Source organism: Legionella hackeliae, from assembly GCF_000953655.1.
In the GTDB taxonomy this organism is placed as follows: Bacteria; Pseudomonadota; Gammaproteobacteria; order Legionellales; family Legionellaceae; genus Tatlockia; species Tatlockia hackeliae.
The window spans coordinates 1,026,717-1,257,402 of record NZ_LN681225.1 but is presented as its reverse complement, the minus strand read 5'-3'; the positions used below and the strand labels follow the sequence as shown (position 1 = coordinate 1,257,402).

Genomic DNA, 230,686 nt, shown 5'->3' with positions numbered 1-230,686 from the left:
TGATGGGTTACCGACCTCATTAACGCCAAGACAAAGCTTCTCAAGTTTTACCGGCTTAGTTTACGGCTATAAACAGCCCTAACTTGCAAGGTATCATCTGCCAGCAATCTTACCCAAGGCCACAAAATCATACTAATTGCCGCACTTCCTACGCACATTAAAAAGCTAATGTGATAGCCTAAGACAAGTTCCATCATCATGATAAGCATTTGATACAACAGACAGAAAAAACCGATTAAAGCCATTTGCTGTCCCATTGAGAAAAAATTAAAGCGCCGCTCTTTATTACTCGCAATCCAGGTTACTACTGATAACGCAAAGGCATGCTCCCCAAGTACAGTTGCTAGTAAAACATCCAGTATTAAACCAATGATGAGTAAAATAACTACATTAAAATAACCTGGCAGAAAAAACTGAAGGTATAAAACAAGCATTAGAACCCATGGTGGCCTTAAGCCTGTTAACAATTCCGGCAAAGGCAGAATAGTTAATGCAAGAGTAATAATAGCGGCAATAAACAAGCGCAAATAGATTACATTCATGCATTGTCTCCTAGTGCATTCAATCGCTCATTGATCTGAGCTAATAATGCAGCCTGTTCTTTATCAGGCCATATCAGTAAAACAAGGCGAGTTCTATTCAGTAAGGCAATTGGCATAACATCCACTTTAATAAATGCTTCCCCAGGGATACTTTTTACTGCTTCAACACGACCAACGGGGTAACCTTCTGGATACAATCGCCCCATACCCGAAGTTACCAACAAGTCACCTACGCCAATTGATGACGTTCTGGGAAGGTTAATCAATGACAATTGCCCCATGTTGTTGGTACCTACCAAAATAGCTCGCTCTCCTGTACGGTTATTACGCACTGGAACTGCACTTTTGGAGTCCGATATTAACAGAACAGTACTGGTCATTGACCCTACGTCAATGATTTGCCCCATCACACCCTTGGCATCAAGGACGGGCTGACCAACATAAACACCGTCACGCTTGCCTTTATTTAAAACTACCAATTGACGGGAACTACTGGTGTCTACAGCCAAAATTTGTGCAGCCATTGCCTGCATTTTAGCCTTGGAAGATGTTAATAATAACTCTCTTAGTTGAGAGTTTTCTTCTTTAATTACAATTAACTTCTGCAGTTCAGCTTCAAGTAATGTTTGCTGGTATCGCAGCTGCATATTTTCATTAATTAATGCTTTCTTTGCGCTTACTAAAGATTGCATCCAACCGATAACACGAACAGGATAGTCCACTGCATATTGAAGAGGTGAAATAAGCAAAGCGAAACCACTACGCACATTTTTCAGGTAATTGTAATGGTAATCAGAAAACATCAATAAAAAGGACAAAGCAGAAGCAAACACAAATCCAAATGCTTTGTGCTTGCCTTGTTTAGCAAAAATCCTGCTTCTAGGATTATTCTGTTGAGAGGAAATCACCGCCACGAAGATCCATGGTTTCTAATGCCTTACCACCACCACGAGCTACGCAGGTTAGAGGATCTTCTGCAACCAGCACGGGTAGGCCTGTTTCTTCCATTAATAAAGTGTCCATGTTCTTCAATAGGGCACCACCACCAGTTAATACCATACCGCGCTCTGCAATATCTGCAGCAAGCTCAGGTGGAGCTAATTCTAAAGCGGCTCTAACTGCACCCACGATTCCTGAAAGAGGCTCTTGTAAAGCTTCAAGAATTTCAGCGCTCGTTAGAGTAAAGCTACGAGGTACACCTTCAGCTAGATTTCTACCTCTGACTTCAATTTCAAAGAGGTCACGACTTGGGAATGCGGAACCAATTTCATGTTTGATACGTTCAGCAGTTGTTTCACCAATTAACGTGCCGTAATTACGGCGAACGTAAGAAACAATTGCATCATCAAATTTATCCCCACCAATACGAACTGACTGATGATAAACGATTCCACTTAAAGAAATAATTGCAACTTCTGTAGTACCGCCGCCAATATCAACCACCATTGAACCGCTAGCTTCCTCAACAGGCATACCAGAGCCTAACGCTGCAGCCATCGGTTCTTCAATTAGGAAAACTTCACGAGCACCAGCACCCATTGCCGACTCACGGATAGCACGTCGCTCTACTTGTGTTGAACCACAAGGTACGCAAACCAGTACTCGCGGGCTTGGACGCAAGAAACGATTCTCATGAACTTTATGGATAAAATGTTGCAACATTTTTTCTGTAACAAAGAAGTCAGCAATTACGCCATCCTTCATGGGTCGGATCGCGTTTATATTGCCAGGTGTTCTACCCAACATACGCTTCGCTTCCAGACCAACAGCAGCAACTCGTTTCTGACCTGATTCACTACGAAGGGCAACGACAGAGGGTTCGTTTAATACTATTCCCTTATCCCTAACGTAAATCAATGTATTCGCTGTTCCCAAATCGATTGATAAATCATTGGAAAAAACGCCCCTTAATTTCCTAAACATGTGCAACATTACCTCATTCTTTTTTTGGCGAACACTTTAACCTATATTTGAATAAAAATCGACAGATCTTTATTAAGATTTTTTTGCTTTCTTAGGGGAATTATTTAAGAGACTTTATAATCATGCTTTTTTTAACCAATTCAACCAGTTAATTTTCCCCCTTTCACGTACAGTAGTTTTTAATTGCTTAAGCTCCTGGTAACCTTTAAAAGCAAGCAAGTCTCCATAAAAAATTAAAGGAATGATCAAAGAATAACTATAATTTTTGTGGTTTTTCATGAAAATAATGGCGGGTAACCCCGCCATATTACTAAGATTTTTTTTATAAAATATCTTAGCCCACAGTAAAAACTTCCTGGAGTTGCATTAAATGGTTCTTCACAAATTGTTTCCCTAATCCACGTACTTGAGACAATTCTTCAATAGATTTAAAACCATGATGTTCCTCACGATAACGAACAATTGCTTCTGCACGTTTTTTTCCAATTCCTTTGACTGACTTAGACAATAACCCCACATCAGCAGTATTTAAGTTAATTTTACTCAAAGGAGCATTGGTTTTGGTAATAGGAGGATTTATCACTTGCTCTTTGGCATGTAGAGGAAGAGAGGCTACGCACAACGACAATACAGCAGCAAATAAATTTGCTTTCATTATATTCTCCATAATTGTTGGACTAATATGGGATTAACATTTTCCAAAAGCTAATCCCTCAACTTTCTTGCTTACCTGCAAGAAGGTTGATGAGTATGGCAACATTTTTTTTAGCTGTCGAGCATTATCTGATTGGAGTGTGAATTTAGTACGTATGCAACGCAAGCCGTTAATTTTTCTACCATTTCAAGATGTAAAAACTCATTAGGACCATGCGCATTCGAATGAGGACCTAAAACTCCTGTGATCATAAATTGAGCTTCTGGGAACTTTTCTCCCAACATTCCCATGAAAGGAATTGTCCCCCCCTCACCGATATAAGCTGCCGGTTTCTTATAGAACGTCATTGACGCACTATCTGCAGCTTTTTCTAGCCAGGAAACCATTTTAGGTGCATTCCACCCTACTGCCCCATCATGAATATGAAATGCCACTTTGGCATGATAAGGGGGATTTTCAGTCAGTGCTTTTTGCATAGCGACAGCAGCTTTTTTAGGGCAAACTAATGGTGGCAAACGCATTGACAATTTTAAAGAAGTTTTTGGTCGCAACACATTTCCGGCGTCACCAATTAAAGGCAAACCTTGAGCGCCAGTAATTGCTAAAGCAGGACGCCAGGTACGATTTAAAATGAGCGCTTGCCTATCCTTTGTAATAGGTTCAACCCCTGGATGGAAGGGAAAATTCGTATATAGCTCGTCACCTAAAATTTCAGCGCAAGCCGTCGCTTGACTGATGCGTTCGTCTGGAATTGGACAAAATAACTCTTCAAGCTTAATTTCGCCACTCACTTCATCTTCAATCCGACTTATTAACTGCTTGGCAATGCGAAAGCTATCTGCCACGATGCCACTGGCATAACCTGAATGAACACCTTCAGACAGTAATTCCACCGACAACTCTCCCGTGATATTACCGCGTAACGAGGTCGTCATCCATAATTGTTCATAATTACCAGCTCCAGAATCCAGACAAATCACCAGCGAGGGCTTACCAATTTTTTCTTTTAAGGCATCGATATAAAAAGGTAAATCATAACTGCCACTTTCTTCGCAGGCTTCAATAATAAGAACAAATCTTGCGTGAGGTAAACCTTGCTCTTGCAAAGCTTGTATAGCGGTTAATGACGCATAGGCTGCATAGCCATCATCAGCCCCACCTCTGCCGTAAAGACGGCCATCTTTAATGACTGGTTTCCATGGACCTAATTCTTCTTGCCAACCACTCATCTCTGGTTGTTTGTCTAAATGCCCATAGAGCAACACTGTATCATCAAGCTGTCCTCGGACTTCCATAAACAGCAATGGCGTTCGATTTGGTAAGCGGACCACTTCAAGCGTCATTCCTGCTGGAGCATGAGCTTTACACCAATTTGCGACGTGTGTCACCGCTTGTTCCATGAAGCCATGTTCCTGCCATTGAGGATCAAAATGTGGTGATTTATTGGGAATCTTAATGTATTCACAAAGGCTAGGGAGAATTGATTCTTGCCACTGTCGACTTATGTACTCATACAATTTCTGGGGATTCAACATGCATCTGCTCCTTGAGTAACGCAATAATTTTCAAGGCTGCGGATTCAATTTGAAGCGCCTTGATTTTTGCAACAATGTCTACCTTGTGTTCATTAATTTCATCAATAGCTGCCAAAAAAGATTGCGAAGTGAGGTTTTCCTCTTCGACGACAACACTAATACCTTGCTTTTTGAAATACCTGGCATTTTGAATTTGATCACCACGACTTACTTTGGCAGATAAGGGAATTAAAATATGTGGCTTTTCTAATGCAAGAATTTCACATAATGCATTTGCACCGGCACGTGAAATAACCAAATCACTTGCCGCGAATAAATCTGCCAATTCTTCGTTCGCATATTCAAGTTGGCAATAGCTTTCTTTATTCAACAATGTGTTATCAATTTTTCCTTTGCCGCACAAGTGAATGATTTGATAATTTTTGCACAAAACAGATAAATTTTGTCTTACAGTAGTATTGAGTAATGCCGACCCTAAACTCCCTCCCATCACCAGGATGCAGGGTTTATCAGCAGTAAATCCACAAAGAGCTAATCCTTGGGCTTTTGAACCTTTAAATAATTGAGACCGAATAGGAGTTCCTGTAATTTCAACCTTTTCCTGCTTCTTAAAATGCGTTTTGGCGGCAGCAAAGGTCAGACAGATTTTGTCAACAAAAGGAAAACTTAAGCGATTGGCTAGCCCTGGTGTCATATCTGATTCATGAGCAATCACCGGTATACGATGTAGCCAGGCAGCAACAACGATTGGAAAAGCGACAAAACCACCTTTAGAAAAAACAATATCGGTCTTAAGCTTACGTAACAAACAATAGGCTTGAGTAATGCCTGCAAAAATCTTTAACGGATCTAAAAAATTTTGCCAGCTAAAGTAGCGTCGCAATTTCCCACTGCTGACCGCATGATAAGGGATATTTAATGCGCTAATCATGCTTTTTTCTACACCATTTTCTGAACCGATATAATCAATTTGCCAGTTACTATTTTGCAAAATTTCAATTAACGCTAAATTGGGTGTTACGTGTCCTGCTGTACCACCCCCAGTAAATACTATACGTGGATTCATTTAACTTCCCTAACCAATAAACTTAAATCAATTGCTTGAATCGATTTGGTAATGGAGCCAACCGAAATATAATCGACTCCCGTTGCTGCAACAGCAGAGATGTTTGATAAATCAATGCCGCCAGATGCCTCTAATTGACAACGCCTTTGATTCATTATTACTGCTTTCTCAAGCATAGCATTGCTGAAATTATCAAGCAAAATGCGATCGGGCAACGCGGCAAGAGCCTCTTCAAACTCACTCAGAGTTTCCACTTCCACTTCAACAAAAAAACCTGGCTGTTTTTCTCTCGCCAAAGCAATTGCCTTCGTGATTGAACCACAAGATTTAATATGATTTTCTTTGATTAAAAACGCATCATACAAACCCATACGATGATTCTCTCCACCGGCACAGGCAACCGCATATTTTTGTGCTCGACGAAGACCAGGAATCGTTTTACGAGTATCTAGCAATTTTGTCGTTGTGCCTTGCAATTTAAGCAAATATTGACGAGTTTGAGTCGCTGTAGCTGATAAGGTCTGTAAAAAATTCAAAGCTGTACGTTCTGCTGTAAGAATATCAGTAGCAGGCCCTGTTATCTGACATAAGATCGAAGGCTCATTAAGCCACGCTCCTTCCTGTACATACCAATTTATAGTAATCTCAGGATTAATTTTGGCAAACACTGCTATTACCCATGGGATGCCACAAACCAGCATTGGTTCGCGTGAAATAATATCAGCATTGACTATTAATAGTGGTGATAATAAAGCAGCACTAATATCTCCAGTGCCTACATCCTCAGCTAATGCTCGTGTTACATCCTCTAAAACGTAAGATTTATTGATTATCATGCTTTATATCTCGATGACTTTTACCATATCTTGCTTTAAGCAAAGGTGGTGCAAGAAAAGTGGTGACAACAACCATTAGAATGATGGCAGAAAAAAGTTGATCAGAAATGACACCTAGTGTGCGACCAATTGATGCAAAAACTAATCCCACTTCACCACGAGGTAACATACCAATACCGATAAGCAACCGATCATCTTTTTTATTTCCACCCCATCCACTCACTAATTTTCCTATAATGGCCGCCGCGATAAGTGCTGCAGACATGAGCAATACGGACCAATCAGCAAAAGTTTCAAGTTTTACTTGAATACCAATTAAAATAAAAAATAACGGTGCCAAAATTGACTCGAGTGGCCCCACTAGACTTTTAATACTGCGCGCTTCAACGTGATGTCCATTTTTAGTGGTGAAAAAATCATCATGAAGGATTAATCCAGCTGCGAAAGCGCCAATAATTGCAGCGAGGTCAACCAGAGTTGCCAACCAAGCCAAAATCATCACAAAAATGAATGAAGCGAGTAATTTAACCTCCCAAAACTCCAGGAAGTTATCAAAAAATATAACAACCTTCTTTAAAACAATAGGCCCTAATGTTAATGCCACCACAAAGAACATCAGAGCAGAAATAACAATACGGACTACCATGCCAAAATCAACGGTATCATTGATTACAAGGGAACTCACCACCGCCAATATAATCAGACCCAGAATGTCATCAATCATTGCAGCACCGAGAATAGTTCGTGCCTCTCGAGTACGCAATTTTTTCATTTCTCCAAGAACACGTGCAGTAATCCCTACACTTGTTGCTGATAAAGTAGCTGCAACAAACAAATCAACTTTATAAGATGCCGTGGGTAACAATAGACGGGCAATGATAAAGCCCAGGAGAATAGGAGCAACTACCCCAACGACCGCAACCTGAATGGATTCACGGCCGGTCTTTTTTAGTTCCGCAATAGAACTTTCCAACCCCACCATAAACAGCAAGAAAATCACCCCATAGCGAGAAAAAACATCCAATACATAGCCTATTTTTATTAAATCAAGACCATGAGGACCCGTGAGAGCCTCTATTACTTCTTTTCCATAAACAGGGTCAGCGATGTTCGCCGAAACAGCTTGAGACAGGGGACTACCTCTTAAAATTGACCCCATCACACTAAAAATTTCGGGACCTTCGCGCAAAATGATCATTAAATGGGAACCAAAGTAGTAGCTCAAATTACCTACCAATACTCCCATCAATAACTCACCCAATACACCCGGTTGTCCTAATCGGCGTGCAAGATAACGCCCTACTAAAGCAAAAAATAGAATAAGCGTCACCCATAATAGTATGGGCGCAATTGGATCATGATGAGAGTCTTGTTGAATACTTGCATATACTAAAGCAGGAAAACCTAATAATGCCAAATAGAGTAGAGAACGCCTCATTTATTACCTGCAAGAAAGAGACAAGTTTCCAGCACAGAATCCGGATTTAAGGATACGCTATCAATTCCCTCCTTCATTAACCACTGAGCAAAATCTTGATGATCGGAAGGACCTTGTCCGCAAATTCCCACATATTTTCCTGCTTTCTTGCACGTTGAGATTGCCATGTGCAGCAGAGCTTTCACTGCAGCATTTCGCTCATCAAACTGCGAAGCAACCAAACCTGAATCTCTATCTAATCCAAGTGTTAACTGCGTCAAATCGTTAGAGCCAATAGAAAAACCATCAAAGTATTCCAAAAACTGACTGGCGAGCAATGCATTTGAAGGTAGCTCACACATCATAATAATACGCAAACCAGCTTTTCCTCGTTCAAGACCATGCTCTCGCAATACGTCAATGACATCTTTCGCTTCTGCCACAGTTCTTACAAAAGGAATCATCACTTCAACATTCCCCAACCCCATGTCTTCTCGAACTCGACGAACTGCCTGACACTCAAGTGCAAAACATTCAGCAAAGTCAGTTGAAACATAGCGTGAGGCTCCACGAAAACCCAGCATAGGATTTTCTTCATGAGGCTCATAATGCTTACCACCAGCAAGATTTGCATATTCGTTAGATTTAAAATCAGAAAGTCGAACAATGACAGGTTTAGGATAAAAAGCAGCGGCGATTGTCGCAATCCCTTCTTTCAAACGCTCAATGTAATACTCCACAGGGGAAGCATAAGCAGCAGTTTTCTCATTAATGAATTCTTTTAGTTGCTTATCCTGAATTTTATCGTATTCCAGTAATGCTTTTGGATGAATACCAATCGTATTGGAAATGAGGAACTCTAATCGGGCAAGCCCAACCCCAGCATTAGGAATCGCCTGGAAAGCAAATGCGCGCTCAGGATTACCCACATTTAACATAATTTTAAGAGGAAGTTCTGGCATGGTATCAACATCAAGCGAGATCTGTTCAAAAGGCAATAACCCTTGATACACATAGCCTGTATCACCCTCCGAACAGCTTACAGTGACCTCATCCCCATCTTTAATCGTTTTTGTCGCATCTCCACAACCAACTACCGCAGGAATACCTAATTCACGAGCAATAATAGCAGCATGACAAGTTCTTCCCCCACGATTGGTTACAATCGCGGAAGCACGTTTCATCACAGGTTCCCAATCAGGATCTGTCATGTCCGACACTAATACGTCGCCTGGCTCCACGCGATGCATTTCACTAATATCAGTAATAATTTTTGCACGTCCTTGGCCTATTTTTTGACCAATACTACGACCCTCGGTGAGTATTTCGCTTCTTGACTGAAGGCTATAACGCTCTGATACTTGTGAACTCGCACGACTTTTAACAGTCTCGGGACGTGCTTGTAAGATATACAGTTTCCCATCCTTACCATCTTTAGCCCATTCAATGTCCATAGGACGGCCATAATGTTTCTCAATAATAAGGGCATGACGTGCCAACTCTTCAATTTCGTCAGTTGTTAAAGAAAATAGAATGCGCTCTTTAGGAGCCACTTCAGTCGTGGTAACGGTCTTTTTATCAGTGGCATCGTTTGCGTATATCATTTTTACAGCTTTACTACCTAAAGTCCGACGAATTACTGCAGGCTTTCCAGCGTTTAAGCATGGTTTATGGACATAGAATTCATCCGGATTTACAGCCCCTTGTACCACCATTTCACCCAATCCGTACGATGAAGTGATAAAAACAACTTCGTTGAAACCTGATTCCGTATCCATCGTAAACATAACGCCACTGACTGCCAAATCACTACGAATCATTTGTTGAATGCCTGCTGACAAAGCAACGTCATTATGGGCAAAACCGTGGTGAACACGATAAGCAATGGCACGATCATTAAATAAAGAGGCAAATACTTGCTTGATAGCAATCAGAATTGCATCTATTCCACGAACATTAAGGTAGGTCTCTTGCTGGCCTGCGAAAGAAGCATCCGGCAAATCTTCAGCCGTAGCTGAGGAGCGAACCGCAACACTAAAATCAGTATGACCGATCACTTTTACTAAATCTTCATAGGACGTTCTAACAGCTTTTTCAAACTCTTTAGAGAAGGGGGCTTCCAAAATCATTTGGCGAATTTGTTTACCAGCCGTGGTTAATGCAGCAATGTTTTCCGTATCCAGGGAAGCTAACATGTCGTAAATTTTCTGGTCCAGCTTATTTTGGGTAAGAAACTCTCGAAATGAATCAGCGGTCGTAGCAAACCCTGTGGGCACCAGAACACCGGCTGAAGATAAATGACTTATCATTTCTCCCAATGAAGCATTTTTCCCACCAACCTGCTCTAGATCTCGCATCCCTAAGCGCTGAAAATCAATTGTATGCACACTGACCGCCATAATCTATCCCCTACTCCTTCAAATGCCCACCATTCTACTTAAATTAAAGGATGATGTGAATGAAAGTATGTGTGATTATAACTACGAGCTACAACCAAGCCTTAGTATCATTGGATTATAGACTTGAGTGTGTTTACATTTCATCTTAAGTCCACATCCTGCGAACTTAGATGGTAAGCGTCAACAGACCTTAGAGCCTATTGCCTATACAATCGAATATTGACGGGTTGTTTGATCTCTTTATTAGAGCGAATAGGATTAATATCAAGCCCACCTCGGCGTGTATAACGAGCATAAACGGTGAGTTCAGTAGGCTGGCAATAATGCATAATATCCATAAATATACGTTCCACGCATTGCTCATGGAATTCGTTATGATTTCTAAAAGAAACCAAATATTGCAACAATGCCTCATTATCAATGCGATGTCCGCTGTAATTGATAGCAACCGACCCCCAATCTGGCTGGCCTGTTACAGGGCAATTTGATTTGAGTAAATGACTATACAGGGAACTATTCTCAACTTTGTCATGATGAGCTTTCAAAAGCTTAGAATTTACTCGATATTCATTGCAATTGATATCCATCTCATCCAGGCAAAAGCCTTCAAAGTGACTAATTTTAGAATTATTAAAGTCCTCAGGAGAATAAATGGTAACAGACACCTGACGTCCAGCGACTTTACTAAGATCATGAATAATGGTTTGCTGCACAGACTCCACACTACTAAAGTGGGTATTATTAAATGAGTTTAGATAGAGTTTAAATGATTTTGACTCAATTAAATTCGGAGAATCACATGGAATAACAATGTCTGCAACCGCGACAACAGGCTTCCCTTTTTCATTCAACCAGGATAGCTCAAAAGCAGTCCATAAATCGTACCCTTTAAAAGGCAAATTTTGCTGCGCCATGATACCGATAGCATCACGCTTAGGCTGACGAGAAATAGGAAACAAAAGCGTGTTATTATAAGTTTCAATATAAACAGTTTTTTGTCCAAGTGGTGAAGATTCTAGCTGCTTTTCTGACATTTTTAGCTATGCCCTTAATTTAACCGCCATGAATTATAACAAATCACTTGCTCTTATACATCTAATAAATTATTACTATTCCCCCAGATAAGTATTAACTTTTCGTAATTTATCGTTTTTAAATATTTTTTTCTCACATAGCAGTTTATTATGTATAAATTGGGCTTGGTCTTTTTTGTTTATTTTGTTAACATAAAGCGCTTTTTTTGAAAATCAAAGGTTCTATTATGTTGCGAACTCTAAACAAAGTTAGTGGTTTTGCTGTTGGTGCTGTGTTATATCCACTTAAATCCTTATTAGTAAATTTATTCAATGCCGCTGCCACAATTTTAATAGCCTCCTTGATTTTCATAATTGCCCCCATTTATGCGGCCGTAAAAACTTATGAGAATGACTCAGATAAAAAATTAAGTTCCGCATTGTTCTGGGGCATTGTAACAGCCTTTCTCGCAGCATTTGCTCTCACTCTGATTACCAGCTTGGTACTTGTTGTCATAAGCGTGGCCACTATCCATGACCTTTTTCAAAGCATCCGCTTAGGCGCAGAAGAAGGTTATAAGAAAGGATTGTTCTACCACATTTTAAATCGTGCCTTGAATAATTCGCTAATGTTTAGCATTTTTTTAAAAACAGTTTACCGACATCTGTTCGAAATTAACGGATTGGATGATGACCAATTAGCAGAGCTTTGTGAAGGCGTTGACATTGACGTTGACTATAGGATAACTGATCCAAGTCATTTATTGAGTTCAAAAGAGATCAATGACGCAAAAGAAATTGTCGAGCTTGGTCAAACTGTCGCGGCCTATGAAGATTTAATTAAAACTTTAATGCAGTGTGATAAGGCCATTCTAAAACGAGGCGAAGAGCAACCTGAAAGAATAAACGCAGCTGTAGAAAATTTGAATAAATTTCTTATTTTCGTTTATCAAAACCACAATGATTTGCATTCCACACTTACCGGGCACATTGATGTCTTCAGATCATATTTTACCGATCCGGATAAGAAACCAAGTACCCCGGAACAAACAAACGAAGAAGTAGACGGAGCGGCTCTAACCCGATTGGAGAAAAATTTAGACGAATTATCCGATTTACTTGCCAGTCGCGCATGTAGTCAAAACTTTGCAAGAGTATTGGAATTGTTTTTGCAAATTACCGAAAATGACTTCCACTCACTGGCTCAAAGGGTGAGAAGCGATTTTCTTGACTACGAACTTGTTCAAGATAATCTTCTTCAGACTCAAGTTGTAAATCCTAGCTTAATGGTAAAACTCTACCAATATCAGGAAAAGTGGCGGCCAATTCCTAACGAAACCCGAATAATTGATTTCGCACAACATGAGTCTTTATTAAAAAAGAATGCCATTCACCCAAGAACTCGTGAGCACCTTCTTAAAACCGTGGATTATGTAGTGGATGGGATTTCCTACCCGACAATTTATCGTATATTCCCTTATAAAGATCTTAATAGCAGTCACGAACTTAAGTCACATATCGTCACGATTCGCAAAAAGCTTGCTTCGCTTGCTCCGGTCCAGGTTGACGAACCTATTCCAAAAGAAAAAGCACCTCAAAATCCCCCAAGCATTTTGGACACTCTGGCAAATCGATTTTTTGGTAATTGTTTCTCCAGAGCACCAACACCGCAATCTGAACTGGAACGAACAGATACCTCTACGTTTGGCCCACCGATGTAACCTTCTAATTGCATGACGTACTTCTCGCTAATTCGTCGAATCGTACGTCAGGTTTTTAATTTAGATCAGCAATCAGAATTAAATGGATTAAAAATTACATTTAACGACGGTTTTAATTCACATCTGCTGCTGCATCTAATATCATATGCGCTTTATGATTGTGACGATTTTACCATGAGCTTATCCCCCTTAAACGCTATTTCACCGATTGATGGACGTTATTTAAAAAAAACAAAGGTCCTAAGTCCTTATTTTAGTGAGTTTGCACTCACCTATTATCGATTAATGGTTGAAATCCGTTGGCTTGAAGCCTTGGCAGCGAATAAGGATATTACGGAAGTACCTCAATTGGATAACGCCGCCAGGGTTTATTTAGCAGAAATTTTGGTTAACTTTAACGAAGCTGAGGCAGAGAAAGTTAAAGACTATGAAAAAAAGACTAATCACGACGTTAAAGCGGTTGAATACTATTTGCAGGAAAAATTAGAACAATTTGATAGTCTGAGAAAATATACACCCTTCATTCATTTCGCCTGTACGTCAGAAGATATCAATAATTTGGCTTATGCCTTAATGGTGAAAGAAGCCATCGCTCAAGTTATTCAACCGACTTTGGCTGAAATTATGGGGGGTATTACTCTCCTTGGTAAACAGCATGCCGACATTGCAATGCTATCAAGAACTCATGGACAACCTGCAACACCGACAACAGTAGGAAAAGAGCTAGTCAATTTTGTTGCACGATTGAAACGGCCCCAGCAACAATTAGCAGAAGTTCTCATACCCGCCAAATTCAATGGTGCCGTTGGAAATTATAATGCTCATGTTATTGCCTACCCGGATATTGACTGGCGCAAACATTGCGCAAATTTTGTAAGCTCCTTGGGATTATCATTCAGCGCTTATACGACACAAATAGAACCCCATGATGGTCTTGCTGAAGTCTCTCACATCATGACTCGTATTAATAATATTTTGCTCGATTACACGCGAGATATTTGGACTTATATTTCACTCAATTATTTTAAACAAAAAACAGTTGCTGAAGAAGTTGGTTCCTCTACCATGCCCCACAAAGTAAATCCTATCGACTTTGAAAACGCAGAAGGTAATCTTGGGTTAGCCAATGCGCTCTTTAATCATTTTGCCAATAAGCTTACTCAGTCACGTATGCAACGAGATTTATCTGACTCTACTGTGCTAAGAAATATCGGGGTTGCTTTTGCTTACACGCTCATTGCTTTTCAGGCAATTGCAAAAGGTAACGATAAACTTCAAATCAATAAAGCAGCATTAAAATCAGACTTAGACTCGAATTGGGAAGTTTTGGCAGAACCTATACAAACTGTCATGCGTCGCTATAATTTACCTAATGCTTATGAGCAATTAAAAAAATTAACGCGTGGGCAGGGAATTGATGAAGCAAGTTTAAAAAATTTCATCAAATCACTTGCCATTCCTGAAGACGTTAAAAAGCAATTACTAGAACTAACGCCAGAAAAATACACAGGTTTGGCTGCACAATTGGTTAAAGCATTTTCATGACCCAACTATCTCAACAAGGACACACCTGTGAATTTGATGTTTTAGTATTAGGCACCGGTCTTGCCGGTCTAAACTATTGCCTGCAATTACTAAAATTGCAGCCCCATGTAAAAATTGCACTGATCAGTAAAGCAGAAAGCACTGAATGTAATAGCCGTTATGCTCAAGGAGGAATTGCTGCTGCAGTGTCTAAAGAGGATTCGTTAGAGTCCCACATTGCTGATACGCTGCTTGCCGGTGATGGGTTATGTTATCAACCCGCAGTTGAGTTTATCATTCGCCAGGCGCCTCAAGCCATAGAAGAGTTAATTAGTTATCAGGTTAATTTTACCAGGCAAGCTAATGGTGATTTTGCACTAGCTCAAGAAGGTGGGCATTCACATCGGCGTATTTTTAACACGGGCGATCAAACAGGGCTAACCGTGACCCAAGCTTTGTTAGAAACGGCAAAACGACAGCCACAGATTACTTTTTTTGAGAATCATGTAGCAGTTAATTTAATTACCCAATACCACCCTCACCGTACTGATATCCAGGGAGAGGTGCTGGGTGCCTATATTCTGGATTGCGAAAAAAACTGCATTCATACTTTCGTGGCGCAGTGCGTCATTCTGGCTACCGGTGGTGCAGGGAAAACTTATCGATACACGACCAACCCCATCATCGCCACCGGCGATGGGGTTGCCATGGCCTATCGTGCTGGTGCACGTGTTGGTAACATGGAGTTTTATCAATTCCACCCAACTTTATTACACCACCACTCGCTCAATAATTTTTTAATTTCTGAAGCCGTACGAGGTGAAGGTGCCCTATTAAAAAGCCCAGATACCAACGAACGTTTCATGCACCGTTATGCACCTGAGGCAATGGAGCTTGCAACTCGCGATGTCGTAGCCCGTTCTATTTTTAGTGAAATAGAGCACGGACAACATGGGTTTGTTTATCTCGATATTACACATCAGCCCAAAACCTTTCTTAAAAAACGCTTCCCGCAAATTTATCAAACCTTGCTGGGCATTGGCATTGATATGAGCCAAGATATGATTCCAGTAGTCCCTGCAGCCCATTATCAGTGCGGTGGAGTATTAACCGATGTTGATGGTCGCACCGATCTTAAGCGTTTATATGCCATTGGTGAGGTTGCTTTTACAGGATTGCATGGCGCAAACCGCTTAGCCAGTAATTCCTTATTAGAAGCGTTGGTGATGGCCAGCAATGCAGCAAGATGCACTTTAAAAGACATTACATCGCCAGCCAAAGTAGTCGATAATATTCCTAGTTGGAGTTCACCTGGTGAAGTCAATCCAAGACGTGCCAGCCAAATTAATGCCCATTGGCGTGGCCTTCGCGGTGAAATGACGTCTTATGCGGGGATTGTACGTACCGAAGCAGGATTACAAGATCTACTACAATTAATTATGAAACGAAAAAAAATCATTGAAGAATACTATTGGAAGCATTGTATTACTCGTGATTTTATTGAATTACGTAATATTGTATTGAATGCGGAATTGATTGTTCGGGCAGCACTCTCAAGAAGAGAATCGCGCGGCGGACATTACCGAGAGGATTTTCCTCAAAAAAATGTCAAAGCCGAAGAGAGTATTGCCAGACTAACCTCACCGCAAAACCCTTTTACTTGATTTGAGGTTTTTGGATGTTTGAAAGCCACTCTGTTTATCAGCCAGAAAAAACGTTAATGCGTGTTACCAATGACATGACCATTTGCCAAAGTGATTATCCATTGGATTGGTATCAAGAAGAATTCATTCCTTACGCCGAAGAATACCTTGCCCTACCCGATCGCAAATTAACAACAGTCTTGTCCTGGATGACTCCTTACGTAAAAAAAGCTCAAAACCATTTTGGTGATAAGCTGCTTTTGCTTGCTCATTATTATATGGGAGGTGATATTGTACGCTTGGTGGAACAATTTGGTGGACAAATTGGCGACTCCTATCAATTAGCCCTCATGGCTGCCAATCATCCGGAAAAATCCGTCATCATCGAATCTGCTGTTCATTTTATGGCGGAATCTATCGCCATTCTTGCAAATCACCATCAACAAGTGTTTATCACGAACCCTAAATCAGGATGCACCATGGAAATGCTGGCAAAAGATTTCATGGTAGAGCCTGCTTTTTTAGATCTGAATGAACGATATGGTGCTGAAAATATTTTACCAGTTTGTTACATGAACACCTCTGGTCGCGTCAAAGCGATGACCGGCGCTCAGGGGGGTGCCGTATGCACAAGCTCGAACGTTAAAAAAATTTTTGAATGGGCACGTCAGCAAAATAAAAAAATATTATTTATTCCTGATCGTCATATGGGTGAAAATATTGCTTACTGGCTGGGTATCAACAAGCTAGCTTATTGGCCCGGGGGCACTGCGGGTGCTCAATATTCTTTACTCGCCCAAGACCAAAAGACCTTGGAGCAATTTGATAACGCTGAATTGATTTTATTTTCTAGCGAATGTGCAGTTCATACCCATTATCAACCTTACATGTGTGAGTATTGGCATAATCACGGCTACACTACTGTGGTCCATCCTGAATGTCGTAATGAGGTGATTCGCATCGCCCAGCATTCTGGATCGACTGCCTTCATTTGGGATTACGTGGTTAATGACCGAGCTCGTACTAAAAAATATGCCATTGGTACTGAAAATCATATGGTTGAAAATGTAAAACAACATTGTAAAACTCTTGGCATTGACGTAGTCAATCTGGCTGAGGCCCCTAAAAAGAAACATGAAAAAGGGATGGGCTGTGGTTGTGCCACTATGTCGCGTAATGATCCTCCTCATCTGGTTGCCTTGCTTGATCTTCTACGCCAGGGAAAAACAATGAGTTACAACGAAGTGAAAGCTGGAGACTTGGTGAATGAATTCACCGGCTCACGCCAGCGTCTACTAGAAAAAGATCAGCAGTGGATTATTGATAACGCAAAAAAGGCATTAGAAATGATGATTAATATTACTGAGAATCGTTTGTAATTGCCATTTAAGGATTTTAGACAGGAGTGCTTTGCGATGAACACCAAATATCATTCAATTTATGAAGTTCCAGTTGAAAAAATGGATGGCAGTCAAATTGATTTAAAACCCTACCAGAATCAAGTGATGCTTATTGTGAATGTAGCTAGTCGTTGCGGTTTTACGCCTCAATATGCAGAATTGGAAGCACTCCAGCATGATTATAAAGAGAAAGGATTTAGCGTTCTTGGATTTCCTTGTAATCAATTTTTTCATCAAGAGCCAGGAAATCATGATGAGATTAAAGCATTTGCTGAAAGCTGTTACCGCGTCACTTTTCCTTTGTTCGCCAAAATCGATGTAAAAGGTTCCAATCAGGCACCTTTATATGAATATCTTGTAAAAAATGTTAAAAAACGCCCCCTTAAATTTGTTCCCTGGAATTTTACAAAATTCTTGGTGGATACTCAGGGAAATGTGCTGAAGCAATATTTGCCTATGGCATCGTTTAAAAAAATCCGACAAGAAATTGAGAGTTTGTTGCCTCATTCATAGAGGGCTTATAGGAACTACCCTAAATCAATTGTAACACCACCTACAAAGCTAAAATTAAATTGATTGGGGTTGTTGGTTAGCTGATTAAATAATCCCAAATCTATCGCGATTTTCGAGGTAATCATATAAAGCAACCCATAATCGATCATGAGAGCGTTCCCCTCACCGGGTCCTGTTTTTGATAAATCATACATTTCCACATATAGATTAAGCTTTTCAATGGGACTATAACCTAACAGAATGTCGGGGATATAAACCGTATACCGCTCTCCTCCTTCAGCTGCCGGGGTAGTAAAGGAATCTATTTCGAACGTTCCGGTTAAGCTCCATTGATCATTGAGGTTGTAAGTCAGGATAGGACTTAGTGCTGTTCCGATACCTCCACTGCCAAATGACGAATTTCCCCCAGGAACCACAAAGGTCGCCGCACCTGTAATAATCCAATTTTGACTGGAAGCAAAAGGATGTTTGAAATCGAATATTAACGAGTTATACCCCGAAAAGGGCTCCACATCTGTTTCTGCATAGTTGGGAGACCAAACACCAAATTCTGTATTTCCTGGCAGACCCACACGAAACTCACCTTGAGGAAGATTATATAACCAGCCTGATGGTTTGTAAGTTTGATATTGATAACCACCTTCTAAAAAGGCTGATTTATAAGGAATAATACAAGGACTATTAACAAATCCGCCACGATCAGTTAAGGCAAGTACTGCTGGACCTGCAGTGCAGGGATTGCTATCACTTTGAGCAAAAGCCGTGATTTGACAAACATAATTCACAATCAAGGCATAAAGTAAAAGTCGTCCTTGTCTTAATAACATCCTTCTCTCACGACAGCTTTCTTTTGAATTTTTCTACATTAGCATAATTTGCTTAATCTTCTAAGAATCAAATGACTTTCAGCAAAACTATCTTTCCTCTATTGCTACACTAAAGATGCAATCAGTTAATGATTGAGTACATACAAAACCACCTAATGTTTCAATCCAATTATAATCAACACGGGCTGGAATCTTCACTCGCACTGGCCACCAAATTGAATAAAGCCCTACGGAATTCTTATACGTACAAACTACTCCGCGCCCCAATCCGGCAACCATGATATTTGCCCGAGAAAATCGAGTTCCTGATTCGCCTTGCACGTGGTTAGATGAATAGGGATTTTCAATCCAGGGCTTTGGGATAACACCCCACTTCAATGAACTGTTATCAGGATCTGGACAGATGAAATTCTGAGCATAGCTATCCAACGCAAGTAAAGAGAATATTAGGGTTACAGCGATAACTGATTTTTTTATAGTCACGTCTTCTCTCCATGAACAGGAAACAGTTTCCTGCTATTCAAATAATAAACCTGTATTGCAAAGGTTTCGATAGTTCCAGCTGATTATGCATGCAGGAGATGGAAATAAAAGAAATAATTTATATTTTTCCCATTGTAACAAACTATTTCTTTGTTATAATGGCCGCCTGTGCCGGGGTGGCGGAATTGGTAGACGCGCCGGATTCAAAATCCGGTGGTGGTGACACCGTGTGGGTTCGAGTCCCACCCTCGGTACCATTAATAGTGCATAAAAGATATATGCACTTGCACATAAAAGATTTTTCTTTCAAGCAACAACTCAATTTTAAAATTACCCCAACGTCCTTATCGATTCATCCGAATTTGGTCGCGTTGATGATTGCTCGGTAGATGTAGATTTTGTAAAAAATAAATTTTCATAAAAGTGCAGGCTGCCATGGATGATTTGATTATTAAATTATGGAATGCTTATCATCCTATTGATATCAGTGATATTTATTTATAGATCTGATCTGATGATTCCTGCGCAAATGCGCAGGATAAACCATCCTCTAATGAACTACACGAATCGCTTCTCTCTCAGAGAAATTAACTTCATCGATAAGTTTCGTTTGCTCTTTAATCATAAATAGAAAGGGAACAAATCCTAACGCAAGAAGAAAAGACAATTGATAGAGTCCTATCCAACCAAGCCACATCTGTAACATCGCAGCCAGTGGGCCCGAGAAAATTCGCGGTAAGGTAGAAACAGCAACCAGCAGAGAAAATTGTGTTCCCGTAAATGACTTGTTAACCAATCGCATAAATAAAGCAACCAAGGCAGTCGATCCCAAACCTGCTGCAAAATTATCGCAGACGACTGCAGTAGCAAATAATGCTAGATTTTTTCCGACAATAGCTAATAAAATAAATAAAATATTCGTTGCCGCCTGGATCAAACCAAAAACAAGCAGTGCACTAAAGAGTGAACAACGCATTAGAACAATACCTGCAACCAAACCACCTACAAGTATGGAGCTAATACCTATCATTTTATTCACATAGCCTATTGTATCAAGCGAGAAACCCACTCCTTGAATTAAAAAAGGCATCACGATACCACTTGTGGTCGCTGTAAATGCTTCACCTAACTTGTAAAACAAAATAAAACATAACAGGGGAATTATGCCGCGACGCGTTAATAGCTCTTTAATTGGAGCAATAAAAGAATCCACAAAATTGGTATATTGACTGGCTTCTTTTGGCGGCTCTGAACTCCACAATGTGGCAAAAATACCAATCAACATTAAACATCCCATCAGCCTGTAGGTAAACGCCCAACCAAGATGTTTAGCAATCACCAGTGCAAGACCGCCTGCAATCAAAAGTGCCAGGCGATATCCAAAAACAGCCATCGAAGCACCCAAACCATGTTCATTGGTTGATAAATATTCTACTCGTTGCGCATCGATTGCTACATCTTGTGTTGCAGAGAAGCAAGCCATCAAAAATGCCAAAACCGCCATCACCTCAGGGGAGGTTTGTGGTGAAAACCAGGCCATCGCATTAAAGCCAATTAATAAACCAAACTGCATAACAAAAATCCAGCCTCGTCTTCTGCCCATAGGTAACAATGAATAGCGATCTAACAAAGGTCCCCAGGCAATACGATAAGCATAGGGTAAGCTGATGAGGCTCAACATGCCTGTTGCCAATACCGACATCCCTACATCAGCATACCAAGCCTGCAAGGTTCCAGTAATCAAAGCTAACGGAAGTCCTGAAGAAAATCCTAATAAAAAAATGATTAATAACCGTTTATTCATAGAGAATACTCAATATAAATTCTATCGATTAAATTCTTAATGTTACTCATTGAATCAGGCGCAATTTACTAAAAATATTGGCAACCTCATAGAGTTAATACCGACATATGAATGGAATTGGCTGGAACAAGCAAGATTAAGAATTCAATAAAATTGCTCCTGGCTAGGACCAGGAGCGTTGCTTTTTAAGCGTCAGATTTTTTTACAGAGATTAAATGAATTTTGAAAATTAAAGTCTCATTTGGACCAATTGGGCCACCAACACTGCGAGGACCATAGGCTAAATCAGCAGGAACATAAACTTCCCAAGTTGAGCCAGCAGGCATCAATTGTAGTGCTTCAGTCCAGCCAGGGATAACTTGTGATACTTTGAACGTAGCTGGCTTGCCAGTTCGGTCAGTACTATCAAAAACCTGACCATCAATTAATGTACCAGTGTATTCAACGGTAACAGTATCATCTTTAGAAGGTTTAGCGCCGTCACCCTTTTGCAAAATTTTGTATTGCAAACCACTTGGTAAACTCACTACGCCATCTTTAGCTTTATTTTGATTTAAAAAGGCATCGCCCTTAGCTTTGTTTTCTTCAGCTTTTTTATTGAAATCTGCATTACGCTTAGCCATTAAATCTTTTTGGAATTTATTCAATACATCTTTCATTTGCTGTTCAGTTAACAGCAATTGACCGCCACTCATGCCATCTTGCAAACCTTTAGCCATAGCAGCAGGGCTAATATCGATACCTTGCTTTTTAAAATTCTTACCTAAATCAGCACCAATACTATAAGACAGTTTATCCATGTCGCTATTTAATGATGTTGCAGGTGTAGCAGAAGTTGCAGGCGCAGTTGTAGCAGTAGCTGATGCATCAGCGGCAATGATTGCCGTTGACATTGTCAAACCTATGACAGCTGCAGCGACCAGTCTCATCTTCATAAACAATTCCCCTTTTGTCTTTGGTCCAGAATAGAACATGCAAAAATGCCCAACCATTCTGCCTAAAAATAATTAAAATTACTAGGGTAAAATCCTAAAGCCCCACATTTTTCGACTAATCTTATACTATAAACCCACATTTTTATTGTTTGTGTGCAATTTTCCTTCTAAAATTGACGTTATTTAAACCACTGAGTCCCTTGAATGAGTATTAGCGTATTTGATTTGTTTTCCATAGGTATTGGCCCATCGAGCTCGCATACAGTCGGCCCTATGCTTGCTGCTAACGCTTTTTTGGATCTACTTATCAAAGAGAAAAAATTTGATCAAACCGAGCGTGTCAAGATTGAGCTTTACGGTTCACTTGCATTGACAGGAAAAGGCCACGGTACCGATAAGGCTATCCTTAACGGTTTAGAGGGCAAGGCCCCCGAGACTGTAAATCCTGAGAGTATGGTCCCTCGTATGCAGGAAATTCTTAGCTTAAAAACACTGTCTCTGGCAGGTGAGAAAAATATTCCGTTCACAGAAACGACTGATTTTTTATTTTTACAAAAAGAATTATTACCAAAACACAGCAATGGCATGCGTTTTACAGCCTACGATGCTGCTGGAAATACACTTCTTGCTCAAGTTTATTATTCTATAGGTGGTGGTTTTATTACCACTGAAGAAGCATTTGATCACGCATCTGGTGAAAATAGCCCTCCCCCTTTCCCCTTTAAAACTGCGAAACAGCTCTTAACACGTTGCTATGACAACAAAATGACAATCGCAGAACTTATGATGGCCAATGAATTAACCTGGCGAACCCATGAAGAAATTCATGCCGGTATTCTTGCGATTGCTAAAGTAATGGATGAATGCATTGAAAACGGCTGCAAACATCCAGGCAATCTACCTGGCGGTTTAAATCTTAAGCGAAGAGCGCCTGATTTATACCGAAAATTGGTTGAGCACAAAGGCGTACCCAGTGTCTTTGAGCAATCCGATATCATGAACAAGCTTAATTTGTTCGCTATGGCAGTCAATGAAGAAAATGCCGCAGGAGGCCGAATTGTCACCGCCCCCACAAATGGTGCCGCAGGTATTATCCCCGCCGTATTACGCTATTGCCAAGAGGCGCATGATCGTTGGAGCAAAGAAGATATTTATACTTATTTTTTAACTGCAGCAGCCATCGGTATCCTTTATAAAGAAGGGGCTTCTATTTCCGGTGCCGAAGTAGGATGTCAGGGCGAAGTAGGTGTTGCCTCCTCTATGGCAGCAGCCGGCCTTACCGCAGTATTAGGCGGAACCATTGAGCAAATTGAGAATGCAGCTGAAATTGCAATGGAGCATCATCTTGGCATGACTTGCGACCCAGTCATGGGTTTAGTGCAAATTCCTTGCATTGAACGCAATGCGATGGGTGCAGTAAAAGCAGTCAATGCTTCTCGCATGGCGTTAATTGGTGATGGCCAGCATCAAATCTCATTAGACAAAGTGATTCGTACGATGAGAGAAACTGGTAAAGACATGCAAAGTATTTATAAAGAAACCTCCATGGGTGGATTGGCTGTTAATCATCCAGAATGTTAATGCTTCTTTAGAATTTGATTGGGTCGAATAATCTGAAGAACATCGCGTTTAATGGATTGTTTATCCATATTATTCTTTATTCCTATGTCCGGAATATTCTTTACTCTACCTCGGACTACTGTAACCCCTACCTCGGGACTACTGTAACCCCTACCTCGGGACTACTGTAACCCCTACCTCGGACTAACTATCCTACGTACCGCGGCTTGTCCGCGGGATCTAAGTGGTTGAATAAACTACATCCCGCGGACAAACGGCAGGATGTAGGCAGCAGATTCCCTTTCGTAGAGAGCAAGTGCATTATCAATTGTTAATACCCACTTAAGGTTACAAGTGTATGCTTGTTTATATTTATTGCACGCTAGTAATTAAACATGCCCATTATTACCGATAAAGAAGCAGCAATTCGTATACAACGCCATGTTAGAGGCCATTTAGCAAGAAAAAAATATGGAATTAAACAAGCTCCAAAGTCTAGCTTAACGGAATATAAAGCATTTCTGGTAGGAAACGAGCCAATAATAAATTTACCTGAAACGTATAAAGCAAACAAAGAGAAGATCGCCCTAGTCGGAACCTCGGTCCTAAGATCCCTATATTTAATCTGTCAGCTAGGAAATCGCGTAGAGACCCCTAAGCTTATCATTATTGATAATAGTGAAAAAGTATTGGCATTCTGGCGAAAACTTCGAGATTTAATAGAAAAATCAATATTCATCGATGAGACCGCGAATAACGTGATTATGGAGACTAAAGAGGCTAAATTTCTAAAGGTTTTTTCCGAATTTTTGGCCCAAAATACTGAGTTGTATCATGTTATTCCAGACAATGCTTATAATGAGTATCAACCCCTGTTTCAGTATGAAAAGCAAGATCCCAATAATTTTATGAAAAGACTTGTTGAGCAACACGGTTTGTCGTATGTTTTATCCACCATTAAACATATGTCAATTATTGGTCAAAGCTGGGCTGACCCACATCTGCTAAAAGTCATAAAAAATATATTAGATCTCCATGGCATAAAAAAAGTCTATGCCTACCCCTCTAACATAGAACATTGTATCAATGACGAATTTATTGAACAGCTGAGAGAAAACATTGAAGTTTTAAAGCCAGAATTGTCTGTCGAGACCGATCGATGCCCATCACATGGCATTCCAGAAACTGTTTTCCTGAAATCAGGGACAGAACTACAAAAGGAAAAAGAAAAACGCATACAGAATAAAGCAATTCATTCAATTTTAGATGAATTTAAGACGAAAATTGAAACTATAGGTAAACACCATCCGCAAGCAAAACAAAAAGCGTTAAATTTGCACAGGCAATTAACTCAAAACTTGGAGAAGGTTGTTACACAACCCAGGGCTTCACAAGATTTCACGAGTTATATTCAACAAGCACAAACTCTAATTACTGCTGCAATTCCAACACTCGAAAGAGATTTAAGTTGGAGCGATTACTTACTTAATTTGATTAAGCGTATTGCTAGTGCGGTGGCTTATGGCTGTACCCTTGGATACGCACAAAGATTTTTTCCCATGAAAACTGCAGAAGCAGCTACAGCAGCTAGCCAATTAGGTATAGACTTAGAAAAGACCTCTGCTGGCCCGCTGTTTTCTATATAAACTCACATCGTTGCGAGCTCAATGTAGCAATCCAGGATATCCATGCATGGATTGCTTCGCGTTGCTCGCAATGCCCAATAAACTATGCTTCCTGTAATGGCATCGATTTAATAAAGCAATAATAGAAAACGAGCAAACCAACAACCAGCAACCACATTCCTCCTAGAATATCTACAAAAGCCTTTAAAGGATTTGCATCCATATACCCCATCAATATCACCGCTATTGCTGCACTCGACATGTTAATAAAACTCATCATTGCCGAACCATTTGCTTTATCTTTAATTGCCGTCGATGCAAGCAAAGCGCCTCCTGTAAACAAGAGACCGCCAAAGAGATAAAAACTCATTGTGCTAAAAAAGAACCAACTTGCCGATACAGAATGAATTAACACCATTGCTACAAGACTTAAGATCCCCATCAAACTACCCAATAATCCCAGAGTAATCACTTGTGTGGCTGAAAAGCGATTGATTAAAATCTTTGCCCATAATCCACCCAGGAGCATGCCAAGCATGTTAAGAATATTCCAATACCCATAATCCACTATTCTAAGGTGTAAAATGTCATTGGCTATTTGTGGACCAGCCGCTGAGAAACAATACCCCATGGTTGAACACAAACCTACAACCAAAGAAAAGATGATTAATTTTCCTGACGATAAAGACTGGTGATAATTATTAATAATCTCTCGCCAATAAATTGGCTGAGCGTTTATTAAGGTCTCACTGAACAAGCAAGTTCCCCCTAGCATTACAATACCATGAATAAGTAATACGATAAGACAAAGGGACCACTGCCAATACTCAGCGAGAACACCACCAAGAGCAACGGCAAACCCGATACCCACTGTAAACGACAAAATGCTGTAAGCCATGGCTGTTGCTCGTTGCGATTCATGCAACCATTCATTAATTAACATATAAGTACAAGCAAGCCCACTAGCTGCACCTAGCGCACTGATAAAACGTCCCAGGATTAATAAGAAAAAACTGGACTGCCCCAATCCTAACAGGCAGAGCAACAACCCTACAAGATTAATGCTCAACCCGATGCGTAAAGCTCCTACTCGCCCCCATCGGTTAGCAAGTGGACCATAAATAAGCTGACCAACCACATAGCCAAGCAAGAAAACAGACACTAACCACTCGACCTGACCATTCGCCAAACCAAATTGTAATTGGATTTGAGGCAATCCTGGAGTAATAATTGCGGCTGAAAAAGAAGCGATGGAAATATAACTTAAGAGCCATGCGATACGAAATTTTGAAATCACAATAATGACCTGTTAGTGGAAATATCGGTAATTTTAAATTTTGAACTTTAGTTAATAAAGAGGGTTTTCAGTTAACTATAATTAATTAAAAGTTAATAATAGTTGAAACGCGGTCTTTGAGTCCGCCTTATAAAAATGATCACTTATCGCGTAACCTACGACGCAAGCCAATTCCTGATTAATGTATAGCAAGGGTATGCTTTCACGAAGCCATGGAGGAATTTGCCAATCTTGAAATAACTTTTTGAGTTGTTTGGTTTGACCATGCCAATGCAATGTCTCCCCACCTTGGCGAAACTTTACTTCAATTGTGCTATTGGGAGGTATAACAAGCCCTCTAGTCGTCAAATGTGCCGATAAAATCCCCCTACCCGAACCTAAATCGAGAGGCTCAGGAAAAGAATTCCACCGAACTGATAAGTGAGAACTTTGCGTTTTGAGTATTAAATATAATCTGTCTTGATAGCGTCTGACACAAATATTATCTCCCCAGGAAACTTGGGAATTCGCATCTCGTCTAGCATGAATCACTTCAGAAATTAATCGATTAAAGGTTGCCGTAGACGGCAATTTAATCTGATTACCTTTCAACCAAACTCGTAATACATTGGTTAGTCTAGCTCGAGTTAACGGTAGAAGTTTGGCAAGAGGGAGTTGAGGCGAAATAACTGCAAGTTCAGGACAATCAATTTTTGCCAAATCTTCTAAATTCTCTTGCGCTTGTTGGCAATGTTTGCTTGTACGCGCCAGGTTATTAATAATTTTAGGCCAACGTGAGGCAAGCAAAGGGATTACCAGATGTCGTAAAAAATTCCGAGAAAATGCAGTGTTTTCATTGCTCTCGTCATCAATCCATTGCAAGTGATTGTCATTCGCATAAGTTTCAAGCGTGCTACGTGGGGAATGCAACAAGGGTCGAAGTAATACTCCCTCGGCAAATTTCTTTAAAGAAGACATCCCTGACAAGCCATCAATGCCTGTTCCTCGTAATAAGTGCAATAGTAAAGTCTCAGCTTGATCATTTAGATGATGAGCAAGAATCAGACAGTCATTTTTTTCAATCAAACTGGCAAACACCTTATATCTAGCACGCCTTGCAGCATCTTCAACATTGGAATCACGTTTGAAATGAACTTGTTTTACGATTAGGGGTATTTTTAGACTATCGCAAAATTGCTGGCATTGCTTTTGCCAGTTTTGCGCATTAGGACTAATCCCATGATTGATATGCACCGCTGTAAGCTTAGGCTGAAGTTGTGGGTAACTTGACAGGGCATGAAGAAGCACAGTGGAGTCTAGTCCTCCACTGTAACCTACGAATAAACGATGATATCCTTGGAGAGATTGTAAAATTTCGCTATCAAATAATCCATTAATCACAAGCACCCATCGCCATGAATTTTTCATACCGTTGCTGTAAAAGCTCGGTCATTGAAAACGTTTTTAAAGTTCGTAATTCATCCGTTAATACATCTTTTAAGCGCTGACACATTTCATTGACATTGCGATGAGCACCGCCTAGAGGTTCAGGAATGACTTCATCCACTAAACCAGATTCAATGATTCTATCAGCCGTAATACCCATAGCACGAGCCGCCTCACTTGCTTTCGCCGCATCTTTCCAGAGAATGGAAGCACAACCCTCGGGAGAAATCACTGAGTATATTCCATACTGGAGCATCAAGACCCGATCCCCTACACCGATAGCTAGAGCACCTCCTGAACCGGCCTCCCCTGTCACTGTACAAACCACTATGGTTTTTAATTTTGCCATTTCGAGCAAATTTCTTGCGATGGCCTCAGACTGATTACGTTCTTCTGCACCAATACCAGGATAAGCACCTGCTGTATCAATAAAAGTAAATATCGGTAATTTGAATTTTTCAGCAAGTTTCATTAACCGCAATGCTTTACGGTATTCTTCAGGACGAGCCATACCAAAGTTTCGGTAAACCTTTTCTTTTGTTCTCTTACCCTTTTGGTGTCCCAAGACCATTACCGGCTCACCATTTAATCGTGCTAAACCACCAATGATGGCCGGAGCAGACGAGTAATGCCTATCACCATGTAACTCTTGAAAATCGGTAAAAATATTCTCTATGTAATCTGTAGTCTGAGGACGCAATGGATGACGTGCCATTTGGGCAACTTGCCAGGGCTCCAGATTAGAGAAAATATTTGCTGTCAATTCCTGACATTTTGTCTCAAGACGGGCAATCTCTTCACTTAGGTTAACTTCATTATCATTGCCAACCATACGCAATGCTTGAATTTTTTGATTTAGCTCTTCAATAGGTTGTTCGAAATCCAAAAATTGTCGACTCATCAGTTACTCATTTGGCGAATTTATTTTCATGCGCTATGATACCCGTAACTGCTTTTTGACGCCACCGTTCCTATACATTATATAGGGCAAAAATCGCTATTTTGATTAGGTAATGCAGAATTGAGTCACTCTTGTGAGCAATTTTCGCGTCATTCTTAAGGAGAATCCTCGTTCTATGCCCTTATTTCAATCCATGACTACTGCTGAGTGTCAATTGAAAAGCGATCGAGTGGATATCTGGGAATTTTCATTGAGCCATTTACCGAATTGGGCAATGTCATGCCTTGAGGAAGAAGAACGTGAACGGGCACAACGTTTTCATTTTCCCCGTCATCAGCGTCGTTTCGCAGTGTCTAGAGCTATGCTTCGCGCCATTCTTGGTCTTTATTTTAAAAAAAATCCCGCTGAGCTACTTTTTACCTATGGTTCGCATGGCAAGCCAAAGGTTAACAATACCATTCATCTACAATTCAATTTGACGCATTCGGAAGACTTGGCCCTTCTGGCAATAGGACAGCAATTCCCTTTAGGGATTGATATCGAATTTTTTTCAACTCGACCTTATCTTGGTTTAGCTAACACTGTTTTCTCATCTCAGGAAATAGCCCAATTATCAGCCTTGCCACCCTGGCTTATACCTCTTGGCTTTTTTCATACCTGGTCACAAAAAGAAGCGTTAATTAAAGCCTGTGGATTAGGACTTTCCTATCCGACTAAAGAATTTGATGTCCCTGTTATTTCCCCTATGAAGACCCATGTTCTTGATACAAAACATCAAAAAAATTGGCAAATAATTTCGTTTATGCCCAGAATTGCTTGCAGTGCTGCATTATGTTGCGAAATTAATGTACGACATATTCGTTATATTTCTGTTGACCCCCTCAATTTTCATCCTTTTTAAATATCAATAATTCTATTTTCTTACATATTATGGTACAATAAGAACATTTTTAAGACACAAAGAGTGTTTGCTATCTAGAGTTGTAGAAACTATGCCTCGAATTAATTACTCCTTACTTGTCAAGCTACCTGAAGAAAAAAGAGATTTTTTAGGATTTCGTCCGGATATTCTCCTTTTTCAAGATGATGAGAGTGAATATCAAGCCACTATCCATAAATTAACTGCAGCAAAATATTTGTATACAGATGGCTTTGATATCCGACCAGCTAGCCTTTTAAGGTATGTGTTTGAATCGTTTAAAGGTTGGCTTGGATTGGATAACAACTGTGAGCCACGAAAAGTGCAAATGGGTTTACGTAAATATGCTTTCTATGGTTATCTGCAAGGATATTCCCAGACACACTCCAATTCATTACAAAGGCATGGGGTGCCAGCAATATTTTTTCATCTTCTTCATTCTCCACGAGGTGATGATACAACCAAAGCACTGCAAGACAACCTAACTCGCTTTTATGTCAGTGATGTGCAGCATCTAGTCGCTAAAGAGGGAGAGCCGTCAATTTCTTTTGAGAATCATAGTTTCGGAAAAACTTGGGCTAGTTTGGAACTTTGGTCTGAAATTCCAAAACTCGATCCGCAAGATGATTCTTTGATTACCACTACTGTTGAACACTTAGAGAATTCCAGAACTTCTTATACATTTTTAAAAAATAGTAAATATGCTTTTTCTGTTGCTCAAATTTATATGAATGAGGTTAGAGCTCACCAAAATACAAATCGATTTAAAAAATATTTAAAATCGTTTCTGAATTTCTCCACAGATGCTCAAGCTTTAATAGAAAAAGCGATATTCTATGCACCCGACATTTGCCTACAGAATAAAAATATTTTTATTAATTTTTATTTGGAAAAAAAGAACTTTGATGCTGCCTTTCATTTAATTGAACAACTTCAGGATCTCAAAGAGGCAATAACTTTACTCAATAATCACTTTGAGAAATCCAAACTTTTACAGTATGTAAAAAAAGACTCGCCTTTAGGAATTGCCCTTTCAAAACAGTTTATAACGGAAAACACCACAAAACTTGAGGACATTCGATTTGCAGCGCAATTTAATTCAAACCTTGGAGCAGATTTCCCAGCACAAGGTTTGCGACTATTAGTTGCCGACCAACAGTATGACGCAGCCTATACGCTCTATAGCAATGCACAAAAAGGGAGTGAATTTTATTCTGACGATCTTGAAAAACTTGCTGATTACTTCACAGAAAGAAGTAGCGTGACGGAAAGCACAGCTCTCCAATTTGCAACGCAAAAAAACTGGAAAGCTGTTATGGAGCTAATGCCTGAAGGAATTCAGTTCACAGAAAAGGCAATTTCACTGGATGACAATGGCAGACGAACTCAAAGACTTAATATTCAACGCCTTTTATACGCCAGAGCCCTCATTGAAAATGATAATACGAGAAGCATTAGTGACTGTAATATCAAACAAGTCAACCAAGCAGTTGAGTTACTTAAACAATGTTCATTTAGCGCCAACAGAGATAAAGAAAATTATAAATTAGCGTTAGCTAAAGGCTTAATGCGCCAGGTGGATTACAAAATTAAAGCCATATTACCTACCGAATATGAAGCCAAACATCAATTTATAGCGTTCACAAAGGCTCATTATGCAGAAATTCAGGAGATAGTCACCTTATTAAGGGAAATTATAGAATTGCTTAAGAATACTGATAATCAACAATTAAAATTCTATTTAGGAAAGGCCAATTTTATCTTGGCAGACATAACACTATTTTTTAGCTTAAGCGATGAAAACATGAATCATTTCTATATAGCTGCAATGAAAGCTGTTCCCACCAATCCTATTTATACCTTGATCTGCAGTGAACTGACTGAGGATAAGGACAAAAAAGAGGATTTACAGGCAGAGGGCGTCGGACTATTAAAAGATTTGGGATATAGTACTCTTGATTATTATCGTTGGTCTGAACATCGATGGCATAAGGATAAAATTTCTGAGGCCACGCAGCTCGTTGATCCCCATAATTTTGATAATCCTGAGAAGTCTGGAAAGACCCGTGCGCGATTTTCAATAATCTAGCCAATAATTCCAATCTTTTTTTCATAATACAATGCAGGATTTCTAAATTTTGTTTATGATTTAATTGAGGAAATCACTTAATAAGGATGTTTTATGACTACAGTGCTATTAGAAGAGCCACGTGACGTAAAGCGTAGTTGGGGTTGGTTATTGACTCTTGGTATATTATTTGTCATTCTCGGATGCATCGGTTTAGGAATGGTTGTCGGTTTGACCCTGGCCAGCATGCTTTTTCTGGGTGTATTGTTAATTATCGGTGGCTTTTTGCAAATTGTCGATGTATTTAAAGCTCGCCGCTGGAAAGCCGTTGCCTGGCACGCGTTTATTGCAGTACTTTATCTTATTGGTGGGGCTCTCATCATTTATGATCCCTTTCTTGCATCGGCATTAATCACAGCCTTATTAGCAACAGTACTTATTATCATAGGTTTAAGCCGCTTTTTCATGGCTCTCATGCTAAGAGGTAGTAAAGGCTGGGGATGGTTGTTGCTTGCGGGTATTATTGCCATAGCCCTTGGTGTAATGATTTTAATGCACTGGCCTCTAAGCGGATTGTGGATCATTGGTTTATTCATTGCCGTGGAATTAATTGTCGATGGCTGGACTTATATTTTCATGGCATTAGCGCTTAGAAATGCCTAGGTCTGTTAACAATCCCCCCTAAAGCACCCACGTCCCGCCGTTCATCGACGGCATCCTGGATCCCGCGGACAAGCCGCGGGACGTGGGTTTAAAATTTTGTTGGCTGGCTTATTTTCCTGGCATTAGCACTTGGAAATGCCTGCGTCTGTTAACAATTCACCACAATCCACCCTAAAACACCCACGTCCCGCCATTTATCGACGGCATTCTGGATCCCGCGGACAAGCCGCGGGACGTGGGTTTAAAATTTTGTTGGCTGGCTTATTTTCCTGGCATTAGCACTTGGAAATGCCTGCGTCTGTTAACAATTCACCACAATCCACCCTAAAACACCCACGTCCCGCCATTTATCGACGGCATTCTGGATCCCGCGGACGAGCCGCGGGACGTGGGTTTAAAATTTTGTTGGCTGGCTTATTTTCCTGGCATTAGCACTTGGAAATGCCTGCGTCTGTTAACAATTCACCACAATCCACCCTAAAACACCCACGTCCCGCCATTTATCGACGGCATTCTGGATCCCGCGGACAAGCCGCTGAACGTTGGTTTTAAAATTTTGTTGGCTGGATTATTTTTCTGGCATTAGCACTTGGAAATGCCTGCGTCTGTTAACAATTCACCACAATCCACCCTAAAACACTCACGTCCCGCGGTTTATCAACGGCATCCTGGATCCCACGGACAAGCCGCTGAACGTGGGTTTTAGAATTTTGCTTGCTGGATTATTTTCCTGGCATTAGCACTTGGAAAGCCTGCGTCTGTTAACAATTCACCACAATCCACCCTAAAACACACACGTCCCGCGGTTTATCAACGGCATCCTGGATCCCGCGGACAAGCCGCGGGACGTGGGTTTAAAATTTTGTTGGCTGGCTTATTTTTCTGGCATTTATTGATTTTAACTGAAACAGTAATGGATTAGATATGTTGAAATTTCACTATAAAATCCACATCCGCTAGCACATCGGCGGGATCCAGGGTCCCCCGCCAATGTGCTAGCGGATGTGGATTTTATAGTGAAATTTCAACATATCTAATCCATTACTGTTTCAGTTAAAGGTCGAATTAATATTGACTTTATTGTTAATCTGACAAGCTAAAGTTCCCCCTGTATAATCAAAGAAATTTATATTTTATTCCTCATTTTTATGAAAAAATTTAGCCCTATACAGTTGCAATTAATTAAGCGACTTGCGGACGGTGCCTGTTACAGTGGAAGTGTGCTTGGCGAGCAGCTTGGCGTGTCACGAACTGCTATATGGAAACATATCCGCCAACTTATTGATTTAGGTCTGCCAATACAACGTTTACCACAGCAAGGTTATCAACTGACCGTTCCAATACAATTACTTAATGAAGAAACAATTCAGCAACAGCTTAAGATCAGAGGTTTTAAAAAACCTCTTCATTTTCATTTATTTCCTACGATTGATTCGACCAATCAATTTTTGAAAAATTTACCAAGTAGTTCCCTGTTAGAAATTTGTTGTTCGGAAATGCAAACTCACGGGCGAGGTCGCTTTGGACGTCACTGGGTTTCTCCATTTGGAGAGAATATTTATTGCTCAACTCGTTGGGAACTTAATTGTGATTTATCTCAGCTTTCCGGTTTAAGTTTAGTCGTGGGAATAGCTATTTTATCAAGCTTAAAGGATAGCGGGATTCATGAAGAAATTTTGTTAAAATGGCCAAATGATCTTCTATGGAAAGATAAAAAATTATGCGGAATTTTAATAGAAATTACTGCCGAGACGCATGCAAATTCTCAAGTTATTATTGGTATTGGACTGAATGTAAATACCGCAACAAATTTCCATCCTTTGCCAGAAAAACCTTGGTGTTCCCTGTATGAAATTACAGGTCAATATCATGATCGTAATAGACTTTTAGCCAATTTAATTTATCAATTACATCGCTACGTCGATAAATTTTTACATACAGGCTTTGCTAGTTTTACCGATGAATGGCGAAAAGTTGATTATTTATTCGGAAAGTCGATTACGGTATTACAGCCTACTGGCTCAATCCAGGGAAGTGCTTGTGGGGTTAACAAGCTTGGGCAATTGTGTCTTGTTGATGAGCAAGGAACTATCCATTATTTGTCGTTTGGAGATACATCGTTAAGTGAGATAGAGAGATAAGAGAAAAGGGGTTTTAGAGAGTTTGTCCCGGGTGACCAACTCCTTTTGGATCCGGGACTGGAGGACTGCAATGGAATCTGGTTATACAGCTTCTTCGCTATCGGTCGACTCTTTTTCTTGCTGGATGCGCAAATAAATTTCTTCACGGTGTACAGAAACATCTTTTGGTGCATTGATACCTAAGCGCACTTGATTTCCTTTTACACCTAACACAGTAATATTTACATCGTCGCCGATGATTAAGGTTTCACCAATACGCCGAGTCAAAATTAGCATGACTAAATTCTCCCTTAGATGGCAGCCACCATCTATTCCATGAACCTCCATGGTGCCCTCGGTGACTACAACATGATTAAATTACAAACAATTTTAGGCTGTTCCATCGTAAGTTTATACAATGATTCTTAACAAAATATTAAGAAAAGCCTTAATTTTATTTCTATTTAGAAATAAATTAAATTTTTGTTCTTTTAGACCAACGCACAAGGCAATAATTTTGAGCAAAATTCTCTATTTTTGGCGATTATGAGCCCTAATAAATCACGATGATTAATTTATAGCCTTAGGTTTCTTAGGAATCAATTGAGTCTCAAAAAAACAGCGAGATATTATAATTGAAAAAACAGTAAAAGTGAGACTTTTTTTAATTTTTTTTTATTTAATTCGATAAATGGAATTTCTTGTAGAGGGATGAAGATATAGTCTGTTGAAATTACTGAAAATTCTTATTTCTCATCAAATAAAGGTAATTTTTTATACATTTTGTTAGAGATAATAAATTACAGCTGCTTCCTTTTTATTTAATTAGGTTAATCATTTTTTAAGAAAGAGAACCCTATATTAATTTTTTTATTTATTCGGCGCTTTATTAGTGGTATTTTTATAAAAAAATTTTAACCAAGATCTCGCATGAAGCAATTAACTGAACTCAATTCCTGGATCGAACTAGAAAATCATGTTCACACTCTACGTCTGGCAACTATTCATGAGTTGAATCAATCTGATGCAAGGTCTACGAGTCTTACAGCTTCAACCCAACACATTCAAATTGATTTTAGTAATCAACGCCTAAATTCCACTACCCTGGAATTATTGTTGCAATTGGCTGATGAGTGTCAATTAAAAAGTAAAATTGATGCATTAATCCAGGGCGACGCAGTGAATAACAGCGAAGGCAGACCTGCTCTGCACACGGCTTTGCGTACACCAGACAGCACTCCTATCCTTATTAATAGCAAAGATATTATTCCAGACATCGCTGCAGCACGCGAACAAATCAAAACTATTTCTGACTCTGTTAGAAATGGTGAATGGCTTGGTTTTTCAGGAAAACCCATTACAGATATCGTAAATATTGGAATGGGAGGTTCTGATTTAGGGCCTCGTTTTTCTATACGTGCTTTATCGGATCTTGCTGCAAAGCATTTGCGCTATCACTTTGTTTCAGACGTTGATCCCAATGCTTTAAAATACGTAACTCATAATTTAAAGCCTGAGACAACATTGTTTATCGTCTCATCCAAATCGTTTACTACCAAGGAAACATTACACAATGCCAAAAAGGCATTAAGTTGGCTTAATAATCCCTCTCACATGGATAAACATTTTATAGCAGTCACTGCAAATGTAAGAAAAGCTAAAGAAAATGGATTTAATAATGTGTTACCGATTTGGGAATGGGTAGGCGGTCGCTATTCACTGTGCTCTGCAATTAGCTTAATTACGTCCATTGCAATCGGATATGAGCAGTTTTCACAACTTTTAGCCGGTGCCCACAGTATGGATAACCATTTCCAGAATACGCCTTTTACTAAGAATTTACCGGTACTCTTAGCACTTTTGGGCATCTGGAACAATAATTTTTTACATATTCATAATTTGCTAATCCTGGTTTATGCGCAACAGCTTGAATATTTTGTACCTTATATACAGCAGCTAGATATGGAAAGTAATGGGAAATCCATTGATAAACGGGGCAGAGCAGTTAATCATGCTACCGGCCCCATTGTTTGGGGTGGTTTAGGTAACCAAGCCCAACATAGCTATTATCAGTTACTGTGCCAGGGAACTCATAAAGTTGCTTTAGATTTCGTGACTGTAAAATCATTTGATACTGAATTAATCAATGCTATGGCTGAAGCAAAAAGAAAGATACTGGCTTATGGTGTCCATGAACCAGAAAATCCTAATGGGTATATTCCCGGAAACAAACCCTTAAATCATATCCAATTGGCAGATTGCTCGCCCTTTACATTAGGACAGCTTATTGCTCTTTACGAGCATAAAATTTACACACAAAGTGTCATTTGGGATATTAATGCGTTTGACCAGCCGGGTGTTGAAAGCGCAAAACGGCAAGGATTGCCTTCTGTTGTTCTATGATCAACTCAATTCAATACCTCCGAGCCTTAGCGGCTTGGATGGTTGTGTTGCATCATTTTTTTCAAATTGCCTTTAAATCTGGAACCTCTGATGGGCTCGCTTATTTTTTTTATTATGGTGCTTATGGAGTTGATTTATTTTTTGTAATCAGTGGTTTCGTTATTTATCACTCTATTTCTGGGAAGGTGATTACTTTTAAACAATTCATGCTTCAACGAATAGCCCGTATTATACCTGCCTACTGGTTTTTTACTCTTCTTGTTGCAGTTTTGGTGATTCATTACCAAGGATTAATCCCTTCCACCGCCTTTTCTCCCCTATTTCTTCTAAAAAGCCTTTTCTTTTTACCGGAGAATAATCCCTCAGGCATAGGATTTTATCCTTTGTTAACTGTGGGGTGGACACTCAATTACGAAATGGTTTTCTATTTTATTGTTGCCCTAACGCTTATTTTACCCACAAAATTTCGCCTTGTAGCAACCACACTAGGACTATGTTTATTAATTTTTGCAGGCTCAAAATTAAATAATTTTTCATTTTACTCGAATAAAATGATGCTCGAATTTTTATTTGGAGTAATAGTTAATCTTCTATGGAAAAAAGGACTCATACAAAAAATTCCTGGTTCTGCAGCCATCGCTTTTGTCATATTGGCCTTATTAGTGATTGGATTTGAGAAAGCCGGACATCACTATCTGCGTACTGGTATTCCTTGTGCGCTAATTTTTACAGCAGTTATTTCACAAAATCACAGGTTAAATCATCTATGGATTATCCATTTGGGGAACTGGTCTTATTCGACTTATCTATGCCATGTTTTAATTTTGGCGGCCCTACATTCCTTTGCTACCGCATTTGGGTTTCATTCATTGTTCATTGCATGTTTTGGTTTACCCTGCATCGTGATAGCGTCTTATCTAAGCTATACCTTCATTGAGAAACCAGCGCAACTTTACTTCTACTCTTTTGCAAATCGAAAACACATCCTTACTACCGCAAGAGAGTCTAGGAGTTTAAATACCTCTATCTGATTTTTTTAGCAGGAGCAACTGAGGCCCTCATTTTTATTGTTTTTTTAAAATTTGAAAAACGTAAGTAATAAAATTTTCTCATTAAAAAGGCGAGAATATTTTTCGGATAGCCACATCCCCCTTTCATCATAGCCAATGTTGTAACGAGGCAATTGGTATACAGTTCTTTTCTTAAAGCTGGGTATTTTTCAAAGTACTGAAATAAATCAGTAAAATAGATATTGTAGGCTTTTTGCCTTCCTTTTTTGCTTGCCAGATAAGCACCCCCCATAGGATTACAACGGTATTTCACCAATATTTCATTAATATAGGCCCCTTTTCCTTCAGGAATTAAAGAATCCATTGCAAAAAACCATTCCATAAAATCACGCTTCGGATCCATAACTTTACGGGCCACACGACGGTAAGCATAAGAACTATGAACTGCTACGGTGCCCCATAATGCCAAATCCTTGACAGCAAAAAATAGAATAGGGCTATTGGGAGTAGGAGCACCCGTCTCTGCCTGGTAACTTAAGTCATCCGAAAAATAAAGAGCTCGGTGGAACACTATGTTTATGGTGTTGTCGTCTTTGAACAAATCAAATTGCTTTTGTAATTTACCAGGCAACATAATGTCATCACCATCCAAGTGAAACACAATATCCCCCGTGGCCATTTTATGAGTTTCAATATAATTTCGCCCCGCACCAATGTTTTCTTTGCGCAAAATCGCCGTTATTTTTTCAGGGTATAATGACTGGTAGTGAGCAATGATTTCTTGAGTACCATCCTTGGAACAATCATCAGCGACTAAAATATTAAAATCAAAATCCGTCTTTTGATTTAAAACACTTTCAAGCGCTTCGCTGATATAATCTTTTTGATTGTAACAAGAGACAACAACTGTAGCATTTAGCATAATCTATATTTCCATGACTAACGTGGGGCGTTTACTTCGATAAAAATAGTAAAATACTGCCAATACTATTACACAATACAAAAAGGCAGTACACACATAAGACAGTACGACAGCAGATAAAGAAGCAGAATAATGAAGCTCAACCGAGCATAGCAGAATAAATAAAGCTCCCTGTATGATTTCACCTACGATGTATAGTTTCGTCGCCGCCTTGGCGACAACCACAAACCCCACTACCCATCCAATCACACGGAAAAAATCCCCTAGCATTTGCAGTAAAAACAAGTGGCTCATGCTTAAAAATTTATCGGTATAAACCATCGTTATTACAAAATTTCTACAGAAAAAGAAAAAAAGCATCATTGAAAGGAATAAACTGCCAATGAAAAGAATCATTTTGTTAACTTCACGTACGATACTCGCATTCTCTTGTTTAGGCGAAACAATAGGCACAAAATAAAACGACAGAAAAAGTGAATAAAAACTGAGATATGCCGCTGACAATTTGGTAATTGCCTGCCAAAAACCTGCCGCTTCTATCCCCAGCAAGTAAATAATTTTATTTCTAATAGACATTTCCACAATGGGAAAACAAACGGTGCTAAAAAGTAACATTAAACTAAATTTACTTAGTAAAAGACCATCTTGTTTTATAGAGTCAAATCGTAAATAACGCCAAATGCGTTTTGACAGCGCATAATAAATGGCAGGAATAAAGGGGCAAAGAATCGGTGCTGTTATTGCCACTACCGCTCCCCGAAATCCATAATTCGGTATCATATAGCTTGCGAGGGCAACGGCAAAAAGATTCCCAAGAACTACTAAAACTGCATACGCTGTATTATGACGAAAACCATTTAAAAGACCATAGGCAAAGTTATTCAATGAGATGAATACCTGGGCTATCAAGAAAAAATAAATATAAATACGGTACTCTGAATTTAAAAAAATGTAGGCTGTTAATTGTTTACTTAAAATAAGCCCAATACCTAAGGTCAGTAACGCACAAATGCCAGTATAAAAAAAGGCACTCGTAGCAAAACGTAGTTGTTTATCAGGTGAACCTCTGTACTCTGAAATATATTTAATAATTCCGGCAGTAATACCACCTCCCGCTAGCGTACCCGCAATAGTGACTAAGGTCATAAAGTTGCCCAAGAGCCCCAAACCTTCAGGCCCTTGGGTTAATGCGATTTGTTTAATAATAAATAAATTAACTAATAAACGACTTAAATGAGAGACTGCCGTTAATATTGCAACTTTAAACTGCTGCACTAGAGCTCCCTTAAGCTTGTAATAGCCTTATTAACAACCAACTCAGCCTCTGCATGCGTCAGGTTAAACCAAAGAGGCAAGCGGACAAGCTTCTCGCTTTCTGTGGTTGTAAATTCATCCTTACCTGAGAATCTTCCATATTTTAAACCTGCTGGACTTGAGTGCAGCGGTACGTAATGAAATGGAGTTTGAATATTATGTGCCTTCATTTTATCAATAAATGTGTCACGCATTGTCAGTGAATCAAGCTTGATATAATACATATGTGCGTTATGGACACACTCAGAAGGTACATGTGGTTGATGAATAAGCTCATTTATCGACTCAAGTGCTTCATGGTATTGATGCCATAGTGCCAGGCGCTTTTCATTAATTTGCGAAGCCGCTTCAAGCTGCGCTAAAAGATAGGCTGCCTGAAGTTCACTGGGCAAGAAACTGGAACCAATGTCTCTCCAGGTGTATTTATCCACCTGACCTCGTAAAAATTGGGAGCGATTTGTTCCTTTCTCACGGATTACCTCGGCGCGCTCAACAAAACGCTCATCGTTAATAAGCAGGGCCCCACCCTCTCCGCCTGAGGTATAATTTTTTGTTTCATGAAAACTGTAGCAACCTAAATGACCAATTGAGCCTAACTGTCGTCCTTTATAAGTAGCCATGACACCTTGAGCAGCATCTTCAATAACGTATAGGTTATAGCGGTTAGCTAATGCCATAATGGCATCCATTTCACAAGCAACTCCTGCATAATGCACAGGAACTATGGCTTTTGTTTTTGGGGTAATTGCTGCTTCAATTTTTTTCTCATCGATATTCATCGTGTCTGGTCGAATATCAACAAAAACTATTTTTGCCCCTCGCAGAACAAAGGCATTTGCGGTACTTACGAAGGTATAGCTAGGCATGATAACCTCATCGCCTGGGTGAATATCAATCAATAGTGCCGTCATTTCCAAGGCAGCAGTACAAGAAGGTGTGAGCAAAGCTTTTATGACAGACGAGGGTTGTTCCAACCATGCTTCGCAACGTTTTGAATAATTACCATCGCCACATAACTTGCCATTGGCATTTATGATTTCAGAAATATAACCCAGTTCAGTTCCTAGCACAGGAGGTTTGTTAAAGTTAATCATTTAATAATTTATCCGGTAACCGCTTCAGATTTATTTTTAGAACCATATAGAATGTCATTAATATGATTCTTGCCCAACAACGAGAGTAAGTAATTCCCATAATTGCTTTTATTTAAAGCGCTGCCAATCGCATGGAGTTCACTGTCAGATAACCAACCATTGTTGTAGGCTATTTCTTCTAAACAAGCGATTTTTAATCCCTGGCGATGCTCAATGGTTTGCACAAACATGCTTGCCTCTAAAAGACTCTCATGATTTCCAGTATCCAACCATGCAAATCCACGCCCTAGTAATTCCACATTCAATTGTCCCGCTTCGAGATATGCTTGATTTACACAGGTTATTTCGAGCTCATTTCTGTAAGAAGGTTTAATTTGTTTAGCGATATCAATGACCTGATTATCATAAAAATATAATCCGGTTACAGCAAAATTTGACCGCGGACTATTCGGCTTTTCTTCAATAGAAATGGCGCGTAAATTCTCATCAAACTCAACCACACCAAAACGCTCTGGATCTTTGACCTGATAGCCAAACACCGTCGCCCCAGTAGTTCGATTTGCAACTTCTTTTAATTTTGGTCGAAAGCCTTGACCGTAAAAAATATTATCGCCTAAGACCAGGCAAACGGAATCAATGCCGATGAAAGACTCGCCAATTATAAAAGCTTGCGCTAATCCCTCAGGTTTTTCTTGCACCTCATAGGTTAATCGAATTCCAAACTGTTGCCCATCTCCTAAAAGACGCATAAATGCAGCCTTATCTTCAGGAGTAGTAATCACTAAAATTTCACGAATTCCAGCGAGCATGAGCACAGAAAGAGGATAATAAATCATGGGCTTGTCATAAACTGGCAATAACTGTTTCGAAACCCCTTTTGTGATTGGGTATAATCTACTTCCGGTTCCACCAGCCAAGATAATCCCTTTCATAGACATAGCTCCTTTGAATGGTTAGTAAAATTACGATAGGAGCCGTCTTTGATATTTCGACACCATTGCATATTACCAAGATACCATTCAATTGTTTCTTGCAGTCCCTGCATGAAGTTCTTCGCAGGGATCCATCCTAACTCTTCCTTAATTTTTCGAGCATCAATTGCATAACGATGATCATGCCCAGGCCTATCTTTTACATAAGTGATTAGCTCATGAAATTGTTTAATACCCAGTTGATTTGCAGGAATACTTGTTTGCAAAATATCACAAATCGTTGTTACGACTTCAAGATTTGTTTTTTCATTATTTCCACCAATATTATAGGTTTCCCCTACCCGGCCTTTGGTGAGCACACAATATAATGCACGGACATGATCATCCACATATAACCAATCACGAATTTGACTACCATCACCATAAACAGGTAATCGTTCGCCTGACAGAGCTTTTAATATCATGAGAGGAATTAGTTTTTCTGGAAATTGATAAGGTCCGTAATTGTTAGAACAGTTTGTAATGAGCACTGGCAGTTTATAAGTTCTATGCCAAGCACGTACTAGATGATCAGAACTGGCTTTACTGGCAGAATAAGGAGAGCTAGGTGAGTAAGGAGTCTCCTCAGTAAAAAAATCATCTGTATATCCTAAATCTCCATAGACCTCATCTGTAGAAATATGATGAAATCGAAATGTTTGTTGCTCAGATACTGGGAGCTTCGCCCAATATGCCCTTGCAACCTCTAGCAGGGAATAGGTACCAACAATATTGGTTTGAATAAAATCAGCTGCAGAATCAATCGAACGATCAACATGACTCTCAGCCGCCAAGTGCATAATAGCATCTGGCTGAAATTTATTAACGAGGTGGTGAATAGCATGGATATTACAAATATCAGCCTGTGCAAAGCTGTAACGAGGATGATTACTTACTGTTTGTAGCGACTCTAAATTACCCGCATAAGTGAGCTTATCGATGTTGAGTACAACATGCTCAGTATTAGTAATAAGGTAGCGAATTAACGCAGATCCTATGAAACCGGCACCACCGGTAATTAGAATTTTCATACAGGAAAACCAATAATTTTCTTGAATTATAACTTAAATTGCCTTTAAACTAACTATTTATTTTTACGCAGGCATGCGAACAAAGCTACTGAGAATGGCATTCTTCTCAACCCTTGCCAGGTTCTAAACCAAGTGTACCCTCAAAAACGAAGTATTTACATCCACAAAAAAGAAAAACAGCCACAGGTGCAATTGCAAAAAGTTGAACAAACTGATAAGGATAATCTAGTTTATCCACAAACCCCCATAATAATAGCAAGTTAACTAGATACGCTGAAACATAAACGATTATAAAGCGAATGATTGTTTCTGGTAAATTTAATTTAGCAGAAAATACCCATCGGTAATTACTCCAAAAACTGCAAATAATTGCAGGAATATACCAAATAGTGACTGCATTCTTTGGTGCGATGCCCAGAGAAGTGAGAAAGAGAAAAACCACATAACCTAGCAAATTATTCACTACACTAAAAAAACTTGAACGAATAAACTGCAATAATATAAAAAACTTTAGCATATATTACTCTGATGACATGGTCTTCAGCCCTAACATTTTACTCAATTGAGATTCAGACTCCTGATCAGACAGGGACTCATAAATGTGCCTAATAATTGTGTAAGGCCGTTGCTTAATTTCAGAAAAAATTTTAGAAAGGTAAATTCCTATAACTCCAATAAAAGACACTATAAGCCCACCCAATAACCAAATCGAAGCCATCAATGAAGTCCAACCGGTTAAAACTTGATGGAAACAAAAGCGATTGATTATTAAAAAAATAGTGTACCCACCTGAAAATAATAAAATTAGAATCCCTATATAAAAAATACTAACTAAAGGGGTGTTACTAAATGAAGTAATGGAGTTGACTAACAAAGACAGCTTATGCCGAAATGTATAAGATGAGTCCCCTCTGCTATGCTTTTTTACAATATAGGGATATTGCCTAAATCCAGTTATATACCATAGCCCGGCAATAAACACCTCCCGCTCTTGGTGTTTAACCAAAGCTCGCACATAACGATGGGTCATCAAACGGGCAACCGTATTATTGCTTGGCATATCCAACTTGGTTAACAAACGAAAAAGTTTATAAAAAATCTCTCCACTAAAGCGCTCGAATAGTTTCCCCTTCCTTTTTTCCTGGACTCCATATACGACGTCGCATTGCCCTTCTTGCATTTGTTTATTAAAATCCAACAGCCACTCAGGTTCTTCTTCGAGATCACTATCAATGAGATAGACTTTTTCACCCTTCGCATACGCTAAACCTGTCATCATCGCTTTATGGTGGCCAAAATTACGTGAAAGCTCAATGACTATAATTCGGGGATTTTTTTTCGCGAATTCTATCGCTATTTCAAGACTTCTATCTGGAGAACCATCATTAACCAATATAATTTCGTAATTGTTGCCAACCAGTTTACGAGCCGTGTCTGCTGCTCGTCGACAAAACTCCTCAACATAAGACTCTGATTTAAAAAGTGTGGTAACAATAGAAAGTTTCATGAGGCAATAAATCTCCTTTTCATCTGGCTTAAATGGTCCCTACAAATTGAACAAGCCACAGATAATAACTGTAGGTTATTAATAGCTTATCATCTGATAAAGGAGCATATTTTTAGATATCCCAATTTAGCCGTATTACATGGAAATTAACACAAGGGACAAAATTATAAAATCCCTATAACTTTAAAATAACTAAATATAAATTTCTCCTAAAATATGGATTGCAATTATATTGATTTTATTTTTTTTTTAAATTATAAAAATGAAAATTTCTACAAAAATACAAGCCTTGTCCAATGCAAAAACATTCCTCAACAACCTATGCGAAAAACCTTAATTTAAGAACTGAGTTAGAATTATTCATTCAAACAATACCAATAGAATTAATTATAGATAAAACGACCTCGACTACTCAATTCACTCCTGAACAAATCAAAAGCCTCCTCAATACCTACATCAATGAAACTAGAGTTTCGTTTTCATTAATTGAAAAGTATCTGGCAAAAGAATTAAATTTGTTGGAAGTCGGTGCGGGCCTTTGCCTTTTAAGTATATTCTTGAAGCAGCAAGGGTTTAAGATCACAGCACTTGAGCCCTCACTGGGCGGGTTCGAACTATTTAGCGAAGTTAAACCTATTATTCTGGATTGTTATTCTGACGTGAATTTGCCAGTTCTTGAAATCACTGCCGAATCACTAAATTCAATCAACGAGAAATATGACGTAATTTTTAGCAATAATGTAATCGAGCATATTCCAAATCTATCGTCTGCATTAGACTCTATGTTAAGTGTGTTAACTCCAACCGGAAAAATGATTCATAGTTGTCCAAATTATCTAGTTCCCTATGAACCTCATTTTCAAATTTTTGTCATTAAGCCATTGAAAAATATAAGCGAATATTTATTCAAATCGAAGATAAATTCATTACAAAATATCTGGGATTCTTTAAATTTTGTTACTTATACAGGAATTAAAGCTTATGCCAGAAAAAGAAAGTTGAGGTATAACTTCAGAAAAGGACTCTTGTATGAAGCACTGATGCGAATGAGGGATGATACAGAATTTCGACAACGTCATTTTCACATTATGATAATCTATTCATTCTTAAAATATACTGGCTTAATTAGATTGTTTAAACATTTACCAGCCTGTCTTTCAACACCAATGATTTTTGAGATAACGAAGCATTAAATCAGTTTTTTAGTTTTACTACCCACTAACAGCATAATCCTTTGATAAATTCGATTATCAAAGGAACATCTAATAATTTTAATCCAGCCAGCAGTGTAAAGTTACATAAGATGCCGAGTTGTAGAAACCTAAACTGGTAAAAACCCTTCCAACAGAATAATTGGTAGTTAGGGCATTATGTTCAATCCAGTCCAAATTTAATTCTCGCCCCCAAAAGAGTCCTTCCTTCGTTAAAAATTTAAATATTCCCTGATTACGGAAGTTGGATGAAACTGCCCCTATTCCGCCTTTAGCGAATTTTTTCTCGGCTTGAGATACAATCTTATAGGAAAGAAAACCTGCAACTTCATGGCCAGATACAGCTACGATAAATCGATCAGCAAAATCAGGATTATTAAAACTATTTACTGCCCAATCCTCATAAATCTGGTTAACTTTTTCTTCGTCAAGTTTTTGATTGTTAGCATAGTGTCCGTATTGGCTGAAAGAATCGCTCGCCAAACGACCAATTTGAGGCAGATCTAATTCTTGTGCTTCACGTAACTTTAAATTAGAAGGTAATTCAAGGGAGGTAGACGCCATGCGATTCAAATCAAATCGATAGGTCAGTTGTGTATCTTTTAGCTGAAATCCTAAACCCTCCAGTTCATTGATCAGTTCTACATCTTCAGTAGCAAGACGCGTGATAACCAACTTTACATTCTCAGTACGAAGCTGCTTCAGTAATTCTTGAGGCGGTAAATCCCAATTATTAACTTTTGCCACGTTGAAACCAAATCGATTTGTATCAATCTCGCTGAGAAATTTGTTCATCATGATTTCCCCTATATTTTGAGAGTTTGGAGTTTTAGCTCTCTACTGACAATACAGTTACAGATAACGATTAAGATCGATGTTTCTGTAAAAAAGGACATGATTATAAGGAATCTTACAAAAATTGTCTAAGTGATAATCATAATCTGGCATCAGCAGTTGATATTGAGACAGTGTCCTAACAAAAGCCCCTCTATCTTTAGACACCATAAATTTAGCAATTCTATGTTGCCTATCGAGCAAAACAGGATCAATGGTGAGAATAATTGCATTTTTATGATGATTTATAATGTTATCTTGAATTTTTTTTATGTCTTCATCTGCTAAATGATGAATTAATCCAATGCCAACAATAATATCCAAACTATTGGGAAGTTGATCAAATTTCGAAGAGCAGAAATCCAGACTAATGAATTCACCCTTAGTGCCATACAGATTTTTGGCATGGGCAAGATATTCTTCAGAATAATCAACGCCATAATAGTTGGAATATGAAGAAATCCAATGGCATAAGTTACCTTCACCACATCCTAAATCAAGTAATGTAGGTTTTCTTCCGCGTAATATTAAAAAATCCTGGCATATTTTTTCTAAAATTTGATAAATTTTAGGTTGCTTGCCGCCAACGAATCGTTGAAAAGTTCTATAAATTACAGGATTAGCTAATATCTTATATGCGATGTTTGTTTTTTCCATAACAATCCCTACAGTACGCCCCTTAATGCACCTTGAACCCTATTAGTGGTGGTTGCCCGCTAGCAACTTTTCATATTCACTGATTACAAAGGTATCAAATTTTCTACTATCAAATTCATTGAGGGCGCGCATTTTGGCGTTTTGACCCAGCTTAAGCCTTAATTGAGGATCTTCAATTAATTGATTTAGTGCAATAGTCAAGTCCTTTATGTTTCTAGGTTCTACTAAAAGTCCTGTTTGTTTATCCACAACTGCATCAGTTAGACCATAAATTTTTGTACCTACTGTTGGAACTCCCATAGCCGCAGCCTCAATTACTACGGTTCCAAACCCTTCCCGGTAACTTGGTAGACACAAGATATCGGCTATAGCAATAAATTTTTCCGGCTCAACAGAAAAACCAGAAAAAATGACCTTATCACCACATTTTTCATTTGAATAAATTTTAATCTCTTGCTCTATATTTTGCTCAAACGGCCCTACAACTAAAAGTATTATATCAATATGACACTTAAGCAATTCTGCGAAGGCATCTATTAATTCAAAGATACCTTTCTCTTTGGTTACTCTTCCTACAAATAATAAAACTAACTGGTCCTTGGAAATATTTAGGGACTCACGAATTGTTGTCTTTTCAATATCTGTGAAATTTTCTTGATTAAATCGAGTGATATCTACACCGGCTAAGGAACCCGATCCTAAAATTGAAATTTTATTTTCTTTAATAATTTTGCTGTTTATTAGAAAATCACGTTGACTAGGACTGTCTGCGTAACAACTGGTATTTAAATGGCCGATTAACTTATCACAAAATTTTAAAATAAGCCTTTTTACCCCTCCAATTGTGGCCCATGTTTGACCAGTAAATGTATGAATTCGAATTGGAATGCCAGCAAGCTTTCCGGCAATTGCACACAGAAGTCCTGCTTTGGGTGTATTTGAGTGAACAATATCAAAGCGTTCAGCTCGAAAAAGCTTGATTAATCGTATAAGTGAAACTACATCAGCGAATAAACTAATTTCTCTCGCAATAGGCACTGCTTTGAAATCGCAATTCTCGATGGGCTTAAAACTTTTAGGGTCCTCATCTGGGCTTGTAATCACAGTAACGGCAGCACCACTGTCCCGTATTGCCTCAACTTGGGTACGCAGCAACGTAAATATGAATAGCGGAACAGTAGACACTCTAGCGATCCTAGTTAAATGAATTTTTTTAGTCATTTATTTTGATAATACTCCAGTCAAACTTACGATTTTTCCTAAGTGGAATTAGCCCAGCCTCAAAATTCCCTGTGCAACCATGTATATTACAATTGCTGACGCCAAAAATACTAGATAGGTTATCTTTATAGCAAGTGAGGATTTGCTTACTTCAAATTGCAGAAAAACAGCACTTAATATGGAAAGATATACCCAAGCAGGTAATAAATACCGATCCGCATAACCTGCAAACCCTAAAAAGAAAAAAGGTATGGTTAATATCCAATATATTTTAAGAAGCTGGTTATATTTTCTACGGTTATTGGCATTTAACAAATATTTGCCAATAATAAAAAATAGAAGTCCACAAAATAAGGTAAATAGCGTGAAATCTAATCTATTTCCAGACGCATAACCCGAGTTAAGCCCGTAAGAAGCGATTTTCTCATAAATATTTATAGAGGTCATTTGAGAAAAAATAAAAATACTCTTTTTTATTAAACCTGTCACATAAAGAAACGCCAAAACTAGCACTAAGCTAAAAACAAAGCGATAGGAAAAAAAAATTAAAAAAGAAACTAACAAATAAACCACAGACGTTTGATGAAAACCGACAGCGAACAAAGCGCTTAGCATTAACAATAATATATGGGCTCGATTGATTAACAAAAAATAAAATAAAAATAAAGCTAAGATTGCGATGCCATGCCGGATTACATTGATTTCTATCGCATAAAAAAATACCGAAAGGCTAAAACAAATAATAAGTAATAAAAAAACCAGATTGCTATCGTAAGAAACCTCTAAATACTCAGTTATTTTTCTCGCAGAGAGATTAATAAGAATAAAACCTGTTAATGCGATAAAGGAAAAAAAATAGCCAATAGGAATATAGGACAGCGAAAAAATTTTTGCTAAAATAAAAAAGAGATATTCATAGAAATGATGAACCATTCCCCATCGCAAATTTTCATAATATAGACTGTAGGATTGCGTATCACTACCTACATTCATTGGCCTAAAACCAATAGCAAGAGCTAAAAGTATTAATACAGGCCATATATATAATGCAATTTGCAAATTGCTGTATTTTATTCTCATATGAATGAGTTACCAGCTAAGTTAATTTCAGTGTCAACCAAGTTTTTAGCGAATCCGCTTTATTCTCTCGGACTATTTAGTACCAAATTATAATTTCTAAACAACACAAATGCACATCCGATTAAAAAACCTATAAGCACAGATAAAATAAGAAGAATTTCTCGTTTGTGACTGATAGAATTATCAGATACAACAATATCTCCATCGAGTCTTGCAAGTAGTATATTTTTCATATTAGGTTTTATAGTAGTTAAGCTTTCATACTCAAATTCAAGTTTACGCAAGCGAGGGGAAAACGGCTCGTCACTTGAGCGCTTCTCCAAACTATTTATCTCCTCTTCGAGGGACTTACTTCCTCTGGTATAACTTGGATTACTAATATCTGCATCCGATAATGTGTTAATTGCTGGTTTTTCGGCATTTAAGCTTTTTGCAATTTTTAAAGCCTCTTTGAGTCTTACTATTTGATCTTCCCGCTCTTCTCTAGCATGTTGTTTAGCCAAAGCGATTTCACGTTGATAATAGGTTTGGTAGCTTTTTAATTCTTGGTTAATTGAGGCTGCGACCTTAGCTCGAGCTTCATTTTGTAGAGTTTCAGAGAACTCTTTAGCATAGCGAAGCGCATCATTACGATTCGTTGCTTTGACTACTACCCCAAAGCGTCCAGCAGACTCTAGCGTAGCTGTAATCGAAACCAGTGATTCATTATTATTCGTTTGAAATCGTTTTAAAAAAGACTGTTTGATGGAGTCAGCTAAAATGATTCCTTTAAATATATTGTAGGCATCCGTAATATTAAGTGGTTTTATCGCAGTGGTTTCAGTCTTCCCTAACGCTAACTCAGCCAAGTCGCTAGTTATGGGAGGGATAAATATTCCTTTGGCTTCATAAATGGGCTTAATAGAATGGGTCAACACAACACCAACCAACGTACAAATTATAGTAATCCCTATGATGAACCATTTTTTGACCCAAAATAATTTAAATAATGCAATGAGCTCTATCTCGGGATCGTAAGTAGCAATTGACTGTTTTTTCACAAAAGCTCCTCTATGCTGCAAATTAATAATGTGAGTGACTATTACTTGGTTGCCTCATTCATTACTCTTTCTAATACTGAACAAGTTTTATCGATTTCCTCTTTTGTTAAACTCGGATGCACCAAAAACATCAGACTTGTATCACCTAATTGACGTGCAACAGGTAATCTTTCTTTAGGACGATAAGCCGTATTTTCAAACGCTTTTTCTAAATAAACTTCTGAGCATGAACCGTAATAACAAGGCACTCCAAGGCTATTAATAGTGTCAATAATACGCGAACGGCTCCACTCTGGTTTTAACCATTCTTGCTGGACGAACAAATAACATTTATAAGCTGCATGCTCTATGTGGTCAGGAATTACTGGAACACGCAAAGCCTTTAGATCTGCGGCTACTTGCCAAATTTTCTGGGCATTTTCTAGGCGCTTTTGATGCCAAACAGGCATTTTTTTCAATTGAAATCGACCTAAAACAGCTTGCAATTCAAGCATTCTGCCATTGGTACCAAAACTATGATGTAACCAGCGAAACTCTGATTTATGGCTGATCTTAAGAATCTCATGTTCCGTGTTCTGATTGGTCTTAAACACCTCATCCCATGATTTCCCGTGATCTTTGTAGGACCACATTCTTGACCATAATTGACGATCGTTGGTAGTTATCATTCCACCTTCACCACCCGTCGTCATAATTTTATCCTGGCAAAATGACCAAGCTGCAATGTGACCAAGAGATCCCACAGAGCGACCTTTATATTTTGCACCATGTGCTTGGGCACAATCTTCAATAACCAATAAATTAAATTCATTGGCTAATGCCATAATTGGGTCCATGTCACAGGGCCATCCTGCCAAATGAACACAAACGATAGCTTTAGTATGGGGAGTTATAACCGCTCGGATTGTTTCAGCTGTGATATTTTGGCTATCCTCATCCACATCAGCAAATACAGGAATAGCCCCTGCCATAACAATAGCCGAAGCCGATGCTATGAAGGTACGCGAGGTTACAATGACTTCGTCACCAGGCTGAAGATCAATTGCATTTAATGCAGCATCCAATGCAATAGTTCCGTTTGATACAGCAATGGCATACTCGACTCCAATCCAGAGCGCAAACTCTCTTTCAAAATCCTGGCATTCACTACCTGTCCAATAATTCACTTTATTTGAAAGGAGCACTTGGCGTAGTAGCTGGGCTTCCTCTTCTGAATAATTTGGCCATGGAGAAAAAGCTGTATTTAACACATTACCTCGCCTTATTTTCAATAATTTCTGCAGGAACCCCAACAGCCATACAGTGGTCGGGAATATTTTTTACTACTACCGCACCAGCTCCAACAGTCACATTAGCGCCAATTACAATTTGTTGGCGGATAGAGGAACCAATGCCAATCCAAGTTAAATCACCTATATGAACTCCCCCAGCCAGATTTGCACCTGGGGAAATATGAATTGCCTTTCCTAAATTACAATCATGATCCACTGTAGCGCTGGTATTTATAATTGAGCCAATGCCAATTTTACTATCCGGATTGATTACAGCGCCTGCGAAAATGGCAGTACCTGATTCTACAGTAGCAAAACGACTAATAATTGCAGAAGGGTGGATAATCGATACCAAGGGCGTATGACTTTTTGTTAATACCCTTTCAATCATTGCAAGTCGTTTGGAATTATCGCCGATGGCAATTATAACTCCATCAAAGCACGATACTCCAGTAAAGAATGCATCGATTGATCCAGCAACCTTCCAAACACTAACTTGCTCTAAAGACGGCCAGCGATCATCAAAAAAGCTAATCTCCGTCCATCCTGAACAAAGTGCAGCATCCGCGACGACTTTGCCATGACCACCAGCACCAAGAATAGCAAGGGATTTCATGATTTATCCCCTTTAAATTTCTCTGCAGTGGGGCTTCCCTGGCTCGTAATTCCATCGCGAATAAGAACTTTTTTGATGGTTAATAGTAATATTTTCAGATCCAGTAAAAACGATTGATTATCAACATACCAGACATCTAACTGAAATTTATCGTCCCAATTTAGAGCATTGCGTCCATTAACTTGCGCCCACCCTGTGATACCCGGCTTAACATGATGTCGTCTTATTTGCTCTGAATTATACAAGGGAAGATACTCTATCAATAGAGGTCTCGGACCAACAAGACTCATCTCTCCCTTTAGAACATTCCATAATTCTGGAAGCTCATCCAAGCTGGTTGATCTTAAAAACTTTCCTAAAGCAGTCATTCTTTGCGCATCAGGTAGGGGCACACCTTGTTCATCCACCCTATTTAGCATGGTTCTAAATTTTATCATTTTAAAAATCTTACCTTGCAAACCTGGACGCTCCTGACAAAATAAGACAGGACCTCCTAAGTAACAACGGATAAGAACACTAATTATTACTATCAGCGGCGATAGAATGATCAATAATAGGGATGAAACTACAATATCAAAAAAACGTTTAATCAAAAGTTAACTCTCTTTTCCAGCATTAAACCTAATCGCTAAAATAGCTAACGGTACATAAGCAAGTACTAATCCTAAAATGCCACTCACAATACCAAAACTCACTGTTACCGCTATAGGTAGTAACCAAAGAACATTGATCAATAATGTGCCTACGGTAACAGGAAGGTGGCTATTATAGCGCCTAGAAATATTTTGGTAAGCATGACTGCGGTGTGCTTGCAACAAAACCTCTTTATTTAAAGCTCGACGAAATAACGTAATTGTGGCATCAACAATGAATACGCCCAATAGGATTAACCAACTCCAAAAGAAATTGGAATCAATTTTTCCACCCTCAATAGACAATACTCCTAACGTAATTCCTAAAAATCCGCTTCCCGCATCTCCCATAAAAATTCGTGCGGGAGGGAAATTCCAGCATAAAAATCCACCAACTGCAACTGCAAGAACAAGCGGCGCGAACATGGCTCCTGTATTACCATGCAAATAATAAAGCAGTGCGCTACCCAAACAAACAGAAATTGCTTCAATAGCGGCAATACCATCAATTCCATCCATGAAGTTATATAAATTGAGTAGCCATACCAAATAAATCACCGCTAAAACATTTAACAGAGAGCCTGACGGTAAGGTCCAATGATAGATAGTAAACTGAGACATCCCACCCAGCATATACAAAGCAAACATGCTGGCCAAAAAGTGGCCTAATAATCGCCATTTTGCAGCCACACTTTTGTGATCATCCATAAAACCTATAAATGCCACAAAAAAGCCAGCCCCCATTAATGCAGCAAATAATTCAATCGTAATTGATTGAATATAAAAAAGAAACGATAAGCCTGCGATAAAGCAAAAGACAAATGACAGCCCCCCTCCTCGTGGCGTCGGTAAGGCATGAGAGCTACGGTGGTTGGGTATATCTAAAAGACTTGTAGCCAAGGCATAACGTCGCAATAATCCAGTTAGAGAATAACCCACACTAAAAATAGCTATTAAAAAACAAAGCCAAACCATTACTCCTCCCTATTTTAATGGAATAACTCAACCTCAAAATTAATTCTTCAATGAGGTACGATGAGTTATTCCATAAATTTTATTATTTTTCTTATGCATAATCCTGAATAGTTTTAGCAAGCGCCTCATCTATCGACATCTTGGGTTTCCATCCCAACAATTCCTGTGTTTTATTGACATCAACTTGTAAGGAGCCACATAAACGCTGAACCTCTGGCTTTTTTCCAGCGATAGAAGCCAGATTTTTCAGAATCCAGTACGGAAATGGAATTAAGCGAGCTGGCTTATTGAGTGCTAAAGCAACCTTTTGTAATAACTCAGGCGTAGAAACATCCTGATTATCGCTAACCAGAAAAATTTGGTTATTTTTTTCTGAGGCATCCAAACAATGAATTATGAGGTCTACTAAATTATAAACAGAGACAAAACTTCGCTTATTATTTATTGTTTTCAAAGGAAGAGGATACCCTTTTTGCAGCCATTTAATCATGCGTTGAAAGTTACCCCCCACTCCTGGTCCATAGACTAACGGTGGACGAATAATAATGACTTGCATGCCTGTTTCGTCGGATAATTTTAATAATCCCTGTTCTGCTTCATATTTTGAAAGGGCATAGGGATCTTCTGGTGCGGGTATATCATCTGCACTGTATGTTGTTCCTGGTTTCGTTTCCTCACCATTCACTTTAATGGAACTGATATAAATAAAACGTTTAACCCCATTTTTTGCTGCTTGATGAGCTAAATGAAGCGTACCTTCAACATTAATCCGTCGATATTCCAGTAATGGAGCTCTTTCTTCCTCTTTCATAACATGAACACGTGCCGCAGCATGAACCACAACATCACAATTTTTTAAAGCATCACTCCAATTTGTAGATGTTGAAATGTCAGGAATTGAAATGATTTCTTCGCAACCCCCTAAAAAGGGACTATTGGTGTTTCTTACAGCAACTCGTACAGTGAATTTGTCACTATTGCGAAGCGCAGCCATAAAATGGCGACCAACAAATCCTGTAGCTCCAGTCATTAAGATTATTTTTTTATTATTTTCAGGTACACACATAGACTCTTCCATAACACTCTTCCTTGAATTCTACAGTAAGTTACTCATTTAAAAATTTTTACGCCAAACAGTGCGATTAATATAATCGACATAGCTTAAAACTACACGCACAACTTGTTTAGATACACAGCCAACTTCATAATCACTGACAGGCAAAATGGCCCTTTCTTTATTACAATGTTGTGAGGTCACTACTTTTACAGCATCAAGCACCCTTTCCTTTTGTAAGCCACACATAATTAATGTGCCAACATCCATACCTTCGGGACGCTCATGAGTATTGCGTATAGTCACTGCGGGTAAATTCAGCAATGACGCTTCCTCGGTAATAGTGCCACTATCCGAAAGGATACAAAAGGATGATAGCTGAAGCTTAATGTAATCAAAAAATCCCAAAGGTTTTGCAAACTGAATAGCAGGATTTAATGTTTTGGCAACATAACTTTCAATACGCTTTCGTGTTCGAGGATGGGTTGAGAAGAAAACAGGATACTGATATTCGTTAACCAAAGCGTCTAAACTTTCAATTAAAGCGGTTAGATTTTCTGGTGAATCGACATTCTCCTCGCGATGAGAACTAACAACAAAGTATTTTCCTGCCTCAAAACCGCATTGACTCACAATGTTAGAAGCTTCGATTTTCGGCATGTAGTAATCCAAAACCTCTCGCATATGAGAACCAGTCTTAATAATCGTTTCTGGTTTAATGCCTTCTGCAACCAAGTACCGTCTAGCATGTTCGGTGAGCACCATATTAATATCACTAAGATGGTCAACCACTTTACGATTTAACTCTTCTGGAACACGTTGATCAAAGCAACGATTTCCAGCTTCCATATGAAATACAGGAATTTTTCTCCGTTTTGCGGAAATAATTGCCAAGCAAGTATTAGTATCACCATATAAAAGAAGAGCATCAGGATTCATGCGAGCAAATAATTCATCTGAACTTGCAATTACATCTGCTATAGATTGAGCAACGGATTCTTTAGAAACATTGAGAAAATAATCAGGTTTTCGAATTTCCATTTCATCAAAAAAGACCTGATTTAATTCATAATCATAGTTTTGTCCTGAATGAACTAAAATATGTTCCGTATGCTTATCCATTTCTGCGATAACTCGGCTCATCTTAATTAATTCAGGACGAGTACCAACCAAAGTCATCACTTTAAGCATCAAGGGCCTCCTGGATATAATCAAGCTTTAACAGAACATCTTTAATTTCATTGATATTCAATCTGTAAGTATTGTGAGACGTGTAATCATCAAGATTAGAAATACGCTCCTCTCCTTCTACAAAATATTTTTTGTAATTGAGATCACGATTATCCGCGCTTATCCGATAATATTTATCCATCTCCGCAGCTTTTGCCATTTCCTCTCTTGAAACAAGAGATTCGTATAACTTTTCACCATGACGGGTACCAATCACTCGAATATCGGTCTTACTTCTAAAAATTTCAGTTAATGCTTGCGCCAAATCTTCGACTGTACAGGCGGGAGATTTTTGCACAAAGATATCCCCCTGTACTGCCTGTTCGAAGGCATGCAACACAAGATCAACTGACTCTTCTAATGACATTAAGAAACGGGTCATTTTCGGATCAGTCAATGTAATAGGTTGATTCGCTTTGATTTGACTAACAAACAAGGGAATTACTGAACCCCGTGATGCCATCACATTTCCATAGCGGGTCGCACAAATTATGGGACCGTTTTCTGACAACAAACGCGATTTCGCCACCATAATTTTTTCGGCCATCGCTTTTGAAATACCCATTGCATTAATGGGATAAACAGCCTTATCCGTGCTTAATACCACAATGCGATTAACCTGATTAGCAATCCCTGCATTTAAAACATTTTCAGTTCCCAGAATATTTGTCCGCACAGCTTCCATTGGATAAAATTCGCAGGAGGGAACTTGTTTGAGAGCAGCTGCATGAAAAACATAATCCACCCCTCTCATGGCATCATTAAGTGTGCTGTAATCACGTACATCACCGATGTAAAACTTAACTCTGTCATTATTTAAAGCCAGACGCATATCTTCTTGCTTTTTTTCATCCCGGCTGAAAATACGAATTTCTTTCAGATCAGAGTTTAAAAATCGTTTTAAAACCGTATTACCAAAAGATCCAGTTCCTCCGGTAATCATAAGAATTTTATTATTAAACATTATGCGTTCCAGTCCTTCCAAGATTGATGCATTGTTTCTACAAGTTTTGGCCACTTAGGAGGCGTATAACCTGTCTTGGCATTAAATCGAGCAGCATTGAGTGAGCGATCAATTACCATATTTTCCTCAGGTATAATTTTAATTTGCTTTCCATAAATTTCTGAAACCAAGGTCAACAAATCGTATTTGTTGATAGGATTCGCTGCAACGTGATAGAGACCGACCAACTCTTTATTAGGAGCAATGTAATCTCGCATGATTCGTGCAAGTTCAACGACAGGAAATCCTGAAAATACAGCATTCTTATACCCATACACTTGTTCTTTTTGAGCTAAGAACCAATCAATTAATGAACGATTTGACGATAGTTCATGACCGATAAGGGAAGTTCGTACAGTTATTGCATGGGGGTAATCTGAAAGTTCCCCAATAAACTTAGACTTACCATATAAATCCAGGGCATCTGATAGGTCATCTTCTCTATAATCTCCCTTTGAACCTGAGAAAACACAATCGGTACTAACATGTATTAGCCTTGCATCCGTCACGGCACATAGTTTTGCTAATCGATGAGGGAAGAGAGAATTGATAGGTAATACAATTAAAGGATCATTGGCGGTGCTGTATTGTTTGATTAGGCCGACGCAATTAATGATTAATTCTGGTTGAACCTGCTCAAATACACCTAGCAAGAAATCTTGATTCAAAATATCCAAATCACAAATTAAGCGCGAATGTGTTTGCTTTGGGAAGTGCTCTAAGTTTCTTGAGTGACGCAGGGTTCCCCATACCTCATAGTCTCCTGTCTCTTGAAAAACCTGGTAAGCAGCGCGACCTAACATGCCTGTTACGCCTAATACTAAAATTTTCACTGAATTACTTCTCCCTTATTCGGTTTAACTCTATCCTCAAGAATTTCAATAAGACGCTGGCTTTGTTTTTTCATTTCAAAATGTTTCATGAAATAAGCACGGCCCGATTGCCCAAGTTTATTTCGGTCTGCAGGGTCCATATGATAAAGCTGTTCCATGCTTATGGCCAGAGCTTTCTCATCTTCAGCGGGTGTTGCAAAACCTGCCCCTGCATCATGGATAACGTGCGCTCCCTCCCCATCAAGAGCTGCAATGATTGGACGACCAGCGGCTAAATAAGCCTGAATTTTACTGGGAACTGTAAAAGTAAATATTTCCTCTTGCTTCAACGTAACTAGCAGCCCTGCCGCACGTGAAAATATATGAGGCATGCAGGTTGAAGGAAAACGACCAGCAAGAATTAAATTATCAAGTTTTTGACTATTTTTTTGCTCTTTAAGCCATGGCATCATACTACCACTGCCAACTAACACGATTTTCAAGTTTTCTAAATGTTTAAGCTGTTGTGCCGCGTTAACAATGACAGATAATGCTTGAGCAGTACCAAGATTTCCTGCAAAAACAAGACAAAAATTTTGCTCAAGCATCGACAACAAATCCCTGGGTATTTGTTCTGTTTCAAGAGAGGTTTCTGGAGCTTCTAAATAAGAATTAGGGTAGTAAATAATTTTTTCTTTATCCGCGTATTTTTCTACGGGTTGGTAAAAGGCTTTGGATTGCACCAATAACGTGTCCGAAGCCTTATAAATCCAGCGCACCACTTTCCCGACGTGATTAAGCATCTTCTGATTACGGATAAAACCTGTCGCGCTTAAACTTTCCGGCCACAAATCCTGTACCCAAATCGCAAGATGAGTGCGCAGTCGCTTTTTCAAATATATTGCAGGAATAGACGAAGTAATTGGAGAAGGGGCAAAAACCAGGATCGCATCAAATTGTTTTCCCTTCGCAAAACGAGGAAAATAGAAAAGTCCACTGACAATAAATGAAAAATAATTGAGTATTAAATTCTTTGCCCCGCCTTTTTTTCGTGGAAATATCGGCACCCTGTGAACTGTTATTTGCTCATTAAATTGCTCAGTCATTCTCGATGACGCCGAGTAACCTTTAAAGACTTGTCCATCCGGATAATTTGGCTTGCCGGTCAGTACTTCAACTACATGGCCATCCGCAACCAAACACTTTACCAGGTCATTAATCAGAAACGATTCTGGCCAAAAATATTGAGATACTAAAAGAATCTTCATCCCTCTGATCCTGTCGTTACATCGTTTATTGTTTAAAAAAAGGAATAGTACTCTAAGATTATTACGATAGCCAATTTTATAAACTAACTTTATAAATGGGCCAAACGCTTAATATCTGCCCATAATACTAGCTCAATTTATTTATGAATGTCCTAAAGGATAGTCTCTGGAGTTGTTTTAAAAGTAGATACATGCACGAGATTTTTTGCTTTGTAACGAAACACCGCTTCGTTTGTAAACATTGAATACAATAAACTCGCAAATAATTTATGCGATAAGACCGGCGAGCTTTTTTGTGCATGCACAAAGATAATTGGATAGGATTCCTTCCAGTCTACGAAATTATACTCTGCATAAGAGTTGTACTTCCGATAAATTTGTAAAAATTTTACGCTTTGAGCCATGTATCGAGTTGAACTACCAAATATTTGTCTGAACATACCATTATGCTCGTGAAACTGGATTGTGCGATGATTTGCTAAAGGAATATCTGTTCTAAATATAAATGTAGAATTCTCTCTCATTGTATTATTGTTTCTGTAGTTTTCTTCCAATGCGACCTGATAAAACCAATCTTTTAAGAAAAGAAATTGATCGTAGGCTGTTTTAAGTACGAATATTGAAATTAATAGATATAAACATAACTTGGCGGATCCTGTATTGAACCGTGCAATAAGTAGAATAAGCCCATAGAGTGTAAGTGAAACCCCTAATGGGATTAGTAACATATGTCTTGAATAAAAACCGTCCAAACGAGGGATTTTTCCGACCGCTGCATAAGGAAATACAGCAAAAATAAAAAAAATTAATCCCAATAAAATAAATGAAAGGGAGATTTTGAGTTCCTCTTTACTGCCATCCTCATTATTTCGAAAATAAAACCACAGGGCTAAAGTACAACCCGCTAATAAAATACTATGAGTATATGCAAACAAAAATGCTTCGCGCAGCGGCTCAAAAAAAGCGGTGATAAAGGATTCTTGTAAATTTGCAACTAAATCCGTTGTATTTAAACTGTTGTAACCAACATACAGCCCATTGGGAATAAAAAATATTGTTTTCACATAAAAGAATACAAATGGTAATAAAATAAAATCAGGGTATTTTTTTAAAATTTGTTTCGGCAAGAAATATATGTTGCCTTTAAAAGGCATGTATTCTTTGTAGAGAATATAAAGCAAGACTATTGAATAAAAAAGAAGCAATGAATTAATGAAAAAAGAAAAGAAAAATAATGATAAAATAAAAACTCTTAAAGAGAGTGTTTTTTTATTATTAATATAGAGTGTTAAAAACCAAAAAGAGCAGAAGAAAAGAGACAACAATAATCCACTTGGTACATTAATTAATGCAACACGTACATTATTAACAGGGAGCACGCTAAAAAAAATTGTAATAAAAAGAGCGTTTTTTTTGCTTATAAAATGAATATCACGCAAAATAAAATATAAAAATAAGCTAGAGAAAAAATAAGCGAAAAATGTCACTAGCCTATAAGGAAAAACGCCATTCCCAATATTACTTAAAAAATAATGTATATACGTGATAGGATTTAAATTACCAACCGCTTGATTGAATATATTTTCAATAACATCGAAATCCTGGTGATATATAACCCAATCATCCCAATATATGCCTTGGATATTTAGCAACAAAAAAAGATTTGCAATCAAATAAATAAGGGAAAATTTAGCAATATTATTATCTATTCTCATTTCAAATCCATTCTGTAGCAATTAACTCTGCTTTTTAAACCAACATGAGGATTAAGCATCAGCAGCGATAATTTTTTCAGTAATAGTGCCAGGTATGCTTTGACAAGAGTCTATTACCAATTTGAGTCCTTCAGAGAGAGTTGTCGTGGGTATGAAGCCTAGTTTTGTGTTTGCATAAGAGATATCTGCCTCTGAAATTTTAATATCGCCTTGCCTGAAGTCTCTATAGGTTAAATTAATCCTTTCGGGGCATATAATCATTTTTAGCATTTGCAAAAGTTCATTTAAGGTCGTCCCCTCTCCACATCCTACATTATATACTGTATCACCTAAGGAAGAACTTAACGCTGCCAGAATATTTGCTTGAACCACATCTTCGATATAACAGAAATCACGTATGTTATTCCCGTCACCGTTAATATACATATGCCTGTTATTGACCATAGCATCAATCCATAAAGGGATGACAGCGGCATAAGGGCCGTGAGGATTTTGTCGTGGTCCAAAAATATTGAAATAGCGAAGCCCAATGGAAGGCAACCCATAACAGATTTCAAAATTTTTGGCATATAGTTCATTGACATGCTTTGAGACGGCATAAGGGGACATGGGATTTATGCAATCAGTTTCCCTTTTTTTGGGAATTGAAGAATTTCCATAAACTGCACTCGATGACGCATAAACTATTTTTTTTACTTTTGCTTTTCTGGCTGCATTAAGAATATTTAAAAAACCAGTGACATTAATTGCATGAGTTTGCTCAGGAAATTCAAAAGAGAGAGGAACGCTGGCTACTGCCGCATGATGCAAAATATAATCCACGCCTTCGACACTCTGTATACAATCTTTTTCCGAACAAATATCCCCCTCAATCAAAGTAAATTTCCTGCTAAACTCGTTGGGTAACTTTCGACTTACTTCTTGCAAGTTATATTGCGTACCTGTAGAAAAATCATCCAATCCGATAACTCTCTGGTTTAACTTAAGCAAAGCCTCTAATAAGTTGGAACCAATAAAACCTGCAACACCAGTAATTAACCACGTAGAAGGGTTTTGTTTTAAACTTTCTTTAATACTTGAATAAAGATTCATAATTTGCTTCCAAGCCTATAAGTAATAAGAATTTATTCTATATTTTTAAAAATAAGAATAGTAACCCTCGCTGATACCATTTGTTAGAACGTTTGAATCATATCTCTCAAAAGTTTTTTATAGTTGTCAAATCTATTTGCAGCATTGCATATATTTTGAATATATTTATTGTCTTTTAAATTACTTAGTTTTCCAACTTCGTGGTCATAATTAGTAATTAACTCAAGCAATTTATTCGCGACCTCCTGGCTATTACATGAATCAATATAATGCGCATACTCCCCTACAATCTGCCGGTTTGCTGGCAGATTTGAAAGAACCATCGGCATATTCATGTAAAAGGCCTCAAGCGGAGTTATGCTAAACGTTTCCAATAAACTTGGAAAGAACAAGATATGAAATTTTTTATAGCTTTCGATGACTTGCGGAAGTGATATCGGTCCTAAATTAAGAATGTTTTCTTGCACACCAAGTATTTTCGCTTGATTGTTAAGGAGGTTATAAATGGTTGAGTCTTCTGGTAAGGTCACCACAAAGATTGCCTTTTTTTCAATCTTCTTTTTTAAGGCTACTAAAACCTGTGGAATTATTTGATAATTCTTATGCCAGTAATCAGCCCCCAGGCAAAAAATGTGTATAGTATCCTCAATTTTTCTTTCTATTTTTACAGTGGCATACTCCTGAATCAGTTGATTGACTGCATTGGGGATTACTGCAACTGCTTTAGGATTGGCTTTGGTTTTAGATAAAAAGCCATCTCTTGCTACGGCGGCCTCTACACACCATCTATCTGCACGTTGATACCAATGCAGTTTATATTGGCATAGAAGATATGTGCGAATTCTCTCTTTTAGGTTGGGTAGAGAACGGTAAGCAGCATTGGTAGCGTGAGTTACCCAGCCATCAGCTATACCACATAGATGAGGGACAGAAAAATTAACATAGGCAGGCCCAAATAATGTAAACACAGCATTAAATTGTTCACGTGACACAAACTCTTGCAGGCGTTTACGTGAATGCCTATCTTTTGCCGGACTTTTGTCCAATAAAATAACTCGTTTTGCATTCAATTTAGATTCAAGTAGATCTTGAAACTTCGAAAAAATAGAACTTGTTAAAGCAAAAAACCAATCAAATTCTCGATCTTCAATTGCATCTCTAAACATTGCAGAGGCTACCTGCAATGAGCCGCCCTTCATTAACGTAGAGCAATTTAATAAAATTTTCATTGTGATATTAACTTCTGATTTTTATTAGAGATAAAAAATATTAAATTACTGACAACAATTGCGAGTACGATGCTTCTGCTAGCAAAATAATTTCCAAAAATCATTAAGGCACACAACATGGCTGTGAAACAATAGGCACTTTTGCAGTTCGTCTTTTTTGACAATCCTAACAGTAGCACTGCAATGCCCCAGAAAATGAACATTTCCAACCAAAATAAAGCACCATAGTCTCTTACAAAATCCCAAAAAGCAGTCGCGGCATTAAATCCATTAATTGGAACCATTTCACTTGTTGTCGGCAAAGAATCGGAAGTCATTAATACCCCCCAATCATTCGGTACATAAAGAGGTGATGCGAGTGCTTTTGTTGAAAGAGAAAACACATCAAATTGAATAATAAGATAGCCAAAAAGCCAAGCCACAAATGCGCTATTTATCCTGACACCAGAAATATTAATAATAGTCTGCCAATCGTTACCTGATTGGGCAAGTCGCCATTGACCAAAGATAACAAAAATAACGACTGTAATGACGCTTAATGCAAATAAGATAAGATATCTATGTGTCTGTTTGTTTACCTGAATGTTAGAAGTAGAAACATAGTAAATAATAAAGAAAAGAAGGACTCTTATTATGTCACCACGTTTAACGTGTAATATTCCCGATATAATAAAAATTAACGCAATGGCAGTGATTGCATATCTTTTCCTGACATAAGGCGCCAAAATTACCAATGACCATCCCAATATTGACCAAAATCCTGAAAAAAAAGGTACGACAAATCGATCCCCTGAAATAATCCGGTGTTCAGCTTGAATAGCGGTAATACGCCACCCCACTATACTTTCTATATGAACACTAACGACACAGTAAAGAATAATAAATACTATATAAATTAAATTTAAATTAACTAAAGGAATACTGGGGGTTACCGAAGTAATTTTGATTTTTTCAAAAAAAAACAGTAGCAAAAGAAATCCAAGGGGACCTACAATCATTGAATATAAATCAAAAATGGTTTTTTCTGTTTGTACCTCACTAAGCTGCAAACAATTCATCCATAAACATAAAAAATAAGCAAAACCAAAAATATTCCAAGATAAAATTGAATTTATTCGAATAGACTGAATACAAAATAAAACGATGAGTGAAGAAAATGCATAAATAAAAAAATTAATTAACGACCACTTTTCCGCACTAGAAAATACGATTGCTGGATATAAGAGTAGTACAATGGAGTAGATGAAAAATATTTTTTCATTAGATTTGCTGAGTAAATTTACATCCTTTTTGGCATCGGTAAACACTAAACTGTTCCTTAAAGTTTTGAATCAACAAACAGGTTATGGATACTGGTTTGCAGTCTCTCAATCACCGGATTTGCAGTTTTAATTTGTTCGTCCACAAGAAATCGTTTCAATAATAAGAATAAATAAAATATATAAAGTTTAACTAAAACTAAACTGTTACTCTCGTCTTTAAGACTATAAGGATAACCGTTATATGTTTTTTTTAAATAAGTATCAATAATTTTAATGTCCTGTAAGGAAATAATTTTTAAATGAAACTTTTTAGCCTTGTACAAGTAATGAAATAAATCAAAACAGGCAAAAAACAATGGTTGAGAGTACTCGAAATCTATGAGATAAAGTTTTCCGCTCGATTTCAGTATGTTATCTGGAGAAAAATCCCCATGAAAAAAGGCTTTCTTTAATGAAATATTTTTTAATCCGCTCACTATTTTTTCGAAAATCGGTAATAAATTGGGACTTAGTGCGAGTGCATTTCGAACAAGCATTCTCTTGATCTCTTGAACTTGCTCGATAAAAAATGTGTTCTCTTGAAGAGTTTCTGTTTCATTTGAAGCAAGTTGACGTAATAACTTCATTTTCTGTACACATAGCGAGGTTGACGTCTTATATCTAGGTATGCCCTTATAAGCATATAGTGGTGTAGGATTTTGGGTTAGGGTAATCATTTTATCAACTTGCTGAGTCGGACACTGAATTCGCTGCTGATTAAGAAAATTGATATTTTCTATTTCCTTTGCAGTAAATTCTTCTGAAGTTTTACTCATTGGATAACGAACGTAATATTCATTTCCTTGAGAAACAACTTGTAATGTCAAAGATAAATTTCGGCTTTTTGCACTGCCTACATAAATATTAATGCCTGTACTTCCTTGATAATCTTTACGAATGGCCTCAATAAGTTCATTGTTCTCGTTTATCATCACCAGATTTTTCTTAAGTAGATACTTAAGAAGACCAGATTGATAAATGACACTTAAAATTGTTTTTCCGACCAGCGCTTTTAGGGTACGAGTACCTAACATCCTTAATCCAGCAAAGAATGCGTTTTTATTTTGAATTCCGATGATATATTTCATTTGCTGACGTGAGGGAATAGCAATTGCATTTGCCTTATCATTTTCAAACGATATCAGCTGCTCTTCTTTAATTAAGTCAACTAGCTTCATGGCCTCTAATACTCTTAAGCACTGAATAATGAAGTTTTTGTTTAAACTCCTCAATCGTTCCATTATTTGAAATGTGATCTACTTTGACACGGTCAAAATAAAAATTTTTATACTTTTCATTCAAATTGACCAGTAACTCTCTGGTGACTTCATTTGGTTTCCTCTGCTCTAATGTGGGTACCTCAGAATTCAGTGTAATTACCGCATCGGGTTTAGGAATTAACCCTGCCAATTTTTTTGCAAACAAAAGACCTGTGTTATTGATGCGATATCTTTTTTCATCAATTAACATATCATAGAAATGCCTATCAAATATTATTAAATGCCCGCATTTTTTGCGCAAATATAGAACAGGTGCATAAAGAAGGTAGTTGATAAAAATATACATTACCTTGCAAATTGATAGCAATGACGAATAGGTACTATGCCCATGCGGTATATTACCTTCATGTAATGATATTTTATTATCAGGCTTAATTTTTATAACATTCGGTTTGAAATAAATTCGTTTTAATTGGAACAACTTTCTTTTTAATGAAAAGCTTTGAGTAATATATTCTGACGCAGTACTTTTACCACTTCCATCGGCGCCTAGAAGAACCAAATAAAGTCCCTGAGATTGTTGGCGCGAAAATAAATGTTTGAGATAGTAAACTATCCTTTTTGAAAAAATTTTCATACGAGTAAATAAAGATTTCCTATTCTCTTTAACCACATAAAATAGATCTTGATGTTTGGAGCTATCTTTTAAAAATTGATAATTTTCCTTAAAACCTACTCCATTTTTACTACTTTGAAAGAAATAATCACCAGAACAAATTACTCCGGAAGATGAAATAAGGCCAACCATAAAATCAAACGCATGGATATTCTCATCGTCAACAACAATAAAATAAAAATGACGTTTATTATTTGTTCGGATTAGCGTTTGAATACCATAGTTTGAAACAAATTTCTTTATTTTTTTTAAATCACCAGGATGTCTTAGAATAAAATCAATATCAGATGCAGTAAAATCAACGCCATTTTCATTGACCAACTTAAATTCAATGTTACTTTTTTCAAGAAACACGAGTAATTCTGAATAAAATTTTTCTATCATTTTTATTATCCTGGGTCTATTTATGACCAGCCCTATCCATTGACATTAATACCAAGCCTCTCTTGTGCAACATATTTTGCCTCAGGGATAAAAGAGGTAAAAAAAGAAACTACAAGATACAAAGAAAAGCAGAGAAGCGTGCAATAAGCTGAGGCCATAGGACCAAAACTTGGGACAAGAAGAATATTTAAGATAACATTTAATATAGAAATAAAGAGCAAGGACAAGAGAATGTTTTTTTGTTGTAACTTGAATGTTAAAAACGTCATTAATATAGACGCTATTGTTCTTAGCATCTCACCTAACAAAAGCGGCACAAAATATCCACTTTGATCAATATAATTTCTTGCTCCAAAAATTATATAAACAATATCTTTAAACAGAAGTAACCCTACAGTCGCCGCAACTAATGCACCTATAAAAAACTTACGTAACTGAAAAACCTCCCCAACTTTTTCTCCGGAAATTTCTCTGAAATAGACATTCGGATAATACGTCAAAAATATGCCTGATATTAGGCTAAGCATCGTTACAATACGGTAAGCAACCGCATAGGGGGCTAATACTTCATACCCATAGTAATATTTAATAATTACCTGATCGGACACAGTAAGTAACCAATGAACAATCATGGTTAACATAGTAATTACACAAAACTGTAAAAATACTTTTTTGTCGACGGCAGAGTCTACTGGTCTATCATAGATTGTTTCTTTCCAAAGATAAGAAGCAAGATAAGCAATAAGATATGAACTCCCCAAATAGAAGAGCGCTTTTTCCGCATTCAATTCATTTCTGAAACAAAGTACAAAAATTAAAAATAAAACTTTCTGCAAAACATTAAGATAATTATACCGAGCAATTTCTAATTTAGCCCTTGCGAGCATTAATCGCTCTTGAAAAAGAACAATAAATGCAAACAATAAATAATACCCGTTCGACAAAAATGCGCTGATTACAATAGTAAAAAAAAGCGTGGATAACCAAGAAATTTTTTGAACAAAATTGACCAATAAGTCTATTTGATAAAGATTAATGAATCTTGCATAACCACTGAATACACTCAAAGAAATAACAGGATAAATAAAATTCAATAAATTAAATGTATAACTGTAACTTCCCATTTGTTCCTTGCTTAACCAACCATTTAAAAAAAAAGTGGCACAAAATGAAAAGAACATTCCACCCAGCGAGCCTATAGAGAACGCCAAAAATTTTTTTACATGGTCGTTTTGAATGAAATTATTAAAATGTTTACTCATAACATTCGTCAAAATAAAACCTCTCACCTGTTAAGCAGCAATCAATGAATTTATTAATAACGCTATCTTTTACAAGCTCCTCTAGCTCAGAATATTTATAACCTGAGAAATTTAATCCTTTTAGGTTCATTATTGTTTCAGGCATAATTCGACGAAATTGATAGTGGTAGGCATATTGAAGCAACCGCTCAAACCTTGCATCATCAACACTCAAATTACCATGAATAGCGTCAGTAATCAAAGCGAAGTACTCGTCTTTCGTTTGTGGGTCAAACGTAATTTCCTTGTTGGTATAAAAGAATTTCGATGCCAAAATTGTAGGAATTCGTAAGAATACGGTTTGATAGCCAATTGTTGAACCGTACAGCAATGCAGCACTGGAAATGGACGCTATAGAAATACTCGTTATTTTGCTTTCAGGAGGCACTAAGATAATATTCTTGGGTAAATGCTCACCATAGCGCTTATCTAACAAATCCAAAAGTCCATCACCGTTTGAGCGCTTTTCGGCAGGATGTGCCCGGATAACTAAAATAGCGTCGTCTTGATTTGCAAACCAGTCGATTGTTTCGTATATCCACGAATCAATACTATCGAAAAAAATATTTGGCCTAAAGGTTTGTCCATCCCAGGGGATGCTGGGGAACATAGCTACGATTGTTTTTTCTGAATCAAGCCCTAGCTTCTCATAAAGCTCTTCTCTTGATTGCAGCCCTTTATTATCAATATTGTAATCAACATAATCATAAGATTTATTATTAAGACCTATTTTTGCCTGTAAATAATCAATAATTTGACTGCGTTGATTTTCTGATAGCAACTTGTTAACCCAATTACTCATACACTCCTGCATTGGCTCACTTAAGTAAGAGGCATTGTGAGCAGCTATTACACCAGCCCCGTGATACTCCCTGCCCCAGGTAACAAATTTAATGGAGTGTGCTAAACAAAACTCATGCACTGTTCCCCAGGTAGAGTAAACTCCATGAGAAAGTAGAACAAATTCAACGTCATTTTGTTTAAAATAATTTTCCAGGGCACGGATAGTAATGAAAATAGTTTGTAAAAATCCTTTTAATTCCTTAGCATTTTCTTGTGGAGAAACAATCGCCTTTTTAAAATAAAGTTGCAGCGCTGAGGATAACGGCCTATGTATAGGTACTCCTCGATAACTTATATTTTTTAAGTTATTTAAATCGACTAATTCAACTTCATTATCAATTTCATCACGTTCTTTCGTAGAAAGAAATTGATTCACAAATACGCCGTTAACTCCGAATGCCTCAATAAATTTTTTCTGCTCATGAAAACAAAGATTGCAACGAAGTGGTTTGCTTAATGAAAAATCAATTTGTTCACAGTAGCTAACAGCCTGACCACACATTAAGGCATCGACCTGATAACCTCTTGACTGCAGTACAACCGCACAATTGCCCTCAAATAAATTAGAACCTGGTAAGACACGAAAAGGGACAATAAGCACTTTTTTTGTTGATTGCTCATTTTTATTTCGCGTATTTTTAATCATTTTTCCCATTTCTTGGTAGGGATCTGCAGGAAAATTATGTCTGTAGGTATATTTATAACGATATAAAATTGGATTTAGTACATTTAATAATCTAAAAAATTTCACTACATTCTCCATTGAACTTCGTCATGTTTTCCTAAGTGGCTCAAATAGTCACCGCTTCAGGAATTACAAATTGCATGGTTGAGTCTGAACTTGCAGACGATAACCTTTTTATTATTTTTGCTGGCGCCCCTACGGCCACACAAAAATCGGGTACATCTTTAGTCACTATACTCCCAGCTCCCACAACAGAGTTTTGCCCTATGGTGACACCCGGTAAAAGAATTGCATTTGCTCCAATCCAACAACCTTTTTTTAAAATAATGGGTTTAGAAGGCTCCCAACCTTGCTCGGCTATAACACGTGTTGTATCACTAAAACGGTGATTATTAACGTACATATGCACACCAGAGCCGATTAGGGCATGCTCCTCAATATGAATGCCTGCACCACCTTCTCTGGGGTCAGCAAACAGCATTGTTCCCGGTCTAATTGTGACATGCGCCCCGATTGAAATTTTTGAGCAACATACCGCATAAGCACCCGCTCTAAAAGAGGCTGTTGGATGGAAATATTTAAATTTTTTAATTCCAAGGCGTTTCATCGTGCCATTGAAGTGAAGCATCCAATGATTAATAGGAATATCAGGACCTATTCGATCAGCTGTTAACCAAAATCTAATTTTTTTAAAAAAATCAACTAACATTCGCTTCACCAAAATAGTTTTTTAGACTGCTAATTTCTTTACCGTCCCAACACGATAAGGGTACACCTGCAATGCGTAATTGCTCGCGTGCAAAAGGCAATCCATTACCAATGAAATTGAACAAATTTGCTGTTGCCACTGCCTGGACATTAGGTTTAGTAATACCCTCGAACAGGTGATGATGATTTCCAGCGCCTCCCGCCATAATAATAGGAATGGTAACCGTATCAGGAATATGATCAAATATCTCTAAGGCATAGCCTTGGCCTGTGCCATCTTTATCCATAGAGTTCAGATAAAGCTCCCCTACTCCAAGCTCAGTAATCTGATGTAAATAGTCCACAAAGTCTACTTCTAGTTTTTCACTGCCATTATGAATGAATATTACAGGTGTGTTATTAATCAATTTAAAATCAATAGAGGCAATGATGCATTGATTGCCATAGATTTCAACTAACTGCTTAACTAATGAAGGATCAGTAAATAGAATAGTATTTACCACTAATTTATCTGCGCCAGAATTCAACAGTAACTCAGCATCAGAAAGAATACGAATACCTCCCCCCGCTGCTACTGGAATAAAACACATATCCACCAGTTTTTTTAACTGATTTGAAAATTCATAGATATCTTTTGTTTCGGAAGCATCTAATACAATCAACTCATCTAAAGATGTTGCGATATGAGAAAAGTTATAATTCTTATTAATCCACTGAATATCACCAACACGCTGCATTCTAAAATTTCTGCTGAGCATGTAATGTTGATCATTATAAATTAAAGTGAATATTAATCTCTTTTTTAACATGTCTCATACTCAATGAAATTTTTTAGCAAACGCAATCCATTATTCTGACTTTTTTCCGGATGAAATTGAACTCCGAAGATATGTCCTTTTTCAAAAGAGGCAATAAACTCTTCACCATAATGGCATAGCCCCTGAAAATTACTATTTTCTTCATGCATTATTAAACGATAACTATGGGTAAAATAAAAATCTGAATATTCAGCCATATCTTTATATAAAACAGACTCATTGGGTTTTTTTACCAAATTAAATCCAACATGGGGAATTTTTATATTTTCTTTGTCTTTATCAAATTTTCTTATTTCCCCATTGTATAAACCTAGCCCCGTTGTATAGCCTCCCTCGTCACTTGATTTTGCAAGCAATTGCATTCCAAGACATATGCCAAGGATAGGTATGTTCTTTTCCAAGACAGCAGTATGCAGCGTCTCAAAAAGATTCATTTCCCTGAGAGCTTTCACAGCACGAGCATAGGCTCCCACTCCAGGCAAAATAATTTTATCGGCAGCTAATATTTCAGAATGATTTGCGGTATATATCGAATTGACACCAAGAAATTTTAATGTTTGTTGAATTGAATAAACATTGCTCATTTTATAATCGATTATTGCTATCACGATATAAACCTATTGAATCTCAAATTTAGGTAGCCATAAACCATCACTTTTTTCAAATAATTGTTTATTCGCAAACCTATCTATAGTAGCCTCAAATTCTTCTCGACTAATTTCATAGTAATCTAAATAGTCATCGACATAGATTTCTGGCTTGGCATTATCATAAATCTTGGCTAGTTGAATACCTTGCTCGCGAGTCATTGCTCCTCGACGAATATCAATACCGACATCCTGAGTACATCGGCCAAACCCAAATTTAAGGTACATTAGATAGGTATGCAGATCGTATAGGCTGTTATCATTCTGCGCAAAATTAGTATATGTACCACTATTGCTATCCGTTTTTTCCATTAATCCACAATGCTCTTTTGCAACCAAATAGTTTCTATAAGGATCCCATGGCTCAAAATAAGACATATGAGTCATGAATATTTCTTTTTGACTCCATTCGCTCTCTTGAGGGAACAACCAAAAATACAGCTCACTTTCCGAGAATAATTGTTTTAAAGTATTTTCGTAATTACCTTCAAGGTAAATTTTCTTAATGTATTGAATATCAAAAATACTTCGGTTTTTGCTTTCGGTAGAACCACCATATTCGACTTCCCCATCCTCTCCATAAAATATTAAAGGAATACCAAAATTATTGGCAATTCTTATCACAGAGGTAAATATGGCAGTCGTCCAACCATACAATGGACGGCCTTGTTCTAAAAAGCCTTTTTTATTTAAGGCCTTCATTACTTTATAATTAGGATTAATATGGATATGATCGAAACCTGAATTGATATAATTCTTTAAATTTTTGTCTCCAATATCATAGGTTAGAGGAGGGGCTACAGTTACTGCCAGAGGATGCATGTCATATTCATATTTAAGTTTGTATGACACATAAGAACCATCCTTGCCTCCGCTGACAGGGACAATACAATCGAATCCACCGGTCTTTGAACGGTGCATTTCAAGCAAAGAAATTAGCTCTAGTTGGCGAGACTTCCAATCAAGTGTTTTTTTTTCCTCAGCCCAAACGCAAGCATTACAACGTCCTTCAGCATCAAACTCTATTCGAGGGCGCGTAGACATATTAAGACAAGTGCTACACCAAAATACTGTTCTATCCATTCAATTTTCCTACAAAGATTATAAGCTAAAACCATCATCCACTATTAAATTCTGACCATTAATATATTTTGAAAAATCAGAAAGTAAAAATAATATGGCTCCTGTCACCTCATTAACATCGAGCATTCCCCGGCCTAAGCTATTTTTTTTGTATGCCTCTAGAAAAGATGAGGGTTGATTATCAAAAATGCCACCGGGACTAACACTATTAATACGAAAATTACTATTTGCCACATAACTTGCAACATATTTATTCAGATGAATTATTGCGGATTTAATTGCCGCATACTCCACTGGCATTGTCATCGGAGTGTGTTCATAAATAGTAAATTTAGGAGCAATAACCCCATAGATAGAAGCAATATTTACTAAAGAAAACCATTTTTTTTCTCTAAGAAAGTAAGCTGCACATTGTTGGGTAAATAAAAAAGCAGCACCTAAATGCAAATTTACATTTTCGTTAAAATCATTTAATTTTACTTCTAAAAAATCCCTGCCATAATTCTTATTTCGAGGATATGTGCAATTGACAGCGCCATCCAAGTCAGTCACGTCGTTGAAGAAACCTGTTACTTCCTGTTCATTTGTCAAATCAAGTGGCATTAGTGTTAACTGGGAGTGACTAATATCAATATCCTGATTTACAAGGCGATCTATCATACCTTGATAGTTGTTATCAACAGCTAGAACGTTAGCATTTTGTAGAAGAAGTTGTTTTACAGTCTGGGAGCCTAATAAACCGCCTGAGCCGGCTACAACAATTTTTTTTCCTTTAAGCATTATTCGCCCCTTGTGCACGTAGTAATACTTCTGCGAATTGAAAATCATAAATATCATCAATATCTACAGCACGTTCCTTAGGAACTTCTAAGCCAATGACTTTCCCTTCAAATAAACTTGAGTGGTTAAGAACAAATGTGGGAGTAGTTACATAAACTACAGTAGTAATATCAAATACCGGAATCGCATCCTGACGTCGAGAGACATCGGTTGCCTGCTTATTTACTAATTCGCAATAATCTTCCTGATTTCTTTTTACCATATTAAAAAAAGGATTTCGATTGGCTTTCGTGATAGAAATACAAATATCCGCTTCTTTATTTTTAAATAAATCAATTGCACTACTAACATCACTGGCATTTCTTAGAGGGCTAGTAGGAGGAAGACTTACAAACAATTCAAATGGTCCATATTCGTTGGTTACAAAATTAATTGCATGTCGCCACGCTAGCCACTCAGGGCAAGTGTCTGTCGCAAGCTCTGATGGTCGTTGAATAACAATAGCACCAGCCTGAGCAGCGATCTGGGCTATTTCCTGATCGTCTGTTGAGACGAAAACTCGCTCAATCATTGCTGTTTGTTTAGCAACTTCAATGGAATAGGAAATTAATGGTTTGCCTGCCAGATGTTTCACATTCTTTCGAGGTAGACCTTTTGAGCCGCCTCTTGCAAAAATAAAAGCATAGGTTTTCATTGTTTTATACCCCAATTAGATTGAGATTTGATTTTTTCAATCAGCTCTACAGTATGCATTGCACTACTTAAGATACGCTTACAATGATTTTGGCTTGTAATTTTCTGCATAAAATCTTTGAGCATCAGAAGATACATAGTATTCCTGTCCCAGAAAGGCTCATGATAAATAATATTTTCCTTCTCATTCGTGTATATAGCTACCCTGTTTTCTATCAAATCCCAACAAAGATGGCCTTTTTCGCCAACAAAATTGCAATAGCGCTGCGGTTTCTTTTGAATTAGGTTCAAATGAACGGAACAAATTGTTCCTGAATCGGTTGAAAGAATCACATCTGCAATTTCTTCGACGTCTAAATTTAATTCATTAGTATTTCTTAAAAGCGCATACTTTAAGTGCAGTTCACCTAAAAACCAATGTAAATAATCAAGCTCATGACTCAACTCTAAAAGCGCCCCACCACCTAATTTTAAGGAAGCCGACACAGAAAAACGATAATCTTTATCTTTTCGCCAATCTGGTAAATATTGCCCCACATGTGCCATAACATTATAAATCGGTCCTAACTGATTTTCTTCGAGGATGCTTTTTACTATATTGGCAGCAGGTAGATATCTTAAACAGTAGGCTACGCTCACAGGCACTTTTGTCTCATTTGCCAGAACGACCATTTCTTTAGCATCTTTTCTGGTTGCGGCGATTGGCTTTTCTATTAATGTTGGGATATTTAATTTAAGTAACTCTTTAGCGTGCTGAAAATGAAACGTAGCAGGCGATGCAACGATAGCAAAATCAGGTCTAAAACTAATTACCTGATTTATCGTTGTTGCCAACTCATCAACGTCTATTATTGGTGAATCTTGTAACTTCCCGCTGGAAGACATCGCCAATATTTTTATATCAGGGTAAAGTTTTTTCAGATTGCTCGCATGGCGTTTTGCAATACTACCTAACCCTATAATGACAGCACGTTTCATAATGGTAAATTAAATGAAAAATTAGGACTCGTTATATCTTTTTGTGCCTTGTTAAAATCATCCATCCTACCAATATCAAGCCAATATTCGTGAATTGGAAACATATTAACGTTATTCCCTTTATTAATATGTTCTTGAAGTAAATCTGGCATATCAATTCGAACCTCAGGATGCACACCGCGAATCAACTCTGGAGACAGCACATAAATGCCTGCATTAATAAAAAAGCGCTGTACAGGCTTCTCAACAATTGAGGCAACTCGATGACCATGGAAATCAATCACACCGAAGGGGACACAATGTTCGTACTGGCGAACACACATGGTCGCTATTCCTTGGTGATCATAATGAAAATCCAACAAACTTTGAAAATCGAGCGATGTTAATAAATCGCCATTCATCATAAATAAAGGTAAATCTATTTCGCTATGAGGCAACAATCCTAATGCACCGCCCGTGCCTAAAGGTTTGGTTTCATGAACATACTGGATATTTACACCCCATCGACTACCATCACCAAAGTGCTCTTTAATCATCTCCGGCATATAGTGCAGTGAAATAAAGAAGCGATGAAACCCTGCATCAATAAATCGTTCCAGGATTAATTCGAGAATAGGTTTATTACCTACTTTTAATAAAGGTTTAGGGCAGTCTTGAGTTAAAGGATGTAAACGAGTTCCAAAACCTCCTGCAATTAAAAAAACAGGATTATCCCGATGTCTGTTTCTTAATACATCATATAAAGTTTGCAGTCCCACGACTCTTCCATCAGTATCAACAATTGGGAGTTGCATCAATTGATATTTTTCAATGGTGGATAAAATAAGGTCCTTGCTCCAATTCACACTAGCCGTTTTGGGGGTATTGCACATTATCCGCTCAACAGGCAAATCCAACGTTAGGTGATTAATTAAGGCACGTCTTATATCCCCATCAGTCACAGTACCTAAAAGGCGGCGATTCTGATCAGTAACAAGGGCTATTCGTTGCCCACCCTTATCCAGAATCTCAATAGTTTCGCTAATTGTAGCTTGAGGATGTATTATTAGTGATTCCCAGTTCTGCATTATTTCACCACCATGTGCACTGCTCGAGTTTATTTTTATTTTTGCAAAAATCTATTTTTTATTAGTTGTTGTGATTTTTCTCACATTAGCACTGTTATTCCTTTTATTTCTGAGCGTGCTGGATACACAATATGATTTCTCATTACATTCTGAGTAATAATTGCTCCGGCACCGACAATAGAACTTTCCTCAATAATAATATTTTGAATAATAACAGCACCTGTTCCTATGTGTACATTTTGTTTTAGCGTGACACTACCACTTAAAACTGCACCAGGCGCTACATGAACATGTTCATTGATAATGCAATCGTGTTCAATAATAGCTCCTGAATTTATAATTGTATTTTCTCCAATCCTTGCTTTTGGATTAATAATAGCTCCAGCCATAATCTGTACTCCCGCTTCAATCTGGGTTTCACTGGATACAATAGCGCGAGGATGTATTAACGGCGGAAAACTAAACCCACAGGCTTTAAATTTATTAAATACGGAACACCTGGTGTCACTCTTTCCAGGCAGTGTTCCAATACCATTCAATAAATCTATTTCTTGAGGAGAAAAATTATTAATAACTTCATCAGAGCCAAGACACTTGATTCCATTATCCCAAAAGGTATTTTGACCAAGACCAATGTCGACTAGACCTAAAATTTCAATATTATTTAGTCTTGCTAACTCAGCAACAACTCTTGCATGTCCTCCTGCACCAATTAAAATTGCTTTGGAGTTCATCGAAGCAATTCTCCTTCCTCATAATCATGGCTAGCTTCTTTTCCAAGAAAACTCCAATACTGGTAAGGAGAAAGTCCATCGCCTGGTCTTAATATTCCCATATTTTCACTATTTAAAATTTCGCCCTTTTTTATACTTGCTTTGGCAACCAGACTTTTTCTAGCAATGTCTTTATTACCAAGTTCAGAGGGGCGAGGTCCTTTTATACCATTCCCTAATGTTCTTTCTGTTATTCGGATGGCATGAACCATTTCTTGCAGCTCTTTTGGATCAAGAGAGGCTTTGTGATCAGGACCATCCATAGTTTTATCCAATGTGAAATGCTTTTCTATGAGTACTGCACCTCGCGCTACCGCAGCAATAGGAACAACAATTCCTTCCGTATGATCAGAATAGCCAATTGGCAAATTAAACGCTGCTCTCATCGTATCCATTGCACGCAAATTCACATCGTCAAATGGCGCGGGGTATTCGGTCGTGCAATGCAATAGAATAACTTTTTCCCTCAATACTTGTTGACCCGTTTCTGAAAAATACGCCTCTTGAAAAGCACGCTGAGAAGGCTGTGCTGTTTTTGGACGAGTATAACCAAAAGCAATAACTCCAAGTGCTGCTTCTACCTCTGCTAAAGTAGCCATTCCGGTTGATAAAATCAGATTGCAACCTGTTCTTGCATGCTCTAGAACAAAGGGAGCATTGGTAATTTCTCCAGAAGGAATTTTTAATTTTCGGAGTTTCAAATCGTCTACTAAAAAGTTTAAACTTTCAAAATCAAATGCCGAAGATAAAAATTCAATTCCTATTTGTGAGCAATAAGCAACAAGACGCTTATGAGCTTCATAACTCAATTCAAGTCGGCTTAGCATGGCTAATTGGGGTTCATTTTTTCGTGTATTTGCTTGTTGATAGTTAGCTAGTTTGGCGTGAGCTGCAACTAATTGCTTCGCTTTAAATGTTTGAAATTTGACAATATCTGCACCAGCAGCAGAGGCAACCTCAACAAGTTTAAATGCCAGGTTTTCATTTCCATTATGATTTACCCCAGCCTCAGCGATGATATTCGTTATACTCATTTTCTAATCCTGCTGTTATATCAATATCGAAAAAAGTTTTTTGACTATTGAGTAGCATTGTTTCCAAAATTGTAATTATCTTAGGAATAGCCCCACCCTGATCATAGGGATTAATAATAGGCTCTAGAGACTTGCTTTGTATTGCAGCAGAAATCGCTTCCGATATTGCGGCAGACGTCGCTTCACAATGAATGACCGAATCTGCTGCTATACGTCCCTTCTGTCTTGCACCAATATCAACAGTTGGGACATTAAAGGAAGGAGCTTCAATAATTCCACTGGAAGAATTTCCAATAACAACAGCAGCATGATTCAAGGCACTTAAATAGCGCAGTTGTCCTAAAGAAGTAACCGCTAATACTCGTGCAGGTTGACTAACCGCATAGTCCTTGATCATTGACATTATTTGGCGACCGCCATTATCTGCATTGGGATAGGTCATTATCACTTGATAATCCGGGTAGGCATCAAGAGCTTTAAAAAGCGCAGGTAAAGACACTTCCGGTGATTCATTTGCCCAAGTTACAGGATGATACGTCACTAAAAAAAATGGATTATTGATGTCAAACGTCAATGATGCTGATAATTCAGAAATTGATAAAAACGATAAATATTGCAAATAATCCAGGCCAATTGCACCTACATTAAAAACTCGCGAGGGCTCTTCTCCTAGTTGAATAACTCGTCGTCGATAAGCCTCAGTCGCAGTGCAATGAATCGTGCTCATTTTAGTAATTGCATGTCGGATAGCATCATCATAGGCCCCTTCAGTGATTTCGCCGCCATGAAGATGAACTATGGGAATACGCATAAGCATTGCAGTTTGTGCTATCGCCAAAGCTTCAAAACGATCCCCCAAAATCACCAGGATATCGGGGTTTAACCGCTGTAAGGTGTCAGCATAGCCAATAATGCCGAGACCTACTGATTTAACGACTCCAACAGCTGTATCTGAAGAAAGAAGCATTTCCACTTTAGCATCAATACTTACACCCTCTTCTTCGATGATATGCCAGGTTTCACCAAACTCAGGCGAGAGATGCATCCCACTGACAAGAAGCTGTAATTCAAATTGAGGATTTTTCTGAATGGCTTTAATAAGTCCAGAAAGCAAACCGTATTCAGCTCGCGTGCCTGTAAAAACAGCGACTTTACGCATGCTGTTTCCTTCTGTTAAAACGTACGCTACTTGGTAAATTAACAACCCGCTCGGCTAACCATTCTGCATTTTCTAATGAACCCATTAACATTTGAGAATACATCGGTAAATGATTCATCAATTTCCAGATCGGTCTGGTCATAACACCAGCCTGATTGGTTTCAGTCAATAAAGCATTTCGTTGTAATTCATTCTCACAAATAACAGCATTCAGCCAATAGTTGCTACGGCAGTCTGTAGGTTCTTTTACAAATTTCCAGGCAGAATTCGCAAATAAATTTTCATACTCTTGCGCAAGCGCTCGTTTGTCCTCAATAAAATGTTCTAATTGTTCTAATTGAGCACATCCTAAGGCGGCATTTATGTTTGGCATGCGATAATTGTAGCCGAGCTCATCATGATAATATTCAAAGGGATGAGGCTGCTTTGCAGTAGTCGTTAAATGTTTTGCATGCTTACCCAGTATTTTGTTGGTTAAAATCATCCCCCCCCCACCGCTGGTGATAATTTTATTACCATTAAAACTTAAAATGCCGGCCACACCAAAAGTGCCTGTATGTTGTCCTTTATAGAAACTTCCTAAAGATTCAGCGGCATCTTCAACAAGCGATAAATTCCATTTCTGACAAATCTTAAGCAATTCTTGTATTTTTACAGGATGTCCAAAAGTATGCATAGGAACGCAAGCTCTGATTATTCGTTGGTTTTGTTTATAACGGCATAATCCAGAGTCATCAATAAACGCATGTTCTTCCAACCAGGTATTCAAAGCGTCTGGCGATAAACCTAATGTTTCTTTATCGACATCTATAAATAAAGGCTCAGCCTGACAATAAAGAATTGCATTACAAGTCGCCACAAAGGTGAGTGGCTGTGTAATTACATAATCAGAAAAGTCTACACCAGCCAACTTTAATGCGATATGCAAAGCAGAAGTGCCATTAACCGTCACAACTGCATTTGGGCTTTTCGTATACTCACTCATTTGTAATTCAAACTGATCAACATAGGCCCCAATGCTTGATACAAATGTAGAATCTATCGCATCCAATAAATACTGCCGTTCATTTGCAGCAAAAATTGGTGCATGTAAGGGTATAACTTCATTTGTCTGATACTGCTCACGTATAAATTCTATGATTGGTTTAAACATTTAGCTGACTCAAACGTTGTAAAGATTAACTTTATATTTTGATAAATTTTTTTCTGAAGTAAACCATTCTATTGTCTTCCGTAATCCGTCTTGAATAGAGTGGTTTGGCTTAAATCCAGTTAAGTTAAAAATTTTAGTATTATCGCACCAAAGCCTTGCAACCTCAGATTTTTCGGGTCGAATGCGTTGCTCATCTAAAGTCGACTCAATTTGGCTTCCCATAAGCTCTCGAATCAAAGCTAAGGTATCTCCAATGGAGATTTCATAATTTGATCCTATATTAATTACTTCACCCACGGTTTTCTCACGATGCTGAGCTATCGTCAAAAAGCCATGGCAGGTATCCTCCACATAATTAAAATCTCTTGTGGGGCTTAAGTCACCTAATTGAATTTGTGTTTTTCCACCAGCAATTTGAGTAATAATTGTAGGAATAACTGCCCGAGCAGATTGCCGCGGCCCATAAGTATTAAATGGTCTTGCAATCGTTAAAGGCAAATTAAATGAGTTATAAAAGCTCATAGCAATTGCGTCAGCACCGATTTTTGAAGCACTGTAAGGAGATTGAGGCTGTAAAGGATGCTTTTCATCAATAGGAACATACATCGCCGTACCATAAACCTCACTTGTTGAAGTATGAATTATATGAGCAACTTCATTTTCCAAGGCTGCTTGACATATGTTTAAGGTACCTGCGACATTGGTATCAATATAACTATGAGGAGCAACGTAGGAATAAGGTATGGCTATCAATGCTGCAAGATGAAAAATAGTATCAATACCCTTGGTAATATTTTTGCAATATTGAGGATCACGAATATCACCCGTTACTACTTCTATCTCATTGATACAATCCACATCCTCAAGCCAGCCCCAATTATTAAATGAATTATATTGAGCCAAGGCTTTTACGTTAAACCCTTTGTTTACTAAAAATTCAACTAGATGTGACCCAATAAAACCATCCGCACCTGTCACCAAAACTTGATGCATCTCTCCTCCAAACTTTTAAGGTACAGCTTACTGTACCTTAGAATCATTTCAGCAAAAGATATTCGACACGAGGGATACTATTTCCTTTCCATAAATTGGCGCCTGAAATTTTCTAACACTATCCATCCAATAGCCAACATCAAACCTAACAATGTGGACAATAAAAGAATTAAATCTTTTTTAGGCGATATTGGTAAATCAGGTAACCTAATAGAACCATCTAATTGAAAGAGAGCAACGTCTTTTAGATTAACATTGTTGGTACTGTAATAATCATATTGCAACTGTAAATCGCGTAACCCATCAATAAAAGGATCATCGGATTTTCTTTCTTGCAAATTTTTGATTTCTACTTCTAATTCCTTACTACCACGTAAATACAACATGCTAGGCTCATTAAAAATCGAAGCATCTGCAATTGTTCCATTCAGGGATAAAATAGATTGCTTGTCAATATCAACCGCCTTTGCAATTTTTAATGCTTCTTCAAGTTGTGCTAATCGATCATAGCGTTGTTGTTTGGCTCCCTCTCGTTTCATCTCAATTTTCTTTTCGAAATCTTGAGCCATTGTTTTATTTTCATTTTTTAAAATGAGAGATAAGTTCAGCAAAGCTCTTTGGTTGGCTAATCCAATATAGTCTTTAATCCATTTAACAATTTGCTCGGGGTTTTTCCCTTTAGCAGTGACTATGTATTTAGCTGGGTTAGAGTCCGGCACTTGCTTCACAGTAAAGATACGTGAGAACCCATTATATACACTATCTTTAACAACTTTCTGATTATTTTTGGCAACAGTGGGAAAATAAATGGAGTTAAAAAATTTTCGTTTGGTTGATTCAGACAATAAACTGTCGGTGAATAAACCATAAACATCTGCTACATTAAAGGGCTTAATCCTTGAAGCCATTTCTCCTATCTCTGAGCGCCCATAATTAAGTGCAGCAATGTTACCTGCTGTTGGGGCAGATATGTATCCTTTTGCTTCATAAACTGGTTTCTTCAATGCTACATAAAGCGTCCCGACACCTACACAAACAAGTGTAACAAATAAAATAAACCACTTACGTAACCATATAGTAAGACATAAATCCACTATATCAATCTCATTCATGATCGTATTTTGCTTTCCTTCCACTGCCACTCCTTACAATTTCCTTAAACAGCAAATTATTATTAGAGAACCCTATCGGGCCTGATGATACCATTGGAAAAATAAAAAATCTTCTTCTTTCCGCTTATAATCAAGCTTTAATCTCAAGAGTTCAAATAAAGCGATAAAGAGTAGTCGCAAAATATTGGTGATTAGAGATATACTGTTTGAATGTTTAAGATTTCTTGGAAAATTTAGGTGTCTTTAAAGGCCATGTATGATGACATAGCGGGCCATTATGCTACTGCCGACCGTTTTGGATCAATAAGCCAAAGTCATCGTGCTGCGATAGCACAAATTAAGCGAGAACATTTAGGATTTAGACCCCATTACAAAGTGTTGGATTTTGGTGTCGGTAATGGCGCATTTTTAGAAAAACTTCGCGAATTTATGCCTGATGCGGACTTTACCGGTATCGATATTTCTGCCGAGATGTTAGCACTCGCACGTGAAACGTTACCGTTAACAACAATTGAAGCAAGCGCCACCGAAGCGAGTCGTTATCTCCCTCATCACAGTCAAGATTTGGTATTGGCGCATTTCATCAATGCTTATATCCCTATTAATACGCTGTTTAATGAAGCTGACCTATTAACCCGTGCTAATGGTTATTTTTCATTGATAACAACAACCTATGAATCGTTTCCTGTGGCTCAACATTATTTGGCTAATTTTATAGCAAAAGGTACATTATTAAGTACTGTAGTCGGCCATTACTATAAGTCATTGATAAAAAATACAGCAGTTGCTTCCGGACTTGATGAACTGATGCATGTGTTCACCCAACATCAATTTAAAATGGTACGCCATGAGCGTCTTTATATTCCTATTATGCTGGAAAATATTGATGAGCTCATAAAATTTGGTATTGAAGGAACCTGGTTTTTAAATAGCCTTACCATCAGAATGCTTCCTAAAAATTTCTTGTTAGAACGCTTAAAGCGCCTCTTCAGTCAAATATTTACTTTTCCCTACCATGACACTCACATAATTGACGTAATATTAGCTAAAAAATAAAACCTGCGATAAAGTAAATTGTTAAAGGATTTTAGTGAGCTAGTTTCAAAATAACTAGAGCCACATTCGCAGTCATGTTAGCAAAGGGAGTTCACATGGTGGCACAAACTATCAGGAATATTTTTCCTCAATTAAATATTCGGCAACAGCAAACCACAAATATCGTCTTTATCACCTTCTGGAGTCAGTTTTCTGTTTATGCATTAAACACTATTCTCATTTTGTTTTTAACACGCCCCCTTCTCGCACATGGATTAGGCTACTCTCAAGAAAAAGCCTATGCCTTTTTGGGAATTAGCCAGGCAACAGGTTATTTAATGCCCATCCTTGGCGGGTTTATGGCTGATAAAGTGTTGGGTATTCGCCGGGCAATTCTTCTTGGAAGCATCATGCTCGCCCTGGCTTATTTATTAGTGATGCTCAGTGGTTATACCCTATCCTCTTATGGCGATCACTTATTTATTGCGGCTTATGCATTAGTCCCTGCCACCAACTCTCTTTTAATGGGTACGGCATCAAGCATGGTTTCTCGCATTTATGCAGAAGATGCCGCGAAAGCAAAAGCTGCCATGACTTTTTATTATATGGCTATTAATGTAGGAGCGCTGTTAGCCACAATCATTGCCCCTGCACTTCTTGATAGTCAATATGGCCCTTTATCTGTTTTAACCCTGGTTTTTATAGGGAAGTCGATTGCGGCTTTAAATTTTGCTAAGCGTTATTCTCTTTATGATAACGTGCTTTGGGGGAAGGATAAGACACTTTTTTCAGCAAAAAATAAATTAACTTTATGCGTTTATATCGCAGGGATTTATGGCTTTACTCTATTTGCCTACTCGCATGTCTATCAAGCAAGCCTGATTATTATTATCGGTTGTGCATTGGGGATCCTTTGGTTTTTCGGCAGAACCTTATCGCTGAAGGGAGAAACTCGAAATAAACAATTAGTTGCATTGCTTTTGATTGTGGAGGCAGTGGTATTTTTTGTGATCTACAATCAAATGAATAGTACTTTAGTACTTTTTGCAAAAAATAATTCTGATCTGCAACTTCTTGGAATCCAACTCTCTCCAGCCCAATATCAGATGCTTAATCCCCTGCTAATTATTGTTTTAGGGGCACAATTACCTCGGTTTTATGCTCGCTTTCCACGATTTACCATCCCTTACCAATTTGCAGCGGGAACGTTATTAGCGGGAGCTTCGCTCTTGCTTTTGGCCTTAGCGGCAATTCTCAATCATGAAGGTTATGCAAATGGCAACTTTATTGGTTTAACCTATATTCTTATTACCCTTGCAGAACTGTGGGTTTCCGCAGTAGGACTAAGCATGATAGGTCTTTATTGCGACAGTCAGGAAATCGCTTTTGCAATGGGGGTCTGGTATCTCGCTTCATCTTTATCCAATGCCATTTCAGGTAGATTAGCAGCCTTAGTAGCTATTCCCGAAACAATGAGTTCGCCTGTTAAAAGCATAGGAATTTATAAACAATACTATTTGGGAATGGGCGCAATAACTGTAATTTTAGGTGTGGTTATGTTAGCCATTGCTTATTTTTTGCAACGCTATTTTAGGAAAAAATGCATTCAGCTCGCTTAAAGAGTTAACCTCCTCTCTATCATTCTCAAGGGACAGAGAGGAGATAAAAATTAACTGCGACCGTAACGATCCTCGAAGCGTACGATATCATCTTCGCCCATATATTCACCGCTTTGCACTTCAATCATTACCAGAGGAATTACACCTGGATTTTCCAGACGATGCTTATGACCAGCAGGAATATAAGTAGATTCATTCGTATTGACATACATCTCTTGATCCCCATTAATCACTTTAGCCATGCCACTAACGACAATCCAATGTTCGCTACGATGATAATGCATTTGCAAACTAAGACTTGCATTAGGTCGTACTTCAATACGTTTGATTTTAAAACGAGGGCCCTCTTCTAAAACACTGTAAGAACCCCAGGGACGATGCACTGTACGATGGATTTTATGAGCTTCATGGCCTTGCGTTTTGAGTTGGGCATAAATATTTTTTACATCTTGAGCTCGGGCTTTATCAGCAACTAATAACGCGTCAGGAGTATCAATAATAAAAAGATTATCAACTCCAATCGCCCCAACTAATCGCTCGTGACTACGAATATAGCAATTCGAAACATCATGAAGTAATGCCTCACCTTCGATGCGATTCCCCATGTCATCAGGGGTGGATAAATCACCTAAAGCACTCCAGGAGCCAATGTCACTCCAACCTATGTTGCAAGGCACTACCGCAATCTTGTCAGACTTCTCTATGACAGCATAATCAATTGAAATTTCGGGCACTTTATTAAATGCCTGCCCCTCAAGCTCAAGTTGAGTAAAACCTGTTCCAACCGCCTTGCGTGACAATTCCATGCACGTCTTGGTGGTTAAAAGAATCTCCGAACAATAAAGCTCCATTTCTCTTAACATTTGGCCAGCAGTGAAGCAAAACATGCCTGAGTTCCACAAAAAACGTCCACTTTCCAAGTATTCTTTTGCCTTTTCCAAGGAGGGTTTTTCAATAAAGCTCACTACAGTATTCCCTTCAGCTTCAATATAACCATAGCCTGTTTCAGGTGTTTGTGGTTCAATTCCAAAGGTAACTATCTTACCAGTCATGGCCAATTCTTTTGCTGAATTCACAGCTCGTACAAAGGCTTCTTGCTCTGAAATCAAATGATCAGCAGGTAATATCAACATTAAGGCGTCTTCGCCATAATTTTCTACCACTTGTAATGCTGCTGCGGCAACTGCTGCCGCGGTATTACGTCCGAAAGGTTCAAGAATAAATGCCAAATTGAATTCATTCTCATGAACCTCACGAAACTCATCCTCTGTTTTAAAAAATAAATCTCGGTTTGTAACCGTGAGAATTTCTTGCACATTAGTAAGAGATGCCGCACGCAGAAATGTTTTTTGCAGCAGACTTTGACCATCTGCAAGACGAATAAAAGGTTTTGGATGTAGTTCACGGGAAACTGGCCACAATCGTGATCCAGCTCCACCACAGAGGATGGTTGGTATAAGCGGTACTGACAATTTTTCCTTCCTACTCTTGTCTATTTACAGTGCCCTACTCGGGTTGCTTTATACTATCAATCGAGTAGAAAGGAAACATTCTAAAACGCTGTTTAATAAGCAGTCAAGATTCTTTTAGTCGGAAGGTGTTGGGTCAAACTGACCAATCTCTTTATAATCCCAAATTATCTCGCTTAAAAACCCTGTCTGCACGATAGCTGGAGCGCACTAAGGGACCTGAAGCCACTTCAAAAAAGCCTTTCTCAAGCCCTATTTCACGAAATTCTAAAAATTTCTCTGGAGTCACATAGCGAGCGACCGGCAAATGATTCTTTGTGGGTTGTAAATATTGGCCCAATGTTAAAATATCCACATTTTGAGCACGCAACTCATCCATTGTATGAATAATTTCTTCATCTGTCTCGCCTAATCCAAGCATCAAACTCGTTTTAGTCAACACATCCGGGCGGTAACGTTTTGCATAAGCCAAAACATTCAAAGTTTGCCAATAACCAGCACGATTATCGCGCACAGGATGGGTCAAACGCTCAACGGTCTCTACATTTTGAGCAAACACGTCAACACCACTCTCTAATAGAGTCGCTATACTTTCCTCCACCCCTTGAAAATCGGGTGTTAGAGCTTCTACTTTCGTGTGAGGGCTACGTGCTTTGATTGCTCGAATCGTATCTGCATAATGCTTGGCGCCACCATCAACGAGATCATCGCGATTAACAGACGTTAAAACCACATAATCCAGGTTCATGAGAGCAACTGTATTGGCAGTATTTGCTGGCTCATTTAGATCAAGCCATCCATGAGGATTACCGGTATCCACGGCACAGAAACGGCAAGCCCTGGTGCAAACGGCGCCCATTAACATAATAGTTGCGGTACCATGAGACCAACATTCACCGATATTGGGACATTTTGCCTCTTCACAAACAGTCGCCAATTGATGCTTAACTACCTGCTCCTTAACTTGATGATAAGCTGGAGTGGTATGATTAACTATACGTAACCACTTAGGTTTAGGTAAACGCTCAGAAGAGTTTTCAGCAGATTTAACACCATCTTTGATAGCAACAATTCCTTGTTGGGTACGGTATTTTTGCCCACTTTCAACCACAACAGGGATATTTTTTAATTTGCTCATACTAACACCAACAAATTTGAATGCTCTGATGATCCCAAATCAGAGTGGGTAGATCAAGTTCTTCGTTAAAGTATTATCAGACTTATAGTTTTACCACACAGTTTTTACCTTTGTGTTTGGCTTGATACATTGCTTCATCGGCACGGGTAAATAAACTTTCCAAATCATCCCCATGCTGCAGATTTGTCAATCCAAATGAAACTGTAACAAAGACGCGCGTGTCACGATAATAAAAATCATACTCTTGAACCGCACTACGTAACTCTTCTGCAACTTTGGCCGCATTATTTAAATGGGTGCGTTCAAAGATGAAAATAAATTCTTCCCCACCGTAGCGAGCAATAAAATCTACTGCACGGATAGAGGATTTAAACAAAACAGCTATTTTCTTTAAAACTTTGTCACCAGCCAAATGTCCGTAGGTATCATTAATCGCTTTAAAATTATCAATATCGGCAACTGCAATGGAGAGATCACCCACACCTCGTTTCCATCGATTGAATGCGTCAAGAACATGTTCTTCATAAGCGGATCTATTGGGCAAGCCTGTCAAACTATCTTGATTGTTCCTCAGTTTTTCAAAGGACAACATATTTTTCATTTCTTTTGCGCTACGTTCAGTTTCCATAAGCCTATCCTGTAAAATCGACATCTTATGTTCATAGTCTGCTAGCCGTCCTTCCTGGTTTTCTTTAAATTCCTTAATATTTGCACCTATAGCAGCTAAACTTTTTTCAATTTTTTTAGATAGCTCTTCTATCGATTGTGAGCTATCCATATCATTTTTAATTTCTTGAATATTGGCTTGAATCTCTATTTCTAATTTTTCCGTACTTTGTCTTGAAAAAACATTGTTATCTTTAAATAAGTTTAGATATATACTGAAATCTCGCAAGTGATTGCTCAATTCGTATAAAATGTTTTTGAATCGATTTTGCTCAAAATTGAAAGATTTCGCGACTAAATCGGTCAAATCCTCAGTCACTTTAAGCAATTGCACTTCAGTTAAATCCTGATTTAATAAGGTTTTAATCGTTTCCTGACTCTTAAGAAGATCATCAGGCATAGGAAGGTGATCGACGATTTGAAGTAATTGGGAATTAATTTTTGAATTAACAACACTTGATCCAGTTAAAGCGGCGTGGTTCTGCTCGCAAAACTCAATTTGCTCTGCCACTGTATTGACACACTCTTTAAGTAACTGGCTGAATTGTCCAATTAATTTTCTTTCGTCGGTATCCGTCTTTAACAATTGCTCCATACGCTCAAACGCATGTTTATCTTTTAGTTCAATAAGCATTTGACTCAGAAGATCGGCACCCTGATGGATAAAATCAGTAATAATAATTTTATTTTCTGCTCTTTTTTGCTGAAAATTCGACATGACATCAACTAGAGAAGCCACGCGTCGTTGAATAGATTGTGGATCTTTATTTTCTTTAAGTGCATCTTTTAAATCTAATACTTGCTTATCTAGATCAACATGAATACCACTAGGTAATGTGGTCAATTCATCGATGGCCTTTCTAAGTAAGTTAACCTCGCCCTGAAGTTTATTGCATTGTTCTTCGTAATGACTGATTGTGTTCACAATCTTTTGCTTTAATTGTTGTTCAATCATTATAAAATCCCTTTTAATCCTAAAGTTAACCTTTTGCTTTTTTTAGAAACTCAAGCATTACTTTAGCATGCGACCCGTCACACAGTGGCGGATCTTTAGTTTCCTTACACCCACAAAAGTACACTGTCTCTGTAATTATAGCCTTATATGGAACAGATTGTGCGCCACAGTGTGTTCTGTCGCAAAGAGGTTGATTTTTACTCTTTCCACACCCACACCAAAAGTAAGTTTTTCCCTCTTCTACCTCATAAGGAATAGGAAAAAATGGCGGTCTTTCATCATTGTCTTCCATGCTGCACCTTCAATTAATATTCCTATAATAACGGTAGCATTTTTTTTCTTAACAGGACGGCAATAATTATTGCAATAATCAGGGCTAAAAGAGACAGGCCTAATTGTGCAAAGGCAACAGGATAAATAATCAACAGTAGTGCAACTATTATCAAAAAAATATGAGCGCTTTTTCTAAAAATCACTTGGTATTTTGTAAACCGCGCTGCTTTACTTCCTAAAATGACCAGCAGAATTAACAATAATAAAAAGAGTACATAAAAAATCTGATAAATTATTTCAAATGCTATCGTTTTATAGGTTGAAAACTGCTGCGTCAAAAGCCACTGCTCGAAAACAAGTGCAAAATTAGGCGTGCAAGTTTGCATGTAAGCTTGTACACCAAATGCACTTAAAACAGCTAAGCTTAAAAATACGTAGGATTTATTAAGACGTAGTGTTTTAAGATAACCCAACGTATAAGTAAGGAGGATTAAACCAATAATAAGGGCAGGAATACGTAACCATGTAATCCATTGAAAGAAAAATGCACTATGCACTTGTTGTACATAATGAACCACCCCCACCGTAACAATGAATAAAAACCCAGCGGTCAATCGCAATTGACGAGTCTCGGCTAACCATAAAAATGCCACTAAAGTCAGGATGAGAAAGAGTGAGCAGGGATTTAACGCATCACTCACTGCCATCATTGGAATTAAAGTAGCCACCGAAGGTTTGGAGATAATCGCGTTACCATACCAATTTGCATTAGCCCATTGTCTCAGTACATTCGTTGTGTTGGTGCTTATTTGACCTGTTTTGACAATTTGATCGTGACAATATTTCAAGCCACGTAACAATTCCTCTCCACTGGTTTCAGGCTCAGCAAAACCTATCCAATGCGAGTTACAAAAAAAGATTGCTGGCACACTAAAATCCGTTGAGTTTTGTTGCTGAAGAAACTGATTAAAGGTCTCAAGAGTTGCTTTGTCTTTATTAATTGTGTAACGGTGCACTTCAATCCATGGTGTATTTGGTTCAATGCTCTGAAAAAATAGATCCGCTTTATGACAATGAGGACAGGTTGACGATAAAAATAAACTTACCTGAAGTTTAATTGTTTTATTTTCATCTTGCGTAAACCAACTGGATGTAGCAGGCGTGGTATCTGCCCAAAGTAGAGAAATGCAAAGGAAACTACTTAGAATAATTTTCAGTACAAATCTCATACTTACGCCCTCATAAGGTATATTGGAATTATCTGCATTATTATCAAGTGGCATTTCGAATAGGAGAATGACACCAAATTTAATAATACAGCCCTTCCTCTGGCGTTGTACATTTATTTAAAATAAAAATACAACGTGTAAGACGTTGTATTTTACAGTGATTCCAAAAACGACTAGTAAGTATGGATGTAGTTTTCCAATTGCTCGATAACGCGGGATTTATCTTCCAGCAAATGAAACAATAAGTCACCGATAGATAAAATGGCAACAAGCTCCTCTTGTTCAAGGATTAAAACATGGCGTCGTTTAGTTTGTGTAATAACTTCCATCGCTTTCTCAACGGGATCAAATAAATTCAACACACTGACAGCTGTATAGGCAATATCCCCAGCTGTAGTGGTATCTGGATTCAAACCCTTGTTCAAACAGGAACGAATAACGTCACGCTCACTGACTATTCCTATAAGATGTTTGTCATCGCGAACTACTAATGCACCAATATCGTTCTCTGTCATTCGCTTAACGCATTCAGCTACAGAAGTATCAGGTTTAATAAAAGTAACAGGACGTCTTGGCTGAGGCAGAGCGGAAAAAATTGGGTGAGCAGCCATAGGATTCACTCCCTCGAAGATCCTGACATGCGATGAGTCAGGATAGTAAATTAGATTATATATTGAATTAATATAGCACAATAAGTGTATTCTTTAGAAAGTTTGGAGCAAGAAATTATCTTTCAATAAGAACCTTGATGCAGATAAAAACAACTTTTTATTTTTTACTTGCTTTTGAAAACAAATTATTTACGATAGTAAGTCTAAATTTTTGGTAACCAAGTTAGGGAAGACGGCATGGCAAAAGCATATTTTCTAGTAGGATTATTAGTAGCTGGCACAGACTATGCTGGCACTATGGGCTGTCTGGCAGAGGGAGTTACCGTTCCTTGTGAAATTCGCGCCTGGGATGCTGGCATTAGCGCATTGTATCTAAAGCCCACATCGTCATTGCTAAATCCTTATCTGGTACGAGGTACTATTATCAGTTCTATTCCTTATTATAATGTAAAATCACCTTGGGATTGGGGCTTTATTGTTGAAGGAAGTTACCATTTCAACACTGGAAATGATGTCAATGTGAATTGGTTACACTTTGATGACAGATATAATGATGGTACAAGTGCTTTCTTTCCACTTCAGGCTATTCCACAAACGCGAGGTTATGCATTAAGCTTTAAAACTAAACTAGATGTTGTGAATTTGGAGTTTGCTCAAAACAGTAATCTGGGAAGCAAAACCAATTTTAGGGTTCATGCTGGATTACAGTATGCCAATGGGAACATAGAGCGCAGCTCTCAAGCATCCGAACAAATAAATAATTCTCCCCCCACTTTATTTGAAACTAGTACTCTGGATGCAAAGTATCGTGGTGTAGGACCCCGTTTAGGTGGAGATATTTCTCGTCAGTTACCGCATAATTTTGCTGTGTTTGCCAAGGGAGCCATGGCCCTTCTAATTGGTGAGTCGAGGACAAAATTATCAGGGGATAATAGAAGCGGTCCACGAATCACTCCATTTAACGACTACATGAGCCAGACTAATTTAGTGCCTGAGTTTGAAGCGAAGTTGGGAGCCAGTTATCAGTTCAATGCGAAGATGGGGCAATTTAGTGTGTTAGCTGGATGGATGTTCCAACACTATTTTAATATGTTTCTTTCATTACCCGGAGAGGATTTTAATACGATAGAAAACTCCGCGAGTCATGAACTTTCATTAAATGGTCCCTTTATTCAAGGAAAATGGGTTTCTGCTACATAATAACCAAGACAGAGCATGCTTTTGCGATTTTTAAGTTTTAAACCCAGCCTGTCCTATCATGAAAGCATACTCTGTTTATTGTTACTTGCCTCATTAATTTTTCAGGGAACAAATGACCTTTCGGTTTTATTGATAACCTATAGTCTAATTCTTCTCGCTGCAATCACTAATTTTTCGCATCTGCGTACTCAAATGAGTTTGCAATTGACACCATTTAGCCTTCTGTTGGTTCTCTGGATAATATGGATTTGGTTGCCTTTTGTTTTTGGAGTGGTTTCTAATACGACCCTTTTTGGTTTTTTTCAGTGCAGTCTGTGGGTCTTTGCTTTTTTTATAGTTAACACAACCACACAGGCAAAGCGGTTTTGGTCTTTGACATTCGGGACAATCTGGGTATTGAGTGCAATTTGCGCCGCTTATGCAATCTTTCAATTTTTTATTTTGCATGAGATGCCTTGTGGATTTTTTGCAAATAAAAATACCGCTGCTGCTTTTTTTATGATGTCTCTTCTAACCCTTATTGGTGAATTCCTAACACAAAAATCTGGTAATAACACAACATCGAAGTTATATGCTCACTGTTTAAGATTAAGCATTCTTATCATCACATTAGCAATGCTCGCTGCCTTTAGTCGTGGTGTAGCAATAAGCTTTGTTTGCTGTCTCACCCTGGAACTTTTATTGCTACGTCGTTATATTTCAAAAAGACGGTTTATACAGCTGCTGAGTCTTTTATTGCTTGCATTCAGCATAATCTTGATAGTGGCACAACCCGCTATTAAGCACCGTTTAACCCTACTCCAGCAAGAAAAATCTCGACTTATTATCTGGCAAGGCGCATGGCATTTATGGCAAAAATCCTCATGGTATGGGATCGGGATTTTTAATTTTATGCACTATTATCCTGCATTTAGCTTGCCTGGTGATGGTTCAGCCCTCCAATACGCTCACAATGATTTTCTGCAGCTATTCATTGAAACAGGAATTCCAGGAGCACTCATTTTACTGGGTCTCGTAATCACAATTGCCCTATCATTTTGGCGATATTTTTTCCAGAAACCGGTTGATGCAGAACATCATATACAACTCGCAGTTTGCTTTGCGGTTATAATTAGTTTTGCTCTGCACAGCATGGTGGATTTCAATTTTTACGTTTTAACAATGAATCTATTATTGGGATGTTATCTTGGTTACCTGCATAGCCTGCTCAAGGAAGGAGGGATTATACGAGGATGGGTAATCCCACTAACTCCGCAATTAAAGCGTATCTTCATGATGGTTGGATTTATTCTCTTTTTATTGATAACTCTTTATGCATTTCGCTTATTGCTACTTAATTACTACATTACTAAAGCCGATGTGACCACGAAACAAAACGATTATACTTCAGCACTGCATTATAACAAGCAGGCACTGGAATGGCTTCAGCTGGCAGAACTCCATAGTCGCAGCGCTGATTTATATTTTCAGTTAATCACTAATACCCATGTAGACAGTGAGCGTCATGCCCTGATTCGACAAGCAGAAGACGAAATTAATAAGGCTCTTCGTGCTAATCATTATTATGCACGACCCTATTTTCAAATGGCATTATTACAGTCTTCTTTGTTATATAATCCGACCAAAGCTCAGACGTTCTTCCATAGATCTCTGCAAAATAATCCGCATTTCTGTTTGGCTCGAATCACTTTTAGTCAATTTTTAATTGAGCAAGGAAACATTTCTCAGGCACAACATATTCTTGAAGATGGCTTATACTACCCTATTCCTGCAGAACAGGCTGTAATTTATTTAAATTATTTGGCTAAACTTCGTTATGCAAATAATGACAAAGATAGAGCCTGGCGTGTAATTAACCGTCTGAAGCATTTATCGTATTATAACAATGATTATAGTGAGCTGCTTTAATCAAACTCAGTCAAAGAGCTCCTCCTAATGAAGCTCTTTATTCTTTTATAGTTTTACGAACTAGGTACAATTCCCTGCCCGGTGCGCACAAATTCTATTGCGTAAACTGGAGAAACGACTATCTAATACGGAGCTTCCCTGTAACATAATATTGGAATCAATATAACCATAGGATGTTACACCTACAATAGCATTACGTGCAGTATTTGAACCCCCTGTTTGTCCAAAAGCTGCAATACCAAAATTTTGTACCCACGGACCGCCACTAGAGCCTCCTCGCATATCTGAACCATATTCTACATTGTTAGGACTCACAGCACGGAAACTTTGGGACATAACTTGGTGCATTTTTGCACAATAATCCAGATTGCATGGATAACCTAATAAATGGGCATGATTAGGTATCAATGCATTAACAATCCAACCCAACATTCCAGTAACAAGGCCTAAACGTGTTGTTGAACCATTAATCACTTTATCATTCACCTCTATCATGGCATAGTCAGCAGCATTTGGAACCACTCCCCCTCCTGTCGCCCACTCAGAAGTAGTTAAAACAAATTTCCATGACCAAGCTCTGTAAGGTGCATTTCCATCGCGATAAGCTGGAATAAACACAAAATTAGTATAATAACCAGAACTGGTTCCCGAATGAACACAATGACCAGCTGTTAAAACAATTCGTTGACCAATAGTAGACGCTGAGCAAACCGCATCCCCCTGACCCGGGACAGTAAAATAAAGCTTACCTACCGCACTAAATGGATAGGATAAGTCTGCACTCAATGGTACTAGACGAGAACTTGTAAAGTTTGCTCCTGATGTCCCTCGATTAAAAAAATGTTCGGATAGCGTACTTTCTAAATTAATCATCGTTTGTGGGATTAGTGGTGTTTTATCCGGTTCTATTTCTATTGCAGGAGGAGTGCCCTCTTTTTGTTGAGGTTTTTCTAACTGTAACGATTCTATATCTATTTCCTGAACCGCATTCGGATCGACTTTCGGATAAGGCATTTCCTTGGCATTCATCAAACGCTCAGGTGTCCAATACTCGTAAATCGATTTTTCACTTTGCTTGTTTTCAATTCCTTTCTCCAATTCATCACTGGCAAGGATCTGGGTTGAATATAAAGCTAACGGAATAAGAGAGCAGGCATGGATTAGAGTTTTCATGATTAAAATTCCTTTTAAAATCAATGGGTATTGGCAGGTGTCAAGAAATAAACGATATTCGCGTTGACACGTCGCTCTCTATATTTTCATAAGCATGCATTTTGGTCAAACGTCAAAATGGTTGACAAATAGTCGACAGAATATAGACAAAATTTGAAGGGGTATTGAGAAAATCCCTTGCTCAATTTCGTAATCAAACAAGGGATGTTATGGACTGCATAAAAATTAGTTTGCAACTTTCCAGGAACCATCAGCTTGACGGCATGCTTTACCGTATATCTGTTGTGATTTACCACCAATGATTGCTCTAGTGATATACTCACGGCAAGGTTGGTTATTTGTGTAATAGGTTCTTGTAGGTTGAACCGTGTAGCGGTTACCATTATCCGGGTTTGACCATACCACAGCACGTCCTGTTGGAGCAGTTTCTAAAGCTCGTTGCATTTCCAAACGGTCGAGACGATCCATAGTACGACCAATATTTCCTCCAAGAAAAGCTCCTAATAAAGCGCCACCAGCAGCTGCAGCGACCTTACCAGAACCGCCACCAAATTGGCTGCCTATAAGTCCACCAACAACACCACCTGTGACAGTACCAACTCCTTCATTGGTAACTTGCGCACAACTGGCAAGTAGAACTGAAAGAGAAAGAGATACTACCGCTATTTTTTTCATGATTCACCATAAGTATCGTTGTAAAATCGGTTGGTATTCTAACACCACGTTTAGATATTATCCACATTATGCATAATTTTAAATCACTCTACTCTTGCTGAACCCGTGGTGAGAATTGACATAATAGTTCATAAGCAATCGTTCCAGCAGATAAGGCTATTGATTCTACAGGGATATGTTGCCCCCAAAGTTCCACAGCATCGCCAATTTTTACCCCTGGACAGTGCGTTAAATCGACCGTAAGCATGTCCATAGAAACACGTCCGACAATAGGAGCATGTGTTCCATTGACCCAGACAGGGGTATTTTCAGCAATATGTCTTGGATAGCCATCGCCATATCCAACAGCCACTACCCCAATGATCGAAGGACGGCTAGTTTGCCAGGTACCACCATAACCAATTCGAGCATTTGCTGGATAATGATGAAGAGCGCTAATGGCAGAAACAAAACGCATCACCGGCATTAAACCCAACTCTTGGCCAATTTGATGAGAAAATGGAGAAACACCATAAAGCATAATTCCGGGACGCACGACATCCGCATGAGTGTCTGGCAAGGCCAAAATGGCAGCTGAATTACTGATACTCTTAATCAATTGGGTATCTGGTAAATCAAGCTCTCTAAAAATTCGCAGCTGATTTTGATTACTGGGATTTTCAGGCTCATCTGCGCATGCTAAATGCGTCATTAAACCAATTTCAGAATCAACCCAGGGGCAAGTCCTCAAAGCATCCATAACTCCATAAACTTCTTGAGGATCAAAACCTAAACGATGCATACCAGTATTTACTTTTACCCAAATTTTGATTTTATTTGACAAGGGGGTTGAAAGTAACCATTGCAGTTGGTGGGGTTGATGAATAACACATTGTAATTTATGTGAAGCTGCCGCATATAGTTCATCTGGGCTAAATATCCCTTGAAACAACACACAATCACTGCGCACTCCTAAAGCACGGATAGCCATCGCCTCCTCAAGACAAGCCACGCCAAATGCATAAACCTGCCCTTCCAATACGGGCACAACGGCAGAAAGACCACAACCATAAGCATTTGCTTTTACCATTGCAATGACTTTGGAATTCAAAGCACGGCGTTTGATAAAATTCAAATTGTGCAAAAGTGCTGTGGCATCAATTTGAACGCGAGTAGGTCTTGCCATATTAATCAGTTCCCTGGTAACCGTTAAATGCTAAATCTTCAAAACGAGTATATTTACCCAAGAAGGCAACCCGGACTTTACCAATAGGACCATTACGCTGTTTTGCAATAATTAATTCGGCAACTCCCTTATCAGGACTATCCTCGTTATACACCTCATCACGATAAATAAAGCAAATTAAATCCGCATCCTGCTCAATTGCACCAGATTCCCGAAGATCGGACATAACCGGTCGTTTATCTTGACGTTGCTCAAGGCTACGATTTAATTGTGATAAGGCAATTACAGGCACTTCAAGCTCTTTCGCTAAGGATTTTAAACTTCGAGAAATTTCTGAAATTTCTGCCGTGCGATTATCTGCTTTAAAGCCAGGTACTTTCATTAATTGAAGATAGTCGACCACGATTAAGCCTAATTGCCCCTGCTCTTTCGCTAAACGCCGGGCCCGTGCTCGCATTTCAGCAGGCGATAAAGCCGCTGTATCGTCAATGTAAAGTGGGGCTTCCGACAATAGGTGGACAGCTGAAGTCACTCTTGGCCAATCTTCTTCTTCTAATTTTCCTGTTCGTAAACGGTGCTGATCAATTCGTCCTAGAGAGGACATCATGCGCATTGCCAGAGAATCCGAGGGCATCTCCATAGAAAATACCAAAACAGGTTTCCGCGCATGAATAGCAGCGTTTTCTGCCATATTCATGACTAATGTTGTCTTACCCATCGAAGGGCGACCTGCCACAATAATTAAATCGGAAGGTTGTAAGCCTGATGTCCTTTCATCAAAATCAGATAGACCGGTAGGTAAACCTGTTAAAGCATCTCCGTTGTTATAAAGAGCATCAATCTTTTCGACTGTTTTAACGAGAATTTTTTTAATGCTTTCTGGTCCACCATCACCTCCAGTTTGCTCAGCAATAGCAAACACTTTCGTTTCGGCAAAATCAAGAAGATCGGTCATTTCTCTTCCTGAAGGATTATAAGCAGAGTCGGCAATCTCGTTCGCTACAGTAATCAATTGTCGTTGAACGGATTTGTCACGCACAATATCAGCATAGGCAGAAACGTTAGCAACACTGGGGGTGTTGTTCGCTAATTCAAAGAGATAAGTTTCCCCTCCCGCATCATCCAATTGATTGGAGGACTTAAGGATATCCAACAAAGTGACCACATCGAAAGGTTGATCTTTCTTGGCAAGCTCACTAATCGCTTGATAGAGAACGCGATGTTCCGTGCGATAGAAATCGGTTTCGCATAATTTGGTACTAATAGTATCCCAAACCTGATTATCGAGCATTAAACCACCAATGATTGCCTGTTCAGCTTCAGCTGAATGGGGTGGCGATCGAAGCGAATCTACAGGATTTTTTCGTGTTTTTAGTTCTGCAGCCATGATAACAGTATGAAAGCGATAGTGTGCTTATTGTACCCTGAATATAAAAAAAGACACACTGGAGGTGTGTCTTTTTAATATTTTTTTGAAAAAGCGAATTATCTAACCCAAACTTGAGTACGTCCGAGAGCAGAAACACCCACGTAGCCACGTACATAAAGTTTGTTCCCTTTTAAGGTCATTTTAGCGCGATAAACTTTACCTGTTTTAGGATCAAGAATTTGGCCACCTTCCCACTCGCCATTACCTTTGTCTTTTAGACCCCAAACAAACTGTAGACCTTGAATTGGTTTGCCTTTAAAACCACCTGGGCATTTAGAGCAAATACCAGTATCACCTGGTTGTGGATAAACTTTTACAATTGTACCATTCAGAGTACCACCGGATACTGACAGACGAATTACAGCTCGTTTCTGGCCGGTTTTGTCATCAATCGTTGTCCAGGTACCTGCGGGTGAAGCAGCTAAAGCAACAGGTAAGAACAATACCATTACCACAAATGCTAATAACGCCTTCCATTGTCTCATGAGTTTTCTCCATAATTTTTCTCATAAAAAGAATAGGCTATGATTTTCGGCTTTGCAATCAAAAAGCAATAACTTTTTTTGAGTGCTTTCCGATAGACGAAAAACATATTAAAATTAGGCCAGAGTGGATAAGATTACTACTCAGCAGGCAACGGCATAAAAAATTGCTCAATGTCTTGTTTCGTTAGCCCTGTTATTCCCTTGATATTGTCGGATAAAATCCCATCAAACAATTGTCTCTTTCTCTCCTGCATTGCCAAAATTACTTCTTCAACAGTACCAGAGGTGATTAATTTATAAACAAACACAGGGTTTGCTTGACCAATTCGATGACTTCTATCGGTAGCTTGATCTTCGACCGCGGGATTCCACCAGGGGTCATAATGAATGACGGTATCGGCTCGAGTTAAATTTAATCCCGTACCCCCTGCTTTTAAACTGATTAAAAAAATTGAAACATCGCCTTGTTGGAATTTATCGACTAACGTTTGTCTGTTTTGCGTTTGCCCTGTCAACTTCAAGTAAGAATAATTTTGGCGAATCAATTGTTCTTCAATTAATTTAAGCATGGAGGTAAATTGGGAGAAAATCAGGATCCGTCGTCCTTCGTCAACCAAACTGCTTAATAACTCCATTAAAGCATCAAGTTTTGCAGAAGTTTCATAAGCCATTTCGGCTTCAGGCATGGATAACAATTTCGGATCACAACAGACCTGTCTTAACTTCAATAAAGCATCTAACAATACAATATGACTTTTCTCCATTCCCTGTTTAGAAATTGCTTCCCGTACCTTTTTCTCCATACTCATGCGTATTGCTTCATAGAGATCGCGCTGAGCTCCGGAAATCTCAATCGCAAGAGTCATTTCAGTTTTATCAGGTAGCTCACGCGCAACCTGATTTTTGGTTCGACGTAATATAAAGGGCTGGACACGCTTTGCTAGCAACTGTCGTCGTTCCATATCATTTTGTTTTTCGATTGGTTTTTTAAAAAATTGGCTAAATTGCTTTGCATCTCCTAATAAACCAGGCATTAAAAAGTGGAATAAAGACCAAAGCTCGCCTAGATGGTTTTCAAGCGGTGTACCCGATAAGCAAAGACGATGTTGCGCCTGAATCTGTTGAATTATTTGTGTTGTTTTAGTTCGCGCATTCTTAATCGATTGTGATTCATCCAAAATGAGGTAATAAAATGGATAATCCACAAAGCGAGATTTATCGCGTTGAATAAGCCCATATGTTGAAATAATGACATCATAGTCATCGAAGTTATCCTGATGTCGCAAAGCACCGTGGAATACCAACAACTTTAATTCTGGTGTAAACCGTTTTGCCTCTGCAAACCAATTCCAAACTAAACTGGTCGGAGCTACTATCAATGTTGCTTTGGTTAAACGTCCTGCTTCTTTTTCAACTTGTAAATGTGCCAATGTTTGGACAGTTTTTCCTAATCCCATATCATCAGCAAGGACACCTCCAAAATGACTGGAGCGCAAAAATTGCAACCAATTGAGTCCTTCTTGCTGATAATCGCGCAGGGTGGTTTTTAATCCCAAAGGTAGTTCGATTTTTGGTAAATTGGTCAATGTAGTTAACTGGTTTAATTGTTGTCTTATCGTTTCAGCACCAAGCCAACGAGATGAAATGGCACGCATCGCCTGTTCCGTTTCCCGCATTAAAATAAGCTGATACCGACTCACGCTGATGCGCGCTTCACCTTTAATATGGCGCGTTCCATATTGCAGCAGAAAGCGGATTAAGGGTTTAACTCGTCCCAATTCCATTTGTAACATTTTGCCCTCTGGCAATGGCATCTTAACCAGAGTCTGATCCGACAGTGACTCAATTTTATTTTTATCAAGTCTTGTAATTAACTCTGCGACCAAAGGAACGATGCTGACTTGTTTTCCATCCACTAAAATCCCTAACTGATAGGAAAAAAAATCATTACCCCCTTCTTCGACTTCAGAAAACCACTCTACATCATCCGCACTCACGAGTTCCTGATAAACAGGATGGATAAATTCCACATTCCACTGTTTTTTTTCAAATACGGGAAGGATATTTTTATAAAGTTTGGGTAAATCGCCGTCACTATGAAAATTTGTTAACACATTTTCATGGCTAATATCATATTCCGCCCACAATTTTTCAGTCAGTGAAGGACTACGAATCGAAAGAATTTGCGAAATTTCCGTGTATATCGATTTTTCAAGAAAAACATCACGTGTGAACTCTACCAGTGTGTTTCCCTCTTCCTTGATGAGCTTATGATTATTGTCGGCTTTAACTTTTATGTCTTCATAATTAAAAAATATATCCACAACAAAGAGCAATGAAGGTGTTGCATTGGTCGCTCCCAAATTGTCTGACAATGGCACAGCATCAAAGGAAATTAACACGGAAGGTTTTACTTGACGTTTTTCTATTTTTTCATAAATTGTTGGCAAAGGTATATCAGGGTAATCATCTCTTAATTGTGCAATAGTGTTAGAAACTTCCTCTAACCCCACAGGATCAGTCTTCAGGATTTTTTTTATATTCGCCAGGTTATAAGGCATTGTTATTATGCCCATTGCATTATTATCTTCATCAAAATACCACGCTCTGTCTAAAAAAACAGGGGACAGTGCTTCTTCGTCAATTTCTGCCTTTAAAATCGGGTATTGTCTGCCATCGGGTGCTAATTGCCATGTCAATGTTGCGTTTACAGTCTCACCTAACTCTAATTTCGGCTCTTGTCCACGAGCCAAATAGGCTCTATTGGTATTTAAGATTTCTTCCAGTAATTCGCTATTTCGAATCGGGAAGCGATCAAACCAGTTTTTATTGTAGTTAGTTTTTTCAAGAAGAGCGGTGACAACTTTTTCATCCTCACTCGTAAAATATTGGCGACGACTATCTGTAACACTATTAAAAAAATTCTTTTTCCCTAGTCCCCCTCGTTTTCGTCGCTTGGCAATCGCAAGTTTTACAATGATACGATGTTCATATTCATTAAGTTGTGGTTCGATGAGATAAACAAGCTCATGAGAACTATCTCTTACAATTTTTTCCTCTTCTTTTTCACGAAGCTCAGTCAACCAGGAATCTAAAGATTTCACTTTATTCTGAGTTGAAGGGGCAGGTATTTCATAATTTTCTCTGACCTGCAGCGAAAATAAACTTGCAGCAGCATGTTTACAATTGATTCGATAAGAACAGCTACAATAAGCAGGATTTTTGGGCCAGGATTTCAGATCAAGATGTACGTCATAGATTTGACCCGAGCGCCCTTTCACACGAGCTTTAAGCAAACCATCGCTAAGGCGAATATTAAGCACATACCCTTTTTGCTGATACTCTTGACCATTCATCAAAACGGCAGGAGAAAAAACATTGGCCATCCGTGATAATGCATCTTTGAGCATACAACCTTTACTCGTTGAAAGTTAAACAGACAATTATAACCTAATTTGACTTATTTTTGATATTGAATGTAAACTAAACATTGTATTGCAGAAAATATTTACACTTTAATTAAATTAAAAACAACTTTGCGGAAACGAGTCCCCTGATGTTCAATCAATTTTACGAATCTTTAAATGATTTTTTAAAAATTGAGGGTTTAAACCTCATCTTGCGTGATAAATTTCTTGCGGCTTCTGACGAAGAAAGGATTGCAACTGTGAAATTGATGCTCTCCCAAAGTAATTTTGATCTACTCGTTAAATTTGCTTGTACTATCCCTGAGTTTTACAAGACTTGTCTTTCACCAACTTTTGATAAAGAGTGGGCAAAGTTATGGAGTACTTACGGCATTATTCTTACTAATGACTCGCAAAAAGCCTTATTTAATCAGTCCCAAAGTAATCCATTGCACTTATTTCTTGGTATTTACTTCTATCATAAAGCGGTACGAATTAAAAAATATTGCCCTAACAGCACTAAGTTAGAACAGGATTATATTCAAAAAGCAATGAACTATGAATCTATCCACGCTTGTCAGAGATATGCCCAATATGTCTATGAAAATTGTCAATCCTTTAAACACTCTGAGACTGATTCGCACTTCAAAAAACTCTTCGCAGAATTAAAAAAACTAACTCCTAATTATGGTTGTTATGCTTATATAATGCTGGCTGAAGCGTACTTACAATTTGCCTTCTTTCAACAACATTTAGACAACAAGGTAAAGGCGGAGAAAGCCTTTAATTGTGCTTTGTTAGCCTGTGCAAATGCAGAAAAAAGTTATAATACAGATGACCCAATAATCTTTAACGCGAGCCTTGGTGAGGGATTGTCTGCTAGTAATTCGTTACATCTATCTACTTTTGAAGAAATTCAAGTTCATCTTTTAAGAATCGCAAGTAAGCGAGATAGCGTCGCTGGCTCACCCAATCCACCCAGTTAAAAATTCGCCTCTTAAAAGAGGCGAATTTGTTTGTCTAAAGTACATTAACTTTAATTTCAACAGATTTTGATTTCTCAGGATGCTCGACATGGGAAAGGGTTGGCGACTGTAAAATGCCCCCATTAGTCATCGATTGAATCAGTAATCCAACATTAATGCCAGGTTTTTTGGCAGATTCAGTGGGTTTAACGGTCTTGACTTCTGGAACTGTAAACAAATCTTGATCAAAATCGGTGTGTTCAGCATTCTCCTCTTCCACGTCTTCCAATTTACTTGCGGTAATTAACGTACTTGGTGTTGTAGTCTTGACTTCCAAAAACTTCTCTTCCTTCATTGTTTCTGAAGCAAAGAATAGCATTTTAAGATATTCCATTCTGGTGTTATGATTTAACTGTTTGAAGAGCTGCTTATCTATTTTATAAGGTAAGATCTTGTCTATCATTGATAAAGAAATATGACCAGTCATAAATAAGTCGGTTAGCAGTGTATCCTGGAAAAATGCCTTTGTTTTTGTTGAAAACAACACCGTCAAAAGTAGTTGTTTATCAACTTTATCCTCATTAATCAAGGCTTTTGCTAAAAAACTACAAGCAGGCAGATTACCGACCACGAAATTTACAATTTGTAGGTCAAGTTCGATGCTTGAGGACACTCTTGTGAGTTTGGTAAAAAATATTGCTGGGTCGAGAAAACCTTTTTGCATGAGCAATAAAATAGCCTCATCATTAAAAATTTTACCAAACCCTGGTTTACTCAGGCAAAACTCCAAAACAGGCCCATGGGCAAAGGCCAATTCAAACAGAGGATGCGATTTGTCAATTTTTTCTTTCCAAGGATATGTTTGCTCTATATACAAAGCTTTAGTAAGCATTTGATGAATCAGGGGATATCGCTCTTTATAGCAAATATCAATCAGCATTTGATCTGTATATACTTCAGGATTTTTTTCCAGTTCTAAAACTGCCATCCCAGCGTAATCTGCTGCAAGATATTTTACTCCTTTACTTCGCATTTTATTGTTTAAGCCAGGATCTTTACTTTGTATAGGGGAAAACCCCGGGGAGACTTTTTCTGCGAATGCAGATTCAGATAATAATTTGCTTGGTATATGAGGGGGCAAGCTCTCTTTCTTTTTAACTTTATCGACATAATCCCAGATAGTCGTCATGCTTTGAGGATATTGTACATAGGATGGGGGTAAGTCATCCCAGGTAATATTGACTACATCCAGCGATTTATTATCCCCCACCTTACTTTCCAGGAAAGATAATAACTCTTTATCCTTAGCCGTTAGTAGTAAATGCATGAATGTAAATATCGGACAGTGAACACTATCAGCCTGATAAACACCCCCTCCAACTACAACAAATTGAACCCCCAGCTTTTGGGAAATTGCTTGAAACTCACCATAATAGCCACCGTGTAAACGATAGTGATCAGCAACAAATGCTATGGGAGGCAATCCTGGGCGAATGAATAAATCCAAACCGCAGTAATGTATAGTCGCAGGATCCCTTTGTTTAGCTTTACTGCGGTAACCAACTTCCACTAAAAATTGGTGATGACCTTCTTTTGAAAAAAGACCTTCATCAGTGACTCTTTTCTCCAAGTATTTTAGAAATTGGTCTTTATGAACGTGTTCAATGTTGATAAGCGCTTTTTTGTCCTTAAACATCGTCATCATAAAACGAATTGATTCTTCACTGGCAATCACATCAGTAAGCAAAAAGGCTAAATCAGCTAAATCATTTGTGATCAAACGAGCTAAGGAACGTCTTTTCATAATTTATACCTATATTTTCTATTTCAAGGGTAGTTTTACCCAATTATTCTTAAGGAAAAATTAAATTATGTACAATTTATAGGAAAAAATGCCTGAATCAATTAAATATCAACTGAACGATAGCTTTAAATGAAGTTTGTTATAGAATTTAGGAAAGGTTATATCAAGGTTAAAAAATTACATGTCACACGCTCTAAAAATTTTAATGGCACAACTTAATCCGGTGGTTGGTGCAGTGGAAGCAAATGCGGAGAAAATTTGCTCGATTGTTGACTCGCATCAACTAAAGCAGGATGTCATTGTATTTCCTGAGTTAGCACTCACTGGTTATCCACCTGAGGATTTACTGTTGCGTTATGATTTTCACCAACAAGTAGAACGTGCTTTAAAAACTATTGAGCGAATGAGTAAAGACTGTTTTGTCATTGTGGGCCATCCCAGTCTAGAGGGTGAAGACTGTTTTAATTCCGCCAGTATTTTTTACAAAGGCGAGCGCATTGCTCTTTATCACAAGCATCACTTGCCCAATTACGGTGTATTTGACGAAAAACGTTACTTTAAATCAGGTGAGGCTGGACCTTGCATTTTGTCGATAAGAAACTATCGATTTGGTGTTTGTATTTGTGAAGATCTTTGGTTTAAAGGTCCAGTTGATCAACTGTTGCAAGCAAAGGTTGACGGTATCTTTTGCTTAAATGCATCCCCTTTTGATGACCAAAAGCAGCAATTGCGCGAAGACCTGCTTGCCCACTACTCAGAACAAGGTACTGTCATGATTTACGTCAATCAGGTTGGCGGTCAAGACGAACTGGTTTTCGATGGCCAATCCATGGTCTTTGATGCACAGGGTAAACTTTGTGCTCGAGCTCCTGCATTTCAGGAGGTATTGCACCCTATCACTTTCAATAATCATCAAATTACAGGAGACATTACTCCTTTATTAGAGAGGAACGAATTAATTTATAAAGCCCTGGTTTGTGGTACACGTGACTATGTGGAAAAAAATGGTTTTCCTGGCGTATTATTGGGTTTGTCGGGCGGTATAGACTCAGCGCTTACACTAGCCATTGCTGTTGATGCCTTGGGCGCTTCCAGGGTTCACGCGGTAATGATGCCTTCTCGATACACCGCAGATATTAGTCTTATTGATGCCAGAAAACAGTTAAACCATTTGAATGTAGCGAGCACTACACTTTCCATTGAATCAGTATTTAGTAGTTTTCTTGAAACCCTTGAACCTGTTTTTGCCGGTTTTAAACCTGATACAACAGAAGAAAATATCCAGGCCCGAATTCGTGGTGTTTTATTAATGGCACTCTCAAATAAGACGGGCAAAATGGTGCTTACTACCAGCAACAAAAGTGAAACGGCTGTTGGTTATGCAACCTTGTATGGTGATATGGCAGGTGGATTTGCCGTGTTAAAAGATGTTTTAAAAACGCAAGTATACGCGTTAGCCCGTTATCGCAACCTAATATCACCTGTAATCCCTGAACGCGTGATCACAAGAGCGCCGTCCGCGGAATTAGCAAAGAACCAGACGGATCAAGATTCATTACCTGATTATGCAACACTGGATGCCATTATCCATGCTTATATGGAAAATAACGTCTCTGCAGAGGAAATTATTAGAGCAGGCTATCCTGAAAAAGAGGTGTGGCAAATTATTCGTTTGATTAAACGGAATGAATACAAGCGTCGACAGGCAGCCCCAGGCATTAAAATCTCACCAAGAGCTTTCGGACGTGACTGGCGCATGCCTATCACATCGAACTTTACTTTATAATTCCCTTGTCTGGATATCCTTAATTTAGAGTTGATTATGGCGAAGATGCATGAAAACGAATTTACAATCGATGAGGACCTTGTTCGCCATCTTCTTCAAAAACAATGTCCTCAGTGGAAAAATTTATCACTAGCACCCATTTTGTCCAGCGGAACAGACAATGCTCTATTTCGTTTAGGGGATGATTATGTCGTTCGTTTACCTCGAATCGATTGGGCGACTGAAAGTATAAAAAAAGAATATGAATGGGTGCCTAAGATTTCTCAATGTTTAAAAATGCCAATCTCGGAGCCTTTTTTTAAAGGGGCACCCGAAACGTTCTATCCTTGGGCTTGGCTCATTGTGCGTTGGAATGAAGGATATACCCCCCCTTTTGAGAATGATAGTGAGTATGAAGTACTCGCTAAAGATTTGGCGTGTTTTCTCAATGAATTACACAGCATAACATTGGAAAATGGTCCCTTATCAAGACGTGGAGTCCCTTTAAAAGAATTAAATGAAGAAACAACCCAAGCCCTGGCTCAATTAAAAGACGATATTGATACGCAATTAGCCACTTCTTTATGGAATCAACTAGCTAGCCTTCCCAGCTGGACAAAAAATCCTGTCTGGGTACATGGCGATTTTTTACCAGGAAATATTCTGGTACGGAACAATCGACTTAATGCGGTAATTGATTTTTCTGATGTGGGGATTGGTGATCCTGGCTGTGATCTGGTGATTGCCTGGAGTTTACTTAACGCTCATTCTCGAAAAATTTTTCGGTCCAATTTAGAAAACATTGATGATACAACATGGCAAAGAGGCCGTGGATGGGCTTTGTCCATTGCACTTATCATGCTGCCTTATTATAAAAATACAAATCCTGTATTAGCGAGGCTTGCAAGACGAATGATAGAACATACCCTCTACCTTTCAGAATAGCTCCCTTTGCATTTATTGAATGTAACTAATCATCAACGTAGGTCAGGCCTGACCTGACCTACTGCTTCTCGATTGTGCTACCTGCATGACGAGTTATCAAAAGCTAATTCCAAGAACGGTTCCTTCTTCCTTCTCAGATTCACTCTCTTTATGGTTAAACAAACGAGCAATTGCAAAATCCTTAACAGTTAATTTGCCAGGTTTCTTAGCCTTAACCGCATCAGATTCTGCAGCATTAGTAGTCACTGCTTCCTTGTCAATCGTAGTAGGCTCTGTATCGACAGTCTTTAATTTAGGTTTTTCCTGGCGCATACCAAATATACTCTCAAGATCAGAGAATTTTGTGAGATCAATGCGCTGTGCAGGTTTAAAACCCACCAAAGTATTCGCAAGCTCTCTTAGTGCCGTTATGCTTAAGGAAGTTGGTTCCCCCTCCCATTTGGCTAACAAAGAAGACGTTTGAGATGGACAATCTTTCATCGTAACTCGAATACATTTTTGTAAGCTATCAATGTAATAAAGTTGCCAAACGTCATTCTTTTTAGTAAGCACAAAAGAACTTGGTTTAAAGTTTGTTGCGTCTGCTGGAGAAAACTCATCCACTGCCTGACAGGACTCTTTATGAAAGATACTACTGGATTGCTTAATAATATCTCGCAGTTTTTCTTTTACATCTATGCTTAAATTTGCAGCCGAGACCGCATCATTATTCGCTAAAAGCTTTTGAAACAGATCCATTGCATCAGGATTTGGCCAAGTTTGCACATTAATTTTTGCGTTGGTTCCACCTCTTTGCCTTTGATACAAAACCCACTCCCCAGTTTTTGCATCAGGTTCACGCGTTAAAATATAGGTGTCTTTAATTAGTCTATAAGAAGGTATTGTTGTCCAGTCATCTGTGGTAATCAGGGCTATCCCATGCTTTTCTTTAAGCATGTTTTGAATTTTGCTTTGTTTCACTTCATCAACATGATGGCGAATATCGACAGATCTTAGGTATACCTTAAGTCGCAAAATATCATTCTTTGTTAAACTCTCTTTTTGACTGATCCATGCTAAAAAATCGGGATAATCTTCAAGTTTCAATAAATTTCTTTTACCGATACTGTCATACCAATAAAGTTTAATTTGCTGATTTTCTTTCTTCACAACATAGGTAGATACTAAATTGGCCAGTTGGTCATCAATAGGATTAAACAATACTTGCGTTTTATTTAAAACGGATTGCAATACCTTTGTACATTCCGATTTAATTTCTTTAGCAATTTCTGATTTCGTAAATAATTGGTCCAGCAATTTCTTTTCTGCAGCTACATCTTTTACGCTAGCGCTTATAGTTAGTAATTTTTTTAATTCAACTTCCAACGAGCTAATCGCAGCAGCTAATTCTGCGGTGATGGTTAAAGAGGTAGCCTTTCCCGTCAAATCATACCAGCTCAATTGCCATTTTCTTTCATCAGCAACTAATACCACATCCAGAAAAAAAACTTGTTTATCAGGATTTTTCTGAGCAAACAGCTTTGCTCGTTCTCCATCATTAAATACATACACCACATCGGGCTCTTTAGCTTCCAATTTTCTATTTTTGGTATCCCGCATGAAAGCCAACTCTTTATTTCTTTCTGCAGCTTGTCTTTCGCTGACTTCATATTGCTGCAACATTAGTTTTATTTTATTGAGAAGAATTCTTCTTAAAGGACGAAGAATTTGAGCATAAATATAATCCCTCTCCTCGCGTTCATATCCTGGTACAGAATTGATTAAAAGAACAAATAACTCGGTATTTGCTGAGGTGGTTTTCCATTGCCCTGTTTTCAAAAATTTTTGAAATTCCTGCAGACGGATATAAGGGGCGGGGAAAATTTTTAGAGCTTCAATGGTTTGATTTAGTTGAGCTGGACGTTTACGACTAAAACTGTAAACCCAAGACCAGAAAGGAGAGTCTTCATAGGTATAATTTTTTTTAGTCTGCTCAAAAATTTCGACCAGTTTTTGCTGCCCTTCTGCAGTATCATCAATAGCAGTCAATAATTTATCAGCAAATGTTTTTAAATCATCTTCTATTTTTTCAGGCATTTCCGTTGCTCCTTGTTCCCTGAATTAGTTATTTCTTGGCCAGTCTTTAGCTTAATACAATCACATAATGTAAAACTACTACTTTTTTTGATTATTCTTAGCCCAAAGAAATTTTAGCCGTAAGCCTTTCGTATCAAGTTAAACTCGTTTGAATATAATCCAGTGACACTTTCTTCTTGGTATCTAAATCCACTTTTACAGGAAAAAAACTCCAACTGTGTGTTGTCTTTTTTTCTGTATTTTTTTCAACCGTATCCAAAAATTCACCTTCTTTTGCAACATCGATTACGCTCATATGACTCATTTGAGCTTCAGCAACTGCAGAATAAGGACTGTCTTTCTTACTCGTAATGGTCATCCTGTATTTTTGATACGCGGCCAGAAATAAATCTCGCTCTATGGATGAAAGAATTTGATATTCAACGAGCACTGCCAATATTTTTGGTAGGTTATTTTCATTAATGAGATAAGGAAACTTTAGATGATGATGAGTATCGTCCGGGTTAAACGAGTCATTATGGTAGGTATCGTGTTTTTCATCATCACGTTGAATAAAGCGGGCGCCACCTAATCTTGTCTGTAAAACCAAATCACTTAATTTATCCACCTCATTAAAGTATGTATCTACCTCAATAATAACGACTTGTTTATCAAGAGTTCGATGTATACCGCGCTTTTTGATGCCGGTTTTCTGTGGATAAAATGTTATCGCATCCTCAGCCAGACTGATGTTATATTTTTTACAATTTTGGGTAAATATTGACATGGACCACCTTACAGCTCATGGTGTCCCTACTCAAGAAAAATTCCTTCAATTTGATTCAATATTGTACAACACAAAGATTAATTCCAGATTAAGCAAATTGAAGTCTCTGTGGAAATTGTATTAGATTGCTTCGCTTTGCTCGCAAAGACATGGGCTCTGTGTCATTTTCGAATAAAATAGAGTGTTAAAGCATAAAAAGCTGCTTGCAAAATAAAGTCAAATCGCTAACATTGGATGCTGTAAAATAATAATAAAAAAAGGGATCTCATGAGAATTGCATTTTTTTCTGCAGCTATGCTCGCTTCCAGCATGGTCTCAGCCGCCATACCTATTGATGGCTGGTATGGTAGTGTTTTTGGTGGTTACACTTACATTCCTGATAATGTCACTAACACAACCTATTACAGTTACTACCCTATTGGTTATTTACGTGCTCATCCTTCCTATAATGGAGGCTGGAACGGTGGCGGACGCATAGGTTATCAAAGCATGCCTTTGCGTTATGAAGCTGAAATTACTTATGTGTATGCCAATCTGAGTGGATTTAAAATAAATAACATTCATCAACTTGGCGTTGAGGGTGAAACAACAGGCACCTTCGGTATGGCAAATGTCTACTATGACTTCCCAGAAATGGTACCTTGCATCGCGCCATTCCTTGGTGTTGGTATTGGTTATGGCTATGTTACCGCACGATTGAATAGCAGTGGTCCTTTAGTTCTTGCAGGTGGTCCTGTTGCAACACGCTTCAAAATTGATGATGGTGTTTTTGCTTATCAGGGTACAGCCGGTTTTACTTATAATTTCGCTGAAAACTATGCAGTTAACCTCGCTTACCGCTATATCGGAACTGAGCGTGCTGATGAGTTTGGAAAAGTATTTCAAGCCCACTTGGCAAGCGTTGGAGCAATTTATCGCTTTGATGGCGCTAGCTATAAGTAAGGACAAGTCATGAGAAACATGCTTAAGTTTGGATTAGCAGGATTGATGATTGCCAGCAGTTCCTCTTTTTCAGCAACATTATCAGACGGTTGGTATGCAGGTCTAATGGGTGAGTTAAGTTATACCCCCAGTTTAGATTTCACTCTTTCTTCTACCAGTTTTAGCTCAATCAATAGCCTGCTAACCTCTCTGGGGTATGCACCGCTAACCAGTCCGGCCGGAGAAGTTAAGTACTCAACCGGTGGGGGTATCGGCGGACAAATCGGGTATCGCTACTGTGGTTTTCGCTTTGAGGGTGAACTTCTTTACAACTATAGCCCTTATGATGAAATCACTGTGGGGGGGCTTACTATAGGTAAAAATCAAAATACCGCATTGGCCTATCCATTCTCAGCCTTAAGCATAAGCGGCAATACTTCCTTAGGGGCTGCACTTTTTAATGTGTATTATGATTTTTACAGTGATGATTGGGATGAAGTCAGCTGGGTTCCTTATGTGGGATTAGGGATCGGTTATGGTTACGTTCAAAACAAGCTGCAGCTTGATTTTAACAGTACCACATCAGGCGGTGCTGCTGTAACAACAAGCTTGATTGACTTTAAAGAAAATACGTCTACCCCCGTTGGCCAGGCCATTCTGGGTATCAGTTATTTATTTAATGATAGTTTTTCAATGGGCCTTGATTACCGCTATGTCACAACGCGGGAAATTTCTGGTTTTAATGAACGCTATAGCATCCACACGTTGAACTTGAATTTCAATTATTGGTTCGGCAGCGACGAATAGTATCAGCTGGCCGAAGGGCCAGCGTTTATGGATAGTAGAAGCACCCGTTTTAACTAAGGACTTAGAATGAAAAACCTTCTTAAGCTCACTCTGGCAGGACTCCTTACAACCAGCACAACTTCCTTTGCGTACTACCCTGCAGATGGATGGTATTTTGGTATGTTTCTTACTGGAAGTTATGTACCCACACAAGATTTTACTCTAACTACCAATCAACTTTCTGTGCTTTATAAAAATATTTACAACTATAATAAAGCGAATCATTTCGAGGTAGGGGATTTACAATACGTACCTCTACCCACCAATGGTAATGGAGAAATTAAATACCAGTTTGGTGGTGGTTTAGGCGGACAATTAGGTTATCGCTGGTGTGGTTTTCGTTTTGAAGGTGAATTACTTTTTAACTATAATACTTACAAAAATATTACCATTGATGGTCTTAGCTTTGGCAAAAATCAGCAAACTGTAACTACAACCTCTTCGAGTACTACTACCGCGACCACCATTACTGTAGTAACAAATCCATATAGCATGAGTGGCCATGCGCAAGTAGGTGCCGGCCTTTTCAATGTCCTTTACGAATTTTATAATCACGAAGGACGAGATGTTAGCTGGATACCCTATTTAGGTGTGGGTGTAGGGTTTGCCAATATTAAAAATGACTGGGTCATTAACATCAATCAGGTCAACCCTAATACAGGTACCTATGGCTTTACCTCCGTTCTTGATGTTAATGATGGTGAAACTACTCCAATTGCTCAGGCAATTCTCGGGATTGATTATCAGATGGATGATTATTTTTCCGTGGGTATGGACTATCGCTACCTCACCTCCAAACAACTTAACAATACCAACGATCGATTTACTTTCCACACGCTTAATTTTAACTTTAACTACTGGATGAATGCTTAACGGTGGAACCCAAGAAGCAGGATTTCCTGCTTCTTGACTCTTATAATTACCATTAAGGTCGAATAATGACTTACCTGATAGCTCCTTCTATACTCTCAGCTGACATGACAAGACTCGGTGAAGAAGTGGATTTGGTCATGAAAGCAGGTGCTGATCTGATTCATTTTGATGTGATGGATAATCACTATGTCCCCAATCTTACTTTTGGCCCCCCTATTTGTAAGGCCTTGCGCGAGCGTTTTCCGCACATTCCTATTGATGTGCACTTGATGACAAACCCAGTCGATGATCTTATTGTTAACTTTGCCAAAGCAGGTGCAAATCGCATCAGTATCCATCCTGATGCTACAATTCATCTGGATCGTAGTCTTGAATTAATTCGGCAACAGGAGTGTGAAGCAGGGTTGGTTTTAAATCCCGCAACCTCCCCTGAATGTTTAGCGTGGTGTATCCACAGGCTTGATTTTGTCTTGGTTATGACAGTTAACCCCGGTTTTGGCGGACAACAGTTAATTCCCGAAGTAGAGCAAAAAATTACATGGATTAAAACAAAATTCCCTCATTTGCCGATTTGCATTGATGGTGGAGTAACCACTAACAATATTGCACGCCTGGCAAAAGCTGGAGCTACCCAATTTGTCGCAGGTTCTGCTATATTCTCAACAGATGATTATGCTGAAACGATTACAGCCATGCGTAATGAACTCAATGACCTAACCCATTAAGAGTCTATGAAAAATACATTATTAACAGGTTGCCTGGTAATAGGGCTGACATTTGCTGCCCATGCATTCTCAGGTGCCGATTACATGAATCGGTTTAATGCCTACACCCAGTGGAGTCAAAATTTACCTGAGAATCCGGGACCGGATTTCTATGCATTTATTGATAGCGACACCCCTCTTGCGCAAAAATTACGTAATAAATGGCTCTATCATCTTGCTCAAAATAAAGATTGGGTTAACTATACAAAGCATTATAAACCTACTATAGATGTGAATTTACAGTGCTTTGCTTTATTTGCCGATTATCAACAAGGCAAACAAACGGAGGCGTTGAATGGCGCCAAACCTCTGTGGCTTACAGGGTCTTCTCAACCGCCTGCCTGTAATACCTTATTTAATCTACTGACCAAAGACCCTAATTTTGATGAACGCCTGATTACCCAGCGTATCCATCTCGCATTGGAGGAGCGCAATGTGGGTCTTGCTCGTTACTTATTGAGACAGTATAAGCAACCTCGGCTTAATGATATCCAATTGTTAACCACCATTTATCTAAATCCCAAACTCATTATGCAATTACAACCTGGGGAATTGCATAATGCATTTTATTTATTCGGTTTAAAACGTATGGTTTCAACCAATATGGATGAGGCAATCAAGTTTTCCCAAACCGAAAAAACAAGAAAGATGCTAAGTTTTCCACAGCAGCAAAGTTTCTTGGTCCATCTCGTGATTTATAAAGCCATGCGCAATCATGAAGATACCCAATATTGGTTCGCCAAAATTAAGCCCGCTTATTACACCGATGTGTTACTTGACTGGCAAATCCGCCTGGCTCTTAAACAACAACGATGGGCCGAGGTTGAGCGACTTGTGAACCACTCTAAGGATAAAGAGAATCCTTGTTGGCAATATTGGTTGGCTCGTGCTCTGGAGGCGCAAGGTCAAAAAGCTAAAGCCAATGAAATTTATCAGTCAGTGGCTAAGTCCAGGAATTATTATGGATTTTTAGCCAGTTTACGTCTCAATAAAAAGCCTAGCTTTGAAAACGAACCTCCGGTTTCTGACTTATCAATTTTAAAACCCTATCAACCTTTTACACAGAATATTAAATCACTGTATCAGACAAAACAGGCCGTACAAGCCTCCCGTCTTTTAAATGATTTTGTTATAGAATTGCCAAAAGAGGATAAGAGTGCTTTAGCTTATTGGATTGCGACTGATTTACAGTGGCATGGCAAATCGGTTTTTTTAAGTAATACTGAAGACTTAAGTAATCAACTGTTTTTGCGTTTTCCACTCGCCTATCGCACAACAGTCAGCGAATACTCCAAAAACTACAGTATCCCCCCGGAATTTGTATACGCCATCATTCGTCAGGAAAGTGGTTTTCGCGATGACGTGGTTTCGCCTGCAGGAGCTCGAGGATTAATGCAGCTAATGCCTGCAACAGCCAGTGCAGTCGCTAAACGTGAAAAAATTACTTACGGCGACAAGGCACAACTCTTTTCATCGCAAAAAAATATTAATATTGGTGTCGCTTATTTAAGGCAATTAGCCGCTCGCTATAATCGCCACCCTGTCCTTATGGCTGCCGCCTATAATGCCGGTCCGCGCCAGGTTGCCTACTGGTTAAAAAATCATCCGCCAAAGCAGATGGACATTTGGATAGAGACTTTACCCTGGAGGGAAACTCGTAATTACCTAAAGAATGTCATAGCCTTCTATACCGTTTATCAATATAGAATGAACACAAGACCCGACTTAGGCATTTTTATGAAGTCTTTATAGGGTTTTATTAACCCTAGATGCCTCGGACAAGCCGAGGCAAGTAGGCCATGTTGTAAAGCCCGCATAAGTCGAAGCAAGTGGCAATGCATTCCTTCGGCCCAATACACCCATTGTTACCGCACCTGGCAATGCGAATGAAACCAAATTATTTCCTAACGCATTCAACAAACTCAAAGTTATTGCAAAAGCAGTGGGCATAGTGCCCAACATCAATTAAAATAAACGCAACAGGAAGTCTAACAAACGAAGCAGAAAAAGGCTTTTTGGTAAGGCTATATTCAAAAGCAGTTAAGAACAATAGAGAGAGTGTTCTCCTGGGAGGACAAATTCAACCCCTACTGCTGCGGTTCGAACAACACAGCATTCATCATTACGCGATGAAGCTAATAGCCTATACGATGATTGATCTTGGGCACTTTTGCAAGACTCCATGATCACCAGCAACATGACATGCCCCATTTATAAATTAGCAAAAGTACTTAGCCAAGGAGACTCCGTTGTCGCAGCACACCTGATGCGGTCTAATTTGATGACATTAAGAGCAAAAATTCAACGAATCAAAAAATAGGCTGCGTCATAGCCTGATAGAAAAATAGAAAGATAGAAAAATCAAAATTTCATTCGTTACAAACTAGCCATAAGGTGAGCTCGTGATTGTATTGATTTTTATTATTTGCTACATTGTAAATTGATGTTTCTTTTAGCGGCTTGATTTTAGACGCTTTTTTTTGATTTGACTTTTAGTTCATGTAATAGCATTTTATATTATTGGCTAAATGAGATTAAAAAAGCACGCGTTTTGATGAGGCTTGGTATATGTTGTCAATTAAAAACGTTCATAACCGCTTATGCCCTGTGCCTGGGATTCTAGTGAACGACTGAGTGGTTTAAAAAATTTAAATCGGAGAAAAAATTATGGATAATTTGGGGCTTATAGGGTACAACTTACTTTATAACGTTTTTTCATTTACTTTTGCTTTAATGATGGCGGCAACGCTTTTTTTCTGGTTGAACTTGGCGCGTGTTTCTGGGCGATATCGTTTAGCCATCTCCATTACTGGGTTGGTTACTTTTATTGCAGCTTACCACTACCTTCAAATCTTTTTCTCATTTGAACATGCTTACAATGTTATGGGTGATCGCGTTACTTTATCGGGTAAACCTTTTAACGATGCCTACCGTTATGTTGACTGGTTGTTAACTGTTCCCCTTCTACTTGTAGAGCTTATTCTTGTCATGAAGTTATCGCATGAAGAGACTGTCTCTCGTTCAGTCAAGTTAGGATTTGCAGCTGCTGTGATGGTTATACTCGGTTACCCTGGTGAGATTTCCGTTGACATGTCATCACGCTTGTTATGGTGGGTACTGTCTATGATTCCTTTCCTTTATATTGTTTACGAGCTCTTCTTTGGTCTGCGTGCATCTATTTCCAAACAGCCTCAAAAAACACAACCCTTGGTTCGAAAGGCTTGTTATTTAACAGTCTTAGCCTGGTGTTTTTACCCTGTGGTTTATTTGCTACCAAACTTGGGTCTTGGAGGCGGTCATGCTTTTGTTGCTGTCCAGGTTGGTTATTCTATTGCAGACATCGTAGCTAAAGCTGGTTTTGGATTACTCATTTTCTTCATTGCCCGATCCAAATCAAGCGAAGAAGGGTACGCTGAACTTTAATTCGATCCACACCCAATATTCTTAAGGATATTGGGTATATCTCTCACCGTCTTGACTCAGGGTAAAATGCCAATGTTTGACTCTCATGAGTTTATGGTTCTATTCAAACAGCTCATTGAAAGTGATTTAGATGAGGATATGCAGCAGATAAGTCGTTTTCATTTTCAGCACCCCGGAAGCTTGAACCGAGCACGACTCACTTTTAATTGTTCGATAGCCATGAAACTTCCCTTTGATGCAGCTAACAATTGTGCTGCTCTTGTTGAAATGCTTCATAATGCGTCTTTGATACACGATGATATTCAAGATAATGCCGTTTTTCGGCGAGGTCAGAAGTCTTTGTGTCAAAAGTTTGGTCTTGCTAAAGCACTTGCTTATGGTGATTTGCTTATTTCGATGGCTTATCATACAGCATCTCTTCTGCCATATGATTATATTGGTAGCTCTATACGACTAATTCATAACTTTGTAACAAAAACGATTATAGGCCAAGTTCGGGATATTAACGCAATTACGCTAAATAAACCTCAGCTGGTTGATTACATCAATATTTGCTGGCTTAAGTCTGGCCAGCTAATGATGCTGGGCATTAAGCTGGCATCGCTCCTCAGCGAGAAGATCATCTATTACCCTTTATTTGAGGAAATCATTCGTCACTTAGTGATTAGTTATCAAATTGTTGATGATATATCTGACATGGAAGAAGACAAAGACCAGCACAATTTTTGTATTTTTAATGTATTTGATAAGGACAACCCCATCATGTTGATTCAAGCACATGAGTTAGCCAAGAGCCACTTGTGTCAAGCTCAAACAATGATACACAAATTACCCCAGGACATGAGACTGCCCTTTTTGCAATTATACCGTAATATTCAGCCTAGATTGATTAAGGATCTAGCGTGAACAAAAAATTATCGGTTATAGGTGGTGGTTTAGGGGGCATGGCAGCAGCCTTACGCGCCAGAGCAAAAGGGTATGAAGTTAATATATATTGTCAATGCCCCATGCTGGGAGGTCGTGCGCAAGTCTACAGTAAAGATGGTTATACTTTTGATGCTGGTCCAACCGTGATAACGGCACCTTTTCTTCTAGAGGAATTGTTTGCGTTATTTGATCGTCAACTGAGAGACTACGTAACATTGGTTCCCATCGAGCCTTGGTATCGTTTTTTATATCCGGACGGGATGATATTTAATTATGGCGGTTCACTAGAGGAATTGCTGTCTGAAATTGGTCGTATTTCACCTGAAGATAAAGACAACTACCTTGAATTATTGGCTCACTCCAAAGAGATTTATGAAATCGGATTTGAACAGCTTGCCGATCATCCCTTCCATCAATTTACTCAGATGGCGAAAGTGATACCAAGCTTGATTCGCTTAAAATCTTACAAAAGTGTCTGGCAGTTGGTAACCCAATTTATCAAGCACCCAGCACTTAGACAAGCATTTTCTATACAACCTTTGCTTGTAGGGGGCAACCCTGTGGAAACAACCTCTATATATAGCCTCATTCATTATTTAGAGCGTAAGTGGGGTGTTCACTATGTGATGGGAGGAACAGGGCAGCTCATTGAGGCCATGACGATACTGATGAAAGAAGTGGGTATCAAGATCCACTTAAATAGCGCTGTGGAGCACATAAAAATTGTTGATAAACAGGTCCAGTCAATTGTTTTGCAAACCGGTGAGCATGTTTCTTGTGATGTGGTCATCTCAAATGTAGATCCTCTATATTTATATCGTTACATGATTGCAGCGAAGCATCAGCCTTTAGTATCAAAGTGGAAAACGGCTTTAAGTAAGCCATCCATGGGGCTTTTTGTTTGGTACTTTGGTACGAAAAAGAAATACAATGAGGTGCCCCATCACACAATCATCATGGGAGATGACTACAAACGTTTGTTGGCTGATATTTTCAATAAGAAAGTCCTGTCAAATGAAATGGCCATGTATTTGCACCGGCCCACGGCGACAGATCCTAGTATGGCACCTAAAGGGCATGACGCTTTCTATTGTTTGTGCCCTGTTCCCAACCTCAGTAGTGGAATTGATTGGCAAAAACAAGCAGGTCCTTTTATCAGGCGAATGATAACAAAATTAGAGCAAACCTGTTTGCCGGGGTTGTCTGATGAGCTGACTATCAGCATCAGCAAAACACCAATAGACTTTAAGACTGATTACAATGCGTTCCAAGGAAGCGGATTTTCTGTAGCCCCCTTATTTTATCAATCAGCCTGGTTTCGACACCATAATCAGGCTGAGGGAATTAATGGGTTGTATTTGGTTGGCGCCGGTACACATCCGGGTGCAGGGATACCTGGGGTATTATCATCTGCCAAGATTGTAGAGAAACTACTTCCTCAAGTAGCAATTTAGGAGCACTACATGAATGCCAAGACTGTCTTTAAGGCACACGCTAAAACATTTAGTTTTGCGGCCATGTTATTGCCACAAACGACACATGCCCATGCTTCAGAACTGTACGCTTTTTGTCGCTATTGTGATGATTTAGCAGATAATGCTTTAGATGATGATCAAAAAAGTCTTGCAAGATTAAAGTTAGATGCTATTTCTGGTGCATTATCTATCAATCGGTCTGATGATGTAACGCTTCAAGGTATGATTGAACTCATTAATCACCAAAACGTTCCATTAAATTCAGCCTTAAATTTGCTTGAAGGAATAAAGCAAGATCTGGGAACAGTGAGAATTCTCAATGAACCTGAACTTATTCAATATGCTTATCAGGTAGCAGGAACAGTTGGAGAGATGATGTGTCCTATATTGGGCTGTGTTGACCCTCAGGCAACTCAATATGCTAGTCACTTAGGTGTTGCCATGCAATTAACCAATATTGTTCGTGATGTGCTGGAGGATGCCAGACTAAATCGCTTGTACCTACCGGTGGAATGGCTTGGATTTGATGAACCAGGCTGCGTGCTAAAGGCCAAGTATCGATTACCTACTCAGTTGGCAATGAAAAAAGCCCTAAATTTGGCCGAGAATTATTACCAAAGCGCGTGCCATGGCTTAAAATTTATACCTGCGAGATCTCGTTTTACTATCTTTGTTGCCATGAGACTCTACCGGCATATTGGCCTAAGCGTTGCAAAAGGGGGATATGAATACTGGAGTGGCCGTTTATCAATATCAAATTTTAAAAAAATAACCCTGGCAAGTTGGGCCGGTTTTAATTTTGTTTTTGGAAAATACTACCATGCCCTCGCACAACTGTGATGTATTAATTCTTGGTGGAGGCTGTGCGGGTTTGGCGACTGCCTTTTTTTATAGCCAAACTCAGGGGTCACAGACCATCGATATTATAGAACAACGCGAATTTTATGAGGATGATCGAAGTTGGTGTTTTTGGTTGACCATGGACCAGTTTCCCCATAAAGACATCATTTTTCATCAGTGGCCTACGTGGACCTTAAGCAAAGGTTCAGTAGTTATTGAACATACTAACCTTGCTACACCTTATGCTATCATCAAGAGTAAAGATTATTACAATAAAGTTCTGGCGGCTATTGAGGATGATCCTAGGCAAAAGTTACACTTGAATATAAAAGTGTTCGCTATAAGCAAAGAAAAAAATTGCTTCGTTGTGGATACCTCTATTGGTAAGTTTATTGCCCGTCATGTGATCGATACAAGACCCAACCAATTTATCCTTAGAAAAAAAGCGCCGTTGCATCAAATCTTTTATGGTGTTGAGATCAAAACCAAACAACCCGTGTTTAACCCAACTTCAGCTCATCTTATGAATAATCTTGTTGCTAACGATATTTATTGTCAATTTGATTATGTCTTACCTTTCAGTCCTTATCATGCATTGCTCGAAGTGACAAGATTTAGTTCTATTTATCATGAGCCTGAACAGCTCATGCAAGAATGTATTAAACTCGCGCATCAATATACGACTGAATTTGATACCTTAAGGCAAGAGGCTGCTGTTTTGCCTATGGGCATTGACAAAGTTGCTCAAAACTCAAAGTCATGCCATGTTTTTGCCCAGCACCAAGGGTCATTAAGAGCTTCAAGCGGCTATGGTTTTTTACGTATCCAACAACGGGCTTGGCATCATGCCCAGCAAATTGGAATGAACAAAGCATTAAAGGAGCCGGTGTTAGACTTGGCTATAGATAGATGGATGGATCTTTGTTTTTGTCGTGTTCTTTTGCGTCAAATGCCACTTTCTCCTGAGATATTCATACTATTGGCCTCAAGATTGAATCCTTCTCAGTTTGCCCACTTTATGAATGGAACTCTTGGATGGTCTTTGCGCTGGAATGTGATACGAGCAGTACCAAGTTGGCCATTCATCAAGGCAGTCTTATGAAGTCTTTGGCCTTAATCGGAAATTTCATCATAATGTCTTTGCTAACGATTTGGTTTCCCTCATCTGCTATGCTTGTTTTTTTTGTAATGGTGTTTGTTATCGGTATCCCACATGGCGCATTAGACTTGTGGATTTTAAGAAAAAAATTTGCGCTTAGCAATTGTAATATAATTGTATTATTCATTGCTTACTTGTCATTGGCGATTGGGGTTTTTCTTGGTTTTTACTGGTTTTCTTCTTTCTTTTTTGGTTTTTTTTTATTGTACTCTGCTTATCATTTTGGCATGGATTACTATGATTCAAGCGTGTTTCAGGCAAAAGTATACTGTTATTTTTTAGCTTTAATTATTGGTCTATCTATTATTTGTCTGCCTGCATTACTCCATACTCAAAAGATATGCGTCTTATTTTCCTACCTAATCGGCTCAGAACAAGCTATGTTATACGCCCATTTTTTGCAGTGGGCTGCATGTTGTTTATTACCAGCAATTGGCCTTGGGCTTTTCACTTTAAAAAAAGAGTGTGCTCAAGAGGTTATTATCGTGCTTATGGCTTCATTGTTAGCGCCGCCACTGGCTTTTTTGACAGTTTATTTTGTTGGTATTCACTCTTGTAAATATTTTGCCATGCTTTATAAAAAGATAGGTTATTCATCATATCGAACATTTGTTAAGGACTTATTGCCGATGACTTTGTTAACGTACATTTTTTCAATAACGGCATTTGCTTTTTTATCAACCAGTTTGGATTGGCAGGGAGCGGGATTTTTTTTAACAATATATATGTTGGCAGCACTTACTTTGCCTCACTTGCTACTGGTAGAGGTGTTTAAAAAAAAGGGAGTGTAATATGGGGGATTTGATTCTAATCTAGCATCTTTGCCCACTAATCCATAACCATTTTTTTATCGATATCCAAAGGGTGCCAATGATAATATACCTAGCGACGAGACCATTTAAAACCGGGGAGGTATTAAATTGCCTTGATTAAAAAAAGTTCGCCAAAGCAGATGGACATTTGGATAGAGACTTTACCCTGGCGAGAAACTCGTAATTACCTAAAGAATGTAATTGCCTTCTATACCGTTTATCAATATAGAATGAACACAAGACCCGATTTAGGAATTTTTATGAAGTCTTTATAGGGTTTTATTAACCCTATAGATGCCTCCGACAAACCGAGGTAAATGGGCAATTCTGTAAGCTTGGGACAAGGCGAGTTAGGTAAGGCAATAATATGATAGCTATTCACCTTGCCATCTACGTGCCTCGGCTTGTCCGAGGCATCCAGAAAGATCTGAATCAAGAGCAAATTTCTCCTCCTACGAATTGAGACTTGAACTTCATAAGCTATCTCTTTTAATTTGAACATCCAATGGATACCTCGGACAAGCCGAGGCAGGTAGGCAATGTTGTAAAGCTCGGAAAAACCGAGACAGGTGGACAAATGTTGTATGTCTTGGACAAGCCGAGACAGGTGGACAAATGTTGTATGTCTTGGACAAGCCGAGGCAGGTGGGCAAATGTTGTAAGGCTCTGACAAGCCGGAAAGTGGGCAATTCTGTAAGCCCGGGACAAGCTGAGGTAAGTAAGGCAATGATATGATAGGTATTCACCTTTGCCATCTACGTGCCTCGGCTTGTCCGAGGCATCCAGGAAGATCTGAATCAAGAGCAAATTTTTCTTCCTACAAATTGAGACATGAATTATTAGCCATCTCTTTTAATTTGAACATCCAATGGATACCTCGGACAAGCCGAGGCAAGTAGGCAATGTTGTAAGTCTTGGACAAGCCGAGACAGCTGGACAAATGTTGTAAGGCTTGGATAAGCCGAAGCAGGTGGACAAATGTTGTAAGGCTTGGATAAGCCGAGGCAGGTAGGCAATGTTGTAAGTCTTGGACAAGCCGAGGCAGGGGGCAATGACTGTGGACTCGTGTTAAACAAGGCAAGTGGGATGCCTATGAGAGAGTGTTAAAGCAAGGCACACCACCAGGTTATAAAATTACCAAATTTCTGCCACCGGTCTAATTGCTTTATATTCCTCAATCCGTCTTTTCGTCGCAGGTGAAACCTCTTGAGGAAGACTATCTAAGTCAAACCAGGCCTCGTCCAAAACCTCGACGGAGCTTACCTTTTCTTTTGCAAAATTTTCAACGAGATAGAAAACGATATAATCATCCCTCTTTTCTTTGCCATTGTAATAAACATTAAACAATCGCGGTTCATCTAGACATCTAATACCAACTTCCTCAAAAAGCTCTCTTTGAACAGCTTGGAGGGGTGATTCTCCTCGCTCAACACCGCCACCCACCGTATACCAACCATTAATATAGCTATGTTTTATCAGCAGCACTTTATTTTCTTGGATAACAAGCGCACGAGCACCCAGGGTTTTTATGGGTAACATTGCAAGAATTTTATTTTGTATTTTCCATAGAAAATGACGCATTTTAACTCCTTGTTTTTAAACTTCTACTTCTATTTTACCCCGATGACTAATTATTCCAGCATAAATTAGAAAGGACAAATTGACTGCGCATGTTGATATTGGTCAATTTTTGAACTATTCTTGGGGTATGGATAGTATTTGTAGCGCAGCTAACAGTCGCATTTGGGAATCCTGATTTGTAGACATGGTGTGCAATGTGAAGCCTGAAGTGTCTCAAGAGGTGTCCACTTTTTTAGAAGTACAACTGCAAGCACAAATACTATCTATCATTAGCCCCCTCCTGTAACTAACCCCCTATCCTCTAACAATGGTTCGTGCAATAAAATATCTTGTCGGAATGGGCTTAAATTCTGAACAAAAAAACCAATTAGATTTTTTCCCAACCAGTTTTCTTTACCATCAAAACGTTTTACCGTGGTTGCATTTTGGGATGTCCCAATTAAAATTTTATTGATATAACTAAGACAATCAATTTCTCCTGGTTTCATCTTGCAAACAATATATTCGGTGGTGCAGGTATGTGTAATTTGCAATTGTTCGTGAAGTGCAAGCATGTCGACAATTTTTTCACCTGAAACAATACGTTTTTCACATTGTGAAATTGAACGTGTCAAATCGGTTGGTGCTGTTGAAAACTCTATTGTCAGAGGAGGAGTATTCTCATCAATTGTCAGAGTCATAAAAGCATGCTGTCCTAAATATCCCTCCAAGCTTGGGCTAAGGAATCGGGCTCGAAGAGTATTAATCTTGTAAGAAACATTGTTTTGTAAAAAACGCTGAAAGGACGCTTCATCACCGTAAAAATAGTCGCTTAACAACTTTTGTCTAACTTGCTCTTTATAAACAGCAAAGGAATGAGTCTTTTGCATCGTCTCAATGCACTCATGAATCCCATCCAAACAACATTTTAATTGCCTGAATAGCTCTTCTTTAAATAGTTTTTTAGGCAATCTAAATCCAATCGCACCGCCTAAAAATGCACCAGTAACTACGCCTATCGCAAAAGAAGCCAATGGATTAGTGAAATTCCATAGCCCGCGAACAAATCCCGAAATACCTCCAATTAACCCACCGGCTATGCCTAGTATGAATGCTAAAATAACCGCACCTAAGTTAATTAAGAATCTAGTTATTTTAGCTTCAATTGCATCTATTTTAGCTAAATTCGTTAGTTGCTGGTATTGAAGAAAAACTTGCTCAAGTGTTTGCTGTACCTCCAACTCTGTGGGAAGCTTTGCTTGCATCAACTTTCCTAAATTATCAATAAATTCTTCAATTTTTTGTAAAAATTGTTGCGTGAATTCTGTCTGTTTATTTTTTAAGGTATTTAGCATTAAAAACAAATGATATTTGATTTCATTGTAGGGTAAATCGGTAATTTTTTGGGTGCAAATATTGATCGTATTAGCATATTCCGCGCTCTGCATTATTCTATCCTAGTGCTAACTTCTATTTATCTTATCCAAACTCACTAAGAACTAAAAGCATTAACTTGATGGTAAATTTTCTTTCGAAATGTCTCGTTAATCGATAGAATATGTAATTTTTTTTCAATTGAGGACAAAATAATGCATCCAGAAATCTTTACGCAAAGGATTGAAGATATCCGTTATCAATGGAACGTTGTAGCCTGCACTACTTTTCAGCATTTTCTAGAAAACGTTGTGACCCATTATCATCCCGATAAAGATCTTAAAAAAATACTTGATGAATGGGCATCCTTCATGGTGGTTGCTCAAAAACCTTTTTTACTCATTGACACGCTTTTACCAGAACATGAGCTAGATCTACCACAAACACAATACAAAGCAGCTTTTATTGAGGCTTTGAGGGGATATTGCCAAAATGCGCACGATGTGGCTGAGAGAAAAATTGAAGAAAAAAGAAAATCTGTAGTAGAGATAGAAAGACAATTACTGCTCCAAGATATTGAGCGAATAAATTCCTACGGAAAACCCAAATCTGCAACTACATTGGTTGCGACTGCGTTTGATACCAAAGTCACCATTACTGAAGTACAACCTCATTCAATCGCACCTAGGAATACACAAAGCAAGGCTCAAAATATACCGCCCTCTGCCCCCCATGCCGACTTGTCTGCTATTCCGCAAACCAACCGCACTTCACGCCATGCACCATTTAAAGTTACAGCCCCATCTTCCTATCCCTCTAGCAATATGGCTCCACCTCAAGCTCAGCCAATAGCACAATTTGTAGCTCAACAATCACCTGTTCTTGTCGACTCCAATAGGAATGATACTACTCTAGAATCAAATATAACGTCGCCCGCTCGATTCTTTAAAACTTCCCCACCCCCTGCTTTACCGGAAAGTGTGGGCTATCATCCTTTAGATCCTAGGGATAAAAATAGCTGGTTATCTCTTTACCAAAATCTAGCCCAAGATACTTATGCAGAAAATTATTTTCCTTCTATGAACTGATAAACAATTGGATTGCTTCACCTCGTTCGCAATGATGCTGTGAGGTAATCCAATCTACTACATTCTAATAACAGCTAATAATTAGAACGCGATTCAAAATCAAATTTGCAGTCATGTAACTTCACTATCTTTGTCTTTTTCAGCCATTTATTGCCAAACCAAACCAACAAGAACATCGGTAAGCCAATATAGGAAATAAGTAATCCATACCAATCAATATGATGACTCATAAAAGCAGCATAATTTTGTCCACTGATAATAATAAAACACAGGGCAAAAGCGAATAAAGGACCATAAGGATAGCCTTTTGCCCTATAGGGTAATTTGCCTGGATCTTTCCCTTGAATAAGGTATGCCTTACGAAAACGATAATGACTAATGGCAATGCCCATCCAGGCAATCAAACCAGCGAGGCTACCTGCATTCAGCAACCAGAAATAAACAAGGCCATTACCGAATAATGATGAAAGGAAAGACAATAAAGCCACACAACTTGTCACTAATAATGCATATATCGGTACACCGCGCTTATTCACCTTGGCAAAAACACGTGGTGCGTGGCCTTCTTTTGCCATATGCCAAAACAATCTACTAGCAACGTAAAGTCCAGAATTCGCTGTAGAAAGTATGGCAAGCAATACGACCCCATTCATGAGCATCGCTGCCAATGCTTTATCATACTGTGCAAACACAAGCGTGAAGGGACTCATTGCTATATTGGCATTAGTTAACTGCTCCGAAGTATAAGGAATTAAAAGACTTATCACCAACAAGGACAATAAAAAAAAGAGTACAATGCGCCAAAACACCAATTTCACAGCTTTAGTAACATTCTCTGCCGGATTATGACTCTCTCCCGCTGCAATACCTAATAATTCAGTGCCTTGAAACGAAAATCCTGCCACCATAAACGCACTAACAACCCCTGCCCATCCACCGTGAAAGGGTGCATCGCCAATCGTCCAGTATTTAAATCCCACAGGCTCAAAACTTGTAATCCCCAAAATCATGGCAAAACCACTGACAATAAATAAAATAATGACAGCGACTTTAAGAAATGAGAACCAATACTCTGCCTCACCAAATGCCCGTGTTGAGATGGCATTAAACCCCACGGTTAGCATTAAGAACACAGTACACCATAATAGTGGCGAACTTTCAGGAAACCAAAAATGCATGACTAATGAAGACGCTGAGATCTCAGACGCAATGGTCACGGCCCAGCTATACCAATAGTTCCATCCCAGCGCATAGCCTAATGAGGGATCAACAAATTCTGCTGCGTAAGCACAAAATGAGCCTGTTGTAGGCATAAACGCAGCCATTTCCCCTAAACTTGTCATGAGGTAATAAACAACACATCCCATAATAAGATAAGCCAGCAATGTTCCCCCGGGACCTGCCAAAGAGAGAGCATTACCGCTGGCTAAAAAAATACCTGTCCCTATGGAGCCGCCAAGTGTAATCATGCTTAGAATTCGTGCATTGAGCTTGCGATGCAACGCATTCCCTTGCGATATTTCTGGCATTTCATCGTCCTTGAATTATTAATTAGACTTGTTAGTGCGCGACTTAATCGTTTAGAAATTCACACAATAAACGTTGGAAATGATGAGTTCCCTGCTCTTTCGTAGGTGAAAATCGACCTGTGTCATAAAAACGAGAACGAACTCCTCGTTGTACCGACTCGACAACAGCCTCATCCTCCCGCTCAACTTTATCAAGATCACCGCCAGCACCTTTACCCAGTTTGGATTCATCAAGTACATAGGTTAAAAAAGAAACTTTAGTTAATTCAGGCCCAAGTGGCTTTACTACATTGACTGAGCAGCCCCAGGGATAAAAATTAAGCATAGTATTTGGGAATATCCAATAGTAATAGGCCGCTACTTGTTTTCCATAGTCAGGGGAATCTTTAGGTAACTCAAAACTCTCCTCGCCACTACTTGCTAACGCCAATTGCAGATTACAATAGGGATATAACTCCGTCGTGTATGTTCCGCAATCAATGACTTTTCTTAATGCATGATGCACGAAAGGAATGTGTAACGCTTCAAGGTAGTTTTCACAATATAAAGCCCAATGTGCCTTCACCAGATAATCCCGTGAGCGGTTAATATCTAGGCGCATATCCTTCATTGGAAGCCAGAAAAGACGCTCTTTAATCTCAGCAAAAACCTCTTGAAAAGGAATTCTTGGGGATAATGAGGCAAAGATAAACGGCTCCAGGCACCCAAAAGGAACTTGAGAAAGATTGTCTTTTTCACATGGAAAATCTTTGGTTTTTTCAAATTCAGGCATATGCAAAAATTCACCACCAAGATTAAAGCGACGTCCATGGTAAGCACATTTTATCTTATGCGCTGTACAGGGTGCATCGATTAAAAGATTACCGCGATGCGTACAAACATTGCTTAAACAATGCAGTGATTCCTGCTCATCACGCACGAATAACAAAGGTTCGTCTAATAATCCAGGCAAGAGGGTCAATGGCACAAGCTGGCCACTTAATCTTAAGGCTTCTGTGCTTAAACAAAACTGCCAGGTTTTCGCAAATATTTTTTCTTTGGCTTGTTCGTACCAATCGATAGACGTATAAAACTGGGAAGGGATAGTTGATGCTTTCTCAATATCGGGATCAACATATAAATTCGTCATAGTACCTCCTGTAAACTATCCTTAAGGAGGGCCTAAGCTAGTCATTTTCTCTTTGACTGTCAACAACTACCGATTTTCCATACCAATAAAATAAAATATAGAGAAAAATAAAAAAGAATAAGAAACAAACGATAGCATAAATCATAGCTTCAATACTTTTAGCGAAGTAAGCATTAATGGCATAAAAGATCATTAAAAGAATAGCGCTGGCTGCATTTCTAAACATATAAAATCCAGCAATCTTGTTATGATCCAGATAATTCTGGCTAATAATTTGCGAAATTCCATAGGACCAGGATGACGTAATTCCCCCCATAAGCGCTAATAAAATGGACAGAGAAACTGAACCTGAATACAGTATAAAAAGAACCATACTTGATACAGTAAAAGCAAAACATATCCCTAAACTCTTTCGATTTGATTTGCTTTGAAATAACCAACTTATCGACATTCCGCCCAATAAAGCACCAATACCACTGAGTGATAAAATTGTGCCTACAAACCACTGAGGATGATGGAGATTCAAAATAGGTATAACAAGGAAACTAATAAAATTAGTCCAAACAGTGGTTAGTGAAAACGCCAATAATAATTGCAAGGATAAGGGATATAATTTTAATTCAGTCAATCGGAAAATGGCTTTATCCAGATTAACCTCTGAACTAATATATTTTTTATTCAATTTAGCTAAAGGCAGTAAATAGATAATTGCTGATATAAATGCAAAAAAAGTAACCAGCTTACTATCTACAACATTGAGCAATACGCTGGCAAGAAGCGGAGAAGAAATATAACCAAAAGCGGTAGTTACAAGTCCTAAACTAACTCCTCTTGCTCTTTTAGATTCCGGTAATAGCAAGACAATGGATTTATCAAATAAACTAATCTCTGTTGAACTCATTGTGAATAAAACTGCAACAATGACAAGAATACCGTTTAAATTAGCCTGATAATGATTCATCAATAGAATCAGAGTTCCTAAAGCCAGGGTTTGCACACACAAAATCGTTACAAGAAGAAACTTTATCTCCATCCTATCCATAATGCGAGTTACAACGAATGCCGAGAAGACCATTGGCAAATTTATTAATATACCCAAAAGAGATAACTCGGAAACCGCAGAGCCATATTGAAAAAATAAAAAAATAACCGTAAATAAAATAGTCTTTAAACTCAAGACATAAAGAGTTCTAACCCCCCAAATAATGTAAAAAAGAGTTTCATTCAAGCTCTAGTCCTCATTGTCATCCTACGGCCATGCTATATATGTTAAACCTGCAAATATTTAAATTTTAGCTAAGATAATAAGTAATTGCTTAATAATTGATGCACTTTTTTAAGTAAGACTTTGAATTTGCATTTCATTGACAATTTGAGAATAAATACATGAAGAAAACCCCTGAAATTGTGGCAATTTTTGATTTTGACGGCACCATCACGCAGAAAAACACGACTGTACCGTTCTTAAAGTTTATTTGGGGTTATTATTTTACCTGGAAATTTATTAAAAAATTACCAAATGCTGTGGCTTATCAATTACAACTTATCGACATTGATCAATTAAACGGGGCTATTGCAAAGACTTTTCTTAAAAATTTGTCACGTGAGTTTCTCTATGCAAGCGGTGAGCACTTTTCAAATGCAATTATCCCAAAATTTGTAAAAACTTCGGCATTTGAGCGCCTACAATGGCATAAAAAACAAGGTCATCACTGTGTATTAGCAACCTCAGCGTACAATGTCTATATTGATTACTGGGCACATAAGACAGGCTTTGACGATGTTGTTTCAACCAAAATTGAATTTGATGAATTTAACCAGGCGACGGGCCGTGTGGAGGGGAAAAGTTGTAATGGTCAAGAAAAACTACGACGCGTTCTTGAGATAATCCCTGCCGCCAAAATCAGTTATGCTTATGGCGATAGTTCTGGCGACAAAGAAATTTTAAATTTTGCAACCTACCCTTATTACAGAGAATTTAAGTAATCTTTTATCGACTCTTAACTCTCACTTTTCGGGTAATGATCGTTAAAATCTACTGCCAATTTGTTACCTAACTGTGCTTTAATCATGACCTCTTCGATAAGTTGATTCAAAAAATAATCCACGTCTTTCATCTCAATTAAATCTTGGTTGAAAATCAATGCTAAAAGATCACCCTGTTCACTAGTTCGCACCATGAAATTTAGTTTTTCGGGATTAGAATAATTCCAGAGAGAGACTTGTTTTTGCTGATTCACAATATTTTCAATAATATAATCTCCTGAATAAAACGGTTTTTTATCAGGTGAAAGTGTATATTGATTAAAAATAAATTCAGGTTGAATATAGCCAATTTGACTCAAATCTTTAGTCAGCGGAGCATATTGAAAACGTTGGACAACTTCAAGAATCATTAATTGTAACTTGTGTATCTGGGTAATAAAGTCAGATTCAGACTCTATAGGAATAACAACGGGAACGTTGTCAGCATAATATCCCATCATCCCAGCATCTTTAAGTTCGCCTCTATTCGATTTAACAACACTAATGTATACCTCATTTTTTTTATTGAGAACTTCTGCAATAACAAGGCTAAATATATACAAGTAAAATACATATTTTGATATTTTGTTTTTGTGACAAAAGTGCTCAATCTTAATGGAATTTTCCTTAGATAATTTCCTATAAATCAGCCCACCCAAATAACTCTTTTTAGGAGCGGTGAAATTTTTGATGCCATACGTTTTATTGAGTCTCAGCAAGTAACTCTGGTAATCCTTCAGATAGGTTTGATAATTTTGTTGCGCTGAGGCATAAAATTTTAAATATTCAGAATCTTGCGATTGTTCTATAGTTTTCTGAGGTTCATTATAAAAGTCGACAAGATCATTTAAGAGTAATTCAGAAGAAATTCCATCAAAAATAATATGATGTAATCTAATTAATAAAATAGGTAGACCATGGGAATAATTAATTAGATACCATCTGAATAAGGGTGGTTTATCAATCGAGATAGGCTCACTTAATAAATCTCCCAATGTTTTATAGAGCTCATTTGTTTGTATCACTTGCAAGGGAACTGTCACAGCTTCTTTTTCAAGAGTTAATTTGAGTTGATGGTTTACGGAAAAATAAGTTCTCAGTGCTGGATTCTTAACAATACAAGAGTGCATTGCAAGATTCAGACGTTCCACATCAATATCTGCATCAACTTCTTTGAAAATTGGAACATAAAATGGCATTCCATCGGGATGGTTTTTAAATGATTCCCATAAATTTTGCTGTAGAAATGACGCCTCTTGCTGAATGGATTTATGCATAGTTTCCACCAGATTGTTATTTAAATCTAAATTTCTTTTCGATATCGTAGAAATCCATTTATTTAATAATTCTTCAGCATAATTTCCTGATACTTTATCGGTACGATATTTTAATGAAAATTTAATTTCATCTCTGCTAAATAACACTTTAAATGATAAAATTCTTGGCTCATCGCCCCATGAGTAATTTTGCACATTTCCACTTTTTACAGCGGTTATATCTAAGCTTGTATTCACCAAATCCAAATCAGAACGCCTTTGAAAATCAAAAGAAATCATGGGTGCTTGCAACCCCATCTCTTTTATCATCGCCATACGCAAGTATTGTTTATCAATTACAGACAATAATTGATCCTGAAGTAATTTAGTCTGTTTCATAATATTTCTTTCTTTACGAGCAGTGATAATAACATCATTAGAGGTATCACCAAATACAGAAGAAAAATCACCATTTTCACGGCCAGAAAAAAAGACAACAATACCTTGTTCTTCTCTTTTAAATTGTTCAAAAAGCATTTCAAACAAATTGGCTAGCAAATAATTACTTAGTGACAATTTATTTTTTTCAATGAGCTTTATTGCAGACTTAAGATTACCAACGGGTAGAGTAGAAGAAATTACGTCCACTTCTTTTCTAGTTTCATTTATTGGCACATCAAGTGGAATTTCTTTTAAAGTATCAGCCCAATAGTCACGTAGATTAGTATCTAATTCATAATAAACGTTATTCCACTGCCAAGTAATGAACTGATAATATTGCTTAGGTTCTTCGAGAGTTTGGCCCTCATAATCAGCAATGACTTCGTTTATAAAGGCACTCACTGTATTTCCATCAGCAATCAAATGGTGAAATACCAATAACCATCGATACTCATTCTCATCAACTTTTATTAATTTTGTACGTAAAAGAGGCGGTTTTTTCAAATCAAATGGTTCAGACAAATAATCAGAAATTTCTTTCTCATCGCAACTTGAACTCAATTCAAGTTTTATGACAATTTCGTTATGGCGATGCTGATTAACCTGCCCAATAACCTCATGAAATCCATATTGAAAAACATCATGACGCAAACCTATTTTTTCCACCGATTTTTTAAAATCATCAACACGTAAAAATCCCTTTATAGATAGCTCCATTGGAATTTGATAAGCCCGATGATCATTCGCATTCTTGAGGAAATTCCAAATTTCTTGCTGTTGTAAAGAAAGGGGGACACTCTCTGGGGCAGGCTCTGCTTTTACAATTACTGGTTGTACATTTTTTTCGATAGAAGCGACAGTTGAATTAACAGAGGAATCCACTATTTTTGCAAGTTCTTCAGCAGTAGAGTAATTAAATATATCTTTTGCGGAGATTAAATTTTTCTTGTATTTTTTATTTACTTTATGAACAACCTGAGCTGCCATGATAGAATCCATTCCCACCTCAAACCAATTATCATTAGCAGCCAATTCTCCAGTAGAAAGTTTTAGTGTTTCTTGAACTATTTTTAAGATATTTTCCACTAAAGAATGCGATTGATTTTTGTTGGCGTCCTCAGAATTTTCAGTCGAGTCTAATGCTGGATTATCTCGATGTTCTAAAGAATCAATCTTGCGATTAAATTGAGCAATAACAATATTATTTTCTTTCTCCTGTTCTTTTAACAATAACTTAATATACTCTGGCTCGATGGGCACAATCCCTTGTAAAGCCAAGTAATCCGCCAAATTTTCCTCATTTTCCTTAAATAGCCCAGTATTTTTTACAGGACCTAAAATCAAGTTGAGACTTGGTTTTCCCTCTTTCTTTCGTTGATAACTTAGCGCGTCAAGAAAAGCATTTGCTGCTGCATAAGCAGCCTGTCCCTGGTTACCAAAAATACCTGCAATGGATGAAATACAAACAAATTCCTTGATAGGATGATTAGCTGTTGCCAAATGCAGGTTCAATGCGCCTAATGCTTTTCCAGAGAAAATAGCTCGGATTTCTTCCTCCCTGGTTGTCAGCCATGGTTTATCAATAGCAACGCCTGCAGCGTGAATTATAACGCCTAAGGGCGGTAATTTTTGACTAACCATAGCAAGCAATTTATTTACTTCGCTGATTTGACCCACATTGCAGGAGTGGTAATGAATGTGTGCTTCACCTTTTTTGAGATAAGCGTCTATCGTTTCCGACCAGTTCGAAGGATTAGCTTTACGGCCTACAGCAACGATATGTTTAACCCCTTGTTCAAGCAAGGCTTCAATCAACAATTGTCCTACACCCCCATTTGCTCCTGTAACAAGGTAAGTATGCTCAGGATAAATCTCTCGCTTACCCGCTAATAAATGGGGTTCAAGGGGAACAATTTGTCTTCTATAGTAATTTTGATTTTCATAGCGTAAAACCCAGTGCCCATGCATTGAGTGATGCAAGCTGTGGATCCATTGAAAATCATTATTTAGCAAATCTCCTTGTAAATAATGGACGCGCCAAACAGGATATTCCTGTTTAATTGACTTTAATAAAGCAAGCAAAGCACATCCGATTTTTGAAACTGAGTTTTTAGGATGATGTGTGAGAAAAACAAATGGCTTTTCTATAGCATGTTCCAATAATAATTTTGTAATTAAGCTGACATTATTTAACTCTTCCTCTATGTCATTTACATCATTATCGGTGGAATTGCAAAAATAGATTAGACGTTTAGCGTCATTAATTTTTTGCAAAATTTCTTGCTTTGTTAACGCATTTAGAGTGATGAAATCAATTTTTCCGTAGAAATTTTTTAGAGTTGATAGCAGAGAATCATTTTGAGAGTCAGTATAATTTATGAACGTAAGCTGTTCATTTCGATAATCCCCTTTAGCAGGTTGATAGTTTAGTTTCTTCCATTTTAAGCTATGCAAATTCTTTTTCCATGAATGACTATTAGTCTGTTTTTCTTCTTGTGAAATTACTGGTAACCAATAGTCTCTTCCGATAAACGGATATTTAGGAAGCGAATGTTTTTTCACTATCTCTGTATTTAGAAGCTGCCAATTAATCTCTATCCCTTTTAAATAAAGTTCACCCAGAGCTTCACATAAAGTCGACCAAGGTTCTTTTGCATCTCGAACAGAAGGAAGTATTATGAAATTATAAACTTCCTGAGCTTGGGCGCTTAGTACTGCCTTAGGACCAATTTCTTGTAGAAGAGTGACCCCTTTAGTAGCGAGGGTTTGTAAGCCTTTATGAAACTCAACTGTTTTTATTAAATGCTCACACCAATATTCAGCATTTATGTTATTTGTTAACTCCATCCCTGTAACATTGGTGATCAATGGTATTTTTGCTGGCTTATAATCAATTTTTTGTGCGTGTTGATAGAATTTTTCAACAATAGGAGCCATTAACGGTGAATGAAAAGCATGCGATGTAGCAACTTTTTTGCAACGTACACCCTGTTGTTGACAATAGTTTAGTAACGCCTCAATCGTCTCTTTTTCTCCAGAAACAACAGTCTGTTGCGGGCTATTTTTGACTGAAATAGTCAGATCTGAAAAATTAACCAATATTTTTTGTACTTCTTCCGCTGTGGTGGCAATAGCAAGCATAGCCCCATTATCAGGCAGTGAAGCGATAAGTTTGGCTCTTAAGCAAACTAATTGCAGTGCCTCCTCTAAAGACATTATCTCAGCCACACAAGCTGCTACATACTCACCCAAACTGTGGCCAAGTAATGCAGAAGGCTTTAACCCTAATGAAAGAAACCATTTTGCAAGCGCATATTCAAAAGAGAACAATGCGGGTTGAGCATAAAGTGTATAATTTATATCAATGTCTAGTGGTGTATTCAGCAGCACATCGCGTAAACTATAGTCCAGCAATGCTTCTGTGATTCTACAACACTCATCAATAGTTGCCGCAAACTCTGGCAAGGAGGAATAAAGTGAAACTGCAAAATTAGGTTCTAAACACCCCTGCCCTGTAAATAACCACGCGAAATTGATGTTCTCCTCAACCAGGCCTTGTTGCCAATTTCCCTCAGAAAGTGCTTGTTGCCACTCTTGATAATTCTTAGCAACAATGTATGCGCGATGTTGAAAATGTGTCCTGCTAATGAGCGATTGGTGGCTTAGTGAAGCAAAATCCTCATCAGCTGTAGATTGGCTAAATTCACAATATTTTTGTAAGTAAGTCTTCAGTGTTTTTTCATCTCGAGCACTGACAGCCCAAAGATGGTGAGAACGTGGTTGTTCTTTTTCAACTGTAGTTTTTTCGTCAAAATTACCCAAAATAAAATGAGCATTTGTCCCACTAAATCCAAATGAACTCACTCCAGCATAACGACGTTTATCATCCCAGTTCAGCAATTGAGAAGGAACATTCATCATTTCTTGCTGGCTAATTTTAGGATTAAATTGTTTTAAGTGCAGATGAGCTGGAATTTGACCATGTTTAATTGCCAAAACGGTTTTTATAAAACTGGCAACCCCTGCGGCTGCTTCTAAATGGCCAACACGTGTTTTTAGCGAAGTAATATGAAGTGGATTTTGACGATCTTTTGCATAAACCCGTCGAATTCCTTCCCATTCAATGGGATCACCTAAAGAGGTTCCTGTACCATGGGCTTCAACATGAGTAATTTGCTCAGGTGTTAAACCTGCCACTTTAATAGCAGATTCCATCACCTCAATTTGAGCCCCTAAATTAGGTGCTGTAAGACCATTACTTGCACCATCCTGATTCACACTGCTGCCATGAATAATGGCATAAATTTTATTATGGTCACGTAAAGCATCCGTCAATTTCTTTAAAATCACAATGCCGCACCCTTCTCCTCTAACATAACCATCGGCCTCAATATCGAATGTACTGCAACGATTTTTGGGAGATAACATGCCGCTTTTGCAAAAAATAATATTTCCCTCAGGCGATAAAATCAGATTAACCCCACCGGCAATAGCTAAAGTACAATCACCATCTTGAAGAGCACGACTTGCTTGATGAATGCTTACGAGAGAAGATGAACATGCGGTATCAATTGCCATGGAAGGTCCATGAGTACCTAAGAAATAGGCAATGCGACCAGCGGCGGTAGAGAAACTGGTTCCTGTCGCCTGATAAGTGGTCAACTCTTCAAGCGGAACCTGTTTTTGGATTAAAGCGTCATAATCATGAGTACTAATACCAAGGTATATACCCGTTTTACTCTCTTTCAGGCTTTGAGGCACAATACCAGCATCTTCCAAAGCATTCCATGTCACCATTAATGCCAAGCGCTGTTGCGGATCAAGATATTCTGCTTCTCGAGGGGAAATATTGAAAAATTTAGCATCAAATCGCCTAACATCCGTTAAAAAACTTCCGCTAGTGGTATACATCATCCCCTTTTTAACAGGATCAGGATCATAGTATTGACGAATATCCCAGCGATCCTGCGGAATTGGTCGAATACTATCATTTTGGCTTTGTAGAAACGCCCAAAAGTCCTCCACACCAACGAGCGTGGTTTGATCATTTCCCGGAATTCTGCAATCCATACCAATAATAGCAATGGGCTCATAGACTTGCTGCGATTGACAGGCGAGTGCGATTGGTGAATGATTGGCAACCTTTTGGCTTAGTGCATGAATATTAGGAAACTCCCAAGCAAGCAAGGGATCTAAATGTTGCTGAATATGTTGTTCCAAGTCACTAATCATAGTTACCAACTTGATTGAATTAAGACCATATTCAGAAAAAGCTCGATGTTCATCGATATTGTGACAAGCAACTTTAGCATTTGTAACTAGCCAATTTTTAAGCCAATTTACAATATCCCCAGAATCCATAGTAGCCGTTATTTCTGGACTCTGTACTTCTACAGGCTCCAGGAGCTGAGCTGTTACCTGAAATTCTTTATTAAGATATGCTTGTTTACAAGCATTTCGCTGTACTTTGCCGCTACTTGTTTTCAGGAGACGCTTAGGTGGAATCAGTACAATATCTTTAGGAACTACATCCGTTGACTCAAAGACAGATTGTTTAACTTTCGCTAAAATTTCTTGATACCGTTCACTTTCAAGATGATTTCGTACCTCAGCAATAATAATACACTCTTCGGAGTATTCTCCAGGGAGTGAAAAGGCAGCTGAGCCATCAACGATCAAATCAGGATCTGAGGTATAGCAAGCTTTTTCAACATCTTGAGGATAAATATTACGACCATTAATAATCATTAAATCTTTGACTCGTCCACAGATGACTATGTAATTCTCCTCATCGATAAATGCTAAGTCGCCAGTACGTAAAAAAGGCCCTTCACCATTTGTTGTAAACGCAGTAAATATTTCAGTTGTTTTTTCATTATTAAGATAGTAACCTTTGGCCACAGAGGCTCCCTGCATCCAAATTTCTCCCACACATAGTTTAGGTAAGATTTCTTTGGTGTTGGGATCAACAATCTTTAATGTATATTCATTTAAAATCTTGCCACAGCGAATAACTTCCACAGAATTGTGAGTCTCAGGCACTACTTGTCCTAAAGCCAATTTATCCTTATTTACTCGAAGAAATCTGTCTTTACCCTTGTCTATGTATACAGAGATAACTAAAGTTGACTCAGCCATCCCGTAACCAGGCTTCATGGTGCCAGGTTTTAATCCGTAAGGTGTTAGTACTTCTTCAACATGTCGAATCGTTTCTGGTTTTATGGGTTCGGCCCCATTAATCAAGTGATAAACATGAGAAAAATCTAATTCGCTTTTTACCTTTTGTTTTTCGAGTGCGGTAACTGCCAGTTCATAGGAAAAATTAGGAGCCATAGTATAAGTTCCCTTCTCCTCACTAATTTTTTGTAACCAAAACCAAGGCTTTTTAAGAAAGGTTAATGGGGCCATAAATACACAAGTCCCACCTGAGTAGAGAGGTAATAAGGTATTACCTATCAATCCCATATCATGAAAAATTGGTAACCAGCTAACACAAGTTTGCAGCGATTCTAACCCCACAAGATCGATCGCTAGCTGAAGATTACTAACAATATTTTTTTGAGTAACAACAACGCCCTTGGGAGCACCAGTAGAACCGGAAGTATATTGTAAAAAAGCAACATGCTCAGGATTAGGATCTAGTAGAGTAAAACGGGAAGCATTTTCGTATTCCAACTCATCAAGACATAGCAATTTCGCCTGAGCTGGAAATATAAAATCATTGATTTCACAGTATTTTTTCACCTTTGCCATAGTTAATATGGTGCCTACGTGGGAATCCTCGACAATTTTTAACAAGCGTTGTAAATGGCGGGTTTGTCGTGGAGGATAGGCAGTGACTGCAATATTATTAGTATGGAGTACTGCTAAAAATGACACAATGTAATCAAGAGAGGAATCAAATAAAAGGAGGATGGGGTGTTGCTCATTTTTCTTATGGATATCGTCAACATGTAAACTAAAAAGTATATTGGCTAAAGCAACAATTTTTTCTTCGAGTTGTTTATAGGTCAATTCCTGGGAAGTTTGATAGTTGCCCTCAAAAAACTTTAAGGCAGTTTTATTGGGATGTATCTTGGCATGATGGAAAATTTTTTGTAAAAGTAATTGATTCATACAACTCCCCCTCCAGACAATACCTTAATAATTTCTTTTTTTTTAGTCGTTATCTCAGCATCGTTAGCTCTTTTTTATCGATTATAAATTCAATATACGTAATTGCTTCTTTAATAAAAGGAATTTGGTTGAAAGCCTGGGGCGGTTGTCGTAGACATTTACTTAAGCAGAAGGCAAGCCAGAAATACCACTTTACGAGCACTATATAAATACTTAACTCAAGTTCCTCACGAATTAAGCCATAAGTCTCTTGAAAAACATGAACTTTCTCGGTATTAAAAGACAATTTGTCTTTTGCACACTCGACAGACCAGGCGATTAGAGTATCTAAATAATCCGCTCTATAATCAAACTCACTAGCAGCTTCCCAATCAAGTATCCAAAAGTGGTCCTTATTTTTTGACCATAATACATTTTTAGGTTTCAGATCATTGTGACACAATTTATTAATGCTCATTGCTTCTAATGCCTGTAGAAATAAGCCTTGATTAGTAATAAGAAAATGAGAAATATGATTTAAACGTGGGAATAGATGTAAACTTTTTGAGAATTTATTAATTAATTCCCACCATCTGCTAAAAATGAGTTGTTTGGCAATAGTGTAATATCGCTCTCCCTTATCTTGTGCAAATTTTTTGTCATAGCTTTTGGAGGAGTTGTGTATCTCATGAAGCTTATTAGCAATTTGAGAGACCATGGGGACTTGAATTTCATCATTTACTACTACACGACCGTCTTTAAAGGGATATAAAATAAATATTTGGTTGTCATCCTCTAAAAAAAAGCCTTTCTTGCCCTCAACAGCAGAAACCACATTTTCTTTTTGAACTTTAGCAACCGTTTCTACAAACGATAACGACTGTAGGGTTTCAACTTTGTTGGTACGATAACTCTTTATGTATTGCAATATGTTAATATGCTTAATGATATATTTGCCCGTTGAAGTATTCACAAAGTAACTTTTATTTATATCGCCTCCGGACAAGCATGCTAAAGTACTTCGATTTATTTTAAGCTCCCAAAATTCTTCTATTTGGATAATTTTGTTTTTTTTAAGCATATTTTCTCCATCGAAATCTACATGACTCTGCTACCAACTCCAGGCAAGCATTGACACGGCTAAATTTTTTTAGACCGACTTCAAGGAACAGCTTTTTCAGTATAGTACAAATATTGAACAAATCGAGGTTTGAACAAATAAATTCTTCGTCCTGACCAATATCTGCCAGGACGAAATACGCTTTTTTAATGATTAAATGCTTTCTTTAATGCATAACTTGAAACTGCGTAAGCTAATAAAGCCGCTTCATAATGAGAGGGTAAAGCACAGAAATCATGAAGAATACCACCACATTCCATAAATTGGGCATCATTCCCGGCGTCAACGAGCTGTTGGAAATATTTTTTTGCATCATCATGAATAGGATCACATTCTGCTGCAATAATTAATGCCGGCGGTAGATTAGAAAAATCTTTTTGGAACTGTGGATTAGCAACAGGATCTTTTTCATCCTCAGGTTTAGATAAGTATTGCTTTCTCATCCAATGAAGCGTCGCTGTTTCGAGAAAATATCCACTTTCAAAGGTTTTATCGGAGGGCATTGTATTATTCAAATCAACCCATGGATAATAAAGTAATTGGAAGCAAATACTTAAATCCTTATTCTTTTTAGCAAGATGACAAATACTTGCAGCAATATTGCCACCAGCACTATCTCCACCCACAGCCAAAATGCCATTGCAACCAAACTCGCGCGCATGTTTTTGGATATAACGTGCTACATTGTAACAATCCATGTGGGCTGTTGGGAATTTATGCTCAGGTGCACGACGAAAACCCACGCCAACAACCAGGCAATGTGCACCTTCGCATAGAGCTCTGCAAGCATAATCAAGAAAATCAAGTTCTCCAAATACATAACCACCGCCATGGCAATAAATTAGAGCAGGCAAGTCAGAGGTATCCTTCTTGGGTCGGTATAAACGTACTTGTAGATTAGTACCGTCTATATTGAGTGTTTTGTCCTCGACATGCACATCAATCGGTTTTAATTTTCCAGGTACCGGGGCTGTTAATAGATTAAATGCCTTACGGGCTTGCTCCGGAGACAATTCAAGCAGGTTATTTCCATTTAAAGCCGTTTTTGCACGTTCGCCCAAACGTTGTATGAACGCTTTTGAATCGGGGTGAATTTGTCTGTTCATGATATTCCTTCCTTAGAAATAGTTGAGGTAATGAAGCAGGTACAAGATAAAAATAGCAGAAAAAGTAACTCTCAACGAAAGATTGTTATTTTTTTCTGCTATTTTAGGAGCGAGTGAGATTATTAGTTAACCGGATGATTTGGTGTTGCGATTAAAGCGCATTAGCGTATAGTTAGCTCGTTGAACTGCTTTGTTAATGGCTTCTTCAGGCCTTAACATCCCTGAAAATATAGCCTCCAAAGCCTCATCATTGATAGCTCGTATTAAATTTTGCGGACCCACGTAAATTTTTTGAGTGGAATTTTGCCCTAATTCTATTCGTCCTAATTGCACGATTGGATGATTACTCTCTGTGGCCAGCACACTATAAATTCCTGTGAGTCCTAATGGTAAATAACCTGTATGTTGATGCCACTGCTGTTGTATAGTGGGCTGGGTCAGGTATGAGAAGAATTTTGCTACACCTCGATAGACTGCGGAGGGTTGCCCTGCAACAGCCCAGAGCGCGGCCCCACCTGCAATGTTGTTATGTCGTGTAGGACTTACCTCAATATCCAGAGGGAGCGCTGCAACACCAACTTTAAAATTCACGAGTTCTGACAAGCTATTATAACTGCCAGAGGATTGACTAAATAAAGGACAGCGACCACTTGTAAACAATATCGTTGCATCGCTTGCCCGCCCACCATATTCAAAATAATGTTTCTTTTGCCACTCTTTTAATCGTGTCAGATGTTTGATAATGGTCTTGTTGTTATACGTTGCTACTGATAATTGAGGATCAGTCATGGTTAAACCATGAATCGCTGAGAACGCTTCAATTTGTATCCACGCAGGATAAGCCGTCGTATAAACACAAACAAAGCCCGCTTTTTGCAAATCAACGGCCAAATGATCCATTTCCTGCCAAGTGTGAGGAAAATTATCTTTCCAATAGCCAATTTTAGCCAAAGCATCAGCATTGTAATAAATGACAGGAATTGATGTATTGAACGGCATCGCCATTAATTTTCCGTTTTCACTATAGAAGGAGCGTATAGCCGGAAGAAAACTGTCTTTTGGTAAACTTAAACCTTGTTCTTCCATGAGCTCATCCACAGGTTTAATAATTCCCTTAGGATAAAGCATGGTCGTTGTACCGACTTCAAAAATTTGGACGATGGCAGGAGGTTGTTTGGCGCGAAAAGCCGCAGCGAAACTCGTCATAGCTTCTGTGTATTCACCTTTATAAACGAGTTTCAACTTATATTCATTTTGGCTTTGGTTAAAGCCAGCTGCTAACTGTCTAATTTCATGGCCTAAATGACCAGCCATCGAATGCCACATTACAATTTCAACAGGCTTGGCTTCCACTGTAGACCATAGAAAAAAGAGAGTGAGCAGTATCAAATGTTTCATGACAACAAATCAGGATAATCGCTAAACACTGCATCCACACCCCAATCAAAAAGCTTTCTTGCTTGTCGCCTGCGATTTACCGTATACACAAGCACTGCATACCCTTGCTCTTTGACTTCCTTCACACGTACTGCCGTTAAGGCGCGCTTATTGAAATGAACAGAATAGCAATCCAGTTCCTTGGCTTTTTGTAACCAGTCTTTATCCCACTCATCAAGCAATAAACCCAATGGCATTTCCGGAGCCAAACTTCGGCATAACGTTAATGCGGCAAGGTCAAAACTGGAGACCAATGGTAAGGGTTTATTTTGTGGCCAATAACGGTTTATATGCGATAAAACAGCCACTGTAGTTTGCTCTGTAGTTCCGGGATAAGGTTTAATTTCAATATTTGCCTGAACGTCTGAAAAAGTGAGCCACTCCAGTGCTTCTCGAAAATGAGGTATTTTCTCCCCACGAAAACGACGCGAAAACCAGCGACCAGCATCTAAAGATTGCAAATACTCAGCAGTCACCAACCCTATCTGACCCTGACCATTGGTGGTTCTTTTTAAGGTCTCATCATGAAAGACAAACGGCTCACCATCAGCACTTACCATGACATCAAATTCAAGATAGCGACAACCTAAGGCCAATGCTTTATCAAAAGCCGCTAAGGTATTTTCTGGTGCATAAGCTGATGCACCACGGTGACCGATTATTTTCTCAATTCGCTGTGGTTGCTGCTGCATTACTACCCTCTTCTCGATTTGAAGCCAACTCTATAATAGCGTTCATTGTTAATTCGTTACTCACTGTCAGAGCTGGAGCTGAAGAAGCCATCTCAGCCATCATCATCGTGTTTTTTGCCCGATAAGCTTGAGGCTGTACAGGGGCAACATCTCCCTCAACAAACATTAGAGAGTTCAAACTATAATGCTGTGTTGTATAAACCTTGTTTAATCGGCCAATTTCATCATTAACAAGTTTGTATAAGCGCTCACGCAGTTGTACTTTAACTTGTTGAATTTCTTCCATGCTCGGTTTAAATTCAATCCCATTAATTGTGTAAGTCGCTCCTGGCTTACTCACATCTTTTGCATTTTGATAAATATTAGTCAAACTAGCTTGTGGCACCCGAGCTTCAGCAGCAACGAATAGTTTTTCAAGGCCGGAACTGTCTTGAGAGCGATCAAATTGAGTGATATGCCAATCACCTGAGGCTATTTTTCCAAGCATTGACATAATGTCAGCGCGTGTTTTTACCAGATCAGCATTTGATAATGTCGCGTTCACATTAACTGTCAACAAGGCTGTCTGTGTGGTCACCCATTGTCTTGCAGACATTTGGAACATCACCTTATCGAGCACAGGCTTCGGTGGGATAGCAAGTGATATAGAACTACTTAGTCCTAAAACAAGCATTGCTGCGAATTTTTTCATTCAGCGTCTCCAATAATGTTTTAGTCAGTTTACACCAGGATAGAGATGCTTCCAATTTTCTAGGAAGGCAATGTCAAAAAACTCCAAAGGAATAAAAAAATTGGACGTTTTGCACCCATTTTTTGCGAATAATAAACAAAAAAGATATAGACTATAGATGAGGGTTATTGCCGCCATTGATTTACTTGTTGAATGGGTCTATAACATGTGCACGAGAAATTCTTGGAGCTTTACCGATGATGTCCATTGATATACTAAAAAAAACTGAAACCAGTATACCTGTTCAAGACGATTTTCTTGATTATGCGCTTGCACACGGATTTGGCGACCTTCATTTTAAAGTCGATCCAGAGACTGGAATGAAAGCCATTGTTGCCATACATAGCACGAAGCTTGGGCCAGCTCTCGGTGGATGTCGATTTATTGAATATCCAAATACTGCAAGTGCCATTAATGATGCGATGCGTCTTGCTAGAGGTATGAGTTTTAAGGCAGCGTCAGTTAATCTTCCACTCGGTGGGGGTAAAGCAGTTATTATTAAACCCAACAAACCTTTTGATCGTGAAGCCTATCTGCATGCTTTTGGACGATTTGTAAATGATTTAGGCGGTAGATATATTACAGCTCTGGATAGCGGCACGCAACTAAGCGACATGGACATCATTGGCCAACATACCTCTTATGTCGCTAGCTTATCCAGTCATAATGGTGATCCGTCTCCATCTACTGCAAAAGGTGTTTTAAGAGGTATTCAAGCGGCCGTAGAATTTAAATTAGGCAAAGATAATTTAAATGGATTGCATATTGCGATTCAGGGTTTGGGACATGTTGGTTATTTACTAGCCTCTCATTTACACGCCTTAGGTGCTAAATTAACAGTGACCGATGTAAACCCTCGTGCAGTTCAACGTGCCGTTGAAGAGTTTGGCGCTACAGCAGTTTCCACAGACATGATTCATCGAGTTCCTTGTGACGTATTTGCACCTTGTGCTTTAGGTGCTGTTATCAATGATATTACTATTAGTCAGTTACAGACTACCATCATCGCAGGTGCTGCTAATAATCAATTGGCCCATACTTACCATGGTCCAATACTCCATGAAAAGGGCATCCTGTATGCAGCCGACTACGTGATTAATGCCGGTGGTTTAGTATTTGCAGCGAGCAAATATTTTAATACTCCACAAGACCAGGTGAATCAACAAATTGATGGCATCGGTACTTCTTTGCTAGAAATCTTTATTCGTTCTCAAAAAGAAAATCGTCCAGCCAGTGAAATTGCTGATACTCTCGCTCAGGAGAAATTGGCTTAGTTTATTACGCAATAACCTTTGGATTGTTCCAAAGCTTATATTACAAGGTGGTTTGGATGAAACAGCATTTAAATCTCACGCCAGAACTCTATGCTTATATGTTGGATATTTCGTTACGAGAAGATCCTGTATTAAAAGCTTTAAGGGAAGAAACTGCAAAGCTGCCCCTTGGCAATATGCAGATTGCTCCTGAACAAGCTCAATTTATGCAATTCTTGATTCGGACAATTAATGCCAAAAAAATACTTGAGTTAGGGACGTTTACAGGTTACAGCGCTTTAGCAATGGCAATGGCACTTCCTGACGATGGACAATTGATTACTTGTGATATTAATACAGAATGGACCTCAAAAGCACATCCATTCTGGCGTGAAGCCCAACAAGAAAAGAAAATACAATTACGCCTAGGTCCAGCATTGACTTCCCTGCAGGGTTTATTAACAGAAGGGCACGCTCATAGTTTTGATTTTATTTTTATTGATGCGGATAAAACAAATTATCTTAATTACTATGAACTGGCTTTACAGCTAATTCATCCTCGTGGAGTCATTGCTGTTGATAATATTTTTTGGGACGGAAACGTCATTAACGAGCAGGATACGAGTGGGCAAACACGAGAAATTCGACACTTGAATGAAATAATTAAACAAGATGAGCGCGTTGATGTTAGTTTATTGGCAATAGCAGACGGGCTTTTTCTAATTAAACCTCGAACCTGATTGTATTAATCTTTGTTCCGAGTAAAACAGGGGTTAAAGTGACAATGGCAGAAACGATATATTCCAATGATGTCATTGTTGAAGTGGATTATATGAAGACAATAAGGGAGTGTATACATGAATGAACATATGATAAATCATCATGAAGGTAATCCTTGTGGACTAGATGGTTTTGCCTTTCTGGAGTTTTCAGGTCCAGACAAATCTTTCTTGCATCAACAGTTTAGTGACATGGGCTTTCATCAGGTAGCTACCCACCAAAGCCAGGATATTGCGCTTTATCAACAGGGAGCCATACAGTTTATTATTAATGCGGCGAAAGATTGCCAAGCCGAACAACATGCAGCCACTCATGGAGCAGGTGCCTGTGCAATGGGTTTTCGTGTCAAAGATGCCGAACATGCTTATAAGCACGCGCTTAAGAACGGTGCTGTTGCTTTCCAGGACTGTAAACATGCCGATCACGGTTTATTTGCTATTCAAGCAATTGGTGGGAGCGTCATTTATTTTGTTGATGAGAATCACCAGCCTTTTGCGGGGCAATGGGAGCGACAATCAAGCTCAGCTACCGATTGCGGGCTAACTTTTATCGACCACCTCACGCATAATGTCTATCGTGGCAACATGGATAAATGGGCGAAGTTCTATGAAACCATTTTTAACTTCCATGAAATCAGATTCTTTAATATTAAAGGTCAAATGTCAGGACTAATTAGTAGAGCATTATCAAGCCCCTGCGGAAAAATTAAAATTCCATTAAATGAATCAAAAGATGATGTATCACAAATTGAAGAATTCTTACATGAGTATCACGGCGAAGGTATTCAGCATATCGCCCTGAACACAGAAGATATCTATCATACTGTTCACACTTTAAGAAAACACAAGGTTCAATTCCTCGATGTGCCTGACACGTATTACGAAATGATTGATAACCGTATTCCCTGGCATAAAGAACCATTGGCAAAATTGCAACAAGAACGCATTTTAATTGATGGCGAACGAGAACCTAGTTCCGGTTTATTGTTGCAAATTTTTACAGAAAATATTTTTGGTCCAGTATTCTTTGAAATTATCCAACGCAAAGGGAACCAAGGTTTCGGTGAAGGAAACTTCCAGGCTTTATTTGAAGCGATTGAACGCGATCAAATTAAGCGTGGAACTTTACAAGAAACCCATTAAAATCAACAATCACTCCAGGTGTTTGTAATAAACTTGCGAACCCTTGGAGTGACCCATGATTAAATACTTTGCACCACAATTCTATTAAGGGAAACAGCAATGAAACTTGCGACAATGAAATCGGCTATCTGCCGTGATGGTGAACTTTGTGTGGTAAATCAACAATTAACCATGGCCACCAAAGTAGCTCATATCGCTGAAACATTACAAGATGCTCTTGATCACTGGCACGATGTTGAGAGTAAATTACGAGAAGTTTATCTCGCTCTCAATGAAGGACAAATTAAAGCAAGTTTCCCCTTTGAAGCTAGTCAATACACCTCACCCTTACCAAGAGCCTATCAATGGGCCGATGGCAGTGCTTATGTTAATCATGTGGAATTAGTCCGTAAAGCACGGGGAGCGGAAATGCCTGCCGATTTTTGGACCGATCCTCTAATGTATCAAGGCGGTTCAGATAGTTTTCTAGGACCAAGAGAACCTATTTTAGTGGCTGACGAAACCTATGGTGTTGATTTTGAAGCAGAAGTCGCAGTGATTACTGATGATGTGCCAATGGCAATTAACAGTCAACATGCAGCCCAACACATCAAACTCATATTATTAGTTAACGATGTTTCTTTACGTAATTTAATTCCCGCAGAAATTGCCAAAGGTTTTGGATTTTTCCAGTCAAAACCAGCAAGTAGCTTTTCACCTGTTGCGATTACACCCGATGAGTTAGGTTCACATTGGGATGGACAACGGGTGCATTTACCTTTATTGAGTCATCTAAATGGGCAATTATTTGGTGCACCTAATGCAGGCGTCGATATGACATTCTCTTTTCCAGAATTGATTGCTCATGCTGCCAAAACAAGATTTCTAGCTGCTGGAACAATTATAGGTTCGGGAACTGTTTCAAATGTTGATCGCAGTAAAGGCTCATCTTGTATTGCAGAAAAGCGTATGTTAGAAATTCTTGCTGACGGAAAACCCACAACGTCTTACATGACTTATGGAGATACCATACGAATAGAGATGCTTTCTCCTCAGGGACAATCTTTATTTGGTGCTATTGAACAAACCGTAACTCGCTACGAGGCATAACATGAAGCTCTACGATTACTACCGGTCAACTGCCTGTTATCGAGTGCGTCTGGCTCTAAATATTAAAAATATCAGTTATGAGAAAATTGCCGTCCACTTGGTAGGTCATGACGGTGAGCAACATAGCCCTGAATATTTAACAATTAATCCACAAGGCTTAGTCCCAACGCTTAATGAGAATGGTCATATTCTTTCTCAATCTCTAGCAATTATTGAATATCTGGAAGAAATAAGCCCAACACCTCCCCTACTGCCCACGACTCCACTTGGTCGTGCCCAAGTAAGAAGTATGGCATTAACTATCGCTTGTGACATGCATCCCTTAAATAATTTGCGTGTCCTCACGCGTTTAAGAGATCAATTTCAAGCCAGTGAAGAACAAGTCATGGATTGGTATCATCATTGGTTAAAATTAGGATTTGATACCCTGGAAAAGAAATTGCAGGATTTACCTCATAAACACCAGTTCTGTTATGGAAGTGAACCCTCAATGGCAGATATTTGTCTCATTCCGCAAGTTTATAATGCGCATCGCTTTGGATTTTCTATGGATGCTTACCCCTTAATCAATGAGATTAATGCACACTGCCTCACTCTTGATCCATTTAAGGATGCAGTTCCGCAAGCATAAGGTGAGAAAGTTGGGTCATTGACCCAACTAGCACTATTCTTTTTGCACGAATAGGAGTCTACAAAGAGAAGCCTATTTCTGGATAAAAGCGATAAAAGCCTTTGGAAATTAGAATCACCCCTAAAATTGCTAAAATCGCTACAACGACATAGTAACCAGCCCCTAAATAAACTTTTTTAGAGTAAGCTGCCATTGTATCTGGTATGGAAAGCCATAAAACAGATTTTATCAATATTAACCAACCAAGAATGGTAACAATAAGTACGTGAGGTTCCAGGATCCAGAAATTGTGAGTAATTACTATTAATAAACCAAAAACTAATCCAAAAGAAGCTGCAACTAAAATTGTTCCATAATCAGCTGATAACGTAGCAAAAAATCGTCTGTAAAAATTTACTCTCGCCAAAAGAATAATCGCCATAATAAGCAGATAGAAGCCTAAAATTTGCGCGAATACGTAAGAGTGAAAGAATGTTGAAAACATGTTTTCTCCTTGAACCTTGTCTTCATAATATAAGTATAGTACTCCGCTTATCTCTTAATTCAGATCGTTAAAACCATGCCTTAGCGACTAAAGCGGTTGAAACCCCCGCCGAGGTTCGTTGTAGAATACTCCATTCGGATTTACAACGTTGTAGATGCCCTAATAAAATTGTCTGGCTATCGCATTGGTAATGTATAGGTAAATTGTCGTAAACACCGCCCTCGTCAACCGCCTGACATTTCTCTCCAGAAATAAGCTCTAATGCCCAAGGGTAAGCCTCTGACATATCTAATAGGGTATGTTGACTGTTATCTAGCGCCGAAGATAAATTAATCTTTATACTTCCACCTTCCCAGGGAGATTGGGGACAAACGGCCTCCGTATGAGCCCCATAAGGTTTAACAAAACAAGGATCATATACTTTGCCAGCTGCTAAACACCGCCAAGCATCCTCTCTTTTGATGCGCTGCGATTGTTGGAAGCATTGTCCTGTAACCTCTCCTTTAATTACTAGCGGTGCCTGTTGGATAGCTTCACCATAAGGGCGATAAAGTTTAAGTTCGGTATCTTGTGCAAACACATAAAAAGACCCCATACATGCTAAAATCCCAATCATTGTACGCAGCATCACCCACCCCTCAATGAATATTTGAAATTCAAGTTGAACAATTTATTTTCACTTATTTTTTAAGTATACTGTTAGAAAATCATTTATTTAGAGCTTACCATGCCATTTAGAACTGTACCCTCCTCCAAAAACCCTCCCAAAGAACGATCGCTTGTTGTTTGTGCGGGCACGGTTACCTGCAAAGAAGTAGACCAAATGGGTTCTGGTTTCGTTGTTTTTAAAAGCCTCTTTAATTCTCATCTGCATGTCAGTGACGATAATACTACATGGGAAGATGAATTAAACAAACACTTAATGCAGTTTAACGCAAAATCACCTGTGGCACTGCCAGCCTATATTCGCCTGGCGAAACAAAGTAATGATGAAAATAGTTACATTGGAGGGGTTGCTACAGTTCCCAGCAAAGCAGGAAATAAAGGTTTAACCTGGGAAAAATTTTCAAATAATACCGAGCGCGACAAATCCTTTATTGAGCAATATAAAGAGGCCATAGAAAAAGCCATCGACGATGCCAAAGCGTTGCACCGTCCTCTGTATATTCAACCGTTAGGTATCGGCGTTTATGGTTGGAAGCCTGAGGAAGCAGCGAAGTTATTTGCTGAAGTGATCTTAAAAAGTGATCCCAATGATGAATTAGACATTACAATCCCTATTTTTGGAGCAGACTCCTCTTCAAACGATAAAAAATTTGAACGAACTTTAATTCAGGAGATGGCCAAACATAGCCGAAGTCCAACAGAAACAACACAAAATAAAGAAACACTGGATGCTTTACCATCAAAACCCGTAAGAAATGACGGGGAGAAAGCAGAGGATCGTGTTATGAACTCTCAACGGATTAAGTTAACCACCATCATTACTACATTAATCAACAATATTGAAACGAAACAAGGAACCCGTTGGACTTCAGGTCATAACTCTAAAAAAATAAACGACTTGAAAGAACTTAAAAGAACCATGCATCAAACACTAGAAGATGAATGGAGCGAAAAAGAAGGTAAGTTTATTCTAAACATATTGAAAATTTGCGAACAGAGAAGAAATATCCTGCATTTCTGGGCTACCCCTGAAAGCGTTACTGAATTTAAAGCCCTCCTTAAGGAGCAGAATATAGAGCTACCTCAGGAAAGCGGAGTACATCTGAACCATAAAGCATCGTAGCGAACCTAGCAAAGCAATTGATCCTTACATTGTTCGCAATGCGAGGATGAAATGGGTGCTCAATTTATGAGTTTCTAACGTAAATCTGGAACTTATTGGCATTTTAGAAATATGCAGATGGAATAAAGCAAGACTAGCCTGATTGACGTTTACTGCCAACGGATTTATGACTCACCCTTAATTGGGAAAATGCAATTTAGTTAAATAGATTGATTTAATATAATGCATTACAAGTATGATAGAATAACCCTCTTTTTTAAAAAATAGCGATGTATCGACGTGAAATCTACCGAGGATCTTACTTTTCCTAAAAGTATGGATAGGCTTTCTTTTTGTTCTTTGACCTTGCGTGATGAATTATTAACTAATATTTCTTCATTAAACTATAAAAATATGACACCAATCCAGGCGCAAAGTTTGCCTATTATACTTAATGGAAGTGATCTCATCGCTCAATCTAAAACAGGTAGTGGGAAAACTGCTACCTTTGGTTTGGCACTGTTGAATCTTTTAAATGTAGAACTCTTTGCCGTCCAAGCTTTGGTTCTATGTCCAACACGTGAATTAGCAGAGCAAGTTAGCCAAGCCTTGCGACGCTTTGCGCGTCTTATGCCAAATGTCAAAATTCTTAATCTATCAGGCGGTATGCCAATGAAACCGCAACTTGATTCGCTAAAACACGGGGCCCACATCATTGTAGGAACTCCGGGGCGAGTACAAAAACATTTGAATAAAGAATCTCTGTCATTACGTCAGTTAGGCATGTTGGTTTTGGACGAGGCCGACAGAATGCTAGACATGGGTTTTTATGATGCAATAAAAGAAATCCTTTCTTTTTGTTCTAAAAAACGACAAACCTTGTTGTTTTCGGCAACTTATCCAGCACAAATTAAACAACTTTCCAGCGAGTTTTTAGACAATCCAAAACACATCATCATAGAAGAGCTCGAAAACCATCTTGATATTGAGCAATGTTTTTATGAGGTTTCAAATCAGGCCAACAAATTTTTGGTATTAAAGGCGCTATTAGTTCATCACCAAGCGAGTTCAACCCTTATTTTTTGTAATACTAAAGAACAAACCACGCAATTAACAACCCTGCTAAATAATGAAGGTTTTAGTGCAATAGCATTAAATGGGGACTTGGAACAAATTGAGCGCGATCAAGCAATGATCCGATTCGTTAATCAAAGTTGCTCGATTTTGGTGGCTACTGATGTGGCAGCACGAGGTTTGGATATCAAAGAACTCCCCATGGTAATCAATTATGAGCTTTCTTTTGAACATGATGTTCATATTCATCGCATAGGCCGTACTGGACGTGCGGGTAATAGTGGGATCGCATTAAGTATCACCACCCCCTCCGATGCCGAGCGAATTTGTTTGATTGAACAGAATTTGGCAAAACCGTTGCGTTGGGGAAATATAAATACATTAACCAATTCTGACATCACGATAAAATTACCTCTCATGGTGACTTTATATATTAGTGCAGGAAAAAAAGATAAAATTAGTCCGGGTGATATCCTGGGTGCTTTAACAAAAGACGCAGGCATAGTGGGAGATAAAATTGGTAAAATCAATATTTCTGCACTTTATTCCTATGTGGCAATAGAACGAAGTCAAGCCGATAAAGCATTTCGCTATTTTCAAAATGGAAAGTTGAAAGGACGACGGGTGGGTGTGAAACGACTCCAATAGCCGAGCGTTTTTTTCCTATCAGGCTAAAAATTAACTCTTGTTAAAAGTTTAATTTTAATCCAATCACTCTAGGACAGTAATAATATTATGCAAACAGGTACAGTAAATCGTTTCAATAAAATTAAAGGTTATGGTTTTATCACTGCAGATACTGATGGCAAGGAAGTATTTGTTCATTTTTCTCAAGTTCAAACACAAGGCTATAAGGAATTAAAAGAAGGACAACGTGTTAGTTATATTTTAGAGCATGGTGACAGAGGTGAATTTGCAACTCAGGTGAAGGTAATTGATTAAATAGTTTTTTGAAGACAAGCAAAAGAGGCTGTGTACATGTTAGAAACTCGCAAGTTAAGTATGGCGTTTGGTAAAAAATCCTTATTTCAAGAAGTTGATTTGATATTATTACCTACCAACAGGTATGGAATCGTGGGGGCAAACGGAACTGGTAAATCAACTTTTTTAAAAATTTTAGCAGGTGAAGAATCTTCTACCAATGGCTCTGTTGAAAAAGCAAAAAGTCTTAACATTGGCATTTTAAAACAAGATCATTTCCGTTATGAGGAAGATCGCCTCATAGATGTGGTAATTCAGGGAAATAGTATTTTATGGGCAGCACTGACTGAAAAAGATAAATTATATGCAAGTGAAAAGTTCACCGAAGAAGATGGATACCGACTCAGTGAATTAGAAGAAATTATAATGCAACAAGAGGGGTATGAAGCAGAATCCACCGCCAAAAATTTATTACTTGGGTTAGGTATCGCCGAAAAATATCATTACGGCCCTCTGATGGCCTTATCAGGAGGCTATAAATTACGTGTCTTACTTGCGCAAGTTCTTTTTCAAAAACCCGACATTATGTTGCTTGATGAACCGACCAACCATTTAGATATTGTATCCATTGCATGGTTGGAACAATTCTTAAAAACATTTTTTACTGGTTTGCTAATTTTTATTTCGCATGACCGTGGTTTTCTCAATAATGTTTCTACCCATATCCTTGATATTGATTACGACACGATTCTTAATTATCCAGGAAATTACGATAAATTTGTGGAAGCGAAAGAGGAAAGGCTCTTTCTGAAACAATGTGAATTAAAAAATCAAGAAAAGAAAATTGAAGCCATGCAAACCTTTGTTGATCGTTTTGGAGCGAAAGCGAGTAAAGCAAGTCAAGCAGCTTCCCGGCAAAAAATGATTGATAAAATTCAGTTGGTAGAAATAAAAGACTCAAACATTTTTAAGCCCTTTTTTAATTTCCAACAAAAAAAGCCAACAGGTAAATCGGTAATTAACGTTTCTAATATCCATAAACAATTTAATGAAAAAATATTATTGAGGGGTGCAACATTCGCTCTAAATCGTGGTGATAAATGCGCAATTATCGGCCCAAATGGCATTGGCAAATCAACGCTATTAAAAATTTTATTAGATGAACTTAAACCCGATCAAGGTCAATTTGAATGGAGTGAAGCTGTAAATGTGGGCTATTTTTCTCAAGATTATCGGACGCAATTAGACCCGGGACAAACCGTTTTGCAATGGCTTGAAGATCATGTTGTTGCATCATCACAAGAAGTAAGAAAGGTATTAGGTCAAGTGCTCTTTCGAGGCTCAGATGTCGATAAAAAAATTGCTATGTTAAGCGGTGGGGAATCGGCCAGATTAGTCATGGCAAAACTAATTTTAGAAAAACACAATTGCCTTATACTGGATGAGCCGACAAATCACTTGGATCTGGAATCCATAGACGCATTAATCGAATCGCTACAAGCATTTCCTGGAACTGTACTATTTGTTAGTCATAACCGCCATTTTATAGATAGTATCTCAACACGCGTTTTGGTTTTAACTGAACAATACGGCGCACAGAATTACTTAGGAAATTATAAAGATTATTTAGAGCAATTTGGGAAAGATTATCTTGCTACAGCATAACCTTTAAGCGAATTATACCAAGATACATCGTTTTCTCTAAATTTTGAGGGTGGCTCGTTAAAGCCACCAAGAGCAGAAGACTAAGGAATTAAATTTCGTATACATCGGATGGGTGTGTTGAGCGCTACTTTAGTATTGGTGAGTTGAGCACCATTAGAAAAATTCTCCCCCCAGGCTAATGCTCCTGAGAACTCAGTAGAGCTCCAGTAAAAGATATTACTAAATCCACCTATACCGTTTTGAGCTAAATTAGAATATAGATTTTGCAAAAGGGGTGAGACTTGGGTCCCGCAACCAGAACCGGTGCTTGTTTCATCGTAACCCATCTCGCATATAGCTGGCAGGAACCAATCCGAAAAACCCTGGCTAGTTTTGTTTAAACATACCTGCGCTGCTGGATATTGACCGACAGGTGTAGCCAAGGCATTAGTGTTAGATAACCCATTTGTAATATTGTCGGCAGCCGTGTCATTAGCTACCGTCGCCCAAACGTTATTGACTCCTACATCGTCGAATAGGTCTGCTACTTTTCCTCCGATACTTCCAGCAGTGGATGTGTTATCATCCACCGAAAATAAAAATCCCCCCTGATAGATACATCCATAACTTAATATCACCACATTGGTTGAGACAGTATTCGAATTATCTGCTGTTACCTGAACCACTCCCGGAACAGGAGCTGTACCGGTTGAACAAGGATTAGTGCCATTCGATGTTGCTGTGTTGCCGGGGGTTATTGTAATTGTACAAGAATCACCTGCTCCCAAACTAGCTCCGCAGGTTGTTCCGGCTGAAGTCCCTGATGGAAAAGTGGGTAAACTCACATTAAGATTAAAAGCAGTAAAAATTCCGGTATTTGTAATAGTAATTAAGCGTGGATTTCCAGTTAAGGCCGCATTAAGCCCTGTATTATCCACAGATAATGCCAAATCAGTGACGCTTGTTGTTAATGTTGTCGTATTCGTAACGCAATTTACGGCTACGTTTGTTATATTTGCTCCTCCCATAATTCCGATTCCATTGGTCACATTACACGTTTGAGTGCTAGGTTGGGTACTTACCGTAACATTATAAGGGGAGCCTTGAGCTACGGATATTGGGAATGTAAATGGACCATCACTGCTTATGGCTAAATCGTCTGTAGCATTATTTTGCAGGACAACCGTACCAACTAATCCAGATACTGTTCCACCAACCGTAAAAGCATTAGTAGCACAAGTGATTTGAACATTAGTAATATTCGTTGTGCCTATTGTTCCCGTGCCATTGGATACTGAACAAGTTTGTGTGGCTGGTTGAGTGAGAATAGTCACATTGTAAGATGAACCCTGGGCAAGTGGTGTTGGAAATGTAAACCCACCATTGCTATTTATAATCAAAGTATCCGCCCCATTGTTTTGCAGAACTACGGATCCCGACAAACCTGAGACCACTCCACCCACGGTGCGGGTATTAATTGAACACCTTACAATCACATTGGTAACATTCTTGTTACTTATCCTCCCAGTACCATTACTGACGGTGCAGGTCTGATTAGCCGGTTGAGTCTGAACCCTCACTTGATAAAAGCTTCCTGGAAGCAACGCAGTGGGAAAGGTAAATGTACCATCTGTATTTCTAGTTAAGATATCACCATCGTTTTGCAAAACGAGAGTACCTTGAAGACCAAAAATAGAACCACCAACAGTGTATTCATCAGCCCCTTTGGTAATATTTAAAATATTTTTAAAACTCGGTTGATAGCATTCCAGTAAACTCCCCAGTTGACATACCTGAGGTCCTCCGTTTACGTTGCCTATTAATGCCCTACCTACAACGGTCAAATTTAATATACAGGATTGCTTATAACGTAATATAAATGGATTAGGACAACTACCTGGAGTAGTAACCTGTCTAATACCACGAATATTTTTCATCGCTAATGTATGTGGTCTATGGGATTGATTGGTCACTTGATATTTCACAATAGCCGTATCCGAGCTGGAAACAGTTAGTGTGGTTGGGGTTAGAGGAGCAAAAGTCCATGGTGGAGTTCCTGCATAACTAATGCTTATCACAATAAGACCGAGCATCAGCGCAAATGCTTTACAAATATAGCTTCTCAATGTGTGTCATCCTTGTGCAGCTTCATAGCTGCTTATCATGCTATATTAATTTATATTTCTGATCAAAAATTATTTAGAATCTGAGGAACAGTTCTTCTCTCTCCTCCTTGTATGGTTTAATTTAAAAAACTACTCCTTATCAATCATAAAGCTAAGGTTTGTTTTTTTTCCACTTCATTTCAATTTCAAGTTCACATTCATCACTCGATTCTTCATACTCGAATTCAACGTGAATATCTGCTGGTACATAAATGCGTTTGTTGTTTATTTGTATTTGAAAGCCTTTATTATGCTCAATAGCATCTGCAATTCTTCGTAATTTATTTGCAATTGCTAATGAACCATAAGTTTTTTCCAGCTCTATTTCATTTCCATCAGTCATAAAACCTCCTTAATAATTATTTTAAACTGACCTATCCCCTAAATTCGTACCACTTTTATGATGAGATTGCTTATCCTATGCTACCTTCCTTGCGTATTCAACAGGCGACATATAATTGAGAGAGCTGTGAGGTCGAACATTATTGTAGTGTTTACGCCACTGTTCAATCTCAAATCGTGCTTCCTCCATCGTTCGAAACCAGTGCTGATTAAGGCATTGATTTCTGAATTTCCCATTTAAGCTCTCAACAAACGCATTTTGAGTTGGTTTGCCTGGTTGAATAAACCCTAAAGTGATATTCGTTTCTTTACTCCAGAAAAACATCGCTTTACTAGTAAATTCTGTACCATTATCACAAATTACTTTAGCAGGCTTATTTCGCTGCTCAATAAGTTGCTCTAAAAAACGGGCTACTTGCTTACCACTGATTGAGGTAGATACCAACTGGCCAACCAACTCACGAGAATAATCATCTACCACGTTCAATATCCGAAATCGCCTTCCATTACTGAGTTGATCAGATACAAAGTCCATCGACCAGCGTTGGTTTGGTGCAAAAGGAACGTCCATCGGTTGGCGAGGACGAATCAGTTTTTTCCTTTTCTTTGTTCGAACCTGAAGTCCCTCCTCAGTGTATAATCGGTAAGTATGTTTCTTGTTCTTAACCAAACCCTCTGCCTTAAGTAATCCATGAAGAAGTAAATAACCATAGGCCGGATATTGTGCGGCCAGAGCTTTGAGCCGTGCTCTGAATTGCTCATCCGTACGTGGTTTACATTGATAACGAAACGCTGTTCGGCTCAATCCTGCCAGCTTGCAAGCCACTCGCTCACTTAACTTAAAGAAAGATATTAGGTGCTGGATAATCGACTTTCTTGCTGCTGGCTTCACCACTTTTTGATAGCACATCCTTCATTGCCTCTAACTCCAGGAGCTTATCTGCCAACAGTTTTTTAAGATTAATATTCTCTGACTCAAGCTCACGAAGACGCTTCGCTTCATTCACTTCAAGACCAGCATACTTGCTTCGCCAATTGTAAAACGTTCCTGTCGAAATTCCATAATCTCGACAAATCTCTTCTACCTTTATACCGGCTTCATGGGATTTGATTGCTTTGATAATTTGTTCTTCTGTATAACGTTTTTTCATTCTGAGATCTCCATTGATTGTAGTTTATCGGAAATCTCATCAATGTCATGGTCTTAGTTCTGGGGGATAGGTCATTTTGCGGTAGACTAGGATTATTTAATTGGTGAAAATAGTGTTGGAGCAAAAACCGAAGAGATATCGTTATCCTTTAGAGATAATCAGCATTGCGGTATGGAGTTATCACCGATTCAATGACAGCTACCGGGATGTTTCAGAGCGGCTGCTGTATCGTGGGATTGAAGTGAGCTATGAGACAGTCAGTCAATGGTGTATCAAATTTGGTCCTCATTTTAGGCATATGATTAAGAAGCGAGAGCCAAGGCCATGCCATAAATGGCATTTGGATGAGCAGCAACTGCGCATTAACGGCGAGATTTATTATTTATGGCGTGCCGTGAATGAGGATGGTTTTGAGCTGGATGTGTTGCTGGGGTTCTAGCCCGGAACCGGCAATTTCCGGACGGTTTTTAATCACATTTATCTTTATAATTTATAAAGATGTGAAACTCGTGATAGCTAAAAGATTATATGCGAGAAGGTGCTAGTTCTCGTTCAATTTCCTGTAGGTAGGTCATTGTTTTATCAGGTGTAAAAAACAAATGTCTAATAATATAGACTAAACCCAAACTTAGGACGTCTGATATTTGAGTGACTAGAGAGAGTTCAAACCAAGATGGTTCATTCTGCTTGATAATTTCTAATTGAGCTTTGATATATAGCGAATTCTCTTGGCTTATAACTTCCTTATCGGTTAGTTGATATAATTGAGTGGCTGCATCAAATCTTTTGTTCCATTGAGTTGAGTTTGTTTTATTATTCGTAACTTCCGTGTGCAGCCTCCTCAATAATTCAACTATTTTCTGTTTGTTTCGAAATTCTCGTAATCCAATTTTCTGGGGTTTGGCTTTGGGTTCTAAAGATTTTCTTAGATTACTAGACTCTGTAGTCAAGCTGTAGGAAACAGATGGTTCTTTGTTTGAGGAGACCTTAAGAGTCTCAGAAGAGCTAAATTTTTTAACGTGCTGCCCCCTAATATAAGAAAGCACCTCTGACACCAGCATTTTTTCAATAGATGCAAAATATTGACTTTTTTCTATCAATTGTCTATTTATATTTTTGAGCGCCTCTACTGTGTTTCTATTGCTCAACAATCTAGAGATTTCTTCCTGTTTATATTCCACATTGTCACAGCGATAAGTTGGTTTGATTAAAAATCTAGCCAATAATAGTACTTCTTGACCTGAAGTCCCTTTTAAAACCATTTCTGAAACTTCTCGTTGAACTGCTTTTAAATATCCTCTAGCAAAATCTTTTTTATGGCTTACACATTCATAAGTTACCAGTTTTTTAGCAGACATTGCCTCTGCTAATGATTGATCTCCCGTAACACCTACGATATCAGTAGCTATAAGAGGTAACACTTGCATTGAAGAAAAAGGCATTGATTTTGAATAAAGCACACGATACTCTTTGTGCTCCGCGCCATGATTGTCACCTTCATAAATAACTTTTTCATCCTTACTGTTTATATCAATAAAAGAAACTCTAGTGTATCCTTTTTGAATCAAGTCTTCTTTTAACCTAGTAAGAGCTTGTAATTTACTGTTAGAGTTCTCTCCAATACAAAGTACATCCTGAGATTTCGCAGAATTTCCCATCAACATGACATGTTCTTGCAAGAAAAATTGTACAGGGGCATATTTCTCACCTTGTGTAGTTTCTTCTTCAGACTGATAAGACTTATAAGGTATACTATTGGTATAAAAAGTGGGATATTCATTTCTATCATGACTGTATTGATAACTAAAATCACGTTGTTCACGCTGAGCCAAGTAGGATTCAACATCTTTACCTAGATATGATTGTATTTTTGGATCTAATCCTTCAAAAGCATTTTTCAAAACTTCCTGACTAATCATTTCTCCTGCTGTTGCAGCCAGTAATGCAGGACTTGGTATAACCCCTACATCCCCCCGTCCATTATCAAAACCTCCTAGAACTCTTAGTAAGGATTTACGATTGACATCATTATCATATTCAGGCATTACAATTAGAGGAGGTTTTGCCCCTTTAAATGAAAGCTCTTTTTCCCAATCAAAGTGAGAATAGCCAGCCTCAATACAGCAATTGATTTTATGATTTTCTTCCTTAAATTCCGAAATTTTTTTAACCTGTATATTTGGATTAATATCTTTTACAAAACGGCTAGCTATTTCTTTGTTTTCATCATCCTTTACTACAATAATGACAACTTCAGTTTTTAATTCTTCTAATTCGGATAATTTAATAAATTTTTGTATGAAGTCTGCAATTTTTACTGTTTGAACAACATCCCCGCTTCCGTCGTAACATTTCGTAGTAAACAAACAAATGGCCATAATATAATCTTTTAAAGATAAATATTGCGTCATTGTAACAAAAAGTGTGTTTTTTGAGCAATATATGTATATAAAATACATATAACAAGGAAATGGTCCATCATCTCTATCAAAATCAGACACTTTCACTTTTCAAGCATCAGATCAGTCTAACTATATGATATTTACATAAAAATTAATATTTCTTTCGATTTTTTTATCCAATTTAGCCCACCTTTCAAAGATATCCTGTTCAAGTTTAGGATCAGCAAAAGACTCCTCTCCAGGTTTCAATCCATAGGCTTTGTCGCAAAAATATTTTTAGACTACGAGCGGGCCCCTACATTAAGACCTCCGCGCTGAGGGGCCACTTGGTTCCATTATTTATACAGGGAAGTATTTTATTTTACTATCATAAACCGGTTGGGCATTATTTAAGGACAATTTAGAGTAAATTTCCAGCGATGCACGACTTTCATGACCAGAGTAAGGTTGTAATAATGCATCATCTACACCCTGTTTCTTCATCCAAGTAAATAAAAAATGTCTTAGCTTGTGCGGTGATATGGAATGCTCAATACCTGCCTTTTCTGTATATTGCGCTAATATTTTTCTGATTCCACGATCCGTATAGGGTTTTTTCCATGAGGATTCAAACAGAAATGTTTGCTTATTCTTTTTCGCATTATCAACATGAATCGCCAATATTTCCCTAAATGCAGTTGGATACGGAACTATTCTGTCTTTTTTCCCTTTTCCTCCATTAATTCTCATTTGACATCGATCAAAGTCAATATCAGATAATTTAATGTGTATCAGCTCTGTTACCCTTACTCCTGTATATAATAGCGTTTTAATCATTACCACATGTTGCATATTCCGTGATTTCCACACGGCTTCATAATATTTTGCAATTTCCTCTTCAGTTGGAACCTGAGGTAATTTTTTAGTTGTACTAGTATTAACCTGAATATTCAGATCCTTCCTAATTTGTCTGAAAATCTCTCTTAAGTAATTGTAATCAGGATGTTCTACTTTAAGCAATTTGATTAATTGCTTCGCTTTCTCTTTGACTGGCGTTTATATGGGTAAAGTCCTCATTACCTATCATTAGGCGCTTTGCTAAATCTAAAAGGAAAGTGCCATAAGGATTAAAATGTGAATGAATTAGTGGAGATAATGCTCTGTAGTCTTCTGGTGTCGGTCTATTGCGCCACATGGGATCAGATAAAATTTCTTGTATGAGCAATGTGTTGATGTATACGGCACAAGCCTGTAGAAGATCCAGACATAAAATAGACAGTTCTTGCTCTTCTGGATCATTGCTATTCACCTCTCCAAGCTTGCCGTAAAAGAAAAAATTCATGACACTATTTAAACGTTCAACAATGTTGACGCCTTCATTGATTTCTATTCGTAACTCTTCATGTTGCAAATACTCGCATAAGAAAATTGTTTTGGCTGCTTTTCCTATTTCACAAAGAGCCTTGTAGGCAGGATGTTTGTAATTATCTTTGCTAAATCGCTTGATAAACACATCGGCCTCGACAAGTCCGGTTTTAAGCGCCACTAAATGCTTAATGGCTTCATCATAATGCTCTTCGATATGCTTCCATTGGATGCTGTCTTTCAGTATGTTCGTTAAATTGGTATAGACGTCTTTATCTGAATCAGAAACCATATACAATTTTTGCTTATGGATGTTTTTAAGGCGAGGTAAGATTTTAAAATCAAGCAACTTGCATGTACCAAATCCAATAGTGCTTTGCCCATGAGTATCGACGTAAGCTGCATTCAGATCCATTTTAGTACTGTGTTACAGTACCCCCTTGATCATCGCTCCCACTTCGGATGAAGTACATGTTTTACTTTGTGAATAAATACAAAGAGCATTGGTATCAACGTGCCAATAGAGCATGATACCATGCCCCTTATACCGACCGTGCCATTCATTGATTAGGTTTTGATCCCATGCATTTAATTTTTTTGAGTCACAAGCAACGGTAGTCGTTGCAGTCCCAAAAATCGCAGGATCGCGGATACTAATTACCGCATTAATTACCTCTCTGATGGCTAATCTGACGTTAGTTGGATTGATGAAGCGGCGCTTGACATAATGCAGCTCAGCTTCACTGGCATCAGGATTAGCGATGCTTATCCTTTTTAATCCTGTATTGCTGCTGATGGCATAGAGGCTTAGCAATAACCGCATGACCAAATGATCTGCTTCCGGATTGGAATATTTTCCTACTGTTTCTAAAAAGTCTGTAAAACCTATGCGAATATTGGTTTCTTTAAAAGCGTCAATCAGATTGGTATACCCCCATCTTTTGATAATTTCATGGTGCAAATCGATAATGTTTTCTGGTATTTTTTGCGGTAGAGATGGGCTAATTTTTATATGCCCTCCCTTTTTATCGGAAAGCGTTACTTTATCATTATTTAAAATAGTTCCATTTAATGAAGATAAAGCCCGTGTTACTTCATTTTTGAGCGAAGCGATAAACTCCATCACATCTATTGGGAGACCCAGTTCCTTATAATATTTCGCTTTGTTTTCACAAAATCGGCGGGTGTATCTTTTTTAGGGTCACGATAACGATAACCCTCATCAAGCCAAATTCCCTTATAATTGAGTTTTTTTCTCACTTCATTACAAACAACCATCTCATAGTTCAGTTTGTTAACAACGGTGGAATGATTTGATTTAAGAATAAACAGATAGCTCGATAACAGAAGATTGCATATCGGTAAAATGATGAGATAATCATGCCGTTCTTCTACGGACTGAAAAAAAATCATAACCAGGTCATTCGCACTTATAGAAATGATTCGATGTTCGACCACAAAATCAAGCCAATCATTTGGAATAACATGGGTTAATGGTGCTTGCTCATCTCCCGCGTATAAATCTCCTGTCGCATTTCGATGCTTGATAATAAACTCAACTGCAGAAAGCAATGCTTTGCCTTCATCATCGTGTGCATTAAATTTTAAAAGAGATAATAAGTCGAGGAGTTCAGTCCTGCTGCCATGCGAATATAAAGAGCGCATTTTAGTTCGAACTTGCTTCTTATACCAGTGACCACGATGACTTAAGTCCTCTTTTAATCGTTGGAGCGTCTTTATATCAACCACAGGATAGATGGTGTCTTTAATTACCCCATCAGGATTATCTCATGAGGTTTCAACTAATTTAAATAAAATATCAAGCTTTCCTTCTACTCGCTTGATCTCTTTAACAACAGTTTTGTTCACATAATTTTCAGACGATTTCTCAATTTTTCTGAGTAATTTTACAAATAAATCACCAAGACTATCTGCTAATAACTCCCCGCGAATATGGCAAAATATGGTGACCATGGCATATTTTGCGCACTCATCCAATTCGTTGATGTGGCTAGGGGAATAGGCCATAATTCGGTCATAACATTTGAGCAATATTTTTCTGGATAGGCTTGTTATAATGCTGTCTGGAAGCCATAAAGGCAGAATTGCCTCATATTTTTCAATAGCAAATTGAACATGCTTGAGTTTAGCTCCAGGAATTCCTTTTTTTAGCGTATTTAAGTTTATTTCTTTGCTGCGCTGCTTTTCATTGAGCTGTTCAAGTGCACGATTCAAAATCGAATCGATATATTCTTTATCTTTTTTGCTCAACCGACTAACTATCCTCTTAAACAGTTGCATTTCAAACTTGTTTCTTGCTGAATCCAGATATCTTTCTTGCTGTTTATCAGAAAACGGTTCTATTTTAGCTGATTGATACCATGCTCTAATCGCAACTGCTATCTCATGCTCTTTAGGCATTTTAGGTAAATGCTCTGAAACAAGCCAGTCAATAAATTGAATACTGTCTGCATCTGTTGGTTCTCTGTATCCAAAAATCTTTCGAATAGCCTGCTTGAATCGCTTTACTGTTTGGTGATTGGTATCATTTCATGAAAATAACAAGTTTCTGTTTTAATTTCATCTGCCATAATTTTAGATAAATAAGATACGAGGCCGTTATGTGTGTCAGGTAACTTATGTTTTATTTTGTAGTACTGCAGAGTACGGCAAACAGTAACTGATTTCTGGCACCATGCTTGCCCATGATCATTTTAAGTTCAGCAGAGGTTATTTTAAAATCTTCGCTGCCTAAAAAATCGATTTCAGTTTCATTTAGATTGATTTCTAAAGGAGTTCCTATAATACCTTGAGTAGCTACTTCACTGCGAGAATATTAAGATAGAATTTAAAATATGTAAGATTTGTGATCAATAAAAATTAAAATAATAGACACAAAATAATTTTAGGAACTTTAAATATGGTTAAAATTAGCTTGGTAATCTGTTCAGCTCGGAGTGATTGTAGTCACATAAAATGAAATTTGCAGGCTAGTAAACAAAAGACGAAGTTCGAATCGAAACGATGGGCTGGCGCTTATCTTGATTTTTAATTATCGAGTAATTCTCGACCCATTAGATCTCATTTAATTCTTTATGATTTGAAAGCGGATCCAAGTGGCCCCTCAGCGCAGAAGTCTTAATGTAGGGCCTATATACAGTCATAACTACGCCATTGACTTACTTTAATTCAACTTATATACTTTAATCATCAAAGAAAAATAAGAATAGCTATGATTTTTATTGAAACTCCATTTTTTACAGAAGACGTGAAAGAATTGTTATCTGATGAGGAATATGCTGAGTTTCAAGAGTATCTTGCTGATAATCCTTTAGCTGGAGACTTAATTCAGCAAACCGGCGGGCGAAAGGTTCGATGGTCATCTCAAGGCAAAGGGAAGCGAGGCGGTGTTAGAATTATTTATTATTATGTAACTCTTGCTTCACAGATAAGACTTTTACTTATTTATAAAAAAGGTATTCAAGATGATCTATCTTCAGATCAAAAGGAACTGTTACGGCAATTAAATGAACGGTGGTAATCATGGATAAAAATTTATTTGAACGATTATACGAAAGTATGACTCAGATGAACGAAATTATTGATGGTGAGCGTGTTCCTTCACGTGAGTTCGTAGTGGATGCTGTTCATGTAAAAGAAATTAGAAAAAAAACAGGTCTAACCCAAGAAAAATTTTGTCATTTAATCGATGTAAATATTGGAACATTAAGAAATTGGGAGCAGGGAAGAAGAGAGCCAACAGGTCCCGCAAAAGCTCTTCTTCGCGCAATAAATAAAGATCCTGAACATGTATTAGCAGCATTAGCTAGTTGATAATTGATGTTTTAACTATTTCTATAATGCCGACAGTGTCGGCACAATTCAGAAAGAAGCTTTTAATTAAAAATAGGGAATCCGAGTTTACAATAAACTATATTATATAATTTTACTTTGCAAATTCGCCACAGAGCGCGTGGCAAATCTACACTATTTGAATAGGATTATTTGAGCTTGATTTTCCACCGAGCCTTAATGGAAAAAGAAGCGCGAGTGTAATGTTAAATTAAGTCTGATTAATGTTTAAATCAGCTTTATATGTTGAAGCTGGGGGTTACCAAATTCATATTAAAAGATGATTGGGGTAAACAGGATGCATTAAAAGATTTTTTTTTTACTAAACCATCTTTAAGAGTAAAATTAGACAGTTTGTAGGTTCGATTACTTTAAGTAGCAATAAGGTTTAAAGTTCTCATACAAACTCCTTACCAGTTTGCGCTGGATATGGGAAAACCCTATTTGGCGTAGTGCTCCGGAAATTGCGCTGCGAGACAAAAATTTCCAAAAGAGAAAAATCCTTAGATGATCTTGCCTTCTAGGAATTAAGTTACCCAGGTTGAGCATTATTCACTCGAACATTATTATTATCATCTTTTATAACCTTGGCTGCCGCGCTAATTGAACCCGCTGAATAAAAAATGTACCTGGTGCAACAGAAGAGGTTTGGCTAATTGGTTCAATGTCTATAGAAAACTCTTCCTTCTTCTGAAGTACCGCACTCTGGGATAAGTACCCTGTTAACCCTCCCAGTTCTGCTAAATTCTCACGTAAATAGGCGCGATTAGTTGGATCTTTATCTTCAGCATACAAGGAGTAGTAAAAGGCCAGTACATCATTCGCTGATGATTTTTCCAGTAATTTGGAGGCTGCAGTTGGATCAAAATGCGATATACACCATCGTTCATAAGCTGCCTTACCAAATTTCTCATGAGTTAAGAACTCTTCAATCAAATAATCCCAATGAAATTCCGCCCTAGGGTGCAATCGAAATCCGCAATGATAGTGAAAAAGTAGAGATTCGTAACCTATATCGACCTTAATATTCCCATTGGTTTTAAAGTAGCTTGAAAAACTATGTCTAAACTTAGATTCAACTGATTAGTGCAACTTTTGTATATAAAAAAGACAGAAGAAGTTAGTAAACTTCCTATTGTTTTAATACAGGAGTTGCACTAATCAGTTGAATCTAAGTTGCAGAATCCCCTACCCATATTCTCAAAAGAAATCCTTCGAAACTATTATCTTTAAAAATGCTAATAAATGGAGGGCTCTATTTCCTTATACTTTAATTTGGTCAGAATAAGCAAACAGACCCCCAAAACAAGGTACAGCCTCCTCATAAAAAGCATCCCATCGGATGCCGACGATGAAAATGCGATTTACTATCGTTAATTCCCTGTATTTGTCATAGTCAAAGACTCTTAAAGCAAACCACCAATACCATGCCTTTCTACGATATTGAGTAATTTAAGTATTGCGCCATGAGCATGCCTCTTTCCTTGTTCTAATCCACGGATCATTGCGGGGCTAACATTAAGATATTTAGCAAATACAGATTGACTTAATTTTTGTTTTTTTCGTAACTGCTGTATTTCCTCTCCAGTAAATTCATGTAAAACAGGCAAATCTTGATCAGTAAGATTTCTTAATGTTTTTTTATCAATAATTTCAGCTTTGTAAAGACCTTGCGCAAGATCATTAATTGTATCTTGTATATTAGACATTTTTATTTACCTCACACAGTTCACCTAAACTAATTAACTTATTTATTTGGTCATCAGTAAGTCCGAGCATGATATCAGCCAATTGTTTCAATTTTTTAAGCTCGGAAGTTGTAACATTTCCTTTGTCATTCTTGGCAAATAAATGTAGCCAATAAATTCCATTATCTTTCTTAAAAGCTAAGATACTTCTTGAGCCTCCGCTTTTACCTCGCCCTTCATTAGTTGCAATTCTTAATTTATAGAGTCCAGCCCCTAATGAGTATTTTAATTGCTCATCCCTGCTTAACTTAATAAAACCATCTAAAGTTTCGATAAGGATTTCATCCTTTAATCCAGCTTTTTTTGCTTCATTATTAAATTTTTTTATTTTTAAGTGTTTCATGAATGCAAACCAATTTATAATACTATGTATTATAATACACCGTATTATATATTTCCAGAGTAAATATAATGGGAGTTTAACTACCGCACTAAGAGATTACGACATTATCAAAATTGCTTCGATGAAAGGTCAGTATCCTTAGGAGGATCTATTTGAGGATCAGATAATTTTTTGCGCCTAAACTGCTTGTGTATACTAATATCAAGTAAATGCCCATAATATTCCATTTCTTTAAAGTTATCCTTTCCTTGAGCAACACGAGAAGATTTATGGTATTTTTCTAACCAATCACTAAATTCATTAGTTCCTTCTAAAGCTGCTGTTACACACCCATAAGCGGTGGCTACTACAGCACAATTACGCGAGCTAATATCCTTTGATGGTGCATGATAATTAGTGAGAGCATCAGTTAAAGATAGTTGCCCAGCTAATCGGATTATTTTACCCGTTGCCTCCACTAAGTCTTTTTTACTTTTTTGTTGAAAAACAACTTGTTGCAATTTATCTATTGCCTTGTCGAGTTTACATATATAAAGATATGGAGATTCAATCTTGTGTTTGTTAAATCTGCCAGCAATGTTATTAAACATCTTAAACATGATATTTCACTCGAGTAAGTTTTTTTAAAGTATAGAATAGATCGCGTCGATTGGGGTTGAATTACAGAAACGGGGCAAGCAAGAATTGCATTCCAATATAGTCTATGTTGGGTATTGGCAAGACTACAAATTTGAAGGCAAATTAAAGAAAGAATGTACGTTATCTCCAACCAGATCAGCTTTATCTATGATAAGAATGCTAAAATAATGTGCTAAATTAATTAAGACCTGAACCCAAGTTCGTTTTTTGCCCCGTTTCTGTAATTCAACCCAACGTAAAACGCAACTTACGCCTCTTAAAAAGGTTATCCAAAAGACTGCCGAAAACGTTGCTGTATCGTACTCGGTTTTATCGATAACAGCCGACAATGGCAGCGAATTCGCCAAACATGGGGAAATAGCCGAGCAGTTAAATACTGATTTTTTCTTTGCACACCCTTATTCATGCTGGGAACTCGGGCTCAATGAAAATACCAATTACAATATTTAAAAAAGGCGCTAGCTTTGAAACAGTCACAGACAACAACAACTAATAACAATTATGAATAAAATCAACGACATACCAAGAAAAACATTAGGCTTTAAAAAACCAGCTATGTTATTTTTGTCCCAAACTAATGATGAAAAGAGTACGGTTGCATTAACAAGTTGAATCCACGGAACAATAATCGTTATTAAGTTTGATTATCACAGTAATCAGACCTAATAGGTAATTTTGCACTTTCATCCCCCTTCCTATTGCGTGGGAATCCGCAATGAGAAGATATGCTTGAATGTCCTATAAAAATTAATTCGAATCAATTGCCTGTCAACAGCGTTCGAAAGGAATAGAATTAATCATATGGAAAGGGTTTCAGGAATAAGGAGCCTTCTTTATAATCTTTGGCTGATGGAATTCCATCAACAGCTGTATAAGCATAAAGAGGTTCCCTACCAATATAATCACTAAAAATAGTTAATTGATTAATTATCGTTTCTCCGTACCACTCCTTCCATTTGAGTTGAATTCGTTTTTCATAATTCACACAGTTATTTCTCTTGTCGCAAAATTTTGCTCTTAAAGTGTGAATACCTGAGCCCCCATCTCCATTATAAGTATAGAAAGAATGGGTTGCTGTAGCTCCAACAGCCATCCCTTGATAACCAAATTGATCAAGTAACTTTGTGGTAGCCTTAGCAACATCAGCACTAAAAGATAAATTTGTAGATACTATTGACGACTTCCCCTTTGGTGAGGGACCTGTCAACCAAACCCTTTCACTTAATACAGTCATTGCATGGACTTGCGAGGCAATCATCATACAAAAAAGCAGTTTCTTCATTTGATATCTATTTTTTGAGCTAAGTTAATAACGGATTGAGTGATTTCATCTGAGTGTTTTATATTTGCACATTCAAGACTTCTGAAATAACTAGAATCAAACCATTCAACTGTGTACAAAAATCCTGATGTATCTGTGCCCTTTACCTCTAAAGTAGTAATTTTTTCATTCACATCATAGCGAACACTATCCTCAGCTATTTTTGCAGAAGCATGAGAAAGTTTGATGTTATTTTCCATGTATACACATGTACCAATAGAATCTTTAATAAAAAATTGATTTACTCCATTCCATCCATCGTTGTAACCGCCATTGGCTGAAAAACCAAGATTTTTAGTTATCTCAGACATGGGAATAGGAATAAAGTCATACCCGAGTTTTATTTGAGATATACTTCTTTTTAATCGTGAACTTGCAGAATTATGATCTTTATCTGAAACAACTAATTTTATATCTACTGTTTCATTCATTTGCAGCATTTGTTTAGGAATATCCGTTTCTTCTTTATAAAATCCAAATTTCTTTTGTTCAGCTAAGTTCCTTCTGCCTGTTTCAACCATATCTTTGGGTATATTTAATGCACTTCGAGGAACAATTACAGCGCCACCATCAGGAGAGAAGCCCTGGCTAACTAAATTCTCTTTAACTGACGCCTCAATTTCTGGAGGAATTCCAGCTTGTGCTTTAATTACAATTAAGCTTAAAAACAACACTATTTTTTTCATACATCCCACCATCCATCATAAATTGCACAATCAGAAACCGATTCCCATTGAACTAAAATTTCTTTATCATTTTTATAGAGATAATGATAGCCAATCACAATGTAATCACCTCCATAGGACTCCGTTGAATGAAGTGCTGCATGCCTCCATGTTAAAGCTTTTCCAGTTTGCAGGCGGTGATAATCTTTTTTTCCACTTCTTCCATGTGGGTAATGATCACTAATTACTCTGCCTTTAAAGTTATGGCCAGCCCACCATGAAATACTTTCATTAAATCCCACACAATTTGCCCTGCTGTGATGTGTTAATCCATCAAATCCAGCATGAGCTGTACTTAATACACTTAGCAATAATATAAATTTTTTCATTTCCATATCGTTAAAACAAAGAAGGACGTGGATAATATCCAAAAAAGAAATTAAAAAACTATTTGATTTTTAATAGCTTTTTTTCTATTCTATTAGTTGATAATTTTTACAATGATCTAGTTTATCTAAATCATTTGTTTCATTAAATAAGGTGAGAGGAAGAGCAAGAATGAACTTTAAGGCTTTGGCACATACCTCATTAATTCAATGTATCTTTTTTGCATCTATTTTTTTGGGATTCCTATTAGATCCGCTAATTGGTATTTGGCTAGCAGGTTTCTATTTTTTTATAATCGGTTCATTTTTTATATATCGATTTTTTAGAGAACTCCATAAAATATAATAATTATAACGTCTGAGTTTAGGATTAATCAGACTTAGCATGCGAATGGTTAACCACAGAACTATTTTATTTCGAACTGAATTTTATCAATATATTTTAAAAGTAATCCTGCCTGTAAGATTATAAGTTCGCATTCAGCTTCATTTATATCACCGTCATTATGTTTAGTATGATTATTAAATAACTTATCCAGTGCATCAAAAAACTTATGAGAAATAGATTTTATTTCATTTGGCTTGCTAAGTGATTTTAATTTTTGATCTAATTCTTTTATATTGCTCTCTAATCCCTTTTGATTATTAAAAACCTCTCTTAATTGCTCCTCTAATGTCCTTCTAACGCTTTCAGCTGACTTAATATAAGATTCAGAGCTTCGTTGAGAGTACAATTTTAAAGCAGTTATAAAGTGTGAGTGGGCATTTTTATTTAGAAATTTTAATACCTTGATAACAATTTCTTCATCCAAATATTTAGAGCCAGATGGCATTATAAAATAATCATTTTTTGAATTTACAAAAAGTAAGTCAAGTGTAGAGTTTATGAAAATCTCTTTAATTTCTTTATACAGGTTTTCTTTAACAAGATTTCTTTTGTTTCCATGAAAGTCATAACTAAAATTACAATAAAATAAGGATTCCAATTTAAAAAGATAAACATGAAAATTTTTTTCTTCTGTTATGCATTCAAAAATATTATTCCCATATTTTCCGCCCGGGCCATATTTAAAAGTTACAGAATAACCAAATTGGTTACAATAATTTCTTGTCTGCTCTTCGGATAGCTTCATGTCGATATTTTCTAAAGAATTTTTTATACCATTTTTTAAAAATTCAGTAGCTTCATCTCCTAGCATTGAATATTCAATACCAAAGCGGTTAAAAAATTGTTCTCTACGCCCTTTAAATTCCATACTTATTCTCTTTCACCTAAGATACCGTCTTAAGATACCTTTCAAATTCATGATCTAAAGCTATTTTAAAAAAGTCATTTAAACTTGAGCATCCCATTTCCTTTGCCATAAGTGTTGCTTTTTCATGTCGTTCTGGACCGATCCTTACATTAAGAGAACCTTTAAAAGGTTTTTCTGGTTCAATGCCCCTATCTTTACAACTTATAAGATAGTCTTCAACTGCCTCTTTAAAAGCTTTATCAATTTCTTTTGCTGTTTCACCTTCATAGCTAATCAATGAATTTATAAATTCCAATTTTCCATAAAAAATTAAGTCTTCTGAGTCAAACTCAATGGAGCCATAGTAGCCTTTATGCTTTAACATATTTTTCATAATAAGCCCTCCTTCTTTAACTGAGCTAAAATTTGCTTAATTTGGTAGCCCTTTAGTTCGGGATTTGGATGTGGTTTGTGTAGCATGATGTCACCATATTGAGTATGAATGAATTTAACTCTTGAACCGCTTGTTTTCCCAGAATTATATTCTTCGAATCCCATGCTCTTTAGCAAAACCCTCAATTCATCCCACGTGAAATCTTTAGGCTTGCTTAAAAAGCGCTGACGTAATTTATCAATTTTTGTCATTTATTTGCAACCATTTTTAGTTGCAATTAGTATAGTAAAATTTTACGACATTTGCAACTAAAGTTAGTTGCAAATGTACTTTGGCATAAGGTTTTTATTTAATTGATCAATAGACAAACGGTTAAAAACACATTTTATGATCGAGATTTTCTGAGTTTAGAATAACAATATTATCGTTATCTTGATAACATATAAATAAATTGCATATCGATCCCTCAATTTCTTGAGAGAAAATGTTTAGTCTTTCTTTTGTTCTTAGTCCAAATAATACAAAACCCTTTTCTTCTATTTCTGATATTAGTTCGGTTAGCCTAGTTGAGGCTTTAATTTGTTCACCAATGTCAAAATCACTCCATAACTCACCCCAATCTTTTATTTCCTGAATAGCATTAGCAACGAATTCCGCATCATTTGTGTTTTTAGGTATTTCATAATCTATTTTATAGGCTATTGAATTTATGAATGTTTCAATAATCATTTTTCCACTATACAGCCTAATTAAATATTGCTCTTCTCCATTAACATTTTGTGGAAATCTTTGAATACTTTTTTTTCCAATCAAAACCCAAGTTTTTACTCCAAAAACAGCCGCTAATGCATTAAGGGTTTCTTGGCTACAAGTTCCATCTTTCTCCACTCTCATTATGGTTCTTTGATTGCAACCACAATAGTGAGCTAATTGCTCTTGAGTAAATCCTTGTTTAAGCCTCAATTGTTTTATAATGTTTTTATCAATTTTCATTTTTTTCTCAACTTATTGGAGTCGGAACAATTTAACAAGAATTTAACCACTCCATCCTGACACTTTTCAGACATTTATATGACAGGCAATAAAAAAAGAGGAAACCTTCATATAAATAATTCTTCAATTGTTGATTGCATCTCATCCTGACTAGGCTTTGCATAACGAAAAATTTCCTTAATTGAAACATTGCCGCTCAATTCCTGAGCAAAATGTACTCCATGTTTATACGTGACTTTTTTTAAAAATGTATGCCTCAGTTTATGTGGAGTAAATTCAAATTTCTCATTCTCGGGCAAAAACGCCAAAGCCTGTTTTAAAACTCGCTGACATATTCTATAAACATCTAACGTTTGCAAGCGTGTTCCATAGCGCGTAATAAATAATGGTTCTTCTTCATGAGCTTGTCTTTTTTCAAGATATTGATCCAAATACGCCCTACTCTCTTGTGATAATGGAATTTTTTGGCTAATGCGTTTTGACTTGTGACGCATCACATCGCACAAACCCTTTTGCCGATATTGTCTAACATTCAAAGAAACCACTTCGGACTCACGAAGACCCGTTCCAAGTAACAAATAAAAAAGTGCTGTTTCCATTAATGGGTTTTGATTTTTGCGAGTACAGCTTTTGATACGTTGCTCACAAGCAGACTTTAGTCTCATTAATTGACGCGAAGTTAGTCCGTTCCAATCCGGTGCATCAGTTTGCAAATCTTTAACTTGCGTTAAAGGGTCGCCTGCTAATAAAGGACGTTGTTGATGAAGCCATCTACCAACATGGCGAATTGTTGCCATCGTTCTATTAATAGAAGTCGCTTTGTAAGGTTTGCCCGTTTTCTCAGAAATTGTTTTACATAAATGCTTTTGAAAATGTTTGCTGACAGCCGGCGTCCAACTATCCACCAAATCATGCCCTACTTCCATTTGAAAGAAATTTATAAATTTACTTAAGTCTTTCATCTTTGCTTGTTCAGTTTTCTCAGGGGCACCTTTAACATGCACTGAGTAATAATAAGTCAACCACGCAGAAAGTGAATTGGTGTCAAAATGAACATCCAACGGGTGGAAAATCTTATCTATCACAAACTTTCGATTTTTCGAATTTTGCTCGTCCAGGAAATTCATAGGGTCTCATTTTTATTTTTTCCCCATTATACCTTCTTTGTGATGGATAAGGTACGTTATCTAGCTCAAATATCAATAACATTAATTCATATATATTTCCCTGCCATTTATTATTTAATTAAAGTGTAAAATGCTATCGAAGGAGAAATATGAGCGATGAAATTATTCATTGATTAACCTCAGTAGGAGGAGAAACAATTTTTCATAGAACAAAATAGTAATTCAGTTAATAAATCAATAAGTTATTAAAATCAACCACCATTATTATGAGAATCTTCTACAAAGAATACTGTTAGGAAGTGGTCTCTTCCAATTCTAGATTAGGTTATTTACTATGATATAAAAATGTTTTGTTCTCTTTATAGAAGATCTAGATGCAAAATATCAAAAGAAATGTTGAAAACATCGATCAACTAATATTTTCTGATCGCGTAATGTTATTAAATAAGAATTTATTATTAAGCATCCCAGCTAATTTTTCATGTATCGTATTAGTATATTTAGGCATTCATCAAGTAGTAAATCAAAAAAGCCTATTGATTTGGTTTATGACCGCATAATCAGTTTTTGTTTTGCATGGCGCACTCTTTTTATTTAATTTTTATCGCCCCTTTTCATTAAAGTCCTATTTAAAAGCAATAATAAGTCTAGTAATTATTTATGGTGTGCTCTGGGGGACAGCAGGTTCGGTACTTATACCTTATGGGCTTCTATTAAACCAAATGCTCGTTATCATTATTATTGTTGGAGTAACCGCTGGTGGCCTACATATCCTACAGCCAAATTTTTTAGTGAGTATAGTATTTTTTTCATTAACCACCTTCCCACTCAGTTTTTGGCTATTTTATCAAAATGGGATTATCTACTGGTTACTGGGAACCGCCATGATAATTTATTTTTGTTTTTTATTCATTGTGTCTTGGATGGGTTATAGGTTACTGAATAAAAATTTTAAATTACGTTACGAGAATTATAATTTAATTAATAAATTATTAGAAATGAATAACTCTTTAGAAGAAAGTGAGTCTAGGTTTCGTTGTGCATTCAATTCTGCTGCTATTGGTATGGCTATAGTCTCTTTAGAAGGGCGATGGCTAAAAGTAAATGAATCACTGTCGCAGATTGTTGGGTACTCAGAAAAAGAATTATTACAAACTGATTTTCAATCTATTACTTATCCAGAAGATCTAGATCTAGATTTAAGTTATGTACGACAATTATTAGACGGTCAAATAAAATTTTATCATATGGAAAAACGCTACATTCATAAAAATGGTAGCATTATATGGATTTTACTAAGCGGCGCTTTAATTCGAAACAATGAAAACGAGCCCCTATATTTTATCGCACAAATTCAGAATATTGATGGCCAAAAAAGAGCGGAGCAAGAACTCATCCATATCGCACATCATGATATTTTAACAGGATTGGGAAATAGAAAAAAATTAGAAATATCTTTTGATCATGCTTTAGCCTATGCAAAACGCCACCAAAAGAAAATTGCCATTATGTTTATGGATCTTGACCATTTTAAAAAAATAAATGACAAATTAGGGCATGATATAGGAGATCTTTTACTCATAGAAATTGCTCAAATATTAAAATCATCTCTTCGATCAACTGATATACTTGCCCGATTTGGAGGAGATGAATTCATTATTGTTCTTACTGAGCTAAGTGATGTAGGTTTAGTTATAGAAATTGCAAAAAAAATTCTTAATACCATAGAAAAACCTATAATAATTAAACAACAACGAATTTCAATTACAAGTAGCATTGGTATAAGCTTATACCCAGATGATGGTAATAACCTAAATACTTTGATCAAAAAAGCCGATGAAGCTTTGTATTATGTGAAAACCACGGGAAGAAATAACTTTCGATTATCTAGTTTCTAACTGTAATGGAAAAATGTGCTCCCCTAGTCATTACTTTTTTTGTTTTGATAAGCAAAGATAAAGTTCTGATCACACTGAAAATGTTATTATACAGTAGCTTCAATGTTTAATAACGATAATATCGTACAACAAAATTTGGGTAAATAAGTGCCTAAAGCTAGTTTTTCATAATCAAAGATTACTAATTTCGCAGTACACTAACGAAATATTTATACAAAAATAACATCTTAGCTTTTGAGAATTTTATCAAAAAAACAATCACTTCTATTGAAACATTAGAATCCATTAAAGCACTGATTAGACAATATAGGCTTAATAATTTTATTCACCACAGTGTCATTATTCTGCCATGTAATTCATGGTAAGAATGTAATAATTCATGAACATTGTACCTTGGGATTGAAGGATTATAATGTGCGGTAGATGAGAATGGTAATTTAATAACCGTTCCACATAAAGGTAAATTAATCATTGAAGATTATGTCCAAATTCAAGCCGGTACTAATATTAGTCGAGGTTATACGGAGATACCTCAATTGGTGCTTATACAAAAATTGCAGCTCAATATCATATTGCTCATGAAGTAAAGACTGGCAGAAAACTCTAATTAACAATATTCCTTTTTCAATTTGCTATAACTTATACTTTTAAAAAGAAGGCGAATTTAACCCCAGATATCTAAAGGAAGTAAATTAATTACTTTAACAACTTTGGAAAAATTATTTCGGTTAATTTGAAAACGATAGCAATTAATAGATGCATACCTATTAGGGAACACATGATAACTAAAAAAGTATTTATTTCACCTAAAAACAGTACTGATTTATATAAGGGCCAGAATTTTGAAAAGGTAAACACGGTCAAAAGAATACAAGAAAAAATAATTGTGTACATTTTATGATTTCTCATCATTGAAGCGATTAGTGAAAAAGCAAAGGCGAACACCACATTACATAAAAAACTAAAATATAAAAAAAAGGTCCACCAGCCTCTCATGTCACTATTATCGTACTGAAACAACAAAGATAATATATCCCCAAGCATCAAACTATAACTGATTAAGAACAAGTCCCTGAGAAACACCTCTATTTTGTCAATTTTGGATTCATCCACCTTTTCCGAAGGGGCAGCATATTCTGACCAATACACCATAATCAAAATTAATGATAAACCAAATAAAAAAGCTTCAAATGAAAATTTATGCGAATCTAGTTGCATTGAAAATGTTGCGCCTAAATAAGCCAGAAGAATTAACCATGAGTATCTATTTAAGATTTTAAAATACATTAGAAATTCCTCTTTAACTTTAGGCATGTAAAATTTACATTCAAAAAAATGCAGCTATAAGGATATTTATACATACTATTTAGCTAAGCTGGCTACTGTACTCGATAGATACTAATATTTCTAATTTATGATATTGGAAGAGACTATTGATTTGGAGCACATTGAATGAATCTCATGTATCCACTCCTTCACTAATTATAAAAGTCTTAGCTCTGATATATCCTTTTATAATTTTTTTCTCAACTCTTTTGAATGCAGCTTCGCTATTCAATTCGCTCTGCTCGAAAGGAATACCTTTTAAACGCTGTAATTTCAATTTTTCGTAAGGAATCAGAAGCACCCAATAGACAGTAGATTTGATCGTCTAACCAAGCTTTTTCATTCGGTAGTTGCTCATTAGATATAATTGACCACCAACACTTGGGTAAAGTTCCTGTACCATCGGACCAACGATAATTCCTTGATTTTAATAAATCCTTTTTATCAAATGCTGCATTCTCGGCGCACAACAAGATTTCTTTCGCTTTCACCTTTGATTTTAATTCCTCAAAAGCACCCTGCTCCTGCAATAAAAGATTGAGTGTTGCCCAACAATCGACAATTGCCCTGTGACCTTCATAGAAATAGCCCAACTTAAAATTAAGGTATTCTAATTTGCTGCTTCATAGCCTCGATTGCGCCAATCAATATCCTGAAGAGTGCAGCCAAAATGTCTTTTCTCGACCAATTTACCAACATGTTCTGGGGTTTGTAATTCTAAAAAATTGCGATCAAATCGGCTGTTATGGCAAATAATTAAATGGGATTGCTTTAGCATTTGATACACCGTGTCCCGGTCAATGGCTTTGCCTTTTACATCCTCATTGGTAATACCTGTTATTCTGGTAATCTCTTCAGGAATTAACTTATTCGGGTCATTTAAATCATTGTAAGAACCAATGACTTCAACAATACCATCGCCTGTTGAAAAGGAAAACGATAACAGACCAATTTCAAGAATCTCATGATTTTTAGCATCCATACCCATGGTTTCAAGATCAATAATGGTTGCCATAAATAAATTTTGATCTTGATATGACTCACGTTTAAATTAATTAGGAATACGCTTCAGAACTTTGTAATCAGGATGATTGAGAATGTTATCCAATATTGTGTCATTCATATCATTTCTTAGGTGGCTATGGCGTTGGGTGGTATGCGAAATTGAATTTATTTTACAACAAGTTATTCTTTTTATACATAAATTCCCTTCCCACTCGGTGGCTTCATTCACTGTTATTAAGACTCAAACACGCTTATAGAAGCTCTTAACTTCGCATAATAGGGTTTAGTTCAAAGCCCTTTTTCATTACAATTGACTTCTTTTTTTAACGACAAGTAGTATGTCAATGCAATTTCGATGGGCATTAATCGATATTGAAACCACCGGTTTAAAAGTTACCCGCGATGAAATCATTGAAATTGCCCTCATTATTTTAAGTGAAAAAGGCATTGAAAAAACGTGGGCTACGTTGGTTAACCCTCAAACCACCATTCCTGAAGAAATTACCAGAATAACAGGCATTACCCAGCAAGAAATAATAAGCGCCCTTCCTTTTGAAGCCATTGCTTCAGATTTATTTGATTTACTGAATGGTTGTATTTTGGTGGCACATAACGCCCGATTTGATTATGGCTTTCTAAAAAATGCCTTTAAACGCTGTGGCTATCGATACCAGACGAAAGTGCTTTGTACTCTAAAACTCGCAAGAAGTTGTTATCCCCTCCTTCCCCATCACGATTTAAGCTCGCTACTCTTGCATTTAAATTTACCTCACGAGCAACGACACCGTGCAGCAAGTGATGTGCAACTCCTTTATGCCTTTTTACAACGAGCAATGGACGAGTTTTCACCGTCAAAGCTCTTAGAAAAAGCAAAGGCCATTTATAACGAATCCAGTAAACCCTCTAAACTCATAACCGATTTAAATACCATTCCTTCTCAACCGGGTGTTTATCTTTTTTACACAGATAAAAACGACTTACCCATTTATATTGGGAAGAGTATTAATCTAAAGCAGCGAGTTCTTTCCCATTTTCAAGCCGATTATAGCGATGAAAAGGAATTTAAAATGGCTCAACAAGTTCACCGCGTGGAATACATTGAAACAGCCGGTGAATTAAGCGCACTCTTACTTGAATCAAAACTGGTGAAAGAAAAACTGCCTTTATTTAATCGCAAGCTTCGCAGAAAGAAAAATTTAGTGGGATTAAAAATAACCACCAAGGATTCCTACAATCAGTTACTGATTACAACAAACCCTATCGAAGTCGACCATGACGATTGTGTGGCCTCTTTCAGTACCGTGACTGCCGCCAAATCAACACTTCGCTCTTTAGTCAAAGAACATGTTCTTTGTGCAAAACTTTGCGACCTTGAAAAATCCAATTCATCCTGCTTTGCCTATCACCTTCGCCGTTGTCATGGCGCTTGCGTGGCGGAAGAGGAGCCTCACCGCTATAATGAAAGACTTGCTCATGCCCTGCAACAATTTAGTTACTTTGCATGGCCCTATCAAGGCCCCATTGCCATCGAAGAGCGCTCCAATTTTACGAACTATTTGGTCTTTAATCACTGGTGTTTTTTAGGGGAGACGTCCTCAAAAGAGGAACTCTTCAATCTTGCCAACAAAAAAGAGTCTCAGCGGATAGACCGCGATACCTATAAAATTTTAAATGCGTTTTTAAAAGACCCTAGTAATCAATTAAAAATCATCGACTTATCTAATCGTCTAAACTTATAGAAAAACCATTTTAAAAGGAGAGTTAGAATGAGACCTAAGGATTATCATGTTTTACCCAATGAGAGCATGGGTGGTTGGGATGTAAAACGAGAAAATGCCGAACGTGCTACTCGTCATTTTGAAACCCAAAAGGAAGCGATTCTTGCGGCTCGTAAATTTAGTCGTGACGAAGGAACGGAATTATTCATTCACGGTAAAGACGGTGCCATTTTAAGTAAAGACAGTTATGGCAACGACCCCTTCCCACCCAAAGGTTAATCGTTTAAAAAATATTTTTAAGTTTTTTTTCTGATTAATCTGGCTACTTAAATGGGGTTGGTAAGGAATAGACAGTTTGGGCTATTTACAATCGATATATTGCCTTCTATGATTTGATTAATGTCACAATAATTAGAATAACGAGGGCAGTATGAGTCGTGGTGGAAAAAGGCTTGGAGCAGGACGCCCCATGGGTAGCAACAAATATGGCGAGGCAACAAAAACCATTCGCGTTCCAATATCTCGCATTGAGGAAATTAAAGACTATTTATTAGAATCTAAAGGCCTACCTCTTTATAGCTCTAAAGTCCGAGCAGGCTTTCCCTCCCCGGCCGATGATTATATCGAATCTTACCTCGATTTAAACGACCATTTAATTAAACACCCTGCTTCAACCTTTTTTTTAATTGCAGCAGGCGATTCGATGACTGATGCAGGCATTCAATCAGGGGACATGCTTATTGTTGATAAAAGCATTGAACCTACCCATGGAAAAATTGTGATTGCAGCCCTTGATGGCGAGCTCACCGTAAAAACACTTTCCACAGTAGACGGCAAAGTTAAACTTATGCCAGGCAATAAAGCCTACAAGCCGATTGATATTACTGACTCACAGGATTTAGTCATTTGGGGTGTGGTTACCCATGTCATTCACCAGGCAGGCTAAACATGTACGCACTCATTGATTGCAATAATTTTTACGCCAGTTGTGAGCGTCTATTTCGGCCTGATTTACGCACCCTCCCTATTATCGTTTTAAGTAACAACGACGGTTGTGTGGTGGCACGTTCGAATGAAGCCAAGGCACTTGGCATAAAAATGGGCGTCCCCTACTTCGAAGTTAAAGGTCTTTGCCAAGAACACAACGTCCAGGTGTTTTCATCCAATTACACCCTGTATGGGGATTTATCCCATCGGGTGATGACAGTCATTGAAGCCAATTGGCCAGACACGGAAATTTATTCCATCGATGAAGCGTTTTTAAATTTAAAAACTTTAGCTGAAGACAAAATTGATACTTTTTGTACAGACCTTCAAAAAACCATTTTCCGGTATACGGGCATTCCCGTATCCATTGGCATTGGTCGCACCAAAACGCTAGCTAAAGTAGCCAATCATGTAGCCAAAAAGAAACTAAAAATTCCCGTGTTTAATGTGACTAACCAAGAAGAGCGCTGGCTTTCCCATATGGAAGTCGATGACATTTGGGGTGTGGGTCGCCAGTGGTATAAAAAGCTCATTTGCTTTGGGGTGACCAATGCACTTGAGCTTTCAAAATTAAATCCTCGATTTGTAAAAGACCGCTTTAATGTAGTGTTGCAGCGCACGGTCTTAGAACTCACAGGAAAACCTTGTTTGGAGTTAGAGGAAATTGCGCCAAAACAATCGATTATGTCTTCGTGTTCATTTGGCGGTCTACAATCTGATTTTGGATTTATTCAAGAAGCCATTAGTCATCATTGCGGAACTGCCTGGGCTAAAATGCGACGCCAAGGACTCATTACCCAACATTTGTCCGTCTTTGTTCGCTCAAATCCCTTTCGTGAGGATTTAGCGCAATACTCCAATTCAATCGGATTTCGACTGGTCAATCCCACAGATGATGTGAGATATCTCACCACGGCCGCCAAACATTGTTTAAAAAAAATTTATCGCAAAGGCATTCAGTACCATAAATGCGGCGTGTTAATGGCAGATTTAATTGATAAGCAATACCGGCAAATGGATTTATTCCATCAACCCACAGATGAGGACATGATTGAAACTGAAAAAGTGATGAAATTGATTGATTGTATCAATCAAAAATATGGCCCGAGAACCATGCGGCTGGCCGCCGAAGGGTTTAGAAAATCCTGGTCAATGAAGCGACAATTAAAGTCACCGCATTACACCACTCGATGGTCAGAGCTTCCTTTGGCGTTTTTAAAATGAGTAATTAGTGACTTATTTTAAAAACTTTACATGGCGACTATTAAATTTTTGGCAAATAGGAGGCCACCACCTCGCTAATCTCTTTTTCAAGCGAGGTGCTTTGGTGAATCTCAGCCTTCATCTCTACATTAACAGCAGCGACTTTTTTTAGGTAAATAAGAAGCAATCTCCGCACTAATCACTTTATTGAGCTGGGTAACATCCCGAATGCCATCTTTTGCTACAGTATCATTAATGGCAAAAAATCGACAAGAGACTAAAAGCCCTGCGGCTGGCTTCGCAGGCTCTTTAGCTTGGTCTTTTCGCTCATCGACTGCCGCATTCCATCGAATGAGATGAATAGGCTGGTTCGTAGTCCAGAAAAAAGCACTTTGAAAATCTCCAACAACACTGTCAGTCCATAATTCACCATAATGACCACTCCATTCGTTAGAAATATTATATTTTTGGTTTTACCCTGTTTTTATTTACTGCAGTTGAAATCCGTAATATCAACGCTAGTATCTTTAGGTACAGCAACGATTCTAAGCTCGTTAGAATAAGGCAATACTCTAGCCGCTATTGTTGAAAATTGTCCTGAGAACATTCGCTACAGCAGCATCGCATTTTCTTATAACTTAGGAAATGCTTTATTTGGTGGCAGTACGCCATTGATTGTTACTTTACTCACAGAAAATATGGGCCTTATCACGCCCGCTTAATATCTAATTTTTATGGCAGTGATGACTTTGATTGCCGCTACAACATTACTCAGCAATAACCAGTTTTTGGGACCTATTCGCAATTCTACGCGTTCTAGAATGCAAATGAATTTGCGATAAAACCAACGTAGAGCAGGATTACACCGAACATCAAGCCAAATAAGCTAAACAAAAAAGGGATTTCTTGAATGTATTGTGATAAAAGTGCTTTCCATTGCTTGACAAAAATGACTCGGAAAACCCCAATCAAAAGCATACTTGCTCCAATTAAAGTAATGATTAAGGTCCATCCTAACTCAAAACTATTGGCGAACATTAAAGATAAACTGCCGAAGATAGTGGGAAGAACTCCACCCATGATGTAACCTGAATCTGATTTCACCATGTGTTTCGCCATATCGCGAGCATCCTCTAGATTAAATAAAATACCTAAAGAAAGTACTACTGATACCAATCCAAACCAGCGAGCAAATATTAAATAGGTCATATTACCAATCCATAGTAATTACTTGTTATTTTAGATAAAATCTTTTTTAATGGTATCATTATACTAAGACCTTGGAAAGTAACACAATCAGGAGTGTTTATGGTCGCAAGGACGCGAACTGCTATGATTAATACAAATGCCTTTCATTGGGTCTCAAAAGGTATATTCATCATTTTAGGCTCTCTAATACTGCTTTCTTTAAGTGGTTGTAAAGAGCATTTTATAGGGATGCTTAACCCCAAGGGTGTCATTGCTTTAGAGCAGCGTAAGTTGTTTTTTGACACGTTGGCTTTAATGTTGATAGTAGTATTACCTGTTATCATCATGAGCCTTACCTTTGTTTATCACTATCAAGTATCACACCGTATCAAGGATTATAAGCCGAATTGGAGCCATAATTTTTATTTAGAAGCATTATGGTGGGGTATTCCTTGTGTGATTATATTGGTTTTGGCCATTATGACATGGAAAAAGACGCATGAATTGGATCCCTATCGACCTATTGGAGGCCAAGCTCAAAAAACCTTGTTAGTCCAAGTGATCGCTTTGCCCTGGAAATGGCTATTTATCTATCCAGAACAAAATATTGCAACAGTGAATTATCTTGAGATTCCATTAGGACAGCAGGTGGAGTATTGGATAACAACAGATAATGTCCCAATGAGCGCCTTTTTTATACCGCAGCTAGGAAGTCAGATTTATGCCATGGCTGGAATGCGAACCCGGTTGCATCTTTTAGCAACTGAACCGGGCGTTTATGACGGTTTAAACACGCAATACAATGGAGATGGATTTTCAGACATGCATTTTGAAGTCCATGTTGTTGAGCCACAAACACTAGAACAATGGTTTACAGAAGTAAAAAAATCGCCTAATGGGTTGACAGATGCATCTTACAATCAGTTGTTATACCCATCGATTGCTGATAAACCAAAACTATTCTCGGGCGTGCAAAATGACCTCTTCAACAAAGTAGTCATGACCTATATGGAAAGTATAGGTCGGACGCACCCACGTGAAAATACCGTTAAATTCCATAAGGAATAGTTATGCTTCAAAATTTATTACTCGGCAAATTGACCCTGGATGCTATACCTTTTCACAATCCTTTTGCTATGGGGGCTGGATTGTTTATGGTGCTAGCATTTGTAGGGGTTCTTACCTTATTGACGATATTTAAAAAATGGTACTATATCTGGAACGAATGGGTGACTTCAGTAGATCATAAAAAAATTGGGATTATGTATTTAATCTTAGCGTTTGTAATGTTGCTGCGTGGTTTTTCAGACGCGCTTTTAATGCGCTCACAACAAGCAGTTGCCGCGGGCAATGCCGCGGGATTTTTAACGCCCGATCATTACGATCAGATTTTTACAGCACATGGCGTTATTATGATTTTCTTTGTTGCTATGCCGCTTATTTTCGCCCTTCTGAATATGATAGTCCCTCTACAGATTGGTGCGCGTGATGTGGCTTATCCTTATCTAAATTCACTTAGTTTTTGGCTAACCTTTGTCGGAGCAATGTTGTGCAATATTTCACTAGTGGTGGGGCAGTTTGCCTCAACTGGTTGGCTTGCTTATCCCCCTTTGTCTGAGCTGTATTATAGTCCTGACGTAGGTGTGGATTACTATATCTGGTCCTTACAAATTTCAGGCGTTGGAACCTTGCTTGGAGGAATTAATTTTATTGCGACTATTTTGAAAATGCGATGTGAAGGCATGACTTTAATGAAAATGCCTGTATTTGTTTGGTCTGCCCTGTGCGCCATGATTTTAGTAGCGCTTGCTTTTCCCGTTTTAACGGTGACGCTTGCTCTTTTATCACTCGATCGCATGCTTGATATGCATTTCTTTTCTGATTTCGCCGGTGGAAACAGCATGATGTATATTAATTTAATTTGGGTATGGGGTCACCCAGAGGTATATATCTTAATTTTGCCAGTCTTTGGTATTTTTTCTGAAGTGGTAGCAACTTTCAGTCAAAAGAAATTATTTGGCTACACCACTATGGTATGGGCTATAGCGATGATAACGTTATTATCCTTCCTGGTTTGGCTTCACCATTTTTTTACTATGGGCGCTGGAGCAGATGTAAACTCCTTTTTTGGAATAGCGACTATGATTATTGCCATTCCTACGGGAGTAAAAGTATTTAACTGGTTGTTTACTATGTACAAGGGCCGAATTATCATGGCAACACCCATGCTATGGGTTACGGCCTTTTTTACTACTTTTGCAATAGGTGGTATGACGGGTGTTATGATGGCGGTCCCCCCTGTTGATTTTCAAACGCATAACAGTCTGTTTCTCGTCGCACACTTTCATAATGTGATAATCGGCGGTGTACTTTTTGGTGCCTTTGCTGGAATCACCTATTGGTTTCCCAAAGCCTTTGGTTTTCGTTTGGATGAGACCTGGGGTAAACGCGCTTTTTATTTTTGGGTTACCGGTTTTTATTGCGCCTTCATGCCCTTGTACGTTTTAGGCCTTGATGGATTCGTGCGCCGCACTAATCATTACGCAAACACAATGTATCAACCCTATTTAGTTTTTGCAGCGATGGGTGCCTTGCTCATTTTAGTAGGTATTGTGTTTCAGGTTATTCAGCTCATTGCCAGCATTAAAAATCGTCATGCTCTCCATGACCAAACGGGTGATCCATGGAATGGAAGGACATTGGAGTGGTCGGTTGCATCACCCGCACCCGTATATAATTTTGCTAAATTACCCACCGTACAAGTACTCGACCAGTTTTGGGTAGATAAGCAACATCATCGGGCAGAGGGCCACATTAATCCTAAAGAAATTCGTTACGACCCAATTCATATGCCAAAAAATACATCGGCAGGATTTATTATTGCCATTTTTTCTGGAATTGTAGGATTTGCTCTAATTTGGCATATGCTTATCCCGGGAATTATTGGTTTAGTTGGAGTTGTCTCCACCGCTATTGCTCGGACGTTTTCAAACGACGTTGATTATTATATCGATGCTGAAACAGTCAAAAAAACTGAATTAGCTCACTTTAAGGAGCTCGTGTAATGCACAATGAAGCAATCCTGACTAACATACATCATCATGACAGCGATTCAACGGATGTATTTGGTTTTTGGATTTACATACTGACGGATTGCATTCTATTTGGTTGTTTATTTGCAACCTTTTTAGTGTTAAACAATCCAGGTCACCCAGGGCCTGCGCTTAAAAATTATGTAAATTTACATGATGTACTCATCGAAACATTTCTTTTGCTGATATCTAACTTTACTTTTTGCTTAGCGATTTTAAATTTATATAGGGATAAATCTTACAAAGTTCAACTTTGGCTTGCTATCACCTTCTTGCTTGGTGCTGGCTTTATTTCAATGGAAGTCACTGAGTTTATACATATGGCCAATGAAGGTTTTCGATGGGATGTTAGTGGCGCAATTTCCTCGTTTTTCACTTTAGTAGGTACTCATGGACTGCATGTTGGTTTTGGTTTGTTGTGGATTATTATAATGATTGTCCAGCTTCCCTTGATTAGATTAAATCAAGTAAAGCGACGCCGAATGACCTATTTGGGGTTATTTTGGAATTTTTTAGACATTGTTTGGATTTTTGTATTTACAATTGTATACCTGATGGGGGCTATTTAACATGGAACATCATGGAATAAAGGCGCCGGATTATGGCACAGGCCAAAAAAAACTGGGGCTTTATTTAGTTGGTTTTATAAGTTGCTCTTTCCTGACGCTGCTCTCATTTTGGCTAGTCATGTCACACATTTTTTCAAAAACAGAAATATTGACACTTATTTTTGCTTCAGCTTGCATTCAATTTTTGGTACAGGTCATTTGCTTCCTTCGCTTGAGCACACAAACAGAGCAAGGAAAAATGAATGTAATGACCTTTCTTTTCACAGGCGTTATTTTGACATCGATTATTGTTGGGTCCTTATGGATTATGTGGAACTTAAACTATTATATGATGCATTAAACTATTTCTCTCCATTTCACTTCGACTCACAGAGCAAATGACCCTCCACAAAAAATAAGAAAGGATCATATGAGTACCGCCTTAGTTTGATTAAGGCAATATTTGCGATTAGCATAATCCTGCATTTTTTGAAGCATGCACTAATCAAGAAACAGTGATTAGAGTCTATATTGTGGATGAAAACAGCACTCTTGGTGGAGCACACGCCTAGTGGCTTGATCAAAGCCTATGCGCTTAATGACTCCCTAATGAAGTAAAATAAATTACCCTTATTCTGCGTAAAGGAACCCGATTAGATAGACAATAGACCTAGTGAAAGCAGCCGGAATTGGTGCGATTTATTGGAATCGCTGCTATGAGCCAAAGAATATTGAGCGCGGTAAAAAAATTAAAACAACACTTCAAGGCACTGGAATTGATGTCTTTAGCTTTAATAGCAGCTTATTGAATGCGCCCTGAAGTATTCGCAGAAAAAGCGATGATTTTTTAAGGTTTTTACCCCTTATTACGGTAATGACCCCATTCATGTCAAAATTTACCGTTTAGAGTTGAAAACCGCCTCTGTATTGTGTCCAATCGAATCAATAATAAATGCACCATGATAAATTTTGATATATTGTGGCCTGAGCCCGGTTTCACCATTACATTGACCACTAGCTTCGATTGCTGTTGCATAAAATTCTTCAACTTGATCTTTATTTTTTGCACAAAGCACAATATTGTAACCCTCCCCTAAAATAGGTGCATTTCTGATTAGAGTTCTCGAAGTTAAACTATGTTTGAGGAGAACAAAAATGAAAAAATCACGTTATACAGAAACACAATTGTAAAAATTCTAAGAGAAGTCGGAGCAGGTCGGCTGGTAAAAGAAATTTGTCGTGAATAGGGGATTTCAGATGCAACCTATCAGAACTGGAAAGCAAAATATATTGGTATGGAGGCATCCGACGTAAAACGTCTAAAAGATCTTGTGGAAGAGAACCGTCGTCTAAAGCAAATGTGTGCTGAGCTAAGTCTTGATCACAAAATCATGAAGGATATTGTCAAAAAAAACTCTGAAGCCATCTGTCAGACGGGAGCTGGTTGATTATGCAGTGAATACTGATACTATGAGTTTACGCCGTGCTTGTAAGGTTGTGTGTATCAGCGACTCGGTTTATCGATATAAGCCGGATAGCCAAGCTGATGAAGAGCTTATTGCAGCCTTGCAGGAGTCATCCGAACGCTATCCGTCGTATGGCTTTAAGTCTTACGCCGTCAGGGTCATAGGTGAATCATAAACGCATTTATCGGGTATATTGCTCAATATGCGTCCTAAAGACAAAAAACGGCTTCCTAATCGCGCACCTGCCGCCCTCTTGGCCTTGAGGAGTACTCCAATCTTGAGTTAGCTCTGGGTTTAATAAAGAAGTTATCTGGTTTATCAGGCATATGTTCTCGTACCTTAACGGTTCTTAGGAGGAACCAACAAAAAAGATCATTTCAGCTTTATCTGATAAATGTGTGGTTCCCCACCACAAAGGGGCGCTTTCCTTATAGCCATTTTTTTATTCGGAACTACCAAATTTGGATTTTTAACGAAGCAATAGTTATACAGATATTTGAATATATCTGATTCAACGTAGCTAACACGAGACTACATTTCTTTCAGAAGCAACGTCTAGTTTTTCGGAAGATTGGTAGCCCAGGGTTACTTGCGGTCCATTGAAAATGATTCAAAGGAAACTCAACCCAAGCAACAATTAGATGATTTTTGACACATGGTAAAAGAACATAGAAGTTGATTATAAGGCTATCCTCTAGCTGTTTGCGTTGTTTCATTACATAAACAAACACCATGATATTCTAACTTTTTTCCCTCTTTATTATTGTTTCACAAATTTTTATTATTTGAATCAGGAAGCTATCGGAATAATGTTTGCACAGAAACTCCCAAATTCTAAGCTACATCTTTGGGTGAGTTGCCAGAAAGCAATAAGTGCTTAGCAGCTTCTATTTTGCTTGCTGTCATTTTCCGTTCTCGACCTCCAATTCAGCCTTTCTGGAAGGAAAAGTTTATAAATTAAATTTGACCTGACAGTCTACTTCAGTTTTAGAGCATCTGATTGGAAAGTGAGTCCAATTTCTTTTCAATTTCCTCTATCTCTTTTTGTCCATGAGTTTTAGCAAAAAATAGGGTGTTGTTAATTTTTATTTTCTCATCATTAAAAAACTTTATGCTTGTGTTCACTGCAATTGCAACTAATCCAATCCCGGTTAGTGCAATAAGAATATTTGCTATAATTGGCTTCCATATTTTTCTATGATCTTCCATTAATTTATCTTCTCGATGCAAAATACCTTTAAAATTTACTTTAAAGTGATTAATCTCCTCTCTACCAGGTTGCTTAATTAATGCATTTATCTTAAATTCATCAATAAAATTACGCAAATTCTCAACAAGTTTAATTGCAGTATGACCTTTGAGACTATCTACCTCTAATAGGCTGTTACCGTACTTTTCCATTACTTTGAGTTGATCGAGTAGATTTTTAAAATTTAACTCAAAAGATAACTCTTTTACATGAGATAACTCCTCTTCATCAGATAACTCTTGTTCATCTACCTCATCCGTTGAAACATAATCCACCGCCGTTGAATTTAACTCATGCAGTGTATAATTAGGATTAAAAGCATCAGATTGTATTAATTGCATAAATTCATCGACTTTGAAAATTCTTTTAAAGAAGTCCTGGAGCTTAGGATCAACTTCAAAAGCACTTGTTCTATTCAATAAATCTTTTTTACAAGACAGTAATTCACCTAGATCCACAAAAATCTGTCCCTCTGAAAAGATGGCAACATTATCATTGATTGATTGAATTATTTGCTCTTTAGTATAAGAAGTATTGTAATCAGAGCTATCCCAATCTGCGATATCCTTTAAATCTAAATCTGCTCCTTTCTTTTTTGCGAAGTCAAAGCAATCCAGCAGGGCATTTGTAAGTCTTTCCGAATCAAACTCTTTAGTTTCGATGTGCAGCACTTTACAAAGTCCATATCCTGAATCAGAGGCTATTGTTAAACCCAAAAGCTTATGATGAAATGTAAACCGCGCCAAAAACAGGTCAACACCTTCCATGTGCAACCTTTTCTTATCAACTTCTTCTCTTCCTACCTTCAAAGATAATTTACCTGGAATACGTGATAATAGACAAGCTAAATTGAAGGCACCAATATAAAAGTCATGACACTTTCCTCCACCTAAAGCAGGTTCATATGCTTGCAATTCACTATTAAAAGAATATAAGCTTACTTGAAGAAGCGGCCAGCCTGTCTTTAGATTACGTCTTACCAAAGGTATCCTTTCCCAAGTCCTTAAAGTCCGATTATGTTGCAATAATCTAACTTTTTGCTCTTCCTCAGCTAGTATTGTGATTGCCATATTTAAATTACATTGAGTACTATATGAGTAAATTATTCACATAAAAACTAATTAGAGTACAATGAGTTTTTTTCCATCGAAGATTCCAAAATGGAATGAAGTTGAAGTGAAAATAATTTAGTTTGAAAGTCCCCATCAGTTTCTAAAAAGTTGTACCATATTAAAACAATTCTTTTTTGATTTTGATTGTTGCATGTTGATAAAGAATGGTACCAATCGAGGCTAAATAGAGCTTGACTGGCTTAATAGCCTTCATTCATTTTCATTCCAGAAAGTGATTAACAGCAGAGCTATTTACTCTACCTTGATCATATGCTTCAAAAAAACCTTCAACGAATTAAAATTTTCATCAATATTTAAAGATAGTATAAGATTAAAATGGATATAAGTTGTGATTTAAATAATCTTTCTAATGCATTAGTTTCATAACTTAAGTATGCCAATCGCTTTTATTGTTTGAATCCACCGACAAGAGCGAATAATAGCTCTGATTAGACGATTAACCAGACTTAGCAGTAATTAATAGTTACAAAAGTTATCTGTTATTTGGATCAGTGAAAAAATACGGGACATGCAATATCAGAGTTTTTGATATATAAATATAAACAATAAAACAAGTGCCTTAAATTTAAATGGATATATAATGAATAGATTAACTCTGGAAAAAGCAAATGCCATTATTGAGGCGGGGTTTATTGAAAGTTTGAAATTATCGCTGAAACCGATGTCTATTGCGATTCTTGACGCGGGTGGACATCTTATTGCGTTCCAACGTCAAGATAAAGCAGGTATTTTGCGGTTTGATATAGCGTTTGCTAAAGCCTATGGTGCTTTGGGCATGGGAATAGGTTCACGAGGTTTGGCACTCAAGGCAAATGAAATTCCTGACTTAATGGAAGGAGCTATCAATGCTTCAAAAGGACGACTTATTCCTGCTCCAGGAGGTGTACTTATCGTCAATCTTGATAATGAAATTATAGGGGCTGCGGGGGCAAGTGGGGATACATCAGACAATGATGAACACTCCGTCATTTCAGGTATTCTATCCGTTGGCTTGATACCAAAAACGAGCTAACTCCCAGGATAGCCTATCGATGTTGTATCCATCTTGCTTCCAGTATCGTTTATTCAGGTATTGAATCTGACAAGATTTCTAAATGATGGGTCGAAAAACGCCATAAATGCACCTAACTTATCTATTAGGGACAAGAGCATTACATCAATCATCCATGCTAAGATGCTAATACTAAACTTATCCATCTCAAACATTTTAATTGTTCTCACTGAATAAAAGTGATAAAAACAACATTAATGATCAATTCTCACCTGCTTTATGATATATAACCTACGTTACCCCTCGCAATAGAAATACTTTACTGCTTCAAGGAATATGATTTTACAATGTTACTCTTGCCTTTGAGCAAGAGATGAATGTAATCTCCATAAATCTTGGTTCAATCAGAAACCAAGAATTGGTATTTATTAAACATCGTTATACCAGAAATAACATCTGAATTAAGCTTATCAGTTGAAACTCATCCATTTTAAATATTTTTGAAAAAAACTGGTTCGGATTTCTGATAGACAATCAGTTTACTATGTCCGCAGCATTCCCCTTCAATGACACCTTAAATTCGAGAATTTCTCTATGGAGATAGAAGTTGCTCGTGCCAATCGTTATTGTTCTTTGTAAATTTTATGGCTTCTGAAAACGAGGTTGAGCCAACTGAGTAAAAAAGAAACGTATCTGGTATAAAGCGAAATCCTTGATAAAAATCGCTCATTGGTACAGCTTTGTTAGCAAATAATGCTTCGAGCTCTTTTTTCCTTTCATCCAATTCACTTAGACTGGTGATGGGTTGTCCAGAACTGGGGGCATAGGTTGAAAAGCGCAGTTGTCTCTCTCTTGGCAAATCATTCCAATATTGCTCATTTTCTTCATAGGTCAGTGGTTTGGCGACCCCTTCTAAAACGACCTGGCGTTGTTGCAACACTAAAAAGAAATCCATTGCAGCTGCAGGATTCTTCAGCAAATCAGCAACTTTTCGCGTTTCTCGTTGGGTAAAGAAAATGAGTGAGTCATTTTTGATTTCACGAATAGCAACAACCCGATTGTGAGGACGTCCCTCTGGCGAGACCGTCGCCAAAACAACACTGTTTACCTCAACCCCCAATTCCTTTTCCTTAGCGAACCACTCATTCATTTTCTTAAAAGGCATAACTCATTCTTTCTATAAATTTGGAGGAGTAAGTATAAAGCAAACCGGATTGACTAGTCATGAGCAGATGAAAATATAAGAGCTTTGTATTTGCTATTATCAAAGACTAAAGTAATAAACAATAGAAAGGCATTAATGTTCTTATGTTGAACTGGTATTATTAGTGTTATTATCGCATTTTACTGTATTTCTTATTTTCGATTGAATTGCGAACGGCGTTATTCGCTCAAGCAGGATTAGTTTTTCGGAGTACATATGACAGCAGTGTATACAATTAAACAATGTTTAGAAGGTGAAGTTCAAGTTGATGAGTCAGTCACTGTACGAGGCTGGGTTAAAACACGTCGAGATTCAAAAGCTGGCCTATCTTTTATTTCTCTCCATGATGGTTCTTGTTTTTCACCAATTCAAATTGTCGCTACAAACCAACTGGAAAATTACAATAGCGATATTACAAAATTAACATCAGGTTGCTCTATAATTGCTCAAGGAAAATTGGTTACCTCCCAAGGAAAGGGTCAAACTTTTGAAATTCAGGCCGAAGCTATCGAGGTTGTGGGATGGGTAGAAAACCCTGATAGTTATCCTATTCAGGCCAAACGCCATACGCTGGAATTTTTGAGAGAAGTAGCACATCTGCGTCCTCGCACGAATACCATTAGTGCCGTTACTCGAATTCGCCACTGTCTGGCACAAGCTATCCATCGTTTTTTCCACGAGCGAGGCTTTTTTTGGGTACACACGCCAATTATCACCTCCAGTGATTGTGAAGGCGCCGGTGAAATGTTCCGTATAAGCACATTAGATCTGTTAAATTTACCTAAAACTGCTCAGGGTGAAGTTGATTTTTCCAAAGACTTCTTCGGTCGCGAAGCTTTTTTGACTGTCTCAGGCCAATTAAACGTGGAAGCCTACTGTTTAGCAATGTCAAAAGTATACACTTTCGGTCCTACTTTCAGAGCGGAAAATTCTAATACCAGTAGACACCTGGCAGAGTTTTGGATGATAGAACCTGAAATTGCGTTTGCCAGTCTCCAAGATATCTGTCAATTAAGTCAGGAAATGCTACGCTTCCTCTGTAAAGTAGTCCTTGATGAACGAGCCGATGATATGAATTTCTTTAATCAATTTGTAGCCCCGGGCTGTATTGAGCGATTAGAGCATATTATTAAAGCTGATTTTGAAATCATGTCTTACACGGATGCCATTACAGCCCTTGAGAAAGCTGATCGAAATTTTGAGTATCCAGTCAGCTGGGGACTCGATTTGCAATCTGAACACGAACGCTACCTCGCAGAAGAGTTGTGTAAAAAACCTGTTATTCTCACCGATTATCCTAAAGACATTAAAGGGTTCTACATGCGTTTGAACGATGACGGTCGCACTGTTGCCGCTATGGATGTTCTAGCACCAGGAATAGGTGAAATTATTGGTGGCAGTCAACGCGAAGAGCGTTTGGACATTTTGGATAAACGAATTGATGAATGCAATTTAGATCGCGAATATTACCAGTGGTATAGAGATTTGCGTCGTTATGGTAGTGTTCCACACGCCGGCTTTGGTTTAGGTTTTGAGCGCTTAATCAGCTATGTTACAGGCGTTAATAATGTTCGTGATGTTATTCCTTTTCCACGTACACCTGGCCATGCTGAATATTAATTCAATATCGTTAGCTTACTCTTAAAATGGAAAAAGATTCTGATCATAATTGATCAGAATCTTTAAGATTTTAGTGCCAATATTGGCGTTGAAAATCTTTTACGGCTTTTTCTGCTTGTTCTTTTGAATAGCCGTAATGTTTTTGGAGTTTACCAAAAATTTCTTGTTGGTTGCCTTCTAACTCTTTTAAGTCGTCATCAGTTAACCAACCCCAGAACTGTTTCATTTTACCTTTAGTTTCTTCCCATCTACCTTCAAAAATATCCCTATTCATAATTATCTCCTTATAAACTATGAAGAATTATCGAGCTTTAAAATTGTAAATTACGCTCGGAATTTAAGAATAGTTGACAAATTTAAATTACGCAAAAACTTTTGCACATTATTTGTATGAAGTGCACTTGTTTACCACATCCCGCGACTTGTTCGCCGGATCTGGAAAGCGTGGAATAAACTGGATCCCGCGGACAAGCCGCGGGACGTAGGATAAATCGCTAGACATAGGATAAATCGCTAGACATAGGATAAATCGCTAGACATAGGATAAATCGCTAGACATAGGATAAATCGCTAGACATAGGATAAATCGCTAGACATAGGATAAATCGCTAGACATAGGATAAATCGCTAGACATAGGATAAATCGCTAGACATAGGATAAATCGCTAGACATAGGATAAATCGCTAGACATAGGATAAATCGCTAGACATAGGATAATCGCTAGACATAGGATAATCGCTAGACATAGGATAATCGCTAGACATAGGATAATCGCTAGACATAGGATAACGTTGAAGATACACATTAACTCAATAACAAACCATCCTGAATTGTTATAATTTTGTCCATTTTTTCAGCCAGTTGCATATCATGAGTCACAATAACCAACGCAGTATTTAAATTTTCATTTAAAGCCAACATCAGCTCGAATATTTTTAATGCAGTGGCATGATCCAAATTACCTGTTGGTTCATCAGCCAGTACACATCGTGGTTGATGAACTAAAGCGCGGGCAATGGCAACACGTTGTCTTTCACCTCCAGACAGTTGAGCAGGCTTATGGTGTAAGCGTTTAGCAAGCCCCACTTGTTGCAAAATGTTCTCTGCTTGAGTTTGCGCCTCAGCAATTGATTTATTACCCAATAAAAGTGGCATGGATACATTTTCCAATGCAGTAAATTCAGGCAATAAATGATGAAATTGATACACGAAACCCAATTGTCGGTTGCGTAATTCGCAACGCTGCTTCTCAGAAAGACTTTGCCAATTAATATTTTCAACCAGTACCTCTCCGCCAGATGCTTTATCCAAGCCACCTAAGAGGTGCAAAAGCGTGCTTTTCCCAGACCCCGAGGGACCAACAATCGCGATTCGCTCTCCTGGCTGTATCATGAGATTTACACCTCTTAATACCTCAACTGAATTCGTGCCATCATGGTAAGATTTAGTCAGATTTTGACAATATAAAATAGGGTTACTCATAATGTAAGGCCTCCGCAATGACAGTTTTTGAGGCTCGCCATGCCGGGTAAATCGTTGCAAGAAAACTCATCAGTAAAGCCATCGCGCAGACTAGCCAGAGATCACTGATTAAGATTTTTGAGGGCAGATAATCCACAAAATAAATATTGGACGATAAAATCTGCATATTGAATATGGCTTGTAATTTATTGACGATCGCTGTGGCATTTGCCGCCAAGAGTAAACCACCGATAAGACCAAGAAGCGTCCCAATGACTCCAACCATCATGCCCTGAACAATAAATATCCAAAGAATTTTAGAGGGTGTCGCGCCTATAGTTCTTAAAATTGCAATTTCAGCCTGCTTGTCATTCACCACCATTACTAATGAAGAAACCAAATTAAACGCAGCTACCGCGATAATTAGCAACAAGATGAGAAACATCATTGTTTTTTCCATTTTTACAGCCTGAAAGAAGGCACCAAACTGTTGAGTCCAATTGCCAACATCATATTCTTCACCTAATTTAGCGGCTAACTGATCAGACATCGCAGGTGCATTGTAGATATTTGCTATTTTCATCTTAAGGCCAGTGATATCTTTACCCAATTGTATTAACTTCTGAGCATCAGTAAGGTTGATGAAAGCTAGTTTGGCGTCGAAGTTAAATCCTGTTCCCGCAGAAAATACCCCGACAACCGTGAACCGCTTGAAACGAGGAACCATTCCAGCTGGAGTAACAGTGGCTTGAGGAATCATAATGGTAACTTTATCCCCAATGAATACACCTAGACTATCGGCAAGTCCTTTGCCTAGAATAATGCCGAAATTTTTAAGATCTTTAATGTCTCCCGCAAGCATCTTATCTTTCAAATGAGTAACTGTTTGTTCTTGAATAGGATCAACACCTGTTAGGACGATCGGTAAAACCTGGCCTTCATGCGTTAATAGACCCTGCCCTCCGACAAAAGGAGCGATGGCTTTTACGCCTGGAGTAGTTCTTAGTTCCTTCTCAAGAATTTGCCAGTCACTGATTTTTCCATTTTTACCAGTCACCGTAATTTCAGGCGCCATTCCAAAAAAACGCTTGTGTATCTCTTCATCAAACCCATTCATGACTGACAGAACAGTAATTAGCACCATCACGCCCAAACCTATCCCTAACATGGAACTTAACGATATAAAAGAGACGAAGTGATTTCGCTTTTTGGCTCGCGTATAGCGTAAGCCTATATATAATGCCAGCGGCTTAAACATAATTGGTCTATTTTTGTTAAAATCCTATTGTAGTGAAATTTAGCCTGGCAAGATATAGCTATTACAGCGATTCTCCGAATTTCAAAAACTTCATCATCAGATAATACACAATGTTATCCACAGAATCTGTGGATAGTCCGTGGTGGGTAAATTCTATAAATCTTCGATCAATGCCATAAAAACAATCAAAACCCCTGACTCTTAATATTGTTTTAATCTTTTCAAGATAAGATATACATTTTTAGAGCAATTAGATTAAATTTTATGCCAAAGAATACATACCCTGAAGCTATATTTTTCCATGGTCAAAAAATGGATGCGCGTATTTCAATGAAAAAAGAGTTCAAAAAGGAGCGACAAGCAATGCGCCTTTTGCCTTTTGATCATCCTGACAACTCTTATCTAAGTAAAGAAAAGCAAGAAAAGCTCATCACTACTCTGTCTGAAGATGGTTTTTTCGTAAACCCTGATGATGAATTTCTGGATGGAGAATACAACTTCGTCTTAACTTGCGAAGAAAGCCCTCAACTACTTTGTCATCCAGACTTACACCACTCCACTCTTGCGAATGGAAAGAAAGTGTTGGCATCAGGTACTCTCTTTTTTAAAAGCGGAACTCTGAAAGTAGTTACTAATAATAGCGGTCATTATCGACCAACTGATGAAGAAATGCTGCCCTTTATAAAAAAATTATATGAATTAAGTGGTGGTACCTTAAATGCCTATACAAGCTATTGTACCTCGCCAACGCGAACTTACTCTGTAACAGAACTTTTTGAAATTGATGATTTTTCTAAAGCCACTCCGTTAAAAGAGAATGAAACGATTGATGCTGTGACTTCTAAACGTACTTCTATTTCAAATTACGATATCTTAAATCAAGATGAGGAAGCTTCTACTCGACGATTTGGCAGAAAACTATCACCAGTGCTCAATAATAAATACCAGGATATCATTGAAAAAGGGGCAGCATTTTTTAAACCAAACTTAGGGAGTTGCTCAACCGATACTGAGAGGAATGTATTTAGCATTGGCTCTAATTAGACATTCAACTATCTGGATACAAATTCTGTTGCTATTGTAAAACCTGCTGTTAAAATTTCTTTTATTAAGAAAAACTTAGAGGGTAGAGGTTGGACAGTACCACAAAATTTGAAGAATTTAATAGTCTTTACCCTATCGAAATCAGTAGCGGCACCCTTGAAGCGTTAAAATGGCTGGCTGTCATATCCATGACTATTGATCATTTTAATCGCTTCTTTTTTCAGGCTAGCATTTATTCTGCTTATTGTGCTGGTCGATTGGCCATGCCGCTCTTTGCTTTTATCTTTGCTTACAATCTTGCCCGACCTGAAGCCTTCGAACGTGGCATTTATACTCGAGTATTCAAGAGGCTTCTTTTCTTTGGTGTATTAGCAACCCCTGCGTATATTGCAATGCGCCATTTGCAGCACTTATGGCCTTTAAATATTATGTTCATGCTTTTTATTGCGGCTGTTTTATTTTTTCTCTTTCAGAAGAAGAGCCCTCTTACTATTTCTCTGGCTATTTTTTTATTTTTTTTAAGCGGTGCATTTGTAGAATACAGCTGGCAAGGGTTGATATTTTGCTTAAGCTGTTGGTTTTTTTGTAGAAACCCTTCAATTTTAGCATTGATCGCTTGTCTCTTTTCTTATTTTTTAATTGATAGTTTAAATGGTAATCATTGGGCACTAGCTAGTTTGCCACTGATTATTTTAGCGACACAAATAGAATTAAAAATTCCTCGAATTCCTTATTTCTTCTATATCTATTATCCGGGGCATCTCACATTATTCTGGCTTGTAAGCAAGCTCATTTGAAATTTATCAGCGCCTTTAGGAATCATCAGTTATACTAAGTATAAATGCAGGGAGATAATCCTGATTTGATAACATCAGGAGACAGGATGAAAAAACTACCATTTAAAAAATCAAACATTGGTTCTATCGGTGTTGAGCTTGAATTACAGCTAATAGATCCAAAATCCTTCTACTTGATTTCACGAGCAAAAGATCTCATCCGAAGCATCAGTGAGAGCCAGTATAAGGAAATCATTAAACCCGAAATTACCCAAAGTATGATTGAAATTAATTCATCTATTCATCACTCCGCCACCGAACTATTAGATGAACTTTTTCAGCTTAAATCTTTTTTACTGCAGCAGGCAACCGAATTAAATGTTGCTATTTGCGGTGGAGGGACACATCCATATCTAAAATGGAGTCTGCAAAAAATCTTTCCCACACCTCGCTACAAAAAGGTGTCCAGTAAATTCAGATATCTCTCAAAACGTTCTACGGTATTCGGCCAACATATTCATGTTGGTTGTAGCAACTCTGAGGATGCACTTTATCTTACTCATGCACTGGCACGTTACACACCCCATTTTATTACAATTGCAGCATCTTCTCCGTTTTATCAGGGGGCTGATACGGGTTACGCATCTTCTCGGTCCAATGTTTTTAACTCTTTTCCACAGAGTGGGCATATTCCTTATTTGTTAAACTGGACTGAATTTTCTGAGTACTATTACAAAATGCGCAAATTAGGCATTATCGTCAGTATGAAGGATTTCTACTGGGACATTCGCCCAAAACCTGAATATGGTACTGTGGAAGTTCGAGTCTGTGATACCCCTTTAACCATTCATAAAGCAGTTGATTTGGCAGCTTATATACAAGCTTTAGCCCTTTATCTACTGGAAGAACGACCTCTAACCATTAACAAAGATTTATACTATCTTTATACTCACAACCGCTTTCAAGCGAGTCGTTATGGTTTTGAAGGGCTTGTTATAAACCCCTCCACGTTAAAACAAATCTCCATTGCCGAGGATATTCTTGCAACAATTAAAACTCTTGAGGCTTATACGGCAAGTTTAAATAATCAACTTTATATGGAGCGTTTAGCAGTTGATGTTGCTAATAAAAGGAATGACACTCTTTTATTACGACAACTCTTTAAAGAAATCGGCCGTCTCCCCAAAGTGGTAGGGGCACAGTGTGAAATATGGAGAGAATCTCTCTTAAAAGGTAATTTTTAGCATTGCCTTGTACAATTATTGCAAAAATACGTTATTTTTATTCTTTTTTTCCACCATTTCCAAAATTTCTGTCTATAGTTATGAATAGAAGCTTCGCGAAGGGATCGGTAAAGAATTTAAAGCAATAAAGCTTGATGTCTAAGCACTAAAACTTCTTATAAATGGACTTAATGGAGTGATCATGCCAGTACATGAACGACGTCAGCATTTTCGCATTGAGGATCAAATCTATTTTGATTATAAATTAATCGAAACAGAAGAGTTTTGTTCTGATAAATCGTTGACAGAAGATTTATTAGGGCAAAGTGGTAAAAAATACCTTGAGACCACCCAATATTTTCAAAGCTTAGACTATGAATTGTCTGAATTAACGCAATCACTGGCACTCAAAGAACCTGCCCTTGCCCACTATTTAAATTTGCTAAACGCAAAGATTGATCATTTAGCGCGAAATCTTCTAATCGGCGACAAAATCCATTTACGCAAAGTCAACATCAGTCTTGGAGGCATGTCATTTAAAACGAAGGAACGCATCAAAGAAAAAACGCACATGAAGATAGTCATTTATACCAAGCCTAAAATGCTTCCTATTGTTGTAGATGCAGTCGTGGTTTACAGCCAATTCCACAATGAAAATCAATATCGAACTGCCGTGCAATTCGAAGAGTTAAGTCCTGATCAGGAGCAGCTACTTTCCCAACATATTATACTGGCTCAAGCAAGATGTAGGGCTGATTAACTTAACACACAGGATTGCTGATCCGTGGCTATTCCAGCATAATCAGCATTTATAGTTTAAGTTAAGGTGTTGTATGGTGAGACATGTTTTTTGTTCAAAACTAAACCAAGACGCAGAAGGCTTGGAGTCCCCGCCGTTTCCCGGCCCATTAGGTGAAAGAATTTTTAATCATATTTCAAAACAAGCTTGGAAAATGTGGCTCTCTCATCAAACTATGCTTATCAATGAATATCGCTTAAGTTTGATTGATCCAAAGGCACGTGAATTTCTTAACAATGAAATGAACAAATACTTTTTCGGTGAAGGTTCAGAAAAACCAGCAGGTTTTGTCCCTAAAGAATAAAAAAATAAGATAAAGGAATATATGATGTTTCATGAGCTGCTCGAGCTGAATCAGGAAGTCAAACATGCTATCGATAGCAAGTTACCTATTGTCGTTCTAGAGTCTACTATTATTTCTCATGGTATGCCCTACCCCGACAATTTAACTACAGGCCAAGTGGTTGAGCAGCTCATTCGTGAAACAGGTGCCGTTCCCGCAACAATTGCTCTGCATCAAGGAAAAATTCATGTGGGTATCACGCAAGAGATTATGGAGCATTTGGCAGTGAAGGAAGATGTGATTAAAGCATCACGACGAGATATTGCCTTTGCTTTAAGCACTAAAAAAACAGCAAGCACAACCGTTGCAGCCACGATGTATTGCTCTTATTTGGCTAATCTTCCTATCTTTGTTACCGGAGGTATTGGTGGCGTGCACCCTCGTGTGGAGGAAAACTTTGATATTTCTGCAGACTTAATTGAATTGGCATCGACTCCTATTACGGTAGTCTGCTCGGGCGCCAAATCGATTTTGGATTTGCCCAAAACTCTGGAGGTTTTAGAAACCCATGGAGTCCCTGTAATCGGTTACCGCACTAATGAATTTCCTGCCTTTTATAGCCATTCAAGTGGTATTCCATTATTACATCGCTTAGACACTACAACAGATATTGCTAACCTCATGGCTTATCAGCACAAATTAAAATTAAGCAATGGCATTGTTATCGCCAACCCTATTCCCAAAGAAGTTGAAATTCCCGATGAGAAGCTCCTACCTATCATTAAGCAGGCTTTGGGAGAGTCGAATCACATCGGTGGGAAAGCCATTACGCCTTTCTTATTAAGACGTATTGCTGAACTTTCGGCAGGACAAAGTATCCAAGCCAACGTTGAATTAATTAAAAATAATGCGCTCTTAGGTGCTGAAATAGCCCTTGCCTATCAACAACAAATTATGCACTAGAAAGATGTCTCGCACTCTCTTAGTGCAAAATTAAACCGTTAAGATAAGTAGTTATTCAGAGAAGTTCGCTGACATGATTTTTTTGCAAAAAAACGACAAACTCTACTTGACTCAAAAGCATTCTCGGAGTTTAATAGCAACCTCTTCGGCCAGATAGCTCAGTCGGTAGAGCAGAGGACTGAAAATCCTCGTGTCGGCAGTTCGATTCTGCCTCTGGCCACCATGTAGTTCTTGATTTATTATCATATTTCTTTCAAACATAAGTTCAGTGTTTTCAAGGTTAAATATAAATTTAGCATAATAACCTCACACCCTTTTAATTCAAAAGCATAGCCTGATTGACACTTGCGGCAACCGGGTTTCCAATTACTAATCAATGATTTTTTTTAGGTCAGAAGCATTTGCCAAGACAACCTTCGGGCAATCAATTTTTTAAATGAAAACTGGTTGCCGCAAGCGTCAACCAGGCTACGACCAGGCATGTATTTAGGAGGATTGTCTCAAAGGTTTTGAAATAAAAGCATTGAGTATATTAATAAACATCATAATTCCCCAAAAGTAACTAAGTAGGGAATAAAATAAAAAATACAGTGCCCACATATAAATAAGGCGAGCAGAGATAAAATAAGGCGAAACGAGTACTAATAACAATTGTTCGATAGCAAAGATTGCTGCAAGCAACCAAAGCCCGATAAAAAAGGCATTATTATATGCGAAAAAATAATGAGCTTTTGAATAAAAAACCAAAATTAAATTGAAAAGACAAAGCAATACCACAAAAAATAGGGCTTTATTCACTAATTGGGGTTGATATTGCATTAAGGATAAAACTAATTCCAGAAGTAATATTATCTGTAATAGTAGTATTAAACCACTATTCTTTATAGCACCCACGCTGTTTTTGCAGAACAGAACCGAGAATATTATATTCACTCTAGAGGCCTTATGTTTACAGTAAAGTTTATCGGTTTTGTATACATTAAATGGCAATATTTTGTTATGAAGGGAAAATCCACAGTAATATAGGGTATAAACGGACCTGAATTTATTGATTTCCAATAATTGATATATCCTAATTTCTTATCAAAGCGTATTGTAAACCAATCAATATAATCGCAACTGCAGCCATTTGCGCCACAATGTGGAATGGGTGAATTAATCAGCTGTGCGAACAATGCATGCATTGGCTGTTTTTCACCGAGCCACGCCGGTATAAATTCACATCCTAAATTATCACTTGTAGCAGTTTTCTTAATCGCTTTCTGTATTCCTTGCTTAACGCTTACTGTATATAGGCAATCACCATTATATTCTAATGTGTAGTTATCTAACTGTTGTGATTGCCATTTTCGAAAAGAAAGCTCATAAGTATTTATGATATGACGATGCAGATATACTGAATAAAGGAAAAATGCAGCCGCCAGCACTGTGAGGATGATAAAAAAAATAATAACTAATTGCTGCCTCTTTGTCTCATTAAAAAAAGCCATTAATAGTTCAAACTCTTTACGTGGTGGATTAAGAATTCAAAGGATGAATAGTTAGACGTTTGGCAATAATGAATCCGACATTATCAAACTTTATTATTTCGTGAAATTTTTCAGAAATGCAACCCTTATTTGTAAATCTGCCAGGAGAGACTGACTAGAGCTTCATGGAGGTAATTTGGTTGCTCTGTTTTAATAAATGCTTACATCTTTCAATGACAAGTTCTTGATATTTATTTAAATACGCTCCCTCTTTATTATTAACCTTGATAAACTTGGGTTCCTCTTGCAAAGCAGTTAGTAATTTGCCAATCAAATATTTTAACCGTTTCGCCATAAACGACCTTGATAACTGACATGAGTCTGCAAAATCAGCTAGCTGGTAAGCATGAATACTATTCCCATCAAATTCATCTCCTAATGCCATTGCAAGATCATGTTCAAATTCAGGGTACATTTTTATATTAACCAAGTCATAAAAAGGTGCCAGCGAAATACCATTAGTCCCAACAAAGAAGCTTATATTTTTACCGTGTGCATCACAGTTAAATATCAAAATATTCAATAAAACCCAATCGAGTATTTGTTGCTTGGTTCGCGTTAAAAGTAATATTGGCTATCTGATCTTCTCCCAGATAAACATCCAAGACCTGCTTATCTCCAATCATTTTCATCCTCGCCATTATCCGCCCAAGGCTTTACGTAAAGATTTATTCCTAAACCAGCACAAATTTGTAATACACTTGCCAATTGACAACCCGCTTGCCCATGCTCGACTTTCATAAAGGTTTCTTTAGCAACAGCACATAGAGCAGCCGCATCTTCTAACCGTAAATCACTTTGAGTTCGACGTGCTTTGATGATTTCCCCTAACAACTCTGCAGTCAGCGGCTGCTGGAGGTTAGGCGTTTTTATTTTTTTAATTTGCTTAGCCATATAATACTATTGAGGTAGACTTAATATAAATTTTAGAGTTAATTTATTGATTAATCCTATTTAAGTAGGATTAATTTAAAAAAACAACAATAACCCCTTTAAAATCCTAATTAAATAGGATTATATAGAAACGCCTTTTTGGTCATATAGCGTTTATTTTAACTGGGGTGTGGAAGCGCTTGTTCATTTTTATAAAAACAAGGATAATATTTGCCTTTTGGTGTGGCATATACAGAGGGACTTTATGCAACTAAAAGAAGACGACAAAAAAACTTCCTTAACCCCTATAAATTAACTCTTTTGGGCGGATTAAAACCAATATTTACAAAAAGATAGTTGTCATGCTGAGACTCCGAAGCCTGCTCCTTGATGTAAAATCTTAATGTAACAAGATTGAACCCAACCTTGGCTGTTTTGTTATTACAAATCATAAGTGACGCTATTTATCTGCTCCATACGCGTCTGATAAATTTGAATAAATTTTTCAGCTTCTTTTTCCTCAACTGGATAACCATCGGTTTTTAATACCTGATTCATGGCTGTCGTTAAGCGACGTTGAACAGACAGATCCGGAAGGCTTTGAAGTTTTAAACGAACCGTGTAAATGCCTCCGGCCAATTCGCTTGCTGATAACGGCTCTGAAAGAAGATTATTTAAAATAGCCGCTAATGCCTTATACTGGCTAATCGTCTTGCCTGTGCAAAAAAAGGGAAGACAATGGGTTGCGCTATGCTCATCGATGCAATGATAAACTTCTTGCTCAAGTTGACTAATACCATACATTAAATGAATGCGTCGTAACTTTTTAGCGGAATCGTCAATGACCGTAGAAGCATTTTTGATAATAACTTGCTCATCTTTGCTTTTGGATTTTTTTCCAATAACCATGGTTAACAAATCTGCGTATTTATCAATCACTGCTGCAGCAAGTTCTATTTTAATTTCCAATTGCTTTGGACTTTGAGGATTATTGGGATCACGCTTTTTTACGTTTAACTCAACCTCAGCACTCTCTAAAAGACTCTGTAAATGATCATTTATTTTGCCACTATAACAATCTTTTAATAATGAAAAAATTTCTCGAAAAGGTATGTCTTGAACCGCCAATAATCCTCCATGATTAGCGTTCGAATTCTTAAGGTGCCTATCAGCCTGAGTTAAAAATTCAACGGTACTAGCAAGCTCCGAAAAATGAGATACCTTTTTTGTTAATTTATCTGTTGGTAGAAGAAAAGGATGAATACTCTTTTTTATTTCCTCTAAAGCACCTTCCAATGCTTCTTGTTCTTTCTCGTCCATGATGAGCTCTTCTTGAAAGTAAGGAGTATATACAGCATCAGGAGTTATATTACCTATAGCTTGTCAAAATGCGACGAGAAAGCATTGGCAATAATGACCCGGCATTAATATTAATAACTTTATTATTTCGTGAAATTTTGCAGAAACGCAACCCCCTTATTTTTAGCCCATATAACCAGAAACAACATTTGTGCAATTTATAGTCACAGCGATATAATTCAAACATTCAACCCTTAAAGGGTCTATATGCCCACATTTTTCTTGCCCTATCAAGAACATACAGGACGCAAATAATTTTGTTTGTCTCGGGTTGCCTCCGCCTTGGCCGATTTTAATTTTGCATCGAATTCTCTGGGGTCAAGTTTTGCAATAAGATCACCTTTTTTAACCTTATCGCCCACTTTAATAGGTAGCTCAGTCAACGATCCACTTACATTAAATGAAAGGTCGACTTCCTGAGAAGCTTTCGCGCGACCAGGAAAAGCACGGCTGTCAAACGATTTATAATTACCAATTTGAATAACTTTTACAGGCCTTGCCACCTCTGTAGACTGCTTACTTTCTTTTTCGCCACACGATAAAAGTAATGCAGTAGATAGCATTAAATAACAAACTCGTGGCCATAACTTGTGCATAATCATCCTTGATCAGTGTTATCCAATTCAGCTTTTCACCTCATAATAGTACTTTATGAAAAAATAACCATATAAATCCACATCTTGGAAAATAAAATTTCGAGTTATATGGTAAGACCCGTGTCATTCTCAGGATCAGCAGTAGTTGCATTCTCTACAGGGTCTTGCGACATTTCGCTAGGCACCCAACCTACTAATAAAGTACCTTTATATAAGAGCTCACAAAGGAAAATTGCTTTACAAATATCACCTTCCAAATCCGCATCACAAACACCACTTTGGAAATACAAAGTAATTACCAACCCTAACTGAGCTGCTGAAATTGAAGCTTGCAGAAAATGAATGACTTTCTCAGTAACATGCGTATCTGAACGGAACAGTCCATACGCTGAAATTAAGCTTTGAGCGAACTTACTCGGCACTACGGCCACAGGATTAAACATCTGTAGTCCCTCTCCGACAACCTCTGCCACAGCATTACTTCGTTGGGCATTACGATGACCTGAGGAAGAGGTGTAAGGCGCTTTCATACTAAGCATTTCTTTTAATTTTTTTAAAACATCCATCAGAGCTCCCTTCTATAATTCATTCATCATCAACAAATGATGTAACCGTTATGATTAGCAGGATTACTATAACCTTGATTTGAGATACAAATACAGCGTGATTTCCAAGTTATTTAATCTTAAAATCCTGGATTATAAATCGGAGCGTAATGCAGATAATCGTTTTAATGTTTTAAAATAACTTAAAAAATTAATCGCTTTACGAGAAGTTCGATGCTCAAATATTTCAAAATTTGTTTCATCAAAAAAAGCAGCTATTTTTTGTTGAATTAATTCTCGTTCACCTTGATTAGGCTCTTTATAAAGGATTAGCAATTCTTGCTCTATAAACGAGACATCAATCCCTGATGCTATGGCTAAGCGGTGTACTTTTTCTAAATTTATCCCCCGATATATATAGCTTAAAGCCGCCTGGATCAGTGTTAGCTGAATAAAATGTTCCTTTGCTTCTTGCAATTGTTTTTGCTTTCTCAAGCTTAACGGCTCTCCATCCAATGATTCCATTAATCCGCGGGTTAACCAAAACAAATGCGTTAAGTCATAAAGACTTCCTTTCTCTGAAAATAAAACTGTCATATTGTGAATAAGGTATCCGTATATTTTCCTAATATTTCTGGCCAGTAGTGTCAGTGGATGTGCGCGCCAAAGAACATTCCCTACTATAAAGCTCGCGACAATACCGATAATAATTCCTCCAAAACGCTCAAGTGGAGGCCATAATTCAGTCGGTGGACCACCAGCCTGCGCTAAACAAATCACTAAAGCAATATTTGCCTGCAAACCAATATAAGCGTACTTTGTATATTTGAAAGAAAAATAGCTAAATGCCCAAACGGAAAAAAATACAAGCAAAATAAAGGCGTACAGATTCAAGAAAAAAAATCCTAATGGAAATAAGGCAACACCCCCACCTAAAAGACACCCTAAAAATCGATGAAAACTAATATTTTTCATTTCAAACAAGTCTTTTCGGATTGAAATGACAATGCTACTAATGATGCCATTTAATCCACCAGGCCAATTACTAATGAGCCAAAAAACCAGAGCAAGAATTGCAGCTAATCCAGCTTTAATACTATGTTTAATGATATCAGGATCACTGCTTAACTGTTGCTGTCGTGTGATGAATGTTTTTTGGGAGGCTATTTGGGGCTGATGACTTATTAAAATATCATTTAACGTAGTGAACATCGTATTAATTTGCTGTAATAAAGTGATTAAGTCCAGACACTTTCTTGCTGAATTAGCGTTAGGCTCATTCTCTATTGCCACATTGAATGCTTCAATGGCTTCCCCGGTTTTAAGTGTCTTAGGCATTGAGGTTTCGATAAAAAATGCATCTTTTAACCCCCCCAAATCATGACAAATGGCACTAAAAACCTGCTCTATATTTTTTGAAAACGCACTGATTTCTTCTTGCCTTTTGATTTCACACGAATTTGAAAAATATGAAATCGCACGGGTTAAATCAAAAAATAAATCCAACAATACACGAAATTGATCAATTTTTTCTCGTTTTATACCTAACTCACGCCGCATAAATCCAATCATTTCAATGGTCTTTTTTAACGTCTTTTTAAGCGCTAAATTACTGTTACTGATTTCAATGAGGGAAATATCTTCTGCCAGCAATGCTGTTTTTAACGCCTCAAATAGTTGGCTCAGGGAATCAAAAATTTCAGCCACATTTTTTTGAATATGCTCATGGATGTTGTTTGGGAAAAGGCAAAATGCGGCAGCCGCTGAAACCAAAACACCAAGACCAATTTCAATAGGACGCCAAATAGCAACATTAAATACTTCCTCAGGATTAGTCGCCAATTGGGCAATCACAATAAATGCGCCGAGCGCCCCTAAAAGATAGGCATAAGCATAGGTGCTGAAATTGTAATAATAAACAGCAACAGTAATCAGTAATAAATTGATTAATAGATAAAGGAAAAGGCTATTGGCAATCATGCGTGCCAATACAAACCCAAGCCATACGCCGATAACTGTCCCAACAACACGCAATATCGCTTTATCGATAATGCTACCTACGTAAATATTAGCGACTATCACGACAGTCATTCCTGACCAATAGGGTTTATCTAAATGGAGAGCAAAGGCAAGAAGAATTGCACACACTGCAGCGATAGCAGTCCGCAATGCCGCTCTGTTTTCTATAGTATTTGCAGTGATTGCCCTAAAAATTCTTAATCCCTCGTAGGATAGGTTGTTGTCGTCGCACTAGCTCCTATCCTTAGAGGATATTTAGGATCTACATCATCAATATAAATCCTCACTGGAAAACGCTGTGCTATTTTTATCCAGTCTTCTGTTGCTTCCATATAAAGAAGTGTAGAAGGAGCAACCGCTCCAGCTTGAACACGGTTAATTCCCCAACCTATACTTTTTACATGGCCATGAAATATCTTTCCTGGATACATATCAATTTTAATTTTTACTTTATCCCCAGGTTTTATCAAACGAATGGCTGTTTCACGGTAGCGCGTTTCGACCCACCAGAGTTTTGTTTCCACGAGTGCGAATAATCCCTCGCCTACCTTTATGTATTGTCCTACACGTAAATTGAAATTAGTAATATAACCATCAGCAGGCGCAACTACAGTAGTATGTTCATACATATAACGGGCCTTTTCATATTTTGCTTTGGCCGCTAAAACAGCATTATCATCAAAATTCAGTTCAGCAACGCGCAATTGTTGTCCGGCAGCCAATACCATCGCTTCTTGTTCTTTTATCTTGGCTTCGACATTGATAACCTGAATTTCTGGTAAAGCACTTTCAGTTAGCAATTTTTGATAACGTCGGTAATGATCTTGGCTTAATGCAAGAAGCGCCTGATTTTGCTGCAGCTTTTCTTTAGCTATTTCGATGTTGAGCTTGTCATTTTCATAATTAATCTTGGCAATATTCCAATCGGCCAATGCCTTATCCATTGCATATTTGTAAGGGCGGGGATCAATTTCAATCAGCTTTTGTCCCTTTTTAACATTCTGATTTTCAAGAACATAGATTTGGCTAATATTGCCATCCACTAAAGACGCCATATTAATGATATTGGCTGAAACATAAGAATCATCAGACCAGGTAAAATAATAGGCAAAATAACGATAGCCAGCATAAGCTAGAATAATAATTGCTATGGTCACTACATGAGGCCAATATTGAAACGCTGCCAAACGTTCTCGAATCATTACCACAATCCTTGGCTTATAAAAGGCTTTTTCTTCACTATAGCTAATCTAGCGATTGAGAGCTATCTCAATTAAATCAAAAAATGCTTTAATTTTCCGAATCATACTATACTGTAGGAAAATCAAGGAGAGAAATTATGGATTATACACGTAAGCTAGACGAGAAAGGACAAACGTATCTTGAAGTGAATGTTAAAGATTACTCTCTAATCTCAAATCCCATCCTTAATAAGGGCACCAGCTTTTCTAATGAAGAACGCGCTGAGTTTAGCTTATTTGGTCTCCTGCCTCCAGAGGAAAGCAATATTGTAGAACAAAGAAATCGCTCCTATGCCGCCTTTAAAAGTAAAGCAACCGATTTGGAAAAATATATTTACCTGCGAGACCTACAAGATTCAAATGAAACTCTCTATTACAGTTTACTTTGCGAACATATAACCGAGATTATGCCGATTGTTTACACACCCGTTGTGGGTGATGCTTGTTTAAATTTTAGCCACATCTATCGCCGTCCCCGTGGCGTTTTCATTGCCTATCCTTATCGTAATCGGATTGACCAGATACTCGAAAATCCACGCTTTGATCAGGTAAAAGCCATCGTTGTTTCTGATGGGGAGCGTATTTTAGGTTTAGGAGATCAAGGTGCTGGCGGCATGGGAATTCCTATCGGAAAACTTGCTCTCTATTGTGCTTGTTCGGGTATCCACCCTTCTACCACGTTACCTATTTTGCTGGACACAGGGACCAATAATGATGAACTTAGAAAAGATCCGCTCTACATAGGTTGGCGACATGAGCGTATTCGGGGTCAAGACTACGATGATTTCGTAGAGGCATTTATTAAAGCATTGAAAAAACGCTTTCCACATGTATTGTTACAGTGGGAAGACTTTGCTTTACAAAATGCGACACGTTTATTGGATCGCTACCGCACAGAGCTTTGCACCTTTAATGATGACGTACAAGGCACTGCAGCCATTGCTACCGGAACACTGTTCTCAGCAGTACAAGTAACGGGTATCCATTTAAGAGATCAACGCATTGTTATTGTTGGTGCCGGCTCAGCTGGCTGTGGTATTGCTGAACTAATAGTCCATGCCATGGTCGATGATGGTCTTTCTGAGCAAGAAGCACGTGATCGCATTTACATGGTTGACAGGTATGGTTTGCTAGTAGAAGGAATGAAAGATTTATTACCTTTCCAACAAAAACTTTTAAAATCAAAACAACTTTTAGCAGATTGGAAATGTGAGCATAATGATATCATTAGCCTAAAAGATGTGATTACAAATCTTCATCCTAATGCGTTGCTCGGCGTGTCCGGACAGGCAGGATTATTCACTGAAGAATTGGTCCGAGAAATGGCATCTCATGTTAAACAACCTATCATTATGCCTTTGTCAAATCCCATTACTCACAGCGAAGCAGTTCCAACGGATTTAATGCTTTGGACAGATAATCGTGCGGTTATCGGTACTGGAAGTCCATTTGGTACTATTGTCAAAGATGGAAAAATGTTCAGAGTTGACCAAACGAATAATGTTTATATTTTTCCAGGTATGGGTCTTGGACTTATTTCTGTTAAGGCAAGACAAGTCAGCGACAAAATGTTTATGGCTGCAGCAAAAGCGCTGGCAGGTTGTTCACCGGCCAAAAGTGATCCGAAAGGCAATTTATTACCCCCACTCACTGAAGTCCGTGAAGTGTCCTATCAAGTTGCCTTTGCAGTTGCCAAAGAAGCGATTAACTCCAACTTAGCAGATTACTTAACCGACGAAGACATTGAGAAACATATTCGTAAGCACATATGGACACCCAATTACGTTCCTTATATCTACAAGCCCAAATAAGTAATTGTATCTGAGCACTATTCATCATCTTCCTGGATGCCTCGGACAAGCCGAGGCACGTAGATATTAAGTAGGTCTACTTGCTTTAGCCTGTCCACCACCTACGTGCCTCAGCTTATACGCATTACCCTACGTGCCTTGCCCTGGCACACTGCCTACTTGCCTCGGCTTGGCACACCGCCTACTTATCTCGACTTGGGACACCGCCTACTTGCCTCGACTCGCCACACCGCCTACTTGCCTCGGCTTGGCACACCGCCTACTTGCCTCGGCTTGTCCGAGGCATCCAGATAGGAACAAAATTCACCCAGTCTTAGCAATCTATACGGTAGACACCTCTTAAGATTGTCACTAGAAAAAATTGATGGTCTAATAGAAAACTTTCTGAGCGTCCAACTGTATCGAGAAAATAATGCCTATAAAAAGTAGACTCAGCTTATTATTACTAGTGATTGGTATCGTTAATACAGCATTAGCACTTACCGTAAATCAATGGAAATTATCATCGGATGGATTTGGGCCCCTTCAGGTAGGCATGACTTTAAAGGATGCTGCCAAAATTAAAGGGGTGCAATTGTCTGGAAATAAGCCTGATGTCTATGAAAGTACCAGTTGTTATTCTGAGACATTAAAAGGTATAAAAGACCTATCTCTTATGATTTCCAATGGCAAAATTGTACGTATTAATATTAGTACCCCCAAATTTTATACCTCTCAAGGAGCACATATAGGAGATTCAGAAGCCAAGGTTCAAGCATTGTATCAAGGTAAATTACAAGTAGAATCTCATCATTACGAGAAGAAAGGACATTATCTAACGTTGGTTGATAAGACTAATAAACGGGCAATTCGTTTTGAGACCGATGGCAAACAAGTTACACGAATATATGCTGGGCAATATCCAGAAGTCTATTATGTTGAAGATTGCCTTTAAGCACGCATAAGCTTGCTGTTCTTTGAATGATTGAGAGAAGAATCGCTATCTCTTCATCATTCATATTAATATTTTCTTAAGGTTAAATTGCTATATTTTTGTCCAAAATAGTAAAGCGATTATAAACCTATGAGCATCTCTACGGAAATTATTCTTGAACTGTTAAATACTGATAAATATATACCATCGATCTTTGTAAGCGATAATGCTCAACAAGTAATCGACCCCTGTTTACTCAATGAGTTAATACAAACCATTGATGAAACTCATGAGATCATTACTTTGACATCAGCGTTACCTGGATTTGAAAGTAATGCTACAGCTGTCGAACAATCTCGACAAAATGGCAATGCAACTATTTTTTCTCTGATAAAGGGAGTGACATCCTTAACGGATACACTTTTTTTAAAGCTATTCGAAAGAATGATCAAAACTCAAAAGACTGGGAATTGTTATGAGTTTGCAATTTATACACATATTCTTTTAAAGCACGCAAATATCCAGAGTGAAGTTTTTCGCATTCGAGGGAATAGCACGTCAGATAGTCATGTTTTTCTCATGGTTAAATCCACCAACGAAACATTTGTAGTTGACCCTTATCTTAAGAAAATTTATCTTGCCAGCGAAATGGGGAACTTCTTGCAATCCTGTCAATTTAGAGAATCATCAAACACTGTAGTTTATGTTTCTTATGATCCTGAAGTACATCAATTAGATAACCACGTGATAGCGGAATTTATTGAGGATTGGCACCAAGTTAAAAAATATCAAGACTGTAAGCCAAGTACAGCAGAGCATTCTACTTCAATAAGTAGTCGAACCCACTAAAAAATTTTTTCTTAAGAATAAATAGGTATAATTTTCTACTTTCATTAAAAGGCTAAATTTTATGTACTCAAAAGAAGAACCTAGCGAAGAAGACATTTTAAGAGCAACGAAAACAGGTATGGGTTCCTTACCGAGCCCGTTTAACCCGCCTTGGAGCATTGTTTGTCATTCTAATTATCGGAGCGATGCAAATAAAGACAATGTTGCAGTTTTGTTAAAGAAAGATACATCATTACAAGGTATCCTTTTTAGACCAAGCTCTACAAAAGGCTACACAACAGTTAGCATACTGCTTCCTGATGGAAGGGCCAATAATTTAATGTTGTCAAATGTAGAGCTTAACAAGCTTGAAATCAGTTACAAGTATTATAAGTTGCATTTAGCAAATTCAATTTTTGAAATAATCCAGGCAAGCGCTGATAAAGCAACAGCACCCCTCTTCAAAGCTCTCGATACAGAATTACACCAGAGAATAGCAGATGCCAAAGCAGAAATTGAAGCTCCTCAGCGTGAGCTAGCCGCACGTTTTAAAATGGATTAATTAATATTCACAACTATAAATGATTGATACATAGCCATTTTTTGGTTATGTATGTATCATTTCCCTCATAATTATTAAACTAAACAGTTTTAAAATTAATCGATTAACCATTTTACTCTTTAACTTGAAACAGTAAAATGCCGCCAACAATAAAAAAAGGAATAAGGATTGCCATTCCTATGCGTTGACTTTGGGTAAATTGCGTCATAATCCCTACAGCAAAAGGCCCTAAAAAACTTGTTGCCTTACCAGAGAGGTTATAAAGCCCAAACATTTGGGTGATTTCTTCAGGCTTCGCCAAACGCGCTAAAAGGGTTCGACTAGCAGCCTGTATCGGTCCGACAAAAATTCCAATTGCTGGGGCAAATACCCAAAATAAAACTGGCGTTTCTAGAAACAGTAAAAAACAATAAATAACAAGTAAACATCCTAAGGCAATTAAAATTGTCTTTTTTGAACCAATCCAATCATCACACCACGCAAAAAGAGCCGCCCCCACTCCTGCAGTAATGTTGATAATAATTCCAAAAATCATAACTTCGGTGATACTTAATTTAAATGTTCCGGCCGAATAAATTCCCCCGAGAGCCAACAATGCATCCAAGCCATCAATATAGATAATTCGAGCAATTAAAAAGAACAATAAATTCCTTTGGTTTACCAAACCTCTTAACGTGTTAAATAGCTCTTTTGTCCCTTTTTTGATAGCATCATGGGGGCTTGGCTTTTTCCCAGGCTTTTGTTGAACTATTAAAAATAAGGGTAAACTAAAAATAGCAAGCCACAATGCGACCAATAGTGTTACAGCACGCACGTTGGCATAATTTTCCTTGCCTAACCAAAGTCCAATCCCTCCATCAACAAAAGCATACAAGGCGATGATTAGACATAAAAGACCACCTAAATAACCACATCCCCACGCCCAACCTGAAATACGTCCCAGATAGCTAATTGGCGCGAGTCTTATCAGAAAAGCATTATAAAAAACAGCTCCGACTTCCAGAGCAAAACTGCTTATAAAAATACAGCTCAACGCTAAAGGAATCGAGCCTTCGTCAGGATAAGCGAACCATAAAAAAGCTATGGATATTACAGCAAGATAGGTACAAAAAAATAACCATCCTTTGTGATGACCGCCGTAATCAGCAATTGCTCCAGCAAAAGGACTCATGATTGCCACTAATAATGCCGAGGCCGAAACGGTATAGCCCCAAAGTGCTGTCCCTCTAATGACATCGTCAGCAATTTCATTGGTAAAATAAGTGGCAAAAACAAAAGTAAAAATTACAACAAAATAGGACGAGGTGGCGAAATCATAAAGTGACCATGCAACAATTTGTTTAATATCAAAATTTTTAAATTCTTGGCTAGCATCCATTCCGGCATTCCAGGAGCAATATTCCGCTAAGATAATACCCAACATTTTATATTTTGCTACTAAAAATTAATGCTATGATAACTAAATAACTACGCAACATTAGCCAGTATGAAAAAGGAAAAGAGAAAACTGGGTTACTGGGAAGAGTTATGTCAAACCGGAAATGACAATTATCATGGAAACGGATTAATCGCTGCTGTTGCCAAATTTTCTCATCCTAAACTTAATCTTAATCGATTTCATGAAGCAGTACAGTCTTTACAAGCTCAGCAACCCTTATTACGGGCCCGCGTTAAAAAGGGTTCTTTAAATTCACAATTTATTATCGATCACGCCGAAGAAACTTATCTTCCTTACCAACATCTTGCAAGAACCCGCGCAGATTTATGGGAAGCAGTGATTGAATTGGAATTAAATCGACCGCCTCGTAATCAGGATTATCAATGGCGTTTAATCTTATTATTTAATGAAACCTCAGCCGAACACGAGGTTATCTTAATCGCTGGCCATAATATTGGCGACGGTCTTTCTATTGCCTATTTCTTTGATAGTCTATTTAAAATCTATGAAAAACTTCATACCGACACTAATTTTAGCCTTTATCCACCAGTAGAAAAGTTGTTAGGTCATATGAATAATCAGAAGACTCCACCACCGCTTAATTTTACTGCGACATCTATTTATTACCAGAATGTTGTGCCTTTGGGTGAGCGCGTCACAAAAAATTATTACCATTGCCTTTCAATTGAGGCAACAAAAACGCTGATAACTCATTGTAAAAAGAAAGGATTCTCAGTAAATGCTTTCCTTAATGCAGCGATTTTGCGGTGCTTAGCCAAAATTTTAAAACAAAATTTATCAACAACACTACATACTCCCATTAATTTAAGAAAATGGTGCCAACCAGAAATACCCAATAATTATTTTGGTTGTTATGTCTCTGTCGTAACTACTTATCATCATGACATCACTGAATTGAGTAATTTAGATGTCTTGGCATCAAGTTATGAGCGGCAATTAAAAAATATTCGACTTCCCGGGGATGCAATTTTTCCTCAAAATTTTCATAAACGTGAAATTTTTGCTGGACTTTCGCTGTGGGCCGGACATGCTGATCAATTTTCAATGGGACCTACCGTCACAAACCTTGGTCTATTGCCTTTTAGCGGTCAATATAACCTTCTAAGTTGGGACTCCTGTTATTTTTGTACCTCGCGTCAAAACGCGGATATCCCCGTTCTTCTTAACGTATTGACGATGAATACTCAACTTATGCTGTGCTTTACTTACACCCACCCCATGTTAGATAAAGCATTCATGGAACGCTATATTGAGCAATTTCTTTCCTGTTTAAAAGTATAACTATTTAACTTAACTCTCAAAATGTACTATGGTTTTTAAATAGAGTTAATTAATTGTAACTCTTCATTACCAGGATTATTTTCAGCAGAAGGAGTGGATACGTCGTGGTGGATAGTGGATTTTTAGACGCGAATAATGCTCACATTAAATCGTTACTGAACCAACTAGAAGTCAGTAATCTGGGGCAATATCTTAACCAAGATGAATTAGCTATTCTCATCAAACACAGCAAAATTATTAATTTTTTGCCAGGTGAAGTTATCCTTAAGCAGGGAAAACAAGCTACAGGGATTTACGTCATTATTGAAGGTCAAGTTACGACCACTGCCAGAGTCATGGGGCAAGGAATTACAACTATCGAATCATTAGGCCCAGGTAGCTTTTTAGGTGAAATTTGTTTCATTGAAAAAATACCGTGTCCTACTTCAGCAGTAGCAGATGCTCAAGTGAGATGCCTGCTTATCAATGAAACTTATTTTGAGCTCTTATCCGCTTATTATCCAGAAATAAAATATAAACTATTAGATGCTCTCTCTCGACAGGTTTGTGGTCGTTTAAGACGTATGCATGATAAGGTTACTGATTATATGACCGACTCGAATATGATTAGCTTGTCATTTTTTGGCAAGGTGGCTTATACCTTTAATCAACCTAAAGCACTTCCTCTTGAAGAGAACCTAAGGAATACACTTCTGGAGACCCCTCCCTTTAATTTATTTACCAAAGACGAACAGCAAGAGTTATTTAATAATATGGAGTTAATAGAAGCGTCTAAAAACTGCAAGTTGATTTACCAAGGGAAACAACAACCTATCTGTTATATCGTGATTAAAGGTGCTGTCCAATCAAGTATGGTCCACGATAATAAACAAGCAAAATTATCGGTTATTGGACCTGGAACTCTTTTTGCTGGAGTCGCATGTATTGATAATGATTCCTCTTATACTGTGACATTCTCAACATGTGAGCAGGCGCTTTTATTGAAAATAACCGATACTTCTCTTAAACATTTTCAAGAAGAGCATCCTTCACTTTGGTATAAATTGTTTACTCTCATTTGCGCTTCTCTTGTGGCCTTGGAAAAATCCATTGATAAGTTAGATATCAGGCTTCATATTGAAACATATAACAGGTAAAAAATTATGTGCAGAATATTATCTTATCTAGGAAAACCTATCTTAGTCGAAGAGCTACTTTATAAGCCTGATAACTCTTTTATCAAACAAAGTTATCACCCTAAATATATGTCCCATTTATTGAACTTGGCGGGTTTTGGCATTGCAGCCTGGGATAACACCTCGCATAACTCGCGATTTCCTCATGTCTATAAAACACCTCAGTTACCCTTTTACGATGAGAATTTAAAAAATTTTTCTTCAAAAATCTCTCCGCATTGTCTTCTTGCTCATTTAAGGGGAGTTTCTTATCACGACAGACAAATTATTTCGAATCAAAATGTTCATCCATTCGTGTTTCCTCACTCGAATGTTGTTTTAGCACATAATGGTTCGCTCAGTAATTTTGCGGCTATGCGTTATGATTTATTGGAATTTGTTAAACCAGAGTATTGGAAAGATATCACTGGTACAACAGACAGTGAATGGATTTATGCCGTCTTTTTATCCCAGCTTTCAACATCAGTAGGTAATTACGAAACTGAAGAAATTACCAAGGCAGTGATTGAAACATTAAAAATTCTACAGCGAGTTCGTGCAAAACGAAACATTAAAATTAACTCACCTGTTAATTTATTTCTATCCAATGGTGAATTTATCGCTGCCACTCGTTTTGTATTGGATTACGGTTGGTATTCAGAGGCACAAACCGAAGCCCATTCTGGTTATCATTCCCTGTGGTATACTTATGGCGATAGTTATGGCTTTTATGATAATGAATACAAAATGAAAGGAGGTTCTGTTAAATCCAGCATTATCATTGCCTCAGAACCATTAACGGAAGACACCACAACCTGGCTTGAAGTACCCGAATATACATTAGTTATTGCTAGCCATGTTGATAATGAAATTAAAATTGTTTCACAAGACATTGATATTTAAGAATCGATAAGATAACGCCAACTCAGCAAGCCTAGATGGATGTAATTAATCTTGCCAGTAGGACACACCATTTGCGGAATAGCTCGTGCAAATCGCAACTGTAACAAGGCAGTGCGAGTTGTTTTGCTTAAGATATTTATTCGCCAATGCTTAGTACTGTATGTTTTTTTCCCATGAATAGTCTTAAGGCATGCAAAGCTATCTAATTTTTCAACAAGATAAAAATACCTGTGCTTATCCTCATTGAGAGTACATCCTCTAGCGCTAAGTAGCGAAATGATGGTGTTCTCATCTTGTTGATCAACAACGCAATTATCGTTATCAGTCCATAGTTTTTTTAAGAGCTGTTGTCCATAAAATTCCAGATTATGAAAATCCTCTTTTTTCTCAACACTGCGATTTAAACTTTGATAATATAAAAATGTGGTTTTTATGGCAGATAAAACAAGTATCGATAGCAATGACAACATCATAATAGTCACCAACAACACTAACCCGTCTTGATTTCTAGAATGCCCGCACGTTTGTTTCAACATCGACAGTCTCACCATTGCTTAAAGTTAATGACATTTGCAACAAGGCAGTCCCATGATTTAATGTCAATGTTGAAGAAAGATGGTTGACTGCTGAGGTTAACTCTTCCGCATGATCTCTTTGATAATACATTGCCTTTTTGCCTAACCTATTATTTTGAATAAAAAACCGCTCCCCTATCCACTCACCCAAGTAAACAGGTTTTATATAATCAAAATTTAGCGGGGTTTTCAGTGTAATTGTTTGGTTGCCATTTGTTCGTTGAATAGTGGCTATCTCCTTCACTTCAGCGTGATAGCAATCTGCGATGAGTATGTTCTCTCCCGCAGTGTAGGCATTGCTTTTGCCAATCGTAAGAACATTCGATGTAAGCGTGAAAACTGAATTAAAATGTTCACTCATTCGATTGACAGACAGTTCCTGGTTTTTACTTATGGTTACAGGAAGAAGTCTTTTCTTGGTGCGTGCATCGATACTTTCTAACCAATTAAGGCCTACACAAGGCGTAAATCCTGCACGGCGGATGCTATCCCTGAGCAAATCCTCTACCCAATCAAGCTCCAGTGCATAATCCAATAGGGCGTTCATCCGGTTGTATTGTTGTTTTACCGTTAAATAATGCCCTGTGAGTGCAGCTAAAATTAAGCTACTTAGAAAAAGAGTGAGCATAATTTCAATTAAGCTCAGTCCGTGATGTTTTGTTATCACAAAAATAATTTCCATTGTAATTTGCAACAATCAGTGTCAGCCAACTTCCCCCCCCAAAGAATTTGTATCAGGATTCCTTGTGGTATAGATATTTGTTCCAATTTAAAAAGCTGTGGTACGGCTGTAAATGGGAAACGTCCAAGAAAACGTTCAGAGTTATTATCCAATAATCTAAGGGCTTGTGAGCGCTGTTGTATATGCAACAACGAGTGACTCATATGTTCCTGGTGATTAAGAAGTGATAAAGAAATACTACTGAGTAATATTAAAGCAATTAATAGCTCAATTAAAGAAAAGCCTTGCGAGAGTTTCATAGTCCATTCCAGTGGATGCTTGCTTGCACGCATAGCTTACCCGTGTTTTTTGCTTCACACAATGAATTTCTCTTTGACAAGAATGACTGAAATTATTCACTTTTTAAGAGCTCTTAGGTAATATCGAAGTCTTTCGGTTCTAAGGAGAGTCCGTTGTCTTGCGACTACCATCAATTACCTCATTTAGGTATTCAGTCATTAAGTCCGTATATTCCAGGAAAAGCTGTTGAGGAGTTAGCGCGTGAACAAGGTTTAATCGATATTGTTAAACTTGCGAGTAATGAAAACCCCTTAGGTTGCAGCATTAAAGCCCAAGAGGCCCTGGCTAAATTATCCAGGGTGCAATTAGCAACTTATCCCTCTCCAATGAATCATCCGCTCCGATTTCGATTGAGCAAAAAATTAGGTGTTAGTGAGGACATGCTTACACTCACTAATGGCTCAGATTCACTCTTTTCATTAATATTAACAACCTTTGCCCTTCATACCGGCAAAAAAATGTTAACCCACGAACATTCCTTTATTTCCTATGGAATTCAGGCACAAACCCTAGGTATTCCCCTTCAAAAAATACCACTAAGAGCCGATTGGCAAGTAGACATTGACGCGTTAATTAAATCAAGCCAGGTTAATACTGCTGTGATATTTCTAGCAAACCCTAATAATCCAACGGGTATATTTATCAACCCTGAAAAAATTAAGCATCTTCTGGATAATGTACCCAACAACACGATTGTGGTTTTAGATGAAGCTTATTATGAATATGCGTATGCTAAAGAGGACAAAACCACGCTTCATTGGTTGCAGCAATATCCTAATTTAATCATTACCCGTACTTTTTCCAAGGCCTATGGTCTTGCTGGATTACGATTAGGTTATGCCATAGCCAGACCTGAAATTACTGAGTTATTGCTACGTGTACAACCTCCATTTGCAGTGAATGAAGCCGCTCTTGAAGCAGCAAATGCTGCGATAGATGACGATAGTTTTGTGGCAAAAACTGTCGAACTCAATCGTCAAGGCATGGAGCAATTACAACAGGGTTTCAATGCTTTAAAATTAAACTATTTGCCGTCTCATTGTAATTTTATTATGTTTGATTGCGACATGGACGCAACTGTTGTCTACCAAAATTTATTAAAACAAGGCATCATTGTCCGACCATTAACCCCCTATAAATTGCGCAATCATCTACGTGTAACCATTGGAACATCTACCCAGAATGCACGTTTTCTTGAGCAATTACCCCTTTGTCTAGTTCAAAATTAGCAGGAGTTGAAAGAATGAAAACTGATTTAAGTCAAAAACACTGTGAATCATGTGAAGGAATTGGCCAAGCTCTTACCGCAGAGCAGATACAAAATTTAATGCCTCAATTGGATAAGCATTGGATGGTTCAAAGCGATAACAAAGAAATTAAGCGTTCTTTCAAATTCACTAATTTTTATGAAACAATGGCTTTCGTCAATGCAATCGCATGGATTGCCAATGTCGAAAATCATCATCCCGATCTTGAGGTCGGTTATAATTACTGTCATGTACGCTTTATGACGCATGCGCTAAATGGCTTGTCACACAATGACTTTATATGTGCCGCCAAAATTGATGCATTGTTAAACTAAAGCGGCTTGAATACTTGCGTCATTCTGACGTAAGTATTCTAACCCTGTGTTGCAACTGTTTTAAAACACAATAACTCTTCGAGTTCGGCTAATGAAGCGACTTCATAGTGTGGATTGATTCCTTCCGGTGCAGACTTTCTATGGACATTAAGCCAGCAAGTATCAAATCCAGCATTTAATCCTCCAAGAATGTCTGAGTCAGGATTATCTCCCACCATTAACACATTTTCTGGTGAAGGCTTACCCATCATTGAGAGTGCATGCTCAAAAATACCACGATGTGGTTTTGCAATGCCCACTTGTTCAGAAACGACTACTATCTCAAAAAAATCACCCAGGCCAGTGCGATCGAGACGTCTCTGTTGCATCTCGGTAAAACCATTGGTGATAATACCCAACCTGGCCTTTCCTTTAAGAGTATTTAACAAACTCATTGCTCCCTCTAAAGGAGTGCAAAGCTCAGCCATTGTTATAAGAAACGTCCTATTTAAATTCTCTGTCGATACCCGTAGTTTTGTAGCCCAATCGTTAAAGCGGCGATGTTGTAGCTCGTGAGCCGTGATACTACCATTCTGATAGTCTACCCATAATGCCTGGTTGACTACCTGATAAGCTTGATAATCCTGCCGGGTGAAATGAACATCAAATTTTAAAAATACACGCTGCAAACCACTAAATGCATCAAAGCAAAATAAGGTGTCATCTGCGTCAAATAAAATCCACTGATAGGTTTTCACGTTATTACCTCTACACAACCACTCAAGATTTTACCTGAAAACAGGCAAGAAATGACTGATCAAGTAAAAGCACATTGTTAACTTTTTTCACCCGCTAAAGCCTTTGGATGCCTCGGACAAGCCGAGGCACGTAGGGGAGGAATAAGGTACATCAACTTTACATCCCTACTTGCCTCGGCTTGTCCGAGGCATTAAGCGAAAATAGCTCACTCCTACATCGCCTACTTGCCTCGGCTTGTCCGAGGCATCCAGAAATCCCAGAAATCGAGGAGATATATCACCTATTGTAAATATCCTACGTCAAAACAGATATTTTTCTTGAAATGCTTTTCGAAAAAGAATTTAGGCGCATGCTCAAGTACTTTATTACGAAACCCAAACGGCTTGCGAATTTGCCCAGGATAGTGGGATGACATATTCCAGGATTGACTAACAATGCTGGTTGTCCGCTCGATTCTTCTGCCTGACTAGTCAAAGCATTCGTACTAATACCGTGTTGCAAAATATTGTTGTCGGGTGTCGCCTTATATTTTTCCAACAAAAAAGCACGCCGTTCAGCAGGACTCTCTTCTTTTGCCAGGCAAGCATTAATCCGCGCAAATCAATAAACCCTTCGTTCATTAATTGGAGCAATGCCAAAACGTTGTCCTGTTCCTTGAATTTCTGCCAAATCTGAAGGCTGCAAAGCCGCAATATCGACGCCTTCGAGCGCTTGCTCATCAATCAATTTGTAATACACGCCATATAATTAATAGCAGCTGCTATAGCCTCATCAGAACAATTTTTGTGGGGTGCGCCCACCTCTTTACACAAACCACCATGTGGCATTAATCCTTTACCAATGCTTACTCTATAGAGCAAGTAGTCCATCGCTGTTTGAAATTGAGACGGATTTTTTTGCGATTGAATTGCTGCTTTCTGAAATCGTATAGCCCATGCTTTTTTATTAAAAGCAGCAGGGGCATGCATGCCTTTAGCAAACCGTGGAGAATGGCATGTTTTACAGGTTATCTCATAAGTTTCCTTACCTAAATTACTTGCCAGGAGGATGGTATTAAACGAAATAAGAAAAATAAATAATATTGCTTTCATTGGATACTCCTGTAAAAAAAATCATTGAACTCTCAATTCATTCCCAATTGTAACAGCTAACAATAGAAATTTTTATTAGATTTTAAGAACTCATATGCTTGCCTATGCCTACAGTATTCCTCGTAATTTAAAGCTGTACGAAGCCCAGGCAAATATTCTATCAAGCCATAGCTTCTAGGCATGGGGGCTAATTGGATGAATTAAGCGTCAACCCGTAATTGCTTGGTTCTATTTCTGAGGTAGTATTGTCCCCATGGAAAAAACCAATTTTGTTTTCTTCAGAGAGTTTATAAGTAGAAATTCGTGGAGTACTAGTCCAGGAAACAGAAGTATTTTCCATCTCCATGTGAGGAGATTTAACCCCCTCATTCTCTTTCAAATTTTGATATGTCATGAGAAAAGAATTAAACGCATTAATCTGCTTACATACCGCTTTTTTACTTATCTTTTCCTGAATAGAGTCAACAGATGTAAAGGCTGAATAAATGCCACAGCCAACTGCCAAAATTAATATCATTATGCCCAATACTGGGGCAGCAGAAAAACCCGACACTATCCCAAGACCTGCCAATAATCCCATGAACCCTGCGCTACACCCTGCTATGGTTCCAAAGGCTCCTACAAATCCGAGAAAGGCACTGTAGATCAAGGTGCTAGAGGTTATTGAATTTTGGCATTTCATGGTGGCAGTGGTGACAAGATGATTAACAATATTGGCAACTACTGTATTTTTTTCATTTTCTAATAGTTGCTCATAATTATTTTGCATAATCAGTATCGTTAAATAAGCTTTAAAGTCGTGATACTTTTCTTGCTCAATCCCAAAGTCGCATAGACTAATGGGGGTATTTTTTTGTGCAGATGGATTCGCTGATAAATTTAAATTTTTAACCGTCTGATTAATGTTGAAATACAACTCATTACAACGCGTAATAAATTTATTATTTAATTTATTCTCTTCGTTCTTATAATTTTGATACGAAAAATAGAAAATGGGGACACTGACAATTAAAAACAGACTACTACAAAAAGCGCCCAATGCAACGGCAGTCGTCCCACCAGAACCGAGACTTAGCGTTGAGGTCACAATACCAAATATAGGCCAAGCAACCCCTGCTCCGGTACCTATTCCTTCGAAAAATGGTCTAATAATAGACATATTCTGATTCAACCTTGTACCGCAAACATCGCGGTACAATAAGATTTTTTTGATTGCTCATTAATTAAATGAAAGACATCTTAAGGTCTATCATCCACTTCCTTGCGCTGACTGGGAAGGAAATCCTTTCTATCTAATCCCATTGCCACAGCTAAAGCCCCTGCTACATAAATGGAGGAATAGGTTCCCACAACAATCCCGATAATCAATGCAAGAGAAAACCCGCGAATTGTCTCTCCACCATAAACAAACAGAGCCACAACAACGAACAAAGTGAGCATGGATGTCATTATTGTTCGTGATAGCGTCTGGTTGATAGAGATATTCATAATCTCTAAAGACGTGGCTCGGCGAATTTTGACAAAATTTTCTCGCACACGATCAAATACTACAATGGTATCGTTTAGAGAGTAACCAATAACTGCCAATAAGCCGGCTAAAGCCTTAAGGTCAAACTCAATACCAAACATAGCAAAAACACCAAGGATTAAAACCGGATCATGAATCAGTGCAACAGCTGAGCTTACCGCCAAACGATATTCAAATCGCATACCGATATAAATCATGGTTGCCAGCAAAGACACAATAACCGCTAATGCCCCTTTAGTTGCCAATTCTTGCCCCACTTGCGGACCCACAAAGTCAACTCGTTGCTTTGTGGCTCCCGGCAGCTGCTCCATAACCTTATCAACTAATGCAGTTTGATCAACGTCAGCTCGTGGCGCAATACTAATAAGAACATCTTTGGATGTTCCATAACTAATAACCTGCGCTTCCTTGAATCCGGCTTTATATAAATTTTCGCGAATACCCTCTAAATTGGCTGCATTTGGATAGGACACCTCAATTTGGGTACCCCCCGTAAAGTCCAACCCCCACTTCAAGCCATTAATAAATAAGGCACCAATGGATACCACAAAAATAAGCGCAGACATCAGGGCGGTCCACTTTCGTGCCCCCATGAAGTCTATCTTTGAATTTGGATTAAAAAATTCCATCTAAGCCTCGCTCAAATACCAATTGAAAGTTTTTTTACAGTGCGACCGCCATAGTACCAATTTACGATAGCGCGCGTGTAAGTGATACTGGTTATCATCGACGTCAGCAAACCTAATGATAAAATCACCGCAAAACCACGCACAGGCCCACTACCAATTGCAAAAAGAACAATCCCTACAATAAGCGTCGTCACGTTTGCATCAACGATAGTCGCAAACGCTCGATCATAACCTGCATGGATAGCTGCTTGTGGTGATAGACCATTACGCAATTCTTCACGAATTCTTTCATAAATTAGAACGTTGGCGTCTACTGCCATCCCCAC

Annotated in this window: 208 protein-coding genes, 2 tRNA genes and 4 pseudogenes (2 of these 214 only partly in view); 77 read left to right on the top strand and 137 right to left on the bottom strand. The window is 38.0% G+C overall.

What is annotated here, in order from left to right; all coding sequences use genetic code 11:
* Positions 1 to 23 carry the final stretch of a hypothetical protein gene (locus LHA_RS05740; protein ID WP_045105695.1) on the top strand. 589 nt of this gene lie to the left of the window's left edge, so 23 of the gene's 612 nt are visible here — the last part of the coding sequence; its start codon lies beyond the left edge, outside the window; it ends in the stop codon at positions 21 to 23.
* A gap of 24 nt (positions 24 to 47) precedes the next feature.
* On the opposite strand, the gene mreD is transcribed toward LHA_RS05740, so the two are convergent.
* From mreD to queF, 10 genes are all read right to left on the bottom strand, one after another.
* Positions 48 to 542: a rod shape-determining protein MreD gene (gene mreD, locus LHA_RS05735; protein WP_045105694.1), complete on the bottom strand. Its 495-nt coding sequence runs from the start codon at positions 540 to 542 to the stop codon at positions 48 to 50.
* Positions 539 to 1,450, bottom strand: coding sequence for a rod shape-determining protein MreC (mreC, locus tag LHA_RS05730; RefSeq protein ID WP_045105693.1), 912 nt, complete (start codon positions 1,448 to 1,450; stop codon positions 539 to 541). Before mreC ends, mreD begins: the two co-directional genes overlap by 4 nt.
* Positions 1,428 to 2,465 carry a rod shape-determining protein gene (locus LHA_RS05725; protein ID WP_045105692.1) on the bottom strand — a complete coding sequence of 346 codons (1,038 nt, stop codon included), beginning with the start codon at positions 2,463 to 2,465 and terminating at the stop codon, positions 1,428 to 1,430. Before LHA_RS05725 ends, mreC begins: the two co-directional genes overlap by 23 nt.
* 334 nt (positions 2,466 to 2,799) lie before the next feature.
* Positions 2,800 to 3,120, bottom strand: coding sequence for a ComEA family DNA-binding protein (locus LHA_RS05715; protein WP_045105690.1), 321 nt, complete (start codon positions 3,118 to 3,120; stop codon positions 2,800 to 2,802).
* Between the two features lie 110 nt (positions 3,121 to 3,230).
* Positions 3,231 to 4,655: a M20 family metallopeptidase gene (locus tag LHA_RS05710; protein ID WP_045105689.1), complete on the bottom strand. Its 1,425-nt coding sequence runs from the start codon at positions 4,653 to 4,655 to the stop codon at positions 3,231 to 3,233.
* On the bottom strand, positions 4,630 to 5,721 hold the full coding sequence (locus tag LHA_RS05705; protein ID WP_045105688.1) for an undecaprenyldiphospho-muramoylpentapeptide beta-N-acetylglucosaminyltransferase: 1,092 nt from the start codon (positions 5,719 to 5,721) through the stop codon (positions 4,630 to 4,632). Before LHA_RS05705 ends, LHA_RS05710 begins: the two co-directional genes overlap by 26 nt.
* Positions 5,718 to 6,557 (bottom strand): carboxylating nicotinate-nucleotide diphosphorylase, encoded by an 840-nt coding sequence (nadC, locus tag LHA_RS05700; protein WP_102046633.1) that lies wholly within the window; start codon positions 6,555 to 6,557, stop codon positions 5,718 to 5,720. The genes LHA_RS05705 and nadC overlap by 4 nt, the downstream gene beginning before the upstream one ends.
* Positions 6,544 to 7,995 carry a cation:proton antiporter gene (locus LHA_RS05695; RefSeq protein WP_045105687.1) on the bottom strand — a complete coding sequence of 484 codons (1,452 nt, stop codon included), beginning with the start codon at positions 7,993 to 7,995 and terminating at the stop codon, positions 6,544 to 6,546. The genes nadC and LHA_RS05695 overlap by 14 nt, the downstream gene beginning before the upstream one ends.
* A complete protein-coding gene (ppsA, locus tag LHA_RS05690) occupies positions 7,992 to 10,373 on the bottom strand; it encodes a phosphoenolpyruvate synthase (RefSeq protein ID WP_045105686.1) in 2,382 nt (793 codons plus the stop codon). Before ppsA ends, LHA_RS05695 begins: the two co-directional genes overlap by 4 nt.
* Positions 10,374 to 10,570: 197 nt before the next feature.
* Positions 10,571 to 11,407, bottom strand: coding sequence for an NADPH-dependent 7-cyano-7-deazaguanine reductase QueF (queF, locus tag LHA_RS05685; RefSeq protein WP_045105685.1), 837 nt, complete (start codon positions 11,405 to 11,407; stop codon positions 10,571 to 10,573).
* Between the two features lie 227 nt (positions 11,408 to 11,634).
* Here queF and LHA_RS05680 point away from each other — a divergent pair, with 227 nt between their 5' ends.
* The 5 genes from LHA_RS05680 (at position 11,635) to LHA_RS05660 (ending at position 18,187) form a co-directional block, all read left to right on the top strand.
* Positions 11,635 to 13,107, top strand: a complete 1,473-nt coding sequence (locus LHA_RS05680) for a hypothetical protein (protein ID WP_045105684.1) — start codon at positions 11,635 to 11,637, stop codon at positions 13,105 to 13,107.
* A 174-nt stretch (positions 13,108 to 13,281) separates the two neighbouring features.
* The gene (gene purB / locus LHA_RS05675; RefSeq protein ID WP_045107413.1) at positions 13,282 to 14,652 is read left to right on the top strand and encodes an adenylosuccinate lyase; all 1,371 of its coding nucleotides are present in this window, start codon (positions 13,282 to 13,284) and stop codon (positions 14,650 to 14,652) included.
* Entirely contained in the window at positions 14,649 to 16,295 is a 1,647-nt protein-coding gene (gene nadB, locus LHA_RS05670) for an L-aspartate oxidase (RefSeq protein ID WP_045105683.1), read from the top strand. Before purB ends, nadB begins: the two co-directional genes overlap by 4 nt.
* A 14-nt stretch (positions 16,296 to 16,309) precedes the next feature.
* Positions 16,310 to 17,653: a quinolinate synthase NadA gene (gene nadA / locus LHA_RS05665; protein WP_045105682.1), complete on the top strand. Its 1,344-nt coding sequence runs from the start codon at positions 16,310 to 16,312 to the stop codon at positions 17,651 to 17,653.
* Between the two features lie 36 nt (positions 17,654 to 17,689).
* Positions 17,690 to 18,187 carry a glutathione peroxidase gene (locus tag LHA_RS05660; protein WP_045105681.1) on the top strand — a complete coding sequence of 166 codons (498 nt, stop codon included), beginning with the start codon at positions 17,690 to 17,692 and terminating at the stop codon, positions 18,185 to 18,187.
* Positions 18,188 to 18,201: 14 nt separating this feature from the next.
* Here LHA_RS05660 and LHA_RS05655 read toward each other — a convergent pair whose 3' ends face one another.
* The gene (locus LHA_RS05655; protein WP_045105680.1) at positions 18,202 to 19,014 is read right to left on the bottom strand and encodes a transporter; all 813 of its coding nucleotides are present in this window, start codon (positions 19,012 to 19,014) and stop codon (positions 18,202 to 18,204) included.
* Positions 19,015 to 19,101: 87 nt separating this feature from the next.
* Entirely contained in the window at positions 19,102 to 19,476 is a 375-nt protein-coding gene (locus tag LHA_RS05650; RefSeq protein WP_045107412.1) for a DUF3757 domain-containing protein, read from the bottom strand.
* Between the two features lie 191 nt (positions 19,477 to 19,667).
* Between LHA_RS05650 and LHA_RS05645 the strand changes: the two genes are divergently transcribed.
* Positions 19,668 to 19,754, top strand: a tRNA-Leu gene (locus LHA_RS05645).
* Between the two features lie 293 nt (positions 19,755 to 20,047).
* Here LHA_RS05645 and LHA_RS05640 read toward each other — a convergent pair.
* Positions 20,048 to 21,301 (bottom strand): AmpG family muropeptide MFS transporter, encoded by a 1,254-nt coding sequence (locus LHA_RS05640; RefSeq protein WP_045105679.1) that lies wholly within the window; start codon positions 21,299 to 21,301, stop codon positions 20,048 to 20,050.
* A gap of 185 nt (positions 21,302 to 21,486) precedes the next feature.
* Positions 21,487 to 22,236, bottom strand: coding sequence for an FKBP-type peptidyl-prolyl cis-trans isomerase N-terminal domain-containing protein (locus tag LHA_RS05635; RefSeq protein WP_045105678.1), 750 nt, complete (start codon positions 22,234 to 22,236; stop codon positions 21,487 to 21,489).
* Between the two features lie 204 nt (positions 22,237 to 22,440).
* On the opposite strand from LHA_RS05635, the gene LHA_RS05630 reads away from it, so the two are divergent.
* The gene (locus tag LHA_RS05630; RefSeq protein ID WP_045105677.1) at positions 22,441 to 23,817 is read left to right on the top strand and encodes an L-serine ammonia-lyase; all 1,377 of its coding nucleotides are present in this window, start codon (positions 22,441 to 22,443) and stop codon (positions 23,815 to 23,817) included.
* A gap of 374 nt (positions 23,818 to 24,191) precedes the next feature.
* A complete protein-coding gene (locus tag LHA_RS05625) occupies positions 24,192 to 25,442 on the top strand; it encodes an IQ calmodulin-binding motif-containing protein (RefSeq protein ID WP_045105676.1) in 1,251 nt (416 codons plus the stop codon).
* A gap of 82 nt (positions 25,443 to 25,524) precedes the next feature.
* Here the strand turns inward: LHA_RS05625 and LHA_RS05620 are convergent, their stop codons facing one another.
* From LHA_RS05620 to LHA_RS05610, 3 genes are all read right to left on the bottom strand, one after another.
* On the bottom strand, positions 25,525 to 26,718 hold the full coding sequence (locus LHA_RS05620) for an MFS transporter (RefSeq protein WP_082060294.1): 1,194 nt from the start codon (positions 26,716 to 26,718) through the stop codon (positions 25,525 to 25,527).
* An 81-nt stretch (positions 26,719 to 26,799) separates the two neighbouring features.
* Positions 26,800 to 28,098, bottom strand: a complete 1,299-nt coding sequence (gene tilS / locus LHA_RS05615; RefSeq protein ID WP_370447939.1) for a tRNA lysidine(34) synthetase TilS — start codon at positions 28,096 to 28,098, stop codon at positions 26,800 to 26,802.
* Positions 28,091 to 29,044: an acetyl-CoA carboxylase carboxyltransferase subunit alpha gene (locus LHA_RS05610; protein ID WP_045105673.1), complete on the bottom strand. Its 954-nt coding sequence runs from the start codon at positions 29,042 to 29,044 to the stop codon at positions 28,091 to 28,093. Before LHA_RS05610 ends, tilS begins: the two co-directional genes overlap by 8 nt.
* Positions 29,045 to 29,177: 133 nt before the next feature.
* Here LHA_RS05610 and LHA_RS05605 point away from each other — a divergent pair, with 133 nt between their 5' ends.
* The 4 genes from LHA_RS05605 to LHA_RS05590 all read left to right on the top strand — a co-directional run bounded on the left by LHA_RS05605 (position 29,178) and on the right by LHA_RS05590 (position 34,835).
* On the top strand, positions 29,178 to 29,945 hold the full coding sequence (locus LHA_RS05605) for a 4'-phosphopantetheinyl transferase family protein (RefSeq protein ID WP_231861983.1): 768 nt from the start codon (positions 29,178 to 29,180) through the stop codon (positions 29,943 to 29,945).
* 91 nt (positions 29,946 to 30,036) lie between these two features.
* Entirely contained in the window at positions 30,037 to 32,052 is a 2,016-nt protein-coding gene (locus LHA_RS05600; protein WP_045105671.1) for a hypothetical protein, read from the top strand.
* Positions 32,053 to 32,145: 93 nt separating this feature from the next.
* Positions 32,146 to 32,694 (top strand): HdeD family acid-resistance protein, encoded by a 549-nt coding sequence (locus tag LHA_RS05595; protein WP_045105670.1) that lies wholly within the window; start codon positions 32,146 to 32,148, stop codon positions 32,692 to 32,694.
* Between the two features lie 1,148 nt (positions 32,695 to 33,842).
* Positions 33,843 to 34,835, top strand: a complete 993-nt coding sequence (locus LHA_RS05590) for a biotin--[acetyl-CoA-carboxylase] ligase (RefSeq protein ID WP_045105669.1) — start codon at positions 33,843 to 33,845, stop codon at positions 34,833 to 34,835.
* An 81-nt stretch (positions 34,836 to 34,916) separates the two neighbouring features.
* On the opposite strand, the gene csrA is transcribed toward LHA_RS05590, so the two are convergent.
* Positions 34,917 to 35,111: a carbon storage regulator CsrA gene (gene csrA / locus LHA_RS05585; RefSeq protein ID WP_045105668.1), complete on the bottom strand. Its 195-nt coding sequence runs from the start codon at positions 35,109 to 35,111 to the stop codon at positions 34,917 to 34,919.
* A 633-nt stretch (positions 35,112 to 35,744) separates the two neighbouring features.
* Here csrA and pgi point away from each other — a divergent pair.
* Both pgi and LHA_RS05575 read left to right on the top strand, forming a co-directional pair.
* The gene (pgi, locus tag LHA_RS05580) at positions 35,745 to 37,217 is read left to right on the top strand and encodes a glucose-6-phosphate isomerase (RefSeq protein WP_045105667.1); all 1,473 of its coding nucleotides are present in this window, start codon (positions 35,745 to 35,747) and stop codon (positions 37,215 to 37,217) included.
* A complete protein-coding gene (locus LHA_RS05575; RefSeq protein ID WP_052673600.1) occupies positions 37,214 to 38,248 on the top strand; it encodes an acyltransferase family protein in 1,035 nt (344 codons plus the stop codon). Before pgi ends, LHA_RS05575 begins: the two co-directional genes overlap by 4 nt.
* Here the strand turns inward: LHA_RS05575 and LHA_RS05570 are convergent.
* The 7 genes from LHA_RS05570 to LHA_RS05540 form a co-directional block, all read right to left on the bottom strand.
* Positions 38,241 to 39,149: a glycosyltransferase gene (locus LHA_RS05570; protein ID WP_045105666.1), complete on the bottom strand. Its 909-nt coding sequence runs from the start codon at positions 39,147 to 39,149 to the stop codon at positions 38,241 to 38,243. The two genes, LHA_RS05575 and LHA_RS05570, sit on opposite strands and share 8 nt — an antisense overlap.
* Before the next feature lie 3 nt (positions 39,150 to 39,152).
* Positions 39,153 to 40,424: an O-antigen translocase gene (locus tag LHA_RS05565; RefSeq protein WP_045105665.1), complete on the bottom strand. Its 1,272-nt coding sequence runs from the start codon at positions 40,422 to 40,424 to the stop codon at positions 39,153 to 39,155.
* Complete coding sequence (gene rffA / locus LHA_RS05560; protein ID WP_045105664.1) at positions 40,424 to 41,557, bottom strand: dTDP-4-amino-4,6-dideoxygalactose transaminase; 1,134 nt, start codon at positions 41,555 to 41,557, stop codon at positions 40,424 to 40,426. The genes LHA_RS05565 and rffA overlap by 1 nt, the downstream gene beginning before the upstream one ends.
* 8 nt (positions 41,558 to 41,565) lie before the next feature.
* Positions 41,566 to 42,489, bottom strand: a complete 924-nt coding sequence (rfbA, locus tag LHA_RS05555) for a glucose-1-phosphate thymidylyltransferase RfbA (protein WP_045105663.1) — start codon at positions 42,487 to 42,489, stop codon at positions 41,566 to 41,568.
* The gene (gene rfbB / locus LHA_RS05550; RefSeq protein WP_045105662.1) at positions 42,486 to 43,559 is read right to left on the bottom strand and encodes a dTDP-glucose 4,6-dehydratase; all 1,074 of its coding nucleotides are present in this window, start codon (positions 43,557 to 43,559) and stop codon (positions 42,486 to 42,488) included. Before rfbB ends, rfbA begins: the two co-directional genes overlap by 4 nt.
* Positions 43,560 to 43,665: 106 nt before the next feature.
* The gene (locus tag LHA_RS05545; protein WP_045105661.1) at positions 43,666 to 44,076 is read right to left on the bottom strand and encodes a GtrA family protein; all 411 of its coding nucleotides are present in this window, start codon (positions 44,074 to 44,076) and stop codon (positions 43,666 to 43,668) included.
* Between the two features lie 3 nt (positions 44,077 to 44,079).
* The gene (locus LHA_RS05540; protein ID WP_045105660.1) at positions 44,080 to 45,066 is read right to left on the bottom strand and encodes a glycosyltransferase family 2 protein; all 987 of its coding nucleotides are present in this window, start codon (positions 45,064 to 45,066) and stop codon (positions 44,080 to 44,082) included.
* A 296-nt stretch (positions 45,067 to 45,362) separates the two neighbouring features.
* On the opposite strand from LHA_RS05540, the gene LHA_RS05535 reads away from it, so the two are divergent.
* Positions 45,363 to 46,259: a class I SAM-dependent methyltransferase gene (locus LHA_RS05535; protein ID WP_052673599.1), complete on the top strand. Its 897-nt coding sequence runs from the start codon at positions 45,363 to 45,365 to the stop codon at positions 46,257 to 46,259.
* 78 nt (positions 46,260 to 46,337) lie between these two features.
* Here the strand turns inward: LHA_RS05535 and LHA_RS05530 are convergent, their stop codons facing one another.
* From LHA_RS05530 to LHA_RS05355, 36 genes are all read right to left on the bottom strand, one after another.
* Positions 46,338 to 47,075, bottom strand: a complete 738-nt coding sequence (locus LHA_RS05530; RefSeq protein ID WP_045105659.1) for a GNAT family N-acetyltransferase — start codon at positions 47,073 to 47,075, stop codon at positions 46,338 to 46,340.
* 54 nt (positions 47,076 to 47,129) lie between these two features.
* Positions 47,130 to 47,768 carry a class I SAM-dependent methyltransferase gene (locus tag LHA_RS05525; protein WP_045105658.1) on the bottom strand — a complete coding sequence of 213 codons (639 nt, stop codon included), beginning with the start codon at positions 47,766 to 47,768 and terminating at the stop codon, positions 47,130 to 47,132.
* 42 nt (positions 47,769 to 47,810) lie between these two features.
* The gene (locus tag LHA_RS05520) at positions 47,811 to 48,989 is read right to left on the bottom strand and encodes a glycosyltransferase family 4 protein (protein ID WP_045105657.1); all 1,179 of its coding nucleotides are present in this window, start codon (positions 48,987 to 48,989) and stop codon (positions 47,811 to 47,813) included.
* 48 nt (positions 48,990 to 49,037) lie between these two features.
* A complete protein-coding gene (locus LHA_RS05515) occupies positions 49,038 to 50,069 on the bottom strand; it encodes an EpsG family protein (protein WP_045105656.1) in 1,032 nt (343 codons plus the stop codon).
* Positions 50,070 to 50,128: 59 nt separating this feature from the next.
* Positions 50,129 to 51,109 carry a Wzz/FepE/Etk N-terminal domain-containing protein gene (locus LHA_RS05510; RefSeq protein WP_045105655.1) on the bottom strand — a complete coding sequence of 327 codons (981 nt, stop codon included), beginning with the start codon at positions 51,107 to 51,109 and terminating at the stop codon, positions 50,129 to 50,131.
* Between the two features lie 41 nt (positions 51,110 to 51,150).
* Complete coding sequence (locus tag LHA_RS05505) at positions 51,151 to 52,359, bottom strand: DegT/DnrJ/EryC1/StrS family aminotransferase (protein WP_045105654.1); 1,209 nt, start codon at positions 52,357 to 52,359, stop codon at positions 51,151 to 51,153.
* 1 nt (position 52,360) lies between these two features.
* Positions 52,361 to 52,996, bottom strand: coding sequence for an acetyltransferase (locus LHA_RS05500; RefSeq protein WP_045105653.1), 636 nt, complete (start codon positions 52,994 to 52,996; stop codon positions 52,361 to 52,363).
* Entirely contained in the window at positions 52,993 to 53,589 is a 597-nt protein-coding gene (locus LHA_RS05495) for a sugar transferase (RefSeq protein WP_045105652.1), read from the bottom strand. The genes LHA_RS05500 and LHA_RS05495 overlap by 4 nt, the downstream gene beginning before the upstream one ends.
* Before the next feature lie 3 nt (positions 53,590 to 53,592).
* The gene (locus LHA_RS05490; RefSeq protein ID WP_045105651.1) at positions 53,593 to 54,603 is read right to left on the bottom strand and encodes an MraY family glycosyltransferase; all 1,011 of its coding nucleotides are present in this window, start codon (positions 54,601 to 54,603) and stop codon (positions 53,593 to 53,595) included.
* Positions 54,604 to 54,694: 91 nt separating this feature from the next.
* The gene (locus LHA_RS05485) at positions 54,695 to 55,681 is read right to left on the bottom strand and encodes a UDP-glucose 4-epimerase family protein (protein ID WP_045105650.1); all 987 of its coding nucleotides are present in this window, start codon (positions 55,679 to 55,681) and stop codon (positions 54,695 to 54,697) included.
* Positions 55,682 to 55,717: 36 nt separating this feature from the next.
* On the bottom strand, positions 55,718 to 56,848 hold the full coding sequence (wecB, locus tag LHA_RS05480; RefSeq protein ID WP_045105649.1) for a non-hydrolyzing UDP-N-acetylglucosamine 2-epimerase: 1,131 nt from the start codon (positions 56,846 to 56,848) through the stop codon (positions 55,718 to 55,720).
* Positions 56,841 to 57,851 (bottom strand): polysaccharide biosynthesis protein, encoded by a 1,011-nt coding sequence (locus LHA_RS05475; RefSeq protein ID WP_045105648.1) that lies wholly within the window; start codon positions 57,849 to 57,851, stop codon positions 56,841 to 56,843. The genes wecB and LHA_RS05475 overlap by 8 nt, the downstream gene beginning before the upstream one ends.
* A complete protein-coding gene (locus LHA_RS05470) occupies positions 57,851 to 58,723 on the bottom strand; it encodes a dTDP-4-dehydrorhamnose reductase family protein (protein ID WP_045105647.1) in 873 nt (290 codons plus the stop codon). The genes LHA_RS05475 and LHA_RS05470 overlap by 1 nt, the downstream gene beginning before the upstream one ends.
* Entirely contained in the window at positions 58,720 to 59,970 is a 1,251-nt protein-coding gene (locus LHA_RS05465) for a glycosyltransferase family 4 protein (protein ID WP_045105646.1), read from the bottom strand. The genes LHA_RS05470 and LHA_RS05465 overlap by 4 nt, the downstream gene beginning before the upstream one ends.
* 152 nt (positions 59,971 to 60,122) lie before the next feature.
* Positions 60,123 to 61,685, bottom strand: a complete 1,563-nt coding sequence (locus tag LHA_RS05460) for a hypothetical protein (RefSeq protein WP_045105645.1) — start codon at positions 61,683 to 61,685, stop codon at positions 60,123 to 60,125.
* 51 nt (positions 61,686 to 61,736) lie between these two features.
* The gene (locus LHA_RS05455) at positions 61,737 to 62,777 is read right to left on the bottom strand and encodes an NAD-dependent epimerase/dehydratase family protein (protein WP_045105644.1); all 1,041 of its coding nucleotides are present in this window, start codon (positions 62,775 to 62,777) and stop codon (positions 61,737 to 61,739) included.
* 83 nt (positions 62,778 to 62,860) lie between these two features.
* Positions 62,861 to 64,006 (bottom strand): glycosyltransferase, encoded by a 1,146-nt coding sequence (locus LHA_RS05450; protein ID WP_045105643.1) that lies wholly within the window; start codon positions 64,004 to 64,006, stop codon positions 62,861 to 62,863.
* Positions 64,003 to 65,313, bottom strand: a complete 1,311-nt coding sequence (locus tag LHA_RS05445) for a hypothetical protein (protein ID WP_045105642.1) — start codon at positions 65,311 to 65,313, stop codon at positions 64,003 to 64,005. The genes LHA_RS05450 and LHA_RS05445 overlap by 4 nt, the downstream gene beginning before the upstream one ends.
* 11 nt (positions 65,314 to 65,324) lie before the next feature.
* A complete protein-coding gene (locus LHA_RS05440) occupies positions 65,325 to 66,485 on the bottom strand; it encodes a phosphotransferase family protein (protein WP_045105641.1) in 1,161 nt (386 codons plus the stop codon).
* On the bottom strand, positions 66,472 to 67,587 hold the full coding sequence (locus LHA_RS05435) for a hypothetical protein (RefSeq protein ID WP_045105640.1): 1,116 nt from the start codon (positions 67,585 to 67,587) through the stop codon (positions 66,472 to 66,474). The genes LHA_RS05440 and LHA_RS05435 overlap by 14 nt, the downstream gene beginning before the upstream one ends.
* Before the next feature lie 32 nt (positions 67,588 to 67,619).
* A complete protein-coding gene (locus LHA_RS05430) occupies positions 67,620 to 68,849 on the bottom strand; it encodes a lipopolysaccharide biosynthesis protein (protein ID WP_045105639.1) in 1,230 nt (409 codons plus the stop codon).
* A complete protein-coding gene (locus tag LHA_RS05425; RefSeq protein ID WP_045105638.1) occupies positions 68,842 to 70,482 on the bottom strand; it encodes a hypothetical protein in 1,641 nt (546 codons plus the stop codon). The genes LHA_RS05430 and LHA_RS05425 overlap by 8 nt, the downstream gene beginning before the upstream one ends.
* Positions 70,483 to 70,522: 40 nt before the next feature.
* Entirely contained in the window at positions 70,523 to 71,125 is a 603-nt protein-coding gene (locus LHA_RS05420; RefSeq protein ID WP_045105637.1) for an acyltransferase, read from the bottom strand.
* Positions 71,115 to 71,933: a HisA/HisF-related TIM barrel protein gene (locus LHA_RS05415; RefSeq protein WP_045105636.1), complete on the bottom strand. Its 819-nt coding sequence runs from the start codon at positions 71,931 to 71,933 to the stop codon at positions 71,115 to 71,117. Before LHA_RS05415 ends, LHA_RS05420 begins: the two co-directional genes overlap by 11 nt.
* On the bottom strand, positions 71,927 to 72,550 hold the full coding sequence (hisH, locus tag LHA_RS05410) for an imidazole glycerol phosphate synthase subunit HisH (RefSeq protein WP_045105635.1): 624 nt from the start codon (positions 72,548 to 72,550) through the stop codon (positions 71,927 to 71,929). The genes LHA_RS05415 and hisH overlap by 7 nt, the downstream gene beginning before the upstream one ends.
* 9 nt (positions 72,551 to 72,559) lie before the next feature.
* The gene (locus LHA_RS05405; protein WP_045105634.1) at positions 72,560 to 73,672 is read right to left on the bottom strand and encodes an N-acetyl sugar amidotransferase; all 1,113 of its coding nucleotides are present in this window, start codon (positions 73,670 to 73,672) and stop codon (positions 72,560 to 72,562) included.
* An 18-nt stretch (positions 73,673 to 73,690) separates the two neighbouring features.
* Positions 73,691 to 74,452: an oxidoreductase gene (locus LHA_RS05400; RefSeq protein ID WP_045105633.1), complete on the bottom strand. Its 762-nt coding sequence runs from the start codon at positions 74,450 to 74,452 to the stop codon at positions 73,691 to 73,693.
* Positions 74,445 to 75,146, bottom strand: coding sequence for an acylneuraminate cytidylyltransferase family protein (locus LHA_RS05395; protein WP_045105632.1), 702 nt, complete (start codon positions 75,144 to 75,146; stop codon positions 74,445 to 74,447). Before LHA_RS05395 ends, LHA_RS05400 begins: the two co-directional genes overlap by 8 nt.
* Complete coding sequence (locus tag LHA_RS05390; RefSeq protein WP_045105631.1) at positions 75,143 to 76,123, bottom strand: Gfo/Idh/MocA family protein; 981 nt, start codon at positions 76,121 to 76,123, stop codon at positions 75,143 to 75,145. Before LHA_RS05390 ends, LHA_RS05395 begins: the two co-directional genes overlap by 4 nt.
* Entirely contained in the window at positions 76,120 to 77,190 is a 1,071-nt protein-coding gene (locus LHA_RS05385; protein ID WP_045105630.1) for a nucleotidyltransferase family protein, read from the bottom strand. The genes LHA_RS05390 and LHA_RS05385 overlap by 4 nt, the downstream gene beginning before the upstream one ends.
* A gap of 80 nt (positions 77,191 to 77,270) precedes the next feature.
* On the bottom strand, positions 77,271 to 77,924 hold the full coding sequence (locus tag LHA_RS05380) for an acetyltransferase (RefSeq protein WP_045105629.1): 654 nt from the start codon (positions 77,922 to 77,924) through the stop codon (positions 77,271 to 77,273).
* Positions 77,921 to 78,997 (bottom strand): N-acetylneuraminate synthase, encoded by a 1,077-nt coding sequence (gene neuB / locus LHA_RS05375; RefSeq protein WP_115678683.1) that lies wholly within the window; start codon positions 78,995 to 78,997, stop codon positions 77,921 to 77,923. The genes LHA_RS05380 and neuB overlap by 4 nt, the downstream gene beginning before the upstream one ends.
* Positions 78,972 to 80,156 (bottom strand): UDP-N-acetylglucosamine 2-epimerase, encoded by a 1,185-nt coding sequence (neuC, locus tag LHA_RS05370; RefSeq protein WP_045105628.1) that lies wholly within the window; start codon positions 80,154 to 80,156, stop codon positions 78,972 to 78,974. Before neuC ends, neuB begins: the two co-directional genes overlap by 26 nt.
* A complete protein-coding gene (locus LHA_RS05365; RefSeq protein ID WP_045105627.1) occupies positions 80,149 to 81,309 on the bottom strand; it encodes a LegC family aminotransferase in 1,161 nt (386 codons plus the stop codon). Before LHA_RS05365 ends, neuC begins: the two co-directional genes overlap by 8 nt.
* 9 nt (positions 81,310 to 81,318) lie before the next feature.
* Entirely contained in the window at positions 81,319 to 82,302 is a 984-nt protein-coding gene (locus LHA_RS05360; protein WP_045105626.1) for an NAD-dependent 4,6-dehydratase LegB, read from the bottom strand.
* A 77-nt stretch (positions 82,303 to 82,379) separates the two neighbouring features.
* Entirely contained in the window at positions 82,380 to 83,438 is a 1,059-nt protein-coding gene (locus LHA_RS05355) for a Wzz/FepE/Etk N-terminal domain-containing protein (RefSeq protein WP_045105625.1), read from the bottom strand.
* Positions 83,439 to 83,651: 213 nt separating this feature from the next.
* Here LHA_RS05355 and LHA_RS05350 point away from each other — a divergent pair, with 213 nt between their 5' ends.
* Positions 83,652 to 84,470, top strand: coding sequence for a class I SAM-dependent methyltransferase (locus LHA_RS05350; protein WP_045105624.1), 819 nt, complete (start codon positions 83,652 to 83,654; stop codon positions 84,468 to 84,470).
* A 95-nt stretch (positions 84,471 to 84,565) separates the two neighbouring features.
* The gene (locus LHA_RS05345; RefSeq protein ID WP_045105623.1) at positions 84,566 to 86,068 is read left to right on the top strand and encodes a peptide MFS transporter; all 1,503 of its coding nucleotides are present in this window, start codon (positions 84,566 to 84,568) and stop codon (positions 86,066 to 86,068) included.
* Positions 86,069 to 86,118: 50 nt separating this feature from the next.
* Here LHA_RS05345 and LHA_RS05340 read toward each other — a convergent pair whose 3' ends face one another.
* The 6 genes from LHA_RS05340 to LHA_RS05315 all read right to left on the bottom strand — a co-directional run bounded on the left by LHA_RS05340 (position 86,119) and on the right by LHA_RS05315 (position 92,409).
* Positions 86,119 to 87,540: a mannose-1-phosphate guanylyltransferase/mannose-6-phosphate isomerase gene (locus LHA_RS05340; protein WP_045105622.1), complete on the bottom strand. Its 1,422-nt coding sequence runs from the start codon at positions 87,538 to 87,540 to the stop codon at positions 86,119 to 86,121.
* 151 nt (positions 87,541 to 87,691) lie between these two features.
* On the bottom strand, positions 87,692 to 88,675 hold the full coding sequence (lipA, locus tag LHA_RS05335; RefSeq protein ID WP_045105621.1) for a lipoyl synthase: 984 nt from the start codon (positions 88,673 to 88,675) through the stop codon (positions 87,692 to 87,694).
* 82 nt (positions 88,676 to 88,757) lie between these two features.
* Positions 88,758 to 90,296: a GGDEF domain-containing protein gene (locus LHA_RS05330; RefSeq protein ID WP_045105620.1), complete on the bottom strand. Its 1,539-nt coding sequence runs from the start codon at positions 90,294 to 90,296 to the stop codon at positions 88,758 to 88,760.
* A gap of 25 nt (positions 90,297 to 90,321) precedes the next feature.
* On the bottom strand, positions 90,322 to 90,588 hold the full coding sequence (locus LHA_RS05325) for a CDGSH iron-sulfur domain-containing protein (protein WP_045105619.1): 267 nt from the start codon (positions 90,586 to 90,588) through the stop codon (positions 90,322 to 90,324).
* Between the two features lie 22 nt (positions 90,589 to 90,610).
* Positions 90,611 to 91,798, bottom strand: a complete 1,188-nt coding sequence (locus tag LHA_RS05320; RefSeq protein WP_058393217.1) for a hypothetical protein — start codon at positions 91,796 to 91,798, stop codon at positions 90,611 to 90,613.
* 173 nt (positions 91,799 to 91,971) lie between these two features.
* The gene (locus LHA_RS05315) at positions 91,972 to 92,409 is read right to left on the bottom strand and encodes a CBS domain-containing protein (protein ID WP_045105618.1); all 438 of its coding nucleotides are present in this window, start codon (positions 92,407 to 92,409) and stop codon (positions 91,972 to 91,974) included.
* 237 nt (positions 92,410 to 92,646) lie between these two features.
* Here LHA_RS05315 and LHA_RS05310 point away from each other — a divergent pair, with 237 nt between their 5' ends.
* Both LHA_RS05310 and LHA_RS05305 read left to right on the top strand, forming a co-directional pair.
* Entirely contained in the window at positions 92,647 to 93,609 is a 963-nt protein-coding gene (locus LHA_RS05310; protein ID WP_045105617.1) for an Lpg1974 family pore-forming outer membrane protein, read from the top strand.
* Positions 93,610 to 93,624: 15 nt separating this feature from the next.
* Positions 93,625 to 95,517 carry an O-antigen ligase family protein gene (locus LHA_RS05305; protein WP_045105616.1) on the top strand — a complete coding sequence of 631 codons (1,893 nt, stop codon included), beginning with the start codon at positions 93,625 to 93,627 and terminating at the stop codon, positions 95,515 to 95,517.
* A gap of 60 nt (positions 95,518 to 95,577) precedes the next feature.
* Here the strand turns inward: LHA_RS05305 and LHA_RS05300 are convergent, their stop codons facing one another.
* The 6 genes from LHA_RS05300 to LHA_RS05275 all read right to left on the bottom strand — a co-directional run bounded on the left by LHA_RS05300 (position 95,578) and on the right by LHA_RS05275 (position 103,854).
* A complete protein-coding gene (locus LHA_RS05300) occupies positions 95,578 to 96,690 on the bottom strand; it encodes a trypsin-like serine peptidase (RefSeq protein WP_045105615.1) in 1,113 nt (370 codons plus the stop codon).
* Positions 96,691 to 96,915: 225 nt separating this feature from the next.
* Positions 96,916 to 97,365, bottom strand: a complete 450-nt coding sequence (locus LHA_RS05295; RefSeq protein WP_045105614.1) for an RT0821/Lpp0805 family surface protein — start codon at positions 97,363 to 97,365, stop codon at positions 96,916 to 96,918.
* Between the two features lie 88 nt (positions 97,366 to 97,453).
* Entirely contained in the window at positions 97,454 to 98,530 is a 1,077-nt protein-coding gene (gene alr / locus LHA_RS05290) for an alanine racemase (protein ID WP_045105613.1), read from the bottom strand.
* 1 nt (position 98,531) lies between these two features.
* On the bottom strand, positions 98,532 to 99,917 hold the full coding sequence (gene dnaB / locus LHA_RS05285; protein ID WP_045105612.1) for a replicative DNA helicase: 1,386 nt from the start codon (positions 99,915 to 99,917) through the stop codon (positions 98,532 to 98,534).
* Positions 99,918 to 100,015: 98 nt separating this feature from the next.
* Positions 100,016 to 100,444 (bottom strand): DUF2147 domain-containing protein, encoded by a 429-nt coding sequence (locus tag LHA_RS05280; RefSeq protein ID WP_045105611.1) that lies wholly within the window; start codon positions 100,442 to 100,444, stop codon positions 100,016 to 100,018.
* Between the two features lie 137 nt (positions 100,445 to 100,581).
* Complete coding sequence (locus LHA_RS05275) at positions 100,582 to 103,854, bottom strand: DEAD/DEAH box helicase (RefSeq protein ID WP_045105610.1); 3,273 nt, start codon at positions 103,852 to 103,854, stop codon at positions 100,582 to 100,584.
* Positions 103,855 to 104,000: 146 nt separating this feature from the next.
* Between LHA_RS05275 and LHA_RS05270 the strand changes: the two genes are divergently transcribed.
* A complete protein-coding gene (locus tag LHA_RS05270) occupies positions 104,001 to 104,837 on the top strand; it encodes a DUF5630 domain-containing protein (RefSeq protein ID WP_045105609.1) in 837 nt (278 codons plus the stop codon).
* A 34-nt stretch (positions 104,838 to 104,871) separates the two neighbouring features.
* Here LHA_RS05270 and LHA_RS05265 read toward each other — a convergent pair whose 3' ends face one another.
* Entirely contained in the window at positions 104,872 to 106,620 is a 1,749-nt protein-coding gene (locus LHA_RS05265) for a hypothetical protein (RefSeq protein WP_045105608.1), read from the bottom strand.
* A 181-nt stretch (positions 106,621 to 106,801) separates the two neighbouring features.
* On the opposite strand from LHA_RS05265, the gene LHA_RS05260 reads away from it, so the two are divergent.
* Positions 106,802 to 108,406 (top strand): NAD+ synthase, encoded by a 1,605-nt coding sequence (locus LHA_RS05260; protein ID WP_045105607.1) that lies wholly within the window; start codon positions 106,802 to 106,804, stop codon positions 108,404 to 108,406.
* A gap of 36 nt (positions 108,407 to 108,442) precedes the next feature.
* Positions 108,443 to 109,330 (top strand): aminoglycoside phosphotransferase family protein, encoded by an 888-nt coding sequence (locus tag LHA_RS05255; protein WP_052673596.1) that lies wholly within the window; start codon positions 108,443 to 108,445, stop codon positions 109,328 to 109,330.
* 96 nt (positions 109,331 to 109,426) lie between these two features.
* Here LHA_RS05255 and LHA_RS05250 read toward each other — a convergent pair whose 3' ends face one another.
* Entirely contained in the window at positions 109,427 to 111,406 is a 1,980-nt protein-coding gene (locus tag LHA_RS05250) for a hypothetical protein (protein WP_045105606.1), read from the bottom strand.
* 133 nt (positions 111,407 to 111,539) lie between these two features.
* A complete protein-coding gene (locus LHA_RS05245) occupies positions 111,540 to 112,172 on the bottom strand; it encodes a hypothetical protein (protein WP_045105605.1) in 633 nt (210 codons plus the stop codon).
* Positions 112,173 to 112,439: 267 nt separating this feature from the next.
* On the opposite strand from LHA_RS05245, the gene LHA_RS05240 reads away from it, so the two are divergent.
* The 5 genes from LHA_RS05240 (at position 112,440) to LHA_RS05220 (ending at position 117,328) form a co-directional block, all read left to right on the top strand.
* On the top strand, positions 112,440 to 113,114 hold the full coding sequence (locus LHA_RS05240; RefSeq protein WP_045105604.1) for an outer membrane protein: 675 nt from the start codon (positions 112,440 to 112,442) through the stop codon (positions 113,112 to 113,114).
* 9 nt (positions 113,115 to 113,123) lie between these two features.
* Positions 113,124 to 113,900, top strand: coding sequence for an outer membrane protein (locus tag LHA_RS05235; protein ID WP_045105603.1), 777 nt, complete (start codon positions 113,124 to 113,126; stop codon positions 113,898 to 113,900).
* 66 nt (positions 113,901 to 113,966) lie between these two features.
* Positions 113,967 to 114,812 carry an outer membrane protein gene (locus LHA_RS05230; protein ID WP_045105602.1) on the top strand — a complete coding sequence of 282 codons (846 nt, stop codon included), beginning with the start codon at positions 113,967 to 113,969 and terminating at the stop codon, positions 114,810 to 114,812.
* Between the two features lie 65 nt (positions 114,813 to 114,877).
* Positions 114,878 to 115,537: a ribulose-phosphate 3-epimerase gene (gene rpe / locus LHA_RS05225; protein WP_045105601.1), complete on the top strand. Its 660-nt coding sequence runs from the start codon at positions 114,878 to 114,880 to the stop codon at positions 115,535 to 115,537.
* 6 nt (positions 115,538 to 115,543) lie between these two features.
* Positions 115,544 to 117,328, top strand: coding sequence for a transglycosylase SLT domain-containing protein (locus LHA_RS05220; protein ID WP_045105600.1), 1,785 nt, complete (start codon positions 115,544 to 115,546; stop codon positions 117,326 to 117,328).
* 288 nt (positions 117,329 to 117,616) lie between these two features.
* Here LHA_RS05220 and LHA_RS17270 read toward each other — a convergent pair whose 3' ends face one another.
* Positions 117,617 to 117,775, bottom strand: coding sequence for a hypothetical protein (locus LHA_RS17270; protein WP_156413576.1), 159 nt, complete (start codon positions 117,773 to 117,775; stop codon positions 117,617 to 117,619).
* A 468-nt stretch (positions 117,776 to 118,243) separates the two neighbouring features.
* On the opposite strand from LHA_RS17270, the gene LHA_RS05210 reads away from it, so the two are divergent.
* From LHA_RS05210 to LHA_RS05185, 6 genes are all read left to right on the top strand, one after another.
* On the top strand, positions 118,244 to 118,999 hold the full coding sequence (locus LHA_RS05210) for a bacteriorhodopsin-like (protein ID WP_045105598.1): 756 nt from the start codon (positions 118,244 to 118,246) through the stop codon (positions 118,997 to 118,999).
* A 72-nt stretch (positions 119,000 to 119,071) separates the two neighbouring features.
* A complete protein-coding gene (locus LHA_RS05205) occupies positions 119,072 to 119,905 on the top strand; it encodes a polyprenyl synthetase family protein (RefSeq protein ID WP_045105597.1) in 834 nt (277 codons plus the stop codon).
* Positions 119,902 to 121,380: a phytoene desaturase family protein gene (gene crtI, locus LHA_RS05200; RefSeq protein ID WP_045105596.1), complete on the top strand. Its 1,479-nt coding sequence runs from the start codon at positions 119,902 to 119,904 to the stop codon at positions 121,378 to 121,380. The genes LHA_RS05205 and crtI overlap by 4 nt, the downstream gene beginning before the upstream one ends.
* Positions 121,381 to 121,389: 9 nt before the next feature.
* Entirely contained in the window at positions 121,390 to 122,241 is an 852-nt protein-coding gene (locus LHA_RS05195) for a phytoene/squalene synthase family protein (RefSeq protein WP_045105595.1), read from the top strand.
* Positions 122,222 to 123,343, top strand: a complete 1,122-nt coding sequence (locus tag LHA_RS05190) for a lycopene cyclase family protein (protein ID WP_045105594.1) — start codon at positions 122,222 to 122,224, stop codon at positions 123,341 to 123,343. The genes LHA_RS05195 and LHA_RS05190 overlap by 20 nt, the downstream gene beginning before the upstream one ends.
* Positions 123,344 to 123,375: 32 nt before the next feature.
* Positions 123,376 to 124,191 carry a Brp/Blh family beta-carotene 15,15'-dioxygenase gene (locus LHA_RS05185; protein ID WP_231861982.1) on the top strand — a complete coding sequence of 272 codons (816 nt, stop codon included), beginning with the start codon at positions 123,376 to 123,378 and terminating at the stop codon, positions 124,189 to 124,191.
* Positions 124,192 to 125,346: 1,155 nt separating this feature from the next.
* On the opposite strand, the gene LHA_RS05175 is transcribed toward LHA_RS05185, so the two are convergent.
* Positions 125,347 to 125,793 (bottom strand): NUDIX domain-containing protein, encoded by a 447-nt coding sequence (locus LHA_RS05175; protein WP_045105591.1) that lies wholly within the window; start codon positions 125,791 to 125,793, stop codon positions 125,347 to 125,349.
* A gap of 269 nt (positions 125,794 to 126,062) precedes the next feature.
* The gene (locus LHA_RS05170) at positions 126,063 to 127,220 is read right to left on the bottom strand and encodes a hypothetical protein (RefSeq protein ID WP_045105590.1); all 1,158 of its coding nucleotides are present in this window, start codon (positions 127,218 to 127,220) and stop codon (positions 126,063 to 126,065) included.
* A gap of 141 nt (positions 127,221 to 127,361) precedes the next feature.
* Between LHA_RS05170 and LHA_RS05165 the strand changes: the two genes are divergently transcribed.
* Positions 127,362 to 128,234, top strand: a complete 873-nt coding sequence (locus LHA_RS05165) for a hypothetical protein (RefSeq protein WP_045105589.1) — start codon at positions 127,362 to 127,364, stop codon at positions 128,232 to 128,234.
* A 74-nt stretch (positions 128,235 to 128,308) separates the two neighbouring features.
* Here LHA_RS05165 and LHA_RS05160 read toward each other — a convergent pair whose 3' ends face one another.
* The 3 genes from LHA_RS05160 to LHA_RS05150 are packed head-to-tail and all read right to left on the bottom strand — an operon-like array spanning position 128,309 to position 132,120.
* Complete coding sequence (locus LHA_RS05160; RefSeq protein WP_045105588.1) at positions 128,309 to 129,763, bottom strand: amino acid permease; 1,455 nt, start codon at positions 129,761 to 129,763, stop codon at positions 128,309 to 128,311.
* Between the two features lie 43 nt (positions 129,764 to 129,806).
* Positions 129,807 to 130,892, bottom strand: coding sequence for an SRPBCC family protein (locus LHA_RS05155; RefSeq protein ID WP_045105587.1), 1,086 nt, complete (start codon positions 130,890 to 130,892; stop codon positions 129,807 to 129,809).
* A 37-nt stretch (positions 130,893 to 130,929) separates the two neighbouring features.
* Entirely contained in the window at positions 130,930 to 132,120 is a 1,191-nt protein-coding gene (locus tag LHA_RS05150; RefSeq protein WP_045105586.1) for an MFS transporter, read from the bottom strand.
* A 158-nt stretch (positions 132,121 to 132,278) separates the two neighbouring features.
* On the opposite strand from LHA_RS05150, the gene LHA_RS05145 reads away from it, so the two are divergent.
* On the top strand, positions 132,279 to 132,878 hold the full coding sequence (locus tag LHA_RS05145; protein WP_045105585.1) for an HAD-IB family hydrolase: 600 nt from the start codon (positions 132,279 to 132,281) through the stop codon (positions 132,876 to 132,878).
* Between the two features lie 14 nt (positions 132,879 to 132,892).
* On the opposite strand, the gene LHA_RS05140 is transcribed toward LHA_RS05145, so the two are convergent.
* From LHA_RS05140 to LHA_RS05115, 6 genes are all read right to left on the bottom strand, one after another.
* Positions 132,893 to 141,730, bottom strand: a complete 8,838-nt coding sequence (locus LHA_RS05140; RefSeq protein ID WP_045105584.1) for a type I polyketide synthase — start codon at positions 141,728 to 141,730, stop codon at positions 132,893 to 132,895.
* A 49-nt stretch (positions 141,731 to 141,779) separates the two neighbouring features.
* Complete coding sequence (locus tag LHA_RS05135; RefSeq protein WP_045105583.1) at positions 141,780 to 142,790, bottom strand: phosphotransferase; 1,011 nt, start codon at positions 142,788 to 142,790, stop codon at positions 141,780 to 141,782.
* Positions 142,791 to 142,975: 185 nt separating this feature from the next.
* Complete coding sequence (locus LHA_RS05130; protein WP_052673595.1) at positions 142,976 to 143,935, bottom strand: alpha/beta hydrolase; 960 nt, start codon at positions 143,933 to 143,935, stop codon at positions 142,976 to 142,978.
* Positions 143,936 to 144,061: 126 nt separating this feature from the next.
* Positions 144,062 to 145,333 carry an extracellular solute-binding protein gene (locus LHA_RS05125; protein ID WP_045105582.1) on the bottom strand — a complete coding sequence of 424 codons (1,272 nt, stop codon included), beginning with the start codon at positions 145,331 to 145,333 and terminating at the stop codon, positions 144,062 to 144,064.
* Positions 145,330 to 146,064 (bottom strand): glycerophosphodiester phosphodiesterase, encoded by a 735-nt coding sequence (gene ugpQ / locus LHA_RS05120; protein ID WP_045105581.1) that lies wholly within the window; start codon positions 146,062 to 146,064, stop codon positions 145,330 to 145,332. The genes LHA_RS05125 and ugpQ overlap by 4 nt, the downstream gene beginning before the upstream one ends.
* Positions 146,039 to 146,737: a hypothetical protein gene (locus LHA_RS05115; RefSeq protein WP_407927334.1), complete on the bottom strand. Its 699-nt coding sequence runs from the start codon at positions 146,735 to 146,737 to the stop codon at positions 146,039 to 146,041. Before LHA_RS05115 ends, ugpQ begins: the two co-directional genes overlap by 26 nt.
* A gap of 254 nt (positions 146,738 to 146,991) precedes the next feature.
* Here LHA_RS05115 and LHA_RS05110 point away from each other — a divergent pair, with 254 nt between their 5' ends.
* The 5 genes from LHA_RS05110 to maiA all read left to right on the top strand — a co-directional run bounded on the left by LHA_RS05110 (position 146,992) and on the right by maiA (position 151,689).
* Positions 146,992 to 148,068: a Leu/Phe/Val dehydrogenase gene (locus LHA_RS05110; RefSeq protein ID WP_045105579.1), complete on the top strand. Its 1,077-nt coding sequence runs from the start codon at positions 146,992 to 146,994 to the stop codon at positions 148,066 to 148,068.
* 56 nt (positions 148,069 to 148,124) lie between these two features.
* On the top strand, positions 148,125 to 148,787 hold the full coding sequence (locus LHA_RS05105) for a class I SAM-dependent methyltransferase (protein WP_045105578.1): 663 nt from the start codon (positions 148,125 to 148,127) through the stop codon (positions 148,785 to 148,787).
* A gap of 117 nt (positions 148,788 to 148,904) precedes the next feature.
* Positions 148,905 to 149,969: a 4-hydroxyphenylpyruvate dioxygenase gene (hppD, locus tag LHA_RS05100; RefSeq protein ID WP_082060289.1), complete on the top strand. Its 1,065-nt coding sequence runs from the start codon at positions 148,905 to 148,907 to the stop codon at positions 149,967 to 149,969.
* Positions 149,970 to 150,068: 99 nt separating this feature from the next.
* Complete coding sequence (locus LHA_RS05095; RefSeq protein WP_045105577.1) at positions 150,069 to 151,058, top strand: fumarylacetoacetate hydrolase family protein; 990 nt, start codon at positions 150,069 to 150,071, stop codon at positions 151,056 to 151,058.
* Position 151,059: 1 nt separating this feature from the next.
* Entirely contained in the window at positions 151,060 to 151,689 is a 630-nt protein-coding gene (gene maiA / locus LHA_RS05090; protein ID WP_045105576.1) for a maleylacetoacetate isomerase, read from the top strand.
* 58 nt (positions 151,690 to 151,747) lie between these two features.
* Here maiA and LHA_RS05085 read toward each other — a convergent pair whose 3' ends face one another.
* Positions 151,748 to 152,173, bottom strand: a complete 426-nt coding sequence (locus tag LHA_RS05085) for a hypothetical protein (RefSeq protein ID WP_045105575.1) — start codon at positions 152,171 to 152,173, stop codon at positions 151,748 to 151,750.
* A 67-nt stretch (positions 152,174 to 152,240) separates the two neighbouring features.
* Positions 152,241 to 152,801 (bottom strand): hypothetical protein, encoded by a 561-nt coding sequence (locus tag LHA_RS05080; protein WP_045105574.1) that lies wholly within the window; start codon positions 152,799 to 152,801, stop codon positions 152,241 to 152,243.
* A gap of 99 nt (positions 152,802 to 152,900) precedes the next feature.
* Here LHA_RS05080 and LHA_RS05075 point away from each other — a divergent pair, with 99 nt between their 5' ends.
* From LHA_RS05075 to LHA_RS05060, 4 genes are all read left to right on the top strand, one after another.
* Complete coding sequence (locus LHA_RS05075) at positions 152,901 to 153,962, top strand: hypothetical protein (protein ID WP_045105573.1); 1,062 nt, start codon at positions 152,901 to 152,903, stop codon at positions 153,960 to 153,962.
* A gap of 315 nt (positions 153,963 to 154,277) precedes the next feature.
* The gene (gene dbpA / locus LHA_RS05070) at positions 154,278 to 155,663 is read left to right on the top strand and encodes an ATP-dependent RNA helicase DbpA (RefSeq protein WP_045105572.1); all 1,386 of its coding nucleotides are present in this window, start codon (positions 154,278 to 154,280) and stop codon (positions 155,661 to 155,663) included.
* Between the two features lie 87 nt (positions 155,664 to 155,750).
* Positions 155,751 to 155,957, top strand: coding sequence for a cold-shock protein (locus LHA_RS05065; RefSeq protein ID WP_045105571.1), 207 nt, complete (start codon positions 155,751 to 155,753; stop codon positions 155,955 to 155,957).
* A gap of 36 nt (positions 155,958 to 155,993) precedes the next feature.
* Complete coding sequence (locus LHA_RS05060; RefSeq protein WP_045105570.1) at positions 155,994 to 157,601, top strand: ABC-F family ATP-binding cassette domain-containing protein; 1,608 nt, start codon at positions 155,994 to 155,996, stop codon at positions 157,599 to 157,601.
* Positions 157,602 to 157,681: 80 nt separating this feature from the next.
* On the opposite strand, the gene LHA_RS05055 is transcribed toward LHA_RS05060, so the two are convergent.
* The 3 genes from LHA_RS05055 to LHA_RS05045 all read right to left on the bottom strand — a co-directional run bounded on the left by LHA_RS05055 (position 157,682) and on the right by LHA_RS05045 (position 161,238).
* The gene (locus tag LHA_RS05055; protein ID WP_052673594.1) at positions 157,682 to 159,706 is read right to left on the bottom strand and encodes a hypothetical protein; all 2,025 of its coding nucleotides are present in this window, start codon (positions 159,704 to 159,706) and stop codon (positions 157,682 to 157,684) included.
* Between the two features lie 151 nt (positions 159,707 to 159,857).
* A complete protein-coding gene (locus LHA_RS05050; protein WP_045105569.1) occupies positions 159,858 to 160,088 on the bottom strand; it encodes an amphi-Trp domain-containing protein in 231 nt (76 codons plus the stop codon).
* 75 nt (positions 160,089 to 160,163) lie between these two features.
* Positions 160,164 to 161,238 (bottom strand): IS3 family transposase gene (locus tag LHA_RS05045; RefSeq protein ID WP_102046632.1). Its coding sequence is split into 2 segments (ribosomal slippage): positions 160,164 to 160,986 and positions 160,985 to 161,238, totalling 1,077 coding nucleotides; the frame shifts between segments, so codons are not numbered across the junction.
* Between the two features lie 103 nt (positions 161,239 to 161,341).
* Between LHA_RS05045 and LHA_RS05035 the strand changes: the two genes are divergently transcribed.
* Complete coding sequence (locus tag LHA_RS05035) at positions 161,342 to 161,677, top strand: DDE-type integrase/transposase/recombinase (protein ID WP_052673593.1); 336 nt, start codon at positions 161,342 to 161,344, stop codon at positions 161,675 to 161,677.
* 85 nt (positions 161,678 to 161,762) lie between these two features.
* Here LHA_RS05035 and LHA_RS05030 read toward each other — a convergent pair whose 3' ends face one another.
* The 5 genes and pseudogenes from LHA_RS05030 to LHA_RS05015 all read right to left on the bottom strand — a co-directional run bounded on the left by LHA_RS05030 (position 161,763) and on the right by LHA_RS05015 (position 167,405).
* A complete protein-coding gene (locus tag LHA_RS05030; RefSeq protein ID WP_147292316.1) occupies positions 161,763 to 163,739 on the bottom strand; it encodes a hypothetical protein in 1,977 nt (658 codons plus the stop codon).
* A 240-nt stretch (positions 163,740 to 163,979) separates the two neighbouring features.
* Complete coding sequence (locus tag LHA_RS05025) at positions 163,980 to 164,639, bottom strand: tyrosine-type recombinase/integrase (RefSeq protein ID WP_231861981.1); 660 nt, start codon at positions 164,637 to 164,639, stop codon at positions 163,980 to 163,982.
* Positions 164,632 to 166,107 (bottom strand): annotated as a pseudogene (locus LHA_RS17265) (transposase). Before LHA_RS17265 ends, LHA_RS05025 begins: the two are co-directional and overlap by 8 nt.
* A 5-nt stretch (positions 166,108 to 166,112) precedes the next feature.
* Complete coding sequence (locus tag LHA_RS15955) at positions 166,113 to 166,733, bottom strand: hypothetical protein (RefSeq protein ID WP_052673590.1); 621 nt, start codon at positions 166,731 to 166,733, stop codon at positions 166,113 to 166,115.
* A 39-nt stretch (positions 166,734 to 166,772) separates the two neighbouring features.
* The gene (locus LHA_RS05015; RefSeq protein WP_045105564.1) at positions 166,773 to 167,405 is read right to left on the bottom strand and encodes a hypothetical protein; all 633 of its coding nucleotides are present in this window, start codon (positions 167,403 to 167,405) and stop codon (positions 166,773 to 166,775) included.
* A gap of 811 nt (positions 167,406 to 168,216) precedes the next feature.
* Here LHA_RS05015 and LHA_RS05010 point away from each other — a divergent pair.
* Both LHA_RS05010 and LHA_RS05005 read left to right on the top strand, forming a co-directional pair.
* Positions 168,217 to 168,525: a hypothetical protein gene (locus tag LHA_RS05010; RefSeq protein WP_045105563.1), complete on the top strand. Its 309-nt coding sequence runs from the start codon at positions 168,217 to 168,219 to the stop codon at positions 168,523 to 168,525.
* A gap of 2 nt (positions 168,526 to 168,527) precedes the next feature.
* Positions 168,528 to 168,818 carry a helix-turn-helix domain-containing protein gene (locus LHA_RS05005; protein WP_045105562.1) on the top strand — a complete coding sequence of 97 codons (291 nt, stop codon included), beginning with the start codon at positions 168,528 to 168,530 and terminating at the stop codon, positions 168,816 to 168,818.
* Between the two features lie 597 nt (positions 168,819 to 169,415).
* Here LHA_RS05005 and LHA_RS05000 read toward each other — a convergent pair.
* The 12 genes from LHA_RS05000 to LHA_RS04940 all read right to left on the bottom strand — a co-directional run bounded on the left by LHA_RS05000 (position 169,416) and on the right by LHA_RS04940 (position 177,687).
* The gene (locus tag LHA_RS05000; protein ID WP_058393141.1) at positions 169,416 to 169,805 is read right to left on the bottom strand and encodes a hypothetical protein; all 390 of its coding nucleotides are present in this window, start codon (positions 169,803 to 169,805) and stop codon (positions 169,416 to 169,418) included.
* Positions 169,806 to 170,242: 437 nt separating this feature from the next.
* Positions 170,243 to 170,545 carry a helix-turn-helix domain-containing protein gene (locus tag LHA_RS04995; RefSeq protein WP_045105560.1) on the bottom strand — a complete coding sequence of 101 codons (303 nt, stop codon included), beginning with the start codon at positions 170,543 to 170,545 and terminating at the stop codon, positions 170,243 to 170,245.
* Positions 170,538 to 170,927, bottom strand: a complete 390-nt coding sequence (locus LHA_RS04990; RefSeq protein WP_045105559.1) for a type II toxin-antitoxin system RelE/ParE family toxin — start codon at positions 170,925 to 170,927, stop codon at positions 170,538 to 170,540. The genes LHA_RS04995 and LHA_RS04990 overlap by 8 nt, the downstream gene beginning before the upstream one ends.
* A 107-nt stretch (positions 170,928 to 171,034) precedes the next feature.
* Positions 171,035 to 171,526: a hypothetical protein gene (locus LHA_RS04985; protein WP_045105558.1), complete on the bottom strand. Its 492-nt coding sequence runs from the start codon at positions 171,524 to 171,526 to the stop codon at positions 171,035 to 171,037.
* 833 nt (positions 171,527 to 172,359) lie between these two features.
* The gene (locus LHA_RS04975) at positions 172,360 to 172,848 is read right to left on the bottom strand and encodes a hypothetical protein (protein ID WP_045105556.1); all 489 of its coding nucleotides are present in this window, start codon (positions 172,846 to 172,848) and stop codon (positions 172,360 to 172,362) included.
* Positions 172,845 to 173,573 (bottom strand): hypothetical protein, encoded by a 729-nt coding sequence (locus LHA_RS04970; protein ID WP_045105555.1) that lies wholly within the window; start codon positions 173,571 to 173,573, stop codon positions 172,845 to 172,847. The genes LHA_RS04975 and LHA_RS04970 overlap by 4 nt, the downstream gene beginning before the upstream one ends.
* A complete protein-coding gene (locus LHA_RS04965; protein ID WP_231861980.1) occupies positions 173,570 to 173,941 on the bottom strand; it encodes a hypothetical protein in 372 nt (123 codons plus the stop codon). Before LHA_RS04965 ends, LHA_RS04970 begins: the two co-directional genes overlap by 4 nt.
* A gap of 404 nt (positions 173,942 to 174,345) precedes the next feature.
* Positions 174,346 to 175,194, bottom strand: coding sequence for a hypothetical protein (locus tag LHA_RS04960; protein WP_045105553.1), 849 nt, complete (start codon positions 175,192 to 175,194; stop codon positions 174,346 to 174,348).
* A gap of 16 nt (positions 175,195 to 175,210) precedes the next feature.
* On the bottom strand, positions 175,211 to 175,567 hold the full coding sequence (locus LHA_RS04955; RefSeq protein ID WP_045105552.1) for a type II toxin-antitoxin system HicB family antitoxin: 357 nt from the start codon (positions 175,565 to 175,567) through the stop codon (positions 175,211 to 175,213).
* A complete protein-coding gene (locus LHA_RS04950) occupies positions 175,564 to 175,818 on the bottom strand; it encodes a type II toxin-antitoxin system HicA family toxin (RefSeq protein WP_045105551.1) in 255 nt (84 codons plus the stop codon). Before LHA_RS04950 ends, LHA_RS04955 begins: the two co-directional genes overlap by 4 nt.
* A gap of 121 nt (positions 175,819 to 175,939) precedes the next feature.
* On the bottom strand, positions 175,940 to 176,560 hold the full coding sequence (locus LHA_RS04945) for a helix-turn-helix domain-containing protein (RefSeq protein ID WP_045105550.1): 621 nt from the start codon (positions 176,558 to 176,560) through the stop codon (positions 175,940 to 175,942).
* 107 nt (positions 176,561 to 176,667) lie between these two features.
* Positions 176,668 to 177,687, bottom strand: coding sequence for a tyrosine-type recombinase/integrase (locus LHA_RS04940; protein ID WP_045105549.1), 1,020 nt, complete (start codon positions 177,685 to 177,687; stop codon positions 176,668 to 176,670).
* A gap of 374 nt (positions 177,688 to 178,061) precedes the next feature.
* On the opposite strand from LHA_RS04940, the pseudogene LHA_RS16500 reads away from it, so the two are divergent.
* Positions 178,062 to 179,585: pseudogene (locus LHA_RS16500) on the top strand (diguanylate cyclase domain-containing protein).
* Positions 179,586 to 180,281: 696 nt separating this feature from the next.
* Here LHA_RS16500 and LHA_RS04925 read toward each other — a convergent pair.
* The 3 genes from LHA_RS04925 to LHA_RS17255 all read right to left on the bottom strand — a co-directional run bounded on the left by LHA_RS04925 (position 180,282) and on the right by LHA_RS17255 (position 181,926).
* Complete coding sequence (locus tag LHA_RS04925; RefSeq protein WP_156413540.1) at positions 180,282 to 180,899, bottom strand: hypothetical protein; 618 nt, start codon at positions 180,897 to 180,899, stop codon at positions 180,282 to 180,284.
* A 236-nt stretch (positions 180,900 to 181,135) separates the two neighbouring features.
* The gene (locus tag LHA_RS17260; protein WP_231861978.1) at positions 181,136 to 181,504 is read right to left on the bottom strand and encodes a hypothetical protein; all 369 of its coding nucleotides are present in this window, start codon (positions 181,502 to 181,504) and stop codon (positions 181,136 to 181,138) included.
* A gap of 17 nt (positions 181,505 to 181,521) precedes the next feature.
* Positions 181,522 to 181,926: an exonuclease domain-containing protein gene (locus LHA_RS17255; protein WP_231861977.1), complete on the bottom strand. Its 405-nt coding sequence runs from the start codon at positions 181,924 to 181,926 to the stop codon at positions 181,522 to 181,524.
* A gap of 328 nt (positions 181,927 to 182,254) precedes the next feature.
* Here LHA_RS17255 and LHA_RS04915 point away from each other — a divergent pair, with 328 nt between their 5' ends.
* The 4 genes from LHA_RS04915 (at position 182,255) to LHA_RS04900 (ending at position 185,845) form a co-directional block, all read left to right on the top strand.
* Positions 182,255 to 183,655, top strand: coding sequence for a 3'-5' exonuclease family protein (locus tag LHA_RS04915; protein WP_065238327.1), 1,401 nt, complete (start codon positions 182,255 to 182,257; stop codon positions 183,653 to 183,655).
* 27 nt (positions 183,656 to 183,682) lie between these two features.
* Positions 183,683 to 183,913, top strand: a complete 231-nt coding sequence (locus LHA_RS04910; RefSeq protein WP_045105545.1) for a DUF2188 domain-containing protein — start codon at positions 183,683 to 183,685, stop codon at positions 183,911 to 183,913.
* A gap of 151 nt (positions 183,914 to 184,064) precedes the next feature.
* Positions 184,065 to 184,580: a LexA family protein gene (locus LHA_RS04905; RefSeq protein ID WP_045105544.1), complete on the top strand. Its 516-nt coding sequence runs from the start codon at positions 184,065 to 184,067 to the stop codon at positions 184,578 to 184,580.
* A 2-nt stretch (positions 184,581 to 184,582) separates the two neighbouring features.
* A complete protein-coding gene (locus LHA_RS04900) occupies positions 184,583 to 185,845 on the top strand; it encodes a Y-family DNA polymerase (protein ID WP_045105543.1) in 1,263 nt (420 codons plus the stop codon).
* A 795-nt stretch (positions 185,846 to 186,640) separates the two neighbouring features.
* Here the strand turns inward: LHA_RS04900 and LHA_RS04895 are convergent.
* Complete coding sequence (locus LHA_RS04895) at positions 186,641 to 187,033, bottom strand: hypothetical protein (RefSeq protein ID WP_045105542.1); 393 nt, start codon at positions 187,031 to 187,033, stop codon at positions 186,641 to 186,643.
* Positions 187,034 to 187,132: 99 nt separating this feature from the next.
* Between LHA_RS04895 and cyoA the strand changes: the two genes are divergently transcribed.
* The 6 genes and pseudogenes from cyoA to LHA_RS16490 form a co-directional block, all read left to right on the top strand.
* Positions 187,133 to 188,080, top strand: a complete 948-nt coding sequence (gene cyoA, locus LHA_RS04890) for a ubiquinol oxidase subunit II (protein ID WP_231861976.1) — start codon at positions 187,133 to 187,135, stop codon at positions 188,078 to 188,080.
* Positions 188,081 to 188,082: 2 nt separating this feature from the next.
* Positions 188,083 to 190,077, top strand: coding sequence for a cytochrome o ubiquinol oxidase subunit I (cyoB, locus tag LHA_RS04885; protein WP_045105541.1), 1,995 nt, complete (start codon positions 188,083 to 188,085; stop codon positions 190,075 to 190,077).
* Positions 190,077 to 190,673, top strand: a complete 597-nt coding sequence (gene cyoC / locus LHA_RS04880; RefSeq protein ID WP_045105540.1) for a cytochrome o ubiquinol oxidase subunit III — start codon at positions 190,077 to 190,079, stop codon at positions 190,671 to 190,673. The genes cyoB and cyoC overlap by 1 nt, the downstream gene beginning before the upstream one ends.
* Before the next feature lies 1 nt (position 190,674).
* Positions 190,675 to 191,013 carry a cytochrome o ubiquinol oxidase subunit IV gene (gene cyoD, locus LHA_RS04875; RefSeq protein ID WP_045105539.1) on the top strand — a complete coding sequence of 113 codons (339 nt, stop codon included), beginning with the start codon at positions 190,675 to 190,677 and terminating at the stop codon, positions 191,011 to 191,013.
* A gap of 312 nt (positions 191,014 to 191,325) precedes the next feature.
* Positions 191,326 to 191,472 (top strand): deoxyribodipyrimidine photo-lyase, encoded by a 147-nt coding sequence (locus tag LHA_RS16495; RefSeq protein ID WP_158644240.1) that lies wholly within the window; start codon positions 191,326 to 191,328, stop codon positions 191,470 to 191,472.
* Between the two features lie 335 nt (positions 191,473 to 191,807).
* Positions 191,808 to 192,371 (top strand): annotated as a pseudogene (locus tag LHA_RS16490) (transposase); the annotation flags it as partial.
* A gap of 734 nt (positions 192,372 to 193,105) precedes the next feature.
* Here the strand turns inward: LHA_RS16490 and LHA_RS04860 are convergent.
* Positions 193,106 to 194,437: a hypothetical protein gene (locus tag LHA_RS04860; protein WP_045105537.1), complete on the bottom strand. Its 1,332-nt coding sequence runs from the start codon at positions 194,435 to 194,437 to the stop codon at positions 193,106 to 193,108.
* 643 nt (positions 194,438 to 195,080) lie between these two features.
* Between LHA_RS04860 and LHA_RS04855 the strand changes: the two genes are divergently transcribed.
* Positions 195,081 to 195,512: a GlcG/HbpS family heme-binding protein gene (locus LHA_RS04855; RefSeq protein ID WP_045105536.1), complete on the top strand. Its 432-nt coding sequence runs from the start codon at positions 195,081 to 195,083 to the stop codon at positions 195,510 to 195,512.
* 571 nt (positions 195,513 to 196,083) lie between these two features.
* Here LHA_RS04855 and LHA_RS04850 read toward each other — a convergent pair.
* A complete protein-coding gene (locus LHA_RS04850; RefSeq protein WP_052673589.1) occupies positions 196,084 to 196,656 on the bottom strand; it encodes a pyridoxine/pyridoxamine 5'-phosphate oxidase in 573 nt (190 codons plus the stop codon).
* Between the two features lie 255 nt (positions 196,657 to 196,911).
* Here LHA_RS04850 and asnS point away from each other — a divergent pair, with 255 nt between their 5' ends.
* A complete protein-coding gene (gene asnS / locus LHA_RS04845) occupies positions 196,912 to 198,315 on the top strand; it encodes an asparagine--tRNA ligase (RefSeq protein ID WP_045105535.1) in 1,404 nt (467 codons plus the stop codon).
* Positions 198,316 to 198,385: 70 nt separating this feature from the next.
* On the opposite strand, the gene LHA_RS04840 is transcribed toward asnS, so the two are convergent.
* The 3 genes from LHA_RS04840 to LHA_RS04830 form a co-directional block, all read right to left on the bottom strand.
* Positions 198,386 to 198,589 carry a CsbD family protein gene (locus LHA_RS04840; protein ID WP_045105534.1) on the bottom strand — a complete coding sequence of 68 codons (204 nt, stop codon included), beginning with the start codon at positions 198,587 to 198,589 and terminating at the stop codon, positions 198,386 to 198,388.
* Between the two features lie 531 nt (positions 198,590 to 199,120).
* Positions 199,121 to 199,798, bottom strand: coding sequence for a lipoprotein-releasing ABC transporter ATP-binding protein LolD (gene lolD, locus LHA_RS04835; protein ID WP_045105533.1), 678 nt, complete (start codon positions 199,796 to 199,798; stop codon positions 199,121 to 199,123).
* Positions 199,791 to 201,035: a lipoprotein-releasing ABC transporter permease subunit gene (locus LHA_RS04830; RefSeq protein WP_045105532.1), complete on the bottom strand. Its 1,245-nt coding sequence runs from the start codon at positions 201,033 to 201,035 to the stop codon at positions 199,791 to 199,793. Before LHA_RS04830 ends, lolD begins: the two co-directional genes overlap by 8 nt.
* Positions 201,036 to 201,299: 264 nt before the next feature.
* Here LHA_RS04830 and LHA_RS04825 point away from each other — a divergent pair, with 264 nt between their 5' ends.
* The 7 genes from LHA_RS04825 (at position 201,300) to LHA_RS04795 (ending at position 206,346) form a co-directional block, all read left to right on the top strand.
* Positions 201,300 to 202,079 (top strand): hypothetical protein, encoded by a 780-nt coding sequence (locus tag LHA_RS04825; RefSeq protein WP_045105531.1) that lies wholly within the window; start codon positions 201,300 to 201,302, stop codon positions 202,077 to 202,079.
* Positions 202,080 to 202,168: 89 nt separating this feature from the next.
* Positions 202,169 to 202,876 carry a TraX family protein gene (locus LHA_RS04820; RefSeq protein WP_082060287.1) on the top strand — a complete coding sequence of 236 codons (708 nt, stop codon included), beginning with the start codon at positions 202,169 to 202,171 and terminating at the stop codon, positions 202,874 to 202,876.
* 86 nt (positions 202,877 to 202,962) lie between these two features.
* Positions 202,963 to 204,099, top strand: a complete 1,137-nt coding sequence (locus tag LHA_RS04815; RefSeq protein ID WP_045105530.1) for a YbdK family carboxylate-amine ligase — start codon at positions 202,963 to 202,965, stop codon at positions 204,097 to 204,099.
* Positions 204,100 to 204,280: 181 nt separating this feature from the next.
* The gene (locus LHA_RS04810; RefSeq protein ID WP_045105529.1) at positions 204,281 to 204,838 is read left to right on the top strand and encodes a PilZ domain-containing protein; all 558 of its coding nucleotides are present in this window, start codon (positions 204,281 to 204,283) and stop codon (positions 204,836 to 204,838) included.
* A 73-nt stretch (positions 204,839 to 204,911) separates the two neighbouring features.
* Positions 204,912 to 205,181 carry an oxidative damage protection protein gene (locus LHA_RS04805; RefSeq protein WP_045105528.1) on the top strand — a complete coding sequence of 90 codons (270 nt, stop codon included), beginning with the start codon at positions 204,912 to 204,914 and terminating at the stop codon, positions 205,179 to 205,181.
* Positions 205,182 to 205,205: 24 nt separating this feature from the next.
* Positions 205,206 to 206,123 (top strand): pseudouridine-5'-phosphate glycosidase, encoded by a 918-nt coding sequence (locus LHA_RS04800; RefSeq protein ID WP_045105527.1) that lies wholly within the window; start codon positions 205,206 to 205,208, stop codon positions 206,121 to 206,123.
* Positions 206,124 to 206,270: 147 nt separating this feature from the next.
* Positions 206,271 to 206,346: transfer RNA gene (locus LHA_RS04795), tRNA-Phe, on the top strand.
* Between the two features lie 706 nt (positions 206,347 to 207,052).
* On the opposite strand, the gene LHA_RS04785 is transcribed toward LHA_RS04795, so the two are convergent.
* The 8 genes and pseudogenes from LHA_RS04785 to LHA_RS04750 all read right to left on the bottom strand — a co-directional run bounded on the left by LHA_RS04785 (position 207,053) and on the right by LHA_RS04750 (position 214,246).
* Complete coding sequence (locus tag LHA_RS04785; protein WP_045105525.1) at positions 207,053 to 207,613, bottom strand: hypothetical protein; 561 nt, start codon at positions 207,611 to 207,613, stop codon at positions 207,053 to 207,055.
* Between the two features lie 154 nt (positions 207,614 to 207,767).
* Positions 207,768 to 208,208, bottom strand: a pseudogene (locus LHA_RS04780) (HipA domain-containing protein); the annotation flags it as partial.
* Between the two features lie 56 nt (positions 208,209 to 208,264).
* Entirely contained in the window at positions 208,265 to 208,546 is a 282-nt protein-coding gene (locus LHA_RS04775) for a helix-turn-helix domain-containing protein (RefSeq protein WP_045105524.1), read from the bottom strand.
* Between the two features lie 420 nt (positions 208,547 to 208,966).
* Positions 208,967 to 209,845: a hypothetical protein gene (locus tag LHA_RS04770; protein WP_045105523.1), complete on the bottom strand. Its 879-nt coding sequence runs from the start codon at positions 209,843 to 209,845 to the stop codon at positions 208,967 to 208,969.
* A gap of 269 nt (positions 209,846 to 210,114) precedes the next feature.
* A complete protein-coding gene (locus LHA_RS04765; RefSeq protein WP_045105522.1) occupies positions 210,115 to 210,480 on the bottom strand; it encodes a biotin/lipoyl-binding protein in 366 nt (121 codons plus the stop codon).
* Between the two features lie 104 nt (positions 210,481 to 210,584).
* Positions 210,585 to 211,046, bottom strand: a complete 462-nt coding sequence (locus tag LHA_RS04760) for a hypothetical protein (protein ID WP_045105521.1) — start codon at positions 211,044 to 211,046, stop codon at positions 210,585 to 210,587.
* A 132-nt stretch (positions 211,047 to 211,178) separates the two neighbouring features.
* Positions 211,179 to 213,194, bottom strand: coding sequence for an FUSC family protein (locus LHA_RS04755; protein WP_052673588.1), 2,016 nt, complete (start codon positions 213,192 to 213,194; stop codon positions 211,179 to 211,181).
* Between the two features lie 47 nt (positions 213,195 to 213,241).
* A complete protein-coding gene (locus LHA_RS04750) occupies positions 213,242 to 214,246 on the bottom strand; it encodes an HlyD family secretion protein (protein ID WP_045105520.1) in 1,005 nt (334 codons plus the stop codon).
* A gap of 137 nt (positions 214,247 to 214,383) precedes the next feature.
* Between LHA_RS04750 and LHA_RS04745 the strand changes: the two genes are divergently transcribed.
* From LHA_RS04745 to LHA_RS04730, 4 genes are all read left to right on the top strand, one after another.
* The gene (locus LHA_RS04745) at positions 214,384 to 216,096 is read left to right on the top strand and encodes an NAD-dependent malic enzyme (RefSeq protein ID WP_045105519.1); all 1,713 of its coding nucleotides are present in this window, start codon (positions 214,384 to 214,386) and stop codon (positions 216,094 to 216,096) included.
* A gap of 412 nt (positions 216,097 to 216,508) precedes the next feature.
* Entirely contained in the window at positions 216,509 to 217,030 is a 522-nt protein-coding gene (locus LHA_RS04740; protein WP_045105518.1) for a hypothetical protein, read from the top strand.
* Between the two features lie 129 nt (positions 217,031 to 217,159).
* Positions 217,160 to 217,858, top strand: a complete 699-nt coding sequence (locus LHA_RS04735; RefSeq protein WP_045105517.1) for a transglutaminase-like domain-containing protein — start codon at positions 217,160 to 217,162, stop codon at positions 217,856 to 217,858.
* Between the two features lie 61 nt (positions 217,859 to 217,919).
* On the top strand, positions 217,920 to 218,399 hold the full coding sequence (locus LHA_RS04730; RefSeq protein WP_045105516.1) for a hypothetical protein: 480 nt from the start codon (positions 217,920 to 217,922) through the stop codon (positions 218,397 to 218,399).
* 112 nt (positions 218,400 to 218,511) lie between these two features.
* Here LHA_RS04730 and LHA_RS04725 read toward each other — a convergent pair whose 3' ends face one another.
* On the bottom strand, positions 218,512 to 219,822 hold the full coding sequence (locus LHA_RS04725; protein WP_231861974.1) for an MFS transporter: 1,311 nt from the start codon (positions 219,820 to 219,822) through the stop codon (positions 218,512 to 218,514).
* Between the two features lie 63 nt (positions 219,823 to 219,885).
* Here LHA_RS04725 and LHA_RS17045 point away from each other — a divergent pair, with 63 nt between their 5' ends.
* From LHA_RS17045 to LHA_RS04705, 3 genes are all read left to right on the top strand, one after another.
* A complete protein-coding gene (locus LHA_RS17045) occupies positions 219,886 to 221,139 on the top strand; it encodes a condensation domain-containing protein (RefSeq protein ID WP_115678669.1) in 1,254 nt (417 codons plus the stop codon).
* Between the two features lie 104 nt (positions 221,140 to 221,243).
* Complete coding sequence (locus LHA_RS04710; RefSeq protein WP_052673587.1) at positions 221,244 to 222,275, top strand: Crp/Fnr family transcriptional regulator; 1,032 nt, start codon at positions 221,244 to 221,246, stop codon at positions 222,273 to 222,275.
* Between the two features lie 6 nt (positions 222,276 to 222,281).
* Complete coding sequence (locus LHA_RS04705) at positions 222,282 to 223,196, top strand: class II glutamine amidotransferase (protein ID WP_045105514.1); 915 nt, start codon at positions 222,282 to 222,284, stop codon at positions 223,194 to 223,196.
* On the opposite strand, the gene LHA_RS04700 is transcribed toward LHA_RS04705, so the two are convergent.
* From LHA_RS04700 to LHA_RS04690, 3 genes are read right to left on the bottom strand one after another with little or no spacing between them, the layout of a single operon-like run.
* On the bottom strand, positions 223,193 to 223,732 hold the full coding sequence (locus LHA_RS04700; RefSeq protein ID WP_147292315.1) for a hypothetical protein: 540 nt from the start codon (positions 223,730 to 223,732) through the stop codon (positions 223,193 to 223,195). The genes LHA_RS04705 and LHA_RS04700 overlap by 4 nt on opposite strands.
* Positions 223,704 to 224,438 (bottom strand): PilW family protein, encoded by a 735-nt coding sequence (locus tag LHA_RS04695; RefSeq protein ID WP_147292314.1) that lies wholly within the window; start codon positions 224,436 to 224,438, stop codon positions 223,704 to 223,706. The genes LHA_RS04700 and LHA_RS04695 overlap by 29 nt, the downstream gene beginning before the upstream one ends.
* Positions 224,435 to 224,752: a prepilin-type N-terminal cleavage/methylation domain-containing protein gene (locus LHA_RS04690; protein WP_045105511.1), complete on the bottom strand. Its 318-nt coding sequence runs from the start codon at positions 224,750 to 224,752 to the stop codon at positions 224,435 to 224,437. Before LHA_RS04690 ends, LHA_RS04695 begins: the two co-directional genes overlap by 4 nt.
* 153 nt (positions 224,753 to 224,905) lie before the next feature.
* On the opposite strand from LHA_RS04690, the gene hisC reads away from it, so the two are divergent.
* Entirely contained in the window at positions 224,906 to 226,021 is a 1,116-nt protein-coding gene (gene hisC / locus LHA_RS04685; RefSeq protein ID WP_045105510.1) for a histidinol-phosphate transaminase, read from the top strand.
* A gap of 14 nt (positions 226,022 to 226,035) precedes the next feature.
* Positions 226,036 to 226,374, top strand: coding sequence for a 4a-hydroxytetrahydrobiopterin dehydratase (locus LHA_RS04680; protein ID WP_045105509.1), 339 nt, complete (start codon positions 226,036 to 226,038; stop codon positions 226,372 to 226,374).
* Positions 226,375 to 226,412: 38 nt separating this feature from the next.
* Here LHA_RS04680 and yjjG read toward each other — a convergent pair whose 3' ends face one another.
* From yjjG to secD, 6 genes are all read right to left on the bottom strand, one after another.
* Positions 226,413 to 227,111 carry a pyrimidine 5'-nucleotidase gene (gene yjjG / locus LHA_RS04675; protein WP_045105508.1) on the bottom strand — a complete coding sequence of 233 codons (699 nt, stop codon included), beginning with the start codon at positions 227,109 to 227,111 and terminating at the stop codon, positions 226,413 to 226,415.
* Positions 227,112 to 227,712: 601 nt separating this feature from the next.
* Positions 227,713 to 227,838 carry a hypothetical protein gene (locus LHA_RS17490; RefSeq protein ID WP_269447705.1) on the bottom strand — a complete coding sequence of 42 codons (126 nt, stop codon included), beginning with the start codon at positions 227,836 to 227,838 and terminating at the stop codon, positions 227,713 to 227,715.
* Entirely contained in the window at positions 227,835 to 228,203 is a 369-nt protein-coding gene (locus tag LHA_RS04670) for a c-type cytochrome (RefSeq protein ID WP_045105507.1), read from the bottom strand. Before LHA_RS04670 ends, LHA_RS17490 begins: the two co-directional genes overlap by 4 nt.
* Positions 228,204 to 228,390: 187 nt before the next feature.
* Complete coding sequence (locus tag LHA_RS04665) at positions 228,391 to 229,362, bottom strand: hypothetical protein (RefSeq protein WP_045105506.1); 972 nt, start codon at positions 229,360 to 229,362, stop codon at positions 228,391 to 228,393.
* Between the two features lie 80 nt (positions 229,363 to 229,442).
* Positions 229,443 to 230,360, bottom strand: coding sequence for a protein translocase subunit SecF (secF, locus tag LHA_RS04660; protein WP_045105505.1), 918 nt, complete (start codon positions 230,358 to 230,360; stop codon positions 229,443 to 229,445).
* 11 nt (positions 230,361 to 230,371) lie between these two features.
* On the bottom strand, positions 230,372 to 230,686 hold the 3' end of the coding sequence (gene secD / locus LHA_RS04655; RefSeq protein WP_045105504.1) for a protein translocase subunit SecD. 1,542 nt of this gene lie beyond the right edge of the window; the window shows 315 of its 1,857 coding nt (coding positions 1,543-1,857); its start codon lies beyond the right edge, outside the window; the stop codon is at positions 230,372 to 230,374.

Coding starts and splice junctions, on each gene's coding strand:
- LHA_RS05155 (WP_045105587.1), bottom strand. CDS start 130,892: ATGACGAATTTATATGTTGATCCCGATATTGAGAAAGCATCAACTATC.
- LHA_RS05485 (WP_045105650.1), bottom strand. CDS start 55,681: ATGGAAGAGTCTATGTGTGTACCTGAAAATAATAAAAAAATAATCTTA.
- LHA_RS05060 (WP_045105570.1), top strand. CDS start 155,994: ATGTTAGAAACTCGCAAGTTAAGTATGGCGTTTGGTAAAAAATCCTTA.
- LHA_RS05065 (WP_045105571.1), top strand. CDS start 155,751: ATGCAAACAGGTACAGTAAATCGTTTCAATAAAATTAAAGGTTATGGT.
- LHA_RS05050 (WP_045105569.1), bottom strand. CDS start 160,088: ATGACTGATGGAAATGAAATAGAGCTGGAAAAAACTTATGGTTCATTA.
- LHA_RS04730 (WP_045105516.1), top strand. CDS start 217,920: ATGTACTCAAAAGAAGAACCTAGCGAAGAAGACATTTTAAGAGCAACG.
- LHA_RS05130 (WP_052673595.1), bottom strand. CDS start 143,935: ATGAACAGACAAATTCACCCCGATTCAAAAGCGTTCATACAACGTTTG.
- LHA_RS05600 (WP_045105671.1), top strand. CDS start 30,037: ATGCCTCGAATTAATTACTCCTTACTTGTCAAGCTACCTGAAGAAAAA.
- cyoA (WP_231861976.1), top strand. CDS start 187,133: ATGGTCGCAAGGACGCGAACTGCTATGATTAATACAAATGCCTTTCAT.
- LHA_RS05640 (WP_045105679.1), bottom strand. CDS start 21,301: ATGAATAAACGGTTATTAATCATTTTTTTATTAGGATTTTCTTCAGGA.
- LHA_RS05010 (WP_045105563.1), top strand. CDS start 168,217: ATGATTTTTATTGAAACTCCATTTTTTACAGAAGACGTGAAAGAATTG.
- neuC (WP_045105628.1), bottom strand. CDS start 80,156: ATGCGTAAAGTCGCTGTTTTTACAGGCACGCGAGCTGAATACGGTTTG.
- LHA_RS04760 (WP_045105521.1), bottom strand. CDS start 211,046: ATGGATGTTTTAAAAAAATTAAAAGAAATGCTTAGTATGAAAGCGCCT.
- LHA_RS05430 (WP_045105639.1), bottom strand. CDS start 68,849: ATGAGTAAACATTTTAATAATTTCATTCAAAACGACCATGTAAAAAAA.
- cyoC (WP_045105540.1), top strand. CDS start 190,077: ATGCACAATGAAGCAATCCTGACTAACATACATCATCATGACAGCGAT.
- LHA_RS05275 (WP_045105610.1), bottom strand. CDS start 103,854: ATGCTCAAAGATGCATTATCACGGATGGCCAATGTTTTTTCTCCTGCC.
- LHA_RS05415 (WP_045105636.1), bottom strand. CDS start 71,933: ATGTTAAAAAAGAGATTAATATTCACTTTAATTTATAATGATCAACAT.
- LHA_RS05725 (WP_045105692.1), bottom strand. CDS start 2,465: ATGTTTAGGAAATTAAGGGGCGTTTTTTCCAATGATTTATCAATCGAT.
- rfbA (WP_045105663.1), bottom strand. CDS start 42,489: ATGAAAGGGATTATCTTGGCTGGTGGAACCGGAAGTAGATTATACCCA.
- LHA_RS05500 (WP_045105653.1), bottom strand. CDS start 52,996: ATGAAATCCCTTGCTATTCTTGGTGCTGGTGGTCATGGCAAAGTCGTC.
- LHA_RS05660 (WP_045105681.1), top strand. CDS start 17,690: ATGAACACCAAATATCATTCAATTTATGAAGTTCCAGTTGAAAAAATG.
- LHA_RS05235 (WP_045105603.1), top strand. CDS start 113,124: ATGAGAAACATGCTTAAGTTTGGATTAGCAGGATTGATGATTGCCAGC.
- LHA_RS04680 (WP_045105509.1), top strand. CDS start 226,036: ATGAAAACTGATTTAAGTCAAAAACACTGTGAATCATGTGAAGGAATT.
- LHA_RS05365 (WP_045105627.1), bottom strand. CDS start 81,309: ATGTTTAAACCAATCATAGAATTTATACGTGAGCAGTATCAGACAAAT.
- LHA_RS05115 (WP_407927334.1), bottom strand. CDS start 146,737: ATGCTTGTTTTAGGACTAAGTAGTTCTATATCACTTGCTATCCCACCG.
- LHA_RS04745 (WP_045105519.1), top strand. CDS start 214,384: ATGGATTATACACGTAAGCTAGACGAGAAAGGACAAACGTATCTTGAA.
- pgi (WP_045105667.1), top strand. CDS start 35,745: ATGAAGCAATTAACTGAACTCAATTCCTGGATCGAACTAGAAAATCAT.
- LHA_RS04970 (WP_045105555.1), bottom strand. CDS start 173,573: ATGAAAAAAATAGTGTTGTTTTTAAGCTTAATTGTAATTAAAGCACAA.
- LHA_RS04855 (WP_045105536.1), top strand. CDS start 195,081: ATGAATAGATTAACTCTGGAAAAAGCAAATGCCATTATTGAGGCGGGG.
- LHA_RS05345 (WP_045105623.1), top strand. CDS start 84,566: ATGGTGGCACAAACTATCAGGAATATTTTTCCTCAATTAAATATTCGG.
- LHA_RS05210 (WP_045105598.1), top strand. CDS start 118,244: ATGGATAATTTGGGGCTTATAGGGTACAACTTACTTTATAACGTTTTT.
- LHA_RS05005 (WP_045105562.1), top strand. CDS start 168,528: ATGGATAAAAATTTATTTGAACGATTATACGAAAGTATGACTCAGATG.
- LHA_RS05705 (WP_045105688.1), bottom strand. CDS start 5,721: ATGAATCCACGTATAGTATTTACTGGGGGTGGTACAGCAGGACACGTA.
- maiA (WP_045105576.1), top strand. CDS start 151,060: ATGAAGCTCTACGATTACTACCGGTCAACTGCCTGTTATCGAGTGCGT.
- LHA_RS04965 (WP_231861980.1), bottom strand. CDS start 173,941: ATGAAAAAATTTATATTATTGCTAAGTGTATTAAGTACAGCTCATGCT.
- nadA (WP_045105682.1), top strand. CDS start 16,310: ATGTTTGAAAGCCACTCTGTTTATCAGCCAGAAAAAACGTTAATGCGT.
- lolD (WP_045105533.1), bottom strand. CDS start 199,798: ATGAGTAACCCTATTTTATATTGTCAAAATCTGACTAAATCTTACCAT.
- LHA_RS04825 (WP_045105531.1), top strand. CDS start 201,300: ATGCCAAAGAATACATACCCTGAAGCTATATTTTTCCATGGTCAAAAA.
- LHA_RS04800 (WP_045105527.1), top strand. CDS start 205,206: ATGTTTCATGAGCTGCTCGAGCTGAATCAGGAAGTCAAACATGCTATC.
- LHA_RS04750 (WP_045105520.1), bottom strand. CDS start 214,246: ATGATTCGAGAACGTTTGGCAGCGTTTCAATATTGGCCTCATGTAGTG.
- LHA_RS05165 (WP_045105589.1), top strand. CDS start 127,362: ATGCATCCAGAAATCTTTACGCAAAGGATTGAAGATATCCGTTATCAA.
- LHA_RS05655 (WP_045105680.1), bottom strand. CDS start 19,014: ATGTTATTAAGACAAGGACGACTTTTACTTTATGCCTTGATTGTGAAT.
- LHA_RS17255 (WP_231861977.1), bottom strand. CDS start 181,926: ATGGCAACCATTATTGATCTTGAAACCATGGGTATGGATGCTAAAAAT.
- LHA_RS05490 (WP_045105651.1), bottom strand. CDS start 54,603: ATGGTTTGGCTTTGTTTTTTAATAGCTATTTTTAGTGTGGGTTATTCT.
- mreD (WP_045105694.1), bottom strand. CDS start 542: ATGAATGTAATCTATTTGCGCTTGTTTATTGCCGCTATTATTACTCTT.
- LHA_RS05400 (WP_045105633.1), bottom strand. CDS start 74,452: ATGCTTAAAGGAAAAAAAATTGTTGTAGCCGGCTCAGGCGGTTTATTA.
- LHA_RS05160 (WP_045105588.1), bottom strand. CDS start 129,763: ATGCCAGAAATATCGCAAGGGAATGCGTTGCATCGCAAGCTCAATGCA.
- LHA_RS05515 (WP_045105656.1), bottom strand. CDS start 50,069: ATGAGAATAAAATACAGCAATTTGCAAATTGCATTATATATATGGCCT.
- LHA_RS04700 (WP_147292315.1), bottom strand. CDS start 223,732: ATGTTGAAACAAACGTGCGGGCATTCTAGAAATCAAGACGGGTTAGTG.
- LHA_RS05630 (WP_045105677.1), top strand. CDS start 22,441: ATGAGTATTAGCGTATTTGATTTGTTTTCCATAGGTATTGGCCCATCG.
- LHA_RS04940 (WP_045105549.1), bottom strand. CDS start 177,687: ATGAATTTCCTGGACGAGCAAAATTCGAAAAATCGAAAGTTTGTGATA.
- secF (WP_045105505.1), bottom strand. CDS start 230,360: ATGGAATTTTTTAATCCAAATTCAAAGATAGACTTCATGGGGGCACGA.
- LHA_RS04895 (WP_045105542.1), bottom strand. CDS start 187,033: ATGACCTATTTAATATTTGCTCGCTGGTTTGGATTGGTATCAGTAGTA.
- LHA_RS04740 (WP_045105518.1), top strand. CDS start 216,509: ATGCCTATAAAAAGTAGACTCAGCTTATTATTACTAGTGATTGGTATC.
- LHA_RS05710 (WP_045105689.1), bottom strand. CDS start 4,655: ATGTTGAATCCCCAGAAATTGTATGAGTACATAAGTCGACAGTGGCAA.
- dbpA (WP_045105572.1), top strand. CDS start 154,278: ATGGATAGGCTTTCTTTTTGTTCTTTGACCTTGCGTGATGAATTATTA.
- LHA_RS05530 (WP_045105659.1), bottom strand. CDS start 47,075: ATGATGAACAAATTTCTCAGCGAGATTGATACAAATCGATTTGGTTTC.
- LHA_RS05280 (WP_045105611.1), bottom strand. CDS start 100,444: ATGAGACAATGGAAGGCGTTATTAGCATTTGTGGTAATGGTATTGTTC.
- LHA_RS05715 (WP_045105690.1), bottom strand. CDS start 3,120: ATGAAAGCAAATTTATTTGCTGCTGTATTGTCGTTGTGCGTAGCCTCT.
- LHA_RS05525 (WP_045105658.1), bottom strand. CDS start 47,768: ATGGAAAAAACAAACATCGCATATAAGATATTAGCTAATCCTGTAATT.
- LHA_RS04670 (WP_045105507.1), bottom strand. CDS start 228,203: ATGAAAGCAATATTATTTATTTTTCTTATTTCGTTTAATACCATCCTC.
- LHA_RS05105 (WP_045105578.1), top strand. CDS start 148,125: ATGAAACAGCATTTAAATCTCACGCCAGAACTCTATGCTTATATGTTG.
- LHA_RS04925 (WP_156413540.1), bottom strand. CDS start 180,899: ATGCCTAAAGTTAAAGAGGAATTTCTAATGTATTTTAAAATCTTAAAT.
- LHA_RS04775 (WP_045105524.1), bottom strand. CDS start 208,546: ATGGCTAAGCAAATTAAAAAAATAAAAACGCCTAACCTCCAGCAGCCG.
- LHA_RS05545 (WP_045105661.1), bottom strand. CDS start 44,076: ATGCTAAAGTTTTTTATATTATTGCAGTTTATTCGTTCAAGTTTTTTT.
- LHA_RS05080 (WP_045105574.1), bottom strand. CDS start 152,801: ATGCTGCGTACAATGATTGGGATTTTAGCATGTATGGGGTCTTTTTAT.
- LHA_RS05190 (WP_045105594.1), top strand. CDS start 122,222: ATGCCCTCGCACAACTGTGATGTATTAATTCTTGGTGGAGGCTGTGCG.
- LHA_RS04915 (WP_065238327.1), top strand. CDS start 182,255: ATGTCAATGCAATTTCGATGGGCATTAATCGATATTGAAACCACCGGT.
- LHA_RS04910 (WP_045105545.1), top strand. CDS start 183,683: ATGAGACCTAAGGATTATCATGTTTTACCCAATGAGAGCATGGGTGGT.
- cyoB (WP_045105541.1), top strand. CDS start 188,083: ATGCTTCAAAATTTATTACTCGGCAAATTGACCCTGGATGCTATACCT.
- LHA_RS05360 (WP_045105626.1), bottom strand. CDS start 82,302: ATGCATCAAGTTTTGGTGACAGGTGCGGATGGTTTTATTGGGTCACAT.
- LHA_RS05305 (WP_045105616.1), top strand. CDS start 93,625: ATGCTTTTGCGATTTTTAAGTTTTAAACCCAGCCTGTCCTATCATGAA.
- LHA_RS05610 (WP_045105673.1), bottom strand. CDS start 29,044: ATGAGTCGACAATTTTTGGATTTCGAACAACCTATTGAAGAGCTAAAT.
- LHA_RS05420 (WP_045105637.1), bottom strand. CDS start 71,125: ATGTTAGTTGATTTTTTTAAAAAAATTAGATTTTGGTTAACAGCTGAT.
- LHA_RS05460 (WP_045105645.1), bottom strand. CDS start 61,685: ATGAGAATAGATAATAATATTGCTAAATTTTCCCTTATTTATTTGATT.
- LHA_RS05520 (WP_045105657.1), bottom strand. CDS start 48,989: ATGACTAAAAAAATTCATTTAACTAGGATCGCTAGAGTGTCTACTGTT.
- queF (WP_045105685.1), bottom strand. CDS start 11,407: ATGTCAGAAAAGCAGCTAGAATCTTCACCACTTGGACAAAAAACTGTT.
- LHA_RS05185 (WP_231861982.1), top strand. CDS start 123,376: ATGTCTTTGCTAACGATTTGGTTTCCCTCATCTGCTATGCTTGTTTTT.
- LHA_RS05455 (WP_045105644.1), bottom strand. CDS start 62,777: ATGAATCTTTATTCAAGTATTAAAGAAAGTTTAAAACAAAACCCTTCT.
- LHA_RS05220 (WP_045105600.1), top strand. CDS start 115,544: ATGAAAAATACATTATTAACAGGTTGCCTGGTAATAGGGCTGACATTT.
- LHA_RS04945 (WP_045105550.1), bottom strand. CDS start 176,560: ATGAAAATTGATAAAAACATTATAAAACAATTGAGGCTTAAACAAGGA.
- LHA_RS05170 (WP_045105590.1), bottom strand. CDS start 127,220: ATGCAGAGCGCGGAATATGCTAATACGATCAATATTTGCACCCAAAAA.
- LHA_RS04665 (WP_045105506.1), bottom strand. CDS start 229,362: ATGTCTATTATTAGACCATTTTTCGAAGGAATAGGTACCGGAGCAGGG.
- LHA_RS05230 (WP_045105602.1), top strand. CDS start 113,967: ATGAAAAACCTTCTTAAGCTCACTCTGGCAGGACTCCTTACAACCAGC.
- hppD (WP_082060289.1), top strand. CDS start 148,905: ATGAATGAACATATGATAAATCATCATGAAGGTAATCCTTGTGGACTA.
- LHA_RS04725 (WP_231861974.1), bottom strand. CDS start 219,822: ATGTTGGGTATTATCTTAGCGGAATATTGCTCCTGGAATGCCGGAATG.
- LHA_RS05270 (WP_045105609.1), top strand. CDS start 104,001: ATGTTCAATCAATTTTACGAATCTTTAAATGATTTTTTAAAAATTGAG.
- LHA_RS05300 (WP_045105615.1), bottom strand. CDS start 96,690: ATGAAAACTCTAATCCATGCCTGCTCTCTTATTCCGTTAGCTTTATAT.
- LHA_RS05085 (WP_045105575.1), bottom strand. CDS start 152,173: ATGTTTTCAACATTCTTTCACTCTTACGTATTCGCGCAAATTTTAGGC.
- rfbB (WP_045105662.1), bottom strand. CDS start 43,559: ATGAAAATTCTAATTACCGGTGGTGCCGGTTTCATAGGATCTGCGTTA.
- LHA_RS05465 (WP_045105646.1), bottom strand. CDS start 59,970: ATGAAGATTCTTTTAGTATCTCAATATTTTTGGCCAGAATCGTTTCTG.
- LHA_RS04735 (WP_045105517.1), top strand. CDS start 217,160: ATGAGCATCTCTACGGAAATTATTCTTGAACTGTTAAATACTGATAAA.
- LHA_RS05295 (WP_045105614.1), bottom strand. CDS start 97,365: ATGAAAAAAATAGCGGTAGTATCTCTTTCTCTTTCAGTTCTACTTGCC.
- LHA_RS05440 (WP_045105641.1), bottom strand. CDS start 66,485: ATGAAGCTAGTTGACTTAATTAAAGAAGAGCAGCTGATATCGTTTGAA.
- LHA_RS05625 (WP_045105676.1), top strand. CDS start 24,192: ATGCCCATTATTACCGATAAAGAAGCAGCAATTCGTATACAACGCCAT.
- LHA_RS04850 (WP_052673589.1), bottom strand. CDS start 196,656: ATGCCTTTTAAGAAAATGAATGAGTGGTTCGCTAAGGAAAAGGAATTG.
- LHA_RS05325 (WP_045105619.1), bottom strand. CDS start 90,588: ATGGAAGACAATGATGAAAGACCGCCATTTTTTCCTATTCCTTATGAG.
- wecB (WP_045105649.1), bottom strand. CDS start 56,848: ATGCTTAAAGTGATGACTTTGGTTGGTACTCGTCCTGAATTAATTAAG.
- LHA_RS04905 (WP_045105544.1), top strand. CDS start 184,065: ATGAGTCGTGGTGGAAAAAGGCTTGGAGCAGGACGCCCCATGGGTAGC.
- LHA_RS05320 (WP_058393217.1), bottom strand. CDS start 91,798: ATGAGATTTGTACTGAAAATTATTCTAAGTAGTTTCCTTTGCATTTCT.
- LHA_RS05175 (WP_045105591.1), bottom strand. CDS start 125,793: ATGCGTCATTTTCTATGGAAAATACAAAATAAAATTCTTGCAATGTTA.
- LHA_RS05330 (WP_045105620.1), bottom strand. CDS start 90,296: ATGATTGAACAACAATTAAAGCAAAAGATTGTGAACACAATCAGTCAT.
- LHA_RS05145 (WP_045105585.1), top strand. CDS start 132,279: ATGAAGAAAACCCCTGAAATTGTGGCAATTTTTGATTTTGACGGCACC.
- csrA (WP_045105668.1), bottom strand. CDS start 35,111: ATGCTAATTTTGACTCGGCGTATTGGTGAAACCTTAATCATCGGCGAC.
- LHA_RS04990 (WP_045105559.1), bottom strand. CDS start 170,927: ATGAAACACTTAAAAATAAAAAAATTTAATAATGAAGCAAAAAAAGCT.
- LHA_RS05315 (WP_045105618.1), bottom strand. CDS start 92,409: ATGGCTGCTCACCCAATTTTTTCCGCTCTGCCTCAGCCAAGACGTCCT.
- LHA_RS05265 (WP_045105608.1), bottom strand. CDS start 106,620: ATGAAAAGACGTTCCTTAGCTCGTTTGATCACAAATGATTTAGCTGAT.
- LHA_RS05095 (WP_045105577.1), top strand. CDS start 150,069: ATGAAACTTGCGACAATGAAATCGGCTATCTGCCGTGATGGTGAACTT.
- LHA_RS04770 (WP_045105523.1), bottom strand. CDS start 209,845: ATGGACGAGAAAGAACAAGAAGCATTGGAAGGTGCTTTAGAGGAAATA.
- LHA_RS04830 (WP_045105532.1), bottom strand. CDS start 201,035: ATGTTTAAGCCGCTGGCATTATATATAGGCTTACGCTATACGCGAGCC.
- LHA_RS05385 (WP_045105630.1), bottom strand. CDS start 77,190: ATGCAGAACTGGGAATCACTAATAATACATCCTCAAGCTACAATTAGC.
- LHA_RS04815 (WP_045105530.1), top strand. CDS start 202,963: ATGAAAAAACTACCATTTAAAAAATCAAACATTGGTTCTATCGGTGTT.
- LHA_RS05435 (WP_045105640.1), bottom strand. CDS start 67,587: ATGATAGAAAAATTTTATTCAGAATTACTCGTGTTTCTTGAAAAAAGT.
- LHA_RS04840 (WP_045105534.1), bottom strand. CDS start 198,589: ATGAATAGGGATATTTTTGAAGGTAGATGGGAAGAAACTAAAGGTAAA.
- LHA_RS04975 (WP_045105556.1), bottom strand. CDS start 172,848: ATGAAGAAACTGCTTTTTTGTATGATGATTGCCTCGCAAGTCCATGCA.
- cyoD (WP_045105539.1), top strand. CDS start 190,675: ATGGAACATCATGGAATAAAGGCGCCGGATTATGGCACAGGCCAAAAA.
- LHA_RS04805 (WP_045105528.1), top strand. CDS start 204,912: ATGGTGAGACATGTTTTTTGTTCAAAACTAAACCAAGACGCAGAAGGC.
- LHA_RS05075 (WP_045105573.1), top strand. CDS start 152,901: ATGCCATTTAGAACTGTACCCTCCTCCAAAAACCCTCCCAAAGAACGA.
- nadC (WP_102046633.1), bottom strand. CDS start 6,557: ATGATAATCAATAAATCTTACGTTTTAGAGGATGTAACACGAGCATTA.
- LHA_RS05135 (WP_045105583.1), bottom strand. CDS start 142,790: ATGCTTAAAAAAAACAAAATTATCCAAATAGAAGAATTTTGGGAGCTT.
- asnS (WP_045105535.1), top strand. CDS start 196,912: ATGACAGCAGTGTATACAATTAAACAATGTTTAGAAGGTGAAGTTCAA.
- LHA_RS05245 (WP_045105605.1), bottom strand. CDS start 112,172: ATGTCAATATTTACCCAAAATTGTAAAAAATATAACATCAGTCTGGCT.
- LHA_RS04690 (WP_045105511.1), bottom strand. CDS start 224,752: ATGAAACTCTCGCAAGGCTTTTCTTTAATTGAGCTATTAATTGCTTTA.
- LHA_RS05195 (WP_045105595.1), top strand. CDS start 121,390: ATGAATGCCAAGACTGTCTTTAAGGCACACGCTAAAACATTTAGTTTT.
- LHA_RS05695 (WP_045105687.1), bottom strand. CDS start 7,995: ATGAGGCGTTCTCTACTCTATTTGGCATTATTAGGTTTTCCTGCTTTA.
- LHA_RS17270 (WP_156413576.1), bottom strand. CDS start 117,775: ATGTTGCTGGTGATCATGGAGTCTTGCAAAAGTGCCCAAGATCAATCA.
- LHA_RS05540 (WP_045105660.1), bottom strand. CDS start 45,066: ATGAAACTTTCTATTGTTACCACACTTTTTAAATCAGAGTCTTATGTT.
- LHA_RS05680 (WP_045105684.1), top strand. CDS start 11,635: ATGTTGCGAACTCTAAACAAAGTTAGTGGTTTTGCTGTTGGTGCTGTG.
- LHA_RS05590 (WP_045105669.1), top strand. CDS start 33,843: ATGAAAAAATTTAGCCCTATACAGTTGCAATTAATTAAGCGACTTGCG.
- LHA_RS05535 (WP_052673599.1), top strand. CDS start 45,363: ATGCAAAAACATTCCTCAACAACCTATGCGAAAAACCTTAATTTAAGA.
- LHA_RS05140 (WP_045105584.1), bottom strand. CDS start 141,730: ATGAATCAATTACTTTTACAAAAAATTTTCCATCATGCCAAGATACAT.
- LHA_RS04765 (WP_045105522.1), bottom strand. CDS start 210,480: ATGCACAAGTTATGGCCACGAGTTTGTTATTTAATGCTATCTACTGCA.
- LHA_RS05450 (WP_045105643.1), bottom strand. CDS start 64,006: ATGAAAATTTTATTAAATTGCTCTACGTTAATGAAGGGCGGCTCATTG.
- LHA_RS05255 (WP_052673596.1), top strand. CDS start 108,443: ATGGCGAAGATGCATGAAAACGAATTTACAATCGATGAGGACCTTGTT.
- ppsA (WP_045105686.1), bottom strand. CDS start 10,373: ATGGCGGTCAGTGTGCATACAATTGATTTTCAGCGCTTAGGGATGCGA.
- LHA_RS05575 (WP_052673600.1), top strand. CDS start 37,214: ATGATCAACTCAATTCAATACCTCCGAGCCTTAGCGGCTTGGATGGTT.
- rffA (WP_045105664.1), bottom strand. CDS start 41,557: ATGATTAACTTTAACAAACCTCCTGTGCTAGGAACTGAACTGGGTTAT.
- lipA (WP_045105621.1), bottom strand. CDS start 88,675: ATGAGCAAATTAAAAAATATCCCTGTTGTGGTTGAAAGTGGGCAAAAA.
- LHA_RS05475 (WP_045105648.1), bottom strand. CDS start 57,851: ATGTTTAATAATAAAATTCTTATGATTACCGGAGGAACTGGATCTTTT.
- nadB (WP_045105683.1), top strand. CDS start 14,649: ATGACCCAACTATCTCAACAAGGACACACCTGTGAATTTGATGTTTTA.
- LHA_RS05405 (WP_045105634.1), bottom strand. CDS start 73,672: ATGGATAGAACAGTATTTTGGTGTAGCACTTGTCTTAATATGTCTACG.
- dnaB (WP_045105612.1), bottom strand. CDS start 99,917: ATGGCTGCAGAACTAAAAACACGAAAAAATCCTGTAGATTCGCTTCGA.
- LHA_RS04900 (WP_045105543.1), top strand. CDS start 184,583: ATGTACGCACTCATTGATTGCAATAATTTTTACGCCAGTTGTGAGCGT.
- LHA_RS05635 (WP_045105678.1), bottom strand. CDS start 22,236: ATGAAGATGAGACTGGTCGCTGCAGCTGTCATAGGTTTGACAATGTCA.
- LHA_RS04960 (WP_045105553.1), bottom strand. CDS start 175,194: ATGGAATTTAAAGGGCGTAGAGAACAATTTTTTAACCGCTTTGGTATT.
- ugpQ (WP_045105581.1), bottom strand. CDS start 146,064: ATGCAGCAGCAACCACAGCGAATTGAGAAAATAATCGGTCACCGTGGT.
- purB (WP_045107413.1), top strand. CDS start 13,282: ATGAGCTTATCCCCCTTAAACGCTATTTCACCGATTGATGGACGTTAT.
- LHA_RS05570 (WP_045105666.1), bottom strand. CDS start 39,149: ATGCTAAATGCTACAGTTGTTGTCTCTTGTTACAATCAAAAAGATTAT.
- LHA_RS05260 (WP_045105607.1), top strand. CDS start 106,802: ATGTCACACGCTCTAAAAATTTTAATGGCACAACTTAATCCGGTGGTT.
- LHA_RS05380 (WP_045105629.1), bottom strand. CDS start 77,924: ATGAACTCCAAAGCAATTTTAATTGGTGCAGGAGGACATGCAAGAGTT.
- LHA_RS04985 (WP_045105558.1), bottom strand. CDS start 171,526: ATGTTTAAGATGTTTAATAACATTGCTGGCAGATTTAACAAACACAAG.
- neuB (WP_115678683.1), bottom strand. CDS start 78,997: ATGAGTATAACGAATATCATCGCTGAGGCTGGGGTAAATCATAATGGA.
- LHA_RS05310 (WP_045105617.1), top strand. CDS start 92,647: ATGGCAAAAGCATATTTTCTAGTAGGATTATTAGTAGCTGGCACAGAC.
- LHA_RS04950 (WP_045105551.1), bottom strand. CDS start 175,818: ATGACAAAAATTGATAAATTACGTCAGCGCTTTTTAAGCAAGCCTAAA.
- LHA_RS05110 (WP_045105579.1), top strand. CDS start 146,992: ATGATGTCCATTGATATACTAAAAAAAACTGAAACCAGTATACCTGTT.
- LHA_RS04705 (WP_045105514.1), top strand. CDS start 222,282: ATGTGCAGAATATTATCTTATCTAGGAAAACCTATCTTAGTCGAAGAG.
- LHA_RS04785 (WP_045105525.1), bottom strand. CDS start 207,613: ATGGCTTTTTTTAATGAGACAAAGAGGCAGCAATTAGTTATTATTTTT.
- LHA_RS05240 (WP_045105604.1), top strand. CDS start 112,440: ATGAGAATTGCATTTTTTTCTGCAGCTATGCTCGCTTCCAGCATGGTC.
- LHA_RS04810 (WP_045105529.1), top strand. CDS start 204,281: ATGCCAGTACATGAACGACGTCAGCATTTTCGCATTGAGGATCAAATC.
- LHA_RS17045 (WP_115678669.1), top strand. CDS start 219,886: ATGAAAAAGGAAAAGAGAAAACTGGGTTACTGGGAAGAGTTATGTCAA.
- LHA_RS04995 (WP_045105560.1), bottom strand. CDS start 170,545: ATGTCTAATATACAAGATACAATTAATGATCTTGCGCAAGGTCTTTAC.
- LHA_RS04860 (WP_045105537.1), bottom strand. CDS start 194,437: ATGGCAATCACAATACTAGCTGAGGAAGAGCAAAAAGTTAGATTATTG.
- LHA_RS05125 (WP_045105582.1), bottom strand. CDS start 145,333: ATGAAACATTTGATACTGCTCACTCTCTTTTTTCTATGGTCTACAGTG.
- LHA_RS05390 (WP_045105631.1), bottom strand. CDS start 76,123: ATGAAACGTGCTGTCATTATAGGGTTAGGTAGTATTGCAAAACGCCAT.
- alr (WP_045105613.1), bottom strand. CDS start 98,530: ATGGCAAGACCTACTCGCGTTCAAATTGATGCCACAGCACTTTTGCAC.
- LHA_RS05395 (WP_045105632.1), bottom strand. CDS start 75,146: ATGAAAACCTATGCTTTTATTTTTGCAAGAGGCGGCTCAAAAGGTCTA.
- LHA_RS05205 (WP_045105597.1), top strand. CDS start 119,072: ATGTTTGACTCTCATGAGTTTATGGTTCTATTCAAACAGCTCATTGAA.
- LHA_RS05250 (WP_045105606.1), bottom strand. CDS start 111,406: ATGCCTGAAAAAATAGAAGATGATTTAAAAACATTTGCTGATAAATTA.
- rpe (WP_045105601.1), top strand. CDS start 114,878: ATGACTTACCTGATAGCTCCTTCTATACTCTCAGCTGACATGACAAGA.
- LHA_RS05015 (WP_045105564.1), bottom strand. CDS start 167,405: ATGCCTAAAGAGCATGAGATAGCAGTTGCGATTAGAGCATGGTATCAA.
- LHA_RS04955 (WP_045105552.1), bottom strand. CDS start 175,567: ATGAAAAATATGTTAAAGCATAAAGGCTACTATGGCTCCATTGAGTTT.
- LHA_RS05595 (WP_045105670.1), top strand. CDS start 32,146: ATGACTACAGTGCTATTAGAAGAGCCACGTGACGTAAAGCGTAGTTGG.